This window comes from Methylomonas sp. Uni0011, from assembly GCF_056850255.1.
On record NZ_JBVVNO010000004.1, the window covers coordinates 1 to 229,514 of the forward strand.

General features: G+C 56.5%; 215 protein-coding genes, 1 tRNA gene and 1 other RNA gene (1 of these 217 running past the window's edge). 82 read left to right on the forward strand and 135 right to left on the reverse strand.

What is annotated here, in order from left to right; genetic code table 11:
- Nucleotides 1–348: 348 nt before the first annotated feature.
- Complete coding sequence (gene tyrS / locus AC0IM9_RS07205) at nt 349–1,539, reverse strand: tyrosine--tRNA ligase (protein ID WP_482803723.1); 1,191 nt, start codon at nt 1,537–1,539, stop codon at nt 349–351.
- A gap of 148 nt (nt 1,540–1,687) precedes the next feature.
- On the opposite strand from tyrS, the gene AC0IM9_RS07210 reads away from it, so the two are divergent.
- Together AC0IM9_RS07210 and AC0IM9_RS07215 are read left to right on the forward strand one after the other, a co-directional pair.
- A complete protein-coding gene (locus AC0IM9_RS07210; RefSeq protein WP_482803543.1) occupies nt 1,688–2,983 on the forward strand; it encodes a peptidoglycan DD-metalloendopeptidase family protein in 1,296 nt (431 codons plus the stop codon).
- A gap of 4 nt (nt 2,984–2,987) precedes the next feature.
- The gene (locus tag AC0IM9_RS07215) at nt 2,988–4,103 is read left to right on the forward strand and encodes an anhydro-N-acetylmuramic acid kinase (protein ID WP_482803544.1); all 1,116 of its coding nucleotides are present in this window, start codon (nt 2,988–2,990) and stop codon (nt 4,101–4,103) included.
- Here the strand turns inward: AC0IM9_RS07215 and erpA are convergent.
- A complete protein-coding gene (erpA, locus tag AC0IM9_RS07220) occupies nt 4,095–4,427 on the reverse strand; it encodes an iron-sulfur cluster insertion protein ErpA (RefSeq protein WP_064020540.1) in 333 nt (110 codons plus the stop codon). The genes AC0IM9_RS07215 and erpA overlap by 9 nt on opposite strands.
- A 162-nt stretch (nt 4,428–4,589) precedes the next feature.
- On the opposite strand from erpA, the gene AC0IM9_RS07225 reads away from it, so the two are divergent.
- Complete coding sequence (locus AC0IM9_RS07225) at nt 4,590–5,075, forward strand: SixA phosphatase family protein (protein WP_482803545.1); 486 nt, start codon at nt 4,590–4,592, stop codon at nt 5,073–5,075.
- Here the strand turns inward: AC0IM9_RS07225 and nirJ are convergent.
- From nirJ to AC0IM9_RS07270, 9 genes are all read right to left on the reverse strand, one after another.
- The gene (gene nirJ / locus AC0IM9_RS07230; RefSeq protein WP_482803546.1) at nt 5,035–6,246 is read right to left on the reverse strand and encodes a heme d1 biosynthesis radical SAM protein NirJ; all 1,212 of its coding nucleotides are present in this window, start codon (nt 6,244–6,246) and stop codon (nt 5,035–5,037) included. The genes AC0IM9_RS07225 and nirJ overlap by 41 nt on opposite strands.
- Before the next feature lie 2 nt (nt 6,247–6,248).
- Entirely contained in the window at nt 6,249–6,728 is a 480-nt protein-coding gene (ahbB, locus tag AC0IM9_RS07235; protein ID WP_278210677.1) for a siroheme decarboxylase subunit beta, read from the reverse strand.
- Complete coding sequence (locus AC0IM9_RS07240; RefSeq protein ID WP_278210676.1) at nt 6,728–7,171, reverse strand: Lrp/AsnC family transcriptional regulator; 444 nt, start codon at nt 7,169–7,171, stop codon at nt 6,728–6,730. The genes ahbB (AC0IM9_RS07235) and AC0IM9_RS07240 overlap by 1 nt, the downstream gene beginning before the upstream one ends.
- 4 nt (nt 7,172–7,175) lie before the next feature.
- On the reverse strand, nt 7,176–7,733 hold the full coding sequence (gene ahbB, locus AC0IM9_RS07245) for a siroheme decarboxylase subunit beta (RefSeq protein ID WP_482803547.1): 558 nt from the start codon (nt 7,731–7,733) through the stop codon (nt 7,176–7,178).
- Nucleotides 7,726–8,181: an Lrp/AsnC family transcriptional regulator gene (locus tag AC0IM9_RS07250; protein WP_186289578.1), complete on the reverse strand. Its 456-nt coding sequence runs from the start codon at nt 8,179–8,181 to the stop codon at nt 7,726–7,728. Before AC0IM9_RS07250 ends, ahbB (AC0IM9_RS07245) begins: the two co-directional genes overlap by 8 nt.
- A 2-nt stretch (nt 8,182–8,183) precedes the next feature.
- Nucleotides 8,184–9,356, reverse strand: a complete 1,173-nt coding sequence (locus AC0IM9_RS07255; RefSeq protein ID WP_482803548.1) for a cytochrome D1 domain-containing protein — start codon at nt 9,354–9,356, stop codon at nt 8,184–8,186.
- A gap of 73 nt (nt 9,357–9,429) precedes the next feature.
- Nucleotides 9,430–9,729 (reverse strand): c-type cytochrome, encoded by a 300-nt coding sequence (locus tag AC0IM9_RS07260; RefSeq protein ID WP_482803549.1) that lies wholly within the window; start codon nt 9,727–9,729, stop codon nt 9,430–9,432.
- Nucleotides 9,730–9,732: 3 nt separating this feature from the next.
- A complete protein-coding gene (locus AC0IM9_RS07265; RefSeq protein WP_140912432.1) occupies nt 9,733–10,044 on the reverse strand; it encodes a c-type cytochrome in 312 nt (103 codons plus the stop codon).
- Nucleotides 10,041–11,567 (reverse strand): cytochrome D1 domain-containing protein, encoded by a 1,527-nt coding sequence (locus AC0IM9_RS07270; protein ID WP_482803724.1) that lies wholly within the window; start codon nt 11,565–11,567, stop codon nt 10,041–10,043. Before AC0IM9_RS07270 ends, AC0IM9_RS07265 begins: the two co-directional genes overlap by 4 nt.
- Nucleotides 11,568–11,823: 256 nt before the next feature.
- Between AC0IM9_RS07270 and AC0IM9_RS07275 the strand changes: the two genes are divergently transcribed.
- The 4 genes from AC0IM9_RS07275 to rsmA all read left to right on the forward strand — a co-directional run bounded on the left by AC0IM9_RS07275 (nt 11,824) and on the right by rsmA (nt 16,564).
- Entirely contained in the window at nt 11,824–12,396 is a 573-nt protein-coding gene (locus AC0IM9_RS07275; RefSeq protein WP_278210671.1) for a MarR family winged helix-turn-helix transcriptional regulator, read from the forward strand.
- A gap of 62 nt (nt 12,397–12,458) precedes the next feature.
- Nucleotides 12,459–13,442 (forward strand): 4-hydroxythreonine-4-phosphate dehydrogenase PdxA, encoded by a 984-nt coding sequence (gene pdxA / locus AC0IM9_RS07280; RefSeq protein WP_482803550.1) that lies wholly within the window; start codon nt 12,459–12,461, stop codon nt 13,440–13,442.
- A gap of 11 nt (nt 13,443–13,453) precedes the next feature.
- Nucleotides 13,454–15,739 carry a tetratricopeptide repeat protein gene (locus tag AC0IM9_RS07285; protein ID WP_482803551.1) on the forward strand — a complete coding sequence of 762 codons (2,286 nt, stop codon included), beginning with the start codon at nt 13,454–13,456 and terminating at the stop codon, nt 15,737–15,739.
- A gap of 39 nt (nt 15,740–15,778) precedes the next feature.
- Nucleotides 15,779–16,564, forward strand: a complete 786-nt coding sequence (gene rsmA / locus AC0IM9_RS07290; protein WP_482803552.1) for a 16S rRNA (adenine(1518)-N(6)/adenine(1519)-N(6))-dimethyltransferase RsmA — start codon at nt 15,779–15,781, stop codon at nt 16,562–16,564.
- A gap of 18 nt (nt 16,565–16,582) precedes the next feature.
- On the opposite strand, the gene AC0IM9_RS07295 is transcribed toward rsmA, so the two are convergent.
- The gene (locus AC0IM9_RS07295; RefSeq protein WP_482803553.1) at nt 16,583–19,618 is read right to left on the reverse strand and encodes an ABC transporter substrate-binding protein; all 3,036 of its coding nucleotides are present in this window, start codon (nt 19,616–19,618) and stop codon (nt 16,583–16,585) included.
- 280 nt (nt 19,619–19,898) lie between these two features.
- Here AC0IM9_RS07295 and adk point away from each other — a divergent pair, with 280 nt between their 5' ends.
- The 6 genes from adk (at nt 19,899) to AC0IM9_RS07325 (ending at nt 27,845) form a co-directional block, all read left to right on the forward strand.
- Entirely contained in the window at nt 19,899–20,537 is a 639-nt protein-coding gene (adk, locus tag AC0IM9_RS07300; protein WP_482803554.1) for an adenylate kinase, read from the forward strand.
- A gap of 96 nt (nt 20,538–20,633) precedes the next feature.
- Entirely contained in the window at nt 20,634–22,040 is a 1,407-nt protein-coding gene (gene leuC, locus AC0IM9_RS07305; protein ID WP_482803555.1) for a 3-isopropylmalate dehydratase large subunit, read from the forward strand.
- 3 nt (nt 22,041–22,043) lie between these two features.
- Nucleotides 22,044–22,682: a 3-isopropylmalate dehydratase small subunit gene (leuD, locus tag AC0IM9_RS07310; RefSeq protein ID WP_140912441.1), complete on the forward strand. Its 639-nt coding sequence runs from the start codon at nt 22,044–22,046 to the stop codon at nt 22,680–22,682.
- 22 nt (nt 22,683–22,704) lie between these two features.
- Nucleotides 22,705–23,784: a 3-isopropylmalate dehydrogenase gene (gene leuB / locus AC0IM9_RS07315; RefSeq protein WP_140912442.1), complete on the forward strand. Its 1,080-nt coding sequence runs from the start codon at nt 22,705–22,707 to the stop codon at nt 23,782–23,784.
- A gap of 6 nt (nt 23,785–23,790) precedes the next feature.
- On the forward strand, nt 23,791–24,813 hold the full coding sequence (locus AC0IM9_RS07320; RefSeq protein WP_140912443.1) for an aspartate-semialdehyde dehydrogenase: 1,023 nt from the start codon (nt 23,791–23,793) through the stop codon (nt 24,811–24,813).
- A 65-nt stretch (nt 24,814–24,878) separates the two neighbouring features.
- Entirely contained in the window at nt 24,879–27,845 is a 2,967-nt protein-coding gene (locus AC0IM9_RS07325) for a FimV/HubP family polar landmark protein (RefSeq protein ID WP_482803556.1), read from the forward strand.
- Nucleotides 27,846–27,898: 53 nt separating this feature from the next.
- On the opposite strand, the gene AC0IM9_RS07330 is transcribed toward AC0IM9_RS07325, so the two are convergent.
- The 3 genes from AC0IM9_RS07330 to groES form a co-directional block, all read right to left on the reverse strand.
- Nucleotides 27,899–28,630 carry an Hpt domain-containing response regulator gene (locus tag AC0IM9_RS07330; RefSeq protein WP_482803557.1) on the reverse strand — a complete coding sequence of 244 codons (732 nt, stop codon included), beginning with the start codon at nt 28,628–28,630 and terminating at the stop codon, nt 27,899–27,901.
- Nucleotides 28,631–28,784: 154 nt separating this feature from the next.
- Nucleotides 28,785–30,425: a chaperonin GroEL gene (groL, locus tag AC0IM9_RS07335; RefSeq protein ID WP_140912446.1), complete on the reverse strand. Its 1,641-nt coding sequence runs from the start codon at nt 30,423–30,425 to the stop codon at nt 28,785–28,787.
- Nucleotides 30,426–30,481: 56 nt separating this feature from the next.
- Nucleotides 30,482–30,769, reverse strand: a complete 288-nt coding sequence (gene groES, locus AC0IM9_RS07340; protein WP_054760220.1) for a co-chaperone GroES — start codon at nt 30,767–30,769, stop codon at nt 30,482–30,484.
- A gap of 202 nt (nt 30,770–30,971) precedes the next feature.
- On the opposite strand from groES, the gene AC0IM9_RS07345 reads away from it, so the two are divergent.
- Complete coding sequence (locus AC0IM9_RS07345; RefSeq protein WP_482803558.1) at nt 30,972–31,733, forward strand: HesA/MoeB/ThiF family protein; 762 nt, start codon at nt 30,972–30,974, stop codon at nt 31,731–31,733.
- A 43-nt stretch (nt 31,734–31,776) separates the two neighbouring features.
- Here AC0IM9_RS07345 and AC0IM9_RS07350 read toward each other — a convergent pair whose 3' ends face one another.
- Nucleotides 31,777–31,983 carry a hypothetical protein gene (locus AC0IM9_RS07350; protein ID WP_278210659.1) on the reverse strand — a complete coding sequence of 69 codons (207 nt, stop codon included), beginning with the start codon at nt 31,981–31,983 and terminating at the stop codon, nt 31,777–31,779.
- Nucleotides 31,984–32,172: 189 nt separating this feature from the next.
- Here AC0IM9_RS07350 and AC0IM9_RS07355 point away from each other — a divergent pair, with 189 nt between their 5' ends.
- Nucleotides 32,173–34,866, forward strand: a complete 2,694-nt coding sequence (locus AC0IM9_RS07355) for a cation-transporting P-type ATPase (protein WP_482803559.1) — start codon at nt 32,173–32,175, stop codon at nt 34,864–34,866.
- Here AC0IM9_RS07355 and AC0IM9_RS07360 read toward each other — a convergent pair.
- On the reverse strand, nt 34,834–35,445 hold the full coding sequence (locus AC0IM9_RS07360) for a TetR/AcrR family transcriptional regulator (protein ID WP_482803560.1): 612 nt from the start codon (nt 35,443–35,445) through the stop codon (nt 34,834–34,836). The two genes, AC0IM9_RS07355 and AC0IM9_RS07360, sit on opposite strands and share 33 nt — an antisense overlap.
- Before the next feature lie 96 nt (nt 35,446–35,541).
- On the opposite strand from AC0IM9_RS07360, the gene AC0IM9_RS07365 reads away from it, so the two are divergent.
- On the forward strand, nt 35,542–36,009 hold the full coding sequence (locus tag AC0IM9_RS07365) for a nuclear transport factor 2 family protein (RefSeq protein WP_482803561.1): 468 nt from the start codon (nt 35,542–35,544) through the stop codon (nt 36,007–36,009).
- An 88-nt stretch (nt 36,010–36,097) separates the two neighbouring features.
- Here the strand turns inward: AC0IM9_RS07365 and AC0IM9_RS07370 are convergent, their stop codons facing one another.
- The 4 genes from AC0IM9_RS07370 to AC0IM9_RS07385 form a co-directional block, all read right to left on the reverse strand.
- Nucleotides 36,098–37,327: a pyrophosphate--fructose-6-phosphate 1-phosphotransferase gene (locus AC0IM9_RS07370; RefSeq protein WP_445371558.1), complete on the reverse strand. Its 1,230-nt coding sequence runs from the start codon at nt 37,325–37,327 to the stop codon at nt 36,098–36,100.
- A gap of 41 nt (nt 37,328–37,368) precedes the next feature.
- Nucleotides 37,369–37,710: a hypothetical protein gene (locus AC0IM9_RS07375; RefSeq protein ID WP_482803562.1), complete on the reverse strand. Its 342-nt coding sequence runs from the start codon at nt 37,708–37,710 to the stop codon at nt 37,369–37,371.
- A 163-nt stretch (nt 37,711–37,873) separates the two neighbouring features.
- Nucleotides 37,874–38,650, reverse strand: coding sequence for an alpha/beta fold hydrolase (locus tag AC0IM9_RS07380; RefSeq protein ID WP_482803563.1), 777 nt, complete (start codon nt 38,648–38,650; stop codon nt 37,874–37,876).
- Nucleotides 38,651–38,652: 2 nt separating this feature from the next.
- A complete protein-coding gene (locus AC0IM9_RS07385; protein ID WP_445371561.1) occupies nt 38,653–39,375 on the reverse strand; it encodes a DUF445 domain-containing protein in 723 nt (240 codons plus the stop codon).
- A 199-nt stretch (nt 39,376–39,574) separates the two neighbouring features.
- On the opposite strand from AC0IM9_RS07385, the gene AC0IM9_RS07390 reads away from it, so the two are divergent.
- Complete coding sequence (locus AC0IM9_RS07390; protein ID WP_482803564.1) at nt 39,575–41,098, forward strand: B12-binding domain-containing radical SAM protein; 1,524 nt, start codon at nt 39,575–39,577, stop codon at nt 41,096–41,098.
- Here AC0IM9_RS07390 and AC0IM9_RS07395 read toward each other — a convergent pair.
- Both AC0IM9_RS07395 and AC0IM9_RS07400 read right to left on the reverse strand, forming a co-directional pair.
- Nucleotides 41,074–41,916 carry an SDR family oxidoreductase gene (locus AC0IM9_RS07395; RefSeq protein ID WP_482803565.1) on the reverse strand — a complete coding sequence of 281 codons (843 nt, stop codon included), beginning with the start codon at nt 41,914–41,916 and terminating at the stop codon, nt 41,074–41,076. The two genes, AC0IM9_RS07390 and AC0IM9_RS07395, sit on opposite strands and share 25 nt — an antisense overlap.
- A 119-nt stretch (nt 41,917–42,035) precedes the next feature.
- Complete coding sequence (locus tag AC0IM9_RS07400) at nt 42,036–42,539, reverse strand: hypothetical protein (RefSeq protein ID WP_140912458.1); 504 nt, start codon at nt 42,537–42,539, stop codon at nt 42,036–42,038.
- Between the two features lie 651 nt (nt 42,540–43,190).
- Between AC0IM9_RS07400 and AC0IM9_RS07405 the strand changes: the two genes are divergently transcribed.
- Entirely contained in the window at nt 43,191–43,898 is a 708-nt protein-coding gene (locus tag AC0IM9_RS07405; protein WP_482803566.1) for a hypothetical protein, read from the forward strand.
- Nucleotides 43,899–44,004: 106 nt separating this feature from the next.
- On the opposite strand, the gene AC0IM9_RS07410 is transcribed toward AC0IM9_RS07405, so the two are convergent.
- The 5 genes from AC0IM9_RS07410 to flgA form a co-directional block, all read right to left on the reverse strand.
- Nucleotides 44,005–44,081 (reverse strand) — tRNA-Arg (locus AC0IM9_RS07410).
- Between the two features lie 39 nt (nt 44,082–44,120).
- Nucleotides 44,121–44,900 carry a flagellar brake protein gene (locus tag AC0IM9_RS07415; RefSeq protein ID WP_140912460.1) on the reverse strand — a complete coding sequence of 260 codons (780 nt, stop codon included), beginning with the start codon at nt 44,898–44,900 and terminating at the stop codon, nt 44,121–44,123.
- A gap of 34 nt (nt 44,901–44,934) precedes the next feature.
- On the reverse strand, nt 44,935–45,429 hold the full coding sequence (locus AC0IM9_RS07420; RefSeq protein ID WP_140912461.1) for a flagellar protein FlgN: 495 nt from the start codon (nt 45,427–45,429) through the stop codon (nt 44,935–44,937).
- Between the two features lie 4 nt (nt 45,430–45,433).
- A complete protein-coding gene (gene flgM / locus AC0IM9_RS07425) occupies nt 45,434–45,736 on the reverse strand; it encodes a flagellar biosynthesis anti-sigma factor FlgM (protein WP_278210638.1) in 303 nt (100 codons plus the stop codon).
- Nucleotides 45,737–45,804: 68 nt separating this feature from the next.
- On the reverse strand, nt 45,805–46,494 hold the full coding sequence (gene flgA, locus AC0IM9_RS07430) for a flagellar basal body P-ring formation chaperone FlgA (protein WP_482803567.1): 690 nt from the start codon (nt 46,492–46,494) through the stop codon (nt 45,805–45,807).
- Between the two features lie 115 nt (nt 46,495–46,609).
- Here flgA and AC0IM9_RS07435 point away from each other — a divergent pair, with 115 nt between their 5' ends.
- The 13 genes from AC0IM9_RS07435 (at nt 46,610) to flgL (ending at nt 58,594) form a co-directional block, all read left to right on the forward strand.
- Nucleotides 46,610–47,542: a chemotaxis protein CheV gene (locus AC0IM9_RS07435; protein WP_140912464.1), complete on the forward strand. Its 933-nt coding sequence runs from the start codon at nt 46,610–46,612 to the stop codon at nt 47,540–47,542.
- A 27-nt stretch (nt 47,543–47,569) separates the two neighbouring features.
- Complete coding sequence (locus AC0IM9_RS07440) at nt 47,570–48,436, forward strand: CheR family methyltransferase (protein WP_445371566.1); 867 nt, start codon at nt 47,570–47,572, stop codon at nt 48,434–48,436.
- Between the two features lie 178 nt (nt 48,437–48,614).
- Entirely contained in the window at nt 48,615–49,010 is a 396-nt protein-coding gene (flgB, locus tag AC0IM9_RS07445) for a flagellar basal body rod protein FlgB (protein WP_140912466.1), read from the forward strand.
- Nucleotides 49,011–49,012: 2 nt separating this feature from the next.
- The gene (gene flgC / locus AC0IM9_RS07450; RefSeq protein WP_140912467.1) at nt 49,013–49,429 is read left to right on the forward strand and encodes a flagellar basal body rod protein FlgC; all 417 of its coding nucleotides are present in this window, start codon (nt 49,013–49,015) and stop codon (nt 49,427–49,429) included.
- 8 nt (nt 49,430–49,437) lie between these two features.
- Nucleotides 49,438–50,121 carry a flagellar hook assembly protein FlgD gene (locus AC0IM9_RS07455; RefSeq protein ID WP_278210630.1) on the forward strand — a complete coding sequence of 228 codons (684 nt, stop codon included), beginning with the start codon at nt 49,438–49,440 and terminating at the stop codon, nt 50,119–50,121.
- A gap of 10 nt (nt 50,122–50,131) precedes the next feature.
- Nucleotides 50,132–51,457 carry a flagellar hook protein FlgE gene (flgE, locus tag AC0IM9_RS07460; RefSeq protein WP_140912469.1) on the forward strand — a complete coding sequence of 442 codons (1,326 nt, stop codon included), beginning with the start codon at nt 50,132–50,134 and terminating at the stop codon, nt 51,455–51,457.
- 16 nt (nt 51,458–51,473) lie between these two features.
- Nucleotides 51,474–52,217 carry a flagellar basal-body rod protein FlgF gene (gene flgF / locus AC0IM9_RS07465; protein ID WP_140912470.1) on the forward strand — a complete coding sequence of 248 codons (744 nt, stop codon included), beginning with the start codon at nt 51,474–51,476 and terminating at the stop codon, nt 52,215–52,217.
- 51 nt (nt 52,218–52,268) lie between these two features.
- Nucleotides 52,269–53,057, forward strand: coding sequence for a flagellar basal-body rod protein FlgG (flgG, locus tag AC0IM9_RS07470; RefSeq protein WP_140912471.1), 789 nt, complete (start codon nt 52,269–52,271; stop codon nt 53,055–53,057).
- Between the two features lie 15 nt (nt 53,058–53,072).
- Nucleotides 53,073–53,786, forward strand: coding sequence for a flagellar basal body L-ring protein FlgH (gene flgH / locus AC0IM9_RS07475; RefSeq protein WP_278210627.1), 714 nt, complete (start codon nt 53,073–53,075; stop codon nt 53,784–53,786).
- A gap of 17 nt (nt 53,787–53,803) precedes the next feature.
- On the forward strand, nt 53,804–54,889 hold the full coding sequence (locus AC0IM9_RS07480) for a flagellar basal body P-ring protein FlgI (protein ID WP_140912473.1): 1,086 nt from the start codon (nt 53,804–53,806) through the stop codon (nt 54,887–54,889).
- 45 nt (nt 54,890–54,934) lie between these two features.
- Complete coding sequence (gene flgJ / locus AC0IM9_RS07485; RefSeq protein WP_482803568.1) at nt 54,935–55,987, forward strand: flagellar assembly peptidoglycan hydrolase FlgJ; 1,053 nt, start codon at nt 54,935–54,937, stop codon at nt 55,985–55,987.
- A 9-nt stretch (nt 55,988–55,996) separates the two neighbouring features.
- Nucleotides 55,997–57,676 carry a flagellar hook-associated protein FlgK gene (flgK, locus tag AC0IM9_RS07490; protein WP_482803569.1) on the forward strand — a complete coding sequence of 560 codons (1,680 nt, stop codon included), beginning with the start codon at nt 55,997–55,999 and terminating at the stop codon, nt 57,674–57,676.
- A 9-nt stretch (nt 57,677–57,685) separates the two neighbouring features.
- Complete coding sequence (gene flgL, locus AC0IM9_RS07495; protein WP_445371569.1) at nt 57,686–58,594, forward strand: flagellar hook-associated protein FlgL; 909 nt, start codon at nt 57,686–57,688, stop codon at nt 58,592–58,594.
- A 27-nt stretch (nt 58,595–58,621) separates the two neighbouring features.
- Here flgL and AC0IM9_RS07500 read toward each other — a convergent pair whose 3' ends face one another.
- From AC0IM9_RS07500 to AC0IM9_RS07535, 8 genes are all read right to left on the reverse strand, one after another.
- Nucleotides 58,622–59,698 carry a hypothetical protein gene (locus AC0IM9_RS07500; protein ID WP_482803570.1) on the reverse strand — a complete coding sequence of 359 codons (1,077 nt, stop codon included), beginning with the start codon at nt 59,696–59,698 and terminating at the stop codon, nt 58,622–58,624.
- Nucleotides 59,673–61,085, reverse strand: a complete 1,413-nt coding sequence (locus tag AC0IM9_RS07505) for an MBOAT family O-acyltransferase (protein WP_482803571.1) — start codon at nt 61,083–61,085, stop codon at nt 59,673–59,675. Before AC0IM9_RS07505 ends, AC0IM9_RS07500 begins: the two co-directional genes overlap by 26 nt.
- Nucleotides 61,086–61,215: 130 nt before the next feature.
- On the reverse strand, nt 61,216–62,193 hold the full coding sequence (gene mltB / locus AC0IM9_RS07510) for a lytic murein transglycosylase B (RefSeq protein ID WP_482803572.1): 978 nt from the start codon (nt 62,191–62,193) through the stop codon (nt 61,216–61,218).
- Between the two features lie 44 nt (nt 62,194–62,237).
- Nucleotides 62,238–63,368: a rod shape-determining protein RodA gene (gene rodA, locus AC0IM9_RS07515; protein ID WP_140912479.1), complete on the reverse strand. Its 1,131-nt coding sequence runs from the start codon at nt 63,366–63,368 to the stop codon at nt 62,238–62,240.
- Complete coding sequence (gene mrdA / locus AC0IM9_RS07520) at nt 63,365–65,215, reverse strand: penicillin-binding protein 2 (RefSeq protein ID WP_140912480.1); 1,851 nt, start codon at nt 65,213–65,215, stop codon at nt 63,365–63,367. Before mrdA ends, rodA begins: the two co-directional genes overlap by 4 nt.
- Before the next feature lie 6 nt (nt 65,216–65,221).
- A complete protein-coding gene (gene mreD / locus AC0IM9_RS07525; RefSeq protein ID WP_140912481.1) occupies nt 65,222–65,710 on the reverse strand; it encodes a rod shape-determining protein MreD in 489 nt (162 codons plus the stop codon).
- Nucleotides 65,697–66,596 carry a rod shape-determining protein MreC gene (gene mreC, locus AC0IM9_RS07530; protein ID WP_445372956.1) on the reverse strand — a complete coding sequence of 300 codons (900 nt, stop codon included), beginning with the start codon at nt 66,594–66,596 and terminating at the stop codon, nt 65,697–65,699. The genes mreD and mreC overlap by 14 nt, the downstream gene beginning before the upstream one ends.
- A 160-nt stretch (nt 66,597–66,756) precedes the next feature.
- A complete protein-coding gene (locus tag AC0IM9_RS07535) occupies nt 66,757–67,800 on the reverse strand; it encodes a rod shape-determining protein (RefSeq protein ID WP_054760567.1) in 1,044 nt (347 codons plus the stop codon).
- 114 nt (nt 67,801–67,914) lie between these two features.
- Between AC0IM9_RS07535 and gatC the strand changes: the two genes are divergently transcribed.
- Genes gatC through gatB form a run of 4 tightly spaced genes read left to right on the forward strand, consistent with a single transcriptional unit; the run spans nt 67,915 to nt 71,735 of the window.
- Nucleotides 67,915–68,202, forward strand: a complete 288-nt coding sequence (gene gatC / locus AC0IM9_RS07540) for an Asp-tRNA(Asn)/Glu-tRNA(Gln) amidotransferase subunit GatC (RefSeq protein WP_482803573.1) — start codon at nt 67,915–67,917, stop codon at nt 68,200–68,202.
- Nucleotides 68,203–68,211: 9 nt separating this feature from the next.
- The gene (gene gatA / locus AC0IM9_RS07545) at nt 68,212–69,663 is read left to right on the forward strand and encodes an Asp-tRNA(Asn)/Glu-tRNA(Gln) amidotransferase subunit GatA (protein ID WP_482803574.1); all 1,452 of its coding nucleotides are present in this window, start codon (nt 68,212–68,214) and stop codon (nt 69,661–69,663) included.
- 13 nt (nt 69,664–69,676) lie between these two features.
- Nucleotides 69,677–70,279 carry a Uma2 family endonuclease gene (locus AC0IM9_RS07550; protein WP_482803575.1) on the forward strand — a complete coding sequence of 201 codons (603 nt, stop codon included), beginning with the start codon at nt 69,677–69,679 and terminating at the stop codon, nt 70,277–70,279.
- A 19-nt stretch (nt 70,280–70,298) separates the two neighbouring features.
- On the forward strand, nt 70,299–71,735 hold the full coding sequence (gene gatB / locus AC0IM9_RS07555; RefSeq protein ID WP_482803576.1) for an Asp-tRNA(Asn)/Glu-tRNA(Gln) amidotransferase subunit GatB: 1,437 nt from the start codon (nt 70,299–70,301) through the stop codon (nt 71,733–71,735).
- Nucleotides 71,736–71,829: 94 nt separating this feature from the next.
- Here gatB and mtoX (AC0IM9_RS07560) read toward each other — a convergent pair whose 3' ends face one another.
- The 5 genes from mtoX (AC0IM9_RS07560) to AC0IM9_RS07580 all read right to left on the reverse strand — a co-directional run bounded on the left by mtoX (AC0IM9_RS07560) (nt 71,830) and on the right by AC0IM9_RS07580 (nt 75,359).
- Entirely contained in the window at nt 71,830–73,143 is a 1,314-nt protein-coding gene (gene mtoX, locus AC0IM9_RS07560; RefSeq protein ID WP_482803577.1) for a methanethiol oxidase, read from the reverse strand.
- Between the two features lie 170 nt (nt 73,144–73,313).
- On the reverse strand, nt 73,314–73,586 hold the full coding sequence (locus tag AC0IM9_RS07565; protein WP_278210606.1) for a DUF4242 domain-containing protein: 273 nt from the start codon (nt 73,584–73,586) through the stop codon (nt 73,314–73,316).
- A 165-nt stretch (nt 73,587–73,751) separates the two neighbouring features.
- Nucleotides 73,752–74,378 carry a hypothetical protein gene (locus tag AC0IM9_RS07570; protein WP_482803578.1) on the reverse strand — a complete coding sequence of 209 codons (627 nt, stop codon included), beginning with the start codon at nt 74,376–74,378 and terminating at the stop codon, nt 73,752–73,754.
- Nucleotides 74,379–74,490: 112 nt separating this feature from the next.
- Nucleotides 74,491–74,715, reverse strand: a complete 225-nt coding sequence (locus tag AC0IM9_RS07575; protein WP_278210603.1) for an addiction module protein — start codon at nt 74,713–74,715, stop codon at nt 74,491–74,493.
- Nucleotides 74,716–74,762: 47 nt separating this feature from the next.
- Nucleotides 74,763–75,359 (reverse strand): TetR/AcrR family transcriptional regulator, encoded by a 597-nt coding sequence (locus tag AC0IM9_RS07580; RefSeq protein WP_482803579.1) that lies wholly within the window; start codon nt 75,357–75,359, stop codon nt 74,763–74,765.
- 171 nt (nt 75,360–75,530) lie between these two features.
- Between AC0IM9_RS07580 and dcd the strand changes: the two genes are divergently transcribed.
- The 4 genes from dcd to AC0IM9_RS07600 all read left to right on the forward strand — a co-directional run bounded on the left by dcd (nt 75,531) and on the right by AC0IM9_RS07600 (nt 82,885).
- On the forward strand, nt 75,531–76,097 hold the full coding sequence (gene dcd, locus AC0IM9_RS07585) for a dCTP deaminase (protein ID WP_140912492.1): 567 nt from the start codon (nt 75,531–75,533) through the stop codon (nt 76,095–76,097).
- A 39-nt stretch (nt 76,098–76,136) separates the two neighbouring features.
- Entirely contained in the window at nt 76,137–79,355 is a 3,219-nt protein-coding gene (locus tag AC0IM9_RS07590; protein WP_482803580.1) for a phosphorylase b kinase regulatory subunit alpha/beta, read from the forward strand.
- A gap of 7 nt (nt 79,356–79,362) precedes the next feature.
- Nucleotides 79,363–80,346: a glucokinase gene (gene glk, locus AC0IM9_RS07595; protein ID WP_482803581.1), complete on the forward strand. Its 984-nt coding sequence runs from the start codon at nt 79,363–79,365 to the stop codon at nt 80,344–80,346.
- A gap of 115 nt (nt 80,347–80,461) precedes the next feature.
- Nucleotides 80,462–82,885, forward strand: a complete 2,424-nt coding sequence (locus AC0IM9_RS07600; RefSeq protein WP_482803582.1) for a sensor domain-containing protein — start codon at nt 80,462–80,464, stop codon at nt 82,883–82,885.
- A gap of 91 nt (nt 82,886–82,976) precedes the next feature.
- On the opposite strand, the gene AC0IM9_RS07605 is transcribed toward AC0IM9_RS07600, so the two are convergent.
- The 3 genes from AC0IM9_RS07605 to AC0IM9_RS07615 all read right to left on the reverse strand — a co-directional run bounded on the left by AC0IM9_RS07605 (nt 82,977) and on the right by AC0IM9_RS07615 (nt 84,797).
- A complete protein-coding gene (locus AC0IM9_RS07605) occupies nt 82,977–83,357 on the reverse strand; it encodes a porin family protein (protein WP_140912496.1) in 381 nt (126 codons plus the stop codon).
- Nucleotides 83,358–83,532: 175 nt separating this feature from the next.
- The gene (locus AC0IM9_RS07610) at nt 83,533–84,528 is read right to left on the reverse strand and encodes a hypothetical protein (protein WP_482803583.1); all 996 of its coding nucleotides are present in this window, start codon (nt 84,526–84,528) and stop codon (nt 83,533–83,535) included.
- A 98-nt stretch (nt 84,529–84,626) separates the two neighbouring features.
- Nucleotides 84,627–84,797 (reverse strand): hypothetical protein, encoded by a 171-nt coding sequence (locus AC0IM9_RS07615; protein ID WP_482803584.1) that lies wholly within the window; start codon nt 84,795–84,797, stop codon nt 84,627–84,629.
- A 12-nt stretch (nt 84,798–84,809) separates the two neighbouring features.
- Here AC0IM9_RS07615 and AC0IM9_RS07620 point away from each other — a divergent pair, with 12 nt between their 5' ends.
- The 4 genes from AC0IM9_RS07620 to AC0IM9_RS07635 are packed head-to-tail and all read left to right on the forward strand — an operon-like array spanning nt 84,810 to nt 87,274.
- The gene (locus AC0IM9_RS07620) at nt 84,810–85,364 is read left to right on the forward strand and encodes a flavodoxin (protein WP_482803585.1); all 555 of its coding nucleotides are present in this window, start codon (nt 84,810–84,812) and stop codon (nt 85,362–85,364) included.
- 2 nt (nt 85,365–85,366) lie between these two features.
- The gene (locus AC0IM9_RS07625) at nt 85,367–86,146 is read left to right on the forward strand and encodes a 4Fe4S-binding leucine-rich repeat protein (RefSeq protein WP_482803586.1); all 780 of its coding nucleotides are present in this window, start codon (nt 85,367–85,369) and stop codon (nt 86,144–86,146) included.
- On the forward strand, nt 86,136–86,807 hold the full coding sequence (locus tag AC0IM9_RS07630; protein WP_482803587.1) for a hypothetical protein: 672 nt from the start codon (nt 86,136–86,138) through the stop codon (nt 86,805–86,807). The genes AC0IM9_RS07625 and AC0IM9_RS07630 overlap by 11 nt, the downstream gene beginning before the upstream one ends.
- Before the next feature lie 17 nt (nt 86,808–86,824).
- Nucleotides 86,825–87,274 (forward strand): ankyrin repeat domain-containing protein, encoded by a 450-nt coding sequence (locus AC0IM9_RS07635; RefSeq protein WP_482803588.1) that lies wholly within the window; start codon nt 86,825–86,827, stop codon nt 87,272–87,274.
- Nucleotides 87,275–87,436: 162 nt separating this feature from the next.
- Here the strand turns inward: AC0IM9_RS07635 and AC0IM9_RS07640 are convergent, their stop codons facing one another.
- Both AC0IM9_RS07640 and AC0IM9_RS07645 read right to left on the reverse strand, forming a co-directional pair.
- Nucleotides 87,437–87,907 carry a CFI-box extended C-terminal domain-containing protein gene (locus AC0IM9_RS07640; RefSeq protein ID WP_482803589.1) on the reverse strand — a complete coding sequence of 157 codons (471 nt, stop codon included), beginning with the start codon at nt 87,905–87,907 and terminating at the stop codon, nt 87,437–87,439.
- A gap of 56 nt (nt 87,908–87,963) precedes the next feature.
- The gene (locus AC0IM9_RS07645; protein ID WP_482803590.1) at nt 87,964–88,455 is read right to left on the reverse strand and encodes a hypothetical protein; all 492 of its coding nucleotides are present in this window, start codon (nt 88,453–88,455) and stop codon (nt 87,964–87,966) included.
- Between the two features lie 540 nt (nt 88,456–88,995).
- On the opposite strand from AC0IM9_RS07645, the gene AC0IM9_RS07650 reads away from it, so the two are divergent.
- Entirely contained in the window at nt 88,996–89,535 is a 540-nt protein-coding gene (locus tag AC0IM9_RS07650; protein WP_482803591.1) for a response regulator, read from the forward strand.
- An 18-nt stretch (nt 89,536–89,553) separates the two neighbouring features.
- Here AC0IM9_RS07650 and nosR read toward each other — a convergent pair whose 3' ends face one another.
- Both nosR and AC0IM9_RS07660 read right to left on the reverse strand, forming a co-directional pair.
- A complete protein-coding gene (nosR, locus tag AC0IM9_RS07655; RefSeq protein ID WP_482803592.1) occupies nt 89,554–90,858 on the reverse strand; it encodes a response regulator c-di-GMP phosphodiesterase, NosR family in 1,305 nt (434 codons plus the stop codon).
- Nucleotides 90,855–92,654, reverse strand: a complete 1,800-nt coding sequence (locus tag AC0IM9_RS07660) for a bacteriohemerythrin (RefSeq protein WP_482803593.1) — start codon at nt 92,652–92,654, stop codon at nt 90,855–90,857. Before AC0IM9_RS07660 ends, nosR begins: the two co-directional genes overlap by 4 nt.
- A gap of 101 nt (nt 92,655–92,755) precedes the next feature.
- Here AC0IM9_RS07660 and AC0IM9_RS07665 point away from each other — a divergent pair, with 101 nt between their 5' ends.
- The gene (locus AC0IM9_RS07665; protein ID WP_482803594.1) at nt 92,756–93,166 is read left to right on the forward strand and encodes a hypothetical protein; all 411 of its coding nucleotides are present in this window, start codon (nt 92,756–92,758) and stop codon (nt 93,164–93,166) included.
- On the opposite strand, the gene AC0IM9_RS07670 is transcribed toward AC0IM9_RS07665, so the two are convergent.
- Nucleotides 93,151–93,921, reverse strand: coding sequence for an ATP-binding protein (locus AC0IM9_RS07670; protein ID WP_482803595.1), 771 nt, complete (start codon nt 93,919–93,921; stop codon nt 93,151–93,153). The genes AC0IM9_RS07665 and AC0IM9_RS07670 overlap by 16 nt on opposite strands.
- A 592-nt stretch (nt 93,922–94,513) precedes the next feature.
- Nucleotides 94,514–96,157, reverse strand: coding sequence for a methyl-accepting chemotaxis protein (locus tag AC0IM9_RS07675; protein WP_482803596.1), 1,644 nt, complete (start codon nt 96,155–96,157; stop codon nt 94,514–94,516).
- A 268-nt stretch (nt 96,158–96,425) separates the two neighbouring features.
- On the opposite strand from AC0IM9_RS07675, the gene AC0IM9_RS07680 reads away from it, so the two are divergent.
- Nucleotides 96,426–97,340: a LysR substrate-binding domain-containing protein gene (locus tag AC0IM9_RS07680; protein WP_482803597.1), complete on the forward strand. Its 915-nt coding sequence runs from the start codon at nt 96,426–96,428 to the stop codon at nt 97,338–97,340.
- A gap of 20 nt (nt 97,341–97,360) precedes the next feature.
- Here AC0IM9_RS07680 and fae read toward each other — a convergent pair whose 3' ends face one another.
- The 9 genes from fae to AC0IM9_RS07725 all read right to left on the reverse strand — a co-directional run bounded on the left by fae (nt 97,361) and on the right by AC0IM9_RS07725 (nt 105,142).
- Nucleotides 97,361–97,912 (reverse strand): formaldehyde-activating enzyme, encoded by a 552-nt coding sequence (gene fae / locus AC0IM9_RS07685; protein WP_140912510.1) that lies wholly within the window; start codon nt 97,910–97,912, stop codon nt 97,361–97,363.
- 102 nt (nt 97,913–98,014) lie between these two features.
- Complete coding sequence (cydX, locus tag AC0IM9_RS07690) at nt 98,015–98,149, reverse strand: cytochrome bd-I oxidase subunit CydX (protein WP_140912511.1); 135 nt, start codon at nt 98,147–98,149, stop codon at nt 98,015–98,017.
- Nucleotides 98,150–98,161: 12 nt separating this feature from the next.
- A complete protein-coding gene (gene cydB / locus AC0IM9_RS07695; RefSeq protein WP_482803598.1) occupies nt 98,162–99,301 on the reverse strand; it encodes a cytochrome d ubiquinol oxidase subunit II in 1,140 nt (379 codons plus the stop codon).
- Nucleotides 99,302–99,316: 15 nt separating this feature from the next.
- Nucleotides 99,317–99,829: an aspartate carbamoyltransferase gene (locus AC0IM9_RS07700; RefSeq protein ID WP_482803599.1), complete on the reverse strand. Its 513-nt coding sequence runs from the start codon at nt 99,827–99,829 to the stop codon at nt 99,317–99,319.
- A 10-nt stretch (nt 99,830–99,839) separates the two neighbouring features.
- Nucleotides 99,840–101,399 (reverse strand): cytochrome ubiquinol oxidase subunit I, encoded by a 1,560-nt coding sequence (locus tag AC0IM9_RS07705; protein ID WP_482803600.1) that lies wholly within the window; start codon nt 101,397–101,399, stop codon nt 99,840–99,842.
- On the reverse strand, nt 101,389–101,622 hold the full coding sequence (locus AC0IM9_RS07710; protein WP_482803601.1) for a hypothetical protein: 234 nt from the start codon (nt 101,620–101,622) through the stop codon (nt 101,389–101,391). The genes AC0IM9_RS07705 and AC0IM9_RS07710 overlap by 11 nt, the downstream gene beginning before the upstream one ends.
- A gap of 83 nt (nt 101,623–101,705) precedes the next feature.
- Nucleotides 101,706–103,424, reverse strand: a complete 1,719-nt coding sequence (locus AC0IM9_RS07715; RefSeq protein WP_482803602.1) for a multicopper oxidase family protein — start codon at nt 103,422–103,424, stop codon at nt 101,706–101,708.
- A gap of 76 nt (nt 103,425–103,500) precedes the next feature.
- Nucleotides 103,501–104,442, reverse strand: coding sequence for a sulfite exporter TauE/SafE family protein (locus AC0IM9_RS07720; RefSeq protein WP_482803603.1), 942 nt, complete (start codon nt 104,440–104,442; stop codon nt 103,501–103,503).
- A gap of 10 nt (nt 104,443–104,452) precedes the next feature.
- Nucleotides 104,453–105,142 (reverse strand): MBL fold metallo-hydrolase, encoded by a 690-nt coding sequence (locus AC0IM9_RS07725; RefSeq protein WP_482803604.1) that lies wholly within the window; start codon nt 105,140–105,142, stop codon nt 104,453–104,455.
- A gap of 291 nt (nt 105,143–105,433) precedes the next feature.
- On the opposite strand from AC0IM9_RS07725, the gene AC0IM9_RS07730 reads away from it, so the two are divergent.
- Nucleotides 105,434–106,786: a sigma-54 interaction domain-containing protein gene (locus AC0IM9_RS07730; protein ID WP_482803605.1), complete on the forward strand. Its 1,353-nt coding sequence runs from the start codon at nt 105,434–105,436 to the stop codon at nt 106,784–106,786.
- A 334-nt stretch (nt 106,787–107,120) separates the two neighbouring features.
- Complete coding sequence (locus tag AC0IM9_RS07735; RefSeq protein WP_482803606.1) at nt 107,121–107,978, forward strand: transglycosylase SLT domain-containing protein; 858 nt, start codon at nt 107,121–107,123, stop codon at nt 107,976–107,978.
- A gap of 36 nt (nt 107,979–108,014) precedes the next feature.
- Here the strand turns inward: AC0IM9_RS07735 and ppa are convergent, their stop codons facing one another.
- Entirely contained in the window at nt 108,015–108,560 is a 546-nt protein-coding gene (ppa, locus tag AC0IM9_RS07740; RefSeq protein ID WP_140912521.1) for an inorganic diphosphatase, read from the reverse strand.
- Nucleotides 108,561–108,631: 71 nt separating this feature from the next.
- Here ppa and AC0IM9_RS07745 point away from each other — a divergent pair, with 71 nt between their 5' ends.
- Nucleotides 108,632–109,447, forward strand: coding sequence for a DUF2797 domain-containing protein (locus AC0IM9_RS07745; protein ID WP_482803607.1), 816 nt, complete (start codon nt 108,632–108,634; stop codon nt 109,445–109,447).
- A gap of 102 nt (nt 109,448–109,549) precedes the next feature.
- Here the strand turns inward: AC0IM9_RS07745 and AC0IM9_RS07750 are convergent, their stop codons facing one another.
- The 5 genes from AC0IM9_RS07750 to dnaB form a co-directional block, all read right to left on the reverse strand.
- Nucleotides 109,550–113,095 (reverse strand): hypothetical protein, encoded by a 3,546-nt coding sequence (locus tag AC0IM9_RS07750; RefSeq protein WP_482803608.1) that lies wholly within the window; start codon nt 113,093–113,095, stop codon nt 109,550–109,552.
- A 32-nt stretch (nt 113,096–113,127) separates the two neighbouring features.
- Nucleotides 113,128–114,306: a hypothetical protein gene (locus AC0IM9_RS07755; protein WP_482803609.1), complete on the reverse strand. Its 1,179-nt coding sequence runs from the start codon at nt 114,304–114,306 to the stop codon at nt 113,128–113,130.
- A 239-nt stretch (nt 114,307–114,545) separates the two neighbouring features.
- The gene (locus tag AC0IM9_RS07760; protein ID WP_482803610.1) at nt 114,546–116,252 is read right to left on the reverse strand and encodes a DUF885 domain-containing protein; all 1,707 of its coding nucleotides are present in this window, start codon (nt 116,250–116,252) and stop codon (nt 114,546–114,548) included.
- Nucleotides 116,253–116,425: 173 nt separating this feature from the next.
- Nucleotides 116,426–117,538 carry an alanine racemase gene (alr, locus tag AC0IM9_RS07765; protein WP_482803611.1) on the reverse strand — a complete coding sequence of 371 codons (1,113 nt, stop codon included), beginning with the start codon at nt 117,536–117,538 and terminating at the stop codon, nt 116,426–116,428.
- Complete coding sequence (dnaB, locus tag AC0IM9_RS07770; protein ID WP_482803612.1) at nt 117,535–118,929, reverse strand: replicative DNA helicase; 1,395 nt, start codon at nt 118,927–118,929, stop codon at nt 117,535–117,537. Before dnaB ends, alr begins: the two co-directional genes overlap by 4 nt.
- 311 nt (nt 118,930–119,240) lie before the next feature.
- On the opposite strand from dnaB, the gene AC0IM9_RS07775 reads away from it, so the two are divergent.
- On the forward strand, nt 119,241–120,473 hold the full coding sequence (locus AC0IM9_RS07775) for a hypothetical protein (protein WP_482803613.1): 1,233 nt from the start codon (nt 119,241–119,243) through the stop codon (nt 120,471–120,473).
- Between the two features lie 20 nt (nt 120,474–120,493).
- Nucleotides 120,494–121,069 carry a hypothetical protein gene (locus tag AC0IM9_RS07780; RefSeq protein WP_482803614.1) on the forward strand — a complete coding sequence of 192 codons (576 nt, stop codon included), beginning with the start codon at nt 120,494–120,496 and terminating at the stop codon, nt 121,067–121,069.
- 8 nt (nt 121,070–121,077) lie between these two features.
- On the opposite strand, the gene AC0IM9_RS07785 is transcribed toward AC0IM9_RS07780, so the two are convergent.
- A complete protein-coding gene (locus AC0IM9_RS07785; protein ID WP_482803615.1) occupies nt 121,078–122,346 on the reverse strand; it encodes an HD-GYP domain-containing protein in 1,269 nt (422 codons plus the stop codon).
- A gap of 137 nt (nt 122,347–122,483) precedes the next feature.
- Between AC0IM9_RS07785 and AC0IM9_RS07790 the strand changes: the two genes are divergently transcribed.
- Entirely contained in the window at nt 122,484–125,591 is a 3,108-nt protein-coding gene (locus AC0IM9_RS07790; RefSeq protein ID WP_482803616.1) for an efflux RND transporter permease subunit, read from the forward strand.
- Here AC0IM9_RS07790 and hypF read toward each other — a convergent pair.
- From hypF to AC0IM9_RS07840, 10 genes are all read right to left on the reverse strand, one after another.
- Nucleotides 125,584–128,061 (reverse strand): carbamoyltransferase HypF, encoded by a 2,478-nt coding sequence (gene hypF / locus AC0IM9_RS07795; protein ID WP_482803617.1) that lies wholly within the window; start codon nt 128,059–128,061, stop codon nt 125,584–125,586. The genes AC0IM9_RS07790 and hypF overlap by 8 nt on opposite strands.
- Entirely contained in the window at nt 128,061–129,098 is a 1,038-nt protein-coding gene (gene hypE / locus AC0IM9_RS07800; protein ID WP_482803618.1) for a hydrogenase expression/formation protein HypE, read from the reverse strand. The genes hypF and hypE overlap by 1 nt, the downstream gene beginning before the upstream one ends.
- 57 nt (nt 129,099–129,155) lie before the next feature.
- Complete coding sequence (locus AC0IM9_RS07805; RefSeq protein ID WP_482803619.1) at nt 129,156–130,175, reverse strand: ParA family protein; 1,020 nt, start codon at nt 130,173–130,175, stop codon at nt 129,156–129,158.
- Nucleotides 130,172–131,380, reverse strand: coding sequence for an ATP-binding protein (locus AC0IM9_RS07810; RefSeq protein ID WP_482803620.1), 1,209 nt, complete (start codon nt 131,378–131,380; stop codon nt 130,172–130,174). Before AC0IM9_RS07810 ends, AC0IM9_RS07805 begins: the two co-directional genes overlap by 4 nt.
- 185 nt (nt 131,381–131,565) lie before the next feature.
- Entirely contained in the window at nt 131,566–132,426 is an 861-nt protein-coding gene (locus tag AC0IM9_RS07815) for a DUF6671 family protein (RefSeq protein WP_482803621.1), read from the reverse strand.
- Nucleotides 132,427–132,445: 19 nt separating this feature from the next.
- Nucleotides 132,446–133,084 carry a MarC family protein gene (locus AC0IM9_RS07820; RefSeq protein WP_140911495.1) on the reverse strand — a complete coding sequence of 213 codons (639 nt, stop codon included), beginning with the start codon at nt 133,082–133,084 and terminating at the stop codon, nt 132,446–132,448.
- A gap of 25 nt (nt 133,085–133,109) precedes the next feature.
- Nucleotides 133,110–134,435, reverse strand: coding sequence for a sulfate adenylyltransferase subunit 1 (locus AC0IM9_RS07825; protein ID WP_482803622.1), 1,326 nt, complete (start codon nt 134,433–134,435; stop codon nt 133,110–133,112).
- The gene (gene cysD, locus AC0IM9_RS07830) at nt 134,435–135,364 is read right to left on the reverse strand and encodes a sulfate adenylyltransferase subunit CysD (RefSeq protein WP_482803623.1); all 930 of its coding nucleotides are present in this window, start codon (nt 135,362–135,364) and stop codon (nt 134,435–134,437) included. The genes AC0IM9_RS07825 and cysD overlap by 1 nt, the downstream gene beginning before the upstream one ends.
- 1 nt (nt 135,365) lies before the next feature.
- On the reverse strand, nt 135,366–137,948 hold the full coding sequence (locus tag AC0IM9_RS07835) for a YbcC family protein (RefSeq protein WP_482803624.1): 2,583 nt from the start codon (nt 137,946–137,948) through the stop codon (nt 135,366–135,368).
- On the reverse strand, nt 137,945–139,534 hold the full coding sequence (locus tag AC0IM9_RS07840) for a proton-conducting transporter transmembrane domain-containing protein (RefSeq protein ID WP_482803625.1): 1,590 nt from the start codon (nt 139,532–139,534) through the stop codon (nt 137,945–137,947). Before AC0IM9_RS07840 ends, AC0IM9_RS07835 begins: the two co-directional genes overlap by 4 nt.
- A gap of 188 nt (nt 139,535–139,722) precedes the next feature.
- Here AC0IM9_RS07840 and AC0IM9_RS07845 point away from each other — a divergent pair, with 188 nt between their 5' ends.
- Entirely contained in the window at nt 139,723–140,601 is an 879-nt protein-coding gene (locus AC0IM9_RS07845) for a LysR family transcriptional regulator (RefSeq protein ID WP_482803626.1), read from the forward strand.
- Between the two features lie 66 nt (nt 140,602–140,667).
- On the opposite strand, the gene hypD is transcribed toward AC0IM9_RS07845, so the two are convergent.
- From hypD to AC0IM9_RS07950, 21 genes are all read right to left on the reverse strand, one after another.
- Nucleotides 140,668–141,777: a hydrogenase formation protein HypD gene (hypD, locus tag AC0IM9_RS07850; RefSeq protein ID WP_482803627.1), complete on the reverse strand. Its 1,110-nt coding sequence runs from the start codon at nt 141,775–141,777 to the stop codon at nt 140,668–140,670.
- Nucleotides 141,777–142,001, reverse strand: a complete 225-nt coding sequence (locus AC0IM9_RS07855; RefSeq protein ID WP_482803628.1) for a HypC/HybG/HupF family hydrogenase formation chaperone — start codon at nt 141,999–142,001, stop codon at nt 141,777–141,779. Before AC0IM9_RS07855 ends, hypD begins: the two co-directional genes overlap by 1 nt.
- 24 nt (nt 142,002–142,025) lie before the next feature.
- The gene (locus AC0IM9_RS07860) at nt 142,026–142,337 is read right to left on the reverse strand and encodes a type II toxin-antitoxin system RelE/ParE family toxin (protein ID WP_367154330.1); all 312 of its coding nucleotides are present in this window, start codon (nt 142,335–142,337) and stop codon (nt 142,026–142,028) included.
- Complete coding sequence (locus tag AC0IM9_RS07865) at nt 142,334–142,537, reverse strand: addiction module protein (protein ID WP_482803629.1); 204 nt, start codon at nt 142,535–142,537, stop codon at nt 142,334–142,336. The genes AC0IM9_RS07860 and AC0IM9_RS07865 overlap by 4 nt, the downstream gene beginning before the upstream one ends.
- A 62-nt stretch (nt 142,538–142,599) precedes the next feature.
- Nucleotides 142,600–143,448, reverse strand: coding sequence for a hydrogenase nickel incorporation protein HypB (gene hypB, locus AC0IM9_RS07870; RefSeq protein ID WP_482803630.1), 849 nt, complete (start codon nt 143,446–143,448; stop codon nt 142,600–142,602).
- Entirely contained in the window at nt 143,448–143,789 is a 342-nt protein-coding gene (gene hypA, locus AC0IM9_RS07875) for a hydrogenase maturation nickel metallochaperone HypA (protein WP_482803631.1), read from the reverse strand. The genes hypB and hypA overlap by 1 nt, the downstream gene beginning before the upstream one ends.
- 402 nt (nt 143,790–144,191) lie before the next feature.
- Nucleotides 144,192–145,361 carry a Ni,Fe-hydrogenase I large subunit gene (locus AC0IM9_RS07880; RefSeq protein ID WP_482803632.1) on the reverse strand — a complete coding sequence of 390 codons (1,170 nt, stop codon included), beginning with the start codon at nt 145,359–145,361 and terminating at the stop codon, nt 144,192–144,194.
- On the reverse strand, nt 145,362–145,823 hold the full coding sequence (gene hybE / locus AC0IM9_RS07885; RefSeq protein WP_482803633.1) for a [NiFe]-hydrogenase assembly chaperone HybE: 462 nt from the start codon (nt 145,821–145,823) through the stop codon (nt 145,362–145,364).
- Between the two features lie 2 nt (nt 145,824–145,825).
- Entirely contained in the window at nt 145,826–146,047 is a 222-nt protein-coding gene (locus AC0IM9_RS07890) for a rubredoxin (RefSeq protein WP_482803634.1), read from the reverse strand.
- Nucleotides 146,044–146,886 (reverse strand): hydrogenase expression/formation protein, encoded by an 843-nt coding sequence (locus AC0IM9_RS07895; protein WP_482803635.1) that lies wholly within the window; start codon nt 146,884–146,886, stop codon nt 146,044–146,046. The genes AC0IM9_RS07890 and AC0IM9_RS07895 overlap by 4 nt, the downstream gene beginning before the upstream one ends.
- 337 nt (nt 146,887–147,223) lie before the next feature.
- Nucleotides 147,224–148,255 carry a hypothetical protein gene (locus tag AC0IM9_RS07900; RefSeq protein WP_482803636.1) on the reverse strand — a complete coding sequence of 344 codons (1,032 nt, stop codon included), beginning with the start codon at nt 148,253–148,255 and terminating at the stop codon, nt 147,224–147,226.
- Nucleotides 148,256–148,832: 577 nt separating this feature from the next.
- Entirely contained in the window at nt 148,833–149,066 is a 234-nt protein-coding gene (locus AC0IM9_RS07905; protein WP_482803637.1) for a hypothetical protein, read from the reverse strand.
- A gap of 30 nt (nt 149,067–149,096) precedes the next feature.
- Nucleotides 149,097–149,390, reverse strand: coding sequence for a type II toxin-antitoxin system RelE/ParE family toxin (locus AC0IM9_RS07910; protein WP_482803638.1), 294 nt, complete (start codon nt 149,388–149,390; stop codon nt 149,097–149,099).
- Nucleotides 149,387–149,611 carry an addiction module protein gene (locus AC0IM9_RS07915; protein ID WP_482803639.1) on the reverse strand — a complete coding sequence of 75 codons (225 nt, stop codon included), beginning with the start codon at nt 149,609–149,611 and terminating at the stop codon, nt 149,387–149,389. Before AC0IM9_RS07915 ends, AC0IM9_RS07910 begins: the two co-directional genes overlap by 4 nt.
- Nucleotides 149,612–149,836: 225 nt before the next feature.
- Complete coding sequence (locus AC0IM9_RS07920) at nt 149,837–150,253, reverse strand: thioredoxin domain-containing protein (RefSeq protein ID WP_482803640.1); 417 nt, start codon at nt 150,251–150,253, stop codon at nt 149,837–149,839.
- A complete protein-coding gene (gene hypC, locus AC0IM9_RS07925) occupies nt 150,250–150,546 on the reverse strand; it encodes a HypC/HybG/HupF family hydrogenase formation chaperone (RefSeq protein WP_278210536.1) in 297 nt (98 codons plus the stop codon). Before hypC ends, AC0IM9_RS07920 begins: the two co-directional genes overlap by 4 nt.
- Complete coding sequence (locus AC0IM9_RS07930; protein ID WP_482803641.1) at nt 150,546–151,232, reverse strand: HyaD/HybD family hydrogenase maturation endopeptidase; 687 nt, start codon at nt 151,230–151,232, stop codon at nt 150,546–150,548. Before AC0IM9_RS07930 ends, hypC begins: the two co-directional genes overlap by 1 nt.
- The gene (gene cybH, locus AC0IM9_RS07935) at nt 151,229–151,921 is read right to left on the reverse strand and encodes a Ni/Fe-hydrogenase, b-type cytochrome subunit (RefSeq protein ID WP_482803642.1); all 693 of its coding nucleotides are present in this window, start codon (nt 151,919–151,921) and stop codon (nt 151,229–151,231) included. The genes AC0IM9_RS07930 and cybH overlap by 4 nt, the downstream gene beginning before the upstream one ends.
- Nucleotides 151,918–152,121 carry a hypothetical protein gene (locus AC0IM9_RS07940; protein ID WP_482803643.1) on the reverse strand — a complete coding sequence of 68 codons (204 nt, stop codon included), beginning with the start codon at nt 152,119–152,121 and terminating at the stop codon, nt 151,918–151,920. Before AC0IM9_RS07940 ends, cybH begins: the two co-directional genes overlap by 4 nt.
- 55 nt (nt 152,122–152,176) lie before the next feature.
- Nucleotides 152,177–153,973 (reverse strand): nickel-dependent hydrogenase large subunit, encoded by a 1,797-nt coding sequence (locus tag AC0IM9_RS07945; RefSeq protein WP_482803644.1) that lies wholly within the window; start codon nt 153,971–153,973, stop codon nt 152,177–152,179.
- 2 nt (nt 153,974–153,975) lie between these two features.
- Nucleotides 153,976–155,061 (reverse strand): hydrogenase small subunit, encoded by a 1,086-nt coding sequence (locus tag AC0IM9_RS07950; RefSeq protein WP_313901401.1) that lies wholly within the window; start codon nt 155,059–155,061, stop codon nt 153,976–153,978.
- Between the two features lie 307 nt (nt 155,062–155,368).
- On the opposite strand from AC0IM9_RS07950, the gene AC0IM9_RS07955 reads away from it, so the two are divergent.
- Nucleotides 155,369–155,794, forward strand: coding sequence for a hypothetical protein (locus AC0IM9_RS07955; RefSeq protein ID WP_482803645.1), 426 nt, complete (start codon nt 155,369–155,371; stop codon nt 155,792–155,794).
- Nucleotides 155,795–155,854: 60 nt separating this feature from the next.
- Here AC0IM9_RS07955 and AC0IM9_RS07960 read toward each other — a convergent pair whose 3' ends face one another.
- The 12 genes from AC0IM9_RS07960 to gcvH all read right to left on the reverse strand — a co-directional run bounded on the left by AC0IM9_RS07960 (nt 155,855) and on the right by gcvH (nt 165,948).
- Complete coding sequence (locus AC0IM9_RS07960; RefSeq protein WP_140911519.1) at nt 155,855–156,184, reverse strand: hypothetical protein; 330 nt, start codon at nt 156,182–156,184, stop codon at nt 155,855–155,857.
- A 122-nt stretch (nt 156,185–156,306) separates the two neighbouring features.
- Nucleotides 156,307–157,089, reverse strand: a complete 783-nt coding sequence (locus tag AC0IM9_RS07965; RefSeq protein WP_482803646.1) for a general secretion pathway protein GspB — start codon at nt 157,087–157,089, stop codon at nt 156,307–156,309.
- Nucleotides 157,090–157,099: 10 nt separating this feature from the next.
- Nucleotides 157,100–158,692 carry an ExeA family protein gene (locus AC0IM9_RS07970; RefSeq protein ID WP_445371640.1) on the reverse strand — a complete coding sequence of 531 codons (1,593 nt, stop codon included), beginning with the start codon at nt 158,690–158,692 and terminating at the stop codon, nt 157,100–157,102.
- A 103-nt stretch (nt 158,693–158,795) separates the two neighbouring features.
- Complete coding sequence (locus tag AC0IM9_RS07975) at nt 158,796–159,278, reverse strand: PIN domain-containing protein (protein ID WP_140914386.1); 483 nt, start codon at nt 159,276–159,278, stop codon at nt 158,796–158,798.
- Nucleotides 159,266–159,601, reverse strand: a complete 336-nt coding sequence (locus AC0IM9_RS07980; RefSeq protein WP_186289697.1) for a UPF0175 family protein — start codon at nt 159,599–159,601, stop codon at nt 159,266–159,268. The genes AC0IM9_RS07975 and AC0IM9_RS07980 overlap by 13 nt, the downstream gene beginning before the upstream one ends.
- A 123-nt stretch (nt 159,602–159,724) precedes the next feature.
- Nucleotides 159,725–162,091: a phosphoketolase family protein gene (locus AC0IM9_RS07985; protein ID WP_445371641.1), complete on the reverse strand. Its 2,367-nt coding sequence runs from the start codon at nt 162,089–162,091 to the stop codon at nt 159,725–159,727.
- Nucleotides 162,092–162,137: 46 nt separating this feature from the next.
- Nucleotides 162,138–162,656, reverse strand: coding sequence for a 3'-5' exonuclease (locus AC0IM9_RS07990; RefSeq protein WP_445371642.1), 519 nt, complete (start codon nt 162,654–162,656; stop codon nt 162,138–162,140).
- A 108-nt stretch (nt 162,657–162,764) separates the two neighbouring features.
- Nucleotides 162,765–163,190 (reverse strand): hypothetical protein, encoded by a 426-nt coding sequence (locus AC0IM9_RS07995; RefSeq protein WP_482803647.1) that lies wholly within the window; start codon nt 163,188–163,190, stop codon nt 162,765–162,767.
- Between the two features lie 160 nt (nt 163,191–163,350).
- Nucleotides 163,351–164,166 carry a nucleoside triphosphate pyrophosphohydrolase gene (gene mazG, locus AC0IM9_RS08000; RefSeq protein WP_482803648.1) on the reverse strand — a complete coding sequence of 272 codons (816 nt, stop codon included), beginning with the start codon at nt 164,164–164,166 and terminating at the stop codon, nt 163,351–163,353.
- The gene (locus tag AC0IM9_RS08005) at nt 164,163–165,095 is read right to left on the reverse strand and encodes a carbohydrate kinase family protein (RefSeq protein ID WP_482803649.1); all 933 of its coding nucleotides are present in this window, start codon (nt 165,093–165,095) and stop codon (nt 164,163–164,165) included. Before AC0IM9_RS08005 ends, mazG begins: the two co-directional genes overlap by 4 nt.
- Before the next feature lie 100 nt (nt 165,096–165,195).
- Entirely contained in the window at nt 165,196–165,555 is a 360-nt protein-coding gene (locus AC0IM9_RS08010) for a diacylglycerol kinase (RefSeq protein ID WP_140914379.1), read from the reverse strand.
- 9 nt (nt 165,556–165,564) lie between these two features.
- Nucleotides 165,565–165,948, reverse strand: coding sequence for a glycine cleavage system protein GcvH (gene gcvH, locus AC0IM9_RS08015; RefSeq protein ID WP_140914378.1), 384 nt, complete (start codon nt 165,946–165,948; stop codon nt 165,565–165,567).
- 174 nt (nt 165,949–166,122) lie between these two features.
- Here gcvH and AC0IM9_RS08020 point away from each other — a divergent pair, with 174 nt between their 5' ends.
- Nucleotides 166,123–167,145, forward strand: a complete 1,023-nt coding sequence (locus AC0IM9_RS08020; protein WP_482803650.1) for an efflux RND transporter periplasmic adaptor subunit — start codon at nt 166,123–166,125, stop codon at nt 167,143–167,145.
- 15 nt (nt 167,146–167,160) lie between these two features.
- Here AC0IM9_RS08020 and AC0IM9_RS08025 read toward each other — a convergent pair whose 3' ends face one another.
- Together AC0IM9_RS08025 and AC0IM9_RS08030 are read right to left on the reverse strand one after the other, a co-directional pair.
- A complete protein-coding gene (locus AC0IM9_RS08025; protein WP_482803651.1) occupies nt 167,161–168,201 on the reverse strand; it encodes an MJ1255/VC2487 family glycosyltransferase in 1,041 nt (346 codons plus the stop codon).
- Nucleotides 168,198–168,722 (reverse strand): phosphatase PAP2 family protein, encoded by a 525-nt coding sequence (locus AC0IM9_RS08030; RefSeq protein ID WP_482803652.1) that lies wholly within the window; start codon nt 168,720–168,722, stop codon nt 168,198–168,200. The genes AC0IM9_RS08025 and AC0IM9_RS08030 overlap by 4 nt, the downstream gene beginning before the upstream one ends.
- 289 nt (nt 168,723–169,011) lie before the next feature.
- On the opposite strand from AC0IM9_RS08030, the gene AC0IM9_RS08035 reads away from it, so the two are divergent.
- The 5 genes from AC0IM9_RS08035 to AC0IM9_RS08055 all read left to right on the forward strand — a co-directional run bounded on the left by AC0IM9_RS08035 (nt 169,012) and on the right by AC0IM9_RS08055 (nt 177,348).
- Entirely contained in the window at nt 169,012–170,469 is a 1,458-nt protein-coding gene (locus AC0IM9_RS08035; protein WP_482803653.1) for a TrkH family potassium uptake protein, read from the forward strand.
- A 101-nt stretch (nt 170,470–170,570) separates the two neighbouring features.
- Complete coding sequence (gene secF / locus AC0IM9_RS08040) at nt 170,571–171,500, forward strand: protein translocase subunit SecF (protein ID WP_140911386.1); 930 nt, start codon at nt 170,571–170,573, stop codon at nt 171,498–171,500.
- 54 nt (nt 171,501–171,554) lie between these two features.
- Nucleotides 171,555–175,154 (forward strand): FAD-dependent oxidoreductase, encoded by a 3,600-nt coding sequence (locus AC0IM9_RS08045; RefSeq protein ID WP_482803654.1) that lies wholly within the window; start codon nt 171,555–171,557, stop codon nt 175,152–175,154.
- Nucleotides 175,155–175,297: 143 nt separating this feature from the next.
- Entirely contained in the window at nt 175,298–176,710 is a 1,413-nt protein-coding gene (nhaD, locus tag AC0IM9_RS08050) for a sodium:proton antiporter NhaD (RefSeq protein ID WP_409563844.1), read from the forward strand.
- 428 nt (nt 176,711–177,138) lie between these two features.
- The gene (locus AC0IM9_RS08055) at nt 177,139–177,348 is read left to right on the forward strand and encodes a cold-shock protein (protein WP_054760518.1); all 210 of its coding nucleotides are present in this window, start codon (nt 177,139–177,141) and stop codon (nt 177,346–177,348) included.
- Nucleotides 177,349–177,385: 37 nt separating this feature from the next.
- Here the strand turns inward: AC0IM9_RS08055 and rimO are convergent, their stop codons facing one another.
- The 4 genes from rimO to AC0IM9_RS08075 are packed head-to-tail and all read right to left on the reverse strand — an operon-like array spanning nt 177,386 to nt 179,651.
- Complete coding sequence (gene rimO / locus AC0IM9_RS08060; protein WP_482803655.1) at nt 177,386–178,696, reverse strand: 30S ribosomal protein S12 methylthiotransferase RimO; 1,311 nt, start codon at nt 178,694–178,696, stop codon at nt 177,386–177,388.
- An 18-nt stretch (nt 178,697–178,714) separates the two neighbouring features.
- Nucleotides 178,715–179,047: a TusE/DsrC/DsvC family sulfur relay protein gene (locus AC0IM9_RS08065; RefSeq protein ID WP_222101868.1), complete on the reverse strand. Its 333-nt coding sequence runs from the start codon at nt 179,045–179,047 to the stop codon at nt 178,715–178,717.
- Entirely contained in the window at nt 179,038–179,331 is a 294-nt protein-coding gene (gene tusB, locus AC0IM9_RS08070) for a sulfurtransferase complex subunit TusB (protein ID WP_482803656.1), read from the reverse strand. The genes AC0IM9_RS08065 and tusB overlap by 10 nt, the downstream gene beginning before the upstream one ends.
- Nucleotides 179,331–179,651: a DMT family transporter gene (locus AC0IM9_RS08075; RefSeq protein WP_140911392.1), complete on the reverse strand. Its 321-nt coding sequence runs from the start codon at nt 179,649–179,651 to the stop codon at nt 179,331–179,333. The genes tusB and AC0IM9_RS08075 overlap by 1 nt, the downstream gene beginning before the upstream one ends.
- Nucleotides 179,652–179,730: 79 nt before the next feature.
- Between AC0IM9_RS08075 and AC0IM9_RS08080 the strand changes: the two genes are divergently transcribed.
- From AC0IM9_RS08080 to AC0IM9_RS08090, 3 genes are all read left to right on the forward strand, one after another.
- Complete coding sequence (locus AC0IM9_RS08080; RefSeq protein ID WP_482803657.1) at nt 179,731–180,492, forward strand: flagellar brake protein; 762 nt, start codon at nt 179,731–179,733, stop codon at nt 180,490–180,492.
- Nucleotides 180,493–180,601: 109 nt separating this feature from the next.
- A complete protein-coding gene (gene mfd / locus AC0IM9_RS08085; RefSeq protein WP_482803658.1) occupies nt 180,602–184,063 on the forward strand; it encodes a transcription-repair coupling factor in 3,462 nt (1,153 codons plus the stop codon).
- Between the two features lie 37 nt (nt 184,064–184,100).
- Nucleotides 184,101–185,021: a restriction endonuclease gene (locus AC0IM9_RS08090; protein WP_482803659.1), complete on the forward strand. Its 921-nt coding sequence runs from the start codon at nt 184,101–184,103 to the stop codon at nt 185,019–185,021.
- Nucleotides 185,022–185,099: 78 nt separating this feature from the next.
- On the opposite strand, the gene AC0IM9_RS08095 is transcribed toward AC0IM9_RS08090, so the two are convergent.
- The gene (locus AC0IM9_RS08095; RefSeq protein WP_140911396.1) at nt 185,100–185,477 is read right to left on the reverse strand and encodes a lipocalin family protein; all 378 of its coding nucleotides are present in this window, start codon (nt 185,475–185,477) and stop codon (nt 185,100–185,102) included.
- A gap of 169 nt (nt 185,478–185,646) precedes the next feature.
- A complete protein-coding gene (locus AC0IM9_RS08100) occupies nt 185,647–185,916 on the reverse strand; it encodes a hypothetical protein (RefSeq protein ID WP_482803660.1) in 270 nt (89 codons plus the stop codon).
- A gap of 257 nt (nt 185,917–186,173) precedes the next feature.
- Here AC0IM9_RS08100 and AC0IM9_RS08105 point away from each other — a divergent pair, with 257 nt between their 5' ends.
- Nucleotides 186,174–186,575 (forward strand): DUF805 domain-containing protein, encoded by a 402-nt coding sequence (locus AC0IM9_RS08105; protein ID WP_482803661.1) that lies wholly within the window; start codon nt 186,174–186,176, stop codon nt 186,573–186,575.
- Nucleotides 186,576–186,655: 80 nt separating this feature from the next.
- Here the strand turns inward: AC0IM9_RS08105 and AC0IM9_RS08110 are convergent, their stop codons facing one another.
- From AC0IM9_RS08110 to orn, 4 genes are all read right to left on the reverse strand, one after another.
- Nucleotides 186,656–187,045 carry a group I truncated hemoglobin gene (locus tag AC0IM9_RS08110; RefSeq protein ID WP_140911399.1) on the reverse strand — a complete coding sequence of 130 codons (390 nt, stop codon included), beginning with the start codon at nt 187,043–187,045 and terminating at the stop codon, nt 186,656–186,658.
- A gap of 159 nt (nt 187,046–187,204) precedes the next feature.
- Complete coding sequence (serS, locus tag AC0IM9_RS08115) at nt 187,205–188,476, reverse strand: serine--tRNA ligase (protein ID WP_482803662.1); 1,272 nt, start codon at nt 188,474–188,476, stop codon at nt 187,205–187,207.
- A 41-nt stretch (nt 188,477–188,517) separates the two neighbouring features.
- Nucleotides 188,518–189,225, reverse strand: a complete 708-nt coding sequence (crcB, locus tag AC0IM9_RS08120) for a fluoride efflux transporter CrcB (RefSeq protein ID WP_278210506.1) — start codon at nt 189,223–189,225, stop codon at nt 188,518–188,520.
- On the reverse strand, nt 189,225–189,770 hold the full coding sequence (gene orn / locus AC0IM9_RS08125) for an oligoribonuclease (protein ID WP_482803663.1): 546 nt from the start codon (nt 189,768–189,770) through the stop codon (nt 189,225–189,227). Before orn ends, crcB begins: the two co-directional genes overlap by 1 nt.
- Before the next feature lie 89 nt (nt 189,771–189,859).
- Between orn and AC0IM9_RS08130 the strand changes: the two genes are divergently transcribed.
- Entirely contained in the window at nt 189,860–191,110 is a 1,251-nt protein-coding gene (locus tag AC0IM9_RS08130) for a M48 family metallopeptidase (RefSeq protein ID WP_482803664.1), read from the forward strand.
- On the forward strand, nt 191,110–192,000 hold the full coding sequence (gene rsgA, locus AC0IM9_RS08135; protein WP_482803665.1) for a ribosome small subunit-dependent GTPase A: 891 nt from the start codon (nt 191,110–191,112) through the stop codon (nt 191,998–192,000). Before AC0IM9_RS08130 ends, rsgA begins: the two co-directional genes overlap by 1 nt.
- Before the next feature lie 26 nt (nt 192,001–192,026).
- Here rsgA and AC0IM9_RS08140 read toward each other — a convergent pair whose 3' ends face one another.
- The 8 genes from AC0IM9_RS08140 to rluC form a co-directional block, all read right to left on the reverse strand.
- The gene (locus AC0IM9_RS08140) at nt 192,027–192,365 is read right to left on the reverse strand and encodes a histidine triad nucleotide-binding protein (RefSeq protein WP_140911405.1); all 339 of its coding nucleotides are present in this window, start codon (nt 192,363–192,365) and stop codon (nt 192,027–192,029) included.
- Nucleotides 192,366–192,374: 9 nt separating this feature from the next.
- Nucleotides 192,375–192,971 carry a recombination mediator RecR gene (gene recR / locus AC0IM9_RS08145; protein WP_278210502.1) on the reverse strand — a complete coding sequence of 199 codons (597 nt, stop codon included), beginning with the start codon at nt 192,969–192,971 and terminating at the stop codon, nt 192,375–192,377.
- Between the two features lie 3 nt (nt 192,972–192,974).
- The gene (locus AC0IM9_RS08150) at nt 192,975–193,298 is read right to left on the reverse strand and encodes a YbaB/EbfC family nucleoid-associated protein (protein ID WP_140911407.1); all 324 of its coding nucleotides are present in this window, start codon (nt 193,296–193,298) and stop codon (nt 192,975–192,977) included.
- Between the two features lie 16 nt (nt 193,299–193,314).
- Nucleotides 193,315–194,946: a DNA polymerase III subunit gamma/tau gene (dnaX, locus tag AC0IM9_RS08155; RefSeq protein ID WP_482803666.1), complete on the reverse strand. Its 1,632-nt coding sequence runs from the start codon at nt 194,944–194,946 to the stop codon at nt 193,315–193,317.
- Between the two features lie 33 nt (nt 194,947–194,979).
- Nucleotides 194,980–195,076, reverse strand: an RNA gene (gene ffs, locus AC0IM9_RS08160) — signal recognition particle sRNA small type.
- A gap of 92 nt (nt 195,077–195,168) precedes the next feature.
- A complete protein-coding gene (sppA, locus tag AC0IM9_RS08165) occupies nt 195,169–196,143 on the reverse strand; it encodes a signal peptide peptidase SppA (protein WP_445371664.1) in 975 nt (324 codons plus the stop codon).
- A gap of 9 nt (nt 196,144–196,152) precedes the next feature.
- Nucleotides 196,153–196,800, reverse strand: a complete 648-nt coding sequence (locus tag AC0IM9_RS08170; RefSeq protein WP_445371665.1) for an HAD-IA family hydrolase — start codon at nt 196,798–196,800, stop codon at nt 196,153–196,155.
- Nucleotides 196,784–197,743, reverse strand: a complete 960-nt coding sequence (gene rluC / locus AC0IM9_RS08175) for a 23S rRNA pseudouridine(955/2504/2580) synthase RluC (protein ID WP_445371666.1) — start codon at nt 197,741–197,743, stop codon at nt 196,784–196,786. The genes AC0IM9_RS08170 and rluC overlap by 17 nt, the downstream gene beginning before the upstream one ends.
- Before the next feature lie 419 nt (nt 197,744–198,162).
- On the opposite strand from rluC, the gene AC0IM9_RS08180 reads away from it, so the two are divergent.
- A complete protein-coding gene (locus AC0IM9_RS08180; RefSeq protein WP_482803667.1) occupies nt 198,163–200,352 on the forward strand; it encodes an Rne/Rng family ribonuclease in 2,190 nt (729 codons plus the stop codon).
- 48 nt (nt 200,353–200,400) lie between these two features.
- On the opposite strand, the gene AC0IM9_RS08185 is transcribed toward AC0IM9_RS08180, so the two are convergent.
- Both AC0IM9_RS08185 and AC0IM9_RS08190 read right to left on the reverse strand, forming a co-directional pair.
- The gene (locus AC0IM9_RS08185) at nt 200,401–201,285 is read right to left on the reverse strand and encodes a carbon-nitrogen hydrolase (RefSeq protein WP_140911413.1); all 885 of its coding nucleotides are present in this window, start codon (nt 201,283–201,285) and stop codon (nt 200,401–200,403) included.
- Between the two features lie 69 nt (nt 201,286–201,354).
- On the reverse strand, nt 201,355–202,386 hold the full coding sequence (locus AC0IM9_RS08190) for an agmatine deiminase family protein (protein ID WP_278210496.1): 1,032 nt from the start codon (nt 202,384–202,386) through the stop codon (nt 201,355–201,357).
- Nucleotides 202,387–202,697: 311 nt separating this feature from the next.
- On the opposite strand from AC0IM9_RS08190, the gene AC0IM9_RS08195 reads away from it, so the two are divergent.
- The 11 genes from AC0IM9_RS08195 (at nt 202,698) to AC0IM9_RS08245 (ending at nt 220,691) form a co-directional block, all read left to right on the forward strand.
- A complete protein-coding gene (locus AC0IM9_RS08195) occupies nt 202,698–204,725 on the forward strand; it encodes a TonB-dependent receptor plug domain-containing protein (protein ID WP_482803668.1) in 2,028 nt (675 codons plus the stop codon).
- A 26-nt stretch (nt 204,726–204,751) separates the two neighbouring features.
- The gene (locus AC0IM9_RS08200) at nt 204,752–205,846 is read left to right on the forward strand and encodes a lipocalin-like domain-containing protein (protein ID WP_482803669.1); all 1,095 of its coding nucleotides are present in this window, start codon (nt 204,752–204,754) and stop codon (nt 205,844–205,846) included.
- A 205-nt stretch (nt 205,847–206,051) separates the two neighbouring features.
- On the forward strand, nt 206,052–206,741 hold the full coding sequence (locus AC0IM9_RS08205) for a YfiR family protein (protein ID WP_482803670.1): 690 nt from the start codon (nt 206,052–206,054) through the stop codon (nt 206,739–206,741).
- Nucleotides 206,742–206,745: 4 nt separating this feature from the next.
- A complete protein-coding gene (locus tag AC0IM9_RS08210) occupies nt 206,746–209,763 on the forward strand; it encodes a hybrid sensor histidine kinase/response regulator (RefSeq protein WP_482803671.1) in 3,018 nt (1,005 codons plus the stop codon).
- On the forward strand, nt 209,756–210,661 hold the full coding sequence (locus AC0IM9_RS08215) for a diguanylate cyclase domain-containing protein (RefSeq protein WP_140911418.1): 906 nt from the start codon (nt 209,756–209,758) through the stop codon (nt 210,659–210,661). Before AC0IM9_RS08210 ends, AC0IM9_RS08215 begins: the two co-directional genes overlap by 8 nt.
- 168 nt (nt 210,662–210,829) lie before the next feature.
- Nucleotides 210,830–211,087 carry a hypothetical protein gene (locus AC0IM9_RS08220; protein WP_482803672.1) on the forward strand — a complete coding sequence of 86 codons (258 nt, stop codon included), beginning with the start codon at nt 210,830–210,832 and terminating at the stop codon, nt 211,085–211,087.
- Nucleotides 211,088–211,503: 416 nt separating this feature from the next.
- A complete protein-coding gene (mtoX, locus tag AC0IM9_RS08225) occupies nt 211,504–212,832 on the forward strand; it encodes a methanethiol oxidase (RefSeq protein ID WP_482803673.1) in 1,329 nt (442 codons plus the stop codon).
- 193 nt (nt 212,833–213,025) lie between these two features.
- Complete coding sequence (locus tag AC0IM9_RS08230; RefSeq protein WP_482803674.1) at nt 213,026–214,900, forward strand: cytochrome c peroxidase; 1,875 nt, start codon at nt 213,026–213,028, stop codon at nt 214,898–214,900.
- 339 nt (nt 214,901–215,239) lie between these two features.
- Nucleotides 215,240–215,770 carry an REP-associated tyrosine transposase gene (locus AC0IM9_RS08235; protein WP_482803675.1) on the forward strand — a complete coding sequence of 177 codons (531 nt, stop codon included), beginning with the start codon at nt 215,240–215,242 and terminating at the stop codon, nt 215,768–215,770.
- A 228-nt stretch (nt 215,771–215,998) separates the two neighbouring features.
- On the forward strand, nt 215,999–219,709 hold the full coding sequence (locus AC0IM9_RS08240) for an RNA-binding domain-containing protein (protein WP_482803676.1): 3,711 nt from the start codon (nt 215,999–216,001) through the stop codon (nt 219,707–219,709).
- Nucleotides 219,710–220,208: 499 nt separating this feature from the next.
- Nucleotides 220,209–220,691, forward strand: a complete 483-nt coding sequence (locus AC0IM9_RS08245) for a YchJ family protein (protein WP_445371683.1) — start codon at nt 220,209–220,211, stop codon at nt 220,689–220,691.
- A 27-nt stretch (nt 220,692–220,718) separates the two neighbouring features.
- On the opposite strand, the gene AC0IM9_RS08250 is transcribed toward AC0IM9_RS08245, so the two are convergent.
- The 3 genes from AC0IM9_RS08250 to hemF form a co-directional block, all read right to left on the reverse strand.
- On the reverse strand, nt 220,719–222,728 hold the full coding sequence (locus AC0IM9_RS08250; protein WP_482803677.1) for an autotransporter family protein: 2,010 nt from the start codon (nt 222,726–222,728) through the stop codon (nt 220,719–220,721).
- A 161-nt stretch (nt 222,729–222,889) separates the two neighbouring features.
- Nucleotides 222,890–223,330, reverse strand: a complete 441-nt coding sequence (locus tag AC0IM9_RS08255) for a copper resistance protein NlpE (protein ID WP_260839221.1) — start codon at nt 223,328–223,330, stop codon at nt 222,890–222,892.
- Nucleotides 223,331–223,538: 208 nt separating this feature from the next.
- Nucleotides 223,539–224,456 carry an oxygen-dependent coproporphyrinogen oxidase gene (gene hemF, locus AC0IM9_RS08260; protein WP_482803678.1) on the reverse strand — a complete coding sequence of 306 codons (918 nt, stop codon included), beginning with the start codon at nt 224,454–224,456 and terminating at the stop codon, nt 223,539–223,541.
- 324 nt (nt 224,457–224,780) lie between these two features.
- Between hemF and AC0IM9_RS08265 the strand changes: the two genes are divergently transcribed.
- Entirely contained in the window at nt 224,781–225,869 is a 1,089-nt protein-coding gene (locus AC0IM9_RS08265; protein ID WP_140911429.1) for a phosphatidylinositol-specific phospholipase C, read from the forward strand.
- Nucleotides 225,870–226,025: 156 nt separating this feature from the next.
- Here the strand turns inward: AC0IM9_RS08265 and AC0IM9_RS08270 are convergent, their stop codons facing one another.
- On the reverse strand, nt 226,026–227,093 hold the full coding sequence (locus tag AC0IM9_RS08270) for a lytic transglycosylase domain-containing protein (RefSeq protein WP_482803679.1): 1,068 nt from the start codon (nt 227,091–227,093) through the stop codon (nt 226,026–226,028).
- A gap of 141 nt (nt 227,094–227,234) precedes the next feature.
- Here AC0IM9_RS08270 and AC0IM9_RS08275 point away from each other — a divergent pair, with 141 nt between their 5' ends.
- The 3 genes from AC0IM9_RS08275 to moaA all read left to right on the forward strand — a co-directional run.
- Nucleotides 227,235–228,221: a hydrolase gene (locus AC0IM9_RS08275; RefSeq protein WP_482803680.1), complete on the forward strand. Its 987-nt coding sequence runs from the start codon at nt 227,235–227,237 to the stop codon at nt 228,219–228,221.
- An 85-nt stretch (nt 228,222–228,306) separates the two neighbouring features.
- Entirely contained in the window at nt 228,307–228,750 is a 444-nt protein-coding gene (locus AC0IM9_RS08280) for an arsenate-mycothiol transferase ArsC (protein ID WP_482803681.1), read from the forward strand.
- A 108-nt stretch (nt 228,751–228,858) separates the two neighbouring features.
- Nucleotides 228,859–229,514, forward strand: partial view of a GTP 3',8-cyclase MoaA gene (gene moaA, locus AC0IM9_RS08285; protein ID WP_482803682.1) — the 5' portion only. Its footprint extends 349 nt past the window's final position; 656 of the gene's 1,005 nt are visible here — the first part of the coding sequence; its start codon is at nt 228,859–228,861; the stop codon falls past the right edge of the window.

Here is a 229,514-nt window from a genome sequence, read left to right on the forward strand (position 1 = left end):
ACTCGATTACAGAACGTAATTTATAAGCTTAAATTGACGTGGTCTGTACCGATAATTTCTAACAGAAATCGATCGCTACACATACCCACACAAATTATTTCGATTCAGTTTGTTAAAGAGCCAGAGCGTTTCACCCTGTTGAGCCGACATATTCTACAGCAATCAGAAGTCATGTCAACCACTTTTTTCAGCGACTTTCGATTCAAACCTCCAAATCAAAAGCCACCAACTTACCAACCCCAAAATAACAGAGCCAGCAAGCCCACCACCAACCCAGGATTTAACCTTCAAATCCCCAAGCCGTCAGCAGTGAAGAGCCGCTCATTCTAGCCACACCTCTCCACTCTGTCAACATTTTAATTTCACTTTGGCAAACTTTCTTTTGCCGACCTGGTAAACATGAGAACTTGCAGTGATTATTCGCTTCGGATCATCCAGCTTTTCGCCATCGATTTTCACAGCGCCTTGCTTGATTAAACGCAACGCCTCCGAAGTACTCTCTACCAGTCCAGCATTTTTCAGTAGATTAGCAATTGGCAAACCTTCGCTCCCTGCATCCATCTCTATTTCAGCCAGATCTTCTGGTATAGCCCCTCTCTGAAACCGCGCTTCGAAATTTTCCAGCGCCGATTTGGCGGCAGCGAAACCATGAAACCGCTCGACGATTTCCTGCGCCAACGCGACTTTATAATTCCGCGGATTGTCACCATCCTCACACGCTTGCCGCCAACCCTCGATTTCCAGCATCGGCCGAAAACTCAAAAGCTTGAAATAGCGCCACATCAACTCGTCGGATATCGACATGATCTTGCCGAACATATCATCTGCCGCATCAGCAATACCTATATAATTGTTCAGAGATTTCGACATCTTCTGCACCCCATCCAAGCCTTCCAGGATCGGCATGGTCAGGACTATCTGCGGCTTCTGACCATAAATCTCCTGCAATTGGCGCCCGACCAGCAAATTAAACTTTTGATCGGTCCCGCCCAGCTCGACATCCGCCTTCATGACTACCGAATCGTAACCCTGAATCAGCGGATATAAAAATTCATGAATCGCAATCGGCTGACCACCTTTATAACGCTTGCTGAAATCGTCCCGCTCCAGCATCCTGGCCACCGTGTGTTTTGCAGCCAACTGAATCAATTCCGCACTGGTCATTGCCCCCATCCACGCCGAATTGAATTTCACCTCGGTTTTTTCTGGATCCAATATCTTAAAAACCTGAGCTTGATAAGTCTTAGCATTCTCCAGCACATCTTCCCTGCTCAACGGCTTCCGCGTGACATTTTTACCAGTCGGATCACCTATCATCGCAGTGAAATCGCCGATCAAAAATTGAACGTTGTGACCGGCATCTTGAAACTGCTTCAGCTTGTTGATCAGTACGGTGTGCCCCAAATGCAAATCCGGAGCGGTCGGATCGAATCCGGCCTTTATCGTCAACGGACGATTCTCTTCCAGCTTCTTGACAAACTCGGATTCCAGTAAGATTTCTTCAGCACCGTAACGCAGCTGAGCCAAGGTTTCTTCCAACAAAACACTCTCCTAATAGCCTTCAGTTTTAGGGCGCGCATTATAAGTGATGCAACTGTATCAACGGATAAAAAATCCCCATTTGTTAGCCATGAATCATAAAATTGCCTACAATTGGGCATTCGACAAACAATGAAAAGTGATTGCTGTGAAGAACAGAATACTCAAGTCGGCGCTGTTAGGCGCTTGTACCGTTGTTGCCGCAAGTGCAAGTTACGGATTGATCCCGCACAAAGGCTTGGAAGACGCCAAAAGTCTGGAGCAAGACAAACTGATCTCTTCCAGGCTTGATCGATACACCAATTACAATCAAGCCAAACCCAAAATCAAACACCTCGACGTCACCGAGGAACTGGAACACACCGTCAAAACCGGCGAAAACCTTTCCAGCATTTTTTCGGACTTAAACCTGAACCGCGAGGATCTGCATAAAATCATCCACGCCAACCCAACCGGCAAGCAATTCGCAGCGGTCGAGCCCGGCCAAGACGTGGTTGCCACGCTGAACGCCTCAGGAGAACTTGAACGCCTAACCTACGCCAAAAACCCGTTCGAAACCCTGATTGCGACCCGTCACGACGATGGCTTCGATGTCGAATTGCTCAGCAAAAAAGTCGATTATCAAGTCGCGAGCGCCAAGGCTACGATCCATTCCTCGCTGTTCGAAGACGGCACACAAGCAGGATTGCCGGAAAAGATCATTCTAAAACTGGCCGACATCTTTGCCTGGGACATCGATTTTGCGTTGAATTTGCGCGACGGCGACGAGTTCACCGTGGTCTATGAAAAGCTGTTCGTAGAAGGCCGCGAATTCGACACCGGCGACATCTTATCGGTGGAATTCGTCAACCAAGGCAAGACTTACACCGCAGTACGCTTCGAAGACAATCAGGGCAATACCGGTTATTACACGCCGGACGGCAATGGATTACGCAAAGCCTTCCTGCAAACGCCGATGGACTTCGCCAAAATCAGTTCGCATTTCAACCTGCACCGCAAGCATCCGATATTGAACACCATTCGCGCTCACAAAGGCGTGGATTATTCCGCCGCCATCGGCACGCCTGTCAAAACCACCGGCGACGGCAAAATCGTGTTCCGCGGCGTCAGAAACGGTTACGGCAATGTGGTCGAAATGGAGCACGGTCAAAAATATTCGACGCTTTACGCCCATCTGTCGGGCTTCAAAACCGGCCAAAAAGTGGGTGCCAGCATCAAACAAGGCGACGTGATCGGTTACGTCGGCAAAACCGGCTTGGCCACCGGTCCGCATTTGCATTACGAATTCCGCATCGGCGGCCAACACGTCAATCCGGTCACGGTAAAGTTGCCTCATTCCATGCCGATGGACAAAGCCCTGCTGGCCAAATTCAAGGCCCAAACCCAACCGCTGGTCGCGCAACTCAAACAAGCCAAAGGCGACGCTCAGGTCGCGCAGAATTAAACCGATGGCCGAACTTTATATCGGCTTGATGTCCGGGACCAGCATCGATGGCATCGATGCTGGCCTGGTCGACTTCGCTGGTAACAAGATTACGCTTGTCGAGTTCCATTACCAACCCTTCCCGCCGGCACTGAGACAATCCATTCAGGCACTCAGCCAAGCCAATCAGGCAGTGCGATTGCTAGATTATGGACACCTGGACAGCCAAATCGGCCGTTTATTCGGCGAAGCCGCCAATGCATTACTAAAAAAAACAGGAATACCAGCGAGCGCGATCAAAGCCATCGGCAGCCACGGCCAAACCGTTTATCATGCTCCGGACGGCAGCGACGGTTTCACCCTGCAAATTGGCGATCCAAACCGGATTGCGGAAATCACCGGCATCACTACTGTTGCCGACTTTCGCCGCCGCGACATCGCCGCCGGCGGCCAGGGCGCACCACTGGTACCGGCGTTCCACCAAGCGCTATTTACCGACCCGAACCAGGCCAGAACGGTGGTCAATATTGGCGGCATCGCCAATATCACGACACTCGACGACAAGCCAACCATCGGTTTCGATACCGGCCCAGGCAATGGCCTGATCGACTATTGGTATCAGCAACACCATTCAGGCATATTCGATCAGTCTGGGGAGTGGGCGGCCGGAGGCCACACTAACCAAGAGCTACTGGCCGCACTCAAAGACGACCCTTATTTCGATTTAACGCCGCCGAAAAGCACCGGCAAAGAGTATTTTTCCGCAGCCTGGCTGAAGCGAAAAATCGAATCATTCGGCAACTTAACGGCTCAGGACGTTCAAGCGACGCTTTGCCAATTCAGCGCAGATACGATTTCCGATGCCATCAGCCGGCACGCACCGGAAACCAAGCAAGTGTTCATTTGCGGCGGCGGCGCACATAACCGGCATTTGCTGCAGCTGTTGGCGGAAAACTTAAGAGTTTCAATCGCATCGACAGCCGCCATCGGCGTCGATCCGGACCACGTCGAAGCGATTGCGTTCGCTTGGCTGGCCCGGCAAACTTTGAATCGCTTACCGGGTAACCTATGTAGTGTCACCGGCGCCACCGCGCCGGTGATTTTGGGCGGAATATATCCTGGCCGAAACGGTTTAGGCTGAGAACGAAGAGCCGCAGCCGCAAGTGGTGGTGGCGTTGGGATTGCGGATCACGAATTGCGCACCAGACAAATCTTCCTTGTAGTCGATTTCTGCGCCGTTTAGATACTGGATGCTCATCGAATCAATCAATACCGTCACGCCGCCATTGACGATCTGCGTATCGTCCTCGTTCACTTCTTCATCGAAAGTAAAGCCGTACTGGAAGCCGGAACAGCCGCCGCCGCTGATATAAACCCGCAGTTTAAGATTGTCGTTACCTTCTTCTTGAATCAAACCCGCGACTTTTTGCGCAGCGCTATCGGTAAATACAATTGGATCGGCCATATAAAACTCTTAAGCAATTGAATGGGTAGGGAATTATGACTATCCCCAGTATTTTGGTCAACAATTATTGTGATACCTTGACCCGGCTGGCCTTTTAACCCACCGGCAACTCAAATCGCAGTAAAATCAGGGTCCGTTTCCGCTGCAATCGAGGAGATACCGATGCTGATCACGTTTCTGAGACATGCTACGGCGGAGGATCGCGCCTTATCAAAAGCCGATAGCGATCGAACACTCACCGAAAAAGGCGCAAAACAGGTCAAACGGCTGGCGATCTTCTGTGAAAGAAATCGACTCTTGCCAAGCAAGCTATATTGCAGTCCGGCGCTACGGGCCCAACAGACCGCAACTTTAGTGCATGACCACTTGCCCAACTGCCCTGCTGCGCTTAGCGTCGATTGGCTGACCATCGGCACCGAACCGCAACAACTGCTGGCACAACTTAAACGACTGGCCGATCTCGGCGAAGACGATGTCTGGTTAGTGGGGCATGAACCCGATCTTTCCGAGGCTATCGCCGCACTCTTAAACATGTCGGCCACGGCATTGTGCATCAAGAAAGCGTCGTTAACCCGCCTCAATGCCGACTTCAGTAATCCGCAATCGGTCACGCTGCTGTGGAGTCTGCCGTGCAGCTTGATGCGTTGATCTGTTTCGACTGGGCTTGATTCGGTAACAAACGGCCGGCAATTTCGTCGTCTTCCAGGTAGCACCCCGGATCTTCCGCCCAAAAATCGCCGGTCAGTTGCTGCGCCCGAACCCGGGTGTTGCCATTGCATATAGACTGGTAGCCGCAACTGCCGCACCGCCCCTGCAACGGCCGGGGCGAAGCTTTCAGGCCGGCCATCAACGGGTCCGAGGTATCCTGCCAGATTTCGGAAAACGGCCGCTGACGAACATTGCCCAAGCCGTAATGCCACCAAAACGTGTCGGGATGCACATTCCCCAGGTTATCGATATTGGCGACATTGACACCGGAAGCGTTGCCGCCCCATTGCCGCAGTTTGGCCTGGATGTGCTCGGCCCGCTCCGGGAAGCGGCGTTTGACCCAGTGCAGGAAATAGACGGCGTCGGCGTCGTTGTTGCCGGTCACCACTTCCCGGTGCAGGCCTTGTTTTTCCCAGCTCAACGACTTTTCAAACAGGCTATCCATTACTTTGCGGGTCAACTGAAACTCGGCATCGTCCTTGCGGTTTTTGTTGCCTCGTCCGCCGTAATTCAAGTGCGACAGATAAAATTTGTCGATGTCCTCGTCGTCCATCAATTGCAATAAGTTATCGAAATCATGGGCGTTGTCTTGGGTCAGCGTGAAGCGCACGCCAGCCTTGATACCGTGGTCGCGACATAAACGGATGCCGGCCAGCGAGGCATCGAACGAGCCCTGTTTCTGGCGAAATTTGTCGTGTGCCTCGCTCATGCCGTCGAGACTGACGCCGATGTACTGGTAATCGATCGCGGCAATTTGCTCTATATTGCTGGAGTTGATCAACGTGCCGTTGCTGGATAAGGCCACGTAAAAGCCCATGTCCCGCGCACGTTGCGAAATCGGAAAAATATCGGGATGCAACAGCGGTTCGCCGCCCGACAAAATCAGCACCGGCACCTTAAAGGCCTTTAAATCGTCCATCACCGTGTAGATTTCCGGCGTCGACAATTCCCCGGGAAAGTTGATGTCTGCCGAAGTCGTGTAACAGTGCTTGCAAGTCAGATTGCAGCGGCGAATCAGATTCCAGATCACCACCGGCCCGGAAGGCTTGCGCGCCGGTTTTAACGGTGTTGGCTCAAGTACCTCACGCATGTATTGGCTGAGTCTGAACATGCTTATCCCCCGATACGCAAACCGGTTTTTTTCAAAATTTTGCTGCTGTACAGTACCTCGTGCCCGCGCGCGTGATCGCCCAACAGCTCGGCAATGATGGCGACCTGGCGTTCGGCATCCTGCTCGGTCTTACCGTGTACCATCGCAAATAAGTTATACGGCCAGTCCGGTAAGTGGCGCGGGCGCTGGTAACAATGACTGACGAATGGCAACGCGGCAATCTGCCGGCCCAAGCGGTCGACATCATCATCGCCCACATCCCAAACGGTCATGCCGTTGTGGCGATAGCCCAGTTTGTAGTGGTTGGGCACCGCGGCGATCCGGCGGATGACGCCGGTCTGTTGCATTTCGGCCATGTGCAGCATCACGACCTGGACAGACAAACCCAATTGCTCGGCGACGGCTTGATAGGGCTCGGCAACCAACGGTAAGCCGGCTTGGGTAGCCTGGATAATTTGGCGGTCTATCTCATCGATACTCATCAAGCTTCCAATTGCAAACCGACGTAATATTCATTGATTTTCGGCATGTTATAGACGGTCAGACCGGTCAGCCGTTCGATCTCGGCAATCACGCTCGCCACCTGTTGCGGCTGTTCGGTGGCCAAGACAAACCACATGTTCAAGGCGTGGTTGCGAGCGTAGTTGTGGGCGACCTCGGGAAAGGCGTTGACGATTTCGGTGACTTCGTCAAAGCGTTCCTCCGGTACCTTGATGGCGGCCAGGGTCAACGCGCCGCCCATTTGCTCGGCGTGGTACATCGGCCCGAACCGCGACAACACGCCATCGGCCAGTAAGGCCCGCAGGCGCGTCAACAAACAGTCTTCGGTCAAACCCAGTTCTTCGGCGACCCGTCGATAGGGCGATTCGCAGATCGGGAAACCTTGCTGCAGGCGATTGACGATGCGTTTATCGATGGTATCCATGGCGTCACACATTTTGCCATTCGCATGCAGCGGGAACGACCGCATCCCGTTCGACACGGTTTGGTGGGTCGTTGGCGGCCTCCGCCGGAGCCGAATAGCGCGCACCGCGTTGTTTAAAGCAGCGCCGGCTAAACAATACTTCGTAGGGATAAGCCGCCAGCGCGCAATCATGTCTTAACACCGCCCATTGCTCCAACACCACTTCCCGGCTTTTGCCATGGATCATGCAATACAGGTTGTAAGGCCAAACCTCGCCCTGGCGCGGCCGCTGATAGCAGAGATTGACGCAGGCTTGTTGACTGATCAGGGCTCCGACGTCGGCGACACGCTCGTCCGGAACATTCATCACGATCATTGCATTGGCCCGGTAGCCGAGTTGGCGATGCTTGACAACCACCCCCCAGCGCTTGATCAAACCTTGCGCGCGCAAGCGCGATAGACGCTGGATCACGTCCTGTTCGGTCAAACCCAAATCCTCAGCAATTGCCGCATAAGGCCGTGCCGTGATCGGCAGACCGGCCTGGACGGCGGCAATCAAACGATGATCAACGGCATCAATCATGCAAATTCAATTCAAACCCGAGATTGATGAAATAGTCGGCCAACATCGGCAATAACATCGCCGGATAACCGCTGCGGTTCTCGATATCCGCAATCACGGCGCGCAAATGCGCCTCGTCGTCGGCCACCGCTACAAACCACAAGTTAAAACGATTTTCCCGTTCGTAGTTATGATTGACTTCCGGACAAGCGCTGACCAAGTCGGCAACCCGCGCCAGATCGTGATCCGGCACCGCCATCGCCACCAGCGCGCTGCTGCCGATGCTGTTCGGCGCAATGACCGGACCGATGCGGCTGATCATCCGTTGCGCCGACAATTCTTCAAAAGCGTGCAGTACAACCTCTTCGCTGACGCCGAGTTGATCGGCAATATCGCGATACGGTGTGGGGCTGAGCGGAAAATCCTGCTGGTAATCGTTGAGCAGGCGTTTGTGCAAGGGTGCCAGCATCGTCACCAACCTATGCGATTGGCGCGGTCGGTGAAAAAAATGCCGCTGGGTTTTTGGGCGGGCAGACGGGCTATTTCAGCCAGAGTTTCCGTATCGTAAACCATCAGCCGATCGTCGTCGCGCACCGCCAGCCATACTGTTTCGCCGCGCGGACTGAATTCCATGTGCAACACCGCCTTACCGGGCTGCAAGGTTTTGACGATGTTGAAATTCTTGACGTCGATGATCTGCACGGTCTGGTTATCGGGGAACGCGAAATTCACCCAGATTTGGCGGCCGTCGGGCCGGGCACTGACGAAAACCGGCTGGCCGGCCAGCGGAATGCGCTTGACCAATTCCCAATCGGTTTTGTCGATGACCAGCACCTCATGCTGCCCGATGGCCGGCACGAACAGCCAGTCGCCGGCCATCGTCCAGCCCTCCAGATGCGGCATTTTGTAGACTGGTAGTTGCTCGTCGTCCTTGCCGTAGTCTTCCAGTATATGCTCGACGCCTTTTTCCGGCTGCCATAAATCCAGCAACGCCAAACCTTTCTCGCCGAACAGGCCGGCCGCATAGAAATGGCCGTCCGGGCTCAACAACGCATCGTAGGGCTGCTTACCGATGTCCTGGTATTTTTTGACGACTGGTTGACGCGGATTTTTGGCGTCGATCAGCCAGATTTCGTTGGCTTCGAACAAACTGCAAACAAAGCGCTGGCCCGGCGCATCGACCAGACCAACCACTTTGGACAACTTGTTGTCGTCGCCGTAGACCGCCGGAATCTCGGCCAATTGCTCCAAGCTTTCGGCGTCGAACAGCTTCACGCCGCCCGGCGTGTAATTGGAGACGGCAATCACTTTACCGTCCTGAGATATGGCGCCGCCGATACTGTTGCCGGCCTGCACGATCCGTTTGTCGATTTTGTCCTGCAGCAAATCGATTTTGCTTAATCCGCCGTCGCGGCCGAATACGTAGGCGTAACGCTGGTCGCGGGAGAATACCACCGACGCATGCGACAAATCGCCCAAACCTTCGATACGGCTCAACATCGCCGGCTTAGTAGTGTTGACGATTTGAATGGTACCGGCTTCGCGCTCGATCACGACGCCCAAATCGCCGGTCGCCCGCAAATCGGCGCAAGCCGAGCCGGCAACGGCGAGAGCAGACAACAACACGGAAGCCAAAAGTTTCATGAAAACCCTTTTCTGAAAATTATTCCGTTCCAACAAATCCGCAGCCGGCCGCCGCCCTTTAGCTAAGCCGGCTTCAGCGCTGGCGCAGACGCGCAAGCATCCAGCTGATCTCGGCATCGTTCAAAAACGGTTGCCACGCCGGCATAGCCGTGCCGGCCCGGCCGTTACGAATCGCGTCGAACAATAACGCATCGCTTTTGTCGGCCAAGGCGTCCGGCATCAACGAAGGCCCCAATCCACCCTTGGGCGGCAGGCCATGGCAGGAACCGCAATCGTGCTTCAGCATATTGGTCAATTCCTGCTGGCGCGCGGCGCCCGGCTCTTCGGCGTACACGCCGAAACAAAACGCGCCGAGCAGCCAGACAATCCGCATCGCTTAAGGCTTGACGCTGCCGTAATAGGCGGCGATATCCGCAATCTCGCTATCGGTCAGCGAACCGGCTATCGCGTTCATGATGTCCGACTTGCGGGTCTTATCGCGGTATTGCTTGATCGCGGTTTTCAAATATTCCGGATCGCGCCCACCCAGCGGCGGGAACGGCGCATCGGCGCTGGGCATACGAATGCCATGGCATTGTGCGCAGACCATTCCGGCTTTATATTGACCGACATATAAACTGACCGCCTGGGCATTGCCGGCGACCAACATCGTCGCCAGCATTGCAGCACTGTAACGGGCTATTTTCATTTGTGTTGCTCCATTTCGTCAGGCGACAAACCGCGGGTCATGTATTTGACCCGGCCTCTGGAGAAAATCCCTGCCGGGCTTTCCATCGGAATGCTGGCGACTTTTTGCAGACTGTGGGAATCGTAAACCACGACTTCGTCACCGTTATAGCCAGCCGAAATGTAAAGGAATTTACCGTCGGCGCTGTATTCCGGGAAGTAGGCGTGGCCGCCGACATCCAGGGTTTTGGCGACTTCCAGGGTTTTCTTGTCGATCAACTGCACGGTGCGGGCGCGCCGGTCTTTACTGATGATATCTACCGCGACATAAGGTGCGTTGGCATGAGCAGCCGGCGATTCGGTACCGCCGGAGACCGGCACTTGCTTGACAACTTCCATTTTGTCCAAGTCCCAAACGCTGACCACGGTTTTGTCGCAATCGCCGAAATTGGTACCAAAGCCCAAGGTACGACCGTCCACCACCACCGCCGAGCCGCCGCCAACGTGCGGCACGCAACCGGCCGGCAGTTGTTTGATCAATTCGCGTTTTTCCAGATCGATCGCGGCGACGATGCTGTCGTCATAGGACGCGATCATCAATTTTTTGCCGCCGTGGGTCAGAAAGGCATCGTGCAAGTGGCGACCGACTTTCTCGATCTTGGTCACTGGAAAGCCTTCTTTTTTGTAATCGACCACCCAGACCTGGCCGGCATTTTCCAGAGCAATCGCAAAAATATCGGCGTACGGCGTACCGATAATCATGCCGGAATCCGAGGACACGTGTTTGCCGTCCGGATCGATACCTTCCAATTCGAAGGTTTTCAGCGGCTCCAACGTGTCGGCGTCCAGGATCACGGCATTGTGCGGCACGAACGAGCCGGCCATGATGTATTTGCCGTCGCGCGATACGCCCATGCCGGGACCGTTCCAGCCGGTTTTGATGCTGCGCACCGCTTTCATTGAGTACAAATCGACTTTAAAAATCTCGGCGGTGTCGGTTTTGACGTAAGCCCAACGCGGATTGGCCGGATTGAAATCGATAATATGCGCCGCGGTGCCGGTCGCAACCTCACCAACTTTCTGGTGAGTCGCGCTATTGATGAAGATGGCTTTAGAGCCTTCGCCGCGGCCGTATTTGCCGCGGGCAGCGACGCCGATCAGGTTCTCGAATTTATCGTCGATCTGGAACGTCGGCTTGGCTGGCAACGTGCTTTCGTCTTTGACATAGACTTTCAACGATTTTTTCATGTCGTCTATGTTCCAGGCCGGATTCGGTTGTTTCGGCGTTTCCTGCAAGTGCTTGATCACGCCGCGGATCTCGTCGTCGCTCAATCGGCCGTAGAACGGCGGCATCAAAGTGTCGAAGCTGCCGGCCATGACAATGGTGCGCAACGCGGTCGGACTGCGGCCTTTCAACGTGGCAGAGTTCAACGCCGGCGCCAAATAGCCGCCGTGGTCGGAGCCGTGGCAGCTCGCGCAATTGTCCTGATACAACTGATGCATGTCTTCGGTCTTGGCTAACGCCACTCCGGACGACAAGAGCATGATGATGGAACTCGCCAGTAATTTTTTACCCATTATTGTTGTTTTTTTCATCTAAATTTCCTGCCATCCGCAAGTTAAAAAAAGAGCCAACTTGGTGCATTAAACCATAAAAGACCGTAACGGGCAGCGCTGCGGATTCCCATGATAAAATGACAACTTGTTGACTCCAGGCCGAATGTTATAAGCTAAAGTTTCGATTCGCTATCAATTTACCGCTTGATAGGCGCCCTTGTCAACCCGACGCGGCTCAAACAGAATGCAATTTATGCAAAAGACTGATATCTATGAACTTATCGAGTGCATGACCACGTTAATCCGCTCGGAAGAGCGGAAAAAGTGCACCGAATTAGGCCTGCAACCGGTCCACTTCCAAGTGTTGAACTACTTATCGCGCTGCAACAAATACAGCAACACGCCGGCCGCTGTCGCCAATTATCTGGGCATGACCCGCGGTACGGTGTCGCAATCGCTGATCATTTTGGAAAAAAAGGGCTACATCGGCAAAACGCCCGACACTAACGACAAACGCGTCGTGCACTTGCACCTGCTGCCCGACGGCGCCGAAATCCTGAAGCAAGCCCGACCCTCCGACCTGTTCACCAGCGCCACGGCGATTTTACAGCAAAGCGAGTCGCCGCCATCCGACGCCAACGTATTCCAACAAGCCCTGACCGCGCTGCAAAAAGCCAACCAGTCGCAATCCTTCGGCGTGTGTAAAACCTGCCGCAATTTCAGCGAGAAAGACGGCGGCTTTTTCTGCCTGCTGACCCAGGAAAAACTCAGCGTCGAAGACAGCCAACAAATCTGCCAGGAACACAACCCGGTCTAAGACCGCGGAGCACGGCATCGCGGCTAGCGTCCGCACGGCACACCCGTTTCGGGGGAACAATTATGACGATAGCCAGAATAGCGATAACGCCGGGCGAACCGGCCGGCATCGGCCCGGATTTAACCGTACAACTCGTGCAACGAGCGCTGCAATGCCAACCGGTGGCCGTCGCCGACCCGGAACTATTGGCGCAGCGGGCCGAAAAATTGGGACTGCCGCTAACCATCGAACCGTTCGAGCCGGACCGGCCGGCCCTGCCGCATCGACCTGGCACACTGTCGGTGTTACCGCTAAAGCTCAGCGCAGCGGCGGTCTGCGGCCGGCTGAATCCCGATAACAGCCACTACGTGCTGAAAACCATCCGCCAGGCCACACTGGGTTGCCTGAACGGCACGTTCTCGGCCATGGTCACCGGCCCAGTGCATAAAGCCGCGATCAACGATGCCGGCTTCCGCTTCAGCGGCCATACCGAATTCATCGCCGAACTGTGCGCTGCCGATCCGGTGATGATGCTGGCGACGCCGGGGCTGCGGGTCGCGCTGGCCACCACCCATCTGCCGCTGGCCCAGGTCAGCGCCGCGATCACGGCCGAGTCTTTGCGCCGAGTCATCAGAGTACTGGACCACGATTTGCGCCGGCGCTTCCGCATCGCGGAGCCGCGGATTCTGGTATGCGGACTGAACCCACACGCCGGTGAAAACGGCCACCTCGGCCACGAAGAAACCAAAATCATCGAACCGACGCTGGAGAGCCTGCGCAGCGAGGGCATCCATCTTTACGGCCCATTGCCCGCCGACACCCTGTTCACCCCCAAATACCTGGACCATGCCGACGCCGTACTGGCGATGTACCACGACCAAGGCCTGCCGGTTTTGAAATTCAAAGGCTTCGGCCAAGCCGTCAATGTCACCCTCGGCCTGCCCATCGTCCGCACCTCGGTCGACCACGGCACCGCACTGGAACTGGCCGGCACCGGCAAAGCGGAACTCGGCAGCTTGCAATTTGCATTGCAGACGGCGTTGGATATGAGCATAGGAACAAAATAAAGGAAGCGGCGATGACTGAATCGATACCGGAACCCGAGCACTGGAGTACCCAAAGTTTTCTGGCGCATTTCATGCGAGTTCACGATCAAATGCCCGATCGCTCGTTTGCTTTTATCCTTGGAGCCGGGGCATCGCGGGCTTCCGGGATTCCGACCGGCGGCGAGCTGGTGCAAAAATGGCTGGCAGAATTGCATCAACGCGCCGAGACGCAAGACGCGCTAACGGACTGGGCCACGTCCGACAATCTGCAAATCCCAAGCTTCGATTACACCCGGAAAGCCGAGTTTTACCCGCAAATTTACGAACGCCGCTTTCGCCGCGACCCGGAAGAAGGCTATGCCGATTTGGAAGCGGTAATGGCGGACAGGGAACCCAGCTTCGGATACTCGGTACTCTCCAACATCCTCGACCAAACCCGGCATAAAGTGGTGGTTACCACCAACTTCGACAATCTGGTCGCCGACGCCTTATCGATTTATACCCGCTCTTATCCTTTGGTATGCGGCCACGAGTCGCTGGCCGGCTTTGTTCGCACCCGTTTGCGCCGACCTTTGATCGCCAAAATCCATCGCGATCTGTTGTTCGCTCCGATCAACGACGGCGATGGCGTCAACCACTTGGCGGACGGTTGGGAACAGCCCTTAACCCGGCTGTTTTCCCACCACACCCCCATCGTGCTGGGCTACGGCGGCAACGACGGCAGTCTGATGGATTTTTTACTCGCGATGCCAACCGGAACAATTCCCGGCGGCATCTTTTGGTGCTACCGCAAAGACGACGGCTTGCCCAATACGCGCATCCGCGAATTGGTTGCGCAACATAACGGCGCGTTGGTTCCGGTGCTGGGTTTCGACGAATTCATGCTGCAATTACACAACCAATTTGAATATCAATTTTTGGCGGATGCGGTCAGACAACGCGCCGAGGATCGCGCGAAACACTATCAAACCCAAGTGGACGAGATTCAAAAACGACTGGATAGCACCACCGGCGATCAATCGCCAGAAACCCAGGCCGTCAAACAAGCCTTGCACGACAGCGTTGCCCGGCAAAAACTCAAAAGCTGGTGGGATTGGGAAATCAAAGCCACGCAAGCGAAAGACGATGCTGAACGCGAACGGATCTATCGCGAGGGTTTGGCCCAATTCCCAAACAGCGCGGAATTGACCTGCAATTTCGCTAACTTCATGAAAAATAATTGCCGGGATTACGACGAAGCTGAACGCCTGTACCGTAAAGCCATAGAACTCGATCCGAATGACGCAGATTACACCGGCAATTTCGCTAACTTCATGGCGGATATCCGCAAGGATTACGACGAAGCTGAACGCCTGTACCGCAAAGTAATGGAACTCGATCCGAGTGACGCCAACCACACCGGCAATTTCGCCGTCTTTTTACAAGATATTCTCAAGGATTACGACGAGGCCGAACGCCTGTACCGCAGAGCCTTGCAACTCGATCCGAACCACGCCAACAACACCGGCAATTTCGCCCTCTTTCAGGAGAATGTTCGCAAGAATTACGACGAGGCCGAAACCCTGTACCGCAAAGCCTTGCAACTCGATCCGAATCACGCCAACAACACCGGCAATTTCGCCCTCTTTCAGGAGAATGTTCGCAAGAATTACGACGAGGCCGAAACCCTGTACCGCAAAGCTTTGCAACTCGACCCGAATGGCGCTAACAAAACCGGCAATTTCGCCCGCTTTCTGGCGAATATTCGCAAGGATTACGACGAGGCCGAACGTCTTTACCGCAAAGCTTTGCAACTCGACCCGAATAGCGCTAACAAAACCGGCAATTTTGCCGATTTCATGGCGAACATCCGCCAGGATTACGAACAGGCCGAGCACCTGTACCACAAAGCCCTAAAACTCGATCCGAGTGACGCCAACCACTCCGGCAATTTCGCCTGTTTGAAGCTGATACAAAACCAATTAACTGAAGCGGAAACCTTGGCAAGGCAAGCCTGGCAACTCAACGCCGGCCAATACGAACAAGTCGGCGCCGAAGCGACGCTTTATCTGGGTTTGATTGCACGATTGCGACAAGGCGATGACAGCGCCGCCTTGGGCCGAGCGAAAACCTTGTTAAGCAATGGCTTTACCCGCGGCGATTGGTGTTTCGACGCACTCTTGGCGAGCGTGCAAGGCCGGTTGACTAAAGGAGACTATTTACTATACGCCGCGCTCAGTGCCGCGATTCTGAATGCCGACGAAGTTGCCGAACTGGAGCAAATTCCGCGTTGGCAAGCAATCGAGCCTATCGCACTCGACACACCTTGGATCGATTAACGCATTCCGTAGATTTCGAATTACCTAAACGGCAACATAATGACCCACACCGCCCGCAAACGCTTCGGCCAAAACTTTCTGCAAGATTACCGCATCATCCAAGACATTTTGGATTACGCCCACCCGCAAGCGGGCGAACACTGGGTCGAAATCGGCCCCGGTCTGGGCGCGCTGACCAAACCGCTGCTGGACAGCGGCGTGAAATTGGACGTGGTCGAGTTGGACCGGGACTTGGTAGCGCGCTTGCAAAAGCAGTTTGCCGGCAACGCCAACATCAACATCCACAGCGCCGACGCGCTGAAGTTCGACTTCAGCGGCTTGGCCGGGGCCGGCGAAAAATTGCGGGTAATCGGCAACCTGCCCTACAACATCTCCACGCCGCTGATGTTTCATTTGCTGGAAACCACGAGCTGCATCGAAGACATGCATTTCATGCTGCAAAAAGAAGTGGTGGACCGGATTTGCGCGGAACCGGGCACTAAAAAATACGGCCGGCTCAGCGTGATGATGCAGTACTACTGCGAGGCGGAGTGGCTGTTCGACGTGCCGCCGGAAAGCTTCGATCCGGTACCCGCGGTGATGTCGGCCATCGTCCGACTGGCGCCGCATGCCGCGCCGCCGGTCGCAGTCGGCAACCTGGACGACTTCAACAGCTTGGTCAGCCAAGCGTTCTCGCAGCGGCGCAAGACCATTCGCAATTCTTTGAAAAACCTGGTCGAAGCAGATCTCCTGGACGAACTCGGCATCGACAGCAACTTGCGCGCCGAAGCGGTGACGCTGGAGCAATTTGCCGCGCTAAGCCGGCGCATTGCCACACCCCGCTAAGCAAAACAGCGGCAATGTTTAGGTCTGCCCGGCTATGCAGCGGCGGATCAAGCCGATCAACTCTGCGATATTGAACGGTTTGGTGACGTAGGCCTGGAATCCGGCCGCCATGTAGCGGGCCACATCCTCGCTCATGGCATCCGCACTGATCGCAATCACCGGAACGGCGGCGGTCGCCGGATCGCGGCGCAAATCGCGCAAGGCAGCCTCGCCGCTCAGACCCGGCAAATTGATGTCCATCAACACCAAATCCGGTTGCAAAGCCCGGATCATCGGCAAGGCTTGCTCGGCGCTGGCGGCGACGTCAAGCTGCAACTCCGGCAGCCGCCGGAATACTTGGCGCATCACGTCGACGTTCACCGAGTTGTCCTCGACATACACCACCTTGCCGCAGACACCCGCGCCGACAACACCATTCACGCCGGCGTCTTCGGCGTCCACCGCCTCGGAAATGTACTCTGGCTCGGGCTCGGCCACGGCCAACTCCACCCAGAAATGGCTGCCGACGCCCTCCCGGCTTTCGCAGCCGATACGCCCCCCCATGACCTCGGCCAATTGTTTGCAAATCACCAAACCGATACCGGTGCCTTCGATGGAGCTGCGCTCCGCACCCAGGCGCTGAAACGGCTTGAACAATTCGGATTGGTAGCGCTCCGGGATGCCTATTCCGGTGTCTGTCACATCGATTGTTACGGTCTTCCCTTGAATCCGACAATCCAAATCGACCGTGCCGCCGTCCCGGTTGTATTTGACGGCATTGGAGACCAGATTCAGCAACAACTGCCTGAGCTTGTCGAGATCGGCCTTGACCGCTAACGCCGGGCTCTGTGCCGCCGGCTGGCTCTCAGCGGCGGTATCGTCGCAACGGCACAGGCGCAATTCAATGCCGCGGGCCGAAGCCATGGTCGACAACAACAGGATGACTTCCTTGAACACCGGCAGCAATGCCACCGGCACCAATTTGAGTTCGGTTTTGCCGGACTCGATACGAACCAGATCCAGAATTTCGTTGACCAGTTTCAGCAAGTGCCGGCCGCTGCCGAGTATCATCCGCACCGAACCGAGCTGCCCCTCGGTCAAAGGTTCGTCCGTATCGGACTCCAGCAGTTGGCTGAATCCGATGACGGAATTCAAAGGCGTACGCAGCTCGTGGCTCATACTGGATAAAAACACCGATTTGGCGCGATTGGCCGACTCTGCGACCTCCTTGGCCTGTGCCAATTTTTCCTCTGCCTGCTTACGCTCGGTGACGTCCAGCATGATGCCGGTCCACACCACCGATTCGCCGTTGGCCGCCGGATTGGGCTGGGCGGTCAATTGCAGCCATTTCAAGCGGCCGGACAGCGCGATGATGCGAAACTCGGCATTGAAATAACGCCCTTCCCGGCTGGCGTTTTGCTCTTCGACGGCCAGCCGCGGCAGATCGTCGGGGTGAATCAAGCGGGTGAAAGCCCTTGCGTCGCCGAGCACAGCCTCCGGCTCCAGCTCCAAAATGTCGCGACAGCGCGGACCGACATAGAGAAAACCGGCATCGGGCCGAGGCGGTAACACGTAATCGCAGAGCATGCCCGGCACCGTGGCGGCAATGTTGCGAAATCGCGCCTCGCTCTTACGCAAGGCTTGCTCCATTGCTTTGCGCTCGCTGATGTCGGTGATAAAACCGTGCCACAGAACATCACCGTTTTCCAGCCGGGTCGGCGTAGCATGGCCTTCCAGCCAAATCTCGCCATGCTCGGGATGGATCACGCGGTACTCGTCGCGCCAGACATTCAGGCTCTCGGCGGAAAGCGCGATACTCCGCCGTACTCTTTCCAAATCGTCCGGATGCAATACCTCGAACATCGGCGCCGCGTCGACACGCACGGCAGCGGGATCGACGCCGTAAACACCGTAAATGCCGGCACTGGCGTAGGGAAAGCAGGAACGGCCATCGGCCCGCAGCAGGAACTGGTAGATCATGCCCGGCAAGTTGGCGGTCATCTTCTCTTGGCGACTCAGCACGCGGAATATTGCGCGACGGCTCCGCATTTGCAGATAGGCAAATCCGCCTAACAGTATCAGTATCGTCAGCGTACCGGCCAACCAGGGATACAGCCAGGACAGGTCCTGGCCGTCGGGATGGTAGATCATGCCGCTAAAATCGAATCTTTCCGGCAGCATACCCAGGCGGGTGTAAATATCGGCGATGTGCTGCCAGCGCGACTCGCTGTTGTGGCCGAGTTCAATCAGGTCGGCCATGATGAAGCGGCGGTATTGTCTGGCCTCCCACTTCAGATGTTCCAACGGCCTTTCGGGGATGTATTCGCGCTGAATCAACTCGGCGATTTCGTCAGGATGCTGCAACGCATAGGCCCAGCCCTTCAAGCTTGCCGCCCGAAAGGCCCTGACGCGCTGGGGGTGCCGTTTGACTTGTGCCTCGCTGGTAAACAGGGTATCGCCGTAGAAATCGATACCGGCGTCGATAGCCCGCAACTCGGTGTAACCGATGCCGGCCTGATGCAGCGTGTAAGGCTGATCGGGAGAGTAGGCGGAAATCGCGTCGGTACGGCCTTCGATCAGATCGTCGATGTTTTGGCTATGGGTTTGGCGCTGGTAATCGGCAGGGTGCAGACCGGATTGAATGAAATACGCCAGCAACTCGGCGTCGTTCGGCCCGTACATTACCCGCTTGCCGGCCAAATCGGCAACGTCGCGGATGCCGCTGTCGTGGCGCACCACCAAGCTCAGCGGCGAATGTTGGATGATGGGAGCCAATACCACTACCGGCAATCCGCTGGCTCTATCCAAAATCAACTGGGAATTGCCGACCCCAAATTCGGCCTGTCCCGATGCCACCGTTTCCGAAACTGAACGCTCCTGACCGCCTTCGACGATGCTGACCCGCAGCCCGGCGTCCTGGTAAAACCCCTTGTGTAGCGCCGCGTAGTAGCCGGCGAACTGGAATTGGTGTTTCCACTTCAGTTGCAGCGTTACCGTGTCCGGGGCTTGCACGGCGCCGGCAATCCGGACGACCGCGAACAGCAACACTATCAAACCGATTCTCGATACAGCCATGCCGACTGGCCTCCTATATTCCAAGACCGATATCCGGCATAGGCAGCGAATCGCTCGCGGGATTAGCGGTTTGGCATAAGCATAACCCGTTTTCCGGAAAGCGCACCTCCGCCAGCCGCCGGCTTGAGCGATCGACACCCGAAACTTGCGACGCCGGACAAATCAGCAAGCCTTCGATAAATGCGTTAAAATGCGGCATTTTTCTTAAACGTTAACCAAGCCGGATTTCCCGTATACGGCGGTATTTTCTAACCACACAATATCTTCCGGAGATGTTGCAATGCGTATTATTTTGTTAGGCAGCCCTGGGTCGGGCAAGGGCACCCAGGCCCAGTTCATCACCGAGAAATTCGGCATCCCCCAAATTTCGACTGGCGACATGCTGCGCGCCGCGGTCCGCGAAGGCACACCGCTGGGTATCGAAGCCAAAAAGGTCATGGACAGCGGCGGCCTGGTTTCCGACGAAATTATTTTAGGCCTGATCAAGGAACGCATTGCCCAGGACGACTGCAAAAACGGCTTTCTGCTGGACGGCTTCCCGCGCACCATCGCCCAGGCTGAAGGCTTGGCCAAAATGGGAGTCGAGCTGGACTACGTCGTGGAAATTGCCGTCGACGACGAAGAAATCATCAAGCGCATGAGCGGCCGCAGAGTACATCCGGCTTCCGGCCGCAGCTACCATGTCGTATTCAACCCGCCGAAACAGGAAGGTGTCGACGACGTTACCGGCGAGCCGCTGATCCAACGCGACGACGACAAGGAAGAAACCGTGCGCAAACGCCTGAGCGTCTATCACGAGCAAACCAAACCGCTGGTGGGTTTTTATTCCGCAGCCGACCAAACCGCCAAATTCGCCTCGATCGCCGGCGTCGGCTCGGTGCAGGACATCACCGACAAGCTGTTCGCAGCATTGGCATAACAAAAGTTCAGGGTACGCATTTATGCCCTTTCGGGTATCGCGTACCTTTTAGTTAGAGACGGTACGCCGCGCGTACCCTACCAGAGAGAAACCAAGATGGCAGGTAAAACCTTATACGACAAATTGTGGGACGACCACGTCGTTCACACCGAAGACGACGGCTCGTGCTTGATCTATATCGACCGCCAGTTGCTGCATGAAGTGACTTCGCCGCAAGCCTTCGACGGCATGCGGATCTCGGGCCGCAAACCCTGGCGCGTGGCCCGCAATCTGGCGGTGGCCGACCATAACGTGCCGACATCGGGCCGCGCCCAAGGCATTGCCGATCCGGTTTCGAGATTGCAGGTGCAAACCCTGGAAAACAACTGCGCCGAGTTCGGTATTACCGAATTCGACATGGCCGACATCCGCCAAGGCATCGTGCATGTGGTCGGTCCGGAACAAGGCGCCACCCTGCCCGGCATGACCGTGGTCTGCGGCGACTCGCATACCTCGACTCACGGCGCATCGGCCGCGCTGGCCTTCGGTATCGGCACATCTGAAGTCGAACACGCCCTGGCGACGCAGACGCTGGTACAAAAGAAAGCCAAAAACATGTTGATCAAGGTCAACGGCAAAACCGGTCCCGGCGTCACCGCCAAAGACATCGTATTGGCGATCATCGGCCAAATCGGCACTGCCGGCGGCACCGGCTACACCATCGAATTCGGCGGCGACGCGATTCGCGCGTTGAGCATGGAAGGCCGCATGACCGTCTGCAACATGGCCATCGAAGCCGGCGCCCGCGCCGGTTTGATCGCCTGCGACGAAAAAACCATCGAGTTCTACCGCGACCGCCCCTATTCGCCTAAAGGCGAAGACTGGAATATGGCGGTGCGTTACTGGGAAAAACTGCATTCCGACGCCGACGCCAAATTCGACAAAGTGATCGAATTCGACGCGGCCGCGATCAAACCGCAAGTGAGCTGGGGCACCTCGCCGGAAATGGTATTGCCGGTCGACGCCAACATTCCCGACCCGACTCAAGAAGCCGATCCGGTGAAAAAGCAAAGCATCGAACGCGCGTTACAATACATGGGCTTGCAAGCCGGCCAAAAAATCACCGACATCAAATTGGATAAAGTCTTCATCGGCTCCTGCACCAACTCGCGCATCGAAGACCTGCGGGCGGCGGCAGCGGCAATCAAAGGCCGCAAGAAAGCCGCGTCGGTCAAGCAAGTGCTGGTCGTACCCGGTTCCGGCTTGATCAAGCAACAAGCCGAAGCGGAAGGTCTGGACAAAATCTTCATCGCGGCCGATTTCGAATGGCGCGAACCCGGCTGCTCGATGTGTCTGGCAATGAATGCCGACCGGCTGGACGCCGGCGAACATTGCGCCTCGACCTCCAACCGTAACTTCGAAGGCCGCCAGGGTTACGGCGGCCGCACCCACTTGGTCAGCCCCGCGATGGCTGCCGCGGCAGCGATTGCCGGCCACTTTGTCAACGTCGCCGAGGAGGCTTAAACCATGCAGGCTTTTACCACTTTGACCGCTTTGGTTGCACCGCTGGATCGAGCCAACGTTGACACCGATGCGATTATTCCGAAACAGTTTTTGAAGTCGATCCGCCGCGCCGGTTTCGGTCCGTATTTGTTCGACGAATGGCGTTATCTGGACCGCGGCGAGCCGGAAATGGATTGCAGCAACCGGCCGCTGAATAAAGATTTCGTGTTGAACCAACCGCAGTACCAAGGCGCGCAAATCCTGTTGACCCGGGAAAACTTTGGTTGCGGCTCGTCGCGCGAACACGCGCCGTGGGCGCTGGAAGATTTCGGTTTCCGCGCCATTATTGCGCCGAGCTTCGCCGATATCTTCTTTAACAACTGCTTCAAGAACGGCATCCTGCCGATCGTGCTGCCCGCCGAAACAGTGGACCGCTTGTTCAAGGAGCTGGCTGACGGTTACCAATTGACCATCGATCTTGAAACCCAAACCATCACCACGCCCGGCGGCGAGGCAATTGCCTTTAGCGTCGACGAAAACCGCCGCTACCGTTTGCTGAACGGCTTGGACGACATCGCACTGACCTTGCAACACGCGGACAAGATCAAGGCTTACGAAACGGAACGCGCCAAACGCGCGCCCTGGTTGTTCAGAGAAGCTTAAACCGCAAGCATAAGGTCGATTGATGCCCAAAAAAATCGCCGTGTTACCGGGTGACGGCATAGGCCCGGAAATCGTCGCCGAAGCCCTGAAGGTGTTGAGTTTTGTCAACACCGACATGGGCCTCGGCCTCAGTTTCGAGACTGCGCTGGTTGGCGGCGCCGCTTACGACGCCTTCGGCACGCCGCTGCCGCAACAAACCTTGAACCTGTGCAAGAACGCCGACGCAGTGCTGCTGGGAGCAGTGGGTGGCCCGAAATGGGAACCCTTGGCGCACGCGATCCGGCCGGAACGCGGCTTGTTGGGCATCCGCTCGGAGCTGAACCTGTTTTCCAACTTGCGGCCGGCGATTTTGTACCCGCAACTGGTGCACGCCTCGACGCTGAAACCGGAAGTGGTTTCCGGCCTGGATCTGATGATTGTCCGCGAATTGACCGGAGGCATCTACTTCGGCCAACCGCGCGGCATCCATATTGCCGAATCCGGGGAAAAGGTCGGCGCCAATACCGAAATTTACAGCGAATCCGAAATTCGCCGTATTGCCCATTCCGCATTCCGTATCGCTCAAAAACGCCATAAAAGGCTGTGCTCGGTCGACAAAGCCAACGTGCTGGAAGTCACCGAATTGTGGCGCAACGTGATGACCGAAGTCGGCAAGGACTATCCCGACATCGAGCTGAGCCACATGTACGTCGACAATGCGGCAATGCAGTTGGTACGGGCACCGAAACAGTTCGATGTCATCGTTACGACCAATATGTTCGGCGATATCTTATCCGACGTTGCGGCGATGCTGACCGGTTCGATCGGCATGCTGCCGTCGGCTTCGCTGGACGCCAATGCCAAGGGCATGTACGAACCGATCCACGGTTCGGCGCCGGACATCGCCGGCCAAGGCATCGCCAATCCGCTGGCGACGATTTTGTCGGTGGCGATGATGCTCAGATACACCTTCAACCAACCCGAAGCGGCCGAACGCATCGAAGCGGCGGTCAATGCGGCGCTGGATTCCAACGTGCGCACCGCCGATATTTACTCGGACGGCATGACCCAAGTCACTACGTCCGGCATGGGCGACGCCGTTCTCAAAGCTTTACAAGGATAATCCACGATGTCTAAAACCTACGATGTAGCGGTCGTCGGCGCCACCGGCGCGGTCGGCGAAACCATGATTTCCATTCTGGAAGAGCGCAATTTCCCGGTCGGCAAAGTGTATGCGCTGGCCAGCGAACGTTCGGCGGGCAAACGCATTCCATTTAAAGACGGCTCGCTGGTCGTTGAAGATTTGGCTACATTCGATTTTTCCAAAGTCCAGATCGGCCTGTTCTCGCCCGGTGCCTCGGTATCGGCCGAATACGCACCGAAAGCCGCGGCGGCCGGCTGCGTCGTGATCGACAACACCTCGCAATTTCGCTACGACGACGACATCCCGCTGGTGGTGCCGGAAGTCAATCCGGAAAAAGTCGCCGACTACAAGAACCGCGGCATCATCGCCAACCCGAATTGCTCCACCATTCAGATGCTGGTGGCCTTGAAACCGATTTACGATGCAGTCGGCATCAGCCGCATCAACGTCGCCACTTACCAGGCCGTATCCGGCACCGGCAAGGAAGCGATCGAAGAACTGGCGACGCAAACCGCCAATTTGTTAAATGCGAAACCGGTTTCGCCCAGCGTTTATCCGAAACAGATCGCCTTCAACGTATTGCCGCAAATCGACGTGTTCATGGACAACGGCTACACCAAGGAAGAAATGAAAATGGTCTGGGAAACTCGAAAAATCCTGGGCGATGCCGATATCCTGGTTAATCCTACCGCAGTGCGGGTGCCGGTATTTTTCGGTCACTCCGAAGCGGTACATATCGAGACCAAACAGAAAATATCCGCGGCACGCGTGCGCGAATTGCTGAGCCATGCGCCGGGCGTCACCTTGCTGGACGAACGAGAAAACGGCGGCTATCCGACTGCAGTAACGGAGTCCTCCGGCCACGACGACGTCTTCGTCGGCAGGATCCGCGAAGATATCTCGCATCCGAGCGGAATCGATCTGTGGGTAGTCAGCGATAACGTCAGAAAGGGTGCCGCGCTTAACAGTGTGCAGATTGCCGAACTGCTGGTAAAAAGCCACATCTAGTCTAAGCTTAGCTCTGTTTTTTGTGAGGTCGTCGCACCGAGGTGTCACCAGTGAAGGAAAGCAATGTGAGCAATTTAACTAAAGCTTTAGCGGTTGTCTCGCTACTGGCACCGGTTAACGCCCTGCCGCTCGGCATCGGCGAAATACAATTGCATTCCGCGCTGAATCAACACCTCAATGCCGAAATTAAACTGACCGTCGACCCGAGCGAAAATCCGTCCGACGTGTCGGTTCGCTTGGCGCCGCCGGAGAAGTTCGACCAAGCAGGCGTAGTCTGGAATTATTTTCTGTCGAAAATCAGGTTCGAGCCTGTCGTACAGGCCAATGGCTCCATCCTTGTCAAAATCACTTCGCGGGAAGTGTTGACCGAGCCGTTTCTGGACTTCCTGTTGGAAGTCACCTGGCCGCAAGGCAGCATGACCCGCGAATTCACGCTGCTGATAGACCCGCCCACCGCCTACAACAAAGCCACGATCCCGGTCGTCCAAAGTCCGAGTTATTCCGAGGAACCGCTTGAAGTACCCCCCCGCCCTGCCCGGAAAACCCGCACCGCACCGCGGCGAGCGGTCGCAGCGGAGCCGGGTGATAGCGCCAATCAGCAAATTGCTACCGACGGCGAATACGGTCCCATACAAAAAACCGACACGTTATGGAGTGTCGCCGCTCGACTAGGCCAAGAACGCAATGTGCCGACGTATCAAATGCTGAATGCATTGCATAGAGCCAATCCCGAGGCATTCAATAACGGCAACATCAACTCGCTGAAAGAAGGCGCCCTGTTAAAAATCCCGAACCTGGAGCCGGGCCAACAACCGCTACGGGCAGAGTCCAAACCAGCGGCCAAACAAGCAAAGACCGAACCGGCAGCGGCAGAAAAAGTCGCCAAACCTTTGGAGCTGATCGCCCCGTCGGAAGCCAAACTTGGCACCAATACCGCTATTAGCGAGAAAGCCAAATCCGGCTCGCATTCGACGGCCCCGCATGCCGGCGCGGAAAGCGCAGCAGAAGCCTCCGGCGACGGCAAAGATCTCGAACTGCAAGCCCGCATCGAAAAGCTGGAACAACAGCTGAACATGATGCAGCAGTTGCTGGCATTAAAAGACCAGCAACTCGCGTCGCTACAAAACAATAAACAAACACCAGCGCAAGCCGAAACTGTGCCGTCGCCAGCTCCGGCTCCGGCTCAGACGGCGCCTGCGGTAACGCCACCAGCAAAAGCGGAACCCAGCCAGACGCAAGCGCCAACCCCAGCTCCAGCACCAACAGCGGAACAACCTGCGCCACAGCCGGCTCCGCCACCAGCGCCGAAACCGGTAATAAAAGTGGCGCCGCCGCCGGCTCCGGCTGCCGAAGAGGAAGGGCTATTTTCGTCCGATGCTTATTATTGGGTCATCGGCGGCCTGGGCAGCGGCGTGCTCGGGTTACTGGGCTGGTTACTCTGGCGCAAGCGGAACATTGACGAACGCATCAACACCGAAAGCATGTTTGCGTCGGCCAGCCAAATCCAAATGCCGGATTCTGAAAGCAGTCTCTCGGTGCCGATCATGGACATCAGCAACACGTCAGAATATGACGTCGGTACTGTCGGGGAAAGTTCGTTTATCAGCGATTTCACGCCGAGCGATTTCGACGCGTTCGACACCGACCAAAACGAAGTCGACCCAATCTCGGAAGCCGACGTTTATCTGGCATACGGCCGCTACCAACAAGCTGAAGAACTGATCCGGCATGCGATTCAGGAACAGCCGAACCGCGACGAATGCAAACTGAAACTACTGGAAATCTTTTACGCCAGCGAAAATAAAGACGCTTTCTGCGCTTACGCCAGAGAGCTGGCCGACGCCGGCAAAAAAGCCGACAAGCCGTTCTGGAAAAAAATTGCGGACATGGCCAAAGAAATTGCGGCGGACTCGCCCCTATTCGCTGCCGAAGCCGACCATTCCAGCGCAGCTGTTGCGGCAGTTGCGGTCAACGAATCATTCGAGCCTACCTTCGTTACAGCCCCCTCGACCGAAGCCGAAACGGCTACTCTGGAAGATGACTCGGTGTTCGCGCTACTGGATAACGAATTGGCGGATCTGGACCTGGATCTCGATAAAAACCTGGAACTGGACGATAACGGCCTGGATTTCGATTTAGGCGAATTCGACAGCGGCGCGAAATCCAAAACGCCGGACCTGAAAAGCGTATCCCTTGACCACGCTGCCCCTGCGGATCGGGACGAACCGACTGTCGACGACAAACATATCGAATCCTTTGATTTCAATTTAGATTTCGCCGCGCCGGGAGTGGACGAGAAACCCCAATCCGCCGCCGTCAGCGACGACCTTGCGCTGGAGACCATAGAATTCTCCAGCATTGCCGACGACGAGCCGCAAACCGCAGACAGCTCGTCCGCTGCAAACGCCAGCATCGATAGCTTCGATTTTAATTTCGAGCTGGAAGCGCCAAAAACAGCTAAGTCCGAGCAGGTTGCCGACAATGGACTGGCATCTGCCGAGGAATCGACGCTGGATATTGAAGGTTTCGATTTCAGCGACGTGGTTACGGAAGTGACGCAAGCTGAACCAGCAGCAGCGGAGCCGGTTGTAGCCGATATCGAAAGCTTCGATTTTAATTTCGATGCAGACCTAGCGGCTCCCGAGTTGGCAAGCACTGCCCACAAAGCCGATTCGCCGCTGAATCTGGAATCGGAATTAAAACTGGAAACATTCGACTTCTCCGACTTCGACAGTCTGAGTCCGAAAACAGCCGAAACCGGGGACACGGCTAAATCCGACGCAATAGACGATTTCAATTTCGAATTTGATTTCGACGCGCCGATTATCAGCTCCGGCAGCGACGACAAATTCGAAGTCGGCGTATCCGATCTGACCGACATGGACGAGTACGAAACCAAAATCGACTTGGCAAAGGCCTATATCGACATGGGCGATTTGGACGCGGCAAAAACGATTGCCGAAGACGTGCTAGCCAAAGGTTCCAAGCAACAACAGCAGGTGGCGCAGGCCTTGTTGGACGAATTGAAATAACCCGGAACTGTTTCGCCCGTTTATTCCGCCGCCAGAGCTGTAGCAGCCGCCGTTTAACCGGCGGCCAACGATTGCAATACCGCAGCCTGATTGTTCAACAACCACACCGATTTTTGCTTCAACGCCTCGAAATGCTGGTCGGCCTGTGCCAATTGGTTGGACAGCAAGGCCTGCTCCAGACTTTCGGTCACGGTCCGACAATCGGCAAAATCGAAAAAACAAAAGGTACCGTGCAATTTATGCACAATTTCCCACGCTTGCTGATTAGCCGATTCACCTAAAAGGCGTTCGATATCGGCCAATTGGACCGGCAATTCGGCAAATAACTTGCCGATCAACATTTGGCTGAGCGGCTTGTTATCACGGGTTTTGCCCAACAATTGCCGGGCGTAATAATCCACACCAACGTCTTCCGCTTGCCACCGTTCCAAGATTTCCTGCAGCCGCGCCAAACGGATCGGCTTGACCAGATAATCGTCGAATCCGACCGCCAATGCCTGTATACGCTGACTTTCCTGCGCATGGGCAGTGACGGCAACGGCCGGCGTCTGGCAGTTCGGACCTGACTGGGAGCGCAACCGACTGATTAAATCGAAGCCGCTCAGAAACGGCATATTCAAATCCAGAAATAGCAGGCTAAATCGGTGCTGCTCCAATAAACTCCACGCCTGGCGGCCGTCGCCGGCCAACATCACATCCTGAGTCCATTGCGACAATTGCTCGCAAAGCAGCCAAAGATTGGTTTCGTTGTCGTCGGCTATCAATATTTTACAGTCAGCAGCCATGGTTAAATCCGCTATTGCGCCGTCCGGCTCAAGTCGATTGGAAAGCTCAGTTTAATTTCGGCCGATCTGGAATTCAATTCGCCCGCAGACTGCAAGCATAAAAAAACCCCGGTTCCTTACGGAGACCGGGGTTTCTGGCCAAAGCCGGGATGAATTACATCATGCCGCCCATGCCGCCCATGCCGCCCATATCAGGCATTGCCGGGCCTTTGTTGTCGCTTGGCGCGTCAGCGATCATCACTTCGGTGGTGATCATCAGACCGGCAACGGAAGCGGCGTTTTGCAGCGCTGAACGAGTCACTTTCGCCGGGTCCAGAATACCCATCGCGATCATGTCGCCGTATTCGCCGGTTGCGGCGTTGTAACCAAAGTTGCCACTGCCTTTTTTGACTTCGTTCAGAACGACCGAGGCTTCATCGCCGGCATTGCTGACGATTTGACGCAAAGGCTCTTCCATCGCGCGACGCAGGATGCTGATACCGACATCTTGGTCGTGGTTGATGCCTTTCAGGCCTTCCAGAGCAGACAGGGCACGGATCAGCGCAGTACCGCCGCCGGCCACCACACCTTCTTCAACCGCAGCGCGAGTTGAATGCAGGGCGTCTTCGACGCGGGCTTTTTTCTCTTTCATTTCCACTTCGGTTGCGGCGCCGACTTTGATGACCGCAACACCGCCAGCCAGTTTGGCCAGACGTTCTTGCAGTTTTTCACGGTCGTAATCGGAAGTCGCTTCGTCGGCTTGAGCGCGGATTTGCGCAACACGGCCTTTGATTTGGTCTTCGTTACCAGCGCCATCGATGATGGTGGTGTTTTCTTTGTTGATTTGGACGCGTTTTGCAGTACCCAATTGGCTGATGTCGGCTTTTTCCAGAGACAAACCGACTTCTTCAGAAATCACCACACCGCCGGTCAGCACAGCAATGTCTTCCAGCATGGCTTTACGACGATCGCCGAAGCCTGGGGCTTTAACCGCAGCCACTTTAACGATACCGCGCATGTTGTTGACCACCAGAGTAGCCAAAGCTTCGCCTTCGACGTCTTCAGCGATGATCAACAAAGAGCGACCGGATTTGGCCACGCCTTCCAGAATCGGCAACATTTCGCGGATGTTGGAGATTTTTTTGTCGTACAGCAACACGAAAGGATCGTCCAATTCGACGCTCATGCTTTCTTGTTTGTTGATGAAGTATGGTGACAAATAGCCGCGGTCGAATTGCATACCTTCGACGACGTCCAAATCATTATCCAGACCGGTGCCTTCTTCAACGGTGATGACGCCTTCTTTACCGACTTTTTCCATCGCTTCGGCGATGATGTCGCCGACAGATGCATCGGAGTTAGCTGAAATAGTACCAACTTGAGCGATGGCTTTGCTGTCGCTGCACGGAATAGAGGCCTCTTCGATGGCTGCAACCGCTTTAGTTACCGCCAGATCGATACCGCGTTTCAGGTCCATCGGGTTCATGCCCGCTGCGACTGATTTCAGGCCTTCGTTGACGATGGCTTGCGCCAGCACGGTTGCAGTGGTGGTACCGTCACCGGCCACGTCTGAAGTTTTGGACGCCACTTCTTTAACCATTTGCGCGCCCATGTTTTCGAATTTGTCTTTCAATTCGATTTCTTTCGCAACAGACACACCGTCTTTGGTGATGGTCGGTGCGCCGAAACTTTTGTCCAGCACGGCGTTACGGCCTTTAGGGCCCAGGGTTACCTTAACCGCGTTCGCCAGAATGTTGACACCGGCTACCATCAAAGCACGGGCGTCGCCACCGAATTTCACGTCTTTTGCTGCCATTTTTTAATTCCTAAATATTTAAAGAGATTGAAAAAGATAAATGAGGTGAATAGGGCTTAGCCCAAGATGCCCATGATGTCTTCTTCGCGCATGACGATATATTGCTCGCCATCGACTTTAACTTCGGTGCCGGAATATTTACCGAACAATACTTTGTCACCGACTTTGACTGCCATAGGACGTACCTGGCCGTTGTCTAACGGTTTACCTGAGCCAACAGCCAGCACTTCACCTTCGCTCGGTTTTTCGGCGGCAGAACCCGGCAGCACGATACCGCCAGCGGTTTTGGTCTCTTCCTCAACACGTTTTACGACTACACGGTCATGTAACGGACGAATTTTCATCAATGTCTCCTCGATTAATAAAGTTAAAGGTTAAAACTGATAAGCTTTTTAAAAAGCCGACCGCTCCAGAGCGGACAACGCGTTTTTTAAACAACTTGCAATTTATTAGCACTCTCCAATAACGAGTGCTAATAATATCCGGGTTTTGCACTCTGTCAAGCTCTTTGGCATCATCTGCGGCCCAGCCACCACTATCCGCGTTATGAACGACGAACAACTGCTCCGCTACAGCCGGCAGATCATGCTGCCGCAAATCGACATCACCGGTCAGCAAAAACTGCTGGACGCCAAAATCCTGATCGTCGGTGCCGGCGGCCTGGGTTCGCCGGCCTCGATGTATCTCGCCGCTGCCGGTGTCGGCAGCATTACCTTGTACGACGACGATCAAGTGGACCTGAGTAATTTGCAGCGGCAAATAGCCCACGACACAGCCGATATAGGGTTGGATAAAGTAATTTCAACCCGGCAGACGCTGGAAAAAATTAATCCGGAGGTGGCTGTGATGGCGCACAAGCAAAGGCTAGCTGGCGCCGAATTGCGGCACGAAGTCGAATTAGCCGACGTGGTGCTGGATTGCAGCGACAATTTCGCCACCCGTTTCGCCATCAACCAAGCCTGCGTAGAACAACGGACCCCGTTGGTATCCGGCGCCGCGATCCGTTTCGAGGGCCAAATCAGCGTGTTCACGCCCGGCCGCAACCAAAGCCCGTGCTACAACTGCCTGTACCAAAGCGACGGCGAAGAGTTGCAAAATTGCGCCAGGAACGGCGTGGTCGCCCCGATCACCGGCATCGTCGGCAGCATGCAGGCGCTAGAGACGATAAAATTGCTGACCGGAATCGGCGATCCGTTGACCGGACGCTTATTGATGCTGGACGGCCTGAGTATGGAATGGCGCACCATGCGGTTAAAGAAAAACCCGAGTTGCCCAACCTGCGGCGATACGGCCGGCGGACACGCATAAAAAAGCCGGGATAACCCCGGCTTTTACCGATCACTTTGGCGGCTCAGCTTTTGCCAAGTTTGCCTTTGACCGCGTCAATCGCTTTGGCCACCGCGTTCAACACCGGCGATTCGCTGTCGCCGTGCGGCTCAATGTCGCCGAACGGCTCGCCGTTTTTCATCGTGTACATATAAATGAAATACCCTAACGGTGCGAACGCGAAGATGGCAATAATCAGCATCAAAACCACCAGTTCGATAACTCCGCCCATAACTACCTCCAACTATTTGTTTTTATTTTAATTTAGAATAAGGCCACAGGCCTCGGTTACGGACTATAACCCCATAACTAACAAGGAACAAGCAGAAGATGACGATTGTCAATCCGAAGCGCATGCCGGCCCGAATCGGCGCCGAAAAACCGCGCACAACCCCTCTGCCACAACCGTTTTTCTGAGACCATGAAGCAAAATCCGCAACCCCTTTGGCATAACCTGGCGCCGGAGCAGTTACTGTCGCAACTGGACGTGCAACTCGGCGCCGGCCTGTCCAGCCAAACCGCCCAGTCCAGACTGGAAGAAGCCGGCCCCAACCGCCTGACGCCGCCGCGCGGCAAAGGCCCGTTGCGCTTACTGCTCAGCCAATTCCACCAACCGCTGATTTACATCCTGCTGTTTTCAGCCGCCACCACCGCCTTCCTGGAAGAATGGGCCGACAGCAGCGTCATATTCGGCGTAGTGCTGGTCAACGCCATCATCGGCTTCATCCAGGAAGCCAACGCGCTGAAAGCGATCAATGCCCTCGCACAAACCCTGAACGTCAGCGCCAATGTACTGCGCGACGGCCAACGTCGCACAATAGCCGCCGCCGACCTGGTGCCCGGAGACTTGGTTTATCTGCAATCCGGCGACAAAGTACCGGCCGATTTGCGACTGCTGCAAACCCGTGAACTGAAAATAGACGAAGCGGCTTTGACCGGCGAGTCCGTGCCCGCCCAAAAACAAGCCCAGACCTTACCCGCCGCGACCTTATTGGCCGACCGTACCAATATGGCTTATTCGTCGACGCTGGTCAGTTACGGCAGTGCCTTGGCAGTAGTAGTCGGCACCGGCGACGACACCGAAATCGGCCGCATCAACCGTTTGATCGCGGCGGCCGAACCGCTGGAAACGCCGTTGACCCGAAAAATGAGCCAATTCAGCCAATTGCTGCTGTGGGCCATCGTCGCCTGCGCGGCGCTGACATTTGCCGTCGGCGTCTGGCGCGGCGAAAGCGCACTGGATATGTTCATGGCCGCCGTCGCATTGGCGGTCGGCGCGATTCCGGAAGGCTTGCCGGCGGCGCTGACCATCACGCTGGCGATCGGCGTCTCGCGCATGGCCAAGCGTAACGCGATCATCCGCAAACTGCCCGCAGTGGAAACCTTGGGCAGCACCACGGTGATTTGTTCGGACAAAACCGGCACGCTGACCCAAAACCAGATGACAGTGCAATTCGTCTATGCCGGCGGCGAACAGTTCGCCGTCAGCGGCAGCGGCTACACGCCGGACGGCGAATTTCACGCGGCCGGCCAACCGGTCGATGCCCAACAAAAACCGGCTCTGCTCGAATGTTTGAAAGCCGGGCTGCTGTGCAACGATGCCCGTTTGATCGCCGATGTCGACAGTTGGCGGATCGAAGGCGACCCGACCGAGGCGGCGTTGTTGGTCTCCGCCCACAAAGCCGGTTTGCACCACGCCAGCGTCAGCAACGGCCACCCGCGGCTGGACGCCATTCCGTTCGAATCGCAATACCAGTTCATGGCCACGCTGCACCACAATCTGGCGCTGGACGAACGCCACGTTTACTTGAAAGGCTCGCTGGAAAGCTTGCTCGACCGTTGCGACCGCGCATTTTCCGCCGATTTGCAACCGGTTCCGCTCGACAAAACCCAACTGCAACGCCAAGTCGAAATCCTGGCCGCGCAAGGACTGCGCGTCCTGGCCTTCGCCCGTACCGACCACGGCGACGATGCCGTCGACCACAGCGAAGTCCGCAGCGGCCTGACATTTCTCGGCCTGCAAGCGATGATAGACCCGCCGCGGCCGGAAGCGGCCCGGGCGATAGCCGCCTGCTACCGGGCCGGCATCGCCGTAAAAATGATCACCGGTGACCACCCGGTCACGGCTTTGGCAATCGCCAAGCAGCTCGGCATGCGCCACAGCGAAAAAGCCATCACCGGCAGCGAACTGGAAAATTACGCCGAAGCCGACTATCTGCAGCAGGTCGAACATTGCAGCGTTTACGCCCGCATCGCCCCGGAGCAAAAACTGCTTCTGGTCCGCGCCCTACAAGCCAAAGGCCACGTCGTGGCGATGACCGGCGACGGCGTCAACGACGCGCCAGCCTTGCGTCAGGCCAACATCGGCGTAGCGATGGGGCTGGGCGGCACCGAAGTCGCCAAGGAAGCGGCAGCCATGGTGCTGACCGACGACCATTTCGCGACGATAGAAGCCGCCGTCGAAGAAGGCCGCGGCGTGTTCGACAATCTGGTGAAGTTCATCGCCTGGACCCTGCCGACCAATCTCGGCGAAGGCCTGGTCATCACCGCAGCGGTATTCGCCAACGTGGCATTGCCGATCACGCCGCTGCAGATTTTGTGGATCAATATGACCACGGCCGTGCTATTGGGATTGATGCTGGCCTTCGAACCCAAGGAACCGGGCTTGATGCAGCGTCAGCCGCGCAATCCGGAGCAGCCGATCCTGACCCGGCACTTGCTGTTTCGGATTTGCTTGGTCGGCGTGCTGTTGCTGGCCGGCGCCTTCGGCTTGTTCGAATGGGAATTGACGCAGCAAGCAACCCTGGCCAAAGCCCGCACGGTCTCGGTAAACGTGTTCGTGTTCGGCGAATTGTTTTATTTGTTCAATTGCCGTTCTTTACGTTATTCGATGTTTAAAGTCGGCGTATTTTCCAATCCCTGGGTCTTGGTCGGCGTCAGCGCCATGATCGCCCTGCAGTTATTGTTCACCTACTGGCCGGTCATGCAGCAATTGTTCGGCAGCGCGGCGATCGGCCAGGACGAATGGCTATTGATTTTGGCGGTCAGCCTGGCGATTTACGCCATCGTCGGCCTGGAAAAGTTACTGCTGCGCCGCTTCGGCCGCCGCCGTTGACGCTGTCTGCAATGCCGACAACAGCAAGGCCAAACTATCCAACGACTGTTTGACCTCCGCGTCCCGGGCTTCGGTCTGGGCGCGGACGATAGCGCCGTCTATCGCGACCGCCGCCGCTTGCGCCAGCGCATCGCGCTGAGGCGTATCAACCAGCAATTCCCGAATCGCCATCGCCATGTCCTGCTTATGGCTCTGGCAAATCTCGACGACATCCGGCAACGCGCCGCCCAGTTCGGCAACGCTATTGATAAATGCGCAGCCGCGGTAAATCGGCTTGCGGAACCATTCCGCCATCACCTCGACCAGCGGCAATAGCCCGCTTCCCGCATAGCCGCCATGGCGCCGGATCGCGTCGGCAAACCATTCCAACCAGATCCGGTGCCGGTAATCCAGAAACGCCCGAATCAAAGCGTTCTTGCTCGGAAAGTGGCGGTAGAACGTGACTTTGGTAACGCCCGACTCGGCAATCACTTTATCGACGCCGGTGGCGCGAATACCTTCGCGGTAAAACAAGTCGTGCGCCGCCAACAAAATTCGCTCGCGCGCGGGTAAGTCGGAAGCGGTTTTCGATGAATCCATGGCCATGGCTCGATTGTAGACAACTCTGTCTACTATTGCTACCATGGCCATGTAGACAAACCTGTCTACACAATCCTCATCTTTCGGGAGCGCACTATGGAAACCAAACCACCCCTTCCCCCGTTTACCGCCGAAACCGCCGCGCAAAAAGTGCGGATGGCCGAAGACGCCTGGAACAGCCGCGATCCGGATCGGGTCGTGCAGGTCTATACCGAACACAGCCGCTGGCGCAATCGCGCCGAGTTTCCGGTGGGCCGGCAACAGATCAAAGAATTTTTGCAACACAAATGGGCCAGGGAACTGGATTACCGGTTAATCAAGGAGTTGTGGGCCTTCAGCGATAACCGCATCGCGGTTCGGTTTGCGTACGAATGGCGCGACGACGCCGGTAACTGGTTCCGCAGTTACGGCAACGAAAATTGGGAGTTCAACGAATTTGGCCTGATGCAGCGCCGCTTTGCCAGCATCAACGATTTACCGATCACAGACAACGAGCGCCTGTTTCACTGGCCGCTGGGCCGCCGTCCCGACGAGCACGCCGGTTTGACCGATTTGGGTTTGTGAATTGTTGATAGAGGCGAATCTATTCGCCTTTCCCAAACAAAAAGGGACGGTTAAACCGCCCCTGCCGTTCTTCTAAGGCGAAAACGACTTAGTGACTAACGTCGACCTTGCCGCCTTTGGGCTGGCCGATCTCGCCCAGCATTTTGTTGAACCAGTCGGCATCGATATTGAACGGCTTGCCGCCTTTGATGCGCGGGAATTCGATCGCCCGCAGCACGTTGCCGTTGTCTTCGTCGTGGCCGATCACGCCGGATTCGCGGCGGAAGGCGCATTCGACCGCCAAGTCGGCGCAGGATTTGATCAAGCGCATGTCGTCGACGTTGGACGCGGCGGCACGGGCAAAGTAACCGGATTTTTGCACCAGAGTTTTTTCGGCGCCGACCATTTGCGAGAATTGCTCACCGAACCATTTGCCGGGGTTGACCGCATCCAGTTTGATGTGGCCGAAGGCGTCGCGCGGCACTTCCTGGCCTTTGGCCTGCATTTCGGCGACGATGGACTCGACGCCGGCACCTTCGGAAACGAAGATGTTGACGCAATCGACTTTGTCCATCACCTCGCGCAGACGCTTGGCTTCGGCTTCCAGATCGATCGCCATTTCCGGGACGAACACGGCGTGGACTTCATAAGATTCGCGGCTCAGTCCCAATTCCGGCAGCCACTCGGCTTTATCCAGCAGTTTACGGTATTCCTGGGCGGTGGCGGCGGTCAACCAGCCGCAGTTGCGGCCCATCACTTCGTGGACGATCAGCATGCGCGGGTTGGCGTTGTTCTCGGCCACCACGTTCATGAAGTAACGCGCGCCTTGCTCGGCAGCGGTCCAAGCCCCCAAAGATTGTTTGATCGGGAATACGTCGTTGTCGACGGTTTTCGGCAAACCAATCACGGTCAGGCCATAGTTGTTCTTCGCCAAAAATGCCGCCAGATCGGCCGCGGCGGTATTGGTGTCGTCGCCGCCGATGGTGTGCAGAATATCGACGCCGTCTTTGATCAACTGGTCGGCCGCGACTTTTTGCGGATCTTCGCCTTCTTTAACCAAACCGCGTTTGACGCAGTCTTTGACATTCGTCAGTTTGACCCGGCTATTGCCGATCACGGAACCGCCGAAACGTTGCAGTAAACCGGCTTTTTGACGCACTTCCGCGGTGACAGGGTATGAATCTCCCAGCAACAGGCCTTTGTAGCCGCCGCGGTAGCAGATGATTTCGATACTCGGATCAATTTCCGTGTAACGTTCAATCAAGCTGCCGATAGCAGAGTTCAGACATGGCGCCAAACCGCCAGCGGTAAGAATTGCGACTTTTTTTGGTTTACTCATGAGCGTTTCGAATAAATAGTTATGAAAAGGGATGGCTAGAGTTATGCGCCATCGGCATTGGAGCCGCCTCTGCGCCGGCGTTGCCCGCCTTTGGTGCGCAGTGTCAGCCGAATCGGCGCAAGCCGCGCGATTCTAACACAAGCTTTTCGTTTCTCGGCCACCGAACTGAAATCGCTTAACTCACCCAATTTGAACGGTTGCGCCACAAACACCAGAGTCTGCCAATCCGGGGTCATGGCGGCCGGCACCAGCGCCGAATAGGTAACGGGTTCCGGACCGACGGTAGTTATGCTGATTTTGGTGAAGTCGCCTTCGCTGCTAAACGACAGCGACAGATAATCGCTGAGCGCCGCTTCCGTTTGCGACGCGATAAAATCGTCCATTGAAAGCGCCAGCCGGTGGTGTTTTCGGATTGGCGACTGCTGACAGGAATGGTTGGACATGTAGGTACTCCGCAATGCTCTCGCTTCAAGGCTGAGCGGATGATAGCCGCTACCCGGGGAACGGCTAGTGTACCAAGGTTCTAAACCCTAAAAAATCAAGCTGTTAGCGCTTGCCAGACAGCCAATCCTCCACCATCCGGCAGAATGTTTCGGGCGCTTCGACATACAGCCAGTGCCCGGTATCCGGGATTGTGCTGATTCTGGCAGCGGGAAATGCCTGGTACACGGCCTGCTCGTCGATGTATTTCGAGCGCTCGCCGCCGATAAACAAGGCAGGGCCGGCAAACCTTGCGGTATCGGCGTCAGGAAAACCGACGATATGGTGGGCGTTGCGCCGCATGATATCCAGGTCGATCCGCCAGTAGTACTGGCCGTCCTTTAGCAACAGGTTTTGCAGCAAAAACTGGCGGTAGGCCAGATCCGGAATCGCATCGGCCAGAGCTTCCTCCGCTTGTTTGCGGTTGCCGATACTCTCTACCGGCAAGCTGCCCAACGCATCGATCAACGCATCGAAGCTGTGCTGGTAACTGACCGGAGCAATGTCGGCAACGATCAGGTTGGCAACACGCTGGGGATGCTGCAAAGCCAACCACATCACCGCCTTGCCGCCCATGCTGTGACCGAGCAAATCGGCGGCGGCGATACCGTGCCGATCCAGAAACGCAATCAAATCGCCGGCCATGCTCGGGTAGTCCAGATGCTCGGCCTGGGGCGAGCCGCCATGGTTGCGCATATCCAGCACGTAAACATGGCGCTTGACGGCCAGACGCTTGGCGACGGTGCGCCAATTACGCGCCGCCGCCAAGAAGCCGTGGACGATGATCAGCGGAGTCCCGGCCGGTTCGCCGTGGCTTTCGTAAACCAATTCGACGCTGGTCATGCTCAGGCAAACCCGAACAACGCGCCCAGCAGGCCGCCGAATACTCCGCCCCAAACCACCAGCCAGCCCAGGTGCTTTTTGATGATGGATTGCACCATTTCTTTCACTAGCTGCGGTGTCAACTCGGCCAGACGTTTGTCGATCACCGCTTCGATTTTGCCGGTCAGGTCTTCGCCGATTTTGTGGGCGTTGAGGCCGTTTTGCAGAGCTGCCTTGAAAGTATCCGAATCGACCATCTCCCGAAGCGTGTGCTGCATTTTTTCGCAAAACGGTTCCTTCAGCGGCAGTAGGGCCTGCTCGCCGCCCATCATCAGCAACATCCCGCCGAACGATGAAGCCATGATCGAGCTGACCAGGCCTTCGTAAACCTTGTCGTAGTCGACCGCCCCCAGCAGCGGTTCCACATTCAGAATGCTGCCACCCTGCCGTTCTTCGGTTTCGATGAATTGCTCGATATTTTCCACGGTGAAAAATTGCTCCATCATCAAGGCCTTGATCGAAGCTTTAAACTCCTCGAACCGGGCCGGAATGATGCCGGAACCGTACAAAAACGGCACTTTCTCGAACAGCATGTGGATTGCCAGCCAATTGGTAATCGCGCCGGAAAACGCAAAGAAGCCGATGGCCTTCAAGGTCTCCGCGTAATAAGGGCTGAGGTAGCCGGCAGCGATAATCAACAATGAGATGAAATTGGTTAAGAAACTTTGATTCAGTAATTTTTTCATGACGATACAAACTGGGTTCGAATTGGGGACAAGTCCCGCTGGCATTTTATCAGGCCGGCATAGGCTCCGGCCCCCACTTAATGGCAGTCGATGCGGAATATTTCAAGCGGCAACCGCACCCGGTTACGGTTTATCGTGCCCGACAATCGATGTTATGCTCGCAACCCGCCCAGCTACAGACCAGTAAACCCGACCGAACATGCCCGATATCGTCATCACCACTCTGAACGCCCGTTACATCCACAGCGCGTTCGGCTTGCGCTACCTTTACGCCAATATGGGCGAATTGCAGGTACGCACGGCGCTACTCGAATTCGGCATTCAGCAACGCCCGCTGGAAATCGTCGAAAAATTGCTGGCGCAGCAGCCGCGAATTATCGGGTTTGGCGTCTATATCTGGAATGTGGCGGAAGTTGGCGCGATTGCGGCGATTTTGAAGCAGGTCGCACCGCAGATCGTTTTGGTAGTCGGCGGTCCGGAAGTCAGCCATCCGCCCGACTTACCGGCCTGGGCGGAGTTGGCGGATTACATCGTCACCGGCTACGGCGAAGTCAGTTTCCCGGACTTATGCCGCCAACTGCTGGCCGGCAACGAGCCGCCGGCCAAAATCATCGCCGGCCAAACCGTGGCCTTGCAAAACCTGGCATCGCCCTACCCTTATTACAGCGATACCGATATCCGCCAGCGCATCATTTACGTCGAGGCCTCGCGCGGTTGCCCGTTCAAATGCGAGTTCTGCCTGTCCTCGCTCGACCTGACCGCGAAGCCGTTTGCGCTGGAAGCTTTTTTAACCAGCATGTCTGAATTGCATCGCCGCGGCGCCCGCAATTTTAAATTCATCGACCGCACTTTCAATTTGAAGACCGATACCAGCGTGGCGATTCTGGAGTTTTTTCTGGAACGGCTGAGCAGCGACCTTTATTTGCATTTCGAAGTCATCCCGGACAATTTACCGGAGCGCTTGAAAGCCGCCATTGCCCGCTTTCCGCCAGGGGTGTTGCAATTCGAAATCGGCGTACAAAGTTTCGATCCGGCCGTGCAACAGTTAATCAGCCGCAGGCAGGATAACGAGAAAACCAAAGCCAATCTGGCTTGGCTCCGGCAGCATTCACACGCCCACATTCACGCCGATCTGATCGCCGGCCTGCCCGGCGACACGCTGGCAAATTTCGGTAACAGCTTCGATGCGTTGGTGGCCTTGCAGCCGCAGGAAATCCAGGTCGGCATCCTGAAACGGCTGCGCGGCGCGCCGATCAACCGCCACACCCAAGCGTTCGATTTACGTTACGATCCGAATCCGCCTTACACCTTGCTCAGCAGCAGCACATTCAGTTTCGCCGAGATGCAAGGTATCGGCCGCTTTGCCCGCTTCTGGGATTTGATCGGCAACTCCGGCCGCTTCGCCCACACCTTGCCGCTGATTTTAGCCGACCGGCCGTTTGCCCGGTTCATGCAATTCAGCGAACACCTTTATGCGCTGAGCGGCAGTACCTGGCAAATAGCGTTGAAGCGTTTGTTCGAACTGACCTACCAGGTGATGATTGGCCCTATGCAGCTAGATCGAACTAGCGCGCTGGCTTGCCTGCGCGAAGACTTCAGGCTCAGCGGCGAGAAGGGTGTACCCAATTTTCTCGCCACCGCAACGGTATCGCCGACGGCGAAAACCGTCACTGCCAACAAGCGACAAAGGCAATCGATTCAAGCGGAATACGGCGACAAATAACCGTCCTTGTAACTCGGATAGAGCCAGCGATAGCCCAAGGCATTGAGCCGAGCGTTACTGCAGCGCTTGTTTTGCGGCGCGCCTGTCACCGGCGGCACAGCCTGCGGCGGCGGATAGCCGAATTGCACCGCGATCCAGGTCATGACGTCCCACAACGGCGCCGGATCGTTGTCGCTGGCCACATAACACGGGTCGAGCTTGGTTCCATCCAGCATTTTGCCAATCAGAAACAACAGCACCGCGACGCAATCGTCCTGATGGATGCGATTGGTGTAGCTGGGCGGATCGCGCTGAATCGCCTCTCCGGCGGCCGCCCGCCTCAACAGCCAGTCGCGACCGGGGCCGTATATGCCGGAAAATCTGACCACACAGTTACGCTCTCCGGCCTGCCACAAGCGCTGCTCGGCTTTTACCAACCACTCAGCAGTTGCGCTGGCCGGTTGCGTCGGACTGGCTTCGTCGACCCATTCCCCGCCGTTTTGGCCGTAAACGCTGGTGGAAGAAACCATAAGAAAGGGGGGCGTCGCTCCGGCATCGGCAAAATGATGCAAGACGTTGTTAAGACCGGTTTCATAAAGCGCTTGATATTGCTCATGCTGCCGACTGTCCGCGGATACGACAAACACGACCAAGTCGTAGTCGGTAGGAATTGAGGCTGACGATAACGGCCGCGTAATGTCGCTTAACCGTAGCGGAAATGGTGGCGGAACCGCCAAGGGCGTGCGTTTTAACCCAGTCACGGAATGACCGCTACAGCTCAATGCGGTAGCCAAACCAAAACCAATCTTACCGCATCCAACAATCAGAACCCTTGCCACCGACTCACCTACAGGAGAATAAAGTTCGGATTATCGCTGATATTGCGCGGTATAAATAAACACCGGGTTAATTAGATAAAAATGCCGGATCAAACAAGACTGTTTGATCCGGAGAAAAATCAAGCGACCAGATTAGATTTATTGCGTCCCACATACAGGAAACCCAGCAACGCACTGGTCATAAACCAGATTGAAGCAGGTAGAGGCACACCAGACACCGGATCTTGGTCAGCGGCCGGTTTGATATCGAAGCCATACAGCAGGCTTAGCGTATTGCTGATACCCGGTTTAGCAAAACTCAGCAAATAAGTGTTACCAGCTAGATTGGAATTAGCACTCTCGCTGACCCAGCCACTGACAGTCAGCAAACCCAATTTGAACGGGCTTGATGTGGCAAAGTTACCGACGCCCGAAAAAGTGTATAACGGTGCCGCACTCGACAAATCGGCAGTAGCCGAGAAGATGCCAAAAGTATCGCCAGTCGGAAACGGTGACGAAAATCCGACGGACAAGAAATTGATATCTCCATCCGTCGATTCCCAGATAATGCCGGCCGAGCTTGCAGTCGACACTGCAAACAGGCAAACGGCAAGCCAAAGCCTAAAATATGAAATCATTTTCATTGATTTTCTCCGTACATTTACGTTAACAAACGGCCGTCCTCGGCCAACTTACTCTAGCCCGCCTGTCTACAACATTGCCGAAGACAGGTGTTCAAAGAGTTCTTGCGCGGAGGCCGATCGGAATTTGGACACTTCCAAATTGTTGAACCGCCTCGCCAAACCTTTGCAGAGCCTAACGCTCAAATTAATCCGACAGGAAATGGTCATATGCCCGTTAGCACCCGTCGTTCTTCAACGTCAAGTGCAACCTGGCTGCAACGCATACATCGCCGCGAAGCCAACGCATGACTGCTGATCCGCTGAGCGGAGGCCACGACATTCACCCCACAAAAACCATGTAAAAGATTCTATCCCTTATTTCCGGACCATTGATTAGTAACAAATTAAGATTCGATTAAAGTTCATCAACTTACGAATTTCCCCACTCTTGCTGTCTATAATTCTGTCCAGACAAAAAGGCCGACAAACGGGTAAAAACACCTGCGAACAACCGCACCAGGAAATGACGTTTACCCTTCGGAGCATGGGGGACAGGAAAGGGACGGCGCCTGTATGGGAGCGACTCGCCCACCTCCCAACTTATCGATGTGGGAGATCGCACTTTGATGCCTGAACCAGACCTGCTGTTATGAGCGTCTGCACTTTTGTCTGATGCCGGCTAAAGAATGGTTCAGAGGCCTTGGCACAAATTTACTCTCGCGAGAATCGACTATGAAACAAAACAAAATAAGTTATCTTTTGACGGGCTGTCTGGCACTGACCGGCGCGGGCTATTTGCCTGAGGCGGCAGCGTCTACCCTACTTACACCGGCCGCTGCGACGGTGATCGACAATACCGTAGGTGTAGGTCCGTTCAGTAAAATCTACGACTTTGTGATTGACGATGTTTACGATGCCTACAATTTATCAGGGGCAGTAAGTTTTCAAAACGTCCAAACATTGGTTAGTCTGACGACCGATTTCAGCAACGCTACTGTAACCAGCACTAACGGTATCTCTAGCGCCAGCGTGGAATTGCTCGACGCCACTTCGGCAGTCATAGCCACCGGTTCGTTGACGTCGTTTTCGGTTGCATCGACTCCGACCTTGGTTAATTTGCCTTTCCCAAATGTTCCGCCGTTTTACCAGGAACTATTGACCACGTTTAACTTGATTTCGTTGAACAACATACCCGTTTTAGGGGCCGGCAATTACCAGCTTGCGATCAAAGGCTTGTCGAAGGAGGGCACCTATACCGGCAGCTTAAGCGTATCGCCAATTATTCCGACCGTGGTGCCGTTGCCAACAGCGACATGGCTGTTTCTCAGCGGCGTAGTAGGCGTCCTGGGTTGGAAGCGCAAAAACAGCCCATCCGCCTAACCAAACCTACCGCAAGAAACAAAAAAGCCGGCTGCGTGCCGGCTTTTTTATGTGTAGTCAAACCTGCGACTGACGTCGGGATTCAATAAAATCAGGATCAGATTCATGGCGTCCCGGATACGATTCGAACGTACGACCTGTCCCTTAGGAGGGGACCGCTCTATCCTACTGAGCTACCGGGACTAAGTGATTAATCAGGCGAATTTTACCATAGCAAGCGGCTCAGGCTTTCTGTTTTCGAATCTCGACCCGTTCGAGCGATGTGATGAAATAGGATAGTTTCGATTGGCTTCTCGCGGAAAGCCCTTCGAAAATTCCGCCGATTTGCACTTTGGGAGACGTCGCGGAAACCGGCTTTACAAAGCGGACGGCAAATTCGAAATCCATCACGTAATCGTCGAAAGTAAGCTGGCAATTTTTGATCACATCGCCGCGCTGCACCCGCGCTCTGTTGATGGGTACGCTGACACCGGCCCCACCTCTCGAAAGATCGAACAGGTAACCGCCGATCGATATCCCGGTACGCTGAACCACACCGCTAAAAGGGATATCTATGGCGCTGATTTCCAGCCGCGGCGAACGTCGGCGTTGCGGATAAAACACTCGATCCGGCAGGGGTGCCTTGTAGTAGTTGATGCCTTTGGAGTGGCCGACCTCGATATTGGCCAAATGGAAGGACAAATGTATCCCTTTATGAAAGGTCGATAACTTCAGCGCCCGGGAACGCAGCAACAAATCGTTGCCGTGCTGGGGCATCAATTCGTCCAAAATGATGGCGTTTTTGTCCAACTTGATGCTCAAGACCGACGAGCTGAAATCTTCTGCAAAACCTTCTATTTGAATGGTGCACAACGGCGAACTGCTTTCGATTTCTCCGAGCAGGCGGGCGATTTTATCGGGATCGGTAATGAAATTGGGATTTTCAAAAGCCAATAAATCGTCATCGACTTCAGGCGTGGATGCGCTGGCTTTGGAAAAAAGATGCTTCAACTTACTCAGCATGGCGAGCGGCCCGTAAAGTAATTCGGCGCTCAGTCTACACTGAAATTAAAGTATGCGAAAACAGCTCGTTACGGGTTACGCCATCCGGTCCGTAAGTGGCCGCAAGCGGCGATTTGCCGCGCAGTATTTGCAAAGAACGCTGGGTATGCCGGCTTAGCAACGCGATACTTGCACCGTTTTGCTCGTTCAGCGCTCGGCAATTTTCAGATAACTTGGCGAGATCGGCCCAACTGGTCCAAGTGCCATCGACATGGATACCGGCAGCGCCGGCTTTGGCCAGATATTTTTTGATGCCGTCACTACCGACGGTCAACTGCTCGGTTGCTAAAACTTGGCCCAACTGTTTGGTGAATTGCTCCAACTGCGCCACCAAGTCTCTTTTACCGGCCGCGATGGAGGCTATCGCTTCCGGATCGATTTTCTGCTTGAGTTTATCGGACTCGATGGTTAACAACTCAAACAAATTTTGGGCCGCTCTTAATCCGTTGGCGAGCAGTTTTTCAGTGATCGGGTATGTTTTCTCTATCATAAAGTCATGTACTGTCGGGTAACTGTTGATCGAACTGCAGCATCTTTTCCGCCACGCGCTCTGCGTTGACTTGGTAGCTGCCAGCCTGAATAGCCGCTTTAATCGCCGCTACGCGGTCTTCATTGACCAGTGGCGCCGAAACGCCGGCAGCAGCCGTTTTGATATCTTGGGCGGTGGCGGTGATCTCGACAGTGTCGGTAACGGCGCTGGTCTCGGTCCGTTGTTTAGGCTCGGCCGCATCTTTAACCCCGGCTTTTGCGGGTATTGAAGTGGTGACAGGCTTGCCGCTGATTGATTCGATAGCCATGGCGAAATTCCCAGGTGAGTTTTATCTAAAGCATTTAGCGGCATCATAGTAAATTCCTTTAGCAACATTTAAAAATTAACCGAAACCTGGCCGGTATTCACCACGACGGCTTGAATCACGCGATTGGAGGACAGGTTCCGCACGCTGATTTTCTGCCCTTTCGCGCCGTCGCCCATCGCAGCTCCCATCGCGCTGATCACGACGCCCGCCTTACTGGATTCGATATTGACCCGTTCGCCCCGGTGAACCACTGTAGGGTCCGCTACATGCTGCCGATTCAAAACGCTACCGGCAGGGATGTTTCGGGCTGCCTGCTTATCCAATACATCGCTCATGTCGGCGAGGTACCCCTGCGGTAACATGCCGGCATCGCGGGTCTCCACAGTCAAATGTTCCGCCCGAATAATGTCGTTTCGCTGCATAGACTTATTCAACACCAGCACGTCTTTAAATGACTTCAACAACACGGTGCTGTATATCGTCCAGCCCTTGTCGCCGTAGCAACGGACGCCAACGGTGTTACGCCCGGGCTTGATTTCGCCGGTTTGAGCAAACACTTGCAATGCTTGTTCGCAGACGGGCAATTGCAGGCGCGGATCGAGTGGCGTCAGATTGATCTCGTATTTCCCCCCAGCTTCCAATGTCGACCTGACAAATTGGTTAATTGCATCCTGAATCTGTTGCCCGGACTGGGTCGAGCCTCCCCACGCCGTTGCGCACACCAACATCAAAACCAAGGCTAGCTTTAGCTTGTTCATATTAATCGCCATTTTTTTGACTTACCCGAAGCTTTCAGCATAAAACGTACCAGCAAATTTCAAGTAAACCGTAACAATGCCGCTATACTTAGGCGAACGTTATTCAGGGGGATATATGGCCGGAATCTTAGACGGAGTCGATCAACGAACCAAACTGGCTGGGCATAACCGATTCGAACTGCTTTTATTCAAACTGGTCAGCCGCCAGCGTTTTGGGATAAACGTGTTCAAAGTCCAGGAAGTCATTCAATGCCCCCCTTTGACCCAAATCCCAAACTCGCATTCGGTGATATGCGGCGTAGCCCATTTGCGCGGTAAAACCATACCGGTCTTGGATTTATCCATGGCCATTGGCATGCGCCCACTGCAACGAGATGCCGGTTGCTACGTGATCGTTACTGAATACAACCGTTCCATCCAAGGCTTCTTGGTCGGCTCAGTAGACCGGATCATTAATATCGGCTGGGAACAAGTCAAAGCCCCGCCCACCGGCACCGGCAAAGAAAGCTATCTAACGGCGGTCACCGAAGTCGAAGGCGAGTTGATCGAAGTCATCGACGTGGAAAAAGTCATGAAGGAAGTGATCGGCGGCCGGGAAGAAGCGTCGGCGGAGTCTATAGACCAGAACGTAATGAGCCAAAACGACCACATTCTGGTCGTCGACGATTCCTCGGTAGCCAGAAACCAGGTCAAACGGGTTTGCGAACAGATCGGCGTCGAATGCACCACACTCAAAGACGGGCAGGAAGCCTGGGAACACTTGTGCGCTCTGATTGCCGAAGGCACTAAAATCGAAGACCGATACTCCCTGATTATTTCCGACGTGGAAATGCCGCGAATGGATGGCTACACACTGGCAACCAAAATCAAAGCCGACCCGAACATGAAGCACATCTACGTGATCCTGCACACGTCGTTAAGCGGTGTATTCAATACTGCCATGGTCCAAAAAGTTGGAGCCAACGAGTTTCTAGCCAAGTTCGAGCCGGATTCGCTGATGCAAGCTATTCAAGCCCAACTAAGAGTCAGCCACGCCGAGCATTCCTGAGCAGGACAGCTCGGATTTTCACCCCACATGTTGACCTCGGCGGGCACCGAAAACTCACTGGACTTCGCCGGCAGTATATCGCCGGCCGACTACCAAACCATTCAACAGTTTCTCAGCCAAAACTGCGGTATCGAACTCGGCGACAACAAACAATATCTGGTCAAAAGCCGGTTGCAACCCTTGTTGGCCAAGTTCGAACTGTCCGGCTTCCCCGGCCTGGCGACGGCCCTGCAATCCAACGCATTCTCCGCCCAAAAACTGAGAAGCGCCGTAATCGATGCGATGACCACCAACGAAACCTTCTGGTTTCGCGACGAACGCCAATTCGCCGAATTGCGCGACACCGTACTGCCTCAACTCCTGGCACAAAAAAACGGCAGTATCCGCATCTGGTCAGCAGCCTGTTCGTCCGGCCAGGAACCCTACTCCATCAGCATCTGCGGCTTGGACGCCTTGCGCGCAAGCGGCAAAAACCGGACGCTGCAAATTATCGGCACCGACATTTCCGAAGCGATTCTCGAAGACGCCAAGCGCGCCTGTTATTCCGACGCCGCACTGTCCCGGGGGATAGACGAAGCGGCTAAAGCCAGATATTTCCAGAAAAGTTACGACGGTTATCTGTTAAACGACGATGTAACCCGCCAAGTTCGGTTTCAACAGTTCAATCTCTTGAAATCCTTCACCGCTCTAGGCCGGTTCGACATCATTTTTTGCCGCAACGTACTGATTTATTTTTCCGACGCCATCAAGCGCGACATTTTGACGCGAATGGCCGACAGCCTGGAGCCGGGCGGCTATTTGTTTCTGAGCAGCACCGAAGCCATGCCGACCGGGATCGGCACATACGAATTGGTCCGTTCCGGACTTGCCACTTATTTCCGAAAACCGGACTGACACGGCGCCGACTTCTTGACGGCTCCGGCAACCGGCAAGTTTTTGCCGCCCGCAGCCCAACACTGGATTTTGACGCCAAAATAGCCCCTCATCGCCGCCACACAACTGAAAATTAAATAATTTTTTTTTCAGGCACGCTTACTGCTTTTTTATTAAAAAAACCAGCAAGGTGGCAATCATGGCAATCAACTTCAACAACGCTTTGGGTATACACCCGCAAGCCCTGATGCTTCGCGAGAAACGCGGAGAAATACTGGCGTCCAACCTGGCCAATGCCGATACGCCGGACTACAAGGCCCGCGACCTCGATTTCAAAGCCGTATTCCAACAAACGCTTAGCGACGGCGGTGGCGAGCTGAAGCGCAGCCACAGCGGCCATCTGGCCGGACAGCACAATGTCCTCGGCGCCGACCTGTTGTACCGCAACCCGCAGCATGCCTCGCTCGACGGCAATACCGTCGAAACCCATATCGAACAAGCCAAATATGCCGAAAACGCCGTGCAATACGAAGCCAGCCTGCGCTTCATCAACGACGATTTCCTGGGTTTGATGACCGCCATCAAAGGAGAATAGCCATGACTTCCTTACGCATATTCGACGTCGCCGGCAGCGGCATGAATGCCGAGAACCTGCGCCTGAATCTGGTGGCCAGCAACATGTCCAATGCCAACAGCGTCAGCAGCAGCATCGATCAGGTCTACAAATCGCGGCAGCCGGTGTTTGCCGCCGAATTAAAGAACATCATGGATAAAAACAACACCGCCAGCGGCGTCAACGTGTTGGGCGTTGTCGAAAACCAGGCCCCGCCGATCATGGAATACAACCCTAACCATCCCATGGCCGACGCCACCGGCTACATCTACAAACCCAACGTCAACACCGTCGAGGAAATGGCCAACATGATGTCCGCATCGCGCTCGTACCAAAACAACGTCGAGGTTTTGAACACCGCGAAAAATCTGATTTTACAAACCCTGAAAATGGGCCGCTGAGGTGAACCATGAGCACAAGCGCTATCGACACATTTAACAACCTCGGCCTGGCCACGACCAACTCGTCCTCGTCGGCCAACAGCCAAAAACAAACGCTGGGCCAAGACCAGTTTCTGAAATTGCTGACCACGCAGATGACACACCAGGATCCGTTGAAACCGATGGACAACGGCGAATTCCTGGGCCAGATGGCCCAGTTCAGCACCGTCTCCGGCATCCAAGACCTGCAGGCCTCTTTCAAGGAATTCGCCGGCTCGATCAGTTCCAATCAGGCCTTGCAAGCATCCGGACTAGTCGGCCGTTACGTGTCGGCACCAAGCGAAAGAGCCTTACTCGGCGCCGGCGGCAGCGTCTCCGGCGATTTCGAAATGCCGGCCAGTTCGCCGAATGTCGGCGTCAAAATCATCGACCCGGAAACCGGAGCAACCATCCGCGAAATCGATCTCGGCGCCGAATCCGCCGGCACAACCCGTTTCGAATGGGACGGGAAGGACAAGGCCGGAAATCTGGCCGACCCCGGCGTTTACAAGATTCAGGCATATGCCTACTTGGAGGGCAAAAACACCGTATTGCCAACCAACATCAAGTCCTTGGTGAAAAGCGTAACCATGGCCAACGGCAACACGGCCATGCAAGTCAACCTGGACGGCCTGGGCCCAGTTAAATTCAGCCAAATCAAACAGATACTGTAGGAGAAACGACATGCCATTTACCACAGCCCTCAGCGGCTTGAACGCCGCATCCAACAATCTGGCGGTGACCGGCAACAACATTGCCAACTCCAATACCGTCGGCTTCAAAAAGTCGCGTTCCGAATTCGCCGACGTCTACGCCGCCAGCTTGGGCGGCGTCAGCAGCATTACCCCCGGTGCCGGCGTCAAAGTCGCCAACGTCGCCCAGCAGTTCAATCAGGGCAATTTGCAGTTCACGGACAACAACCTGGATTTGGCGATCAGCGGCGAAGGTTTCTTCACATTGGCGAAGAGCCCGACCGAAACCAACGACCTGTCGTATACCCGCGCCGGCGAATTCAAACTGAACAAGGAAGGCTATCTGGTCAACAACCAAGGCAAGGCATTGCTGGTTTATCGCCCCAATACCACTAAAGTCGAAGACGGTTTCAGTACCGGGGTCACCACGCCGGTACAAATCAATACCCTGACCGGCTTACCGTCAGCGACCGATAAGGTAGCCATCCAGTTAAATTTGGATGCGCAAGACGACTTCACGCCCAGCACACTGCCCTTCGACCCGGACGACAGCAACACCTATAACTCGCAAACCTCGACCACGGTCTACGACACGCTGGGCTCCCCGCATATCTTGACCACCTACTTCGTCAAACTCGACCCGTCCACGGCGCCGACCACCGGTACTTCGGAATGGCTGGTCTACCACTACATGAGCGAACCCGCCACCCCAAATACCAAAACCGCGGTACCGGTAACATCTGGCCCGTTAGGCGGCACCACCCCGGAATCGGCTAAATTGACATTCGATTCCGGCGGCAAACTGATCACCCCGTTGGACGGCAAATTCGGCTTGTCCAGCTACGTGATCAATCCGCCGACCGGAGCCGCCGACATAAAAATCGACACTATGAACTTCTTCGGCACCACCCAGGTTCAGCAAAAGTTCAGCGTCAACGGCATGACGCAGAATGGTTTACCGGCGGGGCGTCTGACCGGTATCGACATCGACGACGAAGGCGTGATATTTGCCCGCTTCAGCAACGGCGGCTCGCAAACCATGGGTAAAGTCGCGTTGACGCGTTTCGCCAACAACAACGGGTTGGCAAAACTGGGCGACACCTCCTGGGGCCAAAGCGCCAATTCCGGCGAGCCGATTCCGGGCCAGGCCGGCGCCAACAACTTCGGATCGATTCAAGCCGGCGCCTTGGAAAGCTCCAACGTCGATTTGTCGGCGCAGCTGGTGAACCTGATCGTCGCGCAACAGGCCTACCAAGCCAACGCCCAGACCATCACCACCGAAAACAGCATCATGCAGACCATCTTGCAGATTCGATAATTAAAGGAGGCCGCTCATGGACCGTAGCCTTTACATTGCGATGAACGGCGCCAAGCAAACCCTGATGGCGCAATCGGCCAACGCCAATAATCTGGCGAACGCACAAACCACCGGCTTCAAGTCGGACTTCGAGCAATTTCGAGCCATGCCCAGCTTCGGCCCGGGCTATCCGGCCCGGGTGTACTCGATGGCCGAACGCCCGGGCACAGACTTGTCGAACGGTTCGATCTACCATACCGGCCGCGAACTCGATGTCGCAGTGGAAGGCCAGGGCTGGATCGCCGTCACCGGCAAGGACGGCAAAGAAGCCTACACCCGGGCCGGCGACTTGCGGTTGACGCCGGAAGGCCTGCTGCAAACCGGCGCCGGCCTGTCGGTGCTCGGCGAAGCCGGGCAACCGATCGCGGTACCGCCGGCACAGAAGGTCGAGATCGGCAAGGACGGCACCATCAGCATCGTGCCGCAAGGAGTCAATGCCACCAATACCGTGCTGGTAGACCGGATCAAGCTGGTCAATACCGACCTGGCCAACCTGGAAAAACTGGAAGACGGCCTGATGCACCCTAAGCAAGGCGGCGTGTTGCCGGCCGACGCCAACGTCACCCTGGTCCAAGGCGCGCTGGAATCCAGCAACGTCAACGCCATGGCGGCGATGGTGGAGATGATCGAGCTGTCCAGAAGCTTCGACATGCAATCTAAGGTCATGAAAGATATAGACGAAAACGCCGCTGCCGCCGCCAAGCTAATGCAAGTGGCATAAAACCTGCTTTACTCCTGATAAGACAAAAAATCGTCAGATCAGGAGGCTGTCATGACAGAACGAGCACTATGGGTCGCAAAGTCCGGATTGGACGCCCAACAAACCCGCATGGCGGTTATTTCCAATAACCTGGCCAACGTCAACACCACCGGCTTCAAGAAAGCCAGACCGATATTCGCCGACCTGATGTACCAAAACGTACGCCAGGCCGGCGCCCAATCGACCCAGAACACCCAATTACCAACCGGCCTGCAACTCGGCACCGGGGTGCGCACCGTCGCTACCGAGAAAATCCATACCCAAGGCAATATTTTGCAGACCGGCAATTCGCTGGACATTGCCATTAGCGGCCGCGGCTTCATCCAGATTCTGCAGCCCAACGGCGACATCAATTACACCCGCGACGGTTCGTTCAAGATGGATTCCACCGGCCAATTGGTGACCTCCAACGGCATGCTGCTGGAACCCGCCATCACCATCCCGCAGGACGCCCTCAGCATTACCATCGGCCAGGACGGCACGGTTTCGGTGACCCAGCCCGGCGCCGCCGCCGCCAACCAGATCGGCCAGATCCAGATTGCCGATTTCGTCAATACCGCCGGCCTGGAACCGATCGGCGACAACCTGTTTCGCGAAACCGTCGCCAGCGGCGCACCGATCATCGGCAATCCCGGCGAGAACGAACTGGGCCAGATGATTCAGGGCTCACTGGAGACTTCCAACGTCAACGTGGTCGAAGAACTGGTCAATATGATCGAAACCCAGCGCGCTTACGAAATGAACTCGAAAGCCATTTCCACGACCGACCAGATGCTGTCCTTCGTCACCCAACAACTCTAATTCAGGACCAAGGCCATGAAAAACCGTAACCACATCCAGCGGCAAGCCGGCGGCAAATTTTTGCTGCTGGCGGCAATACTGTCGCTCCTGGCCGGCTGCGACACGCTGCCGAAACGCGACCCGGACTTCGCCCCGGTCCAACCCGCCGATCTGCGACCGCCGCAACAAAACAACGGTGCCATCTACCAGGCCGGTTACGACATGCGCTTGTTCGAAGACCATGCCGCGCGCCGGGTCGGCGATATCCTGACGGTAACCTTCGACGAAAATACCAACGCCACCAAGCAGGCCAATTCCAAAGCCAGCAAGAAAAGCGATATCAAAGCCAGCGGCAGCGCGCCGACCATCTTCGGCCTGGCCAGTTCCGCCCTGCTCGGGCACGATTTGGCAACGTCGCTGGACTACAGCATGGACCGGGCGTCGGAAGGCAAAGGCGACGCACGGCAAAGCAACCGTTTGACTGGCGACATCAGTGTCACTGTTGTCGACTTACTGCCCAACGGCAACCTGCGGGTCCGCGGCGAAAAACGCGTGACCCTGAACGACGGCAGCGAATACGTCCGCCTGTCCGGCATCGTCCGGCCGATCGACATCAACGTTGCCAACACCATTCCGTCCAGCAAAGTGGCCGACGCCACCATCATGTACACCGGCGACGGTGCGCTGGCCGACAGCAGCAAACCCGGCTGGATCACCCGGATTTTGTCCAGCCCGATCTTCCCGTTCTGATCGGCCAGGAGAACATCATGAAACATTTAATTTTCCTGCTTCTGCTACTCGGTGCCGGTCAGGCCCAGGCCGAACGCATTAAAGACATCGCCTCGATTGCCGGCGTCCGTACCAACCAGTTGGTGGGCTACGGCCTGGTGACCGGCCTGGACAAAACCGGCGACAAAACCAAGTTTACCGGCCAGAGCTTGCGCAGCATGATGGGCAAACTGGGCATGACCTTACCGCCGGATATCGACCCAAAATCGAAAAACGTGGCCTTGGTCAGCATCCACGCCGATTTGCCGGCCTTTGCCAAACCCGGCCAAAAAATCGACGTTACCGTATCGTCGATGGGCGACGCCAAAAGCCTGCGCGGCGGTTCGCTATTGATGAGCCCGTTACGCGGCGCCGACGGCAACGTCTATGCCATGGCGCAAGGCAATCTGGTCGTCGGCGGCCTCAGCGCCGGCGGCCAGGACGGTTCCAAAGTTACGGTCAATAACCCGCTGGTCGGCCGGATTCCAAGCGGCGCCACGGTGGAACGCATCGTCCCGACTTCGTTCGATCAAAGCCCGGATATGGTGTTCAACCTGAACACCTCCGACTTTACCACCGCCCAGCGCATGGCCGATTCGATCAACAAAACCCTGGGGGCCGATACCGCGCAAGCCATAGACGCTACCTCGATCAGCGTCCGCGCCCCGGTCAATCCGGCGCAACGGGTCGGCTTCGCCTCGGTCATCGAAAACATCGAACTGGCACCGGACGATGCGCCGGCCAAAGTGATCGTCAATTCGCGCACCGGCACCGTCATTATCAACAGCAAGGTGCGGGTACAACCGGCAGCGGTATCGCACGGCAGCCTGACGGTGACGATCAGCGAGAATCCGCAAGTCAGCCAACCCAATCCGTTGTCGGGCGGCAGCACCGTGGTGACTCCGCAATCCAACGTCGAGGTCAAGGAAGATAAGAACCACATGTTCGTGTTCAATCCCGGCGTGTCTTTGGACGAAATCGTGCAGGCCGTCAATGGCGTCGGCGCCGGCCCCAGCGACTTGGTGGCGATCCTGGAAGCGCTGAAATCGGCCGGCGCGTTACGTGCCGAATTGATCGTGATTTAACGCTAACCGGCACGTTGTTTTAAACCGGTTTGGGGGGGATTCCTTATGTTGAATGCAGACAGCGCCGCGGTATACACCGACTTTAACAGCCTGGCGAAATTGAAACAGAGCGCCCGCGAGCAATCGCCGGCCGCTGTCAAGGAAGTCGCCAAGCAATTCGAATCGCTATTTCTGAGCATGATGATGAAGAGCATGCGCGACGCCAAACTGGCCGACGGCATTCTGGACAGCCAGCAAAGCGAGTTTTACCGCGATATGTACGACCAGCAAATGGCCATGCATCTGGCCGGCAAACCGGGTGTAGGCTTCGCTGATTTGATCGCCAAACAACTGTCGCCGAAAGCCGCGGAGGAAGACGAAAAAGATCCGAAACTGGCCACCAACGAAGTGTTGAACCGGGCCGCAGGCACCGGCAGCGCTACGCAACCCGACCGCCCACAAACGCTTTCCGGCGGCGGCGCAAGCGACGGTGAACCCTTGGAAAGCTCCGGTCTGGATAGCTTGGAGCGCAGTCTGGCGATGCTCGAACGCAGCCAGAATGCGATGGCCGACCGCTGGCAACACCTGGAACAGGATTTACGAGCCGTACAAACCGCCGGCAGCGACGCACTGTCCTCCAAAGACGAGTTTATCGGCCAATTGCGGCCGCACGCCCAGGAAGCCGCCAAAGCGCTGGGCGTCGACCCTAATCTGTTGCTGGCGCAAGCGGCACTGGAAACCGGCTGGGGCCAAGCCGTGATTAAAAACGGCCGCGGCGAGAACAGTTTCAACCTGTTCAACATCAAAGCCGACAAGTCCTGGCAGGGCAAGCAGACCAAAGCCTTGACGCTGGAATTCGACGGCGCCAGCGCCCGAAAAGAAATGGCCGGCTTCCGCGCCTACGGTTCTTACAAACAAAGTTTCGACGATTACGTGAACTTCATCAAAAGCAATCCGCGTTACAGCGAAGCGCTGAAAAAAGCCGGCAATGCCGGCCAATACATCCGCGAACTGCAACAGGCCGGCTATGCCACCGATCCGCGCTATGCGGAAAAAGTGATGAGCATTTACCACAACCAAAGCGCCGCCGGGGTGGCGGCTTTACCCGACGCGGGCTAGGAGGCGATTATGTCGATGGGCATCTTGGGTACGGCTCTTTCGGGTCTGACTGCGTTTCAACGCTCGCTGGAAACCACCAGCAACAACATCGCCAACGCCAATACCGACGGCTACAGCCGGCAGCGGGTAGAACTGGCCACCCGGCCGGAGCAATTCAACGGCGCCGGCTACATGGGTAACGGCGTGGATGTGGCCAATATCACCCGCAGCTACGACCAATTCATCACCAACCAAGTCCGATCCAGCACGGCAACCTACCACGACCTCAACAGCTTTTACGGCCTGTCGGCGCAAGTCGACAATATCACCGCCGATAATAAAACCGGCTTGGCGCCGGCACTGAAAAGCTTTTTCGACGCGGTAGACGGCGTCGCCAACGATCCGACCTCGATTGCCGCCCGGCAGGTGATGCTGACCCAAACCCAGTCGTTGACGCAACAGTTCAATACCATGAGCGAGCGTTTCGGGAATCTGCGCACGCAAGTCAACCACAACCTGGCCAGTGCGACAGACGAAGTCAACGGTTACGCCAAAACCATTGCCGAGCTCAACGTCAAAATCGTTGCCGACATCGGCCGTTCCAGCGGGAAACAACTGCCGAACGAGCTATTGGACCAGCGCGACCAATTGCTGACCAAAATGGCCGAAAAAGTCGACGTCAGTTACGTGACCCAAGCCGACGGCTCGATCAACGTGTTTATCGGTAAGGGCCAATCGCTGGTATTGGGCAGTTATGCCGCAACGCTATCCTTGCAAGGCGACAGCATGGACGCCGACCACAAACAGCTGATCCTGAACGGCCAAGACATTTCCAAACAAATTTCCGGCGGCAGTATCTACGGCAATCTGCGGTTCCGCGACCAGGTGCTGGACCCGGCGCAGCAACAACTGGGCCTGTTGGCAACCGGCCTGGCAACCGAGTTTAACAACCTCCATCGCGCCGGGTACGATCTAAGCGGTCCACCGGCAGCCACCGGGGTGGATTTATTCGACCTCGGCTCACCCAGCGTGCAAGTACAAGGGCCTCCGGGCAACAATGCCGGCGCCGTCGCCAGCTTCGTTGCGCCGACTTCCGCCGCCAACCTGGGTGCTTCCTACAAACTTGAAGTCACCAGCACCGCTCCCGATACGTTTACCCTGACCAATCTGAGCGACAACACGGTCTACACACCGCTCAGCGCATCGGACCTGAGCGACCCGGCGCCGGCGGTAGCGGCGGCCAACGGCTTTAACATCAGCTTCAGCGGCACATTGACCATCGGCGACTCCTTTACGATCAGCCCCAACTTCAATGCCGCCGCCAATTTGAAATTGAACAGCGCGATCACGAATCCGAAACAAATCGCCGCTGCCAGCGCTGCCGATTTACCGGGCGATAACAGCAACGCCTTGAAATTGGCCAATCTGGAAACCAAGACCAGCATGCTGAGCGGTAAAGCCAGCTTCGGCCAAGTCTACGGACAACTGGTGGCCGACGTCGGCTCGCAAACCCACGCCGCCTCGGTCGGTCGCGAAGCTCAGGATACCTTGTTGAAACAAGCCACCGGCGCCCAACAAAATATCTCCGGAGTCAATCTGGACGAGGAAGCCGCCAACTTGATCAAATTTCAGAACTCGTACCAAGCCGCTGCTAAAGCGGTATCGGTCGCCAATGCCATGTTCGACACCCTGATTGGGGCCTTTCGTTAGGAGATTAGCATGCGTATTTCAACTTCCTGGAATCATCAGCTCGGCTTGAGTGCGATGCTGGATCAACAATCGAAGCTCAACGAAACCCAGTTGAAACTGTCGTCCGGTAAAAAGTATTTGAACCCGGCCGAAAACGCGGTGGCGGCGACCAGCATGCTCAGCCTGGAGCAAAACATAAAGGAAAACCAGCAATACCAAACCAACATCGGAGTGGCGCGGCAACGGCTGGACCTGCAAGAGTCGAATCTGGCAAACGCGACCGACGTCTTGCACCGGATCCGCGAGTTGACGGTACAGGCGCTGAACGACACCAATACTCAAACCAACCGCAAGCAAATCGCGATGGAAATCGACGAGTTGAACAAGCATTTGCTCAGCATCGCCAACACCAAAAACGCCAACGGCGAGTATTTGTTTTCCGGCTACGCCAGCGATAAGCCGGCCTTTACCGACACCCCGGATTACGCTTATCTGGGCGACGGCAACCAACGCCAAATCGGCATCGGCCCCAACCGGGTCGTCACCGACGGCGATCCCGGCGAAGCGGTGTTCGGCACGATCCAGTTGGCACCACTGAGCGCCGGGTCGATCGACAACGTATTGCAAGCAGTTGCTCAGTTATCCAGCGATTTGAAGGCCAACACGCCGAATAAAAATTCGCTGGACGATATCGACCGGGCGCTGGTTCGTTTCGACAATATCCGCGCCTCGACCGGTGCCCGGCTGAATGCATTGGACGGTCAGGAAAACCTGAACGCCGACTATATCCTGGACAACAAAGCGACTGCATCCGACATCGGCGATCTGGACTACGCCGAAGCCCTGAGCAAATTCAATCAGCAACAGATCTCGCTACAAGCCGCGCAGCATGCGTTCACCAAGGTGCAAAACCTGTCGCTGTTCAACTACATATCCTGAGCCCACGCCGGCCGGCGCGGCCGGGACTCAAGTGAAGAATCCAAGCGCCTTCAGCTTGACGACCAGACGCCGGGTGAATTCGGCCTTGTCACGCTGGTCCAGATGCGCGCCATCCGGCAACGCGAAAGCAAATTCCGGATAATCCCAGCAATTAAAGGCAAGCGCCGGACTATGCGCCGCAAACACGTCCCAGCCCGCCTCTCGCGGAAAACGGTATTCCTCTATGGTTCTGACCAGAGCCGTCGACGGGAAATTGATAAAAGCCAGATTGCTGCCCTTGTTCTTGATTTGCCGGGCAAGGTCGTTGGTATAAGCGAATTGGTCTGCGGACAATTGCACCGTAGCCGACTGCCTTAGTTTGTCGCCGACGGCCTGCTCGAACTTCTGCTGCGTATCGATGCCGGCCATATTGATCGGCTGCCCCAGATTTCGTAACACTCGGTTGATGTAAAAACCCGGTTGTTCCACTAATTGGTAGTCGGCATCGCGCTCGCGGTTGGCATCCGTTTTTAAATAAAGCGGCCTGACTTTACCCGGTGTGGTCAGCCGTTTGAACAATTCCAACGGCGGAATGCCGCCGCCGTATAACGCCAAGTGCTGTTGAACCTGGCTTTTCAACAAGGTTTCCAATTTGGCCGACACCAGATCCTTGTATTTTCGGTGATAGAACTCCACCCATTCTTCGGCGCGGTCGCGCGGCCGATTTGCAGTCAGTTTCCAAACGTCGCCGGACACCAACAATTTGCCGGTGATTGCGGGGTCCCGAGCCAGATCGGCCAATACCGGTAAAAATTCCGAGCCGTCTATCGCCAGTTGCACCGGCATCAGACCGGTCTCGGCCGCCAGCACGTCCAGATCCATGCCCAATTGCATCCGCGAGTCGCCCACCAAAATCAAGGCCCGCTTACCCAATAGCGCCGCCTTACCGCGTTGCGCCGCCCACAACTCTTTACTGTCCTGCACGGTCGGCTGAAAGCCGATTTGCCGCAGCCGGAGTTCGACCACGGCCAATAACAATACGGCCGCCAGCAAGCCGAAGCCAAATGCGCGCTTGACGGCGGGCTTGGGTAACCGATCGCTAGAATTGGAAATAAATGAAGGCACGACTGTCACCGTTGGAAAATATGACGACGGAAGTTGTTAAAACGGCGATCAGCGCGCCGCGGACCATGGGTGAAAACCGTTCGAAGATTTGCTCCAGCCGAATTTCGCGGGCGAGAATATGCCAGAGCAGCATGGCCGCCACGATGCCGGCCACCACGATGCGACTGGACTCGGACAGGACCGCGGCACCATCGCTCCGGACCAATGCGGCCGCCATCGCCGCCAGGTTTTCGAAGCCCTGAGCCCGAAACGGAATCCAGGTTAACGACACCAACAAAAATGTCGCCAACATCAGCCCCAGTTTCGCGGCAGAACTTTCAAGGCGAAACCCTGCAGCGTGTTTCAAGCCGTGTTCCACCGCCAAAAACGTGCCGTGAATGACACCCCACAAAGCAAAGGTCCAGGCAGCGCCGTGCCACAAACCGCCCAGAACCATGACCAGCAGTAAGTTAAAACCGGTCCGCAACGGGCGGACGCGGTTACCGCCCAGACTGAAATAAAGGTAATCCCGCAACCAGCTCGATAGCGAAATATGCCAGCGCCGCCAGAAATCGGAGAAGCCCAAAGCGCCGTAAGGGCAATGGAAATTATCGGGCAGGCTGAAGCCCAAGGTCATCGCCGCCCCGATCGCGCACAGTGAGTAGCCGGCAAAATCGAAAAAGATCTGCCCGGAAAAGGCCAGCACCGCCAACCACGCATCCCCCGCACCGAAGGCTGCGGGATCGGCATAGACTTGGTCCACCACCGGCGCCAAGCCGACGTCGGCTAGTATGGCTTTGGCGAACACGCCGAACAAAAACAAGGTCACACCCCAGACGAACTGGTCGACACCGGTTTGCCGCGGCGTCTTGCATTGCGGTAAAAATTGCGGCGCCCTGACGATGGGGCCGGCCACCAGTTGCGGAAAAAATGTCACGAACAAGGAAAAGTCGAGCAAGCTGGTTTCCGCAGCGATTTTGCGTTGATAGACGTCCAGGGTGTAGGACAGGCTTTGAAAGGTATAAAACGAAATGCCGATCGGCAGGACGATGCCTAAAGGTTGCGGTTGGTAGCCTATGCCGAACCAAGCCAAGATTTCGGCAGCGGTTTGATTCAGGAAATCGGCATATTTGAAAAACCCCAGAAAACCCAGATTGACCAGCAGGCTTACCGCCAATAATGCCTTACGCCGCGGCTGATGCTGCGCCGCGCCGATCAGCTTGCCCAGACAAAAATCGACATTGGTCGAAATCCACAGCAACACGACAAACGGCGGGTTCCAGGCCGCGTAAAACAGGTAACTGGCGATCAACAGCATCATTTTGCGGCCGCGCCAATCCCGGATCGAGTAATACAAGACCAGAACGACCAGCCAAAAAATCAAAAATAAGAATGAATCGAATTGCATAAAGACGTTGCTGACCGAGGCCGGAACGGACGGCCGCCGAAAAAGTTTCGGCTAAGCGTAGTCCATAGCGGCAAATTCGGCAGCACGCGGGCCGAATAATCCGCCCCGCGCCGGTTATCTGCCCAGCAGATTAGGTCTTGCGCGCGGCGATGGCCTGGCTCAGTTGGTATACCGCCATCGCGTAAAGCGGGCTGTGGTTGTAGCGGGTGATGACGTAGAAGTTATGCAATCCAAGCCACAAATCCTCGCCGGCCTGTTGCTGATAACTCAACAGTTTGACCTTTTCGGTGCCGGCCAATTGCTGCGGCAATTCGACCTGCAACTGGCGTAGCTCGGCCACGCCGATATCGGGTTTGACGCCTTTGCTCAGGGCCTGCCGATAGGCTTCGCCCTTGGCCGAAACCGGATAGGCTACCGGTGCGCCCGGCTGCCACTGGTTGCGCACGAAATAATGGGCAACGCTGGCGATGGCGTCGGCCGGATTGGTCCAGATATCGCGCTTGCCGTCGCCGTCGAAATCCTTGGCAAAGCTGCGGAAACTGCTGGGCATGAATTGCGGGAATCCCATCGCTCCGGCATAGGAACCCATCGGTTGCAACGGATCCATGTGCTCTTCCCGCGCCAGCACCAGGAATTGCTCGAGTTCCTTCAGAAAGAACTCGCTACGCGGCGGATAGGCAAAGCCGAGCGTGGCTAACGCGTCGATCACCCGGTATTTGCCGGTATGGGCACCGTACTTGGTTTCGACGCCGATGATGGCGACGATGATTTCGGCCGGCACGCCGTACTGGCGCTCCACCGCCTGCAAGGTCGCGGCATTATCTTTCCAGAATTGCACACCGCCGGCGATGCGGGCTTCGGTCATGAAAATTTCCCGGTATTGAAACCAGGGCTTGCCTTCGGCCGGTTTGGACATCGCATCCAGAATCGGCTGCTGGATATTCACGGCTTTGAACAGCGTGCGCAATTCCGTTTCGTTGAACCGGTGCTGCTTGGCCATGTGTTTGACGAAAGCGTTAAACGAATCGGTCGGCGCGATTTCGGCGGCAACCGGGCCGATGCCGATTAACGACAGCAGCAGAACCGCAAATTTGGTTTTCATAGTCATGTCAAAGTTCTATAAAAATGGCCCGGCCGACGACCGGGCGTGCGTTATACCGGCAACAACTTCCGGTGGGTGTGGATGGACATCAAAATACCGAAACCGGCCATCAATGTCACCATCGACGTGCCGCCGTAACTGACCAGCGGCAGCGGCACGCCGACCACCGGCAAAATGCCGATCACCATGCCGATATTGACGAACACATAAACAAAAAAGGTAAACGACAGGCTGCCGGCCAGCAATCGGCAATAGGTATCCTGAGCCTGCACCGCGATATAAAAGCAGCGACTGATCACCAGCAAGTACAACAGCAGCAGGCCGACGCAGCCGAACAAACCGAACTCTTCGGCGAAGACCGCGAAGATGAAATCGGTGGAACTCTCCGGCAGAAAATCCAATTCGGCCTGAGTGCTGCCCAGCCAACCCTTGCCGTTGATGCCGCCCGAACCGATCGCGATTTTGGATTGAATGATATGGTAACCGGTGCCCATCGGATCGGCCTCCGGATTGAACAGCGTCAACACCCGGTTGCGCTGGTATTCGCGCATGAAGTGCCACAGAATCGGCGTCGACGCCGCCAGCCCGACCACCGCGCTCAACATGAACCACCAGGACAAGCCGGCAAAAAACAGCACCGCCGCCCCCGAGCTGGCCACCAACAACGCCGTCCCCAAATCCGGCTGTTTGGCGATCAACAGCACCGGCACCAGCAACAGGCCGGCCGCGATCATCACGTGTTTGGGTTTGGGCGGCAACGAGTGCTCGGCCAAATACCAAGCCACCATCATCGGCGCGCTGATTTTAGTGAACTCGGACGGCTGAAACCTAAAAAACCCCAAATCCAGCCAACGTTGAGCCCCCATACTGATCTGGCCGATGACCGCCACACCAACCAGCAACAGCACACATACCGAGAACAACACGACGGAAAAGCTCTGAAACCGGCGCGGATTGATATGCGCCAACACCGTCATCAAACCGATCGCCAAGCCGGCGCGGCTGGCATGCCGCACCAGCATCGAAACTTGCTGGCCGCCGGCGCTGTACAAAATCACGCAACTCAACGCCAAGATCATCAGCAAACCGATGAATAGCGGTATGTCGATATGCAATTTACGCAGTAGGCTGCCAAGCAACGACGGCGCCTGGAATTGCTCGTTGCGCATTTCGTGTCTCATGGCGCGGCATCCTTGGGCTGATTAAGGTAAGCGTCGATAATTTCGGCCGCAATCGGCGCGGCAACCGAACCGCCGTGGCCGCCATGCTCGGCGATCACCGCAACGGCGATCTGCGGATCGTGCACCGGCGCCAAGGCGATAAACAAGGCATGGTCGCGCATTTTGAAATCGATCGCGTCCTCGTTGTACTTTTCCTCCTGCTTGACCGTGAACACCTGTGCCGTTCCGGTTTTGCCGGCAATCTGGTAATTGATGTTTTTTGCGATCAATTTCGCCGTGCCGCGCGGGCTGTGCACCACATTGGTCATGGCGCGGAGGATGTTGTCCACATTGGCCGGCTTCAATGGAATGTCGGGGACGATACGCAATTCGGGCGGTGCCGCATAGTCGGGCGTGATGATTTCATGGGCCAAATGCGGATTGACTACTTTGCCGTAATTAGCCAGCGTCGCGGTAGCCCGCGCCAACTGCAACGGCGTCACCTGGGTATAGCCCTGGCCAATCCCGGTAATCACCGTCTCACCGGGAAACCAGGCTTGGTTGCGATACCGCCGTTTCCATTCCTTGGACGGCATCAGGCCGTCGACCTCTCCCACCAGATCGATACCGCTCTTTTCGCCGAAACCGAATTTGTTCATGAAACTGGACATTCTGTCGATACCCAGGGCCATCGCCAAGTCGTAAAAATACACATCGCAGGATTCGGTGATCGCTTCGTTCATATCGACCATGCCGTGGCCCCATTTCTTCCAATCCCGGTATTTATGATCGACGTTGGGCAATTTGTAATAGCCGGGGCAAAACAAACGGTGGCCGTAATCGATCACGCCATACTCCAGGCCGGCCAGCGCATAGAACGGTTTCATCGTCGATCCGGGCGGGTACAAGCCGCGCAAGGCCCGGTTGTATAGAGGCTGATCCTCGGAATCCTTCAAGGACTTGTAATCCTTGGCCGAGATGCCGGACACGAACGGATTGGGGTCGAAACCCGGCCGGCTGGCGAACACCAGCACCCCACCGGTCTTGATTTCGATTGCCACCGCGGCGCCGTTATATTCCTGCAGCGCGTTGTAAGCGATTCTTTGCAAATCGATATCCAGCGTCAAATAAATATTGGAGCCGGCCACCGGCTCCACGGTCGACACGGTGCGCAAGGCTCTGGACTGGGCGTTGGTTTCGATCTCTTCGTAGCCGGCGGTACCGAGCAAATGGCTTTCGTAATACTTTTCGATGCCGATTTTGCCGATCTGGTCGGTGCCGCGGTATTGCTCCAGAGGCAGTTTTTTCAGCTCATCCTCGCTGATCCGGCCCACGTAACCGACCACGTGCGCCGCCAAGTCGGCGTAGGGGTAATGCCGCACCAGCCGGGCATAAACATCGACGCCGGGAAAATACGGCCGCACCACGGCAAACTTGGCGACATCCTCGTCGGTCAGGTTTTGCAGCAATGGCGTCGTGGTAAAGGATTTATTGCGCTTGCGCAGCTTATGGAAGGCGTCGATTTTTTCGTCGGAAATATTCAACAACTGCTGCAACCGCTTCAGCGTATCGTCCAGGTCGCCGATCTGTTCCGGGATCAATTCCAGGCTGTAAGTCGGCACGTTTTCCGCCAACATCCGGCCTTTGCGGTCGTAAATCACGCCCCGGGTCGGCGGCAGCGGCGAGATTTTGATGCGGTTGTCTTTGGAGAGCGTGGCGTAATGCTCGTGACCGACCACCTGCAGATAAACCAGGCGCACCACCAGTCCGACTATCAGGAACAAGATCAAGATAAAAGCCGTAACGATACGGCTCAGAAACAGGCGGCTTTCCGCCAACGGGTCCTTGATCGCGAATTTTCTATCCATACCCGATCAGACGATGCGCGCCATGACCCGGATATAGCGCAACACCACAAACACCAGCGGCCAGGCCAAAGTTCCGCTCAGCACCGGATACCAGAACTCCAGCGGCAAACGGTTGCCGGCGCGCATGCTTTCCAAGCCGAAAGTGACGCATTGCGATGCCAGCAGACAACACAACACCCACAGGCACTGTTGCACGATGGGGAATTGGCGCAGCCGGCGATGTTCGTTGATGCTGAAGTAACAGACCAGCGCATAGATCAATCCATACTGCCCCAATAACCGGCCGGTCAACACGTCGGTCAGCAGCCCCACGCTCCAAGCGGTAAACACTCCAAACCTTTCCGGCAAAGCAATCGACCAGTAAATCAACACCAAAACCACCCAATCCGGATTAAAGATGTCCATTGCCGGAAATAAGGACATCACCCTGAGCACCATCGCCGCAGCAACGGTAACCAGGAAATAGGTAGCCGCCAACAGGTCAAGGCGCGCCATTGGCACTCTCCCGTCCGTCCTGAACATCGGCCGGCGGCTTGCCCGGTTCGCCCAGCACCACCGGCGTCGAATGGCTCCAGACGATCAAAAATTCGCGGCTCTTGTCCAGATCGGCTTTCGGTGTGGCGTAGATATTGGCGAAAGACTTGTCCGGTCTGGCCTCGAACTTATCGACTACGGCGACCGGGTAACCCGCCGGAAACACACCGCCCAAGCCGGAGGTGACCAGCAAGTCGCCCGGCACGACATCGGCGTTATTTGCCAGGAACGGCAAGTGCAGACGGTTGGGTTGGCCGGTACCGAAGGCAATGGTACGCAAACCGTTGCGGTTGACTTGCACCGGAATGGCATGGTCCGGGTCGGTAATCAGCATCACCTCGGAACTGGACGGCAACGCTCGGACCACTTGGCCGACAATGCCGTTGGCATCGAGCACCGGCTGCTCGGCGTGCACGCCAAATCGGGCGCCTTTATTGACCACCACGGTGTGCTCGTACGGCGCCAGTTTCACCGAGACCAGCTCGGCTATCAATACTTGCTCGCCGAGTTGAAACGAGTTCTCCAGCAACATGCGCAGGCGGGTGTTTTCCTTTTCCAAGGCGGCCAGTTTCAACAATTTGGCGTCGTTGACGAATTGCTGCTCTTTCAAGCGGCGATTCTCTTTTTGCAACTCAACGAAGGAAATCACCGTGTCGGAGACGGAATGGGACAAGTCCACCGGCAATGAAGCCAGGGCCTGCAACGGATAGGTCAGCACCGACAGCAAGGAACGCAAGCGGCTCAGCCGCTCGCTACGGTAATCGATCACCAGCATCGAAACGGAAACCAGCAACGCTACCAGCAACCGGGTATTTAGCGAAGGACCTTTGGCGAATAAAAGTTTGATGGCAAACCTCTAATGTCTAAACGCAACGTTCAAAATCGCCGCCAACGCGTGCGGAAGACGTCAAGCCCGGCTTGGAACAATACCGGGCCAGATACAAGTATGAATTAAGAAGGACGGGCTTTGGCCTCCGCACCAGCCCCGGCAGAAATGCTGTCGGATATTATTCCAAGGAAAACGCCGAAGCACCTTTGGCGTCGAGCATTTCCAGCACCATACCGCCACCGCGGGCGACGCAGGTCAAAGGGTCGTCGGCGATATAAACCGGCAAGCCGGTTTCCTCGGAGATCAAGCGGTCGATATCTTTCAACAAAGCCCCACCACCGGTCAACACAATACCGCGGCTGGCAACGTCGGCACCCAGTTCCGGCGGGGTCTGCTCCAATGCCACCTTGACCGCGCTGACGATGCCGGACAACGGCTCCTGCAGGGCTTCCAGAATTTCGTTGCTGTTCAGCGAGAAACTGCGCGGCACGCCCTCGGCCAGATTGCGGCCGGTGACCTGCATCTCCCGCACTTCGCTACCGGGGTAGGCGGCGCCGATTTCGTGTTTGATTTTTTCCGCAGTGGCTTCGCCGATCAAGGTGCCGTAATTGCGCCTCACATAGCTGATGATGGATTCGTCGAAGCGATCGCCACCGATTCGTACCGAAGCGGAGTAAACGATACCGTTCAACGAGATCACCGCCACTTCGGACGTACCGCCGCCGATATCCAATACCATCGAACCGTGCGCGGCATCGACCGGCAGGCCGGCACCGACCGCGGCCGACATCGGCTCTTCGATCAGGTAGACTTCGCGGGCGCCGGCCATCGCCGCCGACTCGCGAATCGCCCGCCGTTCGACCTGGGTCGAGCCGCAGGGCACGCAGATCAGGATGCGCGGACTGGGACGCAGCAATTTGTTTTCGTGTACTTTTTTGATAAAAAACCGCAGCATGCGCTCGGTGACGGCAAAGTCGGCGATCACGCCGTCTTTTAATGGCCGGATCGCGGTGATGTTGCCGGGTGTGCGGCCCAGCATGTTTTTGGCGTCGGCGCCGATCGCGGCGATGGTTTTCTGGCCGCGAATTTTGTCTTCCTTGATTGCAACAACAGACGGTTCATTGAGTACGATGCCCTGGCCCGGAACATAAATCAGCGTATTTGCCGTTCCCAAATCGATTGACAAATCGTTGGAAAACAGGCCACGAATTCTTTTAAACATTTTGAGCAGTACCCTAAGCGCACACGGAAAATCCCGCTACTTTATCAATCAAGCGGGTATTTGAGCAAGATATAAAGTATCATAGTTTTACTAAGAAAACCTGGAGTTAGAAGAATGTCCTTAACGGCGAATGACGTTAAAAAAATCGCTCACTTAGCAAGGTTGGGCATTGCCGAACAAGACGTCGAACACTATGCGCAAGACCTGTCCGGCATATTGGATTTGATGACCAAAATGGGCCAACTCGATACCGCCGGCACCGCGCCGATGGCGCATCCCTTGGACCAAACCCAGCGCCTGCGCGCCGACCGCGTGACCGAAACCAACCAGCGCGAGCATTTCCAAGCCATCGCCCCGCAAACCGAAGCCGGTTTGTATCTGGTTCCCAAAGTCATCGAGTAAGGACACCCCATGCACAACAAGACTTTAACCGAACTGGCGGCCGGCCTGCGCGCCAAACAATTTTCCAGCGTCGAACTGACGCACGCCTTTTTGGCACGGATCAAACAACACCCAGCGCTGAACGCCTTCATCACCATCAGCGAGGAACACGCGTTAGCCCAGGCCGCGGCCGCCGATCAACGCTTGGCCACCGGCGATGCAAGCGATTTGACCGGGATTCCGATCGCCCACAAAGACATTTTCTGTACTCTGGGCGTTAAAACCAGTTGCGGCTCGAAAATGCTGGACAACTTTGTCGCGCCTTACGATGCCAGCGTCGTCGATAAATTCAACCAGGCCGGGGCCGTGACGCTGGGCAAATTGAACATGGACGAATTCGCGATGGGCTCGTCCAACGAAACCAGTTTCTACGGCCCGGCGCGTAACCCCTGGAACACCGATTGCGTCGCCGGCGGCTCGTCCGGCGGCTCGGCAGTCGCCGTCGCCGCACGCTTGGCACCGGCGGTGACCGGCACCGATACCGGCGGCTCGATCCGCCAGCCGGCGGCGTTTTGCGGCATCACCGGTTTGAAACCGACTTACGGCCGGGTATCGCGTTACGGCATGATCGCCTACGCCTCCAGTCTGGACCAGGGCGGGCCGATGGCGCGTAACGCCGAAGACGCTGCGCTGTTGCTGCAAACCATGGCCGGCTTCGATAGCAAAGATTCCACCAGCGTCGACCAACCGGTTCCGAATTACAGCGCCGGCCTGAACGACAGTCTGCAGGGCTTGAAAATCGGCCTGCCCAAACAGTTTTTCAGCAGCCAGCTCGATAGCCAAATGGCGGCAACGATTCAGGCCGCGATTGCCGAATACCAAAAACTCGGCGCCACGGTGCAGGAAGTGGATATGCCAAACCTGGAACTGGCGATTCCAGCCTATTACGTGATCGCCTCGGCCGAATGCTCGTCCAACCTGTCGCGTTACGATGGCGTCCGTTTCGGTTACCGCTGCCAAAATCCAGCAGACCTGACCGACCTCTACACCCGTTCGCGTGGCGAAGCCTTCGGTGCCGAAGTCAAACGCCGCATTCTGATGGGCACTTATGCGTTGTCGGCCGGCTATTACGACGCCTATTACCTGAAGGCTCAGCAAGTACGTCGCCTGATCAGCGACGACTTCAAGCGCGCGTTAAGCGAGGTGGATGTGCTGATGGGACCGGTCACGCCCGGCACTGCCTTCAAAATCGGCGCAAAAACCAGCGACCCGATCCAAATGTATTTGGAAGATATTTACACCATCGCCATCAACCTGGCGGGTTTACCGGCGATGTCGATTCCGGCCGGCTTCATCGGCGGACTGCCGGTCGGTTTGCAGGTGATCGGCAATTATTTCAGCGAAGCCAAATTGCTGAACATCGGCCACCGCTACCAGCAAGTCACCGACTGGCATTTGCAATTACCGAAAGGCTTCGAATAGCACGGGAGGCAACATGGCGCCTATCACGCAACTTTCGCAACTGGATTTGAACGGCACGTACAGCTATGCCGATTATATGACTTGGCGGCTGGAGGAAAGCGTCGAGTTGATCAAGGGTAAGATCCTGGCGATGTCGCCGGCGCCGAGCAGGAAGCATCAATCTGTCGCCGGCAACTTGTTTTTGAGTTTGGGCAACCACTTCAAACACAAACAATGCAATGTCTACGTAGCACCCTTCGACGTCAAACTTTACGACCGGCGTAAATCCCTCCTTCAAGACCGCGACGTATTTAGCGTGGTGCAACCCGATCTGTGCGTGATCTGCGACCGGGAAAAACTGACCGAACAGGGCTGCGACGGCGCCCCGGACTGGATTATCGAAATTTTATCTCCGGGCAACAGCCAACGGGAGTTGCGCCTGAAATACCAGCTGTATCAAGAAAGCGGCGTCACTGAATACTGGATCGTACATCCGTACGAACAAACACTGTACCAGTTCGTCCTCGACGAGCAGGAAAAATACCAGCTGCATGCCATGCACCCCGGCGACGAAATCGCCACGCCGTATTTATTCCCCGACCTGCAAATCGACCTGAACGACGTTTTTGCCGAATAAGTTTTAAAAGGAAAGCACCATGAGCTCACAATGGGAAGCCGTCATCGGCCTGGAAATCCACACCCAACTCTCTACAAAATCCAAAATCTTTTCCGGTGCCGCCACCGCGTATGGCGCCGAACCCAATACCCAGGCCTGCGCGGTCGATTTGGGTTTGCCCGGCGTGTTGCCGGTGCTGAATCAGGACGCGGTGCGCAAGGCCGTCACCTTCGGCCTGGCCATCGACGCTGAGATTGCCCCGCACTCAATCTTCGCCCGTAAAAACTACTTTTATCCTGATTTACCGAAAGGCTACCAAATCAGCCAGTTCGAACTACCCATCGTCGGCAACGGCCATCTGGATATCGAAGTCGACGGCGAGACCAAACGCATCGGCATCACCCGCGCCCATTTGGAAGAAGACGCCGGCAAATCCTTGCACGAAGATTTCCACGGCTTGACCGGCATCGATTTGAACCGAGCCGGCACGCCACTGCTGGAAATCGTCTCCGAGCCGGACATGCGCTCGGCCAAGGAAGCCGTGGCCTACATGCGCAAACTGCACGAACTGGTGCGCTACCTGGAAATCTGCGACGGCAACATGCAGGAAGGCTCGTTCCGCTGCGACGCCAACGTCTCGGTCCGCCCCAAAGGCCAGAAGGAATTCGGCACCCGCGCTGAAATCAAGAACATCAACTCCTTCCGTTTCGTCGAAAAAGCCATCAATCACGAAATCGAACGACAGATTGACCTGATCGAAGGCGGCGGCAAAGTGGTGCAGGAAACTCGCCTGTACGACGCCAACAAAGACGAAACCCGCTCCATGCGCAGCAAGGAAGAAGCCAACGACTACCGTTATTTTCCCGATCCCGACTTGTTGCCGGTCGTGATCGAAGAATCGCTGAAAGCGGAAATTCGCGCCACGTTGCCGGAACTGCCGGATGCCAAGAAAAGCCGCTTCATCGCCCAATACGGCATGGACGGCGAAAGTGCCGCCACCTTGACCTCGTCGCGCGAACTGGCCGACTTTTACGAAAGAGTTGTGGCCGAATCCGGCGAAGCCAAATTGGCGACCAACTGGCTGACCGGCGATGTACTCGGCGCACTAAACAAGGCCGGCCTGGAAATCGGCGATTGCCCGGTCAGCGCCGAGCGTATGGCCGGCCTGCTGAAACGGGTCGCCGACAACACCATTTCCGGCAAAACTGCGAAGCAGGTGTTCGACAAACTGTGGAACGGCAGCGAAACCGCGGATGAAATCATCGAAAAAGAAGGCTTGAAGCAAATCACCGATACCGGCGCCATCGAAGCCATCGTCGACAGCGTCATCGCCGCCAATCCGGGGCCGGTAGAGCAATATTTGTCCGGCAAAGAAAAAGCGCTGATGGCTCTGGTCGGCCAAATCATGAAGCAGACCCAAGGCAAGGCCAACCCGGCCGAAGTCAACAAAATGTTGATCGCCAAGCTTAAAGGCTAAGCGTAGCGGCCCCCGTTAAGCATGGGGGCCGTAGCACAGTCTCCGCCCTCACTGACCGCTCGCCTAATCCGGCAGCGGTCAGCGGGCCAACCGCTTATTTCGGCGCTTTACCGTACAAGGCGTAGGCGCCGAACCGCATCTGGTGCGCCCTGCCCAGCTTCTCTTTATTGAAGTCGATCGAGAACTGCTCGGTCAACTTGTCGCCGTCCCAACTATAAGCCTTGAAGTACTGCTCGTTGTCGGCGCCTTTCTTGTCCCAATTCGCCAGCAGCGACGAGGTGTAATACAGGCGCTTGCCGTCCCAGCTCGACGACACCATGTTGACCTGGGCGCCGATTTTTTGCTCAAACACTTGTTTGGGGTGGAACGGGTCGCTGATGTCGAAGCGGCGGGTCTTGCCGTCCATGAAAGTGTTGACCCACAAGGTCTTGTCGTCGCTGGAGATCGAAATATCCACCGGCAACGGCACCTTGGCCGGTTCGCCGATGTCGGCGACGCCCTTGGCTTGCCATTCGCCTTTGTCATCCTGGTAAATCAGCCAGATTTTCGAGGTCAGCGCGGTGCTGGTGAAGCAGTAATTATGCGCTTCGTCCCAGGCACAACGGATTTCCAGCGGCGCGCCGGGCACATCGAACACTTTTTTCGGCTGGCGACTGTGCAAATCCCATTGCACCACGGTATTGCCGAAGCGCTTCATTGCTTCCGGATCGTTGAGCATTTTGCCGAAGTCCATCATGTAGTTCGACCAGCCGGTGAACGAGGAGGTCAGCATCAAGTTCTTGCGCGGTAAAGCCCTTACGTCGTAGTTGTAGCCGTCGGCATATTTGCCGGATTTGATCGCACCCTGCAGATTGTCGTCGGTCGGTAGCCAGTAGGTGGCGATGTAGTCGCCGGCATTGCTGTATTCCACAATCGCGGTGCGGCCGCCGTGGTCTTTATTATTGGACAGGCCGGTGATGACCATTCGCCCCGGCAAGGCATACAAACTGTGCGGCCCCACCACACCACCGCTCTTGGCAACGAAGTCGGTGATGGTTTTAGTCAATTTGGGTTTGGCCGGGTCAGTGGCGACATCGAAGATGAAAATCTTGTTGGTATCCAGACCGCCGGCCCAAAGAAAGCGGCGGTCATCGGTAAAGTCGGAGTGGTGAGCTTCGTTGCGGCCGCCTACCGACAGGCTGGCGACAACTTTGCCGTATTGCTTGGATTTGGGATTGACGTCGACGGTGACCAGTTTGTCCTGCTCGTCGCCGACGCCTTCCGCGCCCAAGGTCCAGATGTAAACGAAATCCTCCTGGCCGGTGATTTTCGCCATGTACGGCGAGGCGCAGGTTTCGTCGGCACTGGCTGACAGGCTGGCGGTGCCAAGCAATAGCGCTGCGGTAAAGGTGCTGAGTTTAAAGTTCATGGTGTTCTCTCCCCCGAGAAGGTGTTGTGGTGATATAGGCCGGAATAAGCGTCAACGCTTCCGGTAGAATTTACCTGGGCTGCGCCGAAAGGTTTGCCGGAAACGCCTGACGGCTTATTCCGGCCTACCGTTTGAGGCCGCAACATAGGCGATACGCAAGCTGATATCGCTCAATCGGCCGTGGTCGGATCGATCACGGTCTTGATTTCCTCGATCCGATTGGCCGGAAAACCGCCCTGCTCGGCGTGCTCGCGGATCGCCTGTTCGCTGTCGGCGATATAAATGCAATACACCTTGTCGCCGGTCACATAGCTATGCAGCCATTGGATACGCGGCCCCATCTCGCGCAACACGCCGCAGGACTTTTGCGAAATACCTTGCAGCTCGGCTTGCGTCAGCTGACCGGCACCGGGAATGTCGCGTTCGATGATGTATTTGGGCATGATGACCTCCTAATAAATGACCGGTCGTCTAATTTGCCGGCGTTAAAAAATGCTGCCGGGTGGGCAGCGGTTGTTTCGATTCGTAGGCTGGGTAGAATGAAATGAAACCCAGCATTGATATACGCCCAGCAGGGTTTCATTTCATTCTACCCAGCCTACTCACTGTTACATATCATTAAAAAGTTTCTCGGAGATAGTTTTAGCGGAGACACGCCACATTTCATCGATCAACTTCGGATTATCTTCGATCTCTTTTAGAGAAAAACTATTCGACGGATTTCCCAGAGACAAGACTTGCTCTCGATCAAGCCATAAAACCTGACCCGACGAATCGACCAAATTGCATTCAATCGCCAGTATTGGCACCAGCTCTGAACTAAACCCATGAGGCACACTGAAACCATACTGATAAATTCCAATATTTAAGGTTGCGTCATCATGGCTTGCAGTTTCGATAACTTCAAATTTGCCAACTTGCCGTGCAGCTTTAGAGACTTCTTCATAAACGATTTTGTCGATATAAATACCGTTATTTTCAGCAAACCCAAGTAATAAGTCTGCTTCTGATTTATTTGGATTGTTGGCGGCCAATGCACCTATAACACCCAAAAAGCCAGCAGAAACCGCCATCTTTGGGCCAAGATAAAACATGTAAGGCGTCTTATTGATGGATTGGTTTACCTTTACTGACCGAATCTTCAGTCTATTTTCAGTTGTAATAGACTGGGTGGAGGCGCAACCAGCAATAACAAAAGTCAGTAGAATCGAAACAATGTAGCGAGACTGATTCATAAAAAATTCCTTTTAAAAAACTAAAAACAAATTGGATCCACCGACATGGCTGTTTTCGGTAAAACAATGTCACTCTCTTCCGCTCCACGCTATTTGAGATGCAGGAAATATTTCATAAAAAGCGCCGTCTTAGCTCCGCCATGACTTGTTCGCCATCCAGCAGCAGCGCCGAATTGGCGTCTATTTCCTTGCAACGCTTTTCAATTTCTTGCCGCCACTCCTCGGAAATCGGAAAGTCGTCTTCACAATCCAGGCTTTCGATCAATATCTCTGCAATATACGCTCTTGCTGCTGGAGCTAGTTTTAGAGTCTCTTCGGTTATCGTCTTCGCATCCATAAATCACTTTCAATTTAGCGCTAGCATGCGATAAGGTAGGAACTCAATCAAGCCCGAAAATAATCATCCAACAAATCCCGACAAACCGCCTGCAGAGGCTCCACCGATTGTTCGACCTTCATCCGCAGCAGCGCCCCCTGCCAGCCATTCAGCATCAAATCCGCCATGCTTTTCGCCGAACGATCCAGCCTTACCGAGCCTTGCCTTTGGCCACGTTCCAACGCCGCCTGTTGCAAGGCACTGTATCTGCCAACCGCATCCAATAAGGCATCGCGGCACAATGGGCTGGTGTCGCCAATCTCGCCCATGAGATTGCCTAGCAGACAACCGCCCTTGAATCCGGTTTGAGCCACTTCGGCGATCAATCCCAGGTAGTAAGCCTTCAAGGCCGCCAGGCCATCCGTTTCCGGGTTTTGCAAATGGCCGGATAAACGCAGGATAAACGGCTCGATGTAATGATGTATCGCCTGGGCGGCGAATTGTTCCTTGCTGCCGAAATAGCTGTAAAACGAGCCTTTCGGAATCTGTACCGTGTCCAGGATCTCTTTCAGGCCGGTAGCGTGATAGCCTTTTTCCAATAGCAGACTGACGCCCTGCTCGAGCAGCCTGTCTTTTTTGACTTGTTTGGGTGCTGTTTTCGCCATGGACCGCATTATGCGACCGGTCGTCTAATTTGTAAATCAGTTTTTCCTAATTCTTTAATAAGCCTTATCAGCGCTATCGGCTAACGACTCCCGACCAGCCAATTGGCGATTTTTCGGCTTCGTTTTATGTTATGTTGCAGCTTTGTTTCTGCTTACCGATAAACCAGCCACATGAGCATTAAATCAGACCAATGGATTCGCCGCATGTCCGAGCAACACGGCATGATCGAGCCGTTTCAGGCCGGCCAGATTCGCGAATCCGCCCAGGGCCGCATTATTTCCTACGGCACCTCCAGCTACGGCTACGACGTCCGCTGCTCCAACGAATTCAAAATCTTCACCAACATCAACTCCACGATCGTCGACCCGAAGGATTTCGACGAAGCCAGCTTCGTTGACGTCAAATCCGACGTCTGCATCATTCCGCCCAACTCGTTCGCGTTGGCGCGCACCGTCGAATATTTCCGGATTCCGCGCGACGTGCTGGTAGTGTGTTTGGGTAAATCCACCTATGCCCGCTGCGGCATCATCGTCAACGTCACGCCGTTGGAACCGGAATGGGAAGGCCACGTGACATTAGAATTCTCGAACACTACCCCGCTGCCGGCCAAAATCTACGCCAACGAAGGCGTGGCGCAAATGCTGTTTTTCGGCGGCGACGAAATCTGCGAAACCTCGTACAAAGACCGGGGCGGTAAATACCAGGGCCAGACCGGAGTCACCCTACCCAAAGCCTGATCGGCGTCCCGCCGTTTTAACTTCACCTGGGATAACGACATGACGTCTACCAGCACATCTGAAACGCTCGACCGCTACTACCGCCAAGTCAACGACATCATTCTGCAGCGCCAGGACTGGATCAGCGGCCTGCTGCCGGCCAGCACCGCGGTCAATACCCACGGCAATTACACCGATGCCTGGGTCCGCGACAATGTCTATAGCATCCTGGCCGCCTGGGGTTTGGCTTTGGCCTACCGTAAACTGGAAGGCCAACAGGAGCGCACCTATCTGCTGGAACAGAGCGTGGTCAAGCTGATGCGCGGCTTGTTAATTGCGATGATGCGCCAGGCGGCCAAGGTCGAAAAATTCAAGCATAGCCAAGACCCGCTGGACGCGCTGCACGCCAAGTACAACACCCAAACCGGCGAAGTCGTGGTCGGCGACAACGAATGGGGCCATCTGCAATTGGACGCCACCTCGCTGTTCTTGTTGATGCTGGCGCAAATGACCGCGTCCGGGCTGCGGATCGTGTTCACCACCGACGAAGTCAACTTCGTCCAGAATCTGGTGCACTACATCAGCCGCGCCTACCGCACGCCGGATTACGGCATTTGGGAACGCGGCAACAAAATGAACCACGGCATCGCCGAACTCAACGCCAGCTCGATCGGCATGGCCAAAGCGGCATTGGAGGCCATGTCCGGCTTTAACCTGTTCGGCAGGGACGGCGGCCAGACCGCGGTGATCCATGTCATCAGCGACGATATCGCCCGCAGCCGGATCACGCTGGAATCCTTGCTGCCGCGGGAATCGATCTCCAAGGAAGTCGATTCGGCCGTTTTGAGCGTGACCGGTTTCCCCGCCTTTGCCGTCGACAACCCGGAGCTGCGCGCCCGCACCGAGCGTTTGATCGTCGAGAAACTGCAAGGCCGTTACGGCTGCAAACGCTTTCTGCTCGACGGCCACCAAACGGTGATCGAGGACCATCAGCGCCTGCATTACGAACCCAGTGAATTGAAGCAATTCATGGACATCGAATGCGAATGGCCGCTGTTTTTCTGCTACCTGCTACTGAACAAACTGTTTGCCGGAGACAGCGAAGGCGTCGGCGACTACCGGCGTAAACTGGACGATTTGCTGGTGGAACACAACGGCCAGTGGCTGTTGCCGGAGCTTTACATTGTGCCGGAACCCGCCATCGCCGCCGAAAAACGCCACCCGCACAGCCAAACCCGGATCGCCAACGAGAACGTGCCGCTGGTCTGGGCGCAAAGCCTGTACATCCTCGGCGGCCTGTTGCAGGACGGCTTGATCGGCCTGGACGATATCGACCCGCTGGGCCGTTACAAGACCAACCGGCTGCACGCCGCCGCTACCGTACAGATCGCCTTGTTGGCCGAAGACGACGAGGTGCGCGACGAATTGCGCGCACTGGGCATTCCGGCGCAAACCCTGACCGAAATCGCACCGATTCAGGTCCGCGACGCCAGCGAATTGGCCGCGGCTTACCACCAGGTCGGCCGTAACGACCGGATCGGCCTAACCGGCCGCCCGTTGCGGCAATTGCGCACGCTATCCACCTCCAAATTGTATCTGCTGGCCGGCGAACCTTTGTTGTTCCTGCCGCAATTCATGAACCAGAAAGGGTTCTATCTGGCGATGGACAACCAACTGCTGATCCAGCGCCTGCGCATGGAGCTGACTTACCTGAGTAACCATTGTGACAGCGCCGCGCCGCCGTTGTTGGCGATCAACATTCGCCACAACATGCTGCAAAACGCGGACCGCGAGGTGCTGCTGAACTTCATCGCGCAATTGCGCCAAGGCACCCTGGAAGGGGTACGCGCCTCGCTCGGTTTGCTGACCGACTTAGTCGCGTCGGCCGCCCGCGAGCGCATCGGTTACCTGCACGATTTCAAATTCTCCGAGGCCAGTTGGGAAGAAGGCGAGCGGCCGTTCGCCCAGCTCCTGCCCAGCGGCGATGCAACCACACTGCAGGCTGTCGATAATCTGCTGGTGACCGAATGGGAAATCGGCGGCGACGAGCAATTGGTCGATCTTTTGCAGACCAACCCCAACCTGTATGCCCAGTTGGAAGCGTTGAGCCTGTTATGCCAACGCCACGGCCTCGACTTCGACACCGGCCTGCATAATGGCGAAGGCACACCGTGCCGGGTGCGCGATTTACTGGAGGAAGTCTACGCCCGCGCCGGCGATTGCCATGCCTGGTATTTGGTGCGGCGCTGCGCCGGCTTGCTGGAAAAATACGACATCAACCTGGAACAGGCCGCCACCGAGATCCTGGTGCGCCAACACGGCCTGACCGTGGGCCGCGCCTACAGCGGTAAAGCCACCTTGCGGCGGCCGACCGATTCCTGGCAAATCCTGGAAACGATCCGCACCTTCAATCCCGGCGACAGCAGCCAGCAAATCATCATCCAGGAATTGATTCTCTACCTGGGCATGCTGATCAAGCTGAAGCCGGAACTGTTCGCCGACATGCACACCATCCGCGTCGGCCACATCCTGCAATTGATCATTGCCCGCTACAAGCGTTTGCACAGCTCTTCGCTGGATCAGGCCTTCAACGACATACTATCGCTACCGCCGCATCAGGTCGCAACGCTGGTCCGGGAAACGCTGGAAGACTACAACAACAGCGAAAACCAGCTTGGCCAAGTCGAGACCTTGAATTACGAAGGCCCACAACGCGATCTGGCCGCGGCCCGCTTTCCGGAAGCCATGGACCCGAAAGACCGCGCCGGCGCCGAAGATTGGTATGCCTGGCGCGAACAGCAAGGCAGCGTCGGCCGCGAAAACGAAGCCTTTTTCAGCGGTTTGTGGACGTTGCTGCACCATTGCAAGGGCTTGATGGTCGGCGAGAAATACAACAGCAAGCGCCGTATCGACAGTGAAATGATGCTGGCGCAGATGACCGCCGGGGAACAAACCTTCCGCCTGCATATCAACCATATCCTGAACAAGATTCAGGCGCCGGTTTATCGGCAGTTGAGTGTGGAAGCGTTGCGCGCGCTGGCCTCCATCGTCAAGGAGAATCCGGAGCTGTATATCGACGACACGCTGGTCACCGATATTCTGATCGGCCACGCGGTGCGAATCAGTTGGTTGCAACGGCATCCGCAATACCGCGACCACTACGAAGAATGCGTCTCGCTGGCCTGGCAGGCTTTCTACCAATTGCCGCCGCACGCGGTCGCCAACGCGATACTCGACGCCTTGATCCACCTGCTCAACAACGCCAACCCCACTGTGTGAGGACATTATGATTCTAGCCGGCGACATCGGCGGAACCAAAACGGTTCTGGCCTTAATCGAAACCCTGGGCGACGGCTCGTTGAACTGCTTGCGGGAACAAACCTTCGCCAGCGGCGAATTCGCCAGCTTCGACGAAATTCTGGATCTGTTTCTGAACGGTTCCGGCAAGGTGTCAGCCGCCTGTTTCGGCATCGCCGGTCCGGTGTTGAACCAGCGCTGCCAGACCACCAACCTGCCCTGGCTGCTGGACGGCGCCGAGTTGAAGCAACGCCTGGGAACCGAGCGGGTCAAATTGCTCAACGATCTGGAAGCGATGGCGATCGGCATGCTGCATTTGCAGGCGCAAGACTTTATCGAACTGAATCCCAACGCCGAAGCCCAAACCGGCAATATCGCCGTGATCGCCGCCGGCACCGGCCTCGGCGAAGCCATTCTGCATTGGGACGGTAACCATTACCACCCGATTGCCACCGAAGGCGGCCATTGCGATTTCGCACCGCAAAACCCGCAACAAGATCGCTTGCTGGCCTATTTGCGGCAAAAGTATCCGGCCCATGTCAGTTGGGAACGGGTCCTGTCCGGTCTCGGCTTCAGCAATATTTACGACTTTCTGGTCGATAGCCGCTACGCCCCACCCTGCCCGGCGATTCCGGCCGCGGCCGATGCCGCCGGCGTCGACCGCAACGCCCTGATTTCGCGGCTGGGCGTGGACGGCGAAGACCCGGTCTGCCGGGAAACCGTGCGCCTATTCGCCGAACTTTACGGCGCCGAGGCCGGCAATCTGGCACTGAAAGCCTTCGCCTCGGGCGGCGTGTTCATCGGCGGCGGCATCGGTCCGAAAATCCGCCCGATCCTGGAGTCAGGCGAGTTTCTGCAGGCCTTCGTCGCCAAAGGCCGGTTTCAAGCCATGTTATCCAAAGTGTCGGTCAAACTGGCGTTGAACCCACGCACACCGCTATTGGGAGCCATGCACTACTACGCCGCGGGCTAAGGCCATTGGCGGATGTGGCCACTGGTTCCGGCCAAACCCGCCGGTTCGGCCAGGCTTAATCAATTCGTTCATGTTTCAGGTTCACCGGAATTTCGCGCCGCATCCATCCGCCGATATGCCTCCATCAGAGCAGGCCACAAGCCGGCTAATCCAATCGATTGCGGTTCTGCAAGCCGCGCTCGACTCCACAGCCGATGCCATCCTGGTTGTCGATGCAGGCGGGCAGGTCGCGGCATTTAATCCACAATTCAAGCGGATTTGGCGGATAACCGACGACAGCTTGAACGTCGGCGACGCTGCGGAATCGCTGCGTTACATTTTCGGCCAGTTGAAACAAGCCGACGAATTTCTGCGCCGGGTCGACGACATTTACCGCAATTCGAAACAACAGCATTACCAAGAACTGGAACTGAAAGACGGTCGCGTCGTCGAGAGCTATTACCAGCCGCAAATTGCCGACGGCGAAATTCACGGTCGGATATGGAGTTTCCGCGACGTCACCGAGCAAAAAAACTCGCGCCGACGTCTGGCCCAGCTCAGTTTCGGCATGGACCAGATGCAGGACAGCGCCTACTTGATCGCGGAAGACGCCCACTTTCTGTACGTCAACAACCAGTCCTGCAAAACCCTGGGTTACAGCCACCGCGAATTGTTGCAAATGCGCGTGTTCGACATCGACCCGTTGTTTCCGAAAGCGGTTTGGGGCGAACACTGGCAGGAACTGAAAAGCCGACGCTCGGTAACGCTGGAGACCTTGCACCAGACCAAACAAGGCGAGATTTTACCGGTGGAAGTGGTCGCCAATTATTTCGAATACGGCAACGTCGGCTACAACCTGGCAATCGTCCGCGACATCCGCGAGCGCAAGCGGGTCGAAGAAGCCTTGCAACAAGCGGCGTTAATTTACCAACACAGCAGCGAGGCCATGCTGCTGGCCGACGCCGAAGACCGCATTCTGACCATCAATCCGGCGTTTTCCGCCATTACCGGCTACGAGTCGGACGAGGTGGTCGGCAAACACATCGGCTTGCTGAACCGCGGCGTTCACAGCGATGCGATGTGGCAAGCAATCCGCAGCGACGGCCATTGGCGCGGTGAATTGTGGGACCAACGCAAAAACGGCGAGACTTTCGCCAAAGCCTTGACCGTAAATACCATATTCGACGCCAACCGCCAGGTGCACCGGCGTATGGCCTTGTTCTCCGATATTACCGAAAAGAAACAGGCCGAAGGCTTGATCTGGCAGCAGGCCAACTTCGACCCGCTGACGCAACTGCCCAATCGGCGTATGTTTCACGAGCGCCTCGGCCACGCCATCAAAAAGGCTACGCGTGAACACAGCCGGCTGGCAGTCTTGTTTATCGACCTGGATTTGTTCAAGGAAGTAAACGATACCTTGGGACACGACATGGGCGACCGTTTGCTGCAAATCGCCGCCCAGCGCATTGTCGCCAGCGTGCGCGAAACCGACACGGTCGCCCGGCTGGGCGGCGACGAATTTACCGTCATCCTCGGCGAGGTTGGCGAACCCAGTAACGTGGAACGCATCGCGCTGGGCCTGCTGGACCGGATGACCGAATGTTTCGAGCTGGGTAACGAAGTCGCCTACATCTCGACCAGCATAGGCATTGCGTTTTTCCCGGACGACGCCGGCGATCTCAACTCGCTGCTGAAGCATGCCGACCAAGCGATGTACGCGGCCAAACGCCAGGGTCGCAACCAATACTGTTTTTTCATCCCGGCAATGCAGCAAGCCGCGCAATCCCGGCTGCGTCTGAGCAACGATTTGCGCCATGCCGTGGCCGAGGGCCAATTCTATTTGTGCTACCAACCTATCGTGGAACTCGCCAGCGGCCGGGTCAGCAAAGCGGAAGCCTTGATTCGCTGGCGCCATCCGCAACGCGGCGTCGTCAGCCCGTCGGAGTTCATCCCGATTGCCGAGGAAACCGGACTCATCAGCCAAATCGGCAATTGGACCTTTCAACAGGCTGCCAAACAACTTCTCGCTTGGCGGGCTTCGATCGACTCGCGCTTTCAAATCAGCATCAATAAGTCGCCGGTGCAGTTCCGCAACGAGCGCGACAGCCACCGCGACTGGCGGGAACAGTTGCAAGCCCTGAATCTGGCAGGCAACAGCATCGTCGTCGAAATTACCGAGGGCTTGTTGCTGGAAGCCAGCGGCAGCGTCGCCGAACAACTATTAGCCTTTCGCGACGCCGGTATCCAGGTCTCGCTGGACGACTTCGGCACCGGTTATTCGTCCTTGTCGTATTTGAAAAAATTCGATATCGATTACATCAAGATCGACCAAAGCTTCGTTCGCAATCTGGCGGTCGGCTCCGACGATCTGGCGCTGTGCGAGGCCATCATCGTCATGGCCCATAAATTGGGGATCAAGGTAGTCGCGGAAGGTATCGAGACCAGCAACCAACGCGAATTGCTGACAGCCGCCGGTTGCGATTACGGCCAAGGCTATTTGTTTGCCAGACCGCTGCCGGCAGAAGATTTCGAACGTCTGTTAGCCGAGACGCTGGATTGAGAACGACAAATCAGGAGAGGCGTGCGGCAAAACAGCCGCTGCCGGGGATTACCGCCGAACAGACAAGCCCGGCGGCAAAGCGGCTGGCAGCTTAGTGGGCGGCCAGGTAGATTTTCAACATTTCTTTATACAGTTCCAGGGTAGCTTTCAACGATGCGGAACCGTTAGCGTCGCCTTTTTCGATTTCGTCGCGGGCGACTTTCAATTTGTCACCGGCTTTTTGGCGCAAACGCTCGGTTTGCTCGTAACGGAATTCTTTTTGCAACTGGCGCACTTCGCCCAGCGCTTTCAACACTTCGGCTTTGTCGGCGCCCTTGTCCAACAAACCGACCGCTTCCTCGACTTTGGCTACGGTGCCTTCGGCAGCGGCACGCACTTTAGCGTCGCCGGCGCTATTCGCATTGGCGGATGTGGAAACCAACGCAGCGGCAATCACCAAAAATGAAGCCAAGGTTTTTTTAACGATATTCATAAGATTCCTAATCAATTGGTATTTAAGGTGTTTCTAATTACCACACTAAAATTACAATATTATGACTGTATATTTTAATCCGGCTGCTTGTTCAAGCCCTCTCATACTATCATGAATTTTGCAAATATCGGCAAAATCGAAAAACCTTAATACCACAAATATAAAGCGGAATATATTACCCGTCCAACAAACCGCTAATATGTCTGATAAATCCGGTTTCGTTAACGAACGTGATCTCATACATCTTAGTCAAGCCTTGCGCCTGCTCGTCGCTAACGCCCAACACCAGCAACAGGAAGTTTTCCTTGGCAATCTCCAGCCGACGCCGCATCCTGACATATTTATCGATGAAGGGCCGAAACTCGCCGGATTTGCACTCTATGAACAGCGGAATCCGGCTATTAATTAGAAAAAATATGTCCACTTCATATTTATCTTCATTGGCAAATTGAATATTGAAACTGCGCAGACAGGAAAATAGGCCTTTGCTTTCGTAACAATATTTAAGCAATTTCATAAAAGCGTACCATTCCAACCATTCGCCGGTAAAAAAACCGGCGATTGCCGGAACGGTCTGCAAGGTTAAATACGCCCGCTTTTCATTCTTGTTATAAAAATATTTGGCCAAAAACGAAAATTCGTACAGGTTTCGGCAAAACCCGGTAATGGTTTTAATATCGTTCTGGCTGTGGTTGCTTAAATTCAACACCACCGAGGTATAACTATTACGTTGAGCCTTGCGTATCTTGTCCAGCACCTGCTGTAAAACCGGAAAATTGTCGCCCAGCTCCACCGCAATCTCATCGAAAAACCCTTGGGTATCAAGCGCATCGTGATCGACTTCGACCTGGATATGCTTGCGTTCGAACCATTGGATCACCGGCTTGTACTGCATGCTGTTGGTCATTACCGCAGTGTTATGCAAATCCAGCTCTTCGTCTTTAGGCAAATATTTCTGAGCTTCCGCCGCAGGCGGTATATTCTGCGCCGCCTCCAATTCCCGGTATTTCGCCAATAAGGCGCCGTACTTATCGATTAATTTCTTGATGAATTCGACGCTCTCGTAAATAACCGCCGCCTGTTCGCACACCGGGCATTTCACTGTCTTACCCACGTGTTCCTGAGAAACTTCTCTGAGATAGCCGCAATGGTTGCAGCGCAGAATTGCCATAACTAAACCTTCCTGACGATTTCCATTTATTGCCGGGGCCAAACCGGCATCCAACTAACGCCGCAACTATAGCAACAATGTCGCGAATCGGCCCATTTTCAGAGCAATTGTCGCCTTAACCGCACCGTTTCGACCAGCCCTGCCAAACCAAAAACCCCATCCCATTGATATAAAAAGGAAAACATCAAAACCAAACCTATCAAGCCACCTGGACCGATATTTGCTGCAGTTTCACAAACGGCAGCAAAGCCGGGTTCGGCACATTCCATTACAGGTGATCTATGAGCAAAATCGGCATTTTTTTCGGCACCGACACCGGCAGCACCCGGCTGGTCGCTAAAAAGATATACAGCCTGTTAGGCGAAGAACTGGCGGACAAACCGAAAAACATCAACCGCGCCAGCCCCGAGGACTTGCTGAAATACGACGCGCTGATCCTCGGCACGCCCAGTTACGGCATCGGCGATTTACCCGGCCTCGCTGCCGGCTGCCAGGAACGTAGTTGGCATGAATTCGTCGGCAATCTGGACGATCAAGACTTTACCGGCAAACGCGTAGCCCTATTCGGCCTGGGTCATCAGGAACGCTACGCCTCCCGCTTCGCCAGTTCCTTGATTCAACTGTACCGGGTGTTTTACGGCTACGGCGCCGATATCGTCGGCCGCTGGAGCACCGAAGGTTACCGTTTCGAGCATTCCGACTCCATCATCGACGGCGAGTTCGTCGGACTGGTACTGGACCAGCGCACCCAAGCCCATTTGACCGACGACCGGCTGCGGCTCTGGCTGGCGCAAATTACACCGCAATTATTGCCGGTCATGGCCGAAGCGGCGTAACGATGGCGATGTACAGTACCGAAGCGCAAGACCCGGATTTAACGCCGCTGGCCGACTGCAGCCGTTGCGAATACCGGGACACCTTACTGGCTGACGGCGGCTGCAAACCCGGCGACATCTGCATCCGCGCCCACAGCGGCCGCCAAATCGACCGCTTTCTGAAACGGCACCCCGGCCTGGCCGGCCAATATATTACCGACGACTTCTGGGAACGCCGCGCCATTGCCGCCCGTTATCTGCCGACCAATATGTTGCGGCCGTTATTGAACGATCCTGACGAGGCGGTCCGCCGGGTACTGGCCTACCGGGTACCTTTGGACTGGCTACTGGAGTTGCGCCAGGATAGTGACCGCGAAGTGCGGGTCACGGTCGCTGACCGGCTGCCGGAAACTCAATTGGAATTGATGGCCGACGATCCGGACTATCTGGTGCGGGTGTACGTAGCCAAACGCTTGCCCAAAGGCCGCCTGTTCCGCTTGGTGGCCGACCCGGACACCGAAGTGCGACGCATCGTCGCCGAACGCATCCCCAGCGTCAGCCTGGGTCTGATGGCCGAAGACAAGGAAACCAACATCCGCCGTATCGTCGCCCAACGTATGGAAATCGAGGACTTGGCCTTGCTCAGCCGCGACCCGGATTGGACCGTCCGTTACGAAGTGGCGTTGCGCGCCGAAGACGACCTGCTCACGCGATTAACGGAAGATCCGGACCCGGAAGTCAGTGAAATCGCCAAAGAACGGCTAACCAGCCAACCTGAAAGGCAGGCATCCAATGAGCGCTGAATTCCTGGTCGGCCTGACTTACGCCGATCGGCTGCGCTTGGCCGGAGAAGGCAGGCATGCCGCGCTGAGCCAGCTGTTCGATTCGGAATTGGCGTCGTTGACATCGTTGATGGGACCGATGAGCGACGGCCCGGAATGGCCGGCCGGCGCCGCTTGGCTGGCGGCGCGGCATGGAGCCAACGCCTGCGTGATTTCGGACGGCCTGTCCGACCCGTGGGTGGAACGCTACCGGCCAGAAACCGGCCTGGGCTTGGAAGTCTTCGTCGAAAGTCCCGACTCCGGCATAGGCCACGACAAACCGCTCAACGCCTTGGCAGACAGTTGGCTTTTCCCGCTGACGGCCGAAGTCAGCCATACCCTGGCCGGTCATCCGGTACTTTGCGAAAAGCTGGTGTCCGGCGAACCGTTGTCGTTGGAATTCAATATCGACCACATCAAAGACGGCCGCGGCCGGATCGGTGCGCTGTTGAGCCAGATTCCCACCGGCACCGCCATCTTGCCCGGCGGCCAAATCAGCTTGATTGCAATCACCTTGCTGACCGGCGCCGAACTGTCGTATTTGCGCGGTAAAGGCGCAATCGCCCGCCAGGAGCTACTGGCCGGCTTGACCACCGCCGGCAGCGGCCACCTATCGCTGCTACATCGGCCGTCGTTAATCTGAACCGCGAGGTAGTGAAAGTGACTCCATTCGAACAATGGTTGGAACAACGCGGCTTCGCCCCATTTTCCGAGGTAACGGTTAACGGCCGCGGCGAACATGCTCTGATCATCGCGGCGCGCGAAGGCCGCAGCGACGTGTTAATGCGTCTGATCCGGGAGTTCGGCTCAGACCTCGGCGTCTGCGACGCCTACGGCAACAATGCCCTGTGGGCCGCTTGTTTCGCAGAATCCGCCGAGTGCATCGCGCTACTGCTACAAGCCGGCATCGACATCGACTACCAAAACCCCAGCGGTTCGACAGCGCTGATTTACGCCGCCTCTGCCGGCAAACACTTCATAGTCGCGCAACTGTTGGCTGCGGGCGCCAATTGGCGCTTGACCACCGAGGACGATTTCAGCGCACTGGACCTGGCCGCCAATCGTCAGTGTTTGCAGATACTACGCGATATCAGCCGCGCCACCACCTGAGATTAAAATTTCGCATTCACTAAACGCTATGCATCGGCACCGAGTCCTAGCCTGATCAGACCGCGCAGCGAACGTCGGGAGAGACTTCGCGATTTCGATTAATCTATGCGCATCAAGCCAATGGCACATGATGCAATAACGCAAAAATCGTGTCCTCCCAAGTCACTGTCCAGGAAAAAGCAAATCGTGTTCCGACTTACCGAATCTAGCGACCGTTTCGGTTTGCACCCCGAGTTCGTTCAATTCAAGGTAGTTTGATAAATCTGCAACCAGCGATTTATAAACACGATACGCGCCGGCATTGTCCGAAGTCTGGATCAACCGAATAGCGGGAATTAAATAATCCCAGTAGATTGAAGAGTAGACTTGTTCGCGATTTGTAAGGCCGTCGAGCCGGTCGACAATGAGGGGAGCTTGCCGATAGTAAATTTCGATGTCGCGCCGTCCTTCGGGAGTCGGATACAAAATGGTATCTCGGTAGCGACGGAGTATCTCGAGCTCTTCGCAATCGTCCGCTAATCCGAGATAACGGCAACAGGCTGTGGATATAAAGCAGCAACACCCTTTTTGCCCCTGATGATGTGCAACAGGCACAGGAACTCCCCCTTGTCCCTGAGGATGCGCGACACGCACGACACCGGCATCGCGTGGAGCCTTAGGCCATGGTGGTGCATTGACGATATTACCGCCTAAGCCCCCCAGTGTCCGTCGAAATCGACGGCAAAAGCATTGCGGGAGCCGCCAGGCGCGGGACCGTTCATGATGCGAACCTGAATTGGGTTAGTATTGAACAAAGAAGAATTCTGCGCAGCGGCTCCTAGTTGCGTCCAAGAGTAGGTTTGGCCACTTTCGTCACCCTGGGATAACACTAAGACCCATTCAAAATTGCCGCCGGGTTGCGGTATCGCGTTTCCGAGATAATCGATAAATTCTTGAAGGCGAGATGCGTTAATCCCTCCGGAACAGTGGTACATCGCCAGCCATTGGACCTGCACAATATTGTTCTGGCCGCCGAATACGGCCACACCGTGACAGCCGGACATACCCCAGGTGGCGAGTCCTTTAGCCCCATCACCGCGATGCACGATTGCCGTGTTGGCGACATTGTAGGCGCCGTCATAGATGGCGATTTGATATTCACCGACAGAGACTAGTATCGATTGCATATTATCGACTTGCATAACATCCCCTCGTTGGCATATTCAGTTCTGATGTTTGTTAAGTTTAGCTTGCAGACTCATTCCGACGCTTACTTATTTCGACTAAGTCGATATTTTTTCGCCCGGGAAAAGCAAGCAGAGTTCCCGGGAGAGAATCGAGGCCTGATCAGGCGCGTCTGACACTCTAGCCCCTCCGCGCAAGGCAATACCGGATCAAATTGCCGGTGCACACGCTAAATTTCAGATCAATCGGTTTGGAAATCGCCCATAACAGCGACAATTTACCTGCCAACGAACTAGACACATACCACGCCGTTGGATTTTGCATTCAGATTTTTTTCGTTTTATAAGGCTGGAGAGTCGCAATTTTTGCGAAAGATTTTTCGCGATCCTTTGACATTACTGGACCTGAAAAATGAAGGGCAAGCGGCGACGGTGATCGAGGCTCAGCCGCTCAAAAAAGTTTACGGCATCACGGCAGTTTACAGCGCAAAAACTTGCGCCGCGCGCGTTCCGTGCCAGACTATCGCCATTGAGACAGCTTTTCGATGGCAGCCCGCTATGAATACGAGTCCCGCTAAGATTTTGATCGTCGACGACGAAACCAACGTCCTTAAAGCCTTGGTGCGCTTACTCAAGGCCTACGACACGGTCACCGCCGAAACTGCCGATGAAGCGTTGCAGATTGCGCGGCAGCAGCATTTCGATCTGGTGATTTCCGATTACCGGATGCCCGGCGTCAACGGCATCGATTTCCTGATTTTGTTCAAACGTCTGCAGCCGGACGCCGTTAGGGTGGTACTGACCGGTTTTGCCGATCTGGAAGGCGCGCAACATGCCATCAACGAAGCGGAAGTGTTCCGTTTCATCAACAAGCCTTGGAGCAATGTGGAAATCGCCCATGTGGTTGAGAGCGGCTTGGCGCACAAACGCATGCAACTGGAGAACCGCGCGCTGGCGGACCAGGTGCGGGCTCAGCAAAAACTGTTGGACGAGAAGGATGCGCTGATTCGCGCGCTGGAAGCCGAGGAACCGGGGATTACCAAAGTCAACTGGGCCGAGGACGGTTCGATTATCCTGGACGACACCGATCTGGAGTGATCACGGCCGGATTCAGCGCTAGCCGCCCTGCCCCAGTCTAACCCGCAACACCAGATTCTTACCGTGCTTGCGCAGACCAAGGATGTCTTCGACATGTTTCTCGGTCAGGATTTGGTCTTTCAGATACAGCACGTCGTTGCAGAGCACTTCGGCCGCTTCCATGCCGGCTTGCAATTGGGTCCAGGAAATTTCGATGACCGGCCGCTCGTCGTGAGTACTGGTTTCGTCCAATAGCGCCAGAAAAGCGTCGACCACCTGCGGATCGTAATGGCTGCCTTTTTTCGATTGCAAGCGCTGTTTGACTTGGTCGGTGCTCATTGTGCTGCCGGTGATAGTGCCGTCAAGCATCGAGATGTATTCGCGAATCACCGTCAGAATCCGGCTGCCTAGCGGTATCGCCGCGCCGAACAGACCGGCCGGATATCCTGAACCGTCGTAATATTCGTACTGGTGACTGACCAGTTCCGCCGCCTGCTGCAACGGCTCGATGCCGGCCAACAAATGAGAGCCTTCCAGAGCATGGTTCAAATAGCGTTTGCGCTGCTGGCTGTTCATCGCAAAATGCGACAGCGTCAGCAGACTATCCGGCAAGCTCATTTTGCCGATTTGCAGCAGTAGCCCGGCAAACACCACGTTTCTGACCTCTGCCGGCGGCATGCCCAGGCGCTGGGCAACGTCTTTGGCGTGTTCGGCGATGTATTTGGCATGGCCGCTCTTGATGCCGGGGCGCATTTCGATGATCTTGGCAAACGCTTTAACCGACTCGTGGTATTGCCGTTTCAACGATTCGTTGGCCTGTTCGATCACCTGCAGCGATTTCTTCAGCTGTTCGGTCCGCTTCTCGACTTTTTCCTCCAGGCTGGCATTGAGATCCTTCAACTCGCGGTTTTGGCGTTCGACGATCGCGAACAGGCGCAGGCGCTCCTCGCGCAAGCGCTTTTGCTCCAATGCGTTGTTCACCAGGATTTTCAGTTCGTTATCTTCCCACGGCTTGCTGCAATAGCTATAAATCCTGCCGTTGTTGACCGCAGCGATGGTCGATTCGATATCGGCATAACCGGTCAGCAGAATCCGCACCGTGTCCGGATAGCTTGCGGCGGCCCGGCTCAAAAATTCGGCGCCGTCCATTTGCGGCATGCGCATATCGGAAATGATCAAATCGATCGGCTGCGACTGCAGAATCTCCAGGCCGGCAGCACCACTTTCGGCCAAGTGCACGCTGTATTCCGCCGAGCGGAACAACCGCTTCAAGGCTTTCAGCACATTCGGCTCGTCGTCGACGAACAATAGTTGCGCGGCTGTAGCTGGGCTTGTCTCGTTCATGGCAATTTAGGCGCTAAGGTGGCGGGTTGCAGCGGCAGGAAAATCCGGAAAACCGTGCCTTGGCCCTGAACCGAATCGACCTGGATTTCGCCCTGATGGTCTTTGATAATTTTATAGGACAGCGATAAGCCGAGACCGGTACCTTTCCCGACCGGCTTGGTGGTAAAAAACGGATCGAAGATTTTGGCTTTGACTTCGTCACTCATGCCGCTGCCGGTATCGGCGATTTCGACGAACACCCAATCGGCATCGCGATAACCGGTGCGAATGGTGATTTTGCCGAAATCCGCAATGGCCTGAGCGGCGTTGACCAGCAGATTCATAAACACTTGGTTAAGCTGAGCGCCGACACAGAGAAATGGTTTGACCCCGCCGTAATCTTTAACCACGGCCGCTTTATATTTCAGTTCGTTGTTGACGATATTCAAGGTGGCGTCCAAACCGGCCTCCAGGTCGAATATGGCCTGATTCTGCCGGTCGATCCGGGAGAAATCGCGTAAATCCTGGACGATGTTTTTAGCGCGGGTCGCGCCCTCCAACGATTCTTTAACCAAATCGCCGGCATCGGTTTTGATGAAATCCAGATCGACCCGGCTTTTAAAGGCGCGAAATTCGGCCGCGACCGGATGGTTCTCGGGCAGATTGCCGGCCAAGCGCTCGGCCAGAGTGGCCGCAGACGCCAACTCGTCGATGTAATTTTTCAACGTATTCAGGTTGGAATAAATATAGCCGAGCGGATTGTTGATTTCGTGCGCGACGCCAGCCGCCAATTGGCCTATCGATGCCATTTTTTCGGCTTGGACCAAATGCGACTGCGCTTCCTGCAATTGCAGGTTAAGCTGGATCAGCCGGTTTTTATCCTGCTCCAGGGTTTGGTTGGCGACGGTCAGTTCCAGGGTCCGCTCGGCGACTTGCTCCTCCAGTTGGTGGTTGAGTTTGGCCAGCGCGGCTTCGGCTTTTTTGCGCAGGGTAATATCCATACCGCACCCCATCAAACCGGCAAACTCGCCGTTACGGCGCACGCGGGGGGCGGTAGTCTCCAGAATCCAGCTCACTTTGCCGCCATCACCAAGCAAACGGTATTCGATCTTGAGCTTGGTTTTTTCGCCGGCCGCCTTGCTGTACGCCGCCATGACCTGCTCCCGATCGTCGGGGTGGATCACGTTCATCCATTGCTGTTTCTCCAGCCTGCCGCTGTGCAAACCGAAGGTTTTGAACCAGAACCGGTTGCAAAATATCGGCATGTGTTTGGCGTTGGTGATCCAAATCAGGGCCGGCAAATTATCGGCCAAATCCTTGAAGCGCTCCTCGCTCTCCCGCAGCGCCGAATAAAGATTACTGTGGAGCACGCCGAGATGTTCGTGGCGGTCGATTTCGATCCGGGCGGCATCAACGCCTTTGCTCAAACTGATACCCATCAGTTTGTCGGTCTTCAAAATATGGTGGCAGAGCCAATCGACCAAAAAGTCCAACAAATCCCCGGAAATCGCCGACCGGTCGCGCTCCGCGTCCAGCTGTACACTCCGGATTTTGTCGACGAACTCGCGATGCTCCTCGCTGTGTTTGGCAAACAGCTCCGGGTTGAAATTGGCGGCTGCCATCAGTTCTTCTTCATGGCGGAAATGATAGGCCGTGTAATCCGCCAGATCGCCGACCGTGGCGACTAAAACATCGCTATCGCCGCCCACCGCCACCAGTTCGTCCAGTTTGTTGATCAACTCCACCAGCTTCTGATGTTGGCGGTCGACGCTGTCCAGGCCGACGAGTAACTGATCGTTCCAAGTCAAAATGCTCATGTGCGCGAGTCCGCATTCGGATAACAGACTCGGATATTACTCGCGCCTATGCTATGGCACAATGCCGCTGCGTAGGAATGTTTAGGGCAATCGCAAAAACCATGAAAATCGAAGCGTTCGAAGGGCTGCAAGCCCTGCTGCAATCGGCTTTTCCGAAACGCTGTCCGAACTGCGGCCGCGTTTTCAGCGGGCCTGAACAATTTTTCCGCGAAACCGGCGACATGCCCGGCGGCCGCTCATCGTTAAAGTCGTTCGTCGACGATCAAGGCATGGCGGTAGTAGAAGTTTTTCGCAATTGCCGCTGCGGCTCCACCCTAATGGACGAATTCAGTTGCCGCCGCGATATGTCCGCCCCAGGCCACCGCAGCCGCGAGCAATTCCAGCGTCTATTGCAGACCTTGGTCGCCCGCGGGATTGCAGCGGAAACCGCCCGCAACGAAATCCTCAAATTCATGCTGGGCGCTCCCAACCGCGTGCACGAGTGGCTCGGAGACGATCAAACCCCGGCCTGACCGTCGCTGACGCTGTTAAAAAACTGCTTGGCGGTACGGCCGTTCTTGGCGGCGCGCAAATGAGCGAAATCCAAAGCCGCCTTGTGCAACACCTCGCGATCGCCGCGGTAATCCGGGAAATAGCTGTCGACAATGTCCAAATATGTCTGGGTCTGCTGCGGATAAAACGCCAAACGCAGACCGAAACGGTCCGACAACGAAATTTTTTCTTCGACGGCATCGGAATAATGCACCTCGCCGTCCACCAGTAAAGTATCGAGATTGTCCCGCATCTGTTCCGGCAACAAATGGCGCCGGTTCGAAGTCGCGTAAAACAGCACGTTGTCCGGTGGCAACTCTATCGACCCCTCCAGCACACTTTTCAACGGCTTGTACAGACTGTCCCCGGCCTCGAACGACAGGTCGTCGCAATAGATAATGAAGCGTTGCCGATGCTCGCGAATGTCGTCGACGATTTCCGGCAAATACAAAAGATCCTGTTTGTCGACTTCGATCAAACGCAAACCTTCGTGCATGTATTCGTTGAATAAAGCCTTGACCAGCGACGACTTGCCGGTACCGCGCGCGCCCCACAACAAAACGTTATTCGCCGGCAGACCGGCCAGGAAACGCAAAGTATTATCGACCAGTTGCCGTTTTTGCGACTCGATGCCAAGCAGTTGCTGCAGCCGGATCGGATCGATATGCCGAACCGGCCGCAAATATTCCTGGCGCTGGCGCCAAATGGCCGCGTAAGTGTTGTTCCAATCGATCATGTTCGAATTCCGGTTTGAAGGGATGGCTGGATTGTATATTTTTTAGCCAATTTAACGCCAGTTTAGTTGGGACGGGCACTTAGCTTGGTTTTTAACGGTTTGCCAACAGACTTATCCACAACTTCTGTGACTAGACTCGAATCACCAGTGCATTTCTGTCAGGCTCGACCATAGGACTAAAAATTTTACTGATTTTGTTGGCTTTAGACAGGAAATTTGAGGCGTGGCCAATAACGAACCATCCAACGGAAACCAATTAAAAACAAAAACATAGCAACACAACCAATATGTTGCCAACAATTTTTTCCACAGTTTCTGTGTATAAATCGGCGATCTCGTGCAGTTTACCCCCGCACCCGCCCCCAACTCCGGCTTTTAGCATCTGCGGAGGATAGGATACATGCTACGCAAGCGACAAATGTCTTTGAAAAACAAGCCTCCTTTCCAGCTATCACAAGATATCAACAACAATATGCACAAAACTTTGGATAAACCAGATGGCTGTGCAAATCTTTGCTAACTTAGAACCGATCCAGTTTCGTTGTCACCCGCAAACTGGCATCAAGCGTCAACCAAGCTGCACTGTATTGACTCATACGATTTTAAACCCCGAAACGACGCGCTCGAGATTTTGCGCTAGACGCGCCAATTCTTGCGCCGAGCGGGACGCGCCTGCCGCAGTACTGCAGTTGTCGGCAGCGCTATCAGCGATCATTTTTATACGTTTCGCCATTTCGCGAGTAGCGTTGGCTTGGTCTGCCAAAATGCCGGTGATTTCACCAATTGCACTACTGACATGATGGCTGCTATCGCGAATATCGGTAATCGACGTTGCGGCCTTACCCGCCAACGCCACACCGTCGTTCACTTTTCTGACACCCGATTCGACCTCCTCCGCGGCATGTTTGGTATTGACCTGTATTTTGCCTACCATATCGATAATTTCGTGGGTCGAACTGGCCGTACGTTTGGCTAGCGCGCGCACTTCGTCCGCTACCACCGCAAATCCGCGGCCTTGTTCGCCAGCCCGAGCCGCTTCTATTGCCGCATTCAACGCCAGCAGGTTGGTCTGATCGGCGATACTGCCGATGATGCTGACGATCCCGGAAATCTGGCCGGAAAAGTCCTCCAGCTCCTGAATCGTAACGGCGGTGGATTTCACCGCAGCCGCTACATCAGTAATTTTACTGGCCGTCTCTTGGATTATCGTACCGCTGGTGAGCGAAAGATTACCGGAGTGTTCCGCCACTTCGTACACGGTTTTCGCTTGCCGGCCGATCTGATCGATCGCCTGCGACAGCTTTTCTACCGAATTCGCCATCATTTCCGATGTTTCAGCCTCTACTACGCTGGCCCGTTCGCTCTGAGACGATGCCGAGGCCAAAGATTCGGCAGCCCGATTCAACATCGTCACGTTGTCGGCTATACCGCTGATAATATCCAGCAGACGCCGCCGCATACTATCCAAAGCCAGCAGTAGCTGGGCAATTTCATCCTCACCCAGCGGCGCAACTTTCGCAGTCAAATCTCCGTTCTGAATCTGCTTGGCAATCAGCAAACATTGACTCAGCGGTTGCGTGATCGATTGCGTCGTCAACCGACCGAGCAAGAGCGCGCTAATCAAAGCGGCACCGATCAAAGCCGACAGTATCAATTTGCTTTCTTCCGTGGTGTCGTGCAATTTTTTTAGCGAATCCTTGACGTCGATCTGGATTGCAGTTTCCAACTGGTCGACTTCATCGATAAACGCCTCGAAATCCGCGTCGAACTGCGCATCCAGCTTATGAAATTGGTCTTCGCCGATATTTTGACCCAGTGTGGCATAACGTCTGGCCAACATGGTACGCACGGCCTGAAGTTTCTGTCGTGACGCATCGACTCGCGCCAGAGTAGCCGGATTTTCTACCGCTATAAACTTGCCTTCTTCACTTTCGCCGCCGTGGGCTATTGCTTCCAAGAACCAACTAGATTTGTCCATCAACAGATTCACGCTGTCTATAGACTCAGCGTTATCGCCACCCATAATTTCCTCGAACTTCAAATGGGCTTCAGTCGCGAGCAGTTTCGATTCCATGACTGCATCAACCAGCGGCGCCGCAGCCTCTCCGACATAGACTCCGGTATGTCCGACCACATCGATAAAATAAATACCGCTTATGCCGGTTAGTAATGTAATAAAACTGGCGCTAAAAAACGCTGCGCTCAGGCGTTTGCCGATTTCGACACGGTTAAGCATACAACTCTCCTGACCGACTTTTTGAAAAAGCAGTATTACCGAAATTTCAGATTTTCCAACCGCCGTAGCCAATATGTTGCTAGCGGTCTAACAGAGTAGACCGGACCTTTGCGCAAAACGCCGAAAAAACCGTCCGCTCAGCAGTACTGAACAATAATTTCCAGTCATTTAGAATAGGTGGTGTAAGAGTATTGGCAGCGCGGACAAACGGGTAACACTTACCACGTGCAGCTGGGACGATGCGCAATAATCGAAACATGGAGAAAACGTGAATTTACGGGATTTGCACTATTTGATTGCCGTGGCCGATTTGCGCAGTTTCGTGCAGGCGGCCGACCGCTGCTGCATCAGCCAGCCGACGTTGAGTACCCAGATCAAGAAACTGGAGGACGAGCTGGGGATACAGTTGTTCGAGCGCACCAATAAAAAAGTGCTGCCGACCGAATTGGGCGAGCGCATCATCGCCTCGGCCAGACGAATTCTGAAAGAACAGGCGATTATCAAGGAACTGGCCGCCACGGCGCAGGATCCTCTAGCCGGCAATCTGCGCTTAGGCGCGTTCCCGACCGTGGCTTCCTACCTGTTTCCGCAATTGGTGCCGCTGATCAAACAGGCCTTGCCGCGAATCCGACTGATCCTGGTGGAGGAGAAAACCGAGCAACTAATTCAGCAACTCAAAAGCGGGCAGATGGACTGCGCGCTGTTGGCGCTACCGGTTTACGAAGATTTTCTGGAGAGCAAGGCTGTGTTCGACGACGAATTTTTGCTGGCGGTGGCCGATAGCCATCCGCTGGCCTTCAACAGCGTGGTCGAACAATCCGATTTGCAAGGCGAGCATTTGCTGTTGTTGGACGAGGGGCATTGCCTGCGCGGCCATGCCTTGCAAGTTTGCCAAACCGTCGGCGCCGACGAAGAGCAGGACGTCCGCGCCACCAGCCTGGAAACGCTGCGGCAAATGGTACATGCCGGCACCGGCGTGACCTTCATCCCGCAGATCGCGGTGCGCCACGAGCCGGGCATCCGTTACATCCGGTTTGCGGCACCGGCGCCCAGCCGCACCATCGGCCTGGTGTGGCGCAAAACCAGTGCCCGCGGCGAGTTGATTCGACAACTGAGCGGGCTGGTCGAGAAGGCTGCGATAGTCGACCGCGCCGACCAGATCGACGCGACCGCTGCGACCTGACCTCGGCCGGCGCTAACCGCTTACCACTGCGACTCGCCGGTTTCCGGATCGTACATTTCGTGGAAGATTTTGTGGCGGTTGGCGATCAATTCGTCGATGCTGGGCGAGTTGCTCATCGCTCTGGAGATCGCCAATTTCATCGCTTCGTAGTTGGTGCGGTACAGGTCCTTGCGGTCCAGATTCGGGTTGTCGGCACAAGACGGATCGATCCAGATCATCGCGATGATGCACAATTCGTTGGCTTGCAGCCGCGGAATCACGCCGTCGGCGACGCTGTCGATCACCGCGTCGGCGACGGCCGATTGCACTGGACCGCCGAGCAGATTGACGTAGGCCGAGGATTTGATCGTGACTTTCGGCACCATGATCGTGGCCGGGCGCACTTGCTGGTTGGTGGCGCGAATCGCGAACATCCGGGTGTGCCCCGCGGTTTGGCCCATCAGATTGGCAAAGGCGTGGCCGGCCGGACCTTTGACGTCGCCGATCAGGATTTCCGGCATCGCGTCGGTGCCTTGACCCTCGCTGGAAAATACGGTGGCTTCGCCGGTTCTAAACCAATATGAATCTGACATGGGGGCTCCTCGGAATCAGTTAACAGAGCCGGCATTCTATGTCTCCGCCTCCCCCGCGGCAATAGGCAGGCGGAGGCGCGGGCCGCACACCTCCGGCCGGCGTTACTTTCGCAGGCTATCGCACGACTGGTCGATGCCGTGGTTATCGATATCGCATACCGATTCCAGCCACATGGCGTTGATGATGCCGAATGCGGCGGCGAAGCCGACGCCTAAAATCCAAGCGAAATACCACATGGTTCATTCTCCTTAGTACAGGGTGTGCGAATCTTGTAAAACGGTCTGTTCGGTGACGCTGCCCCAGATCACCCGGTACACGAAACGGGTGTAGAGCAGCACGATCGGCAGGAACACCACGGTGATCCAGAATGCCAACAACAGCGTGGTATGGCTGGAACTGGCATCCCACAAGGTCAGGCTGGAGCGCGGATCGGTTTTGGAGATCAGCAAAAACGGGAACAGACCGAAGCCGACCGTCAAACCGATGCCGGCAATACCCAGCGCGCTGGACCAGAACGCCGCCATCCGCGCTGTGCCGGCGCCGAGTTTCCACGCCGAAAAGATGCCGCCGAAGCCGGCGGCCGGCGCCAACCACATCCAGGTGTGGGTTTGAAAATGTTGCAGCCAGCCGGCACCGTGACCGACGACGGTTTTGTTCATCGGATTGGAAGGCGCATCGGCCGCGGCCATTTGCGTGATTTCCGGCCGGTCTATCGCCAAAAACACCCAGGCGGTAATCACGGCCAACGCGACCAGCAACAACGGCCCCAGCGCCGCAACGGTGGCCGTCGCCCGTTGGTGAATCGCGCCTTCGCTCCGCCATTTCAGAAACAACGCGCCATGGAACAGCGTCAACAGTAAGCCGGCAAAACCGCACAACAAGGCAAACGGATTCAGCAGCGCAAAAAACGAACCGTCGTAAAACGGCCGCAGATCTTGATCCAGATGAAACGGCAAGCCCAGCAACAAATTGCCGACCAGCACGCCCAGCAGAATCGGCGGCAGCGCACCGCCCAGAAACAGGCACCAATCCCAGGCATTGCGCCAGCGCGGATCTTCGATCTTGCTGCGGTAATCGAACCCGGCTGGGCGAAAGAACAACGCGAACAACACCAGTAGCATCGCTACGTACAGGCCGGAGAACAGCGTGGCGTAGACCGCCGGCCAGATCGCGAACACAGCGCCGCCGAGCAGCACCAGCCAGACTTGGTTGCCTTCCCAGGTGGCGCCGACGGTATTGATCACCACCCGCCGTTCGAGGTCGGTTTTGCCGATGAACGGCAACAGCGTGCTGACGCCGAAATCGAAGCCTTCGGTCACCGCAAAGGCGATGGCGACGACACCGATGAATAGCCACCAGATCAGACGAATCGTTTCATAATCGAACATGGTTTACTCCCGAAATTATTGGCGCGGATGGTCGTGATGCGGGACATGGCCGCCCGGCATGGCATGGCGGGCGTGGTCGCTGAGCTGGGCCGCGAAATAGGCATGTATCGCCTCGACCAGGGCCGGTTCGGCGGTTTGGAATTCAATTTCGGCGCCGTTGGGCAATTCGCGGTATTGATAAACCACCTTCCCCGCCGCAGCGCTCAAGGCCTGCACGCCGGGCATGTCGTCGCCGTGAATTCGGCGCGGCCCGGAAAAATCGCCGCGGCCGAAACCCGCCGCCAAATGGATCAAATGCTGGCGGATCAGTCCGATCTGCTCGGCATCGCCGGCATTTTTCGCCAGCACTTGCTGCACGCCGCCGCTCGGCGATGGGGTAAACACGTGCAGGGTTTTATCCAACGTAAACGGCATCACCTGGCTGCCGCGTTGCTCCACTTGATCCAGCCGGGCCGGGTCGACCGGCGGAATGGCCAGGGCGACGTTAGCCAACGCCGCCAGCGTTATGATCGATACGATGTTTTTCACGACTTCCTCCTTAATGGGCCAGCGCCGCAGATTGTTCGAAATAATAGCGGCCGGTATGCAAGCTGCTAGGCCCCAAGCGTACATATTTCAGCATCAGATACATCTCGATCACCAACAACACGGTGTAGAACAAGGCAAAGCCGCCGATACTGAACCAAAGCTGGTCCGCACTCAGACTCGAGACGCTCATGTGGGTCGGCAACACGCCGGAGATGGTCCAGGGCTGGCGGCCGTATTCGGCGACGAACCAGCCGGTTTCGGCGGCGATCCACGGCAGCGGGATACACCAGACCGCCATCCGCATCAGCCAGCGCTTCTGGTCCGCAACGCGGGTGGCGCAGTAGTAAAAGCTCATGGCAAAGATGAACAGCAGCGTGAAACCGCAGGCAACCATGATGCGGAAGGTCCAGAACAACGGCGCCACCTGAGGAATCGTGTCGTTGGCGGCTTGTTGGATCATCGCCGCGTCGGCATCGATCACCTGGCCGGTGTATTTTTTCAGGAGCAGACCGTAACCGAGATCGGCTTTATGCGCCTCGAAGGCCGGTTTGGCGCTCAAATCGCCGGCGCGCAGTTTCTGCAACTCGCCGTAGGCAATCATGCCGCTTTTGATCCGCTCGGCGCTTTCCTGGCGCAAATCCTTCAAGCCTTTGACATCCTCGTCGATGGAACGGGTGGCGATCAGGCCCAGCACATAGGGAATTTTGATCGCAAAATCGGTGCGTTCGTTTTCCTGATCCGGAAAGCCGAATACGGTGAAGCTGGCCGGCGCCGGATGGGTTTCCCATTCCGATTCGATCGCTGCCAACTTGATTTTTTGGGTTTCGCCGGAGGTATAACCGCTCTCGTCGCCGAGTAGGATCACCGACAACACTGACGCCAGCCCAAAGGCCGAGGCAATCGAAAACGAGCGGCGGGCGAAGCCGATGTCGCGTTGGTTCAGCAAATACCAGGAACTGATGCCGAGCACGAACATCGAGCCGGTGACGTAACCGGCGGCGACGGTATGCACGAATTTGACCTGCGCCACCGGGTTGAAGAACACGTCGGCGAAGCTGACCATCTCCATGCGCAAGGTTTCGTAATTGAATTCGGCGCCGACCGGGTGCTGCATCCAGCCGTTGGCGATCAGAATCCATAGCGCCGACAGGCTGGTGCCGACCGCCAGTAACCAGGTCACCATTAAATGCTGCACCTTGCTCAACCTGTCCCAGCCGAAGAAGAACAAACCGACGAAGGTCGATTCCAGAAAGAACGCCATCCAGCCTTCGGCAGCCAGTATTGGCCCGAAGATGTCGCCGACGTAGTGCGAGTAATAAGCCCAGTTGGTACCGAACTGAAATTCCAGGGTCAGGCCGGTGGTGACGCCCATCGCGAAATTGATGCCGAACAGTTTGCCCCAGAATTTGACCATGTCCTTATAGACTGCTTTACCGGTCATCACGTAAACCGATTCCATGATGCCGAGAATAAAGGTCATGCCCAGCGTCAGCGGCACGAACAGAAAGTGGTACAGCGCGGTCAGGCCGAACTGCATCCGCGAGAGCATGACAATATCGTCACCGAACATGATCGGACTCCTTTACGGGTTGTGAAGAAAATGGCTGAGTCGCCGCGGGTAAAGCCAGATGCGCGGCGATATCGGGTTTAGCGGCCGGACGTTCCTGCCAGCGGAAAATCAAAAACCACAAGCCGACCAACAAAAGCAATTTGATGCCGATTGCGGCGCCGATTTCCCAGCGCAACGCGCTTGTTTTCGGCAAAAGCGGACGGTCTGGGCTAGCGTCGTTCATGACGGCCTCCTGGGGATCGATTGGTCGCGGATAGGCGGCAGAAACCAGCCGGGCCGGATCGCTACCGCCAAACGGGCTTGCAGCTACTCGACTGAAAAGTCGCGCATCATGCCCATGTCTTCGTGTTCCAGATTATGGCAGTGGTACATGAACAAGCCTTTGAAATCCTGGAACGGCTTGATGATGCGTACCCGCTCGCCGGGCATGACCAACACGGTATCCTTCCAGCCGCCTTCGATGAAACCGTCTTTGACCGTGGCGTAACCATCGCCCTCGCCCATGCCAACAGTTCGGCTCAGGATCTGAAAATATTGGCCGTGCAGATGGATCGGATGCGCCATCGACATCATCATGCCCATGTTGCCGCCCATTCCGCCCATGCCCATCCCGCCCATCTGGTGGTCGCCGTGATTCATGCCGCCCATCCCCATCCCACCCATGCGGTGGCCGCCGCTACCGCCGTGGGCGTGGAATATTTCCATCAGTTGCACGGTATTGAACGGAATCCGTTCGCTGGGCAGGATGTCGTTATAGGCGTAGGGCCGGCCGTTCAACACCATTCGCATCGGCCCTTCGGAGATGCCGATCGGCACCGGTTTAGCGGGATTGGCGGTGTCGTGCAATGTGTAACGTTTGATTTGCGCCAGACTGTCGGGCAATTTCGGGCTGTCGCCGATTTGCCGCGTTACCTTGATTTTAAAAATCGGGTAGTCGCTGCCCATCGGCAAGGCATTGGCGTGCATACCCATGTCGCGGCCGCCGCCGTGTTCGCCGCCGCCCATGCCGCTCATCATCCGCTCGGCCATTTTCGGCAACGCGCCGGAAAAAGAACGGCTGCGCAGTACCAGTTGCGAGCCGACTTTACGCCCGCTGAAATCCGCCCAGATATCCAGACGTTCGCCGGGGGCCAGCATCACGTAAGGTTTGTTGACGGGCACTTCCAGCAAGCCGCCATCGGTGCCGATGACGGTCAACGGGGTATTGTCGTCCCAGGCCAGCTTGTAAATGCGCGCCGTTGAGCCGTTGAGGACGCGGAAACGGTAAGCTCGACTGGCGACGTCGAGCTGAAAATCGGATTTGCCGTTGACCAGGATGCGGTCGCCGTAAAATCCCATCATCCGGTCGTGCATGCCGTGCACGTATTGCAATTGGTTGCTGGCGTCGAAGCGGCGGTCCTGAATCACGATCGGCACTTCGTATTCGCCGCTCGGCAACTCCAACCGCCGCTCTTCGGTATCGTTGACCAATATCGCCCCGGCCAGACCGTGGTAAACCTGCTTGGCGGTTATATTGTGCGGATGCGGGTGGTAGATATTCATGCTGGCCCGATTCAGCATCTCGAATTCATAGACGAAGCTCTGGCCTTGGTCGATCGCATAAAGTGGGTGGCCGTCCATTTCCGCCGGTACGTGCAAGCCGTGCCAATGGGTGATGGTCGGCTCGTCGAGCTGATTGTGTAGGTTGATACGGATTTTCTGGCCTTTTTCGAAGCGCATCAGCGGCCCGAGGTAAGAGCCAGGGATCTCGGCCAGAGTATCGGCCGGACCTTTCGCCAGTTTGGCGAAATAGCGTTGCACCCGGGTGGTTTGGCCGGGCAGAATCGCGACATCAGACGGCCGGCAGAACAAGTCCAGCTCGACATCCGGATGAAAGTTCGGTGATGCCTTGAACGGCGCCATTTTCGGCATTTCTCCCATGTTCTCCATGGCCCGCAACCAGCCGGGCATGCTGGCGTAAGCCAACAAACCCACTCCGGTTTGGGCAAAGAATTGCCGGCGCGATGTATTGAATTTATTTAACATGTCCCCCTCCTGTTACGTTTTTCTAGTTATTGCCACCCTGAGCGGATAGCGCTTAAACAGTCAGACCTAACAAATATTAGACTACTCTAATTTTTGAGCCGGTTTGGCGCTTCACCTCGTCGGCGTCCGGCCGAAGACGATGAATGCGCCGGCCTATCCATGCCAGTAACGCTGCCGCAGCCAGCCCGCCCCAGAGCCGCTTTTCGGCGATGATCTCGACCAATTGCACCGCGGATACCGCGGACCACACTTCGCCGGTTAAAGCCTGCGACAGCACGTAAACGGCCACCAACACCACAAACCAGCCGAAGCCGCGACGTAAAACGGCCGCACTGAGAAAATTGGACAGCCAAGCGCCCACGCCGCTACCGGCCACGGCGCCGACCGTCACCACCGCCGTCAACGCCAAATCCAGTTCGGCGTGGTTGATATAACCGCTGAAACCGGCCACGGCATTCATTACGATCACCAACAACGAGGTACCGATCGCCGCCGGCATCGGCAAGCCGACCCAGAGCGTCAAGGCCGGTACGATCAGAAAGCCGCCGCCGACCCCGACCAAACCGGTCAAGCCGCCGACCAGAGCGCCGTCGAACAGCAGCCGCGACACCGGCGTCCGCAACGGGCACATCGGCAACGGCTGCAGGCCGGGCGCCGGCTCAACCGCCGCTTTCTTCAACATCATCGCCAGACCGGTAGTCAGCGTGACCAGGCCGAACAACACCATCAGCCAGTCTCCCGAGATATGGCCGGCCAAACGCCCGCCGCCAAAGGCGCCGCCCATGCCGGCGATGCCGAACACGACGGCGCTTTTCCAGCAGACGTGGCCGCGCCGGGCATGCGGTATCAATGCCATCAGGCTGGAGACGCCGACCACGACGAACGATGTGGCGATTGCGGTCTTCGGCGCCACCTGCAACACATACACCAGCATCGGCACGGTCAGGATCGAGCCGCCGCCGCCCAGCAAGCCGAGCAGTAAGCCGATTCCGATCGCCAAACCCAGAGCGGTCAGCATCTCAGCGCTCCTAGCTCAACAGGCCGCACGCCTGGTTGGCCGGCAAGGCTTGGTCGATGAATTTCGGATAGGCCAGTTTCAGTTCGCTCATGATGGCGATGAACTCGTCGCGGCTCTTGCCGCCGCCCAAGCGCGGATTTTTCGCCATCTCCTGTTTGATGGTGGAAACGGTATTGCCTTGGTAGTCGTGGCCGGGATAAACCAGAGTATCGGGCGGCAGCGTAAACAGTTTGTCGGTGATGCTGTCGTAGAGCTGACCGGCATCGCCTTGTTGAAAATCGGTCCGGCCGCTGCCGCCGATCAGCAAGGCATCGCCGGTGAAGACCCGGTCCGCCATCACGTAGCTGACGCAGCCGTTGGTATGGCCGGGCGTATGCCGGACTTCCAGTTGCAAATCGCCGACCTGCAACGGCACGCCGTCCGTCACCAGCAAGTCGGCGCAGATCGCGCCGGCATCGCGGTGCACCACGCTTTTGCTGCCGACCTTTTCCCGCAGCAAGCCGGAACCGGTAATGTGGTCGGCGTGAACGTGGGTTTCCAGGGTATAGACCAGTTTCAAATCCAGGCTTTGCAACAGCTCCAGGTACAGCGGCAATTCCGACGCCACCGGATCGATCAGGCAGGCGCGGCGGGTCCGCTCGCAACCGAGCAAATAGCTGTAAGTGGCGGTTTCGGTTTCGAAGAGTTGTCTGAAAATCATGACTTGCTCCGTTTATCGCAAAATAAGAATAAGTTAATGTTTCTATATCAAGACTCATGCCAGTTTCACCATGCGGTTCGCAAACCGCCAGCGCGACGCTCAGGCCGCAGCGGCAGGAACCGCCAGAGCTAGACAATTGTTTTGACTAAAAAATTTCGCGTGCTTGTCTCCGACTGCCGGTAACCGATCCAATCGGGGGCCGGCTGGCCGCTGGCGCTGCGTTTCAAAATGAAACACTGAAACAGGAGTGATACACTTGAAACAAAACTTGAAACATTACGGAGCAAACACATGGCCTTTTCCTCACCGCAGCTGAAACGCTGGCTTGGGCAAATCGGCGCCGATCAAGTGCTGGAGGTGATGACAGATTTATTCGAAACCGGTGCGGTGTTCATCGTCGACGCCAACAGCGACATCCTGCTGTGGAGCAAAGGGGCCGAACAACTGCTCGGCTTGAGCGCCGCCAGTGCGGTAGGCAAGCCGTGCAAAACCGCTTTGAATTGCGACAACGGCAACGACCCGTGCAATCTGGCCCAACTTGGCATCGTCAAAGCCCAGCCAGTCCGTATCCAACACCCGGACGGGCGGACGCTGGATTGCTACCGTACCGCCAAAGCCTTTTACGACAATGCCGGCAACTTCGCCGGGGCGATCGAATATCTGCAGCCGCAACATCAAACCGCGGGATTGCCGCAGCCGACCGGGGAAACCTTCCACGGCATTCTGACCCGCGATCCGAAAATGCTGGAAGCGATCCAAATCATCCGCAACGTCGCCGCGACCGAAGCCACGGTATTGATCCGCGGCGAATCCGGCACCGGCAAGGAAATGGTGGCACACGCGCTGCATCTGGAAAGTCCGCGCCACTACCAGCCGTTTCTGGCGATAAATTGCGCGGCACTGACCCCGAGCCTGCTGGAAAGCGAACTGTTCGGCCACGTCAAGGGCGCCTTTACCGGGGCGGTGCGCAACCACGCCGGGCTGTTTCAGCGCGCCAACGGCGGCACCCTGTTTCTGGACGAAATTGCCGAGCTGCCGCTGGAGTTGCAAGCCAAGTTGCTGCGGGTGTTGCAGGAACGCAATTTCATTCCGGTCGGCGGCGACCACCCGGTCAGCGTCGATGTCCGCATTATCGCGGCCACCCACCGCTCGTTGCGGGAAGAAGTCAAGGCCGGCCGTTTCCGCGAGGATTTAATGTATCGGCTGCGGGTGGTGCCGATCTTTCTGCCGCCGTTGCGGGAACGCCGCCTCGATATCGGCCTGCTGTTACAGCACCTGATCAATCGGCACAACCTGCAGGGCCATCGCTTCGTAGACCGCATCGCGCCGGAAGCGATGCGCTTGTTGCTGGATTATGATTGGCCCGGCAATGTCAGAGAATTGAATAACGTAGTCGAATACGCCTATGCCGTCGGTCGCGGCGGCGAGTTGAGTATCGCCGATCTGCCGCCGGAATTCCGCGAACCGGTCCGTCCGCCGATGCCGCAACCGACCCAACCGCTATCGCGACCGAAACCGGCCGCCGAAGCGGCGCTGATCCGGGAAGCTTTGGAAATCGGCGCCGGCAATCTGGAGCAAGCGGCGCGCTATGCCGGCATGAGCCGCGCCACATTCTGGCGTAAACGCAAAAAATACGGACTTTGAGGTCTTGCCCGCCGCCGCGGCGACGCCAGGCGAATGTTTGGCGCGTCGCCGCGCTGTGGTATAGTCGGTCGACCGAATTGCCCATATGGGCAATATTGCCTAGTCGATTGGGTGGGTATAGTGCGAAACAGCTTGAATTTGTTGGCATTCCGAGCCAACGGGAGCTGCGGCGCCGCGAACGCGGCGCATGGCGCAAATGCAGGGAGATTCGGCCGGATGGGCGATCAAGCACTTGCAATGTATACGGTAGCTGGAAGCTTGGAGGATGACGTTTCATCCTTTTCCGGCCGGGCTTGCACAAAGCCTTGTCACAGCAATACAGAACGAGATTTTTATGAACTTGAAACGCCACGCCCTAACGGCACTCTTGTTGGTTCTAGCTAACGCCCCAGCCGGCGCCGACCAGGCAAACCCCGTCAATCTGGCCCAAATCCGCCAAACCGCAGCCGATTTCGAACACGGCCGCCTCGTCAAACAAGACTACCGCCAAGCCTTCGACATGTACTGCCAAGCGGCGCTGCAAGGCGACGCCGAGTCGGCTTACAGCATCGGCTTCATGTACTTCAACGGCCGCGGCGTCGCCCGCAGCCTGCCGCTGGCCAGCCACTGGTTCAAACAGGCCGCCGACCGCGGCGACACCCATGCCAAAAAGATGCTGACCCGTTTCGGCGATGGGATCCCGACCAACGATCCGGCCTGCCAACCGCCGCCGGTAGCACCCGAGATCAAACTGGTTGCGGCGCCGAATCCGAACCGCGAGCTGGTGGAAAGCTGGGTCAAGCAAATCGCCCCGGTCTACAGCATCGATCCGGCCTTGGTCATGGCGGTGATTCAAGCCGAATCGGCCTTCAACCCCAGCGCCTTATCCAATAAAAACGCCCAAGGCCTGATGCAACTGATTCCGGCCACCGCCGAACGTTTCGGCGTCAAAGACAGCTTCAATCCGATTCAAAACATCAAGGGCGGCACGGCTTATCTGCACTGGCTGTTGCGCCATTTCGAAGGCAAGGTCGATCTGGTCCTGGCCGCCTACAACGCAGGCGAAGGCGCCGTCGAGCGTTACCAGGGCATCCCGCCGTACCAGGAAACCCGCAATTACGTGAAGCATATTCTGGCCTCCTACCAGAAACCGACTCACCCAGTACCGCCGGAACAACTGCAAACCAAGCTCACCATCGAACAAAAAACCTAGCCCGGCAATCTGCGCGATGGTTGCCGGAGCGGCCGCTCAGCCGCGGCTGCTATGCGACTGTTTATAGCGGGCCACGCTGGCCATGATCTCCTGCCTAGCATCTTCCACCCCGCCCCAACCTTCCACACTGACCCATTTGCCTTCTTCCAAATCTTTGTAATGCTGGAAGAAATGGGTGATTTTGGCCAGCTTGTCCGGCTGTAAATCGCGGTAGTCGGTGACGTGGTTGTAAAATGGCGTCAGACGCGGCATCGGTACCGCCAGCAATTTCGGGTCCGGGCCGGCCTCGTCTATCATCTTCAAAATACCGACCGGACGGCAGTTGATCACGCAGCCGCTCAACAACGGCGCCGGGGTAATGATCATCACGTCCACCGGGTCGCCGTCCTCGGATAAAGTCTGCGGGATGTAACCGTAATTGCACGGATACTGCATCGCCGTGCCCATGAAACGGTCTACCGTCAAGGCGCCGGTGTGTTTGTCCACTTCGTATTTGACCGGATCGCTGAACGCCGGAATTTCGACGACGACGTTAATTTCGTAAGGAATATTGCCGCCCGCGGCCACTTGCATGAATGACATCAAATCCTCTTTGAGTAAGCTGGAAACGCTGTCATTATAGCCGCCGTTACCGCTGAAACAGGATTAATCGAGTGATAGGCAGTCTGGAAAAAATGCGCAGCGAACTGGCCAGCCCGGTGCAATACAGCTTGCCGGTGGGCGAGCAACAACTCCCGTTAAATCCGCTGCTGGGCAAGCCGTTGACGCTGCGCCACACCGGCAAAATCTTTTGCGTGCATTGCGCGAAAAAGACCAACAAAAGCTTCAACCAAGGCTATTGCTACCCCTGCTTCATCAAACTGGCGCAATGCGACATGTGCATCATGAAGCCGGAAACCTGTCACTACGCCGCCGGCACTTGCCGCGAACCGAGTTGGGGCGAGGAATTTTGCTTTCAACCGCATATCGTCTATCTGGCCAACTCGTCCGGCATCAAAGTCGGCATCACCCGCCGCTCGCAAATCCCGACTCGCTGGATCGACCAGGGCGCCGTGCAAGCCATCCCGGTATTCGAAGTCGCCTCCCGCCACTTGTCCGGCCTGATCGAAGTCGCGCTGGCGACTCACGTCAGCGACAAGACCAGTTGGCAGCAAATGCTGAAAAACAACACCGTCGAACTCGACCTGCCGGCCTTGCGCGACGAGCTGCTTGGCAAGTGCCAGTCCGCACTGGCTTCGATAACCGAGCGCATCCCGGGACACCCGCCAACCTTGCTCAGCGATGCCGCAGCGCTGCAACTGAATTATCCGGTGCTGGAATATCCGACCAAGGTCAAATCCTTCAACATCGACAAAGACCCGACCGTCTCCGGCACCTTGCTCGGCATCAAAGGCCAATACCTGATTTTTGACAGCGGCGTAATCAACATCCGCAAATACGCTGGCTACGAAATCGAAGCCGAAGTTTGACGCTCGGTATAGACGGGCGCCAGACTTTGTAGCCTCGATTCCATCGACGCTACTCGCTTATCCCATTGACTTCATCACTCCATCGTGGAAACAGCATGCCGCTTACGTTGGCCTCGGGTAAAGCTTCAATCGCCGGGCAAGTCCTTCATAAATCCGCATCGCCGCTTGGCGGGTTTCCGGATTGATTTTCAACAAATGATCCTCACCGTCAATCGCGGCAACCAATGCGTGATATAGCGGGGCGAATTTCATTGGATATTGCCTGGCTTCCATAGTATGGCGTAATGCTTTCCCCTGACCGTGAACGACGACATACCAGAGCAGTCTCTGCAAATCGTCGAGGTAGTCTGTCCAAAGCAATTCATCCTCCCGTTCCACTGCCGCACCTATATGATCGAACATACTTTGCCAGCGCGTTAGTTGCGGCTCACCCAAAGTGTTCAACGCCTGCAATAGATCCCGCCCGGACAGTGAAATGCCGTTTTCATACGCCAGCGCATGGCCCACCTGCGCGAGCGCCATCGGTATATTCTCTGTGTGCAACGCCAGCGCGTACGCATAGTTCGCATGCAGCATTTGCCTGCTTTCTGGTGAGGGGGTTTTAGCCAAACCATCTTCAAAAGCCTGCAGCGCCTTAGTCGGCGCGCCTTGCTTGTCTAAAAACAAATTGCCCAAGCTGTTTAGCACCACGGCGACTGGCTCAAGCAACGCCGCTTCCGTGGCCGAGCCAAAGCGTTCGACGACATCGTCGTAGACCTTGATTGCGTCCTCTGCTTGCCCAAGCTGACCCAACCTGCTGCCCTTGTTGACCAGCGCCCAGACGACTTGCTCAAGCAGCGTCACTTCCATGGTCGCACCAAAGCGTTCGACGACATCGTCGTAAACCTTGATTGCCTCCCCCATTTTCCCAAGTTCACCCAACCTGATGCCCTTGTTGACCAGTGCCCAGGCGATTTGCTCAAGCAACGTCACTTCCATGGTCGCACCAAAGCGTTCGACGAGATCGTCGCAGACCTTGATTGCCTCCTCCAATTTCCCAAGCTGGCCCAACCTGAAGCCTTTATTGACCAGTGCCTTGGCGACTGGCTCACGCAACGCCACTTCGGTCGCCGCACCAAAACGTTCGACGACCTTGTCGTAGACCTTGATCTCTTCCTCCAATTTCCCAAGCTGGCCCAAACTGAAGCCCTTGTTGGCCAGTGCCCAGGCGACTGGCTCGCGCAACGCCGTTTCCGTGACCTCGCCAAAGCGTTCTACGACACCGTCGTAAACCTTGATTGCTTCCTCCGCTTGCCCAAGTTCACTCAACCTGATGCCCTTGTTGACCAGCGCCTGGGCGACTGGCTGGTAGAACGCCGCTTCTGTAGCCGCGCCGAAGCGCTCGACGAGATCGTCGTAGACCTTGATCTCGTCCTCAGGTTTTCCTAGCTCGCCCAAAGTGACGCCCTTGATGAAAAGCGCTGTGCTGACTGGTTCAAGCAACACCACTTCCGTCGCCTCGCCAAAGCGTTCGACAACATCGTCGTAGATCTTGATTGCGTTCTCCGATTTCCCACACTCACCCAAAGTGATGCCCTTGTTGACCAGTGCCCAAGCGACCTGCTCGCGTAACGCCGTGTCCGAGGCCGCGCCAAAGCGTTCGACAACATCGTCGTAGATCTTGATTGCGTTCTCCGATTTCCCACACTCACCCAAAGTGACGCCCTTGTTGACCAGTGCCTTAGCGACTTGCTCAAGCAACACCACTTCCGTGGCCGCGCTAAAGTGTTCGAAGACATCGTCGTAGACTTTGATTGCGCCCTCCGATTTTCCAAGCTGGCCCAACCTGATTCCCTTGTTGACCAGCACCTTAGCGACTAGCTCGAGCAACACGGCTTCTGAGGCCTCACCGAAGCGTTCGACGACATCGTCGTAGACCTTGATCTCGTCCTCCGATTTCCCGAGCTCTCCCAAAATGATGCCCTTGTTAAAAAGCGCCATGGCGACTGGCTCGCGCAACTCCACTTCTGTCGCCTTGCCGAAGCGTTCGACGAGATTGTCGTAGACCTCGATCTCGTCCTCCAATTTCCCAATCTCGCCCAACCTGACGCCCTTGTTGAACAGTGCCCGGGCCAATTCGAGGCGCGACGCAAGTTTACTGGAACCGCTCAATCGCGCTATTGTGCGGTCTAGCTCCTCAATAGACTCAGCAGGTGAAGTGGCTTGTTCTGTTTCAGGAGCGATTTTCCTGTCGGCATCGATGCTGCGTAAATCCTGAATCGCTGCATCATATTCCTCGACACTGCCAAGACGCCGGCACTGCAGGTCGGCATGTGCTATCAATTGATTTCTTAAGTGACTTTGGCGCATGCCGCTCGCTAAGGCCAAGGTGTAGCCCGGGTCAGCGTGCCCGTCTTGCAGCACCGCGCGAGCAATGGAATGGCGCTCCCTTGGGCTGAAGCAGGTTTGCAGGAACACCGCCAGAAACTTGATGCTTTGGCGTGCGCGGCGCGGGCCGTTACGCATCAGGTACCAGATATTGAAGAAGCGTTCGCTTACTTGATAGCCGTTGCGCCCCTTCTTCCGTCCGCTGAGCGAAACAGTTTCGACGTATCCGGCTTTTTCCAGCCGCGAAAGCTGGCTGCTCACAACTGTGGTGTCGAGACCGGTCGCCTCGCCCAGCATGGCCGAGGTCATCGGGTCCCAATTCAAGGCCAGGGCATCGAATACGGCCCGGCTCTGAATCGGCAGCTCTTCCGTGCGCGCCTGATACCAGCCGGTGAAGGTATCGAGCATGGCGCTCAGTTGCGACAGGACATCGGCACTGGCGTGCGATTCCAGCACGCTGTAAAGCACGCCCAGCGTGCGCGGGTTGCCCCCGGCCAAGGTGTTGAGTGCCGCCACTCGACCCGGATTGTCTGCAATCAGGTCCAACACCTTCTTGCCCGCCTCGCCCCGGTTCTCGGCGCGCACGCGCAGGCAGTGCATGACTTCTTTGTCATCCAGTTTATCGAGGGTCTGGATTCTGAAAAAATCGTAGAACGCCGCCTGGTGATCGTGTGTCGATTCCGGATAACGCGATGCGGCAGCAATCAGGATCGGGCCGCCAGCGCTCTGCAAATCGTTTCGCAACGACCACTGATGGTTCTCCGGCAGGCCTGCCAATAGCGAATCCAGATTGTCGATCAGCAGCAGCGGCCGTCTGTCCAGGCGTTCACAATGCTTGTTGAACGCCTGCTTTGCCGGTTCTCCGTCCTGATCATCACGCTTCAAGGCTTGGCGTGGTAAATGCCGTTCCCATGCCGCGTCCAGCGCTTCAATTTCTTCGTCCTCTGCCTTTTCGTCCTCGCGAACTTCAAGCAGCGATTGCAGGCAATTGCGCCAGAACACGTCCAGGCTGATGACATTATGTTGCTCTTCGCGAAACGATAAGGCGATCAACCGACTGCTGAGGTCTGGTTCCGTTCTGATGGCAATGGCAATTCGGCGCAGCAGACTGGTTTTTCCGTAACCGCGCGGCGCGACGATGAGGTGATGGGTGGCGGGGCGGCTTGGCTCAAGCAGGCGAAGCTGGCGCAGAAAGAAATCCAGCACGCCGCGCCGGGCGACAAAGTTCGCCAGAAAGTCTTCTTCTTTCTGGGACTGAGGGTTGAAGTGAGTGAAGTCCATGGTGTGGCGTCTATGAAAATGAAGGGTTTAGTCTAGGCATTTGCTTGCGGCGGAAAGCTGGTCCACCAGCGGCGCAGCAGTACATTTCTAAACGCCGCAACGGGCGTGTCCGCGCCCCAGTCATCAATCGTGATAAAGCCTTCCGCATCCAGGCGCATCAGCAGTCTGCGTAGCGACTCCCGCGTGAAGCTGGGCTGGTTGACCGCCGCAAGCACCCTATCAATATCGAGCCCCTGTGGATGCGGTGCCAGTGAGTTAAGTACGGCGATGGCGATAGCACGATCAGTATCCGGGTAATGCTTTCTTAGATGCTCTTCCCATACTCCGAAAGTCGCCAGTTCGTTGGGCTGCAATAGGCGCGCCATGGCTGCTTCTATCAAAGCAGTGGCATCCTGGGCGTTTTCAGTGGGCGTGCCGGCAAGCTTCTTGGCCAGGGCCTCCAGATAGTAGGCTGAGCGCCAACCTACGGCCTGAACTATCGCGTCCGCCTCCGCGACGGTAATCAGTTGCCGATCCACCAGCCGGCCCGTTTGCGCCAGGTCGATGACAAAATCGCGCGCTTGAATTTCACTCAGCGTCGTCAGGCCATAGGTCTGGAACTTGGCCAAAACACCCATGTAGTTGCCCGCTTGCGCCAGAGGTTCCAGGCCGATCGAGCCGGTGATCAACCAACGCACTTTTGGAAAGTCGACTCGAAGGCGGCTGGTGTGGTTCATGAACGTTCTTGCCGCCTCGATGCCTTGCGGGCCTTGGTCGTGCAGAGCTTTAAGGAAGATTGGAAGCTCATCGATCAGCAGCAACCAGCGTCGATTCGGGTCCTCATGCAAGGCTTTGATCAAGCGCTCGAAATAGGTCTCGTGATCGAGCGTGGTGAAGGACTGATACCAAGCACCGTTGGTGTCGGTGCGCGGGTCGATTGCTTGTCCTAGCCGTTGGCTAAGCCAGGCAACGATATTGTTTCCACGCGATCTATGCTTGCCAATCTGGTCGCATAGCTGGCGAAAGAATCCCCGGGTGTCCTTGCAGCCGGCGACTTCTACCTTGATGGCTTCCCAGCCATGCGCGTGTCCCGCTTCGACCAAACGCTCCAGCACGAAGGTTTTGCCCAAACGGCGCGGCCCCGGCATTGAAATATCGATGCCAGCATCGATCAGTTTATAGATGGCCGCGACGTCATCGTTTCGACCGTAAGATTTGCTGGTGTAGTCCATCGCCCGCCCCTGTGGTTATCAAGAGACATGATTTTAAGACAGAATTGTTTTAAAATAAAAATGTTTTAAAACAATTCTGTCTTAAAATAAAATTGGACTCTCCAAAAAAGTCGCTGGTAACTAGTGCAAAAGATTGTGTTATCACCTTAAGTCCTGCGGCGGTTTGCTGTCGCGAAACCGCCCTACAACGCTTTTGATCGAAAAACTCCTGATAAATCGCCAATTCAACGGCCAACCGCTCAGTCCCGTCCGGCCAACATTGCCTTGCTGACCAACGGAATTGGCGGCGAGCCATAGCTTAAAAACGCGTCGTGAAATTCGCGCCAGGCGGCGCGGCCGCCGCGCTGGGCACACCAGTTGTCGCGTAATTGCCGAATCAGCAATTTACCCAAGGTGTAATTCAGATAGGCTGGATCGAAAGTGCCGCGCGCGGCCTGCTGGCGGGCGTTGCCTGGGTCGCGAAACGCTTGCTCCCGAAACATTTGCTCGGCCTGTTCCACGCGCCAGCCCTGGGTGTGCAAACCCAACGCCGCCAGAAAACGCACGTCGCGCAGCAAGGCATTCACCAACTGGCCGATGTGGGTTTCAGGATCGCCATTATTCAGGCCGGCCTCCCAGACCAATTCCTCGGCGTAATGCGCCCAGCCCTCGGAAAAGGCATAACTGCCGAACAACTGCGCAAACTTGGAGCCGGCCCGGTGGGCGTGTAAAAACTGCAGAAAATGGCCGGGCCAGACTTCGTGCGCCGATACGAACAGCAAATTGGCCTGGCCGGGTAGATAGGCCGCTTGCTCGGCCGCAGTCCAGGCCGGGTCGGGCGGCGCCACGTAATACACCGACGGCAAGCCGTGCTCGTAAGGCCCCGGAATATCGATGTAAGCCAAATTCCAGCGGGCATAAGGCGGCGACGGCGCGACGGTTGCTTCGTCGTCACTCGGAATCGTCAGCAATTGCCGCTCGGCGACGAAGGCTTTCAAGTGTTTGAGTTGCTCGGTGGCGGCAGCTACCGGACCGGCCTCAGGTTTATGCGCCTCGGCCTGCGCCACGCACTCGGCCGTGGTCGATGAGGGTGCGAAGCGGCGGCAGGCTTGGGCCAATGCTTTCTGATTGCGCTGCAAATCGGCGCGGCCCATCTGCTCCAGTTTCGTTAGCGGTATCTCGACGGCTTCGGTGTCGGCCAGCATTCGGCTGAATTTTTCCAGACCCAATGCGAAATCCTCGGTCGCCGTCGGCCTTTGCTGCTCCAGCCAAGCCACCAACTCGCGCAGCGCCTGCGCCGCCGGCCCGACCTGTTCGGCGAATTCGCGTTGCAGCGTTGGGTCGGCGACGCCGGCAAACGCCGCCTTGGCCTCGGCTTCGTAAAACTTGGCCAGGCCGCCGAACACGGTCTTGCCGATATCAATATAAGTGCGCGGTAGCGGCAATTCCAGATTGGCGCGAATCTGCGCCGCGGCGCGCGGCACGTTGCCGGCATAGGCGATGAAGGCCCGCATCCGCTCTGGCAACGGCGCATAGGGCCGGCTGATGTAAAGGTTCGGGTCCAGCGCGCCGGCATAAAACTGCGGGCTCTTGATCGGCCGCCGGGCGACTTGGCGCCAGAACAATTCCTTGGTGACGGTCGCCAGCAAATAATCGCGCTCGAAACGTTGCGCCGGCGTCAGCGCCTGGTCCGGATACGCCAGCGCCTGCAATCGCTGCGCTTCCAGCCAGCGTTCGGTGCGGCGTAAACCTGCCGGGCTCCAGTCCGGCAAACGGCCGTCGAACTCGTGCCGGCCGGCCTCGGCGGCGAAGGTGGGCTGTTGTTCGAAATAGCCGGCGATGAATTCTTCGACGAAGGTTGGCCAGGCGGGTGGTTTGCTATCTGCAATAGAAAGAGGCGTAAACAGCATCAGCCAGCAACTTAGCCAAAACGATCCGGTCCGGCTGCAACGGTTAGACTCAGTCATCGTGCCTCCCACATAAAACAATCAAATAGAACGGGATGATAACCGGGTTACCGAATCAACGACAGCCATCCCTGCGGCAACCAACAAACGGCGCTGCGGGCACGATCGATCCTTTCCTAACAGCTTGCTGGCGTTATCCTCAGCCTCAAGCCATCCCAAATCAAACCAAAAACTCAGCTGCCTTCGCCTGACATCACCTGCACCCGCTGCGTAATCCCGCAGAGCAAGGTGTAGGGTATCGTGTCGGCGTGGTGGGCGATTTCTTCGACCGGCAAGCCCTCGCCCCATAGCGTGACCGGGTCGCCGGGCCGGGCGTCGGGCAGCTCGTTCAAGTTGACGGTAATCATGTCCATCGAAACCCGGCCCACCAGCGGTACCCGCCGGCCGTTGACCAACACCGGGGCGCCGCTGCGGGTGGCGCGGTGATAGCCGTCGCCGTAGCCGATGGACGCCACGCCCAGGCGGGTGGCGCTGCGGCAAGTCCAGGTGCCGCTGTAACCGACGCTTTCGCCGGCGGCAATGTCTTTGACTGCGATCAGCCGCGAATGCAGGCTCATGACCGGCTTCAAGCCGAAATCGGCGCCGGTTTTGCCGGCGAACGGCGAGCAGCCGTACAGCATCAAGCCCGGCCTGACCCAATCGCTGGCCCGGTCCTGAACCGAGCCGAGGCGGACGCTGGGCCAGCCGATGATGCCGGCCGAATTGGCGATGCTGCGCTGGCCGGGATAATCTTTGACGGCGTCGTTGAACAAATCGATCTGGCGCCGGGTTTTGTCGTCCAATAAATCATCGGCATTGGCGAAATGGGTGATCAGATTAATCGGCTGTTCGACCGCCGCACAGGCTAGCAAAGCCTGATAGGCGGCGCCGAAATCGTTGGCCTTGAAACCGAGCCGGTTCATACCGGTATCCAGCTTCAGCCATACCGCCAGCTTGGCGGCGGCGGCCGGTTGCTGTTGCAGAATGGCGATTTGTTGCGGCGCATGGATCACCGCCGCCAGCCGGTATTTCAATAACTGCTGCAATTCGTCGGCGCAGACAAAGCCTTGCAACACGGTAATCGGCTGTTCGAAGCCGGCCTGGCGCAAGCGGGCGCCCTCGTCCACCCTGGCGACGGCAAAGCCGTCGGCCCGTGCCAGCGCCGCCGCGACCCGGTCCATGCCGTGGCCGTATGCGTTGGCTTTGATCACCGCCATGATTTTGTTGTCCGGCGCGTAGCGTTTGACCTGTTCCAGGTTGTGGCGCACCGCATCCAGATCCAGACGTACGTAAGCCGGCGGGATCATTCGTAATCCTCGGGGCCGTTGTATACCCCGGCAAAATTTTCGAAGCGGGTGTATTGGCCCAGGAAAGTCAGCCGCACCGTGCCCAAGGGGCCGTTCCGCTGCTTGCCGATGATGACTTCGGCGATGCCTTTGTCCGGACTGTCTTCGTGGTAGACCTCATCGCGGTAAACGAAAATGATCAAGTCGGCGTCCTGCTCGATCGCACCGGACTCCCGTAAATCCGACATCACCGGCCGTTTGTTGGGGCGCTGTTCCAGGTTGCGGTTGAGCTGGGACAGGGCGATCACCGGCACGTTGAGTTCCTTGGCCAGCGCCTTCAAGCCGCGCGAGATATCGGAAATCTGTTGTACCCGGTTATCGCCGCTGGACGGCGACTGCATCAGCTGTAAGTAATCCAGCACGATCAAGCCCAGCTGGCCGTGTTCGCGGGTCAGACGGCGGGCGCGGGAGCGCACCTCGGTCGGCGTCAATGCCGGGGTGTCGTCGATGAACATTTTGGTCTCGGCCAGCAAATTGATCGCCGAGGTCAATCGCGGCCAATCATCGTCGTCCAATTTGCCGGTGCGGACCTTGTGCTGGTCGATCCGGCCCAGCGACGACATCATCCGCATCGCCAGCGCCTCGCCCGGCATCTCCATACTGAACACGGCTACCGGCATCCCGCTTTTGAGCGCGACGTTTTCGGCCATGTTCATCGCGATCGTGGTCTTACCCATCGACGGCCGGCCGGCGACGATGATCAAATCGGACGGTTGCAAGCCGGAGGTTTTCTCGTCCAGATCGGTGAAGCCGGTACTGGCGCCGGTGATGTCCCCGTCCAATTCGTATAGGGTTTCGATTTTGTCGACCGCCTTGGCCAGCAGGGATTTGATCGAATTGAAACCACCCTGCCCCTTCTGGCGCTGTTCGGCGATTTCGAACACCTTGCGCTCGGCGTTTTCCAGCAATTCGGCGGTTTCCCGACCTTCGGTACTGAAGGCCGAATCGGAAATTTCGGTGCCAATGTGGATCAGTTGCCGCAACACCGAACGGTCGCGGACGATGTTGGCATAGGCGACGATGTTGGCCGCGCTAGGCGTGTCCCGCGCCAGCATACTCAGATAAGCCAGGCCGCCGACATCCTGCAACTCGCCGGTGGTTTCCAGCACCTCGGAGATGGTCACCACGTCGAACGGGTCCTGCCGCTCGGCCAATTCGGCGATCGCGCGGAAAATCAAGCGGTGGTCGCGGCGATAGAAATCGTTCTCGCCGACTTTGTCGGCGACGGAATCCCAGGTCTGGTTATCCAGCAATAAACCGCCCAACACCGATTGCTCGGCTTGAATCGAATGCGGCGGAACTTTCAGAGATTCTACGGTTTGATCGGGCAGGAAATAGTGGTCTTCGGACATAGCGGGAAGGGTTTACAAAACTGAAAGGGAATTATACTCGGCTATTGCTTAACGATATTGCCGGCAGCAAAAGATCAGTAGCCAACAATCAAGCAGCGTATTTAATTTGCTAGCCGAAGGCCATTGAATTACCATACTTTCCGTAATATAAATATTGGGTGTCGACATGGCCTTCATCGGCGGATTGCCGACCATGACACTCCGCTTAATACCGATCCCTTCACAATAATTCCAATATCCGCCGACTCGTGCGCCAAGCTGTAGCGGCGCACTGATCCATCGCATTACTCCAAGCCCTACAGGAGGTTTGTATGCACGGAATTAAACCTATAACGTGTTTTTTCACCATTACCGCCGCAGTTTTAGCCTGCCTGCCGGCAACTGCCACTCAAGCCGAAACCGGCAACGTGGTGTTGTGGAACAAGCTAGGCTCGGCGACTGAAATTGCCACCAGCGAAATCGGTCCCGGTTTTCAACAGTTACATTATCTAATCGGCGATTGGGACCAGGCCCAGCTCGCTCCAGGCGTGTTCGGCGACGGTTTATACGTCAATCATGATACCTGCGAGGGCTGGTGTAACGATGGTGCTAACTTTTTTGTTACCGATCTGTCGCAAACCGGATTGTCCCCGGCTCGCGGCAGCATTGAGTTCTGGTTTGAATTCAAATACGGCGCGGATACGTTCAATCACGCCTATTTTTTCGATACCAGAAGTAAGGTGATGAATCATTATCCCGATCAAAACTGGCAAACCGACGGCGTACTCACCGCTGGCTGGAACGGTTGGGATTACGGCTCGTTCGGCAAGCGCTTTTTCTTTTGCATGGGCAAATACGACCGCGCAACATGCATATACACGCCCGATTTCTCGGCTGCACCGGGTGGAGAACTGGCGTTCAGCAACGGTACGCTGATGCATTTCGGTTTCGTGTGGGACAAATCCGGGATCGACAATACTGCCGATACAGCCCGGATTTACGTAAACGGCGAAGTAAAAGGCGCCACTCAAGCAGCCTGGAATCTGCCCAACGCCATCGATCCCTTCCTTTTCTTGGGCGCCACGCCAAACTGTTGTGACTGGGATCACCATTACAATGCCGTCAAAGGAATTACCGATAACTTAGTGATAAGAGATTACGCCAATACCGACTTTACCAATCGCTTCGAAGAAAATCCGGGCCTATCCTGCGAAGCAACCTTACCGAAACTTGCCGCAAAGATCGCGCAAAAATCCGGCCTCAAAAATGCCCGGAATTGGACAATCAACCTGAATAACCAAAGTCATTGCCTCGCCGAGAGCGCACAGATCGATAAAGTAGAGCTTTCGCAAAGCTTCGGCGCCCGCTGCGTGCCGATCATTACCACACCGTCTGCATTTCCATTGGTATTAGGCGATATCCCGGATCACAGCCAAGGAACCGGCAATGTCGGCCTCAATTTCAGCAATTGCCCGAACAACGCCCGTTTCAGTGCAACGATAACGTTTAGCAGCAACGGCGGCGCTGTGTCCGGCAGCAAAACCTTCAACAATCAATTTCGGTAACCGACAAGAGGATCATTGATATGCGCAAACTAATTTTTGTACTTTTGTGGATGGTATGTTGTTTTAATCCGACGCTCGCCGCTACGTCATTGCAACTGGAACCGGCAAACGGTTCAATCGTTGGCAAAGCCGGTGATACCGTTGGCTGGGGCTTCGTACTCGTCAACACCCAAAATTACCTGGTGGTAACCGGCGCTGAATTTCAAACCTCAGCCCACTCCGGCGAATTTACCGACTTTATCAGCGCCCCAGATAACTTTTTTGTCGTCGGCTCCGGATTCGGCGGCAGCACTGTCTGGGCTCAGTCATTCGATGCCGCGACGAAATCTGGAATCGGCAGCTTTACAATCGCTACCGACGCGAGTCCCGGCTCGATTTTTGGCCGGCTTGTGCTGAGTTACGATTTATTTTCCCGAAGCCCGGCGGATCCGTTATTCGATCCCGACCTCGACACCCTCGCTAACGGCGAATTATTGACGGCAAGTGCTACGGTAACTGTTAACGCGGTTCCTCTGCCTGGCGGCGCTTGGTTATTCGGCGCGGCATCGGCTGTTTGGGGCGCGAATCGACGCCGGTATTTAACGCTAAAGGCGTGATACCTCGTTCAATCGGCCGTTGGCCGCTGGATATCCGCGTGATTCAGCGGCCAATCGCCCTGGGCCAACTCGTAGTAGTCTGCGGCATCGGCTTTCAGTTTCTCGACCACACCGGGGTCCAGCACGCCGTCGCTAACCCGGTGTTCCAGGTAAGTCAAAATCTCGGCTAACGGCATGCCGGTCCGATACGGACGCGACTGGGCCAAGGCCTGAAAAATATCGGCGACGCTGATAATCCTGCACTCCAGCGGCAACGCCGTTGCCGCGGTTTTGAACGGATAACCTTCGCCGCGCAGATTTTCGTGGTGCAGTCCGGCCCACTCCGGAATCTTCGAGTCGACGAACACCCGCTGCAGAATTCGGTAGGTGTCATAGCTGTGGCGCTGCATGCAGGCCCGCTCCTCCGGGGTCAAACTGCCGGGTTTGTCGATAATGTCTTCAGACACCCGCAACTTGCCGATGTCGTGCAACAAGCCGGCGATTTCGACTTGCTCCAGGTCGGCGCCGTCGATACCGAAGGATCGCGCCAGCCGGCGGGCAATTTGCGCCACCCGCTCGGAATGCAATTCGGTGTAAGGGCTCTTCGCATCGACCACCCGCGAGAACAACCGGGCAACCTCGCGCAAATCGGGATAGGGCAACCACACCATCGGCAAATGGTCGCCCAGATTGCGTAAATCCTCGTCCAGATAATCCGGGTCCATTGCCAGCCAAAACGCCTGGCTTTGCGCCAGATCGGCAAAAGCGTCCACCAACGCCGGACAGAACAGCGTGCCGGAATAACTTTGCAGGCGCCCGACGATCTTCGGCGCCGCAATCAGAATTTGCTCGCTGGCCAGATAAGGCGCTTGCAGCACGTCGATCCGGTCCGCCAGAAACAGCAGATTGGCGCGCAGCCTGGTTCTGTCGGACAGCGGCAATTGCACCAGATTCTCCCAGCGGGTGTGGTGATAGCGGATTTCTTCGGCCAGATGGCTGAGCGGCGGACAGGCCCGCAGATATTCCTCGCCGCGCTCGCAATGGGCTTCGGCACCGTCCCATTCCAACGACTCGGTCAGATGCCGATGTTCGCGGATCTTGGCCACCCCGCAATCGTGCAACATACCGGCATGCAGAATCTCGAGCCTATCCTCCGCCGACCAGGCCAATTTACCGGCGATGTGCCACGCCATCATCGCCACCCGCTTGCCGTGTTTGACTTCGTCGATACCGACCAAGTCCAGCGCGCAGGTCAATGAAATGATCGCACTGTGTAGATCGATGCGTTGGCTATCCATCAGTGAAAACTCCCCCGATTCAGGTTAAACGCGATGTTAATGCAGTTTGGCCGAGCCGGCAAAGCCTATCGGCGGCGATGGACCGCGGCCGGCCGACAAGGCACAATAACCGGCTTAGTTTAATCTCGCCCACCGTCATGCTCGCTCTTCTGGTCCGATTTTCGATTCGTTATTCCGGCATCGTCGTCACGCTGGCGCTGCTGCTGTTCATTTACGGCAGCTACCGCTTCGCCAACGCCGGCCTCGACATTTTTCCGGAATTTGCGCCGAAACAGGTCATCATCCAAACCGAAGCCCCCGGCCTGGCCACCGAGCAAGTGGAAGTGCTGGTCACCCAGCAAATCGAAAACTCGATCAGCGGCCTGATCGGCCTGCAAACCCTGCGCTCGCAATCGATTCAGGGTTTATCGATCATCACGGCGACCTTCTCCGAGCATAGCGACGTTTATCGCAACCGGCAACTGGTCAGCGAACGCCTGAACAGCCTGGGCCAGCGCTTGCCGGCCGGCGTCGGCACGCCGGTAGCGATACCGCTGTCGTCGTCGTCGGCCACGGTGTTGACGCTAGGCGTCAACTCGGAGAGCAAATCGCTGATGGAACTGCGCAGCTTAGTGGACTGGAGCCTGGTGCCGCGGCTGCTGGCGGTACCCGGCGTGGCCGACGTCAATGTGTTCGGCGGCGACATCCAGCAATTGCAAGTGCAACTACAACCGGCGGCACTACAGCGCTTCAACTTGGCCATCGAGGATATCGTCGCCGCAGCGGCCGGGGCGGCGGAGATGAACGGCGCCGGCTTCATCGAAAACGCCAACCAGCGTTTTACTTTGCAAATCAGCGGCCAACCGGCCGATCCGGAGCAGTTCAAGCAATTGGTGGTCAAACGCCAGGACGGCATGAACGTAACTCTGGCCGACGTCGCCGACATTCGTTACGGCGCGGAACCGCCGATCGGCGCGGCCCAGATCATGGGCAAACCGGGCATCGTCCTGATGGTGATCGGCCAATACGGCGCCAATACCCTGTCGGTCTCGCGCCAGGTGGAATCGGTACTGCAGGACTTCCAGCCGATCTTCCAACAGCAAAACATCGCGTTTTACCCGCATCTGTTCCGCCCGGCGGACTACATCGAAACCTCGCTGCATAACCTGTCCGGCCATCTGTTGCTCGGCGGTCTGTTCGTGCTGGTGGTGCTTTACCTGTTCTTGTTCAACTTACGCAGCGCCTTCATCGCCGCCACGGCGATTCCGCTGTCGCTGCTCAGCGCCGCGCTGGTACTACTGGAATGCGGCGTGAATCTGAATATCATGGTGTTGGGCGGCCTGGCGATCGCGCTGGGCGAAGTCGTCGACGACGCCATCATCGATACCGAGAACATCTTCCGCCGCCTGCGGGAAAACCGCCTGAAAATCTTTCCGGACCCGACCGAACACGTGGTCTACCAAGCCTCGCTGGAAGTGCGCAGTTCGGTAGTCTACGCCAGCTTCATCGTGGCGCTGGTGTTCGTGCCGCTGTTGACGCTGGACGGTGTCAGCGGCCGGCTGTTCGCGCCGCTCGGCGCGTCCTATATCCTGGCGATTCTGATGTCGCTGTTGGTGGCGCTGACGCTGACGCCGGCGCTATGCCATCTGTTGTTCAGATCCAAGCTACCGGACGACAGCGATCCGCCGCTGTTGCGTTGGCTGAAACCACTATATGCCAGACAGTTGCTGTGGGCGATCCGCCATTTCAAAGGCGTGGCCCTGGCCGGGACGCTAGCCTGCCTGGTCGGCATCGCCGCCTTCCTGCAACTGGACCATAAATTTCTGCCGGAACTGCGCGAAGGCCATTTCATCGTCCACACCGCCAGCGTACCCGGCACCTCGTTGCCGGAATCGATCCGGCTCGGCAGTCTGGTGAGCGAACGGCTGATGGCGGTGGCCGGCGTCGAATCGGTATCGCAATGGGCCGGCCGCGCCGAACGCGGCGCCGACACTTACGGCAGCCATTACAGCGAATACGAAGTGCGTTTGCATCCCCTATCCGGTGCAGAACAGCAACGGGTGCTGGACGAAATCCGCGCCATTCTGGACAGTTTCCCCGGCATCCATTACGAGGCCAACACCTTCCTGACCGAGCGCGTGGACGAAACCATTTCCGGTTACACCGCGCCGGTGGTGGTCAACATCTACGGCAACGATCTGGCGGAGCTGGACGCCAAGGCCCAACAACTGGCCGCGCTGATCGAGACCCTGCCCGGCGCCGAAGACGTGCAATTGCGTTCGCCGCCGGCCACCAGTTTGCTGCAAGTGCAACTCGATCTGGAACGCCTGAAATTCCGCGGCATCAGCCCGGCGCAAGTCATGGCGGCATTGCAAACCGCTTACGAGGGCCGCATCGTCGGCAAGAACTTACAGGGCAATCGCATCTTCAACGTCGCGGTGTCGCTGCCGCCGGAATGGCGTAGCCAACCGGATTACCTGGGGCAATTGCCCTTGAAAAACGGCGAAGGCCAGCGGGTTTTGCTCGGTGAAGTGGCCGACATCCGCCACGGCGAGGGCCGCTACAACATCCTGCACCAGGGCGCGCAGCGGATTCAGACCGTGACCTGCAAGGTGGCAGGCCGCGATATGGATGGCTTCATGGCCGAATTGAAGCAACGGGTACAAACCGAATTGAGCTGGCGCGACGGCAGCTATCCGGAATTCATCGGCGCCGCGCTGGAACAGGCCAAGGCCCGGCAAACCTTGGTGATTCATGCCTTGTTGGCCGGCGCCGGCGTACTGATTTTCGTGTTTATCGCCTTGGGCAGCCTGCGCCATATGCTGCTGACCTTATTGAATCTGCCGTTTGCGCTGCTGGGCGGCGTCGCCGCGGTCGTCGTTACCGACGCCACTTTGTCGGTCGGCTCGTTTGTCGGCTTCGTCACCTTGTTCGGCATCACCGTGCGCAACTGCATCATGCTGATTTCGCATTACCGGCATCTGATCGAATTCGAAGGCCAGGAATGGTCCACCGCGACGCTGATCCGCGGCGCTCAGGAACGCCTGCCGGCGATCCTGATGACGGCCCTGGTCACGGCCTTGGCGATGTTGCCGATCGCGATCGGCAGCGACAATCCCGGCCGCGAGATCATGGGGCCGATGGCGGCCATCATCATCGGCGGCCTGGCATCGTCCACGGCACTGAACCTGCTGCTGTTGCCGGCAATCTTGCAGCGCTACGGCCGCTTCCACGTCGAGCTGGCCGACAGCAACGCCGCTAACTGATGCCGGCCGCGGCGGCGATCACGGCCTGGCCCAAAGCCAAGCCGCCGTCGTTGGCCGGATAACGCTGCGGCAGCAGCACGGTTTTGCCGTGGCGGCGCAAGTCTTCCGCCACACCTTCCAGCAACAACCGGTTTTGAAATACGCCGCCGCTCAATACGACCGTGTCTGTCGCGGTCTCCCGGCCAAGCCGGCATAAGCTTTCCACGCTGGCCGCGATCAGGCTATGGTGGATACGGGCGGCAATCGCCGCCTTATCGCCGCCGCCGGCCAGATCGCGCAACACCGCCTGCCACAAGCCGCGCCAAGTCAAAACCGGCTTTCCTTCCATTTGGCTCACCTGCCAAGCCAGCGGATAGGCGGTTTCGCCGGCGAACGCCGACGCCGCCAGGTTTTCCAAGGCAATCGCCGCCTGGCCCTCGTAATCGGCTCGCTCGGTGTGCAGGTCCAGCACGGCGGCGAAGGCGTCGAACCAGCGGCCGACCGAGCTACAAAACGGCGCGTTCAGATTTTTGGCCATCATCGTATCCAATGTCGCCAGCGGCTTGTTCGCCAAACCTTGGAAAAACGGCAGATTGCCGAATTCCGCCAGCAGTTCGTCCCTAACGAAATAATGCCGGAGCTGGGCATAAGCATTGCGCCAGGGCTCGCGCATGGCTTGGCTGCTGCCGGGCAAGGCAATCGGCTGAAAATGGCCCAAGCGGGTAAAACCGCGGTAATCGCCCAGCAAAAATTCGCCGCCCCACAGTTCGCCGTTCTCGCCCATGCCCAGCCCGTCGAATATCGCCGCCAAGACCGGCGGCGCGTCCAGCGCCACACCGTGTTCGGCCAGGCAGGCGGCCAAATGGGCGTGATGATGTTGGACGGTCAAGCAGGGCAAGCCTTGCGCTGCCGCCAAGCTTTGGCCGTATTGGCTGGACAGATAACCGGGGTGGCGGTCTATCGCAACCCGTTCCGGCCGGAAGCCGTGCAACTGCCGGTACAGCTCGATGGCGCGGCGGTAATCGGTCTGTACCGCGGCATTTTCCAGGTCGCCGATATGCTGACTGACCACGGCCTGGCGGGGTCTGAGCAGGCAGAAGCTGTTTTTCAGCTCGGCACCCATCGCCATGACGTTAGCAGCCGATTCGAAACCGGGCGGCAACGGCAAAGCTTGCGGCGCATAACCGCGCGCCCGCCGCAGCAGGCGGATCTCGCCGTCCATCAGCCGCGCCACCGAATCGTCCAGCCGGTTGACGATGTCGCGCTGATGCAGCAGAAAAAAGTCGGCGATGCCGGCGAGCTTTTGCCGCGCATCGTTGTTATCGGTGCATTGCGGCTCGTCGCTGACATTGCCGGAGGTCAGCACGATGGGGTTGTCCAATTCCGCCATCAGCAGCGTATGCAACGGCGTGTAAGGCAGCATGAAGCCGAGTTTGGCGTCGCCCGGCGCCACGCCGCCGGCCAGCGCTTCGCCGCGGGCGCGCAGCAACACGATGGGCGCGGCCCTGTCTTGCAAGGCAAGGATTTCGGCCGCGTCGGCTGCGGCGAAACGATGCACCATGGCTAGATCGCGGGCCATCAACGCGAACGGTTTGGCGTAACGGCGCTTGCGCTGGCGTAGGGAGTCCACCGCCGCGGCATTAGTTGCGTCGCAGGCCAGATGAAAGCCGCCCAGGCCTTTGATGGCGACGATGCGGCCTTGGCGGAGCAGTTCGGCGGTTTGCCGGATGACATCGTCCATGCTGCCCACGTCCGGCGCCAATGCCTTTGAGTCAGGCCGTTGTTGCTGAGCTGGTCGAAGCATCAGCGGCTTGACTTGGGGCCGCGGATTCCCCCCTGCAGCCTTCGAAATGCTCGGGGCGAACGGAACCATCCTAGTTTGGCTGCCGGTGGCGCCGAGCCCGGGTTCGCTTGTGCCCTCGGCCGCTTCCAGCCACAAGCTCGGCCCGCAAACCGGGCAGCAGTTGGCTTGGGCGTGAAAGCGGCGGTCGGCCGGATCGTCGTATTCGCGCTGGCAGTCCGGGCACATCGAAAAGGCCGCCATGCTGGTGTTGGCGCGGTCGTAAGGCACGGCGCGGACGATGGACAGGCGCGGGCCGCAGTGGGTGCAATTGGTAAACGGGTAACGGTAGCGGCGGTTGTCAGGGTCGGCGATATCGGCCAGACACTCCGGGCAGGTGGCGGCATCGGCGGCGATGGGCGTGGCGATGCCCTCCGGCCGGCTGGCGACGATGCGGAATTCGGCCGGCGCGGCTTGATTCAAATCCCGGCATTCCAGCGCGTCCAACCTCGCCAGCGGCGGCAGTTCGCGCGGAATCCGGGCGATAAACCGCTCCAAAGCCTCGGCGCTGCCGAAGGCATGAATCATCACGCCTGCGCCGTCGTTCCAGACCTCGCCGGTCAGGCCGCAGCGCCTCGCCAAATGCCACATCGCCGGCCGAAAGCCGACGCCCTGCACCACACCGCGGGCGCGGATGGCCTTGCCCGCCATCAGCAGATGCGCGGCAGTTGCTCGCCTACCGGCCAATCGACGATGCGCCGGCCGCCGAAAGCCGTGGTCATTTGCACGAAACGGTGCGGATCGGCGACGACTTCGCCGATGATGGCGGCGTCTCTGCCCAAGGGATGCCGGCGCATCGTCGCCAGCAGCGTCTCGGCCGCATCGGCATCGCAGATGCAGACCAGTTTGCCTTCGTTGGCGACGTATAATGGATCGAGTCCGAGAATTTCGCAGGCCGCCTTGACTTGGGCCTTGACCGGAATCCGGGCTTCGTCGATCACGATGCCGACCCCGGACTGGCCGGCCAACTCGTTCAATACCGCCGCTAGGCCGCCGCGGGTCGGGTCGCGCAGGCAGCGGATCGCGCTCGGCGCCGCGGCGACCAGATCGGCCACCATGCCGTGCAAGGCCGCCGAGTCGGAAACGATCCTGGTCTCGAACTGCAAGTTCTCGCGGCTGGCCATAATCGCCACGCCGTGGTCGCCGATCGAACCGCTCAGCAGCACCGCGCAACCCGCTGCTGCGCGCTCGCCGGAAATCTCGACACCGTCCGGCACCAAGCCGACGCCGGTGGTGGTAATGAACACGCCGTCGGCCTTGCCCCGCTCGACCACCTTGGTATCGCCGGTCACAATCGGCACGCCGGCTTTATTCGCCGCCGCCGCCATGCTGGCGACGATGCGCTCCAGGTCGGCCAGCGGCAGGCCTTCCTCCAAAATAAAAGCGGCCGCCAGATACAGCGGTTTGGCGCCGGACATCGCCACGTCGTTCAAGGTGCCGTGCACCGCCAGCGAGCCGATGTCGCCGCCCGGAAAAAACAACGGCGAAATCACATGACCGTCGGTACTGATCGCCAAGCGTCCGGCCGGTACGTTGAACAAGGCCTGATCGTTGCGGCGATTGAGCAAGTCGTTGTCGAAATGCTTGATGAACATTTGCTCGATCAATTGCGCCATAGCCCGGCCGCCGCCGCCGTGGGTGAGGTCGATTTGGCCGGATTTGAGGTTGAGTGAGTTGGGGTAAGACATGGGTTAATAATTGCTAATTGTTTAGCGGGAGATCGACTTTTTCGGCAGTCCTGACAGTTACAACGTCAATCTCATTTGTTCGGCAATTCGTTTAGCCAATTTTGTGAAATCTTTTTTCGCTTCCTGTACCGCGTTGGCGTGCGAGCCGATCGCACCATCGGCAGAGGTCAAATTGAATATAGGTTTGCGATGTTCTTGGGCCATGGGAATTAAACTACGGTAATGCTTTATGGTTGCGAGACAGTAGGGGTCTTCTTCCTGGCTACCCAGTGTTTCGGACGGGGTTTCACTTAATACGGATTCACGATACACAAAGGGAATCCGTTGCACCCATTTATCGTAAGCTTTTACCGGCCTTTCCAATCTCACGCCGTGTTGCTGACAAAGATAACCAATCGGCTGCATGTTGCCTTTTGGCAACTGAAAATCCGGGCGTCTGAGTTTATCGGTACTGTTGTTCCAATTATCCAGTCTTTTTTGCCAAAGGTTCTTCCAGGTGCGCAGTGTCGGCCCTAAATTTTTCAGGCCTTGTAACGAAAACAAGTCCGCTCCGAGCGGAATCACCACGTAATCCGTCGCCAACAAGACGGAGCGGTTGATCGCGCCCAAGTTAGGGCCAATATCCACCAAAACCATATCGGCCTGCACTTTGGCGGCCGCCATTTGCATCACTTGCCAAAACGAGCTAAGTATCCGCATCGGCCGATATAGATTGTTGTCGCCCATGCTGTTCGGCCATTCGGCCGACAAAATGTCTTCGTATCCGGATAGATTGACATCGCCGGGCAGCAAATACAGGTCGGTTGAGATGCTTTTTAATATTGGCTCGGCAATGTCGCCTACGTCCGTTAGGGGTTTAACGCACTGGTAGATCGTTGAACCGTCATTCTGACTATCCCAAATCGATTCGATGTCATCCTCTTCGAGAAAGGCACCGGTCAAATTTGACTGCGGGTCGAGATCGATGATGACCACACGCTTTCTTAAACTGGCAAAAGTCCAGGCCAAATGATAGATCAGCGAAGTTTTACCCACCCCGCCTTTGTTATTAAAGAATGTCAGGACCGGTGTCGTCATGGTTTGCTTCTAAGTGTGCACAAAACGGTGCTTTGGTTAGTTTCAAACTCGGGAGGTGGATTGCCATTCTTTAGCATTGCTCTTCTGGCAGTCGCAATGCCGCGTCCGAAAGCTTGGATAAAACCAAACGTTTTTAGTACGTCGGCAATATTCGGATTACGGTAATCGGTAATGCCGGGTTTGCCGAAGTTTTCCGTTGTCACGTTACCGTAAGGCCCGCCGGGACTGTTGATTTCAATGCGATCATTGAACCAGTAAACCCGCACCGGCGCGTTCGTACTCTCATATGTACGATGCAAAACCGCGTTATAGAGGATTTGTTGAAGGGCGGCAGGCGGATAAGGCATTTCTTTGCTGTGAACCGGCCCGGCAGTAATGTCGATTGCGGTGCGATTATGGGCTTTGAGTTTTTCTTCGCAGCGGCGCAGCGTTTCAACCAATGCCCCGCCTATCGATTCCTCATCGATTACGGGGTCCGCCAATTCGGTGCCGTCGATGCGCAGGAATTGAATGAAGGCCCCAGGAAGAAAGTCTTGCGGTGTCTTGCCGAGTGCTAATAGCCCAAGCACGGTTGGCGTCGTGTCTTCGGGCGACACGACCATTTTGCAGGACGCCAATCGTTCTTCATAAGTTCTGCCGTTAGCTTCCAATACATCGGCTGCAAACGCCGAAGGCAAAAATTCGTTTTCGAATATCGATTTCGATAAATCGGAAAGCTTGGCGCTGGGCACGGGATAAATGTCGAACGGCAGATTTTTATAGCGCCGTTTTTCGTTGAGTATCCGTTCTTCTTGTTCGTTGGCAATTGAGCGGCGCGGTCCGGTGCGAATCCAGATACGACCATCGTATTTGACGGGGGGCATATCCGACGGCATGACGGTGACCACCGCAATTTCAGCCCCCCTCAATGTGCGTTTCTCGACCGATAGAACCGGCAAAGGCAAGATGTTGCCATCCGTTTTCATGTCGGCTAACGACAACAAAAGTTGATCGTCGATAGTTATTCCCGAAGGCTGTCCGTTATCTTTAGCGCCGATAAACAATACTCCCGGCTGGTTGTATCCCGGTAAATCATTGGCAAACGCGCAGATAGCTTGGCGAGCCTTTTTCGGGACATCACCTTTGAGCGTTTCTTTTCGTTCCACGCGATCCGATTCTGTGTCGTCCAATAGGCTTTCTAATTCTTGGTCGGAAAATTGTTTCATTGCTCGATAAACACACTAATTGAACGGCTGGCGAGATTTTTTCAAAAAAGTTCTCGATCGCGGACGATACAACTCAAGACAGGCAAACCCTTTGGAATGATACCGCCCCGGCGCGCAACTAGGATAGTTTTCTGTAGCAAGTAACGGCATTCATTTGCTTTTGCACGCCAAGCCGGCTGCTTGCCTCAAGGATTGCAATAATTGCAATGGCCGGCCGAGGCGAAGCGGCGTTCGCGGGCGACTGCAACCTGATGGCCGCAGCGCACGCAGGCATGGAGATCGGCTTTGGCGTCGTCAGTCGGCAGTCCGCAATCCTCGCACGGCAAACCGCGCACGATGCCGGACACTCCAAAACCGGGCGCGGCGCAGACCGGGCACAGCGACAGCAGCTTTTGCGCCAACACTTCGGCCGCGCGGCGGATGTTCAGCATGCGGGTCGGATTGGCGAAGGCGCGCATGTCGGTTTCGATGAAGACCTGCCGCGCGGACGACGCGGCCAGCGCCCAGGCGACCGCCGCCTGCAACTCGGGCCAAGTCGCCAAGCCTTTGCGAAACTCGGGATGGTCTTGCTGGTCCGGGCGCACGATCAGATAGTGCTGCGGAAACCCGGCCGCCAAAGCAAAACGTTCGGCGTCTTCCCAGTTAGTCACGGTTTGGTGGGCAAAATTGGTGGCGCCGGATGCGGTGGCGACAACCTCGATACCCAAACGGGCGTCGATCCAGACCAGCAATTCCAGGTTGTGCGGCAGCATGAAGCTGACCGGGTCCGGCCCGAACGCGCCTTCGCTGGCCAAGCCCAGAGACAGGCCGGACAGTTCCATGCCGATTTGCGCCTTGCGCCGGGCAGCCTCCAACTGACTGCCGGCACGGGCAATATCGCGGGTGAAGGTGCCGAGGCTATCGGTATCGAACCGGTCGACATGCTCGATTCGGCAACCCAAGCAGTGGCCCAACACCTCGCTCAGCGGGGTTTGCTTGCCATGCTGGGTCAGCAGGGCCACCTGCTGCCCGTAATAAACGCTTTCGCCGGCGGTCGAGATCGGCATGAATCGCTCCCCAGACCGCTTATCGGCCGCCGGCCAACAGCGGAAACAGTTCCGTCATCCCGCCGGCGATGAATTCCACGGCGATGGAGCTGAGCAACAACCCCATCACCCGCGTCACCAGGTTCATGCCGGTTTGGCCCATGATCGCCACGATCCGCGGCGCCAGCAGCAGAAACAGCAGGACGATACTGCTGACAGTCGCGATCACGCCGCCGAACAACAGGTAGTGATTCAACGACAAATCGCGGTGGGCATAAACAATGGTCGTGCTGATCGCGCCCGGACCCGCCAGCAGCGGGATCGCCAGCGGCACCACCGCCACCGAGGCCTTGTCCTGCGATTCGGCGTCTTCTTCCGGGGTATGCCGCGAACGATCGTCGCTGGCCCGCAGCATCGACATCCCCATCAGCAACAGCAGCAAGCCGCCGGCCACGCGAAACGCCGGCAGGCCGATACCGAAAAAGCGCAGAATCGGCTCGCCGGCCAGCAACGCGGTCAACAATACCATCGTCACCGCAAAGGCGGCGGTGATGGCGGTCTGCCGGCGTTCGGCCGGACTCTTGCGCGCCGTCAAAGCCATATACACCGGCATGGCTGTGATCGGATTCACCACCGAGATCAGCCCGGCCAACAGTTGGACAAATTCATTCCAATTCATGGTTTCTTCCCTGCTCGATAAGGTATCAACGCACGATCACGCCGGCCGCCACCGTATGCAACGACACCGGATCGATGACAATAAAACTGCCGGTAGTGCGATTGTCGCTGTAGGCGTCGGCGCAAAGGGGTTGATGCAACTTCAGCGTGGCTCGGACGATATCGTTCATCTGCGCCGAATCCGGCTGCGGCTGATGGGCCAGCGAATTGACGTCGACCCGATAACTCAGCTCCGCGAACACGGCGTTGACGCTGCGGGTGGTGTGCTTGACCAAGTACTTGCGCCGCAAGTCCAACGGCTGCTCGGATAGCCAGCAGATATCGGCGTTCAGGGTTTTGATCACCTGCGGCAACTGCAGCGGATCGCACAGCATGTCGCCGCGGGAAATGTCGATCTCGCTATCCAGCGCCACCACCACGGAACGGTCGGCGCCGGCTTCCGCCAAGTCGCGCTCAGCCACGCTCAAACGCGCGACGCGGGCTCGCTGGCCGCCGGGCATCACCGCCACTTCGTCGCCCAAACGCAAGAGTCCCGATGCCAGCATGCCCTGGTAACCGCGGAATTCGGCCGCCGCCGGATCGGCGCCGTTGCCCAGCATCACCCGCACGACCCGCTGCACCGGCAGCCTGAACGGCGCGACGTCGGCATCGCGCCTGGCCGGGCTGGATTCCAGATGTTCGAGCAGGCTGGGACCGCTATACCAGGGGATGGCCTCGGCGCGAGTCGCCAGATTGGTACCGTTCAGTGCCGACAGCGGAATCGCCTGCACATGGTGCCGGCCCAGACGGCCGACAAAGGCATTGAATTCGTCGACGATGGCCTGGTAGACCGCGGGCTGCCAATCCACCAGATCCATCTTGTTGACCGCCATCACCAGCTCGGGGATGCCGAGCAAGTGCGCCAGATAGGCGTGGCGGCGGGTCTGGGTGACGACGCCCTTACGGGCATCGACTAACAGAATGGCGAGATCGGCGCTGGAGGCGGCGGTAACCATGTTGCGGGTGTATTGCTCATGACCGGGGGCGTCGCCGATGATGAATTTGCGCCGCGCCGTGGCGAAATAGCGGTAAGCCACGTCGATGGTAATGCCCTGCTCCCGCTCGGCGATCAGGCCGTCGGTCAACAACGACCAATCGATGGCGGCCAGCCCGCGTTTATACGAGGTGACCTGGATCGATGCCAGTTGATCGGCGGCGACATTGCCGGTGTCGTAGAGCAAACGGCCGATCAACGTGCTTTTGCCGTCGTCGACGCTGCCGGCCGTGATGAACCGTAACAACCCCGAGGTCCCAGGGCCGGGTGCTGGCTTGGATTCGAGAGAATCCGCTGTGTGGTAGGCGGCTGCGTTCATCAGAAATACCCCTCTTTTTTACGTTGTTCCATGGCCGCTTCGGAAGCGCGGTCGTCCAGACGCGTGGCGCCGCGCTCGGTCAGCAGGCATTGCGCGGTTTCGGCGATGATGTCGGCGACGTTGACCGCAGTCGACGCCACCGGCGCGGTGCAGGAAATATCGCCGACTGTACGGAAGCGGCAACTGACCGTTTCCACGGTATCGCCGGCCCGGGCCGGCGTCAGATGCGTCACCGGCACCAGAATGTCGCCGCGCCGCACCACTTGGCGCTGGTGGGCGAAATACAGCTCGGGCAGTTCGATGTCCTCGCGCTGGATGTATTGCCAGACATCGAGCTCGGTCCAGTTCGAAATCGGAAACACCCGCAGATGGTCGCCCAACGCCACGCGGGTGTTGTACAAGGACCACAGCTCCGGGCGTTGATTCTTGGGTTCCCATTGGCCGAATTCGTCGCGCACGCTGACGATGCGTTCCTTGGCCCGCGCCTTTTCCTCGTCGCGCCGCGCACCACCCAGACAGGCGTCGAAACCGAACTCGGCGATCGCTTCCATCAAGGTCACCGATTGATGCGCGTTGCGCGATTCCTGCGCATGCCGCAGACGCACCGATCCCTTGCGAATCGAATCCTCGACGCTGCGCACGTGCAGCTGGCAAGCGTAGCGCTCGGCCATGCGGTCGCGGTAGGCGATGACTTCGGCGTAGTTATGGCCGGTGTCGATGTGCAACAGGGCGCAGCCGATCCGTTCCGGATGAAACGCTTTGTAGGCCAGGTGCAGCAGGACGGCCGAATCCTTGCCGCCGGAGAACAGTAACACCGGATGCCGGCATTCCGCCGCCACTTCGCGCAAGACGAACAGGGCCTCGGCCTCCAGCAGGTCCAGGTGATCCGCTGCGGCGGGACCGAGCCCGTCGTGGGTGAATACAGTCATGTCAAAACTCCTCGGGGTTTAAGGAAACGGGTTGCCAAGCGTTCGGGCCGCCGTAGCGGAAACAGCGGCCGTCGCCCGGCTCGATCCGCAGCAAATGCAGCCAGCGGTTCTCCACCAACCGGCGGACTTCGGCCTGGCTGTCCAGCACCTGTTCGATCATGGCCGCCGGGGCTTCGATGATCACGCTCAGGCGCAGCGGCTCGTGGCGCAGCGCCTGGCCATCGTGCAGCGATTGCCAGGGCAGCCCGACCCGCAGGTCGCCGCCGTTACCTTCGAGGATGCCGATGGTGCCGACCACGTTGTGCAGAACCTTGTTGCCGCTGCCGAAGCGCCGGTTGTCGACGGCCGAGGCGTAGTACTGCAGATTGATCCAACTGGCGACGACCATCGGCGCCGTCATGATCAGGTTCAAAATCGCGCCGTCGCCATCCTGGCGATAATCGTAGTTGTGCAGAAACACCCGGCCGTCAAAACCGGCGTGAGCCGTGCGTTGCCGCGGCGCGGCAATGAAGGCGGCGTTTCCGGCCAGGCCCCATTCCGGCCGGATCTGGGCCCAGTCGCGACTGCGTTTCAGCATCGCTTGCCGCAGCGCCTTGGCGTCGGCATCGGCCAGACCCAGAGCCGACGCCCGCTCCCGCCGCGACAATTGCGAGGCCTGCTCCAGCCAATCCTGCAATTGCGCTAGATCGGCGGCGAAGTAATGTGGTACCTGGTCCAGATCGAACAGCCGCACCTGATCGGTGGTGGTATCGTGCAGCCCGGCGACGAACCAGGTCTCCCTGGGGATGGCAATGCCTTGCGCCGCCAGACCGGCCCGAACCTCGCGGTCGTTGAGCACGGCCGCGGCCACTCGGGCGTTGGCTTCGCCGCTATGGCCGCCGCAGGCACCGCAATCCAGTCCCGCCGCGTACGGATTGTTGACCGTGCTGCTGCCATGGCCGCAGAGCAAGACCAGGCGGGCGAAGCCGTCGTTCAAGCTCATGCCTTGCAAAGCTTTGCGGGCCAGTTCGATCCGTTCCCCCAAGGCAATGCCGGTTTCGACCACCGGACCGTTGGCGATCAGCCGCCCGCGCTGGCGGGTGATGACCGGCCCGATCCGCTGCACCACGGCCCGGTCCAGTCCGGCGCTACCCGGTTTGGCCACCGTGCGGGTCAAACCCAAACTATCGCTCAACAGCTTTCCGGCAAAGGTCAAACCGGAAATCTCGACGTAGGAAAAGCAGGAAACCGCCGAGTGTTTGAATCCCTTCCACAACCGATTCAGGCGTTTGTTGAGCCAGCGTTTTTCCAGGATTTTGCGCAGATCGCCGACATCGGCCTCGGCTACGCTCTCCCTGATCCGGAATTTCGGCTGCAATAACACCGGACATTGCGGCTGGCCGTGATGGTGGCCAAGGCCGATGTACTCGATCGGGAACCCAAAGAAACCGGCAAAACCCAAGGTTTCGATGTCGGCGGACACCGCTTCCAGCGCCCGGCGATAGACTTCGGAGCGAACGTCGATGCAAAACACCGCCTGCAGTGCCTTGCGCTCGGCCGGAACCAGCTTTGCGGCAGGCGGCGGCGAGGCCAAGCGGGCCAATAGCGGACGCTGTCCGGCCAGTTCGTAAGCCCATTGCAGCACATGGCGAATCTGCAGCGAGTCCTCGGCGACCGGGTCGGTCGACACCGCCGACGCCTGCCAGCGCAAACGCCAGGTCTGCAGTTCCAGCGGCTGCGCCACGCGGATGTACAGGGCATAGTCGTAGGCCAAACGAATCGCCAACAGCTCCAGCAAAGCCTCCGCGGCTTGCGCCGGCTCGTTCGGCCAGGATTTATAGCGCAGCCAGGCGCTCCAGCCGGCGACGGTCAGCAGTTGCCGATAGCAGAAATCCTCCAGCCGTTCGTCCGCCAACCACAAGCCGGCGAGTATCTGCGAAATTGCGGCAGCCGGACTCTCCGGCAGCGTGGCGACACAGCGGCGGAAATCTGGGATACCGGCCAACTCAGGAGTGCGATCGAAGGCCGCGGCCCGACGCCAGGCCGAGTAAAGCGGCTGATTGCGCCAGGGCATGCGCCAGGCCGACTGGCCTTCGTCGAAGTAGGCGGCGCACCATTTCGAGATCTCGTCGGTAATCAATCCTGCCCAAGCGCTGCCGGTCTCGGCATCGAGGTGGTCGGCCATTGTCGGCCAGCACACCGGCGCCAGGTTCGCCGCCTCCGGCCGCGCATCGTCCAGCGCATCCAGACACTGCTGCAGCGACACGCTGCTGCCGGCCAACGCCAATGCCTGCTCGATATCGGCCATCCGGATCCGACCGCTGCGATATTGTTCGGCGTAGAACCGGGTCGGCATCAACATCTCGCCATAGCCGCTGTGGGCCGCCCATTGGCAGGCTGCGGCGAACGGCCGATCGCTCCAGCCCAGAAACGGATTGACCGCGACGAAGTGTTGCAACGGCCAGAGCGGCGCGATGCGGCGGCAAGCGCGCTTGGCGGCGTCGATGCAGACGGCGGCAGTTACGTCGTTCGGCGCGGCTGTGTCGATCGCGTTGGCGCCGGTCGGAGCGGGTTTGAATTTAACTGAGGACAAGGCTGGGTTCATTGCGGCATTCCTCCGGAGTGGCGATGGCTAAAGCGGGCAGATGCCAACCGCCGGCTAGCGAGCAGCCGGTTGGCCAAGGTACTGATATAAAAACCGTTGTAGATATGGACGTAGGCGGCCTGCCAGATTCCGGCAGCCGCCGGACCGGGGTACTCGATCTGCAACATCAGGATCGAGAAAAATCCGGCCAGGACGATACTCAGCAACAGGGCGTCGAACAGACTGTCGACCGGTATCGGTCCGGCTACATCGCTCGTCAGCAGGTTCAAAAAGCCGGTTTGCAGTGCGAAATAGAGCAAACTGGTGCCGGCGGCGATCAGGCTGGCTCGGAATATTTGTTTGGGGCCGGCCTGATGCGCCAGCGCATTCCAAAGCAAGTAGGTCAAGGCCATTTGCAGGATCGCGCCGAGGAAAACGATGCCGGGTTCTGTGCCGGGACTCAGCCCGAATGCAGCGGCGCAGCCGACGGTCAATGCCGCTGCCACCAGAAACGCCAGCAGCAGTTCGCCGGGATGGCGGCTGTCGCGGATCGGCGGCGCCCAGGCAGCGCGGGCAATGTCGACCACGCTGCCGGAGGCGAGAAAGGCATGCGCTTTGTAGAGAGCATGCGCCAGGATATGCAGCAGCGCCGAGGAAAAGGCCCCCAAGCCGCACTGCAACATCATGAAGCCCATCTGACCGACGGTTGAGAACGCCAGCGATTTCTTGATGCTGGTCTGAGTCAGCATGGTCAGCGAACCGAACAAGGCGGTGAAGGTGCCGATCACGGCCAGCATGTGCAGGGCGGCCGGCACCTGCACCAGAATGTGGCTCATTCGAATCACCAAAAAGCCGCCGGCATTGATGATCCCGGCATGCATCAGGGCGGAAACCGGAGTCGGGGTTTCCATCACCTCCGGCAGCCAGCTATGAAACGGGAATTGGGCCGACTTCATTACCGCACCGACGATCAGGGCAAAGGCTGCCGCCGTCAGCGCGGTTTCCTGGCCGGCGCCAAGTTCGGCGGCGAATAAGGCGCCGAACTCCAACGTACCGAAGGCCTGATACAAGCAAACTCCGGCCAGAGTCAAGGCAATATCGCCCAAGCGACTGACGACGAACTTCTTACGCGCGGCAATCTGGGCGCCCGGCCGCTCCGGGTAAAACAGCAACAAGCGGTGCAGGCTCAAGCTCGTCGCGATCCAAGCCATCACGAACCAGACAAAATGTCCGGAAATCACCAGCATCAATACCGCCGCGACGGTCCAGGACATCCAATTTAGGAACCGGCGCTGGCCCGGATCACCGTCCAAATAATTGCCGGAATAACGGATCACGATCGCGCCGATCAACGCCACCAAACTGAGCATGATGGCGGACAGCCGGTCGATGTAGAGCGGGATGCCGGCGACATCCCCCTGAAATTTGCCGTCGACAAATACGCCGGCCGCGCCGAGCAGAGCGGCGAGGACGGCGCCGCCGGCCAGTACTGCGCAAACCGCCGCGCTAGTCCTGGCCCGGAACGGAACCAGCGCGGAAGCGGCAAGTCCGGCGCACACCAGTTGCGCCGGGGCTGCGGCTGCAGCGTAGGCAATCCAGGCGGTCATGACCGGCCCCCTGCCGCGAGGGAACGGCCGCAGGTTAGGAAAGTGGCTTGGACACGGTTTCTATCGCGGTTGACGGTATGCATGACGATCTCCTAAGCAAGGGTAAGTGCGTTGCCATGCTAGCAATCGGTCATTGATTCATCCAATATATGTATTTAATACAAACGTTCTCTTTTATTAATGACAAAATGGCTGCGCTGAATTATCACCACTTGCGTTATTTCTGGATGATCGCCAACGAAAGCAACCTGACCCGCGCCGCCGAACGGCTGCACGTGTCGCAGTCGGCGCTGAGCATCCAGTTGCGGCAACTCGAGGAATCGCTGGGGCAAAAACTATTCGAACGGGAAGGCAAGCGCCTGCAATTGACCGAAGCCGGCCGGATCGCGCTGGATTATGCCAACTCGATTTTCCGGGCCGGCGACGAGTTGATCAGCCTGATGCACGGCCGCTCCGCCGGCGAACGCCAACTGTTGCGGATCGGTGCGGTATCGACCCTGTCGCGTAATTTCCAGTTGGAACTGGTGCGCACCTGGGTACAACGCAGCGACGTCGAATTGGTGCTGCATTCCGGCAACCTGCGCGAACTGCTGTTGCAAATGCATGCGCACACGCTGGATCTGGTGCTGTCCAACCGCCCGGCACCGCGCGACGCCCAGGCCAACTGGCACTGCCATCTGCTGGATGAACAACCGGTCAGCCTGGTCGGCAAACCCGATGCCGAGGCCACGCCGTTTCGCTTCCCGGAGGATTTGAACGGCAGGCCGCTGTTGTTGCCCAGCATCGAAAGCGAGATTCGCGGCGCCTTCGAATTTTTGCTGGAGCAAGCCGGGGTGCGGCCTGTCGTGGTGGCGGAGGTCGACGATATGGCGATGTTGCGCTTGCTGGCGCGCGAATCCGGCCACTTGACGCTGGTGCCGCCGGTGGTGGTGCTGGACGAGTTGCGCCAGGGCCTATTGGTGGAACATTACCGGATCGCCGACATTCGCGAACGCTTTTACGCGATTACACCCAGCCGGCAATTTCCGAATGCGCTGTTGAAAGAGTTGTTGACCAATTCGGCCTGAACTTTAACCGCTACGCCCGAGACCAGGGCAGCATCGGGCGAACGCCATTCGCCGTTCTTGCCGGGCTCAGCCGTTTCTGACCCGGCCATAGCTCCAATACGCCGCGCAAGCGCCTTCCGACGACACCATGCACGAGCCCATCGGGTTTTCCGGGGTACAGACGGTTCCCAATAATTTACAATCCTGCGGCTTTTTGGCGCCACGCAGGATGGCCGGGCATTCGCAGCCTTTGACATCGCTGGCTTTGATGGCCGGCATCGCGAAGCGGCGTTCGGCGTCGAATTCGGCGTACTCCGGTTTGATGCGCAACGCGCTATTGGCGATCAAGCCGAGACCGCGCCATTCGAACTGCGGGCGCAATTCCAACACCTCGTCGACCAAGGCTTGAGCTTTTAAATTGCCGTCGCGGGTGACGGCGCGGCTGTATTCGTTTTCGACCTGGTGCCGGCCTGCATTGAGTTGACGGATCAGCATCAGAGCCGACTGCATCACGTCCAGCGGCTCGAAGCCGGCGATGACGATGGGTTTGCCGTACTGCTCGGCGAAGGTTTCGTAAGGCCGGCTGCCGATCACGCTGCTGACGTGGGACGGACCGAGAAAGCCGTCGATTTGCACCGGTTCCGGAGCATCCAAAATGGCTTGCATCGCCGCCGGGGTCAGCACGTGGTTGCAGAATACGCTGAAATTTTTCAATCCTTCGGCCTGCGCTTGCTTGACGGCAACGGCGGTGGGAGGGGTGGTAGTCTCGAAACCGATGGCAAAAAACACCACTTGGCGGTCGGGGTTGGCGCGGGCGATATTCAGCGCATCTTGAGTCGAGTAAACCATGCGGATGTCGCCGCCGGCGGCTTTGGCTTTAATCAGGCTGTTGCGGCCAGTCGCGGGAACCCGCATCAAATCTGCGTAGGTGCAGAGAATGACATCATGCTGCTCGACCAGTTGGATCGCGTTGTCGATGCGTCCGGTCGGCAGCACGCATACCGGGCAACCGGGACCGTGGATGAATTCGACGTTGGCCGGCATCAGATCCTGCACGCCGTAACGGAAAATGGCATGGGTATGGCCGCCGCAAAACTCCATCAGCCGATAATGGCGGTCAGGATCGACGCTGTGCGCAATCGCGCCGGCCAGTTGTTGGGCGAGGTCGCGCTGACGGAATTCGTCGATGTATTTCATCAGGCAATCAAACCGGCTTCGGCAAATAAAGCCAGGGTCTTCAAGGCTTCGTCTTCATCGATTTTGTTCAAGGCATAACCGACGTGAACCAGCACGTAGTCGCCGACGTGCACATCGTCGACCAACGCCAGCGATACCTCGACTTGCACGCCGTCCACCGATACGGTGGCCATGTCGCCGGCGGGTGCTATTTCAACAATTTGGGCAGGGAGGGCTAGGCACATCAGCAAAATCTCGTGATAACAACGTCAAGACGTTGGACTATTTAACCGGCTTGCGATCCGGATCGGATTACGCCTTAAATCGAGCACCGCAACGACGATAATCGCCGAATCGGTAACGTCGTAATAAATCGCATAAGGAAAGCGTTTGGCCAGCATGCGGAATAAACCGAATTGCTTTTCATGTATGCCGGCGTATAAGTGCAGGGATTCAATATCGGCAATCAAGCTGTCGAAAAAGTATCCACCGACTCCAGGTTGGCTGGCGTCGTAAAACCGTTTGCCCGTTTGTAAATCGGCGGCCACTTCTTCTAAAAACAGCAATTCTTTAGCGATCATCGATTGCGGTCTTTCAACTCCTGCAACGTCAGCAATTTGGCTTGATGCGAGGCGAGGCGCTCCATTCTGTCGTTGAGCACCTCTTGGTGCCATTGCGGCGAGGCGATCGGCTCCGGCTCTCGGCAAAGACTGTCCCAGATTTCCTCCATCAACAACATGCGTTCGCTGACGGGGAGCGATTTGATTTCGGCTATGGTCATGGCGATACTCCTACTCTGCTCGAAACCACTATATCGTATCTTGCAAGTTTGAAATGCAGACATCAAGCATAGCCAATCCCCTGCAACGCCAGCTCCGCCCGGAGCCATTGCAGCCAATTGTCCATGCCCTCGCCGGTTTTGGCCGACAGTTGCAGCACCCGGATTTTGGGATTGACCTGCTTGGCGTAGCGGAGGCATTGCTCGACTTCGAAATCCAGATGCGGCAGCAGGTCGGTTTTGTTCAGAATCATCAAATCGGCGGCATGGAACATGTCCGGGTATTTGATCGGCTTGTCCTCGCCTTCGGTGACCGACAGGATCACCACCTTGTGCGCCTCGCCCAAGTCAAAGGCCGACGGGCAGACCAGGTTACCGACGTTTTCGATGAACAGCAGGCTTCTTTCCGGCAGGTTCAGGCTTTCCAGGGCGTGGCCGACCCGGTGCGCGTCCAGATGGCAGCCCTTGCCGGTGTTGATCTGCACGGCCGGCACGCCGGTGGCGCGGATGCGGTCGGCGTCGCGGGCGGTTTGCTGGTCGCCTTCGATCACTGCGATGCTCAACTCATCTTTCAAACGCAGAATGGTTTCGGTCAGCAGCGTGGTTTTGCCGGAGCCGGGACTGGACACCAGGTTTAAGGCCAGGATGCCGCGCTCGCCGAAATAGCGCCGGTTGTCGCCGGCATAACGGTTATTGGCGGACAAAATATCCTGTTCGATCTGCACCATCCGCGCCGGCGTCAGGCCGGGCGCATGTGCGTGTTCCGGGCCATGGCTGTGTCCGTGGTGATGGTGGTGCTGGCTATGGCTGTGGGCATGCCCATGGTGATGTTCGTGCCCGACGCCATGTTGATGATCGTGATCGTGTTCATGCGAGTGGCTCAGGCCCTCGCCGCAGCCGCAGACGCCGCACATTACTCTACCTCCAGTTCTTTGATTCGCATTTGGTCGCCGCCGACGATTTGCAGTTGATGGCTGCCGCAGCGCGGGCACACATCGTACAACTGGTTGACGCCGACATTTTCCCCGCACGGCAAACACCAGGCCAGGCCAGGCAAGGCAATGATCTCCAAGCGGGCGCCGTCCGCCAACGAACCGCGCATCACCGCATCGAAGCAAAACCGCATTGCCTCCGGCTCGACGCCGGCCAAGGCACCGATTTCCAACCAGACCGTTTTCACCCGGCCAAAGCCCTGGGTTTGGGCTTCGCGTTCGATGATGTGCAAAACGCCTTCGCACAACGACATTTCATGCATGGGGTGAACCGGTTCAATACAACATAGTTGACCAGAAAACTTAACTTTTCTGGCGCGACTAAAACAATATTAAGACAGCGAGCTGCCTAACCGCTTCAAAAAGCAAAATTGACAGACCGATCTTTCGTATAACATTATTGAAATTTAATAACTTTAATTGTGTGACTGACAATTTATTGACCTTAGCCTTCCTGCCAAAAACCAATATATCGTTAATCAGGGAAATATTATTTTTATTTTTGTATATCAAAATAGATAAAAAAATCTCTAATATTACAGATACAATCAAAAGTCCAACACCGAAAAACATAAACCATTTATAACATTTCAATAACAGTTCTAAATTCATTTAAGCCCAACATATTCGTAATAAATATTGCGCCAATAATTGGCTTCACGCGACTAATATGCCGCCGCCCCTCTGCACAACAATTTCAATTGGAAACGCACACAGGGATCGACCGCATTGATCAACCATTCCGCTTGTTGTCGCAAGCCATCCGCATCGGTGGACTGCAAAGACTTTAAACCTTGGGCCAGCACGCCATCCGGATGACAATTCCATTCGGTCGGCGCCACTATGAGGTAATCGTATACCCTGCCTTGGTGCAACTCCAGGCGATGAATCAATAAGCCCCGCGCTGCCTGCACTTGCGCTAAACCCAAACCTTCGGCGGCATAAGCGCGCGTCGTCTCAACCGCTGAATTCAAGCTTTGCGGCACAGCAGCCACTTCCAGTAATACGGCCACAAAACGCGGCAACAAACCGTTGCCGTAGCGACTGCACAAGTCCGCCAGCAAAGGCGATGCTTGCTGACGACTCATCGGTGTCGATTCATAACATCTGCCTTGCCACTGCGGCGCGCGTCGAAATATCGACAAGTCCGAGGCTTGCAAGTAAAAATTCAATTCGGCCGCAGACAACACCGGCAGGCCCGCCACATCACTATCACCTAGCGCCAACCAATCCCTTTGGTACAACACGTTCAGCAATTGCGCAGCCAAAGCCGCATTCCCGTCCAGCCAATCAAGTAATTGTGTTTCATCCGTAACCGCAAGAATTTCGCGCAGGCCGCCAGCGAAAATAGCTCGATCGATTAAGGCGGTTAATTCGCCCAGCAAACCCTGTAGGCTCGCGGCATCAATTTGCAGCTGACTCTCCAGCCTGAACGGCTCTCCTGCAGTAAACAAAGCCGACTTGAACAGCCTGTCCAGTTTCAATAAGCCCGCGACAGCGGCTTTATCCGCAGCCAAGCCCAGTAAACCCGACCAATCCAGCAATATTCGCCAGGCATGTTCGCGCACGGTTTCCAATTGCACCAAACATTCCCTGGCTAAATCGGCTTCCGGTTCTGCGGGCATCCCCAGCGCAGCGCGGCAAACCTGCAAAGCCGCGAAAGCTTGGGAATTGCCGCATAAGGAATACAACAGCGGCACCATATCCAGTAGCTGCTCCGGCGTTTTGCCGATCATCACCCGCGCCGCATCGGGCCGGGTCGAAGCTATCTTGACCGCTCCGACCTTGCCGGCGCGATGGTTCAGTTCGATCGTAAGCTCGCCCGCCGGCCTCACTTAAGGCCTAGCCAAATTGCCGCGCAACAAATCGCGGCGGCTTACGTTACGCGGCGCCGGCACGGCCAAGACGCCGTTCAGGGCCGCTTCCGCCGCGGCAATCGCCGCCGCTTGGTCGGCAAACTGTAACATCGGCGAAAACAGCGAACATTGGCCGTAGCGCCCCAAAGCCGGTTCCGCCGCCAGCGTAAATTCGAAACTGCCGTAGGGCAGCTCGCGCGAGAACTTGGCTCCCAGCGGCAATTGCCGCCAAGTGCTGTTCGGCCCCGGAAGCACAATTAAATTCATGGACCACGGCGTCACCAAGACCCCAAGCCAGTCGTCGCCGGCACCACGAAACGGCAAAGCCTGCACCGACAACGCCGAATTCACGAGCGGTACATCCTGCATCCGATCCGCCAGGATCGCATTGAACGCCCGTTCCAATCCCTGTTGGATTTCGCTACCAGTGCGCCAGTGCACGCTCATTCCTCAAGCAATAAAAAACCTTGCTTCGGCGCGCCGCATTCCGGGCAGCACCAATAATCCGGCAACGCAGCAAACGGCGTCGTCGGCGGAATTTGGCTCGATGGATCACCGGCAACCGGGTCGTACACATGCCAGCAAATCTTGCATTCCAATTTGGCGTCGGCCGGCAAGCGCGACGCGTCACCGCCGTAAGCGCCGGCAAAAAAGCCCTCGCTCATGCGTAGACCGCCACTATTTCCTGCAAGCGTTGCGCACTGTCGGCAATGTCTTCCGCAGACGCGCAGGCCACGCTGGGTATGTCGCTGACTTCCAGCGTATTTAAAATCAACGTGTCCTGCGAATTGAAATACTGCACCCACCAGACGTTCCGCGTCGCCGTGGCGCCGATCCGGCAGTTGCCGTAACCGCGGGACAAAATCGTGGTCTGGCCTCTGCCCAGGCGTTGCTCCAGCAGAGCCAAATCCTGCTCGGTTTGAGGCAACAAACTCAAGTTGATCACGTGCGGCTCGACGCCGGGCCGGTATTCGGCAATCTTGGCGTTCAATTCGGCCAGCAGCGGCAGCGCATTCATCACCCCTTCCGGCAAATCGCGGATCGCGGTATCGATGCGGTCCGCAGCACCGGCGAAAGCGTTGTCGGTTAGCGCCTTCGGCATCACGCCGACCTCCAGAGCATCGGCGATCATGCGGTTTTGTCCGTCCAGACGCTGCACCCGCCAGACGCCGGCCAGCACGGATTCCTGTATCCGCCAACCGTCGCCGCCCAGTGCGCTGACTTCGCCCTCGCCGAGCAACTCGTCGATAAAGCGGCGGTTGGCATCATCCAGTCCGATAAGATCGATGGGCCCGCCGGTCTGCGGGAAATGTTGCAGGTCGTGTAGCAATTGGTCCGCTACCGCCTTGGCGGCGGCCAGCACCGGGCTAGTCAAATTGGCCGAAAGCTGCGGCATCCGATAGGTCGCCATTTCTTCCGGCATCGTCAAATAATCCAGCTCGGCGCCGTCTGCCTCGGCGGGTTGGGAGCCTTGGCCGAAAATTGGGAGGGGGATTGAGGTCATATTTTGGCCGTCGTTTCGAGTTGTCTGTTGAATTTATGGGGGTTTGTTTTATTGGTGTCGCTATCGCGAGGATGATTTTGCATGTCGGTTTCACGAAAAACATCCCTGTTTTTCGCCCTGCGGGCCAGCCTATCGGCTGTTCAAATTCGTTCCAGACGAATTTGTGCGTAGCCCAAAGAAATTATTCAAAGAAGAGCCCCCCCGGACGCTCTTATTTCCTGTGCTCCTGGCTTTTGTCGACGGTCGGCAACGGACTCAAAACCATCCCGAAATTAAAAACAAATCTCGAAAATTGTAGGGTGGGCACATGCTTTTCGTGCCCACCATTGACCCAGGCTCATTTGCTTGTGATCCACGCTCCAACGCAAATGCCGATAAAGCCTAATATCAAGATCATGGTTGAAACAATATAAGCTCTGGAAATAGCCTGACGCCGTTTTATAAACTCCTCGGAGCTTTCTACCATGAGTTCTTGCAATCGCTGCATTCTTTGTTGTGGTGTTTGTAGTGCTGATAGTTCCTCGACTAATTTTCTTGAAACGTTTTTTTCGAAAGTTGGCGCATCGGCATAGTCCGCATAACCTTTTGCAACTCCTTCAACTAAATGAGCGTCCTGTTTTGAAAGTGGCAAAGCCAGTGACAGTCCACCTGGTTCGATTTTATGAAATACTCGTAACCAACGAGGAAGCCGAGTCTGATAAAACGCTTTATTCATCGTTCCAATTTTCAGAAAGAACGCCTCATTTCCTTTTATTGTTACAGTCTGGAGAAAAATTTCATTCACATCACTCCAAGGAATGAAGCCAAACCGAAAATGCGCCAGGCCGCGTATATCCAGGCGAATAACCGGACGGCGAATCAATCGTTTTCCCGATGCAATTGATGCGATACTAAATAGTATGCCGCCAGACAGAAAACTTGAACCGACGAACCAATTTGCTACTGGTACATTAGTAAGTAAATGAGCGCCAAAATAGATCGAACCCGAGCTCAAGATCAACAAAAATGCCAAGAATACGAATTGAGTCGGTTTCGCATAGAATTCGACGGGGTGCTTGTAATTCAACACTGCCTTGATTCTTGCGTCTAAACGTTGCCGCAATTTGAGTTCTTCGTCTTGAATGCGTTTCTTATCCCAACGAAATAACAGCACCAATGCAGCGACGACCGATATGGCAAGAACACCATAGACGACGCTAGCGTTAGTATTAGCTTCATCCGTTGATTTCGCCAATAAAGCCAGAACAATCATGCCGGCCAATGTTGCGAGGATTACCAAAAATTGAATAACTGATTTCATTTCCTTTTGAGTTCTTAGGCTGGGGAGAGCAAAGCGAAAACCAGCAATATAGGCTAAAGCAGGGTTCACACTGTCGTTACAACCCAGCCTACCAAAAAACCTTAGCTACACACAATAACCGTTGGAGTGGACTATTCCCGTTATTCCGCCCCGAGCATCGCAGCTTTTGGCGAGAATAGCCCGCAGGGGAGCGGCAGGGATGCCGCTCGTTTTCGGAGGGCCAGGGATGGCCCTTCCGAAAACCCTCGGCAAAAGCGAGAAGCGCAGGATTAAGGCGGAATGCCGGGTGGCCTTTTCTTTGAATACTTTCTTTTGGCCACGCAAAAGAAAGTATTTCGGCTGTCGGGCCGAGACCCGACTTCAAAACACCCGTCGCGACAGCGACACATTTACTCGACAAGACTGGAAGCTAGAGCTTCCAAGGTAACTGCTCCCAACCTAGAGGTTGGGAACCAGAAACACTAGCAAACTAGAAAAACGCACTCATCAAACATCAAATTTAATCTTCCCATTCGCATACTGATGAATCAACGAACTAATCAACACCTGATACGGCAAGCCCTGCCTAACAGGTTGGTGAAAAACCATATTTCAGGCGCTAATTTTGGTCAGCTTAATCAATATATAGTGTCTGCAGTATCATGCTTCAACTAAATACAGACTGAATCAGGGTCAAAAATGAGTTTTTCACCAACCTGCTAACCGACTGCGCCTTCAACCGTTCGAGATCGCTTTCCAATAACCGAATACTGATCGTTTTCTTTTTGCCTATTTGGTCGCGGGCGATTTGGCTATAGCGGCTTTTTTCGCCGTCCAAGTTATCGACACTGACAGCCGTGCCGCCTTCGACATAATCGACTATCTCGTTTTCTTCAACCATAAATTCCGTCGCCGTGTTCAGACTGTTTAATTAAACCCGAGAAAGCCAATATCCCGGCCTACGCCGATTGTGGGCAAACGCCGTAATCAATATGCACCCGGCAGAATTTCGATAAAACACCGAATAAGGAAAATGCGATAGACCAATGCGGCGGACACCTGCTGGATGAACCATTCGCCAAGTTTCCGGTTTTTGAACAATCAAACTCACGGCACGTTCGAAGTCATCAATCAACAACGCACCAAGCCGATTTTGTTTATCTTGATAAAACCGAATCGCTTCCAGATATTCGGCTTCCGCCTCGGGAAGAAACTCGTAGTTCACTTAATCAATGCACGGGCTTTCTCGGCAACTACCTTGCCGGGAATAGATTGCACTTTGCCCGAGTCGAAATCAGCCACGCGCCGCGCCGACTCCTCGCCCCATAACCGCTCAAAATCAGCCTCAGAAACTTCCTCAAGGCTCAATAACAAACGCTGCACCAAAGCGGCCCGGTCTTGAAGCGGTAAGGAAAATATTTCGGCTTCCAGTTGTGCGAGATTCATTTCGATACTCCCGAAAAGTATAACAACATGCCACCCCGTATCGGAGCAGCGTTCTTAGTATACGTCCAAGCACCACCCCGTCGCGATAGCGACACCAAATTGTTAAAGAGCTAAGCCATGTGCCGGAAACGCTGAGTTTATTCCGGCCTGCAGGCTTCGAAATGTTTGGTTACGCTCTATCGAGCTGTTATGCCCCAGGGTAAACCCAACCGACACATTTTTAAATCAGGCATGCCCGCCGCAAACTTTATCCAAATCAAACCCCGGCGGTTGGCTGGGCTCGGCGGCTAAAATCAGGGCAATTTCCCGGCCGTACTCCGGCCAGTCGCGCAGGCCGGTGATGGCGCCCAGATATTCGCCGTGACGCAGAAAGACCAAGGTCGGCCAGCCGGTGAAGCGGTAGCGGGCTTGCAGTTCGCGTTCGATGCTGCGGTCGACCAGCGCGCCTTGCAGCGAGCCGCGAAAAGCTTTCAGCAATTCGGGCAGAATCACGGCCAGATCGGCGCTTTCCGGGAACGCCGCCGGATCGCCGGCAAAGCACAACACCACATCGGCGTTGCCGTAAACGAAGTTGTCGTAATTGTCGGCGGTCAGAAGCGGCAGGCCGTGGCGGCTGTGCAGTTGGGCGATCAATCCACTCATGACCGTAAAAACTCCGGCAATTCGGGTTCGCGCTCGACCAGGTCGGCGAACAGGTGGTCGAAGTTGGTGTGGCCCTGCATCGCCAGCCGCATCGCTTCCAGAGCGTCGTCGATTTGCCGGGCTTTGTCGGCGCTGATGACTTCCCGGGCGGTGTCCAGAAACACCAGTAACCAGGCGCCGGGTTGTTGTTCGCCAACCAGCATGGTGTCGATACGGCTGAGTTGGCCGCGGTATTCGCACAAGGCCGACTCGGCGCCAGCCTCGACCACCCGCATCGGTATGCCGATACACATCAGTATTTCCCCCGGTAATCGACATCGATAGGCAGCGCGTCGGTCAGCGGTTGCGGCGGTCGGACCTCGAACGCGGCCGAGCGGACCACGCGCTCGTCTCCCAACCGGCAAGCGCTGTCGGCGTCGGGGCGTTCGGTTTCGTACCGGCCGATGTCCAGAATCGGGTCCGCTAATTCGGTCTCGGTTTCCACTGCTTCCGCCGCAACGCCAAGATCGGCCAGATAAGCCAACGCCAGTTCGATGGCCGGCTGGATTTGTGCTTTAACCTTGGACGTTAAACTGCCACCGTAGTCCTCGAGTTCTTCCGGCTGGACGCCAATCAGCAACAGACTTTCCGGATAAGCACCGAGCATTTGCGCCATCGCCAGCACCTCCTGAAAACCGGTCTGGTGCAGGCTCATTTTTTTGGCGCCAAGAAAGTTAGGCACGTCTTCGTCTTCGACCCGCTTCAACGTGCCCGGCGCCAAACCGTAATCGACGGCATCGAACACCACCAGCACCTCGGCGTTTTGCACGTGTTCGATCAGATAAACGCCCTGAGTACCGCCGTCGACAACCTGCACCTGATCCGGGAACCGGTAGTGTTTTTGCAGATGCTCGATAACGCGCACGCCGAAGCCTTCGTCGGCCCAGAGCAGGTTGCCGATGCCGAGCAGCAGAATACGTTTTCGTTCCGCACCGCTCATTCTGCGTCGTCAATCGGGTCGTTGTTTTTAAACGTGCGCCAGCCAGTCGCAATCGTCGACAGCATGCTTTGCCCCGACAATTTCTCTTCGCGCACCGCGACGTAGACGTGAATCAGCACGAAACAGACGATGAACCACATCACCAAATGGTGCCAGGTATGCACGGTTTGACTGTCGCCGAACGCCGCCAACACCCAACTGGTGAACAGCGCGAATTGCCAGCTTTGCTGGCCGGCGCCTTCCCCGTACAGGGCCAGACCGGTGACGATCATGAACAGCAAACCCCAGACGAACAGATGCATCGCCAGAATCGCCAGCGGGTTATGGCCGATATAGTGCCGCGGGGCTTTGGCTATGAAAGCGTACCAGCGCAGCTCGTGCCAGACCCCGTCCCAGAAATGGGCTTTCCAGACCGGCGGCATGAAGATTTGCCGGGCATGTTCGTTGCCGGCGTAGGCCCAATAAATCCGGCCGACAAAGCCGACCGCCAGGATATAACCGGCGGAGAAATGGGCGAAACGGATGTAGCCCATCAAGAAGTGTGCCGATGCTTCGCCGGCCGGCGAAGCCAACGGCTCGGCGATAAGGTAACCGGTCAATGCCAGTACCACGATAGCCAATGCATTAATCCCATGCCAGAGTCTGACCGGCAGTTCGTAAACGTAGACCGCAGAGGCCGGTGCGCTCATTGCGGCCGCCCTCCGCGACGGGCGAACAGGGCCAGTCCGGCAATCACCGTCAAACCCAGCGCATACAAATAGGGCTGGCTGGCGCTGTCCATCGCCAAGTGTTCGAGCCGATGGGAAACGCTGTCCAGATCGGGCCGGTTATGGGCTTGGGCCGCGCTTACCAGCGTGCTCAAAACCATCGCTAACAAAAATTTGTTCATCGTATTCTCCGTGCTGGGCGGCACCGGGATACGGAGCCACCGGGAATTAGTGGGGCTACCGTACTTTGACGCGCGTCAGTTCCTGGCCGTCCGGACTCATGACGTGGGTCGAACAAGCCAGACACGGATCAAAGCTGTGCAAGGTGCGCAAAATCTCGACCGGTTCTTCCGGACGCTCGACCTTGGTATTCATCAACGAAGCCTCGAACGCGCCGATATTGCCTTGCTCGTCGCGCGGCGAACCGTTCCAGGTGGTCGGTACCACGCATTGGTAGTTGGCGATCTTGGTATCCTCGATTTTCAGCCAATGGCCCAACGCGCCGCGCGGGGCTTCGGTGAAGCCGACGCCCTTGACGCTGCTCGGCCAGGTATCCGGGTCCCAACGCTCGACGTTGGCGGTAGCCAGATCGCCGGCTTTGACGTTGGCGATCAGCTTGTCCATGAAGTAACGCATTTTGCCGGCGGCCCATTGCGCTTCCAAACCGCGGGCGGCGGTGCGGCCCAGCGTCGAGAACAGCGCGCTGACCGGCACGTCCAGGGTTTTCAAGACAAAATTGATTTGCTCGGTGATCTCCTTATTGCCTTGAGCGTAACCGATCACATAGCGGGCCAGCGGACCGACTTCCATCGCGTGGCCGTTCCAGCGCGGTGCCTTGATCCAGGAATACTTGGCCGATTCGTCCAGCTCCTGGATGTGGGTGCGATCGCCTTTGGTTTTAGCGCCGATTTTGTAGTTCGGTTCGGTGACGCCGTCCCACGGATGCAGGCCAACCGCTTCGTCGGCGTACTTGTACCAGGAGTGCGGCACGAATTCCTGAATCTGCTTGGGATCGGTCAGATCGACTTCGTAGACCTTGCTCAGGTCGCCGTTGATGATCGCGCCGCGCGGCATCAACAGATTGGCCGCTGAATAGTCGTTGGCCTTATCCGGAATGTCGCCGTAGGACAGCATGCTGGCCCCGGCCAAGCCGCCGCCGTAGAGCCAGCTCTTGTAGAACTGGGCGATGGCCAGCAAGTCCGGGATGTAAACTTGGTCGATAAAAGTGATGGTGCGGTCGATGATCGACGAAATCAGGTTCAAGCGCTCCATATTGACCGCGCCGACCGCACCGACGCCGTCGATATTGATCGCGCACGGCACGCCGCCGACCAGCCAGTTCGGATGCGGGTCCTTGCCACCGAAGATGGTGCGGATTTTCATGATGTCTTTTTGAAAATCCAGCGCTTCCAGATAGTGGGTCACCGCCAGCAGATCGGCTTCCGGCGGCAACAGATAGGCCGGATTGCTCCAGTAACCGTTTTTAAACGGGCCGAGCTGGCCGGACTCGACGAATTTTTTCAGGCGGTTTTGGGTGTCGCGGAAATAGCCGGGCGAGGATTTGGGATTGCTCGGCGAAATCTGTTGCTGCAACGCCGAGACCGCGACCGGATCGGCTTTCAGCGCGTTGACCGGGTTGACCCAATCCAGCGCGTGCAGATGATAGAAATGCACCAAGTGATCGTGGGCCTGCAAACTCAATTGCATGATGTTGCGGATCGAGTTGGCGTTTTCCGGGATTTTGATTTTCAACGCATCCTCGACCGCGCGCACCGAGGTCAAGGCGTGGGTACCGGTGCAAACGCCGCAGATGCGCTGGACGAAGGCCCAGGCGTCGCGCGGGTCGCGGCCTTTCAAAATCACTTCCAGGCCGCGCCACATGGTGCCGCTGGACACTGCGTTGCGAATGATGTTTTCCTCGTCGATATTGACTTCGCAACGCATGTGGCCTTCGATCCGGGTCACCGGATCGACCACCACGCGGCGGCCGGCGTCGTTCAGATGAAAACCGTTGGGGGTAGCAGTGACGGTCATGATTATTCGGCTCCGGGTTGTTTATCGGCTTGTTTGGCGCGGTTCAAGGCAGTCAGACCGGCATGAGCGGCGACGCCGGCGGTGACGATGCCGGCGGCGGTGCCGCCGACTACGTCGGCATTGGCTTCGATACCGAACTGGTTGATGCCGGTCAGGCGGTCGTAGAAACTGCCCTTATCCCAGAAACCGTCCTCGGAACAACCGATACAGCCGTGGCCTGACTGGATCGGAAACGAGGTGCCTTCGTTCCATTTCACGGTGGAGCAGGCGTTGTAAGTGGTCGGTCCTTTGCAGCCCATTTTGTACAGACAGTGACCCATCCGCGCCGCCTCGTCGTCCCATTGTTCGACGAACTGGCCGGCGTCGAAATGCGGCCTTCTATAGCATTTGTCGTGGATGCGCTGGCTGTAAAACATCTGCGGCCGGCCTTGTTTGTCCAGCGTCGGCAGTTTGTCAAAAGTCAGCAAATACGCCACCACCGCGGTCATGACTTCGGCGATCGGCGGGCAACCGGGGACTTTGATGATGGGTTTATTGGCCAGGCCCGGCACTTTGTGGACCGGCGTGGCGCGGGTCGGATTGGGCTTGGCGGCCTGCACGCAACCCCAGGAGGCGCAGGAACCCCAGGAAATGATGGCCTTGCAGCTTTCGGCGGCGTATTTGAGTTGCTCGACAAACGGCTTGCCGCCGATGATGCAGTACATGCCGTCCTCGGCCAGCGGCGGATTGCCTTCCACGGCCAGGATGTAATTGCCTTTGTATTTTTCGACGATCTCGTCAACGATGGCTTCGGCCTGATGGCCGGCGGATGCCATGATGGTGTCGTCGTAGTCCAGGGACAACATCGACAGAATCACGTCTTTAGCCAGCGGATGGCCGGAACGGATGAAGGATTCGGAACAGCAGGTACACTCCAGACCATGCAGCCACAACACCGGAATCCGCGGCTTGGTTTCCATCGCATGGGCGATTTTCGGCGCGAAGGCCGGGCTCAAACCCAGCGAGGCGGCGGTCAGGCTGCAAAACTTCAAGAAGCTGCGGCGGGTGATGCCCTGCCGGCGCATCACATCGTAAAAGGTTTCGATCATGGACACTCCCGGCACGGCGCAACCCGGAGTCATGTGCGGCCCAGTCGCGCGTGTTTATGCCGTTACTCAGTTTATTATTATGGAGACGGCAGCGCCGCCTCGGCCCGCAGAGAAAGAGCAACATCCATGCCGACGTATCGGCCCGACCAAAACCCTGTGAATCGTAAGAAAATATGCCGCGGCCGCGCCGTGTGCGTGTCGGCTATGTTACAAACTCGACAATAACCGCAACGATTTGCCGCAAAACAAACAAAACCGACCGCGACCCGCTTGCGGATAAAGCGGCCGAACATGACAGGAGAGTTTTATGACGACGCGGATTTTGATACTGACCTTCATCGCCTTGATCGGCAGCCAGGCGGCACGGGCCGACTGGGACCCGGCATTGGAAGCCAAAGCAACCGCCGAGCGGGCCAGGCAACAGCAAGCGCAAAAAATGCCGGATGCTGCCAAGGCGGAGCCGGAGGTGATGGACGACAAACGCAAAGCGTTGGGCGTGGCGGCGCAGGGCAAGACAGACGCCGAAGTCGACCGGCTCTACCAAGCCCAAATCCGGCAAAACCAGGAAGAAACGGAACGATTATCGGCGGAAGCCCGCGCGCTATTGAGCAGCGGCCAGGGCGCCGCGGCGGTGAAGCAAATCACCGGTAAAACCTTGCAGGAATTGGAAAACATGTCCGACGCCGAAGCCGAAGCGCTGGCGCAAGAACTGGAGAAAAAATACGGCCAATAAAGCGCGGAGCGTCAACCGCCGCTGCCAATATTGCGGCGCCTCAGCCTTGCAGCGCGACAGCTATTCGCCGTCGATTTCCTGCTCCAATAAGGTCCGCAGGCCGGCCGGCATTTCCAGCGTCTCCATGTCCCAGCCTTCCAGTTCCAAGACGTCTTTCAGGCACTGCTCCATGATTCGGTGCGCTTGCTCGCTGGCTTCGGCGATGCGGGCGTGGACCTTGGTTTGCACCTCGCTCCGGCTGCGGTCGGCGCAATTCGCCTGGTAATCGAACAGGTGACGCAAACTGTCGATCTGTACGCCGACCTGGGACGGGCAGGAACACAAATACAGGATGGATTGGATGTTGATGCGTTGCAGTTGAGCTTTGCTAAATTGGGTTTCCAGTTTCATACGGAGGGCTCTGGTATCGGTATTGTTATAGTTATCTAAGCGCCACTCCTGGCTAGAATCCGCCGGCCCGTTCCGTCACGGCTCGGCCGGCATAGGCTATCAAGGCCACCGCCGCTTAGCAATCACTGCCGCTTGATTTTAAACAGGTGGCCGCCGTAGTTGACGACGATGCCGTCTTCCATGATCTGTTTCAACTCCAGCCGGTCTTTGATCATCTGGCCCGGCACGTATTTGACCATATCGATCATGACGAAGCGTTCGGCCGGGACCGGCGAATAACTGTAGACATTGATCGGCAACGCGGGCAAGGACTGGCGTACGTCCGCCGGCAGGTCTTCCAGCGTTTGCAGCGCGGGTTTAGCCGGCAGCGGGGCCGCCGCTGGGACCGGCTCGGTAACTGTCTCGCGGATTGGAGGAACTGCCTGGGCGACAGGGCTGGGGACGCCAGGCTCCGGCAACGGCTTGGCGGCAACGAACGGATCGGGCGGCGGCTGAACTGCAGCCGGTTTGACCGGCTCGAGCGGCGGTTTTTTGGCCTCGACCGGTTTAACGGCGGCTGCAGCCGCAGCGGCAACGTGGGCCGGCTCCAGCTTGGCCTTGGGCGTAGGCTTCGCCGGCAACGGCAGCCGGTCGGCCGGGTCGGGCCGGTTCGACTCCGCCAGTGGCTGCGGCGGCAACTGAATCGACGTAGCAGGCGGGGGGTTGTCGTGCGCGGCCATCCGCGGTGCGATGCCGAGAAAATAGGCCAGAATTGCCGCGTTGACCGCCAATAACGCCGCGATGATTTTGGCCGCCGCTTGCCGCTCCGGCGCCTGTTGCAGCACGATTCGGCTGGCGACCGTATCCGGTTGGCTGGCTTGCCGCTCCCGTTCCGATTTGCGCAATGCGTTCAGGATGTAAGACATGTCTAAAACCCTAGTGCCGGCCGGCCTGCAAATGTGGCGAATCGGCGGCGCCGGTTAAATTATCGAGTTCGATCAAAGTTTTGGCGCCGGCGACACCGTCGGCAGCCAAACCCTGTCGGCGCTGAAATTGGATCACCTGCTGTTTTAGCGTCACATCGAAAGAATCGGGCGCGGTCTCGGCCCGCGGCAAAACCATGACTTGCCCCAACTTCTCCCGCAACCACAATACCTCGGCCGACTTCTGCCCCACGCCAATATCGGCGGCGCCAGGGCGCGGTGAACGCCACAATAACAGATAATTCCCGCCCCAAGCCGCCAGCACATCGGCCAATGGAAAATGCATCGTAGCGCCGGACTGGACCAAGGCCTGGTCTTGCTCGACGCCTTGAATCGGCAAGAAGCGCTTGCGGCCCTGGCTGTCGACAAACTCCAGCAGGACCGGCCGATCCAGACCGAGGACATCCTTCCAATTGCCTTTGCCGGCCAGGCAATGCAGCCCTGATACGGCCACCAGCTGATGGCAGTCAGTCAACCCATCGGCCGGCAGAGACACGCCCCAAACTCGCAACAATTCGCCCAGTGCGGCCTCGAACGCCGGTGCCGAGTGCTCCAGCCAATCGCGAAATGCCGGACTTCCCGGTTGGGCGGCAAGCGGTTGCGGCGCAGCCGCTGCTGGAATAGCTAACGGTTTTACCGGCGGTATCGCCGGCAAGCCGTGACGCCAGGCATAAAACCCCGCCATACCGGCCAGCAAAACGAGGCTGGCCGCAATCGACACAGAAAATCGCGGCAGCCAACGCTGCAACCCCAGCGTTTCCCGCGCCGAGCGGTTGACGATGGCCGGCGTAATCCGCCCGGTGTTGGTGGCATAGGCGCCGAGCAAGGCTCTATCGCACAAGATATTGATCAGCCGCGGCACGCCGGCCGAATAGCGGTAGATCAGACGAAACGCGGCGGCGCTGAACAGACGGTGGCTGCCACGGCAAACCCGCAACCGGTGTTGAATATAAGCTTTGGTTTCGTCGAACGACAGCGGCAACAGATGGTAGCGCGCGGTGATGCGCTGGTTGAGCTGGCGTAACTCGCGGCGCGCCAGCATCGCGTTCAGTTCCGGCTGGCCGACCAGAATAATTTGCAGCAATTTGGCCTTGCTGGTTTCCAGATTGGTCAGCAGCCGAATCTGCTCCAACACTTCCAGGCTCAGATTTTGGGCTTCGTCGATCAACAACACGGTACGGCGGCCATTGGCATAAGCCGCCAACAGATAGCGGTTGATCGCATCGATCAGGCTTTTCGCCGTCATCGCCTCGTGGGCTATGCCCAACTCGTCGCAAATCGTCGCCAACAGTTCAATGGCGTTCAACTTGGGATTCAAGATCAAGGCGATATCGATATTTTCCGGCAATTGTTGCAGCAAGCAGTGGCACAACGTGGTCTTGCCGGTACCGACCTCGCCGGTCAACGCCACGAAGCCGCCGCCGCGGTCGATGCCGTACAGCAGATGCGCCAGGCCCTCCTGATGCCGCTCGCTCATATACATGAAATGCGGATCGGGCGAGATCGAAAACGGCGCTTCGCTGAAGTTGAAGTATTGTTGGTACAAGGTAATGGCGATCCCAAAGAAAACTTGGCAGATGCTGATTTAAAGCCGGGCGAAGTGCAGTTAAAGCTGGTACGTCCTGCAAACGGCCAGCGAACCCTCTCGATCACGGCAGCCCCTTTTTTAATTCCGCAACCACGCTGGCGGAAATCCGGTAACCGGCTTGATTGAGCTGGGTAACCGCTGCCTCGGCGTTATCGAGCAAGCCTTTACGCTGTCCCGCAAACAATACAGCCGCGGTGCCAACGATGTCCAAATGCATGCGTAAAGCCTGCTTGCGCGCCAGACCGTCATCCAAAATCAGCAGTGATTTGCCCGACCGCTGTAAAGCCAACTCGATACTGGACTGTTCGCCCGGTCCCAGGCTTTTGGATAATTTGTGTTTAGGTTCCGGGTTGGCGACACATTGCACCCAAGCCGTGGCCAATGCCTGCCGAATCAGCAGGCCATCCCGGGTAAGATTGCAAAGGCATTCGTCGGCCACCGCTTGCGTGACGGTGATTTGGTGGAACAACGCCGGCAGTAGCGGCAATTGGCCGATCTTGGCCAGCGCGATCAACGGGCCGGCATCGGCGATTACGACAGCCACGAATCCAGGGTCTGCATTTCCTTGCCGGTTTGCTGATCGGCCTCCACCAAATCGATATCCAACTGAGTCAGATGCTCGATAAACTCCGACAAACTCAAGCCGCTGACTTGCGCGGCGGCGCCCAACGACAACACCCGGTCCTTGAACAAACTGGCCGCCAAGGCGGGTTTGAGCTGTTCGTTAATATCGCCCAGCGACGTTTTTAAATTAAAGAGTAACGCATTCGGCTGATTACCTTTCAAAATCAACACCGGTTCCTGCTCGGCATGGCGCAAAGCTTCCGACGGATTTTTTTTCAAATTCCTGACATTGGTGGCGTACACGGCGCTACTCCCGATTAAAACCCGGAGTGTAGTCCACACTCCGGGCCAACGCAATTCGGTTTAGGGTTATACCCAAGCAGACTCGGTGCTTACGCGCGGATGCTTCGCTACGGTCCTGAAACCTTAGGGCCAAAGCCAGTCGTCGGCCTCCGGCAAATCCACACCATGCTCGTAGGCGTAATGCCGACACTCGATCTGCATGTCGCGCATCTTTTCCTTGACATGGGCGCCGGCGACTTTCAAGCCGGGCAAGCGGTCGATCGCATCGATCACCAGACTAAAACGGTCGATTTCGTTTTGAATCGCCAACTCCAGCGGCGTGTTGATGCTGCCTTTTTCCTTGTAGCCGCGCACATGCAGATTTTTATGGTTGGTGCGGCGGTAGGCCAGGCGGTGGATCAACCACGGGTAGCCGTGGAAGTTGAACAGAATCGGTTTGTCCAGCGTGAACAGGCTGTCGAAATCCTTGTCGCTCAAGCCGTGCGGGTGCTCGCTGGCCGGCGTCAGTTTGTATAAATCGACGACGTTGACGAAGCGGACTTTCAACTCCGGAAAGTGTTCGCGCAGGATCACGGTCGCGGCCAGAGCCTCCTTGGTCGGGATGTCGCCGGCGCTGGCCATCACCAAATCCGGCTCGGCGCCGGCATCGTTGCTGGCCCAGTCCCAAATGCCGATGCCTTTGGTGCAGTGTTTGATCGCCGCGTCGATGTCCAGATATTGCAGGTGCTTTTGTTTGTCGCAAACGATGACGTTGACGTAGTTGGTGCTGCGCAGGCAATGGTCGGCGACGGCCAACAGGCAGTTGACGTCCGGCGGTAAATAAATACGGGTGACCGCCGGGCTTTTATTGACCACCAGGTCCAAAAAACCGGGGTCCTGGTGGGTAAAACCATTGTGGTCCTGGCGCCAAACGGTGGATGTGATCAGCAGGTTCAACGACGACACCGGCGCCCGCCAGGAGACCGCCTGCATCATCGCCAGCCACTTGGCGTGCTGATTGAACATCGAGTCGATGACGTGGACGAAGGCTTCGTAGGTCGAGAAAAAGCCGTGGCGGCCGGTCAGCAAATAGCCTTCCAGCCAGCCTTCCAGCGTGTGTTCCGACAGCATTTCCATGACCCGGCCATCGACAGACAGCTCGCCACCGTCGGCATCTTCCGGCAGGAAGTCGGCCAGCCAGGTTTTCTTGCTGGCGGCGTAAATCGCATCCAGCTTGTTGGAGCTATTCTCGTCCGGACCAAACACGCGGAAGTTGGCCATATTGTCGGCCATGATGTCGCGCAGGAACTGGCCGAGCGGGCGGGTGTTTTCGGCGCTGATTTTGCCGGGGCCGGGCAAGGCCGCCGCGTAATCGCGAAAATCCGGCATCCGCAGCGCCCGCCGCATTACACCGCCGTTGGCGTGGGGTGTCACGCTCATCCGGCGCTGGCCTTGCGGGGCCAGGGCTTTCAGTTCCGGCAGCAAACGGCCGTCGGCGTCGAACAATTCTTCCGGTTTGTAGCTACGCAGCCAGTCTTCCAGTTGTTGCAAATGCGCCGGATTTTCTCTCACCGCGGCCATCGGCACTTGGTGAGCGCGCCAGAAACCTTCGACTTTATGGTCGTCGACGAACTTGGGCCCGGTCCAGCCTTTCGGCGAACGCAGCACGATCATCGGCCAACGCGGCCGCGTCACTTCACCGCCGTTGCGAGCCGCCTGCTGTATCTCGCGGATTTCCAGTAAACAAGCGTCCAGCGTCTCGGCCATTTTCCGGTGCATCGCCAGCGGCTCGTCGCCTTCGACGAAATACGGCGTCCAGCCGTAGCCTTTGAACAAATCCTCCAGCTCCTGATGGGAGATGCGCGACAACAGCGTCGGGTTGTTGATCTTGTAGCCGTTCAAATGCAGGATCGGCAACACCGCGCCGTCGCGGGCCGGATTCAGAAATTTGTTGGAATGCCAGGACGTCGCCAGCGCCGCGGTTTCGGCCTCGCCGTCGCCGACTACGGCCGCGACCAGCAAATCCGGGTTGTCGAAGGCTGCGCCGAAAGCGTGGGAAATGCTGTAACCCAGCTCGCCGCCCTCGTGGATCGAACCCGGCGTTTCCGGCGTGCAATGGCTGCCAATGCCGCCCGGAAACGAGAACTCTTTGAAGAACTGGCGCATGCCCTCTTCGTCCTCGCCCTTATTCGGGTAGATCTCGCTGTAGCTGCCTTCCAGATAGGCCGGCGCCAATACGCCGGGCGCGCCGTGGCCGGGGCCGGCGATGAACAATACGCTCTGGTCGTATTGCTTGATGATCCGGTTCAAATGCACATAGGCAAAACTCAGACCCGGACTGGAGCCCCAATGGCCGAGCAGGCGGCGCTTGATGTGTTCGGGCTGCAAGGGCTGGCGCAGCAACGGATTGTCGCGCAGGTAAATCATACCGGCGGCCAGGTAATTGCAGGCGCGCCAATAGGCGTTTATCTGTTGCAATTCGTTATCGGAAACTGGAGTGCTCTTATTCATCGTTGCTTCACCGTTGGGTTAAAAACGCCGCACATCGCTGTCGCGGTCAGGCCGGCGCATAGCCGCCGGCATCGCTTAGTTGCCGGGTGCGGGCATAAGTTTCCTGAATGATTAAGGCGTCAGTGCTGGCCCGATGGCGATGCAACGCAAATTCCTGGATTACCTGGTGCTTGGTATGGTTCCAGATTTCCATTTGGGTTTCTCTGAGAATCATTTCCAGAGCGCTGAGGTAAAAACTCGGTTGCAGGCCGGACTGGTAAAACAGGCGGGACAGCCAGGGTTTGTCGACCACCCAACCGTCGCAATACACGGTTCTGCCGGCTAAAAACTCATTGAGTTCGGCGGCCACTTGTCGTATCGGTTTACCGTAGTTCAGCAACGTGTCCCGGCTCAGGCCGTGCACCTGTTCGGCCTGGTCGTCCCAATACACCCAATTGCCGGCCGGCCGGATCAAAGCGCAGTATTTTTGGCCGGAACCCAAAACGACGCCAACTTCGATCGGGTAACTGTCGACACCGAAGCCGGACGCTTCAAAATCGAGCACATTCGGTCTGAGGGGCTGCATCTGCGTATCCTTTTGCGTGCGGGCTGATTCAGTAAGCCTAGCGCAAAGACCCAGTTAACGTAAGGATTTTCGGGAATGGCGCCCAAATCGCCAAAGGCGGAAAAGGCACTATCGATGCGGCCGGGTTTTGGCGGCCGTTTTTTTCGAGGCAGCCTGCGCTTTTTTGGCCGATTTACTATGCGCACGCTTTTTGGAATGCGCACCGGTCTCGCTCGGCGACGGTGGCGCGGCCGGCGCGGCATTGATCGGCACGGCAGCCTCGGCCAGATCGTCGCGGTCCGGCGGCAGGTCGGGCGTCGGCAAGCTTGCCGCGCTGTCCCCATTGCCGGTTTCGTCGACTGCGGCACGGTCGCAGTCCGGCAAGTCCTGATCTTCCGGCGAGCAGATCACCCGATAAACGATGCGGCGGCCGTCGTTTTTGCCGGCTGGCGCAAGTTCCGGCTGCGCTTTCGGCGCGGTGTCGTCGGAGATGCTGCCCAGCAATTCGGCGTGGGCCAAACCGCTAACGACCGACAAACCGATCAGGAGACTCAAGTAACAAGCAAGCAACGTAAAGCGACTATTAACCGGCCCCTTAAATATCTTGGTTTCCGTGAAAGCTGGAGCCCGGCCTCCACGCTGGATTCCCGCTTTCGCGGGAATGACGGCCACAGAGTGTCTACGAGCCAGGCTAATTAATTCGAATCGGCGCGAATCAAACATGGCTTTGCGATTTTTTCAGGGTGCGCTTGGCCTGGTTCCATAAATCGTCCAGTTCGGCCAGCTCGCAGTCGCGCAATTGCCGGCCGGAGGCTGCAACTTCCTTTTCGATGTAATTGAAACGACGGGTAAATTTTTTGGTGGCATCGCGCAAGGCAATCTCCGGATTGACTTTCAAATGCCGGGCCAGATTGACCGCCACCAGCAACAGGTCGCCGACTTCCTCGTGGACATGGGTCTGATCGCCGGACTGCCAGGCTTCGTGCACCTCCTGCAATTCCTCCCGCACTTTTTCGAACACCGGCTCGGTATCCGGCCAGTCGAAGCCGTGGCTGGCCGCCCTGTTCTGGATTTTCTCGCATTGCACCAAGGCCGGCAGACTTTGGGCGACGCCGGCCAGCACGCTTTCGGCGTGTTGTTGCGGTTGCTTTCGCTTGCGTTCCTCGGCTTTGGCTTCGTCCCAGGCCTGCTGGCGTTGCTCGTCGTTGTCGAATTTGACGCCGGCGAAGACGTGCGGATGGCGGGAAACCAGTTTTTCGCCGATCGCGGCGGCGACTTGTTCAAAATCGAACAGGCCGCGCTCCTGCGCAATTTGCGAATGAAACACGACCTGCAACAACAGATCACCCAGCTCGCCGCGCAAATCCTCGAAGTCATTGCGCTCGATCGCATCGGCGACCTCGTAGGCTTCTTCGATGGTATACGGAATCAGGCTATGGAAATCCTGCTTCAGATCCCAGGCGCAACCCGTTTCCGGATCGCGCAAGCGGGACATCAAGCCGAGCAATTCCTGCGTCTTGCTTAAACTCAAAACGTGGAACCGAAGGTTTCCTGATAGCGTTTTTTGAATTCCGCCATCGTGAAGGTATGGTTCTGGGTACCGTTGTGCTCGATCTTGATCGCCCCCAGCAGCGAGGCGATGCGGCCGGTGACCTCCCAGTCGTAATCGTTGCTCAAACCGAACAACAAACCGGCGCGGTAAGCGTCGCCGCAACCGGTCGGGTCGAGAATTTGTTTGGGATTGGCCGGCGGAATGTCGATGACCTCGCCGCGGGTATAGACTTTGGAGCCCTGGCTGCCCAAGGTCACGATCAGGGCGTCGACCTTTTCGGCGATTTGTTCCGGCGTCAGACCGGTACGCTGTTGCAGCAGTTCGAATTCGTAATCGTTGAAGGTGGCGTAATTAGCCTGTTCCAAAAACTGCAACAGTTCCGCGCCGTCGAACATCGGCATGCCTTGGCCGGGATCGAAAATGAACGGGATGCCCTGCTCGACGAACTGGGCGGCGTGCTCCTGCATGCCTTGCTTGCCGTCCGGCGAGACGATGCCGATCGTGATTTCCGCGTCCAGCGGCACGCTGTTGAAATGCGAGAAATTCATCGCTCCCGGATGGAATGCGGTGATCTGGTTATCGTCCTGGTCGGTAGTGATATAGGCCTGACCGGTGTAATGGTCGTCCAACACCTTGATGTAACGACTGCTGATGCCGCATTGGCTGAGCCATTGCGCATACGGCTCGAAATCGTGGCCCACGGTCGCCATGATCCAGGGCTCTTCCTGCAACAACTTCAGATTGTAGGCGATATTGCCGGCGCAACCGCCGTATTCGCGGCGCATCGCCGGCACCAGAAACGACACGTTCAAGATGTGGACTTTTTCCGGCAGGATGTGGTTTTTGAATTTGTCGTGAAACACCATGATGGTGTCGTAGGCCATGGAGCCACAGATCAATGCACTCATTGTTTTCCTTTGGGTTTGACTAAACTTTAGCGGCCCTAAGGTAACGGATGTTGCTGACGGGTACAAGATAGCAGGCGAAACAAGCCAAACCGCCTGTCGCCTACAGCAGTATCATGCCCCAGGTCGCCGCCGCCCAAATCAACGACAGCATCACCGCCGCCGAACCGATGTCCTTGGCCCGGCCCGACAATTCGTGGTGTTCGAAACCGACCCGATCGACGACGGCTTCGACCGCGGAATTCAACAATTCCACCAGCAGCACCAACACCACGCTACCGATCAGCAACACCTTTTCTATCGCGGTTTGCCCCAGCCACAAGGCCAGCGGCGTGGTCACGACGAACAATGCCACTTCCTGGCGAAACGCCTCCTCATGCTGCCAAGTGGCCTTGAAGCCGGCAATCGAAAAAAAACAGGCGTTGATCAAGCGCCGCAAACCCTTTGCGTTTTGGTTAGCCATCGGTGGTTCTTATGCCTCTATAAAATCTTGGTAACCCTGCGCGTCCAACAACTGGTCCAGTTCGGCAGGATCGTCGGCCCGGATGCAAAACAGCCAGGTTTGGTATGCATTTTCATTGACCAGTTCCGGTGCGTCCTGCACCGCCTCGTTGACCGCGACGACACTGCCGCCGACCGGGCTGAACAAATCGGATGCGGTCTTGACCGACTCGACCACGGCCAATTGCTCTTGCGCTTTGACGACGCGACCGACCTCCGGCAAACCGATGAAGACGATATCGCCCAATTCGGACTGGGCAAAATCGGTAATACCGACACGCACAATGCTGTCGTCTTCCAACTTGGCCCATTCGTGGGTTTGCGCGTATTTCAAATTTTCTGGTGCTTCTGTCATGGGGTGTCCCTCTAGCCGTAATCAATCCGAAACAGCATAACCGGCTAATTTTTTAACACAACAAAAAAATGTCGGCCCCGCGGCCGCGAACTTTATAATCTGCGCCGACTCCGCTCCCGGCCGGCAGCGAACGCCGACGGCCGGATTTGTTCACCCAACCCTTCGACCCAGTTCATGCTTAGCGCTTATGCCCTGGCCGGCTTATTAGGCTGTTTTTCCATATTGGCCGCCGCCGCGAGCGATGACGACGATGCGCCGGCAGCTCCCGCCACAGCCCCGGCGACAGTCTCGGTACAGGCGGAAACGCTGACCCTGGATGCGACCGCCCAAAACCTGGCCGGTATTCGCAGCCAACCGTTGCAGGCGGTACGCCGACAACCCGAATCCACCGCCTACGGCACCGTGTTGAACCCGGAACCGTTATTGGCGGTGCGCCAGCAATTTCTGGCGGCGAGCGCCCAGCATGCCGGAGCCCGTTCCCGCTTCAGCGAAGCCGAACACAATTTAAACCGCACCCGCGACCTGCACCGCCAGGACATCGTTTCCACCCGCCGTTTGCAGGAGCAGCAGGCGATACGCGATGCCGACCAAGCCAATCTGGCCGCCAACAGTTACCAGCAGCAACTAATCGCCGCCAACAGTCGTTTGACCTGGGGCGACACATTGACCGAGTGGTTCACCCACCCGCAGCACAAAGCCGCCGCCGAACTGCTCGAACACCGGGCGCAACTACTGCAAATCACACTGCCGGCCGGCAGCCGTCTGGAACCCGGCGTGGTCCGGATTCAAGTCGATCCGGCCGGACAACGCCAGTCCGCGCTCAGTGCCGAACTGGTCTCGGCCGCGCCGTTAGCCGATCCGGTTACGCTGGGCCAGCGCTATTTTTTCAAGTGCGGCCAATGCCGCTGGCCGTTGGGCACCCACGTCACGGCCTGGTTGCCCAGCGGTCCGGCCGGCGAAACCGGCGTAGACCTGCCGCAATCGGCAGTGGTTTGGCACACGGGTCAAGCCTGGGTATTCGTCAAAACCGATGCGACCCATTTCAACCGCCGGCCACTGGCCGCCTATTCCGTCAACGGCGGACATTATTTCGTCGCCGAAGGTTTACATCCGGGCGAAGAAATCGTCACCAGCGGCGCGCAAACGCTGTTGTCGCAAATGCTGAAAGCGCAGATTCCGGAAGAGGATAACGATTAGCGGCCGAGCGCCGACCTAATGCTTGATCTGTAATACTTCAACCGATTCCCAGACCCGCTCGACGAACTCGGTATCGATCTGCGGCATGCCGCAGCTGATCCATTGCACGATGCTCTTGGCCACGTTGGGGTAAGTCACCCGCACGCTATGCGGGTTGTGCAGCCAATCCTCAATCGCTTGCGGATCCAGGTCGAACATGGTGTGGCCGTAACCCAGTTGTTTCAGTGCCTCGGCATTGGAGATTTGTTCCATCTGCGCGTGTAACGGCTTGACCAGAATTTTCTTGCCCAACTGCAATGACTCGCTGGCCAGTTCGAAACCGGCGTTGCTGATAATACCGGCACAATCGTACAAGTCACGCTGAAAGCCGTCGCGCGACAGCGGTTTGCATTGCACGTGCGAGTATTTGGACGCCACCGGTTGCGGCGAATAGACGTGGAACTCGAAATTTTCGAACGGACACAACAATCTGACCACTTCCTCGCCGTCTTCGAACGGCAGATACACCACGATTTTGTTGGCCTGAACCTGCGGCGGCAACTCCGGCGTCTCGATGATTGGCGGCAGAATCGGCTGGCCGAAATGATGCCAATGCAGACCGATACCGATATCGGCCGGCGCGAAATATTTCATGACCCGCTCGGCGATCGGATCGCCGCCGGCACGCGGAATCTTGTGACCGAATGCATATTGATGGCCGATGCCTAACACTTGTTTCTGCTGCCGTTTCGCGGCCCAGGCCGTGACCGGTTCGAAATCACTGATTACCAGATCGTAAGCGCTCAAGTCCAGGCTGCCGATATCCCGCACGAACCGGATCGGACTGGCCTCCAATGCGGTTTTAAAGTAGCTGACCTGACCTTTGTGGGTGTTGAAGGTCAAGCCGGTTTTGACTTGGTAACCGTTAAAGACCTCCATGTCGAAATACTTGTCCGCCGGGCGACCGCTGAACTGAAAGTCCACTTCGCAACCGGCCGCGTATAATTCCTTCGCCATTACCCGCGCCCGGGTAATGTGGCCGTTACCCGTGCCCTGCACACCGTAAAAAATTTTCATGATAGAACGTAGTTGAGACTAAAAATTGCGATGCCGACACCCAGCACCATCCCCATCAGCGTGTCGGTCGGAAAATGCACCCCCAGCACGACTCTGGAAAAGCCGACCGCCGCCGCCCAGCAATACAAAACCGTCGCCAACGCCGGCAGGCAATAGCCGAACAGGGTTGCCACCATGAACGCCGCCGAAGTGTGGCCGGACGGAAAGCTGAACTGGTCGGCCGGCTTGATCGCACTAGTAAAATTGCTCAGCGCTTGCTGCGGACGGTTACGTTTGAAACCTTTCTTCAGCGCGAAATACACCGGTCTTTCGATCAAAAACGCCAAAACCATGGCTTGCAACAACCCGTCCTGACCGCCGCGATCCCAATACAGCCAAGCGGCCGCCAGCACATACAGCAAGCCGTCGGCGGTACGGGAAATACCTCGGCACACCGGCATTAGACTGGCCCGAATCGCCACGCCGTTAACCCAGGTGAACATCGTCACGTCGTATTTGTGGATGGAATAAATTAGCTTCATGGCTTAGCCCTCCCGTTTGTTGCGCGCGTCGGCCGCGACTGTCGCGCAAACTCAAAATCTTGGATTTTCCTTACCTTCAACAATCCTTGACTGCACGGCCAGATTAGGGGGGCTTTGTGACAAGCGGATGACGCTTTGTTTAAGGTTTTGTGACAAGGCCAAATTCCGGATTGTTTGTTACAATTGCCGGCTGCGGCGCGCCCGACTCACCTGGCGGCAGGCCCTGAGCTCCCGGCCCGCGCGTTCCCTTTACGGCAACCCTCCTCTCGGATCGATTCAGACGACAAACATGCGACGTTTTTGCACCCTTGGCTTTGTGCTCGGCCTGATTCTGATGGTATTCGGTTTGACTTATATCTTGCCGATTGCAACGTCTTTATATTTCGACGACGGCATGGCCGAACATTTCGTCAACGGCATGTCTTTGAATATTGGCGTTGGCAGCCTGCTCTCGGGCCTGACCATGCGCTTTCGCGGCGATGTCAAAACCCGCGACGGCTATCTGCTGGTGGCTTCGTTCTGGATTTTGATGTCTTCGGCGGCAACCTTGCCGTTGATCTGGGGCATTCCCGGATTGTCGTTTACCGATGCATTTTTCGAATGCGTCTCCGGCTTCACCACGACCGGCGCCACCGTGCTGGTGGGTCTGGATCAGTTGGCGCCGTCATTGAACCTGTGGCGGCATGAATTGAACTGGATCGGCGGCTTGGGCATCATCGTGTTGGCCGTGGCGATTCTGCCGCTGCTGGGCGTTGGGGGCATGCAGTTGTACAAGGCCGAAATCGCCGGCCCGGTCAAGGACAGCAAAATCACGCCGCGCATCACCGAAACCGCCCGTTTGCTGTGGCTGGTTTACGCGGGAGTGACGATCTTGTGCATCCTCTGCCTGAAACTGGCCGGCATGGGCTGGTTCGATGCGATCTGCCATGCGTTCGCAACGCTGGGCCTGGGCGGATTTTCCACCCACGATGCCAGCATCAGTTATTACGATTCCCCGGCGATCGAATTCGTACTGATCGTGTTCATGTTGATCTCGGCCATCAACTTCGCCACACATTACACGGTGGTGCACCAAATCAGCCTGAAACCTTACCTGCTAGACCCGGAAGCGATTCCGATGCTGGGCGTGGTATCCGGCAGCATTCTGCTGTGCGCCGGCTACTTGTGGCATTTCGGCACTTATCCGGACATTTTCGAAAGCCTGCGCCATGTCGCGTTCAATCTGGTCTCGATTGCGACCGACTGCGGCTTCATGAGCACCGACTACGACCGCTGGCCGCCGTTCGTGCCGTGGTGGATGTTGTATCTGAGTTGCATCACCGCCTGCACCGGCTCTACCGGCGGCGGCATCAAAATGTTCCGCACATTGTTGCTGTGGAAGCAGGCCGGCCGGGAAATGTTCAGCATCCTGCATCCGCGGGCGGTTAATCCGATTCGGATCGGCGATACCCCGATCGCCAACAAGATCATTTTCGCGGTTTTGGCGTTCATCTTTTTGTACTTCATCTCGATCGTGGTACTGACCTTCTCGCTGATCTTTTCCGGGTTGGACCCGATTTCGGCCCTTTCCGGCATCATTGCCTGCATCAACAACGCCGGACCGGGTTTGAACGTGATCGGCCCGGCCCAAAATTACGGCGTACTCAGCGATTTTCAAACCTGGATTTGTTCGATCGCGATGCTGCTGGGACGACTGGAAGTATTCACGCTGATCGTGCTTTTTACACCCACGTTCTGGAGAAAATAGTACAATTCGCCGACTAATTCCGCTTCGGCCCCACTAACTGCGCCCAAGCGATTCCGGCCGCCGGCAACAACCCATCAATTCTAAAATCAGGAACATTCGACATGACTTCCGCGCGACACATCGACTTTCTCAGCAAAAGAAAAATAGCCTTTTTCTTTTCCGGCAGCCTGCTACTGATTTCGATCATTTCGTTTTTCGCCAAGGGCCTGGATCTGGGCATCGATTTCACCGGCGGCAGCGTCTACGAAATGCATTACAACCAAGCCGCGGATCTGGACAAAATGCGCGCCACGCTGGAACAGGAAGGCTTTGCCGACGCCAATCTGCAGCATTTCGGCAGTGCGGCGGACGTACTGATCCGGCTGAAACCGGTGGAAAGCATCAGCCAAAAGGAACTTAGCGAAAAAGTCCTGAAAGTTGCAAATAGTAGCCAAGCCCAGCCCGGCGAATTGCGCCGCGTCGAGTTCGTCGGCCCGCAGGTCGGCGAAGACCTGATCAACGACGGCGGTTTGGCGCTGCTGTTCGCCTTTATCGGCATCATGGTCTACGTCAGCATCCGCTTCGAGTGGAAACTGTCGTTGAGCGCGATCGCCGCGCTGTTCCACGACACCATCATCACGATGGGCTTTTTCTCGGTATTCGGCTGGGAATTCGACATGACCGTGCTGTCGGCGATTCTGGCCCTGATCGGTTACTCGATTAACGACACCATCGTAGTTTACGACCGGATCCGGGAAACCGTCCGCACCAGCCGGATCAAAGATTCGATCCACGACATCGTCAACACTGCGCTGAACGATACGCTGAGCCGGACCATCCTGACCTCTTTGACCGTATTCCTGACCTTGCTGGCGCTGGCGTTTCTGGGCGGCAAAACCATCCACGGCTTTGCCATCGCAATGCTGATCGGCGTGGTCAAGGGCACTTATTCGTCGATTTATATCGCCAGCTCGCTGGCGTTGAGCCTCGGCCTAACCCGCGAAGACTTGATGCCGCCGGCCAAGGACAACGTCGTCGACGACATGCCTTAAGCGGCCGCCAAATTCTGATTTCCAACTTCAAGCGTACATATCCGGAATAACTTGATGACCCAACAGCTAAATACTCGCGAACTGACCCAATTGACACTCGGCATCCCCGGCTTCGAATACAAAGACCTTTACGACAGCAAGCGCCTGGCCGATTTGCTGACCGTGTTCGACCAATCGGTCAAGCATCACGACTCGGCTCTGTTCGACGAAATCACCGCCTACCGCGCCTGCGGCGGCGACGGCATGAAGCCGGAAGAAATATCCGAGTTACTGGTCAGAACGGCGCCGCTGGTCGGCACCTTCGTCGCCAAGCTGTTCAACGTGCAAGACGTGCGCGACAAGCAAATCAGCCATATCCGTGGCGAGTTCGACAGCGTATTTACCTACCGCACCGAGATTGTCGGCAATCTGGCCAAATCGTTCAAAGGACAAACCATCGACGGCTGGGATATCGCCGCATTGCGCGCGGAAATGGACGCTTTATTGGCCGCCGCCGGCAAACAGGATTTGTTCAACACCGACCCGGAACTGGCCGTCAGCGAACTCGGCGCCGACCTGTGGCGGGCAGCGCAACAGGAAAACGCCAGCGCGGAAACGCTGGCCGGTTACGACACGGTTTGCCGCTGGAGCTTTGCTGCCAAGCAGGTTCCGGAATTGCAAAGTCTGGTCGCGAAATGGTTGAGCTTTAAAGTCCCGGCAAAAACCAACCTGGAAAATCTGGTAGACCACGAAACGGTCGATCAAAATGGCTATGGCGTTTGGGCTTGCGACGACCATCACCATCGCCGCCGCGACGGTTTTGCTTTGACCGACAAGCGCTTCAACCAGCGCCAGACCTTGTACGAGGTCGACCACTGCATTTACTGCCACGACCGCGACAACGATTCCTGCTCGAAAGGCATCAAGAACAAAAAAGACGGCACGTTCAAAACCAACCATTTGAACGCACTGATGACCGGCTGTCCGCTGGAAGAAAAGATTTCCGAAATGCACGTGGTCAAACGCCAGGGCGACAACATCGGTGCGCTGGCGATGATCATCATCGACAACCCGATGTGCCCCGGCACCGGCCACCGGATTTGCAACGACTGCATGCGCGGTTGCATTTACCAAAAAACCGAGTCGGTCAACATTCCGCAGATCGAAACCAACGTGCTGACCGACGTGCTGTTCATGCCTTGGGGCTTCGAGATTTACAGCCTGTTGACCCGCTGGAACCCGCTCAACGTCAAACGTTCTGTGGCATTGCCCTACAACGGCAAAAACGTGCTGGTCGCCGGCATGGGCCCGGCCGGTTACACCCTGGCACATTATCTGTTGAACGAAGGCTTCGGTGTCGTCGGTATCGATGCATTGAAAATCGAGCCGTTGCCGCTGCATTTGACCGGCGACCGCAACAATCCGCCCATGCCGATCATTGATTTCAAGGATTTGTACGAAGATCTGGACAAGCGGGTCATGCTCGGTTTCGGCGGCGTCGCCGAATATGGCATTACCGTGCGCTGGGATAAAAACTTCCTGAAAGTGATTTACCTGACCCTGCTGCGCCGCAACGCTTTCAAATGCTATGGCGGCATTCGCTTCGGCGGCACCATTACGATTGATGAAGCCTGGGAGCTGGGTTTCGACCATATTGCGATCGCCAGCGGCGCCGGCAAGCCAACCATCATCGACCTGAAAAACAACATGACCCGCGGCATCCGCAAGGCCTCCGACTTTTTGATGGGCTTGCAATTGACCGGCGCCGCCAAGGAATCCTCGCTGGCCAACCTGCAAGTGCGCTTGCCGGCCGGCGTGATCGGCGGCGGCTTGACCGCGATCGATACCGCGACCGAACTGCTGGCGTATTACCCCGGTCAGGTCAGCAAAATCCTGCATCGTTACGAGAAGCTGGTGGCGAAATACGGCGAAGCCGAAGTCCGCCGCCGTTACGACGCCGAGGAACTGGAAATTCTGGAAGAATTCCTGGCCCACGGCCGGGTCATCGAGCAAGAACGCGAGCGTGCAGCCGCAGCCGGCGAAACGCCGAACTTCCTGCCGTTCCTGAAGCAATGGGGCGGCGTCACGCTGTTCTACCGCAAAGGCATCAAGGACTCGCCAGCCTACCGGCAAAACCACGAAGAAATTCACGAAGCCTTGTCCGAAGGCATTTATCTGGCAGAAGGCATGAGCCCGCTGGAAGCGATCGAAGACCAATACGGCCATTTAAAAGCCGTCCGTTTCGAGAAACTGACCGAGCAGGAAGGCCGTTGGAAGAAGACCGACGAAGTCGAAGTGAGCTTGCGCGGCCTGTTCATTGCCGCCGGCACTGCGCCGAACACGATCTACCAGTCCGAGCATCCGCGCACCTTCGCAATGGAAGGCAAATTCTACAAACGTCACGAACCTGACTGGCTGGACAGCAAAGTTCAACTGGCACCGATGGCCGACGAAGCCCAAGTCAAGGTCGGCAAACCGGCGCCGTTTACCTCTTACCAAAGCGAAGGCCGCTACATCACCTTCTACGGCGACAACCACCCGGTTTACGCCGGCAACGTGGTTAAAGCGATGGCCAGCGCGAAAGACGGTTACCCCTATATCGTCAAGCTGTTCGCCAACGAACTGGCTGCACTCGATCCGGCCCAACAAGGCTCGCGCGATGCGCAACTGCACGGTTTGCAGGATAAACTGGACGAGTTGTTCATCGCCCGCGTCGTCGAAGTCAACCGCCTGACCCCAACGATTATCGAGGTCGTGATCAAAGCCCCGGCGGCAGCCAAACATTTCGAACCCGGCCAATTTTATCGGGTGCAGAATTACGAATCGCTGGCACCGGTGGTCGAAGGCACCACGCTGGCCGCCGAAGGCTTGGCCTTGACCGGCGCCTGGGTTGACAAAGAAAAAGGCCTGGTATCCTTGATTGCATTGGAAATGGGCAGCTCCAGCCGCCTGTGCGCGACCTGGAAACCCGGCGATCCTCTGGTATTGATGGGCGTCACCGGCGCCCCGACCGAAATCCCGACCGGCAAGACCGTGTTGCTGTTGGGCGGCGGCTTGGGCAACGCGGTATTGTTCTCGATCGGCAAAGCCATGCGCGCCGCCGGCAACAAAGTGTTGTATTTCGCCGGCTACCGCAACCGGATCGACTTGTTCAAGGTACCGGAAATCGAGGAAGCCTCCGACGTCATCGTCTGGGCCGTCGACAACATACCCGGCAACGACGCCATCCCGGTCACAAGGCCGCAGGATAAAACCTTCGTCGGCAACATCGTCGAAGCGATGGTCGCCTACGCTGAGGGCCACCTGGGCGAGACCACGCTGAAATTGCAGGACGTGGACCATCTGATCGTGATCGGCTCCGACCGGATGATGGCAGCGGTTAAGGCAGCCCGCTTCGCGGCGCTGAAACCGTATTTGAAGGCCGGCCACGAAGCGGTCGGCTCGATCAACTCGCCCATGCAGTGCATGATGAAAGGCGTCTGCGCGCAATGCTTATGCAAGCATGTCGATCCGGAAACCGGCGAGGAAAGCTTCATGTACTCCTGCTACAACCAGGACCAAGCCTTGGATTACGTGGACTTTCCGAATTTGAACGCCCGCTTGCGGCAAAATACCGTGCAGGAAAAACTCTCGTCGTTGTGGTTGACGTATCTGCTGGAAACAGCGGGTAATTAAACCTTCACAACATCCACCCGCATTTCCGGTTTCGGCTGGAAACGCGGGCTGCTTTCGCGGCCAAGGAACTCGATACCGCCGCGACAGTCTGGGCTTCAAATTTTGAAAGGAGTTCGCTCGTGTTACTACGTATTTCGCTGTTTCTGCTATGTGCTTGCTCGCCAATCCTGGCTTGGGCCAGCGCAGACCCCGCCACCGCCCACGTTCTCGACCTGACCCATCATTGGGTCGGCTACTTGGCCATTTGCATCTTCTCGCTGGCCTATACCTTGGCCATGACCGAGGAAGTCACGGAACTGAACAAATCCAAACCGATGGTCTTGGCGGCAAGTTTGATCTGGGCTTTTATCGCCGGCGTCTACGTACACGGCGGCATGCGCGAGGAAGCCGGGCAAGCCTTCCGCGCCGCACTGATCGGATATGCGGAGCTGTTTTTGTTCATCATGGTGTCTATGGCCTATTTGAACGCAATGGAAAATCGCGGCGTGTTCGATAATTTGCGGGTCTGGCTACTAAGCAAGGGCTTCAGCTACCGCAAATTGTTCTGGATAACCGGCTGCATGTCGTTTTTCATGTCCTCGGTTTGTAACAACCTGACCACCGCCTTGTTGATGGGCGCGGTAATTACGGCCATGGGCAAGGACAACCCTCGCTTCGTAACACTGGCGGCTATCAATGTGGTCGTAGCCACTAACGCCGGCGGTTCGTTCAGTCCATTCGGCGATATCACCACGCTATTGGTCTGGCAAAGTGGAGTGGTGCCGTTCGCCGATTTCTTCTCGCTGTTCATTCCAGCTATCGTCAACTTTGCGCTGCCGGCAATCGTCATGCATTTCTGGATTCCAAGGGAATTTCCGGGGGCGGTCGGTCGAGCGCCAATTATGAAGCGCGGTGCATTAGCAATGATTGTGCTGTTTTTGTTGACCATCATTACCGCGGTCTGCTTCGAGAACTTTTTGAAACTACCGCCCGCCGCCGGCATGCTGGCCGGTCTGACCTATCTCAAGTTTCTCGGTTATTACCTGCAAAAAACAGAAGGCAGAGCTAAGGGCAGCGACTTTGCCCACGTTTACAAATTATTCCAAGTGGAGCTGCCAGCTAGTCGCCAAGATCAGAAATTCGACGTATTCAAAAGCGTCGCCCATCTGGAGTGGGACACCTTGCTGTTTTTCTACGGCGTAATGATGAGCGTTGGCGGTTTGAGTTTCATCGGCTACCTGACGATGGCCTCCAACGTGTTGTACATCGGCATGGACCCGACCATTGCCAACATTCTGGTCGGCATTTTTTCCGCCTTCATCGACAACGGCACAATCATGTTCGCTGTGCTGACCATGCACCCGGATATCTCGCAAGGCCAATGGCTGTTAGTGACGCTGACTGCCGGTGTCGGCGGCAGCCTGTTGGCAATCGGCTCGGCGGCCGGCGTCGGTCTGATGGGGCAAATGAAGGGTGTTTACACCTTTAGCGCCCATTTGAAATGGATGCCGGTGATTTTACTGGGTTTCTTCGGCAGCATTGCCACCCATTTTTTGCTAAACGGCCATTATTTCTAACGTGGTCTCGGCGGCGACGGAGCGCTGCCCGTTTGGCCAATTGCCAAAAATACCAAATTTGTATCGCCTGCAGCAAAATATTATCGGTTTGCCAGCGCCAACCGGAACCCTGAAGCCGGCCATAGCCACATCAAAAAAGCATCATTAATTTCAATAACTTGACTAAAATCCCTTTTGCCGACACACCTGTCCGCTTGCATTCGCCGCAGACACTACCGTGCAAAGCCGGGTCGTTAGGAGCAAAAATCGCTTTACTTTTTGTGGATAGCCGCGACGAGGCATGTATAATGAAGCCGATTTAGCTCGGTATCGTTGTCGCTTTTCAAGCTCGCAATAGGATCAACAAACTTTGTTTTCCGCTTACCCGCTTTAGTCACAAACCCTAGTTCCAAACCAGCGAATAGCACTTTTTAAAGCAAGAGAAATTTATGTCAGTTCAAGTAGAAGGCAAAGTTAAATGGTTCAACGATGAAAAAGGTTTCGGCTTCATCGAACAAGAGGGCGGCAAAGATGTGTTTGTGCATTTCAGCGCAATCAACGGCAGCGGCCGCAGAACTTTGAAAGAAGGCCAAAAAGTCACGATGGAAGTGACCAACGGCCAAAAAGGCCCACAAGCGGAAAACGTTACTCCGTTATAAGCCCGATAAAAAAGCCGCCTCACCAGCGGCTTTTTTGTTAGACCAGTTTGGCCCACAGGTCGTAGTCGTCGGCGTCTTCGATTTCGACGTCGACGAAGCTTCCAACCTGGAGGTGGCTTGCGCCGTCGATGAACACTTGACCGTCGATTTCGGGGGCATCGCTTCTGCTGCGCGCCACCGCCCCTTCTTCGACGACCTCGTCGATCAAGACGGTCTCACGGCATCCTATCCGTCGCTGTAAGCGTTCGGCGCTGATCGCAGCCTGATGCTCCATAAACCGCGCCAACCGCTCCTGCTTGACCTGTTCCGGCACCGCATCCGGCAGCGCGTTTGCCGCCGCGCCCTTAACCGGCGAATAGGCAAAACAACCGACCCGATCCATTTGCGCTTCGCTCAAAAACTGCAACAGCTCTTCGAATTCCTGCTCGGTTTCGCCGGGAAAACCGACGATGAAGGTGCTACGAATGGTTAAATCAGGACAAATGTTGCGCCAGGCACGGATACGCTCCAGATTGTTTTCCGCCGCAGCCGGCCGCTTCATCAGCTTCAAAATTCGGCTGCTGGCATGTTGAAACGGAATATCCAGATACGGCAAAATTTTCCCGTCGGCCATCAACGGCACCACATCGTCAACGTGCGGATAGGGATAAACATAATGCATCCGCACCCAAATTCCCAGCTCGCCCAATGCCGCCGCCAAATCCTTGAAACGGGTTTGGTAGTCGCGGCCGCGCCAAGCCCGGCTTTGGTAGTGTAAATCCAGGCCATAAGCGCTGGTATCCTGCGATACGATCAACAGCTCTTTTACGCCGGCGGCAGCCAGGCGTTCCGCCTCGGCCATAACGTCGTCGATCGGCCGGCTGACCAGGTCGCCACGCATCGACGGAATGATGCAAAAGGTACAGCGGTGGTTGCAGCCTTCCGAAATCTTCAAGTAGGCGTAATGCTTGGGCGTCAATTTGATGCCTTGCGGCGGTAACAGCTCCAGGAAGGGATTGTGCGCCGGCGGCAAGTGTTCGTGTACCGCGTCCAGCACCTCGTCGGTGGCGTGGGCGCCGGTAATTTTCAGCACTTGCGGATGGCGGGCCAGTATCTCGTCCTGCCGCGCCCCCAGACAACCGGTGACGATGACCCTGCCGTTTTCGGCCAAAGCTTCGCCGATGCTGTCCAGCGACTCTTCCACCGCGGCATCGATAAAGCCGCAAGTATTGACGATAACCAGATCGGAATCCTTGTAATTCGGCGAAACCTGGTAGCCCTCGGTCCGCAAGCGGGTCAAAATCTGCTCGCTATCGACCAGCGCTTTCGGGCAACCTAAACTGATAAAACCAACACGCGGATTAGTCATTAAATTCTCTCGAAATCGTTATAAACAAGTGGGCGGTTTCGGCAAGCCGGCTATCTTGCAAGCGTATTTCAGCGGCCCTTTGGGAAATAGTTTTTGCAGATAGCGGCTATTGCCTTTGTCTTCGCCAAATTGCTTGCGCACTGCGGCGACAAACATCCTGGCATTGGGCAGGTGTTTAAAGCGGGCGTAGTAGTCGCGGATGAAATACAGGATTTCCCAATGCGCATCCTCCAGCTCCAACGCTTCTGCCTGAGCTAAGACCTCGGCGACGCGTCGGTTCCATTGCGCTGCGTCGCGCAAGAAACCGTCTGCCGTCGTGTCCAAAACCGCACCGTCGTAAATCAACACCAGGAATGGATCGCGGGGTGTTTAACGGTCAGCTCGACCAGCCCAGCGTAATCTATGGGTTCCACACCGGGCAACAGCCGCCCCGCTTGTAAGCCATACGCCTCGACCATGTCCCGCATCGCATAGACTTGGCAGGGTCGCGCCATGACCTGCTGCAACAGCCGGTTATCTTGATGGCCGCGTAACGCACCGCAGACCGTGGCATCCAGCAACACGATATCGTCGCCGGGCGCCATTCTCGCAAACACCTCGGCCTGCAATGGCAATTGCGACAACAAATGCAACATCACTCGGCGTGGGTCAGTTTCAGGCCGACGATACCGACGACAATAAACATAATCGACGCCAGCCGCACCCAGTCGGCCGGCTCCTTAAACCAGAGGACACCGATCACGGCAACGCCGACCGCCCCCATGCCGGTCCAAACCGCATAGGCGGTTCCCAACGGTAAAGTACGGATAGCCAACATCAGCAAATAAAAGCTGGCGATACCGGAGACGCCGGTTACCACGCTAGGCCACAGCTTGGTGAAGCCATCGTTATATTTCAGACTTACTGCAAACACGATTTCCGAACACCCCGCCACCAACAACAGCAACCAACCCATCAAAACTCCTGCCTATACACTATAATCCTGCTTATTTTACAATAGCCCTTTCCGCACACCGCAATATTTAGCAACTTTAATGGAAAAAGAATCCGACTATCTTGTTAGAGGCTCCAAACTGGTTTTTGGCCACCTGACCGATCTGGTAAAGAAAAAGTGCATCATTTCTGCGCACTTTGGCGAACACAACCAATCGTTTTTGACCACGATTATCGATCTCGACCAGAAAGCCAACCTGTTGGCACTCGATGTCGCGCCCACCGAGTTGTTGAACAAACAGTTGCTGAATTCGCCCAAAGTGCTGTTCCGGACGGAATACGAAGGGATCAAGGTCTCCTTCCGCGGCAAATCGATCAAGAAATCGCAAAGTGACGGCCACCCGGTACTTGCAATGCCGATTCCGGACGCGATTTTCTGGATGCAGCGCCGCCAGTTCTACCGGATTAAAGTACCGCTTTCGCATACCAACAGCCTGTGCGTAATGATGTTTACCCCGCCCCAGGATCCTGACGACATCGAGAATATAGAACCCACGGTGCTGAAAGCCTCATTTAGGTTGGTCGATCTGAGCTTTTCCGGGTTTGCGTTTCTGAATCCGGATTCGCAATTCGACAAATATCTGAATCCGGAAGACAAGCATGAAGGCTGCATGATGTATCTGCACGACGGCGGACAAGCCAAAATCAGCTTCGAAATCAAAGAAATAACCCGAGTACGCGCCACCGTGACCGGTACTCAGCAGCGCGTCGGCTGTCGTTTCACCGACATTCCTCCGGCGTTCGAAACCAATATTCAACGCTACATGCAGGATATCGAAATCCAACAAAAAAATTTGGCTTGATCCTAAAAAACGCTGGCACGCGGCCTTCCTCCAGACAAGACCTACAGCCACTCCGTTTGCCAGTTAGCTTGGCCTCACTGTCGTTCCCGCTATACCCATTCAAATTGCCATGAACGCGTCTCCGCTACAACTTCCCGAATTACCGAAACAGTCCACCCAAGCTCATATCTGGCGCGACTTAGCCGGCTGCGGCGATGCGCTGGCGCTCGCCACCGCGATCGCCAGCGAAAAACGCTTGGCCGTCATCGTCACACCGGACACGCAAACCGCGTTGCGCCTGGAGCACGAACTGGCCTTTTTTCTGGACAGCGCCTATCCGATATTGCAATTTCCGGACTGGGAAACCCTGCCCTACGATGTGTTCTCGCCGTTGCCGGAAATCATTTCCGAGCGCTTGCGTACGCTGGCCCTGCTCCCGGAAACCAAGCGCGGCGCGCTGATCGTGCCGATCTCGACCTTGATGCACCGGCTGGCGCCGCGCGAACACATCCTGGCCCACAGTTTTGCCATTGAAGTCGGCGGCACCTTGAGCCTGGACCTGACCCGCGCCAAATTGGAAGCGGTGGGTTACCAGTGCGTATCGCAGGTGTATCAGCACGGCGAATTCGCGGTACGCGGCTCGATTTTGGACCTGTTCCCGATGGGCTCCAAGCAGCCCTACCGGATCGAACTGTTCGACGACGACGTCGAATCGATCCGCAGCTTCGACCCCGACACGCAGATGTCGCAAGACAAAATGCAAAAAGTCGAATTGTTCCCGGCCCGCGAATTTCCATTTACCGACGACGCCATCAAACGCTTCCGCCAGGCCTTCCGCGAGCAATTCCCCGACGCCTCGCCGAAAAACAATTTGTACGTCGACGTGTCCAAGCAAATCGCCCCGGCCGGCATCGAATATTACTTGCCGCTGTTCGTCGAGCGCACCGAATCGCTGTTCGATTACTTGCCGAGCAGCGCGCTATTCGTGTTGCCGGCCGAGTTCGAAACCGGTGCCGGCCAGTTTTACGCCGAGGCCGAAGAGCGTTATCAGCAACGCAAATACGACGTCGACAGGCCGCTACTGCCGCCGCAGCGCCTGTTTTTAGCCGCCGACGAATTGGTTGGCAAAACCCAAGCGTTCAGCCGCATAGTGCTGGACCATCAAGGTGAACAAGGCGAATCGCTGCATTGCCAAACGTTGCCCGATGTCGCCATCGATAGCCGCTTGAAAGAGCCGGCGCAGCGCCTGCGCCAGTTCATCGAAGGCTTTGCCGGCAAAATCCTGTTCGTTGCCGAGACTGCCGGCCACCGCGAGGGCCTGATCGAGAAACTGAAAAGCGTCAAACTGGCCGCCAAGCAAGTCCAAAACTGGCCGGAATTTCTGCAAAGCGAACAGTCGCCGTGCATCGTCGTCGCGCCGATGGATCACGGGCTGTTGCTCGACCAACCGAAGCTGGCCATCATCACCGAAAGCCAACTCAGCGGCGAAAAAGTCCAGCAACGCCGGCGCCGCGCAAAATCCGCCGCCCGGGCACTGGAAAACATCTTCAACAACCTCGACGAGCTGACGATAGGCTCGCCGGTGGTCCACCAGGAACATGGCGTGGGCCGCTACCTAGGCCTACAGACCTTGACGGTCGGCGGCATCGAAGCCGAGTTTCTGATGCTGGAATATGCCGGCGGCGACAAGATTTACGTGCCGGTCGCCTCGCTGCATCTGATTGGCCGCTACAGCGGCGTCAGCGCCGAAAACGCCCCCTTGCACAAGCTTGGCACCGAGCAATGGAGCAAGGCCAAGCAAAAGGCCATGGAGCGGGCCCGCGACGTGGCCGCCGAATTGCTGGACATCCACGCCAAACGCGCCGCGCGCGGCGGCTTTGCCTTTAGCGTCGACAATAGCGACTACAACGCCTTTGCCGCCGGCTTCCCGTTCGAGGAAACCCCCGATCAGCTCAGCGCCATCGAAGCGATTTTGCAAGATATGGCTGCGCCGCAACCGATGGACCGCGTAGTATGCGGCGACGTCGGCTTCGGCAAGACCGAAGTGGCGATGCGTGCGGCCTTTGTGGCGGTGCAAAGCGGCAAACAGGTGGCGGTGCTGGTGCCAACCACCCTGCTGGCGCAGCAACACTATCAAAACTTCCGCGACCGCTTTGCCGACTGGCCGGTGCGCATTGAAGTCACCTCCCGTTTCGTCACCGCCAAACAGCAAACCGCCATCGCCGACGATCTGGCCGAGGGCAAGGTCGACATCGTCATCGGCACCCATAAGCTGCTTTCCAAGGATATGAAATACAAGGCCTTGGGCTTGGTCATCATCGACGAGGAACACCGCTTCGGCGTCACTCAAAAAGAACATTTCAAAAAGCTGCGCAGCGAACTGGACTTGCTGACACTGACCGCAACGCCAATCCCGAGGACGTTGAACATGGCCATGGCCGGCCTGCGCGATATTTCCATCATCGCCACGCCGCCGCCGAACCGCCATGCGATCAAAACCTTCGTCAGCGAATGGATCGATTCGCAAGTCCAGGAAGCCTGCCAGCGCGAGATCAAACGCGGCGGTCAGGTATTCTTCCTGCACAACGACGTCAAGACCATGGAAAAAATGATGCGCGAACTGGCTGAACTGGTGCCGGAAGCGCGGATTCAGATCGCCCACGGCCAGATGGCCGAGCGCGAGCTGGAGCAAATCATGCTGGATTTTTATCACCAGCGTTTTAATGTGCTAATCGCTACCACCATCATCGAAAGCGGCATCGACATTCCCAGCGCGAATACTATCGTCATCAACCGGGCCGACAAGCTGGGTTTGGCCCAGTTGCACCAGTTACGCGGCCGGGTTGGCCGGTCCCACCACCGCGCCTATTGCTACTGCATCGTGCCGCCGAAAACCCTGATGACCAAGGACGCGATCAAGCGTCTGGAGGCCTTCGAAACCTCCGGCGAACTCGGCGCCGGCTTCATGTTGTCCTCGCACGACATGGAGATCCGCGGCGCCGGCGAGTTGCTGGGCGACGAACAAAGCGGCCAGATTCAGGAAATCGGCTTTACCTTGTACACCGAGTTGCTGGAACGGGCGGTCAAAGCCTTGAAATCCGGCAAGCAGCCGGAGCTGGACGCGCCTTTGGACTATGGCCCGGAAGTCGATCTGCAAGTAGCAGCCTTGATTCCGGAAGACTATTTGCCGGACATCCACGCCCGCCTTGTTTTGTACAAACGCATCGCCAGCGCCGAAACCGAAGACGATTTGCGCAAGTTAAAAATCGAAATGATCGACCGCTTCGGCCTATTGCCGGATCAGGTCAAAGCCTTGTTCGCGGTCACAGAACTGAAGCAACAAGCCGCGCATCTGGGCATCCGCAAAATTGAAGCCCACGCCACCGGCGGCCGCATCGTGTTTACCGCCACGCCGCAAATCGATACCGGCGAGTTGATCTTGATGATCCAAAGCCAGTCGCAGGTGTATAAATTCGACGGCGCGGATAAATTGAGGTTTACCCAGACTTTTAAGGATATGGAGGATAAGGTGGCGTTTTTGGAGAAGTTGTTGGCGAGGTTGGCACCTAGTTCGGCATCAAGCATAGGCTGACGATTTCCTACTCATTAGGCAATAACGGACACATAACATGACCATCCCCGATTACCAGACACTAATGTTGCCAGTATTGAAACTTGCATCGGATGGCAATGAACATAAATTCAGCCATGCCGTCGACGCTCTGGCTAAAGAGTTCGCACTGACAGTAGAAGAGAGAAATGAACTCCTACCAAGCGGCAGCCAAGCAATATTTAACAATCGGGTCGGTTGGGCGCGATCTTATTTGAAGCAAGCTGGCCTATTGACAGCTCCGAGAAGAGGATACTTCGCAATTTCGGACAAAGGCGCAGAATTACTTAAAAACAATCCCGACCAAATAGACGCATCAGTCCTCGAACAATATCCGGAATTCATCGAATTCAAAAATCGTAAAAAGGACAAGGGCGAAACTGAGCCGAATCCGGTATTCGCATTCGAATCGCAATCCACATTAACTCCGGAAGACGCACTTGCCTCAGCTTACAACAAGCTTCGTTCTGCGGTCGAATCTGAAGTTCTCGCTGCGGTCAAGGAAGCATCGCCCTCATTCTTCGAACGAGTCGTTATCGACCTGTTAGTGAAAATGGGTTATGGCGGTAATCGGCAAGATGCTGGCAGGGCGCTTGGCAAAAGCGGTGACGGTGGAATTGACGGCATTATTAATGAAGACCGCCTGGGACTGGATGTAATCTATATCCAGGCCAAACGCTGGGAGGGCGTTGTGGGGCGCCCCGAAATTCAAAAGTTCGCCGGCGCGTTGCAAGGCCAACGTGCAAGAAAGGGTGTTTTCATTACCACTTCATCTTTCACGAAAGAAGCCAAAGAATATGTTTCGGTCATCGAATCAAAAATCATACTGCTCGATGGCGAGAATCTTGCCAAGCTCATGGCCGAACACAATGTTGGAGTCTCTACGATTGGTCTTTATGAGGTCAAAAAACTGGATTCCGACTATTTTGATAATGAGTAGGTCGTCAGTTCGCGTCGTTCCGATGTACCTGACTTGCCGGGCGGCTTTTGGCTTGCAAGCCCCCGGCAACTCAAAGGATCACTTCTTATTGAAATGGTAAATATCCCCAAATTTACCCTTCAACGTCATCGTTTTATCGTCCTTTTCGACCAAGGAAAAAACGTCGAATTTGTCTGACCTACCCAATAGCGAAATTTTCAATTTGCCGTTTTCCACTTCGTAATTGACCGGCGCTTGGTCGTAATAAGTGCCGTCGCGCGGAATGTGGGTGATCGTGACCTTGCCGGCGTTGAACGCCCACGTATCTTCCCGCTTGAGCGTATCCTGAGCGCTGGCCGATTTCTTGGTGTACTCCAGTTTCCAGCTACCCTGAATTTCGTCGCCGGATTGCAGCGGCACGTCGGCATAACTCTGGCCGGCCATCGCCAATAAAAGCACTGCCCAATATTTTTTCATGTCGCTCTCCCCGTTTTTGATAAACATAGAGCGTCAGGATTGTACGCTCAGTTTTCCGGAAAGTATCCTTATTCCTTTAGGGGGTTTGGTTGAAGCACGCGCTCGCAAAAACCGGATCGGCCGACGCACTGCCGCTGGCGCCGAAGCAGACGAAACTCAACCCCCTTATCTACCGATCCGAGTTAGTCGGATAGCTGTAAATGGCCTGACCATGGGCTTTATCGACATAGACCATGTCTATCTCGGCGATCGGCACCGAAGGCACCAACATAGGGTAACTGTGTATTCCGCGGTTATAGGCAGGATCGTCGTAAAGAACCTGCACGGCCGTAGATTTGATATGTCCGGAGCCTATTCCTCGGTCGCCGTGAGACCACGCCGCGCCAGAAAACAAGCCTATTGTGATCGCCATTATTTTGATGATTTGTGTGATTTTCATGATTGTTCTCCCGGTAATACTAGAATCGCCGGTTTTGCTCGAAGCTGAGCTTTCCGGCTTGGAAACATTCTGAACAAGCTCTACAAATAAATAAAATCGATAGTTTTTATATCGACGATAGTCTTTTTGAATAGACCTCCCCGTCATCTGCAACAACGGCAGAAAGACACTGGAAATCAGATTCGGTTCGGCCGGACGAAGCGGATTCCGTTAAAATCGCGAGTCCTGTTGGCGAATATTCCCGAAAAACATCGAACATGCTGCGCTACGACCGATCCCGATACATTGCCCTGGGCCTGCCTTGTCTGATTAATACCGCACTTATGCTTTACGGGTTGGAACTGAAATTGGGGGAATTCCCGGTGGGACTGGCCGAACGCGGCTATTGGCTGTTGGCAGCCGCCTCGGGACTTTTCGGCGCCACAGCGATGATCAAACGCGCCCGCGACATCGGCTCGTCGGCGTGGGGGATATTATTGGGGTTTTTATTCGCGCCGCCGCTGATGTTGCTGATCGGGCTCGTGTTGTGCTTCGTCCCGAGCAATCCTGATGCAGATCGCCTGGAACCGGCTCCCGCCGCCGCAAGCGCTAAAATTTGGCTGCTGGGAAGCGGTTTGTTGCTGATACCGTGGTTAGCCGTGTTGGTACTACGCCAATAGCCGGGGTATTTCTGAACTTAGACTCGGATTGACGCCGCCACGCCACCCACAACCTTGTGGCGGCAATGGCGACAAACAGCTTATTTGCCCAGCACTTCGCCTCTGACACTTTCCACCAGGGCGGCCGCTTCGGCGATCAGTTCCGGCGGAACGTTCAATTCGGTCATCGTCGCGCCCAGATGCTCCATGACGGCATCATAGTGCGAGTCATTCAATCCCATTTTTACCAGCCGGGCGTGACCGTCGCGCAAGGAACGGCCGGCGTAATTGTTGGGTCCGCCGAATGCCACCGTCATAAAGGCCTTCAAATGTTCGACCTGTTTTGGCATGTCGGTCTTATCGAAAAAACGGTTGATGCGGTAATCGTCCAACACTTTTCCGTAAAACAGATCAACTGCGGCATTGACTGCTGCCTCGCCGCCGATTCTTTCGTACAAAGATGGCCCTTGCACTTCGTTTGCTTCGCTCATGGTTACCCCTCCTCTATTTTTATGATTGTTATCGAGGCCGGAGCTAACTCGGCAAGCCTTTGATTTTGCCAGGGTTACCGACCTCGGCGCGGATGATAACCCAGGATAGTTTCGCCTCCAAACTATTTTGCCGCCCCTAAAGACCGGACTAATCGTAAGTTATTGAATCTTTTCGAGACCGCCCAAGTAAGGTCGCAGGGCTTCCGGCACGGTGATCGAGCCGTCGGCATTCTGATAGTTTTCCATCACCGCAATCAGGGCGCGTCCGGCGGCCAGACCGGAACCGTTTAGCGTGTGTACCAACTCCGGCTTGCCGGTTTCCGGATTGCGCCAGCGGGCTTGCAGGCGGCGGGCCTGGAAGTCCTTGAAATTGCTGCAAGACGAAATCTCCCGGTATTTTTGCTGACCGGGCAACCAAACTTCCAAATCGTAGGTTTTGGATGATGAGAAACCGGTATCGCCGGCGCAGAGCAATACTTTACGGTAGGGCAGATTCAATTTTTGCAGGATTTTTTCGGCGTGGGCGGTCAGTTCCTCATGGGCCTGAGCCGATTGTTCCGGCGTGGTGATTTGCACCAACTCCACTTTCTCGAACTGGTGCTGGCGGATCATGCCGCGCACGTCGCTGCCGTAAGCACCGGCTTCGCTGCGGAAACAGGGCGAATGACAGACGAATTTCAACGGCATCTGCTTGGCGTCGACGATGACGTCGCGGACGATATTGGTGACCGGCACTTCGGCGGTCGGAATCAGGTAAAAGGTCGGATCGTTTTTGACGGTAAACAGGTCGGCTTCGAACTTCGGCAGTTGGCCGGTGCCGCGCAAACTGTCGGCATTAGCCATGAACGGTACATACGTTTCCTGGTAGCCGTGTTCGTTGACGTGGGTATCCAGCATCAGTTGAATGATGGCGCGTTGCAAGGTGGCCAGTTTGCCGGCCAGCACCACGAAACGGGCGCTGGCGATTTTGGCACCCAATTCGAAATTCATACCCAACGGCTCGCCCAGATCGACATGGTCCTTAGGCGTGAAATCGAATTGGCGCGGCTCGCCCCAACGGCTGATCTCGACATTATCGGCATCGCTTTTGCCGGCCGGAACCGATTCGTCCAGGATGTTGGGAATACCTTCCAGCATGACATTCAGTTGATTCTGAATGTCGTTCAATTCCGACTCGGCAGCCTTGAGTTGATCGCCCAAATCGGCCACTTGGTCTAGCAAAGGTTGAATATCCTCGCCCTTCGCTTTGGCCTGGCCGATAGCTTTGGAACGGGTATTGCGTTCGTTTTGCAAATCCTGAGTTCTGACCTGTACGTCCTTGCGCCGGTCTTCCAAAGCTTGATAAGCCTGAGTATCGAATTGAAAACCGCGGCGTTGCAATTGCTGCACGACCAGGTCCAGGTCGCTTCTAAACAAACGGGGATCTAACATGGTTACAGCTTTCCTGAATTAATGATGAGAAAAAACGGCAGTTATACCTGCTTGCCCAGCCACAAGCCGAACCACAATGCGCCGCCGCAGAACACAAGGTTGCCGAGAAATACCGTTAGCATGGCGTCGATATGCGATTCGAACGAATGTCCGCTTTCCAGCAGATACAGAATCAAATACAAACCGGACAGCGTCAGGAATACGCCGATCAGCAGCGTTACCAAAATAGCCCGGTGTTCGATGGAAATTTCGAGCTTATGCAGCAATATCGTGGCGACGATACCGATCAGGAAGGCGCCGATGCCGTTCACCACAGTCAGCGCGTAGGGATAAGGCCAATCGCCGATGCGCACGGCACCCTGGCCGTAGAAAAATAAGCCCTTACCCAACGACAGGCCGGCCCAGACCGCCAGCAGGCAACCGATGACGCTGACGGCGATATTCAATCCGGCCTTGCCGATTTGGCCTTGCTCGAGCAAGTGGAAGGTTTCCAACGAAAAACTGGAAAACGTGGTTAACCCGCCCATCACGCCGGCCAAAATCGCCGTGCGGTATTCCAGTGCAATGGCCAAGCGTTGCAGAATCAAAGCTTCCGACATTAAGCCGATCAGAAACGACCCGATCAGATTGACCGTAAGCGTGCCGTACGGAAATCCGCGGCCGAGCCACAGGTAAACGCCGCTGGACGCCAGATAGCGCAACAAGGAACCAATGGCGCCGCCCAACGCGACGGCAAATAGTTGCAGCATCAGAACTTGAAGAAGGTTTCCCGGTAGTAACGCAGCTCATCGATCGACTCGATGATGTCGTCGAGCGCCTTGTGCGAAGCCTGTTTATTGAATCCGTCCTTAATCTGCGGCGCCCAACGCGCGGCCAGTTCCTTAACGGTGGAAACGTCCAGATTCCGGTAGTGGAAAAACGCCTCCAGTTTGGGCATGTAACGGTACAAAAACCGCCGGTCCTGGCAAATGCTGTTGCCGCACATCGGCGAGGTTCTGGCCGGCAGCCATTGCTGCAGGAAATCCAGCGTGCAGCGTTCGGCTTCCGCGGCGTCGATATCGGAATTCTGGACCCGCTGGATCAAACCGGACTGGCCGTGGTGCTGCTGGTTCCATTCGTCCATCGCCGCCAGCGCCGCATCGGACTGGTGCACCGCCATGACCGGGCCTTCGGCGAGGATATTCAGATTCTTGTCGGTGACCACGGTGGCGATTTCAATGATCAAATCGTTATCGGGATCCAAGCCGGTCATTTCCAAATCGATCCAGATCAGATTGTCCTTATCTTGAGTCATTGCGTTTCTATGTTATTAATAATGTTGCGGCGGATTGTAGCATTAGCTAATCTGTACCGCTAATTGTTAACCCCACCCCAATTGGCTTGATGAACACGTTTACCGGCATATTTTTAGCAGCTTTCGTCCTTTCCTACGGCACCCAATTCTGGCTTGCCAGACGCCAAAAACACCACGTCTTGCAACACCGGGACCAAGTTCCCGCAGCGTTTCAGGATCGTGTAACCCTAGCCGCCCATCAAAAAGCCGCCGACTACACCATTGAAAAGGGCAAGTTGCACGATGTCGACAGCGTGGTCGGCATGGTATTTCTGCTGGCCTTGACCCTGGGCGGTGGCATCAGTCTGGTGTTCGACTTCTGGTCCACCTTCCAACTGTCGCCGCTGGCCGCCGATTTGGCGGCGATGGCCAGCATCTTTTTACTGATGACGGTGGTCGAGATCCCGTTCAGTTTGTACCAAACCTTCGTCATCGAAGAAAAATTCGGTTTCAACAAAAACACCATTGCGCAATTCGCCAAAGACCAACTATTGTCCCTTGGCCTGACGCTGATTATCGGCCTGCCAATTCTGGCGCTGATCCTCTGGGTCATGGACAGCATCGGCAGCCTGTGGTGGCTGTATGCCTGGGCGATTCTGATGAGTTTTTCGTTGTTGATGAGCTGGCTGTTTCCGACCCTGATCGCGCCGCTGTTCAATAAATTCGAACCGATGCAGGAAGGCTCGTTAAAGCAAAGGATTCAAGGCTTGCTGGAACGTTGCGGCTTCAGCAGTAACGGCATTTTCATCATGGACGGTTCGCGCCGTTCCGGTCACGGCAATGCCTATTTCACCGGCTTGGGCAACAACAAGCGCATCGTGTTTTTCGATACCTTGGTCAATTCGCTGGACGAAGAAGAGTTGGAGGCGGTTTTGGCGCACGAACTGGGCCATTTCAAATGCAAGCACACCATCAAAATGTTGGCGGCCTCGTCGGTCATGACACTGGTCAGTTTTGCGGTGTTGGGCTGGCTGATTACCCAGGATTGGTTCTTCGACGGCTTGGGCGTCAGTACCCATTCCAACGCCGCGGCCTTGTTATTGTTCATGCTGGTGTCGCCGGTATTCACCACCTTCATGCAGCCGATCAGCGCCTACTTCCAGCGCAAGTTCGAATTCGAAGCCGACGATTTCGCCACCCGCAACGCCCAAGGTAAAAAGATGATCAGCGGCCTGGTCAAACTCTACGAAGAAAACGCCAGCACCTTGACGCCCGATCCGTTGTACTCGGCCTTTCATTACAGCCATCCGCCGGCTGCGATCCGCATCGCTCACATCGAAGAAAAAATGCAGTCCGCTTGATGACCGAGCTGCAGCAAGGCTTGGTCGTTTCCCACCTCGGCAAGGGTATCGCCGTCGAGGTCGGGGAACATACCGTGTTGTGCCAGACCCTGCGCAAACTGGACACCGTCGTCGTCGGCGACCAAGTCCTGCTGTCCTTATCCGGCCCGGAACAAGGCCGCATCGAGCAAATCCTGCCGCGCCGCTCGGTATTGCAACGCCCCAGCCGCGGCGACCAGGTTCGACCGGTGGCCGCCAATCTGGATACCATTTTTGTCGTATTTGCCGCCGAACCCGAGTGCGATTTCTTGTTGTTGGACCAATATCTGGCTATCTGTGAAAACTGCAATATCGACGCCGCACTGGTCTTCAACAAGGTCGACATTCCCTGTAGTGCGCCGATTCTGGAAGAGCTGAAAATTTATGAGGCGTTGGGCTACCGGCTGCATCGGGTCAGTGCCAAACAGCAATCCGGGCTTGACGAACTGAAACAGGTATTGCGCGGCCAAACTGCAATGTTCGCCGGCCAATCCGGCGTCGGCAAATCCTCCCTGACCAATGCTTTAATACCGGATAGAACGCTGCGGACCAATAGCGTGTCGGCAACGACGCGCCACGGCCGCCACACCACGACCGCGGCTACTTTGTACCATCTGCCCGCCGGCGGCGATTTGATCGACAGCCCCGGCGTTGCCATCTTCGGTTTGGCCGGCTTGTCAGAAGCACAGCTGGCCTGGGGTTATCGGGAATTCCAGCCCTACATTGGTCAATGCAAATTCAACGATTGCCGCCATGCCGGCGACAAGGATTGTGCCGTCAGGGCCGCGGTCGAATCCGGCGCAATATCCGCCACCCGCTACCAGCGTTATTTGAAATTGCGGGAAAAAATGCCGCCAGCAAACCGCAATTAACCCTATTCGAAACCGAATGACCTCGATTAGCCTGGCGGCCAATGCATCGGCCGGCCGGCCAGCAGGTGCAGGTGCAGGTGAAACACGGTCTGGCCGCCGTCGGCGTTGCAATTAAATACGGTCCGATAGCCGCTGTCGGCGTAACCAAGGTCTTTGGCGATCTGCGCGGCGGTTTGCAGCAAGTGGCCGCCCAGTCCGGCATCGTCCAGTTCGTTTAACGTGGCGATGTGCCGCTTCGGAATGACCAGCACGTGCAGCGGCGCCTGCGGGTGCAAGTCGCGAAACGCCAGAACTCGATCGTCTTCGAAAACCACATCCGGCTTGATTTCGCCGGCCACCATTTTGCAAAACAAACAATCGCTCATAGTCGCTCCTTAAAGTTCGCGCCGGCCGTTGAACGCGTGCGCCAAAGTACCGCTGTCGATAAACTCCAGTTCGCCGCCCATCGGGACGCCGTGAGCGATGCGGGTAGCCCGCACGCCGAATTTGGCGGCGACGTCGGCAATGAAATGGGCGGTAGCCTGCCCTTCCACCGTAGAATTGGTCGCCAGAATGATTTCCTTGATCTGGCCGGACGCCATACGCTGTTCGAGCAGATCGAAACCGAGCTGGTCCGGGCCAATGCCGTCCAGCGGCGAAAGGCGACCGTGCAACACGAAATATTTACCCTTGAACGTGGTCGCCTGATCCACCACCCAAACGTCGGCCGGGCTCTCGACCACGCATAAGGTTTCGGCGTCGCGTAGCGGGTTGGCGCAGACTTCGCACAACTCGGCTTCGGTCAAGGTCCGGCACTCGCGGCAATGGCCGATTTGCTTGATCGCCCGTTCCAGAATCTGGCCGAGTTGCAAACCGCCTTCGCGGTTACGCTGCAACAAATGGAAAGCCATCCGCTGCGCCGATTTGGGCCCGACGCCGGGCAAGCAACACAGGCTTTGAATCAACTCTTTCAGCAAGCCCTGGTTCTGCATATTTTAAAACGGCATTTGGAAACCGGGCGGAATCGGAATCCCGGCCGTGACGTCGGCCATTTTCTCTTTCTTCATTTTGCCGACCTTGTGCACCGCGTCGTTGATCGCCGCAGCCACCAGATCTTCCAGCATGTCTTTGTCGTCGCCGACCAGGGACGGATCGATGCTGACTTTACGGACCTCGCGCTTACCGGTCATGATGATCGTCACCAAGCCGCCGCCGGATTCGCCCTGGACTTCCATGGCTTCCAATTCTTCCTGGGCCTTTTTCAAATTTTCCTGCATTTTTTGGGCTTGCTGCATGATGCCCGCGAGTGCGTTTTTCATCTCTGTCTCCAACCATTCAATTCAGCGGTTCGATGCTGCCAGGCACAATTCTGGCGCCGAACGTTTCTTTTAAAGCCTGTACGTTAGGATCGGCATTGATCGTGTCGACCGCTGCCTGTTGCCGGTCTTCTCGAGCTTTTTGGATTTCCAGAGCCGGCGTCATCTGCGTTGCGGCCTGCTGGGTGATAACCAATTTCAACGGTTTACCGTAATAATTTTGCAACGCCAAGCGCAGATTGTCCTCGGCTCTGCTGCCGACTTGGTGAAATCCCGGGTCCAACAATAAGCGACAACTAGTGTCGTCGATGCTGTCCAGCACGCAATTATTGGCTAACTCGCGGGTACGGCCATTGAGGTTCAGCGCGGCGATAATATCGCGCCAGCTGCTGCCGGGCTCTGCGGCCGGAATCGGTTTCGGCGATGCCGGGGCTCTCTCCGCGACCGGCTCGGCGACTGCTTCGACTACCGGCGCCGACCTTGCAACCGAAGATTCGGCGCTGGCCGCCGTTTTCGGCGCGACCGGAGCTTGAACTGGCGCGGCCGTTACCGGCGTCGGCTTTTCCATCGCCGCCGGGCGAAAAGCCAGCATTCGCAATAGCGTCATTTCGAAACCGCTGCGCGGATTGGGCGCCAACACTAAGTCGCGTTGGCCGGTCAAGCCGATCTGATAGTACAACTGCACGTCCGCCGGGGTTAACCGGTTCGCCAGTTCGTCCAGCAACTGCTTGTCGAATTCTTGGTCGACGAAGCCGGGCACTTGTTGCAATACGGCAACGCGATGCAATACCCGCAACATTTGCTGCAAAATCTCGGCGAAGTCCGGCGTCAGTTGCGCCACGTCGGCGACCTTGGCCAACACTTGGCGGGCGTCGCCGGCTGCCAAGGCCAATAGAATGTCGTCGACCGGCTGCTGGGCGACGGCACCGAGCATGCCCAGCACAGCCTCGCCGGTTACCGTACCGCTACCGTAGACGATGGCCTGGTCCAGCAGGCTCAAGGCGTCGCGCAAACTGCCGTCGGCCGCTCGCGCCAGCATTTTCAGAGCCTGGGCTTCGAATCCAATATTTTCCTCGCCGAGGATGAATTGCATCTGCCGGTCGATTTGCTCCGGGGTCAGCCGTTTCAAGTTGAACTGCAGGCAGCGCGATAACACGGTGATCGGAATCTTGTGCGGATCGGTGGTCGCCAGCAGAAACTTGACGTGCGGCGGCGGCTCTTCCAGCGTTTTCAGCAACGCATTGAAGCTGTGTCCGGACAGCATGTGCACTTCGTCGATCAGATAGACCTTGTAGCGGCCCTGGTTCGGCGCGTATTGGGCGTTATCCAGCAGATCGCGGGTATCTTCGACCTTGGTACGGGAAGCGGCATCGACTTCGACCAAGTCCATAAACCGGCCTTGTTCGAATGCCTGGCAGACCGGGCAGGCGCCGCAAGGGTTGAAGTTTTGCAGATTTTCGCAGTTGATCGCTTTGGCGAGGATTCTGGCGACCGTGGTTTTGCCGACGCCGCGGGTGCCGGTAAACAGATAGGCATGATGCAAGCGCTGATGTTGCAACGCATGAATCAGAGACTGGCTGACGTGCTCCTGGCCGACGAGCTGAGTGAAGTTGCTGGGACGCCATTTTCTGGCAAGAACCTGATAAGCCATTAGCAACGGAAGCGGCAGGAGATTGGGCGGCTACTGCGCCAGCCGCATCCCGGCACACGAATCCGCTGCTACCGTTGCTTCCTTCCGGACCTGGCGGGGTTTACAGCGTATCGTTGCGAGAGGACCGACACAGTAACCATAAAAACATCAGCGACTGGCTGAAGAGCTGGCTATTATCCTTAAATCGCCGCGATTAGGCAAGCGGCGAAACATAAACTTTGCTTAGCGAAGGCCGCCAATGTTCAGAGCAGTAGCAATGCTGTGACCGAATGCGGCGCCGAAACGGCCGGCCAAGCGATCGATCAAGCGTTCGTGCGGCGTGAAATTGACCGTGTCCTCAGTGCCGAATTGCTCGCGCACGACCGAATCGATGCTGCCGAAGCCGTCCGCCAAACCCAATTTCACGCCTTCCTGCCCTGACCATACCAATCCGGAAAACATTTCCGGACTCTCTTTCAAGCGCTCACCGCGTCCGGCTCTGACTGCCTCGATAAACTGCTGGTGGACTTGGTTCAACAGGGATTGCATGTGCTTGCTTTCCTGCGCATTCACCGGCGAGAACGGATCGAGCATGGCCTTATGCTCCCCCGCAGTCAATAAGCGCCGCTCCACACCCAATTTGTCCAACACATTACTGAAACCAAAACCATTCATCACGACACCGATTGAGCCGATCAAGCTGGATTGGTTGACATAAATCTTGTCGCTGGCGGAAGCAATGTAATACCCGCCCGACGCGCAGATATCGCCAACCACGGAGTAAATCGGCAATTGCGGATGCTGGGCTTTCAAACGCCTGATTTCGTCATAGACGTAAGCCGATTGCACAGCGCTGCCGCCCGGCGAATTGATATTCAGAATGATGCCTTTGGTATTTTTATCCTTTGCCGCATCGCGCAGGCCTTCGATGATGGTATCGGCCGCCGCACCTTCGCCCTCGGCGATCTGGCCCAACACGTCGACGATCGCCACGTGCTGCGCCGACCCGGTCTCAACCTCTTGTTTCAGTTGCGGGTACAAAGCCACACCCAGCGCCACCGACAAATAGGCGAAAGTCAGCAATTTGAAGAAAATGCCCCAGCGCCGCGCCGCTTTCTGCTCGGCAATTGCGGCGAACGCCAGCTTCTCGAGTACCGCTTTTTCCCAACCGGGAGCGTTCTGGTCTGAATTGTCGGGATGCTGTTGATTCGTATCCACCGTGACCTCCTAAAGTAATTCAAGCAAATCCGTCGGGTAATCCAGACAAACCAGCGGATTGTATTGCCGCAGTGTTTCTCTGGAGTGAGCACCGCATGTGACGGCCGCCGCCGCGACACCGGCATTCAGCGCCATTTGCATGTCGTGCGCGGAATCGCCGACCAGCAAGGCCCGCTGTTTGTCGATTCCGAGTTCGGCCAAAATTTCGGTCACCATCAACGGGTCGGGCTTCGAGGCGGTCTGGTCCGAGCTGCGGGTAGTGCAAAACAAATCCGCTACGCCGGTGCCGCGCAGGGATTGATCCAGGCCAGCGCGTTTCTTGCCAGTAGCCACCGCCAAGCGCAAGCCATCGGTACGCAGGCGTTGCAACATGTTCGCAACGCCCGGAAACAAATCCGCCGGACCGATCTGCCGCGAGAAAAACGCCTCGCTGTAAACAGCGGCCAACCGTTGCCTTGTTTCGGCATCCGCACCGGGAAACAATTGCAGAGTCGCGTTATCGATGCTTAAACCGATAATATCCTTGATGGCCGGCGCCGACGGCACGTCGCAGCCGCAAGTCTCAGCCGCCTGTTGAATGCAGTGGACTATCCAGTCCACCGAATCCATCAATGTCCCGTCCCAATCGAAAATGATTAAATCAAAGCGGTTTTTCATGGTCGATCAATTGCTGCAAATCGCTGGGCAGCGGCGCAAAGAAATGTAAAGGTTTACCGGTCAGAGGATGGGCAAACTGCAGTTGTTCGGCATGTAAAAACAGCCGCTTGTAGCCGCGTTTTTTAAACATTTTGTTGGTCTCGTCTTCCCCGTAGCGGTCGTCGGCGACTATCGGATGTCCCAACCACGCCGCATGCACACGAATTTGGTGGGTGCGTCCGGTCTTCGGCGCCGCATGCACCAACGTGGCATCCTGGTATTGCTTCAGCCGCGTGAACAAGGTTTCGGCCGCCTTACCCGCTTGGCTAACTATCACCATTCGCTCGCCGCCTTGGGCGACATTCTTCAACAGCGGCACATCGACCACCTGTTTTTTGCGCTGAAATTGCCCGGCCAGCAAAGCCAGATAGGTCTTCTGAATGCCATCACCGCGAAAAAGTTCATGCAACACCTTTAGCACCGAGCGCTTCTTCGCGATCAACAAGCAGCCGGAAGTCTCCTTATCCAGCCGATGCACCAGCTCCAGAAACTTCTGCTGCGGCCGAATTTGGCGCAACCCCTCGATCACGCCGGAACTGACGCCGCTGCCGCCATGCACAGCAAATCCGGCCGGCTTGTTCAGTACGATAAAGCCGTCGTCTTCGTAGAGAATGTGGTTTTCCAGGCTGAACTTCAAGGTGGGCTGGACGATGACTTCGTCTTTTTTGTCCGCAACCCTTACTGGGGGGATGCGCACGATGTCGCCAATCTGCAGTTTATAACTGACGTCGGTACGACCCTTGTTGACCCGTACTTCGCCCTTTCTGACCATCCGGTAAATTCGGGTTTTCGGTACGCCTTTGAGATAAAAGATCAGAAAATTATCGAGCCGTTGTTCGTTGTTCGCCTCGGTGATTTCCAGCCATTGGACTTGCGGGTTAGTCGGGTCTGATGCACTACTCATGCGGCAAATGATAGCAACATATGCACGAGCCATGTTTAAAATTGCTGGTCCGAATAAACATTGCTATATTAGGCTGGTTTATCTTTGGATAGACTTTAATTATAAAAATTTAAAACCATGGTTTTAGCGCTGTTCCGCCGCGCCAGACTTATAAAGAATTTTCTCGGGTTTTGTCGCTCAACCCATGATGAGCGAGCTGCATCCTTTGCGTAGAGTTCGGTACAACAGACCTCCCACTTTTCAAGCGCCACGCTCGGCATTGCCGACACCCACTGCGACAATAACTACAAGATATTGCAGTTTTCAGTCAGTCCGGCCGCTCAACTAAAAGTCATATTGGGAAACACGCCGCCTTTATCCGCGACAACCAAACCTGTTCACGCTCTAGTTAGGATACACAGAACAATAAGGATAATTAAATGAAAAGAATGCTTATCAACGCCACGCAGCCCGAAGAGCTGCGGGTGGCATTGGTAGATGGCCAGAAACTTTACGATTTCGACATCGAAGTTCCATCGAAAGAACAAAAAAAATCCAATATTTACAAAGGCATCATCACCCGGGTAGAACCCAGTCTCGAAGCCGCCTTCGTCAACTACGGCGCCGAAAAACACGGCTTTCTGCCGTTCAAGGAAATCGCCCCGGAATACCGCACCGGCGACGGCCAGGAAGGTAAAAGCTCCAGCAAAAGCAATATCCGCGAAGGCCAGGAAATCGTCGTTCAAATCGAAAAAGAAGAACGCGGCAACAAAGGCGCGGCGCTAACGACCTACATCAGTCTGGCCGGCACCTATCTGGTGCTGATGCCGAACAACCCCAAAGCCGGCGGCATCTCCCGCCGCATCGAAGGCGAAAACCGCAGCGAATTGCGCGAAACCATGGCGGCACTGGAAATCCCGGACAGCATGGGCCTGATCATCCGCACCGCCGGTTCCGACAAAAACGTCGAAGAATTGCAATGGGATTTGAACTACCTGATGCAACTATGGGAGGCGATAGACCGCTCCAGCCAGGAACAAACGGCACCATTCCTGATTTTCCAGGAAAGCAACGTCATCATCCGCGCCCTACGCGATCATTTGCGCGGCGACATCGACGAAATCCTGATCGACCAGGAAGGCGCCTACAAGCTGGTGCATAACTTCCTGAAACAGGTGATGCCGCACAACCTGCACAAGGCCAAACTGTACCAGGATAGCGTGCCGTTGTTCAGCCGCTACCAGATCGAAACCCAGATCGAGATGGCCTACAAACGCGAAGTTTCACTGCCATCCGGCGGCTCGATCGTCATCGACCACACCGAAGCGTTGACCTCGATCGACATCAACTCGGCCCGCGCCACCAAAGGCAGCGACATCGAAGAAACCGCGCTCAACACCAACCTGGAAGCCGCCGACGAAATCGCCCGCCAACTGCGTTTGCGCGACTTGGGCGGCCTGTTCGTGATCGACTTCATCGACATGATGTCCAACAAAAACCAGCGCGAGGTGGAAAACCGGCTGCGCGACGCGCTGAAAATCGACCGCGCCCGCATTCAGACCGGCCGCATCTCCCGCTTCGGCTTGATGGAAATGTCGCGCCAGCGCTTGCGGCCGTCTTTGGGCGACTCGACCCAGTTGACCTGCCCCCGCTGCAAAGGCCAAGGCACGATCCGTAACGTCGAATCGGTCACGCTGGCCGTACTGCGCTTGATCGAAGAAGAAGCGATGAAAAAAGGCACCGAGCGTGTCATCGCTCACTTGCCGATCGATTGCGCCACCTTCCTGCTCAACGAAAAACGCGCCTCGATTCAGGAAATCGAGTCCCGGCTGCAAGTCGGCATCATCGTGTTGCCGAGCAAGCACCTGGAAACGCCGGCTTACGACATCGAGCGCATCAAAGCCACCGGCGACAGCGAAGAGAAGGCCAGCCATTTGCAGATCAAGGAAGAAGACATCACGGTTCCGGAGTTCGCCAAACAACTGGGTCCGAAAACCGAAAAAGCCGCAATCAAGGAGTTTCTGCCTGACTCGCCGGCCCCGGTTCAAAGTAAGAAAACTTCGGCCAGCCTGATCCAGCGCTTCTGGCAACGCCTGATCGGCGCCGGTAAAACCGTCGAAAACGCCGAAGCCGCCGAAAAAAGCGGTGAAGATAAAGCCAAACCCGGCCGCAACAATCGCCGCGACCGTGGTGAGCGCGGTGAACGTGGCGCCGGCCGCAACAACAATCGCCGTAACGGCAATCGCCGCCCGGCTCCAGCGGCAACAGCAGGCCAGGACACCGTCGCAAACCTAAGCGACGAAGCCAAACCGGCAGCGACCGGCGAGCTAGACTCGGGACTAGACAACGCTGCAAAAAAAGCTTCAGGCACGCCGGATCGGGAGCGCAGCCGCCGCAGCCGTAGTCGCCGCCGAGGACCGCGCAACGGCGCCGAAAAACGTAGCGAGCCGAATGGTATCGGCGCAAACGGCGAGCAACACACCGCCGAATCCGCTACACCCGCACCTGCCGACCGCGGAGAATTCCGCAACCCAAGCCGCAGCGCCGACAGCGACCATGCGGAACGGAGTCCGCGCCCGGCAGAGACCCCGCGCGATTACGAACCAGTCCGCACCGCGGCCGAAGACTGATACGGTCTTGGCGGGCGCCGTCGAACACGGCGCCCACCCACCCGAGGCTCAATCGATATAACGCCGTAACAAATCCTGGTACGCCTCAATGCGGCGGTCGCGTAAAAACGGCCAAATCCGCCTAACATCTTCGCTACGCCACACATCAATCTCGGCAAACAACAACAAATCCTGTTTATCGTCGGCGCTGGCCAGGATTTCGCCCTGAGGGCCGGCGATAAAACTGTTTCCCCAAAACTGGATGCCTTGCGCCTGGTCCGGCGCCGCTTCGAAGCCGATACGGTTACAGGAAATCAGCGGCAGACCGTTGGCGACGGCATGCCCGCGCTGCACGGTCACCCAGGCATCGCGCTGGCGCGTTTGCTCGCCTGCGTCGTCGCTCGGATCCCAACCGATGGCGGTCGGATAAATCAGCACTTCGGCCCCGGCCAATGCCATTAGCCGCGCCGCCTCCGGGTACCACTGGTCCCAGCAGATCAATACCCCCAATTTACCGATCGAGGTTTCAATCGGCCGAAAGCCGAGATCGCCCGGCGTAAAATAAAATTTCTCGTAAAACCCCGGATCGTCCGGAATATGCATCTTGCGGAATGTCCCGGCGATGCTCCCGTCTTTGTCGAACACCACGGCCGTATTGTGGTAGAGCCCCGGCGCCCGCCGTTCGAAGATCGTCGATACGATCACGACTTTATTGTCGGCCGCGACTTGCGCCAGCACCTCGCAGGTCGGCCCCGGCACCGGCTGGGCCAAGTCGAAGCAGGCAGTGTCTTCGCTTTGGCAAAAATAATGGTCCAGATGCAGTTCGGGCAGCACGACCAAATCGGCATTGCGCTTGGCAGCCGCTTCGATCTGATTAATGGAATAGGCCAGATTGGTTTCCCGGCCGCGATTGCACGGTTGCTGGACCGCGCAAGCGGTAATGGTTCTTTTCATACTTATAACTGTTAACGATAGTCTGACGGCGCGAAAATCCGCGCCGGAAGGAGCTGAAGGAATGGAATGTTAAAAATTCAGTTTGACGACGGCCGGCACCTGCATGCTGGCGCAATGCAAGCTGCCGTATTGGTGCACCAACGCTCGGCACGGCACGGGGACAATTTCGCGCTCCGGGAAGCAAGCCGCCAAACGTTCCACCGCCACGGCATCGTTGGCATCGTCGTAGACCGGCACCAGCAGCGCACCGTTGATAATTAGAAAATTGGCGTAGTTGGCCGGCAAACGCTGACCATGTTCGTCGAAGATCGGCTTCGGCAGCGGCAACGCCACCAGTTTATAAGCCGCGCCAGCCTCAGTGCGGAAAGCCTGTAACTGGGCCTCCATATTTTTCAAGCCGGCATAATGCGGATCTTCGCTATCCTCGCAAGCGGTATAGGCGATGGTATCGACACTGCAAAACCGCGCCAGCGTATCGATATGGGCATCGGTATCGTCGCCGGCCAGATTGCTTTGCTCGACCCACAGCACCCGCTTCGCCCCCAGATAATTCTGCAACTGGCCGGTAATCGCTTCCGCCGACAGGCCGGGGTTGCGGTTCGGGTTGAACAAGCAGTTCTTGGTGCTCATCAAGGTACCTTGGCCGTCGGATTCGATGCTGCCGCCTTCCAACACCAAATCCAGCGTCGCGGTTGGATGCCCCTTGAAAATCGGATGGGCGAACAATGCCAGATTCAGCGCATCGTCGGCGGCGTGCGGATATTTGTTGCCCCAACCGTTGAAACGGAAATTCAGCATCTGCACCGCGGCTTTCGGATGCTGCCACTCCAGGGTCAGAAATACCGTATCACGCAGCCAGATGTCGTTGTAATCGGCTTGAACGTAATGAATCTGAGGATTGTGCGGCAGTTGCGTCTGAATATGTTGCTGATGTTCGCCGTCCTTACAGATCACCACCAACGGCTGAAACCGGCTGATCGCGGTAGCGGCGGCATGGTAGCAATCCTCGACCGCGGACAAATTGCTGAAATCGCCGCTGTGGTGCGGCCAGGCGATGATAACCGCCGCTTGTGGTTCCCATTCGGCTGGAAAGCGAATCATGGAGTACTCCCGGATAAATGACTGAAAAAACGGCGCATTGTACCAACAGGCGGCGCTGAAGACTTGTCCGGCATACGTTTATTCGCGCCGAGATGGCTGACGCCGGCAACGGGAAACGGCAATAACCGGTGCGGCCCGGCAAGCAGCCGGCGATAACTCGCAGAAAACTAAGCCCTAAGCCTTGCTTTTTGAAAATTACCGCCATACTTAAACCGCCCCTGGCCCTTTACCAAGACCTTACAGGCAGCAACCCTTTGCCTTGACGACACCGACGCTCATTTGCCGCTAGCCACGTTAACCCGCCGCCCACCATGAAACCGCACCGACTACCGATTCCCTGCCCGTTTGTACCGGCAATGTCCGGTTCGCGTAACATTTTTTTCGGCTTGGCCTTGAGCCTGAGTTGCGTCGCAGCGGCCGACGAGCCGCCGCCAACGCTGGAGGAGTTATCGATCAATGACCTGATGCAAATGGAAGTGTCGTCGGCCTCCCGCAAGACCCAAACCGTGTCGGACACCGCCGCCGCCGCATTTGTCATCAGCCAGGACGACATTCGCCGCTCGGGCGCGACCTCGATCCCCGATGCGTTGCGGCTGGCACCCGGCATCGAAGTTGCACAAATCAACGCCAGCGTCTGGTCGGTGACCGCGCGCGGTTTCAACGGCCGCTATGCCAATAAACTGCTGGTATTGATGGACGGCCGCTCGGTTTACACCCCGCTGTTCTCCGGCGTGTTCTGGGACTTGCAGGACACGATGATGGAAGACATCGAGCGCATCGAAGTCATCCGCGGCCCCGGCGCCGTCATGTGGGGTGCCAACGCGGTGAACGGCGTGATAAATATCATCACCAAAAAAGCCAAGGATACCCAAGGCAACCTGTTTGTGGCCGGCGGCGGCAACCAGGAAACCGGATTCGCCGGCTACCGCCACGGTGGTCGGGTCGGCGACGACGGCAACTACCGGGTCTACGCCAGAACCTTCGAACGCAATACGTTCGTCAGCAACACCGGCGAACGCCTGCATGACGACTGGCGCTCGGTGCAGGGCGGTTTCCGGATCGACAACCGCATCTCCAACGACAATCGCTATACCGTACAAGGCGACGTCTACCGCAAGAATGTCGGCAACACGGTGCCGGCGCAAACGGTCGCTCCGCCGTTCAATTCGCCCTTTAATACCGACGACCATGCCGAAGGCGCCAATTTGTTGGCGCGCTGGGAAGGCAATCTCAGCGACGGTTCCGAGTTTATGCTGCAAGGCTATTACGACCGGGTCAATTTCAGCGCGGCAGCCCTGTCCGACAGTCAGGACATGTTCGACATCGACTTTCAGCATCGCCTGCATCCGAATCCCGACCACGACTTGATGTGGGGCGCCAGCTACCGTTTCATTCACAGTGCAACCAACGGCAGCGCGGCAATCGCGTTCAACCCGACCAGCCTGGGCTACCACAACGGCAGCGCCTTCGTGCAGGACGACATCACGCTGATCGACGACACCTTACGCTTGACCTTGGGTACCAAACTGGAAGAAAGCCACTTCGGCAACACCCAGGTGCAACCCAACGCCCGACTGATGTGGACGCCAGACCCGAAACACTCGGTGTGGGCCTCGGTATCCAGGGCCGCACGCACGCCGTCGCGCGGAGAGGCGCAAGCTAACGTCGCATTAGGCACAGCCCCGCCGCCTTTCACGATGATACAGGTCATGGCGCAACCAAATCCGGATTTACGGGCCGAAAAGGTTTTTGCCGCCGAAATCGGCTACCGGGCGCAATGGTCCGAGCATTTTTCCACCGATATCGCCGCTTTCAGCAACCACTATACCGACCTGATCATGTTCCGCCAGGGAACGTTGGACTTTGCCACGCTAACCCAGCCCTTGATCTGGTACAACAACAGCCGCGAAGTCACCACCCGCGGCATCGAAATCGCCAGCGAATGGCAAGCCCTGGACTGGATGCGCTTTACCGGCAATTACAGCCACCTGAAAATAGAGCGCCCCTACGACAGCAACAATCCGGATATCGCCGGCCTTAGCCCGCGTCACCGCGGCTCGCTACGCTGGCAAATGGACTTGCCGGAAAGAATCAAACTGGACCTGACCTTGCGTTACGTCGGCAAACTGGCCGCCCTCAGCCAGGAAGTACCCGCCTACACCACCTTCGACGCCCGTTTGGCTTACGAACCCATTGCCGGCCTGGAACTGGCATTCGTCGCCCAAAACCTGTTTTCGCCCAGACATCCCGAATTCCAAGATTCGGCCGCCATTTCGCTACCCGGCGCGGCGGCGGAAGTGCCGCGTTCGCTGTACGGCAAACTCAGTTGGCGTTTTTAATTTCTTTCCATTTGCGAGCGGTTAACATGCGAGACTTCTTAAAAAAATACTTACCCTGGATCATCGCCGGCGTTGTGTTGCTGGTCGGCTGGCTGCTGCCGAACTGGCTACCCTGGCTATTGTTGGCTCTAACCCTGGCTGCCTGGTTATTCTTGCCGCGCCGCGGCCTGATCGGCCCGGTCGAACTACCGGCCGACGACGCCTTCTTACCGACCGAGCAGGTGCAATGGTGGTACTGGACCGGACATTTGCTCACGGACGACGGCCGCCGCTTCGGCTTCGAAGTGGTGTTTTTTTCTTTCGACAGTCTGGTAATTTTTCGCGACCAACTGGTACAGGCTGCGGTGACCGACATCGACGGCCAAAAATTCAGTTTCGAAGAATTCGTCGAATTCCATCTACCCCAACGCACGCCGAACGGTTTTAACCTGACCTCCGGCAAAGACGACAAAGTCACGGCAGTCGGCGGCGGCGGCAACGACCGCTTGCATGCCGAAGTCGACGGCTATGTCCTGGATCTGGAATTGAAATCGACCCAAGAACCGGCCTTGCATTACGGCGGCGACGCCCACCCCTACCGGTTCGGCGGCTACACTTACTATTATTCGCGGCCGAAAATGGCCACGACCGGCACCATCAGCTTCGGCGGACAGACCTTTAAGGTCAGCGGCAACAGCTGGTTCGACCGCCAGTACGGCGAGCTCTACCAAGCCATTCAACAAGGCTGGCAATGGTTCGCGATCGAACTCGACGACAACCGGCAAATCATGTTGTTCGATTTCAAAGGCAACGACAGCTCGGTGGAAAAATCCGGCTCGATCACCGACGCCGAAGGCCGCACGGTAACCCTGGCCGCCCACGAGTTCGAAGTGACGGTGCTGGGTGAATGGACCAGCCCTCACACCGGCTGTACGTATCCGTCCGGCTGGTCTGTGGAGGTGCGCGGCGAGAAATTCACGGTGGAACCCCAAGTCAAAGACCAGGAATTGCGGGCGCAACACAAACTGTGGATCGGACCGATCTACTGGGAAGGCACCTGCAGTGTGGCCGGTGCCAGCGCCGGCCAGGCCTACGTGGAATTGAACGGCTTTTGCCGCTGCCCGAGCAAAGGTCTGTTATAGACTGCGGCGCACAGCGGCGCCTAGTGCGCCGCGGAGTGGCGCGCCCGCCGATGCGCTCAGTAGCCACCGAGCGTAAAAGTCGAACCGTGTTTGGGGGCCTGGGGCATAATTTAACCGGCAACGCCGACAACCGCAGCCCAAGCCCGGATGCGCTTTGACCGAGTCAAGCCCGCCGCAAACCGATCCGCGTCTCACCACACGACCTATGACGACAACCGCCCCAGACGTAACATTAACCACGGCTGCAGCCAAATTGCGCGGCCGGGCATTGTCGCGTCCGCCGTTCGGCTCAAGCGTCGCGGCCTCTGTCTGGGTAGCGCGGTTGCTAAAAGTTGCCGGTTTCTGCCGGCTACATCGACCCAGTCTACTATCCGTCCTGTGTTTGTTGGTACTGCTGGCGGCCAGCGCTGGGCAAGCGCTGGCCGCCGAAGCGCTGTCCGAAGCCCAAATCAAAGCGGCTTACCTGTACAACTTCGCCAAATTCGTGGAATGGCCGGCAACCGGGGCGCCGGCTGGCGCCGAGATCAACCTGTGCGTGATCGGCAACAATGTGCTGGAAGGGGCCGTGCAAGCTCTGGACGGGCGCAAAGCCGGCGAACGCGGTTTGAAAGTCAGCCAGCGCAACCACACCGACGCCTCCTTCGCCGACTGCCAGTTGCTGTATATCGGCAGTTCCGAGCAACCGCGGGTGGTACCGATTCTGAAAAACTTGGGTAACGCGCCGGTGCTGACACTATCCGACATCGGCGATTTTGCCGAAAAAGGCGGCGCCATCGCCCTGCTGTTCCGCGACAACAAGGTCGTGTTCGAAGTGAATCTGGAATCGATCCGCAACGCCGGCCTGCGGCTTCCCGGCCAACTGTTGAACATCGCCACCCATGTCTACGGGAGATAGAACGATGCGCGTTTTACCCGACTTCCCGAATTGGTCTTTACGCCGCAAACTGCTGACCATCATCATGCTGAGCTGTACGGTGTGTCTGCTGGTGAGCTTATCGGCGGTGGCGATCAGTTCCGCTATCAACCGTTACCGCAGCGCATTACAGGACATTTCCGGTCTGGCCGACGTGTTAGCGGAAAACGGCCAGGCCGCACTGGTATTCTCGGAACGCAACGAAGCCGCCCGCTTGCTAAATTCGCTGCAAGAGCACTCGGAAATCGCCGCCGCCTGGATGGTCGCCGCCGACGGTTCGGTACTGGCCGCCTGGAATCGCAGCGGTTCGCCGACCGCGCCGCCGCGCGATTCCCGCTCTCCGGCGCGGGAACTGCGCACCGATTTCTGGCGCCGTAGCGCCGAGCTGTATACGCCGGTGATCCGCAACACCGAATACATCGGCTATGTCCTGATGCAAGCCGATTTTACCGGCCACTGGAACAGCCAGCTCGCCGATCTCGGCACCGGCCTGGGTGCGGCGGCCCTGGCCTTGGTGGTGGTATCCCTGCTGGCCCTGCGCTTGCAGCGCATCATCTCCGGCCCGGTCGAAGAGTTGGCGGCCACCGCACGTCTGATTGCCCACGAACAGAACTACACGCTGCGCGTACCGCAACCCCACCGCGACGAAATCGGCGAATTGGTCAAGGCCTTCAACACCATGCTGGAAGAAATTCAACGCCGCGACCAAACCCTGACCGGACACCGCGACCGCCTGGAACACGAAGTGGCGCAACGCACCGCCGAGCTGCTGCAAGCCAAGGAACAAGCGGAGGCGGCTTCCCGCTCCAAAGGCCTGTTCCTGGCCAACATGAGCCATGAAATCCGCACGCCGATGAACGCAATCATCGGCTTGTCGGATTTGGCCTTGAACAGCAACCCGCCGAGCAAGCTGCGCGATTATTTGCGCAAAATCCACACCTCCTCCCTGGCACTGCTGGCACTGACCAACGACATCCTGGACTACTCGAAAATCGAAGCCGGCCGCATGGAATTGGTGGTCGAAACCTTCAACTTGGAAGAAGCGCTGGAAAACGTGCTGAATTTGTTCATCGTCCGCGCCGAAGAAAAACAACTGGAAGTGGTGCTGGAAATCGACCCGACAATCCCGCTGATGCTGGACGGCGACTCCTTGCGCCTGAGCCAAATCCTGAACAATCTGGTGGGCAACGCCGTCAAGTTCACCCAGCGCGGCGAAATCCACATCAAAGTCGTCCTGCTCGCCAAACAAAACGGTATCGCCCATCTGCTGTTTTCGGTGCGGGACACCGGTATCGGCATGACCGCGGCGCAAGTCGCCAATCTGTTCCAGGCCTTCACCCAAGCCGACGGCTCGATCACCCGCCGCTTCGGCGGCACCGGCCTGGGCCTGACCATCAGCAAGCGCCTGCTGGAAATGATGGGCGGCGACTTGCGCGTCGAAAGCGAAATCGGCAAGGGCAGCCTGTTCGAATTCCGCTTGCGCTTGCCGTTCTCGGCCGAGAAGCAAAGCCGGCAACAACAGGAACAATTGGCAGGCATGCGGGTACTGGTGGTCGACGATCTGGATATCTCCCGCCAAATGCTGCGCGACATTCTGCAAAACTGGGGCTTCGAAGTCACCGAAGCCGCCAACGGCAGCGAGGCCCTGGCGCAGCTCGGTCAGGCCAACCAATCCGGCAAGGACTTCGAACTGGTATTGCTGGACTGGAAAATGCCGGGGCTGGACGGCATACAAGTCACCCGGGCGATCAGAGACATGGTGCGGCAATCGAAAATCCGCCACGCGCCGGTGGTAATCATGGTCACCGCCTTCAGCCGCGAGGGCCTGCTGCACGCGGCCGGCGATACCCCGCCCGACGATGTGCTGCTGAAACCGGTATTGCCGTCGATGCTGCTGGATTCGGTCACCCGCTTGCAGGGCGGCAAAACCGCCGCCGAACCGAACCGGCCGCAACTGGCGGAAATGGCGGCATCGATTCGCGGCGCGCGCATCCTGTTGGTGGAAGATAACGAGATCAACCAGATGGTAACCTGCGAATACCTGACCAACGCCGGCCTCAACGTCACCGTCGCCAACAACGGCCGCGAAGGCCTCGACGCGATGCGCCGCGAACGCTTCGACGCCGTATTGATGGATCTGCAAATGCCGGAAATGAGCGGCATCGAAGCGACGCGGCTGATCCGCGCCGAAAAGACCCGCGACGAATTGCCCATAATCGCCATGACCGCCGCAGTGCAAGAGCCCGAGCGCAGCGATTGTTACGCCGCCGGCATGAACGACCATGTCGGCAAACCGGTACTGCCGCAAACGCTGATCGCGGCCTTGCTGCGCTGCATCCGGCCACAGGCCTTGCTGCCGCAAGGCGGTTCGACCGCAGGCTTCGCCTTGACCACCCAGCGCACTGATTTGCCGGGTTTCGATTGGGACTACATCGCTGCCGCCATCGCCGACAGCCAAAAACTGAAATCGCTGCTGCAGCGTTTTGCCGAAAAATTCACCGACGCCGACGCCAAATTGCGCCGCCATCTGTTGGCCGGCGAATTGTTGCCCGGCGCCCAATGGCTGCATTACCTGAAAGGAGCCGCCGGTGCGGTCGGCGCCACGGAATTGAGCAGCATCGCCGGCCGGCTGGAATCGGACTTGCAACAAGGCATTTGGTCGCCGGCGGATTTGGAAGCATTGAGCCAAAAGCTGGCGAAAACCTTACATACCATCGCCGCTTACACGAATCCGGCGACCGAACACGGCGAAGACGGCCGGGCCGATTGGCAGGCTGCCGGCCGGTTGGCCGCGCAGTTGGCGACACTGTTGGACGGTAACGACTATATTCCGCGAGAGACAACCGAACAGTTGCGCGAAACCGTGGCCGGAGCAGAGGCCTTGAGGCTGGTGCAATTGATCGAAAAAAACATCGGCGACATCAACTACAGCCAGGCGCGGGAGATCCTGCGCGAGCTGGAGACCACCATCAAACGTTACCTGCCGGAAGCCGCCCATGAATAACGACCGCCTGAAACCGCTGATATTGATCGTCGACGACACCCCCACCAACATTCAAGTGCTGGCGGAAAACCTGATCAAGGACTACCGGATAAAAGTCGCCGCCAGCGGTGCCGCCGCACTGGCGGCGATCGCCGCGCAAGGCGCGCCGGATTTGATCCTGCTGGACGTGATGATGCCGGAAATGGACGGCTACGAAGTCTGCCGCCACTTGAAAGCCAATCCGCAAACCAGCTCGATTCCGGTCATCTTCGTTACCGCGCTGAACGACGTCAGCGACGAAGAACGCGGCCTGAATCTAGGCGCATTGGATTACATCACCAAACCGTTCTACCTGCCGGTGGTCAAGGCTCGCATCCGCAACCACATCCGTTTGAAACAGGCTACCGACATGCTGGAAGCGATGGCCTGGATCGACGCCTTAACCGGGATTCCCAACCGGCGCCGCTTCGACCAAACCCTGGACAACGAGTGGAAGCGCGCGCAGCGCAACCAAACCCCGCTGGCGGCGATATTGATCGACATCGATTATTTCAAAGCTTACAACGACCACCACGGCCACGGCGCCGGCGACGACTGTCTGAAACAAGTTGCCGGCCATTTGGCGGCGGCGGTAAGCCGGCCCGGCGATTTGGTCGCCCGTTACGGCGGCGAGGAGTTCGTCATCCTGCTGCCCGAAACCGACACCGCAGGCGCCCTGCAAATCGCCGAAGAGCTGCGCATCCATCTCGCGGACCAACGCATCCCGCACCGAAATTCCCCGGTCTCGGACTCGATCACGGTCAGCCTCGGGGCTGCAGCCGTTATCCCGCAACCGGGCCAAGCGCCGACGTTGCTGGTCGACGCCGCCGACCAGCGCCTATACCAAGCCAAAGACGCCGGCCGCAACTGCGCCCGCTAAGCCTTCCCCGCCGCGACGGAATTTGCATTGGCATTTCCGCTGTGGTAGAAAATTTTTCGCAAACGGTTAAGTACCGGCTTGCGTTTAAGGTTCGAGCGGTCGAAATTCCGATAACCGAGCGAACCCATCTCAGCGTCAATAACTACTACAACACCGAGGAGACCGAGAATGAAAAAATCCCTATTAACCTTCACCGCTGCCATTACCGTGGCTCTGCTGCCATCCCTGTCGTCCGCCGGCGAAGCCGATACCTGCAAAGGCTGCCATAACGGCTCGGTAGCCCCCAGCGTCGACACCCTTAAAGGCAAATTCAAAACCGTCGACGAGTTGGTGGCCGGCGCCAAAGCCTCCAAAAACGACATGATGAAACCGATGCAGGCCGACACGGCCAAATTAAAAGCGGCCGCCGCCGAAATTCTGAAATAAGCGAAAGCCGCCAATCCACGGATCCGCAAACCAGTAGACGGGGTTGCGGATTCTCCCCGCCGCCGCAAAAACCCACTGCGGCGGCGTTCCGACCCCCTACAAGCCCCTCACTGCCGGCATCTAGCCTGGTTCAGACCGCCCGTACACCATTCACTCCCGGTCTTTAGTGCCCTCAAAAACAAGGCCATCGTAACGCTCCACCCGGCTTAATCGCGCCGACCGATTCCACCCAAACGGCATCCGGCGACCGCTTTCCGGTGCCGCGCCTGTCTCGCCAGCACCCCGCCTCCCCTCCGTGCGGAGGGCGAAACCGAACCGGGGATCCGGTATGTTTTTCGGCGTGCCGACATTGCCCCGGTAACGGGCTTGCGGCGCCAACAATGCGTATTACTCCACAATCAAAACGAGCACATACTATGAAAAACATCTCGCTAACCCAATGGCTGGGCTTCGCCGCCGCAGCCTCGATGCTGGCATTCGCCTCCCTGCCGGCGCAATCCGACGAAACCTGCGCCTCGCCGTATATGGCGAAAATCACTGGCCAGGAGGATTTCGTTTATGTTTGGACTTTGGGCGCCGAAGGCATCGGCGACGAACAGGACAAGCTGGTCACCGTCGACGTCAATCCAAAATCCAAGCACTACGGCAAAGTGGTAGCCAGCGTCTCGGTCGGCGGCCGCAACGAAGCCCATCATTCCGACTTTACCGACGACCGCCGCTACCTATGGGCCGGAGGCTTGGATACCAACAAGATTTTCATCTTCGACGTCGCCAGCAATCCCGCCAAACCCAAACTGGTCAAAGTCATCAGAAACTTTGTCGCCAAAAGCGGCGGTGTGGTCGGACCGCACAGCTTTTACGCCGTACCGGGCCGCATGCTGGTGACCGGCCTGTCGAACAACAAGGACCACGGCGGCCGCACCGCGGTGGTGGAATACAGCAATGCCGGGCGCTATATCACCACCCACTGGATGCCGACCGACGGCAACCTGCGCGGCGCCGTCAAAACCGGCCAGTACGCGGACGGCTACAACTACGACTTGCGCGCCCTGCCCCGCAAAAATCTGATGCTGACATCCTCGTTCACCGGCTGGTCGAATTACATGATGGATTTCGGCAAGATGCTGGCCGACCCGGAAGCGATGAAGCGCTTCGGCAATACCGTCGTGCAATGGGATCTGCATAGCCGGAAACCGAAGAAAATATTCGACGTCCCCGGCGCCCCGTTGGAAATCCGTTGCGCCTGGCGCCCGGACCACGACTACTGCTTCACCGCCTCGGCGCTGACATCCAAGCTGTGGCTGATCCATGCCGACGCCAACGACGAATGGCAAGCCAAAGACGTCGCCGATATCGGCCAGCCGGCAGAGGTCCCGTTGCCGGTCGACATTTCCATTTCCAGCGACGACAAATACCTGTGGGCCACCACATTCATGGACGGGAAGGTCCGCCTGTTCGACATCGGCGACGCCCACAACCCGAAACAGGTCTTCGAACAAACCATAGGCTCTCAGGTGAACATGGTGTCGTCCAGCTGGGACGGCAAGCGCTTGTATTTCACCTCGTCGCTACTGGCAAACTGGGACAAGAAAGGGCCGGACAACGAGCAATATTTCAAAGCTTACGCCTGGGACGGCAAACAATTGACCGAGCGCTTTGCGATCGATTTCTATCAGGAAAAACTGGGGCGCGCCCACCAAATGCGCTTCGGCGCTTACGCCTTGTACGGCAAGTGGCCGAAGTAGCCGGTTCCGCCAAACCGAGTCGAGCGGACTGGCTAACAGTCGTTTCCGGTTCGAAAATGTTAATTAGAAATTCCTAATTTTCTCCGCTGCGCGGTAAGATGTTCGCCCGAATCAGTCCGGGCGAACCTGCCGCCGCCCCCCGTTATTTTCGGTTTCGGCGCCGATGCGCCCCCTACTTCCGCGAGCCCGTGCCATGAGACTTTTCTGCTTTTTTCTGTTGTGGTCGATTCTGGCCAGCCCGGCTATCGCCGCCAACGACACCGCGCCGTTGGCACCGGGACACTCCGCCTTGCCTTACCGCCCGGCCGCAGCGGGCAGTTACCGCTTACCGCCGATCGGCCCGGCCGCGGACGGCGAAGTCTTGTCCACTGCCGAAAAAGCACTGCGCCTGCACGATTTGATGGGCGACAAGCTGGTCGTGCTCAGCTTCGTCTATGCCGCCTGCAGCGACGTCAACGGCTGTCCGCTGGCGACCCAGGTTCTGCACAAGATCGGCCGGCAACTGCAAAAGCAACCGGAGCTGGCCAAAAACCTGCGGCTGCTGACGCTCAGCTTCAATCCGCTGGACACGCCGGAGACGATGCGCCATTACGGCGCGGCATTCCATGCCGGCGAGTTCGATTGGCAATTTCTGACCACTCGCGACGACGCGGCGTTGCAGCCGATCCTGGACGGTTACCAGCAGAGCGTACAAAAAATTTACGACGACCAGGGCCGCTTCACCGGCACCTTTTCCCATTTGCTGCGGGTTTACCTGATCGACCGCAATAAAAACATCCGCAATATCTACAGCGTCGATTTTCTGCATGCCGACACCCTGATCAACGACATCAAAACCCTGCTGGCCGGCGACAGTGAAGCGGCCGAGCCGCCATCGGCCAGCGACGCGCAGTTGCTCCGCCCCGGCGACGACAAACAAGGCTACCAACAAACCGATTACCGCACCCGCTCCCTGGCCTTGACGCAACGCAAAGGCCAAGCAGCCCGGTTGATCGAATTTGCGCGCAAGCCGCCGCTGGGTCTGCCCAAACTGCCGCAGCCGGCGGACAATCCGCTGACACCGGCCAAAATCGCCTTGGGCCGCAAACTGTTCTACGACCGCAGGCTGTCGCTGAACGATACCTTTTCCTGCGCCATGTGCCACATCCCGGAACAAGGGTTCAGCAACAACGAAATGGCGACCGCCGTCGGGATAGAAGGTCGCAGCGTGCGTCGTAACAGCCCGACTCTGTATAACGTGGCCTATGCCGGATTGTTGTTCCACGACGGCCGCGAAAACAGCCTGGAACAGCAGGCCTGGGGCCCGCTGCTGGCGCATAATGAAATGGCGAATCCGTCCATCGGCTACGTCATCGATAAAATCAAAACAGACGCCACCTACCGCACCCTGTTCGCCAAAGCCTTCGGCAAGGGCCCGACCATGGAAACGGTGGGCCAGGCGCTGGCCAGCTATCAACGCACCTTAAACGCCGCCGACTCGCCGTTCGACCGCTGGTATTTCGGCAAACAGGCCAAGGCCATGCCGAGCGAGGCCAAACGCGGCTTCGAGCTGTTCACCGGTAAAGCCGGTTGCAGCGCCTGCCATCGCATCACCCCCGACTACGCGCTGTTTACCGACCAACGCCGCCATAACACCGGGATCGGCTACGCCGAAGCGATGCAAAAAACCCCGGAGAAACAACGCATCCAAGTCGCTCCCGGCACCTTCGTCGACGTCGCCAGCGCCAACCTGCAGGGCGTCACCGGCGAGAAAGCCAGCGACCTGGGCTATTACGAAATCAGCCAGAATCCGGCCGACCGTTGGTCTTACAAAACGCCGACCCTGCGCAACGTCGCGCTGAGCGCGCCCTATATGCACAACGGCGCGCTGGCAAGCTTGGCGGACGTGGTCCGTTTCTACAACAACGGCGGCACGCCGAACGAGAATCTGTCGCCGCTGATCAAGCCGCTCGGCCTGACGGAGGCGGAAATCGCCGATTTGGTTGCGTTTTTACAGGCGTTAACCGGCAGCAACGTCGAAACCCTGGTGTCCGACGCCTTTGCCGCGCCGGTGGGAGACCAACAATAGCCGGCCGGCTGCTAAACTTACAATCTCGGATATTGCCGTCGAACTCCGGCATAGAGCGCACATCCTGGGTTTCAGCCAATTTTCAAGATTAAAGGAGCTTTTGCAAAGTGATGTTGGAATGAAGGCAGGTGGCTCTGAGATTGAGCCCAATCAAATGGCTGGAGCTGGGTACCCGGACAATCCATAGTTTGGTTGCGAGCGTGATTGACTTGTTTCGACCCATAAGCGACAGTTGGTTGAGATTTCCAATGACCGCTGATGGATCATAAGCTGAATCTGAGTTTGTGGACGTAGGCTGGGTTGAATGATAATGAAACCCAGCTTATAACGGAAACGCTGATGCGTAGATACATTCGTAGTCATTTAAAAGGCGGCGCATATTTCTTTACCGTCAATCTTGCGCAAAGACACCAAAATGATTTACTGATTAGGTATATCGACGAATTACGCAATGCGTGTCGCTATACCAAGCAGCGTCATCCCATGGTTATTGAAGCTATGGTGGTACTGCCGGAACATTTACATTGCATTTGGCGCTTACCCGAAGGTGACGACGATTATCCGATGCGTTGGCGCTTGCTTAAATCACATTTTTCCAGACAGATTCAAAAGAACGAATTCGTTTCCGACAGTCGATTACGGAAAAACGAACGTGGGGTATGGCAACGGCGATATTGGGAGCACCAAATCCGGGATGAAACGGATTATCAGCGACATTTGGATTATATTCATTACAATCCGGTGAAACATGGTTATGTCGATAAAGCAGTGGGTTGGCGTTATTCTTCCATCCACCGCTGGATTAAATTAGGGGTTTACACCGAAAATTGGGCTGCTCTGCCGGACTTAATCGAACAAAACGGGGAATGATCGCTGGGTTTCACGTTGTTCAACCCAGCCTACGGCCCTGACTTAGCTTAGCTATTTTTTAGATATTTGACTATAATTCTCAGTCATGTTAAGAAGCATCTGATTAATTCATAATTAAGAATTTGAGCACCAACTAAATCAATAAATTATAAGCCAAATTATCTCGAAAAACACGATTAATCAGAGACTCCTTAATTCGGTGTAATAACATCCATCAAAATATATACAATGATCTTAGAAAAATTTGAACAATTATTGAATCTCAATGAAGATTATTATATCGATTTTAAATGTGAAATGTATTTTACGAATTCTAATAAGGATAAAAGCAGGTCGAGAGCAGAATTTGTCAAAGATATTGTTAGCATGTGGAATACACCTCGAGAAACAGAATCTTATATTGTAATAGGTGTAAAAAACCATAATAATAAAAATGAATTAATTGGGATAGAAACAAATAATATTCCAGATGATGCCAATTTAAGAAATCAATTTGAAAGTTTAGTGAGCTATGTACCTAAATTTAGTTATGACACTATAAGTTTTAATGAAAAAAACTTTATCGTTATTACAATTCCAGTTGCAACGTGTATCTGTATCATAACTAAGAAATTTCAAAGCTCCATGCTAGAAAAAGATGCTTTATATTATAGGGAAGGCTCGTCAAATAAAGAGGCATTAAAAGGCTCTGAAAAAGAAAGAGAAATATATGCTTGGTTTAGGAATAAAGAAATTATGATTGGTTCTGAGTTAAGCTCGTATACCCCCAATGAAAGACTCATATCTGAAATGGAATCTTTTGATTCAGATAAATATTTTTATTTTTTAATAACATCTCCTTTAAATATAACAAATTCAAATTTAAAAAGTTTTGGCTTTGTTAATTGGACTTTTGTAATGGATTTTGATCCAGATAGTCAAAGTTCTGGATTACTTTCTTGTTGTAAAGAGACCTTAGAAAATTATCGAAGTTTGCATCTCGTTGTTAAAGGTGAATCACCATCTATACACAGTGCATTCGGAACTTATTGGTATTTTTCCTTTGGACTATCAGGGCGAAGTGAAACTTTGTTAATTGATAAAAACAAGAAAACGTGGATAAAAAATTATAGTAATGATTTTAGAAAACAAATAGAAAAATTATCAAAGGCTTTGGGAAATGAAAAGCCTGTAAAAATTTTAATACTTACAGAAAATAATTATATATCAGAATATTTAAATATAATTTACACTTCTTTACTTGAAATTTTTCAAGAAAACGCATCATTCTTACTGGTATCACCTGAAAAATACAGTTCACTAGAAACTTTTTCGGAAGAGAATGATATTGATATTTTACAAATGCCTTTGTCCCATCTTTGTCAAATATTTGAAAATTGTCAGAGCAATCTAAATAGCCAAAAAGACGCTTATTCTATTCCTTCTTCATCAGGCACAAAAATATCAATAGATGATAAAAAAATTCCCTGGCTAAAAGAAGAACTTGAGATAGCTCATTTAGGAATTGGAACAATAATGCCAATAGAGGATATTAACAATAGGGATTTTTTAAGGGGTCATGAAATATCCTGGGAAAATTTGAAATATAAACATGATGCTGAAAGAGATGAAACTAGAAAATTGGAAAATTTAGTTTTAGAAGGGCTTAAAAATAGAAAACACTTGCGAATAAATCTATACCATATTCCAGGTGCAGGAGGAACAACAGTAGCTCGCAGAATACTATGGAATCAACATAAGGATTATCCTTGTGTTGTATTGCAAAGCATGAAAAACCCTTTAGAAACAATGGAACGATTAAGTTATCTTGCTGGACTTTCTGAAAAATCGATATTACTGCTAATAGATGGTGGATTGATTTCAGACAGACAAGCTGAAGCTTTATATGAAAAAATAGCATCTTCTCATTTGCCTGTCATTATGTTGCAAGTATTGAGAAAGTTTGATTTACCATCAATCAAAGAATCACAAAAGAATACAAGAACATTAAGTGATCAGCTTTCTGATGATGAAAAACATAATTTTTATCATCTGTTATCTAAAGAAACGTCAAAAGAAAAAGCCAATGAATTGTTAAAAGAATTAAACAATAACTGCACGCCGTTTTCTTTGGGATTTATTACATTTGAAAATGAATACAAAGGAATTTTTAATTATATAAAATATAGACTTGAAAATATAAGCGATGCACATAAAAAAATAGTTATATTTCTTTCGATTGCTTATTACTATGGCCAAAGAAGTATATCCCCACAATGGTTTTTTGCTCTTCTTGATATTCCAGCTACACGCCATATCGAACTAGAGAAAGTATTTAATCACTCAAGAATAGTTGATTTAATTATTTACGATGACGTAAAAAAATGGCGAATTAATCATGTTATTTTTGCAGAAAAATGTCTATCTTATTTATTAGCTCCAGAAGAATTTGGAAATAATAGAGAGCATATTTGGAAACAAAATTTATCAGATACTGCAAAAGAGTTTATAAGTTTTTGTCGTGGAAACGTAAATATTTTACCTTCTGACGAAAGCTTAGAAATCATATGCAGGGTTTTTTATCTTCGTGATAATTCAGAGCTTTTAGGAACTGAAAAGGCTTCATTTTCAAAATTTATTGAGGATATAAATGATGAAGATGGAAAACTAAAGGTATTTCGATATTTAACAGAAACTTTTCCCGATGAAGCCCAATTTTGGGCGCATCTAGGTCGTTTTTATAGCTTAATTAAACGTGATGCCGATAAAGCTTTAGATGCCATAGAACACGCGCTAAGTCTGAAAGACAATGATAATTTGATCTATCATATGAAAGGTATGGCAATAAGACAAAAAATATCAAATTTAATTAGAACAGATAAAATAAATGATAAGGGTATTTTAAATGAAATAGTTTTAGAAGCAGAAAAGGCATCGGATTGTTTTACAAAATGCAGGGAAATTAATCCAATTGATGAGCATGGATATATTAGTGACGTGCAGATGATTATTAGAGTTTTAAATCATGCTGGAAAACACTATAACAACAATCCAATTGACGCCATAACATCTATAAATTGTCCGAAATGGCTGAGAGAATCACTTGAACATGCCTCTTATTTACTTGCACAAGTAAGAAGAATTAGACAAGAGACTCAAAGAAATAAACTGGAAATAGAGTGTCAGGCAAATTTAGATGTAATTAACCAAGATATAGAAGGGGCTTTACAAAAATGGAATAGTTTGCTTGAAAATAGAAATATTTCACCGCTTGATAAAGCCTCTATTAGACGCTCTATTGTTTATACAAGATTAAAGCAAGTGAAACATAAATGGAGTTCATTAAAAAGCAAGGATATTAAAAGGATTGTTGAGTTATTAGAATACAATCTAAAGCAAGGAAAAAATGACAGAGATTTAAGGCTTTGGCTTAATGCAATTAGGGTATTTTCCAATCCACCACACTTAGAAGAAATTACCGAAAAAATATCTTACTGGAAAAACAATATTAACTCACTTGATGCGGTATATTATTTGTATATTTTACAGGTATTACAAGTGTTATCTGGCTCGCTAACTGATTTTGGTAAAGCCGAAGCTAATATAAAAGAATGTCATGAAAGGTCAAGATATATAAGGAAAAATGATGTTAGTTTTGAGTGGTTAGGAAATGGGCAAGGGATAACGCAGCTTATTCATCAAGAAAATCTTGGAGAATGGGATAGAAATAATGGCTTTTGGAACAAAACTAATTCGTTAAAGCGTATAAATGGAATTATTAGCTCTATTGAAGGCCCTGCAAAAGGATATATTGAAATTGAAGGAACAGGTTTAAAAGCTTTTTTTGTACCTGGTCAACATTATAAAAAAGGCTCATTTGAAAATAGAAAAATTACATGTTATTTAGGATTTAGCTATAGCGGCCTTAGAGCCTGGGAAGTGAACGAGGTTTACACATAATTCAGGACACCCTCCGAGATTTAAACTTTTTATGCCAATAAGCCTTACGCCAGACTCTACTGGACTGACTTTGATACTAGTATTTTTCTTACAGCACCCTGTCCAACTGGTGAATTTGGCTTTATAAGACTGCTTTCAGATTTAAAGCCGCCACTTTTTGAACTTCTTGAATGTCAGAAAATGGCCGATAACGAGCATAAACTCGACCAATTTTGTACCCAGCAAGCCATTGAGCTTCTCGCCGCTCTGACTCTATCTTCCATGAAACGGTACGTTTCAAAAATCAGCGCAGTTTCAATTTCCCCCTAGAAAACAAAGCCGGATTAAAATCGTTCGGCTCGGCCATACTCGGGAGCGTAAGCTTTTTTTCGAGTGTCTTCGCGCCTGTCGTGTGAACGAAGCTTTCAAATTGTTCCATGCCCCAAACGAGATCTGGCATTGGAACTATTCACCGCCAAAGCCGCCTGGAGCGGGAAGGTTTAACCAACGGAGGACCCCAGTGAATTTATGCCCCTGCTGTTCCGGCCTGGATTTTCAGGCCTGCTGCGGCCCGATCATCGCCGGCGCGCCGGCCGCGACGGCCGAGGCACTGATGCGCTCGCGCTACAGCGCGTTTGCGACGCGGCAATTGGATTACATCGCCCAGACCCAAAGCCCGGAAATTAGCGCCAAATTCGGCCGCGCCGATATCGAACGGATGGCCGACGAATGCGAATGGACCGGCTTGCAGATCGTCGACCGGTCCGAACGCGGCGACTCTGCGGAGGTGGAATTCGTCGCCCGCTTCCGCCAGCACAATCGGGAGATGCTGCACGCCGAGCGATCCGAATTTCGCCGCGAAAACGGGCGTTGGCTATACGTCGGCGGCCATGCCGAATTACGCGATGCGCAACGCGTCTCCGCTAAAGTGGGGCGCAACGAGCCGTGCCCGTGCGGTTCCGGTAAAAAAGCCAAGAAATGCTGCGGTACCGGCGCGGCCTAACACCTGCAGCCTGCAAAAAACGCCTGCTCAAAAAGAAAACCGTACGCCGGCATTAAAGGTATGCCGGCTTTCGTGCTGTAAGCTGAGCACGGTTTCGTATTGGATAAATGCCGAGCCGCCGTTAGGTAACGTGGCCGACACCGAACTGCGTAGATTCAGATAGTCGCGGTCCGGCCCACCGGTCCGTACCGAAAAGGTATTGCCGGAACGGTCGTCGACGAAACTGGCCAGAATCCGCCGCGCATCCTTTTGATATTCGTGCTCCCATTCCAGATTGACTTGCGGCGTGAATACGCCGAACGGCGTGCTGGCGGCGTAGTTGACGATAAAGCCCAAGCCGCTGGTCGCCGACACGATCTCTTGCCCGGCAATGGCCAGATTCAACCCGGCGGCGCCGTGTTCGCGGTAGGCGCCGATCACCAGCTTGCTGTATTCGCCGCGCCCGCGCAAACCGAAGGTCCAGGCGCCCCAGGGATAGTCGTAGCCCAGCGTCGAACTGTAACGCTGCTGCGCGCCGTCGACGTCGGCCTTGGCTTGTTCGTTGACCGGGCCGAAAGCGTCGACGTAAGCGATATTGCGGACGTTTTTGTAAGCATTAAACGTGCCGTTGGCGATGAAATCGACGAACATGTTGTCGCTAATCGAGTACGAACCGAAACCGGACACGGTGTAGGCGTCGATATCCAATTGGCTGGCGTTGGCGCTGAGTTTGGAATCGGTGTAACCGTAGCCGGCAGAAACGCCGAGCAAGAGCTTGCGGGTCAGCCAATAGTCGGCGCCGATACTGACGCCGTAGGTTCTGGAACGGTAGCCGGGGTCGAGCCGGGTCTCACTGCGATCGCCGGTTTCGAACTGGCCGTTGGCAAACAAACCCAGCCGCTCGAACAACTCGCCGTCACCGGCCGCGCCGCCTTTGGCCCGATACGGCGCCAAACCGGCCAAGGTCGAACCCGGCAAACTTTGCCCGTCCACGTTCAACGACAGCCCCTTCAGGCTGATGCCGGTCGCGCCGCCGCGCAGCTCGATCAGGCGTTGGTTGATGTTATTGACTTGAATCCGCGACAAGCGGCTGCCGCTCAGGGCCTGGGATACGGTTTCCTCGGGCGCCAGGTTTTGCAAAGCCTCAGTGACTTTCTCCACGCCGCCCGGTTGATTCAGCAGCAAGGCGATGCCCTCGGCCCGCTCCAGCAGGGCCGGCGACGCGCCGCCGCTGGAAACGATATTCTCGACCACTTCGATCAGGGTTTTGTCTTCCGGATCGGGGCCGGCATCGCTTAAAACGCCGTCGGCCACAGTCACAGTCACGGTCGCGCTGGCCTGGACGTTATTGGTATTGCTGACGGTATAACTGAAACTGTCGGTACCGACGAAGCCCGGCGCCGGGGTATAGACCATGCCGTTCCGGCCGTTGCCGATGCTGCCGTGGGCCGGACTGCCGATGCTAACGAGTTGCGCCGCATTGAGGTCGTTCGCCAGCGGATTGATGGCCACCGGCAGATCCTTGGTCGTGGCGTAGCTGTCGTTGTTGGCCTGCGGGTCCGGTTCCGTTATCGTCAACGCCGTGGAATAGCTGGGAAACTGGCCGTTAAAACTGCCGCCGGAAGCGACGACCTGGCCGCCGATCAGGATCGACATATTGCTGAATTCGCGGCCATTGATGCTGATATTCAACGGCGTAGCGTACGGCAACAGGAAATTCTCGGAAAAAGTGCCTGCCGTCGTAAAGTTACCGTAATCGCCGTAGGTCCGGGAAAAAATAGTTTGCGAGGTATTGGCGTTGACGACGCTGAGAAAACCGAAAGCGGCAGCATCGAAGGTGTGGTCGTAAATATGCACCCCGGCCCGCTGGCCGCCGGCTTCGAAACCAAGCCCGTAGAGTTGCAGGGAATAAAATTCGCTGGATACCGGAGCCGAGTCCGGCAATGCTGCCGCGCCAGTCAAAGACCAGCTTAAGCCCAGCGCTGCGACTCCGACGCCATAGCGCCGCCGAGCCAGCGCGTGCTGTTGCCGGGATAATTCGGTGATCAGGTCGAGCATACAATCCTTGGTGCTGCCAAATTCGGATGCGCCCCCGGTTAAGACTGACCGAGGGCGCCAAAATAAAATTTACCAGCCTGGAATTATAGATGCTCTCGCCGATTTATCGGGCCGCCGGCCGCGGCCCGGAGGCGAGCGACGTTAACAACAGCCGCCGGCCGCTAGTGGATGTGCACTTCGCGGGACTTGGCCTTGTCGCTACGGCTCAGGGTGTAATCGTCCTGATCGCCCGCCAACGGCTGGCCGTCTTTATTCAAATGCACCAAGGTGCCTTGGTCCTTGATCGCAAACAGGCGTTTTTCCTCGGATTTATTGGATACCAAAGTCAGAATCCGGCTGTTATCGTCCCAAGCGTATTTACCCTTGTCGTAATACTCGCGGGAGGACGCCTGCGCATATTGAGTAACCAGCAAGTAATTATTCTTTTGCTTTAAGGACAAGGTCATTTTAAAACCGTCGCAACCTTCCTTTTCGCAAGGCAGATAACCATAGAACACACCGCGAAAGCCGCCGGTCGGATCGGCTTCCTCCATCTCGGCATGCTTGGAGTGGTCCATGTTCTGCATTTCCCGCGCCTTCAGCGCTTTTTCCTGCAATTTCATGTCCGACTCCGCCCAGGCAGCGTGACCAAGCGGCAGTAATGCGCCGAAAACAATCATCGTCGCAGTCTTTGTTATTGTTTTAGTTAATGTTTGCATACCAGATTTTTCCGTTTTCAAGCGTGGTTAAAGACGAATTCGAATAGTGCCGCAACCAAGAATACCAGTTTATCGGCCGAGATCAATTTGGCGGCTATCGCTCGATTCGGCGTTAATTTCCCAACCAATTCTGCGGTTTTAGATACTTTTCGTATAACTCGGCTTCGGCACTGCCCGGCTCGGGCTGCCAATTATATTGCCAGCGGGCCAGCGGCGGCATCGACATCAAAATCGATTCGGTGCGGCCGCCGGTCTGTAAACCGAACAAGGTGCCGCGGTCGTATACCAGATTGAATTCCACGTAGCGGCCGCGGCGATATAACTGAAAATCGCGCTCCCGCTCGCCGTAGGGGGTATGGCGCCGTTTTTGCACGATCGGCAAATAGGCCGGTATGTAATGATCGCCGACGCTTTGCATAAAGGCGAAGGCCTGGGCGAAATCCGGTTCGTTCAAATCGTCGAAGAACAGGCCGCCGACGCCGCGGGTTTCGTTGCGGTGTTTCAAATAGAAATATTCGTCGCACCACTTTTTATATTTGGGGTAAACCTCATCGCCGAACGGTTGGCAGGCGGCGCGGGCGGTGCGATGCCAATGCTCGACGTCTTCCAAAAACGGGTAAAACGGCGTCAAATCGAAGCCGCCGCCAAACCACCAGATCGACGGCTCGCCGTCTTTTTTGGCGATGAAAAAGCGGACGTTGGCATGCGAGGTCGGCACGTACGGGTTGCGCGGGTGGATCACCAGCGACACCCCCATCGCCTCGAACCGCCGGTTGGCCAGCTCCGGCCGTTTCGCGGTCGCCGACGGCGGCAGGCTGTCGCCGAACACGTGGGAGAAATTGACGCCGCCCTGTTCGAATACCTGGCCGCCGGCTAACACCCGGCTGCGGCCGCCACCGCCCTCGGCCCGCTGCCAGGCGTCTTCGGTGAAGTGCGCATCCGCCTCTTCCGCCTCCAGCGCGGCGCAAATCCGGTCTTGCAAATCGAGTAAATACTGCTTTACCGCAGCTATTTCGGGGTCGTGGCTCATGCGGCAGGCTCCTGTGGTAACGAAACGAGCCGGCAAAATTAACACAAATTCGGCGCGGCGAAAGCAGGCAAACCGCTGCCGACCGCACGATTTTTCCGGCAGCCGCTAGCGGCTAGCGAGTTACGGCATATTGTACTGCTTACGAAATATCGTATCGAAATCGGCCATCATCTCAACGCCAGCAGTCGGCAAAATTCAAAATAATCCTTTTTTATCAAACATATAAAAAATATCGCCCAATCCGGCACGGGCTTTGCGATGTAGTTAGCGACCGAAGCAATCGGCATTAACCCAACAAATTTCCGCCAAAAAGAGGACGCTACTATGAACATCAAATCCATTTTGACCGCCTGCACATTCGCCGCCGCGATCGCCTTCGACGCCGGTGCCGCCACCGCCATCGACCACGCCGCCTATTCCCACGACAGTTACAACGGCGCCGTCAATCCCAAATGGCTGACTGCGCTGCCGGATACGCTGAGATTGAGCCAATTGTCGCTACCAGGAACTCACGATTCGATGGCTTTGTACGGCGGCGACATTCCCCAAACCCAGTCCATGGACCTGGAAACCCAATTGAACGCCGGCATCCGGGTGCTGGATATCCGTTGCTGGCATATCGCCAACAATTTCCAAATCGCCCACGGCATCGTGTTGCAAAACGCGACCTTCAGCGACGTGTTGGATACTGTCGACGCCTTTTTGGCGGCGAATCCGGGCGAAACCGTGGTGATGCGGGTCAAGGAGGAAAATACCGGCAAGAACAATACCCGCAGCTTTGCCGACACCTTCAACGCCATCGCCAGTAAATATCCCGGCCTGTTCTGGACACCGAACGGCACCAGTAATCCGACACTGGGTTCAGTCCGCGGCAAGGTGGTAATGCTGCAAAACTTCGCCGGCGTGTTACAGGGCATCTCGTACTCGTCGCTGGAAAACCAGGGCACGGTGCAGGACAACTATGAACTGAAAACCAACTGGGACTTGTACGGCAAATGGCAGCAGGTCAAAAGCCAAATCATGTCGGCATCAACCGGCGACAGCAATAAAATCTATCTGAATTACCTGAGCGGTGCGACCGGCGCCTTCCCGTATTTCGTCGCCAGCGGCCACAGTTCCCACGAGACCGGCGCGCCGCAATTGATGACCGGCCTGACCACGCTGACCAACCCGAATACCTATCCGGATTTCCCAAGGGTCAGTTGCCTGGGCAGCCTGTGCTCGATCGCCTTCCTGGGAACCAACCAGCTCAGCAGTAAATTCATCGCCGATCTGCGCCTGAATTACGCCACTTTGAACGAATTGTACAAACGCTTGAATCTGAACATCCGCCTGACCAAACGGGTGGGCATCATCATGGCCGACTTTCCCGGCATCAGCCTGATCAACAACGTGATTGCGATGAACAGGTAAACCGAATGCCAGTAGGTTAAGCCGTCATACCGGCAGGGATTGCCGGTATCCAGTCCACAGGGATGTGGCAGCCGGCATTCACTGCCGGGATGAGAGTTTTTCCAAACTGAACGGCATTGGTCCGAATCTCCGCCGGACTACCCGCCAACCCGCCGTTCAAAGCCCCGGAATCCCCACCTGTTGGATATGCACGGCGTTATCGCCCTCCTCATAAGCCAATAACTTGCCGTCGTGCCGCCACAACTTGAACGCCAAGGCATAGGACAACACCCGGATCGGGTAATCCCGCGGCAGGGTTTGCAGATACGGCTGCATCGTCGCGAAATCGCTGGCGCCGTATTGCTGCATGATGAAACGCAAACCGCCGTTGCGCGGGCCGATGTTATAAGCCAGCAAGCCCAGGAACAGATCATCGTTCATTTCTTCCAGGTAGTGCTTGAAAGTCGCCGCGGCGAGATAGGCGTTGTGGCGAGGGTCGGCGACCGAGGGCTCGGCCACGCCGAGTTCGCGGGCGGCTTCGCGGGTGATGGATTTGGGTACCGCGGTAATTTGAAACAAGCCCTTGCCGCCGTCGCGGCTGTCGCGCGGCATGAACGACGATTCGGTGGCGGCGATACCGTGCAGCAAATCGGCATCGACATCGAACGCCTTTGCCGCATCGGTAATCGGCGGATCGAACGCCGCCGCCCGCGCCAGCATTTTTTGCAGGCCGCCGGTGTCGTGCCGGCGATACGCGGCATAGACTTGGTGCGCCAGCGTCACCCGCTCGGCCTCCTGCTTGCCGCCGACCAGGGTCCGGAAATGGGTGAATACCGGCGTGTAACCGTCGTGCAGCACGAACCAAACCCAGCTAAGCGCCAACGCGACAGCCGTCGCGGCCGGCAAATAGCGCAAACGCTCGCTGAGCCAGCGCCGCGCCTGCCACCAGACAATCAACAATAATGCCGCGGCCAACACCAGCAAGACGACACCGCCGGCGAAGGGCAACAAATTGGCAAAAAAACCGGGGCCGGACAACCAGCTGGCCGAATAGCCCAGCAGAAACATGGTCGCCAACACCGCGGCGACCGCCAGCGCCGCAATTTCCAGACTGAGCAGCCAGCCGTTCCATTCCGCCCGAAACGGCGGTTTGCGTTTGGCTTTACGCGGCGGTTTGGCGCGGCCGGCGCGAGCCGGTGGCCGCGGCTTTGCCTGAGCTTTTTTTATCGGTACAGGCCGGGACATCGAACCATCGGAAATTCAGCGAAGGAAATAGGGGGAGCGGATTTAGCTGCCGAAACCGCACCGGCTGGCATTTGCCGCGAGCGGCGGTATATTCTGCGGCTGGTATTCATACTCGGCTCAACTATAAAGCAGGCGCCAACCATGCACAACGCTTTCCGCCCGGCCTGGTGGCTGAACGGCCCCCATCTGCAAACCATTTATCCGGCCTTGCTGCGGCGGACCGCGCCACCGGCCGCCATTCGCCGCGAACGGCTGGAAACGCCGGACGGCGATTTTCTGGATATCGACTGGGGCGAAGACGAGACCAAACCGCTGGTGATTTTGCTGCATGGCCTGGCCGGCAGCAGCCGCTCGGGTTATATCGCCGGTCTGCAACACAGCTTGCCAAGCCAGGGCTTTGCCAGCGTGGCCCTGAATTTTCGCGGCTGCAGCGGCGAAATGAACCGCTTGGCCCGCTGCTACCACTCCGGCGAAACCGAGGACATCGGCTTTTTGCACCGGGAACTGCGCCGGCGTTTTCCGCGCCGGCCGCTGGCGGCGATCGGCTTTTCGCTGGGCGGCAACGTATTGCTGAAGTGGTTGGGCGAGCAAGGCACCGATGCCGACCTGTTCGCCGCCGCCGCAGTATCGGTACCGCTGGTGCTGAGCGAATGCGCCGACAAACTGGACCGGGGTTTTTCCAGAATCTACCGCGACTACCTGTTGCGGGAATTGAAGCAATACATGCGGATCAAGCAACGCCATCTGCTGGCTATCGGCCGCGACGACCAGGCCGAACGGATCCGCCAACTCGGCGATTTGCGGCCGATTCGCTCCTTCTGGCAATACGATGATCGGGTGGTAGCGCGGCTGCACGGTTTCGCCGACGCCGCCGACTATTACCGCCGCAGCAGCTCGCGCCAGTTTTTGCCGCTGATCCGGGTGCCGACCTTGTTGCTGCAAGCCAAGGACGATCCGTTCATGACCGAACGCGTGTTGCCGAGTCCGGCGGAACTGTCGGCCGCAGTGCATTTGGAAATCAGCAAAGGCGGCGGCCATGTCGGCTTCGTCGGCGGATCGGGGTTCCGGCCCGCTTACTGGCTGGAAGCGAAAATCGGCGGATTTTTAAAGGCGCAGTTGCAGGCCTGATTGGGCAGACTTGAAAACGGCCCGGCGGCGTTGTCTAATGCCGGGCACCGTTAAACGCTGGCCTACTGGCAGGGCAGACCTTCGCATGCATGATCAAGTCTTGTTTCTTTGCACCGGCAATTACTACCGCAGCCGTTTCGCCGAGTACCTTTTTAACCACCACGCGCCGGCTTACCGCTTGCCATGGCGCGCCGATTCGCGCGGTTTGGCGATCGAATTGCTGGAACCCGATGCCGGGCCGATTTCGCCGCACACCCTGCGTGGCCTGGCTTTGCGCCGAATCCCGGCCGAACCGGTAAGGCCGCCGCTCGCGGTCGGGGAACCCGATTTGCAGCGCGCCCGCCTGATCGTGGCCTTGAAACGCAGCGAGCATCAGCCGATGTTGCTGCAACGATTTCCGGAGTGGGTCGAGCGTGTCGAATACTGGCAAGTCGACGACATCGGCGACAGCCATCCGGATCAGGCCCTGCCGCAAATCGAAACCGCGGTACTCGGGTTGTTGCAACGTTTGGCCGACGCCGGCCGCTAACCACCGAATCCGGAACTGCTCAGGAAACGCGCAATCTGAGCTTGAGCCGTTCTTACACTGGGCGGCAGCGTGTTACTATTTGTTTCCTTTCGTTTTCATTGTTCTGTAATGGCACCGAATAAACCGTTGCAACTGATAGACCGCTTCGGCCGAGTGGTCAATTATCTGCGGGTCTCGATCACCGACCGCTGCGATTTCCGTTGCGTTTACTGCATGGCCGAAGACATGGAATTCCTGCCGCGCAGCCAAATCCTCAGCCTGGAGGAAATTCGCACGATCTGTCAGGCCTTTGTCGAACTCGGCGTGACAAAGATTCGGGTTACCGGTGGCGAGCCGTTGGTGCGAAAGGGCGCGCTCGGTCTGCTGCGCGAAATCGGCAGTATGCCCGGCTTGAACGAACTGGTACTGACCAGCAACGGCTCGCAACTGGTCGAAATGGCCGACGATTTGCGCGCCGCCGGCGTCAAACGCCTGAATATCAGCCTGGATACCCTGCATCCGGACAAATTCCGGGAACTGACCCGCACCGGCAATTTACAACGGGTGTTGGACGGGCTCGCCGCCGCCCGCGCCGCCGGTTTCGAGCGCATCAAACTGAATGCGGTGATCATGAAACACCGCAACCACGACGAGGTCGTCGATCTGGTGCAGTTTGCGCTGGACCATGGCCTGGACATCAGCTTCATCGAAGAAATGCCGCTCGGCGTGGTAGACCGCCACCACCGCGGCGAGAGTTTTTATCCCAGCGACGAAATCCGCCGCGA

What these genes read in the sequence shown, in the direction of transcription:
- AC0IM9_RS07960 (WP_140911519.1), bottom strand. Translation starts at nt 156,184, where the DNA reads ATGAAACTGGAAACCCAATTTAGCAAAGCTCAACTGCAACGCATCAAC.
- AC0IM9_RS07755 (WP_482803609.1), bottom strand. Translation starts at nt 114,306, where the DNA reads ATGGACTACACCAGCAAATCTTACGGTCGAAACGATGACGTCGCGGCC.
- AC0IM9_RS08200 (WP_482803669.1), top strand. Translation starts at nt 204,752, where the DNA reads ATGCGAGACTTCTTAAAAAAATACTTACCCTGGATCATCGCCGGCGTT.
- AC0IM9_RS07930 (WP_482803641.1), bottom strand. Translation starts at nt 151,232, where the DNA reads ATGAGCGGTGCGGAACGAAAACGTATTCTGCTGCTCGGCATCGGCAAC.
- AC0IM9_RS08095 (WP_140911396.1), bottom strand. Translation starts at nt 185,477, where the DNA reads ATGAAAAAATATTGGGCAGTGCTTTTATTGGCGATGGCCGGCCAGAGT.
- flgH (WP_278210627.1), top strand. Translation starts at nt 53,073, where the DNA reads ATGAAAAACCGTAACCACATCCAGCGGCAAGCCGGCGGCAAATTTTTG.
- AC0IM9_RS08150 (WP_140911407.1), bottom strand. Translation starts at nt 193,298, where the DNA reads ATGAAAAACGCACTCGCGGGCATCATGCAGCAAGCCCAAAAAATGCAG.
- AC0IM9_RS07295 (WP_482803553.1), bottom strand. Translation starts at nt 19,618, where the DNA reads ATGGCTGTATCGAGAATCGGTTTGATAGTGTTGCTGTTCGCGGTCGTC.
- AC0IM9_RS07845 (WP_482803626.1), top strand. Translation starts at nt 139,723, where the DNA reads ATGGCTGCGCTGAATTATCACCACTTGCGTTATTTCTGGATGATCGCC.
- AC0IM9_RS07730 (WP_482803605.1), top strand. Translation starts at nt 105,434, where the DNA reads ATGGCCTTTTCCTCACCGCAGCTGAAACGCTGGCTTGGGCAAATCGGC.
- ppa (WP_140912521.1), bottom strand. Translation starts at nt 108,560, where the DNA reads ATGTCATTCATGCAAGTGGCCGCGGGCGGCAATATTCCTTACGAAATT.
- AC0IM9_RS07940 (WP_482803643.1), bottom strand. Translation starts at nt 152,121, where the DNA reads ATGAACAAATTTTTGTTAGCGATGGTTTTGAGCACGCTGGTAAGCGCG.
- rluC (WP_445371666.1), bottom strand. Translation starts at nt 197,743, where the DNA reads ATGAGTAGTGCATCAGACCCGACTAACCCGCAAGTCCAATGGCTGGAA.
- AC0IM9_RS07895 (WP_482803635.1), bottom strand. Translation starts at nt 146,886, where the DNA reads ATGACCTCAATCCCCCTCCCAATTTTCGGCCAAGGCTCCCAACCCGCC.
- AC0IM9_RS07715 (WP_482803602.1), bottom strand. Translation starts at nt 103,424, where the DNA reads ATGTTAAATAAATTCAATACATCGCGCCGGCAATTCTTTGCCCAAACC.
- fae (WP_140912510.1), bottom strand. Translation starts at nt 97,912, where the DNA reads ATGTCAGATTCATATTGGTTTAGAACCGGCGAAGCCACCGTATTTTCC.
- AC0IM9_RS07720 (WP_482803603.1), bottom strand. Translation starts at nt 104,442, where the DNA reads ATGCTGACCGCTCTGGGTTTGGCGATCGGAATCGGCTTACTGCTCGGC.
- AC0IM9_RS08030 (WP_482803652.1), bottom strand. Translation starts at nt 168,722, where the DNA reads ATGAAGCTAATTTATTCCATCCACAAATACGACGTGACGATGTTCACC.
- AC0IM9_RS07705 (WP_482803600.1), bottom strand. Translation starts at nt 101,399, where the DNA reads ATGTTCGGTGACGATATTGTCATGCTCTCGCGGATGCAGTTCGGCCTG.
- hypD (WP_482803627.1), bottom strand. Translation starts at nt 141,777, where the DNA reads ATGAAATACATCGACGAATTCCGTCAGCGCGACCTCGCCCAACAACTG.
- AC0IM9_RS08100 (WP_482803660.1), bottom strand. Translation starts at nt 185,916, where the DNA reads ATGAAAATCACACAAATCATCAAAATAATGGCGATCACAATAGGCTTG.
- orn (WP_482803663.1), bottom strand. Translation starts at nt 189,770, where the DNA reads ATGACTCAAGATAAGGACAATCTGATCTGGATCGATTTGGAAATGACC.
- AC0IM9_RS08105 (WP_482803661.1), top strand. Translation starts at nt 186,174, where the DNA reads ATGCTGCGCTACGACCGATCCCGATACATTGCCCTGGGCCTGCCTTGT.
- AC0IM9_RS07250 (WP_186289578.1), bottom strand. Translation starts at nt 8,181, where the DNA reads ATGCTGGCACCCTTGCACAAACGCCTGCTCAACGATTACCAGCAGGAT.
- mfd (WP_482803658.1), top strand. Translation starts at nt 180,602, where the DNA reads ATGAACGCGTCTCCGCTACAACTTCCCGAATTACCGAAACAGTCCACC.
- AC0IM9_RS08275 (WP_482803680.1), top strand. Translation starts at nt 227,235, where the DNA reads ATGCACAACGCTTTCCGCCCGGCCTGGTGGCTGAACGGCCCCCATCTG.
- rsmA (WP_482803552.1), top strand. Translation starts at nt 15,779, where the DNA reads ATGACCCACACCGCCCGCAAACGCTTCGGCCAAAACTTTCTGCAAGAT.
- AC0IM9_RS07260 (WP_482803549.1), bottom strand. Translation starts at nt 9,729, where the DNA reads ATGCGGATTGTCTGGCTGCTCGGCGCGTTTTGTTTCGGCGTGTACGCC.
- AC0IM9_RS08020 (WP_482803650.1), top strand. Translation starts at nt 166,123, where the DNA reads ATGCTTAGCGCTTATGCCCTGGCCGGCTTATTAGGCTGTTTTTCCATA.
- flgL (WP_445371569.1), top strand. Translation starts at nt 57,686, where the DNA reads ATGCGTATTTCAACTTCCTGGAATCATCAGCTCGGCTTGAGTGCGATG.
- AC0IM9_RS07865 (WP_482803629.1), bottom strand. Translation starts at nt 142,537, where the DNA reads ATGACCATAGCCGAAATCAAATCGCTCCCCGTCAGCGAACGCATGTTG.
- AC0IM9_RS08130 (WP_482803664.1), top strand. Translation starts at nt 189,860, where the DNA reads ATGAACACGTTTACCGGCATATTTTTAGCAGCTTTCGTCCTTTCCTAC.
- AC0IM9_RS07265 (WP_140912432.1), bottom strand. Translation starts at nt 10,044, where the DNA reads ATGAAAATAGCCCGTTACAGTGCTGCAATGCTGGCGACGATGTTGGTC.
- AC0IM9_RS07275 (WP_278210671.1), top strand. Translation starts at nt 11,824, where the DNA reads ATGCAATTTATGCAAAAGACTGATATCTATGAACTTATCGAGTGCATG.
- AC0IM9_RS08010 (WP_140914379.1), bottom strand. Translation starts at nt 165,555, where the DNA reads ATGGCTAACCAAAACGCAAAGGGTTTGCGGCGCTTGATCAACGCCTGT.
- flgF (WP_140912470.1), top strand. Translation starts at nt 51,474, where the DNA reads ATGGACCGTAGCCTTTACATTGCGATGAACGGCGCCAAGCAAACCCTG.
- AC0IM9_RS07385 (WP_445371561.1), bottom strand. Translation starts at nt 39,375, where the DNA reads ATGAAAAAATTACTGAATCAAAGTTTCTTAACCAATTTCATCTCATTG.
- AC0IM9_RS07955 (WP_482803645.1), top strand. Translation starts at nt 155,369, where the DNA reads ATGACGACGCGGATTTTGATACTGACCTTCATCGCCTTGATCGGCAGC.
- groES (WP_054760220.1), bottom strand. Translation starts at nt 30,769, where the DNA reads ATGAAAATTCGTCCGTTACATGACCGTGTAGTCGTAAAACGTGTTGAG.
- flgB (WP_140912466.1), top strand. Translation starts at nt 48,615, where the DNA reads ATGGCAATCAACTTCAACAACGCTTTGGGTATACACCCGCAAGCCCTG.
- AC0IM9_RS08035 (WP_482803653.1), top strand. Translation starts at nt 169,012, where the DNA reads ATGCGACGTTTTTGCACCCTTGGCTTTGTGCTCGGCCTGATTCTGATG.
- AC0IM9_RS07605 (WP_140912496.1), bottom strand. Translation starts at nt 83,357, where the DNA reads ATGAATATCGTTAAAAAAACCTTGGCTTCATTTTTGGTGATTGCCGCT.
- AC0IM9_RS08265 (WP_140911429.1), top strand. Translation starts at nt 224,781, where the DNA reads ATGAACATCAAATCCATTTTGACCGCCTGCACATTCGCCGCCGCGATC.
- AC0IM9_RS08140 (WP_140911405.1), bottom strand. Translation starts at nt 192,365, where the DNA reads ATGAGCGATTGTTTGTTTTGCAAAATGGTGGCCGGCGAAATCAAGCCG.
- ahbB (WP_278210677.1), bottom strand. Translation starts at nt 6,728, where the DNA reads ATGAGTATCGATGAGATAGACCGCCAAATTATCCAGGCTACCCAAGCC.
- hypF (WP_482803617.1), bottom strand. Translation starts at nt 128,061, where the DNA reads ATGGCGGGCAAGGCCATCCGCGCCCGCGGTGTGGTGCAGGGCGTCGGC.
- AC0IM9_RS07985 (WP_445371641.1), bottom strand. Translation starts at nt 162,091, where the DNA reads ATGAATAAGAGCACTCCAGTTTCCGATAACGAATTGCAACAGATAAAC.
- AC0IM9_RS07400 (WP_140912458.1), bottom strand. Translation starts at nt 42,539, where the DNA reads ATGAAAATGATTTCATATTTTAGGCTTTGGCTTGCCGTTTGCCTGTTT.
- flgE (WP_140912469.1), top strand. Translation starts at nt 50,132, where the DNA reads ATGCCATTTACCACAGCCCTCAGCGGCTTGAACGCCGCATCCAACAAT.
- nirJ (WP_482803546.1), bottom strand. Translation starts at nt 6,246, where the DNA reads ATGTTCAGACTCAGCCAATACATGCGTGAGGTACTTGAGCCAACACCG.
- AC0IM9_RS07405 (WP_482803566.1), top strand. Translation starts at nt 43,191, where the DNA reads ATGCCGGCTAAAGAATGGTTCAGAGGCCTTGGCACAAATTTACTCTCG.
- cydB (WP_482803598.1), bottom strand. Translation starts at nt 99,301, where the DNA reads ATGTTCGATTATGAAACGATTCGTCTGATCTGGTGGCTATTCATCGGT.
- glk (WP_482803581.1), top strand. Translation starts at nt 79,363, where the DNA reads ATGATTCTAGCCGGCGACATCGGCGGAACCAAAACGGTTCTGGCCTTA.
- AC0IM9_RS08090 (WP_482803659.1), top strand. Translation starts at nt 184,101, where the DNA reads ATGACCATCCCCGATTACCAGACACTAATGTTGCCAGTATTGAAACTT.
- AC0IM9_RS08195 (WP_482803668.1), top strand. Translation starts at nt 202,698, where the DNA reads ATGAAACCGCACCGACTACCGATTCCCTGCCCGTTTGTACCGGCAATG.
- AC0IM9_RS07665 (WP_482803594.1), top strand. Translation starts at nt 92,756, where the DNA reads ATGAAAATCGAAGCGTTCGAAGGGCTGCAAGCCCTGCTGCAATCGGCT.
- nosR (WP_482803592.1), bottom strand. Translation starts at nt 90,858, where the DNA reads ATGAACGAGACAAGCCCAGCTACAGCCGCGCAACTATTGTTCGTCGAC.
- AC0IM9_RS07820 (WP_140911495.1), bottom strand. Translation starts at nt 133,084, where the DNA reads ATGAATTGGAATGAATTTGTCCAACTGTTGGCCGGGCTGATCTCGGTG.
- gcvH (WP_140914378.1), bottom strand. Translation starts at nt 165,948, where the DNA reads ATGACAGAAGCACCAGAAAATTTGAAATACGCGCAAACCCACGAATGG.
- AC0IM9_RS07320 (WP_140912443.1), top strand. Translation starts at nt 23,791, where the DNA reads ATGTCTAAAACCTACGATGTAGCGGTCGTCGGCGCCACCGGCGCGGTC.
- AC0IM9_RS07950 (WP_313901401.1), bottom strand. Translation starts at nt 155,061, where the DNA reads ATGATCGAAACCTTTTACGATGTGATGCGCCGGCAGGGCATCACCCGC.
- leuB (WP_140912442.1), top strand. Translation starts at nt 22,705, where the DNA reads ATGCCCAAAAAAATCGCCGTGTTACCGGGTGACGGCATAGGCCCGGAA.
- AC0IM9_RS07675 (WP_482803596.1), bottom strand. Translation starts at nt 96,157, where the DNA reads ATGCTTAACCGTGTCGAAATCGGCAAACGCCTGAGCGCAGCGTTTTTT.
- gatC (WP_482803573.1), top strand. Translation starts at nt 67,915, where the DNA reads ATGTCCTTAACGGCGAATGACGTTAAAAAAATCGCTCACTTAGCAAGG.
- flgG (WP_140912471.1), top strand. Translation starts at nt 52,269, where the DNA reads ATGACAGAACGAGCACTATGGGTCGCAAAGTCCGGATTGGACGCCCAA.
- AC0IM9_RS08110 (WP_140911399.1), bottom strand. Translation starts at nt 187,045, where the DNA reads ATGAGCGAAGCAAACGAAGTGCAAGGGCCATCTTTGTACGAAAGAATC.
- AC0IM9_RS07620 (WP_482803585.1), top strand. Translation starts at nt 84,810, where the DNA reads ATGAGCAAAATCGGCATTTTTTTCGGCACCGACACCGGCAGCACCCGG.
- AC0IM9_RS08180 (WP_482803667.1), top strand. Translation starts at nt 198,163, where the DNA reads ATGAAAAGAATGCTTATCAACGCCACGCAGCCCGAAGAGCTGCGGGTG.
- AC0IM9_RS07370 (WP_445371558.1), bottom strand. Translation starts at nt 37,327, where the DNA reads ATGAGTAAACCAAAAAAAGTCGCAATTCTTACCGCTGGCGGTTTGGCG.
- AC0IM9_RS07580 (WP_482803579.1), bottom strand. Translation starts at nt 75,359, where the DNA reads ATGGCGAAAACAGCACCCAAACAAGTCAAAAAAGACAGGCTGCTCGAG.
- AC0IM9_RS08280 (WP_482803681.1), top strand. Translation starts at nt 228,307, where the DNA reads ATGCATGATCAAGTCTTGTTTCTTTGCACCGGCAATTACTACCGCAGC.
- AC0IM9_RS07435 (WP_140912464.1), top strand. Translation starts at nt 46,610, where the DNA reads ATGGCCGGAATCTTAGACGGAGTCGATCAACGAACCAAACTGGCTGGG.
- AC0IM9_RS07615 (WP_482803584.1), bottom strand. Translation starts at nt 84,797, where the DNA reads ATGGAATGTGCCGAACCCGGCTTTGCTGCCGTTTGTGAAACTGCAGCA.
- AC0IM9_RS08230 (WP_482803674.1), top strand. Translation starts at nt 213,026, where the DNA reads ATGAGACTTTTCTGCTTTTTTCTGTTGTGGTCGATTCTGGCCAGCCCG.
- AC0IM9_RS08185 (WP_140911413.1), bottom strand. Translation starts at nt 201,285, where the DNA reads ATGAAAAGAACCATTACCGCTTGCGCGGTCCAGCAACCGTGCAATCGC.
- AC0IM9_RS07360 (WP_482803560.1), bottom strand. Translation starts at nt 35,445, where the DNA reads ATGGATTCATCGAAAACCGCTTCCGACTTACCCGCGCGCGAGCGAATT.
- AC0IM9_RS07725 (WP_482803604.1), bottom strand. Translation starts at nt 105,142, where the DNA reads ATGATTTTCAGACAACTCTTCGAAACCGAAACCGCCACTTACAGCTAT.
- AC0IM9_RS07810 (WP_482803620.1), bottom strand. Translation starts at nt 131,380, where the DNA reads ATGAAACAATTTTCCGACCAAGAATTAGAAAGCCTATTGGACGACACA.
- leuD (WP_140912441.1), top strand. Translation starts at nt 22,044, where the DNA reads ATGCAGGCTTTTACCACTTTGACCGCTTTGGTTGCACCGCTGGATCGA.
- AC0IM9_RS07240 (WP_278210676.1), bottom strand. Translation starts at nt 7,171, where the DNA reads ATGGATACCATCGATAAACGCATCGTCAATCGCCTGCAGCAAGGTTTC.
- cydX (WP_140912511.1), bottom strand. Translation starts at nt 98,149, where the DNA reads ATGTGGTATTTCGCTTGGATTTTAGGCGTCGGCTTCGCCGCCGCATTC.
- serS (WP_482803662.1), bottom strand. Translation starts at nt 188,476, where the DNA reads ATGTTAGATCCCCGTTTGTTTAGAAGCGACCTGGACCTGGTCGTGCAG.
- hypE (WP_482803618.1), bottom strand. Translation starts at nt 129,098, where the DNA reads ATGTCTTACCCCAACTCACTCAACCTCAAATCCGGCCAAATCGACCTC.
- AC0IM9_RS08025 (WP_482803651.1), bottom strand. Translation starts at nt 168,201, where the DNA reads ATGAAAATTTTTTACGGTGTGCAGGGCACGGGTAACGGCCACATTACC.
- tusB (WP_482803656.1), bottom strand. Translation starts at nt 179,331, where the DNA reads ATGTTGCATTTGTTGTCGCAATTGCCATTGCAGGCCGAGGTGTTTGCG.
- AC0IM9_RS07650 (WP_482803591.1), top strand. Translation starts at nt 88,996, where the DNA reads ATGAATACGAGTCCCGCTAAGATTTTGATCGTCGACGACGAAACCAAC.
- AC0IM9_RS07455 (WP_278210630.1), top strand. Translation starts at nt 49,438, where the DNA reads ATGAGCACAAGCGCTATCGACACATTTAACAACCTCGGCCTGGCCACG.
- mrdA (WP_140912480.1), bottom strand. Translation starts at nt 65,215, where the DNA reads ATGGATAGAAAATTCGCGATCAAGGACCCGTTGGCGGAAAGCCGCCTG.
- AC0IM9_RS07785 (WP_482803615.1), bottom strand. Translation starts at nt 122,346, where the DNA reads ATGGATAGCCAACGCATCGATCTACACAGTGCGATCATTTCATTGACC.
- pdxA (WP_482803550.1), top strand. Translation starts at nt 12,459, where the DNA reads ATGACGATAGCCAGAATAGCGATAACGCCGGGCGAACCGGCCGGCATC.
- AC0IM9_RS07575 (WP_278210603.1), bottom strand. Translation starts at nt 74,715, where the DNA reads ATGGATGCGAAGACGATAACCGAAGAGACTCTAAAACTAGCTCCAGCA.
- AC0IM9_RS07630 (WP_482803587.1), top strand. Translation starts at nt 86,136, where the DNA reads ATGAGCGCTGAATTCCTGGTCGGCCTGACTTACGCCGATCGGCTGCGC.
- cysD (WP_482803623.1), bottom strand. Translation starts at nt 135,364, where the DNA reads ATGACTGTATTCACCCACGACGGGCTCGGTCCCGCCGCAGCGGATCAC.
- gatA (WP_482803574.1), top strand. Translation starts at nt 68,212, where the DNA reads ATGCACAACAAGACTTTAACCGAACTGGCGGCCGGCCTGCGCGCCAAA.
- mreD (WP_140912481.1), bottom strand. Translation starts at nt 65,710, where the DNA reads ATGGCGCGCCTTGACCTGTTGGCGGCTACCTATTTCCTGGTTACCGTT.
- flgM (WP_278210638.1), bottom strand. Translation starts at nt 45,736, where the DNA reads ATGGCTATCGAATCAATCAGCGGCAAGCCTGTCACCACTTCAATACCC.
- AC0IM9_RS07550 (WP_482803575.1), top strand. Translation starts at nt 69,677, where the DNA reads ATGGCGCCTATCACGCAACTTTCGCAACTGGATTTGAACGGCACGTAC.
- AC0IM9_RS07710 (WP_482803601.1), bottom strand. Translation starts at nt 101,622, where the DNA reads ATGAACGACGCTAGCCCAGACCGTCCGCTTTTGCCGAAAACAAGCGCG.
- AC0IM9_RS07225 (WP_482803545.1), top strand. Translation starts at nt 4,590, where the DNA reads ATGCTGATCACGTTTCTGAGACATGCTACGGCGGAGGATCGCGCCTTA.
- AC0IM9_RS07760 (WP_482803610.1), bottom strand. Translation starts at nt 116,252, where the DNA reads ATGACTGAGTCTAACCGTTGCAGCCGGACCGGATCGTTTTGGCTAAGT.
- AC0IM9_RS07375 (WP_482803562.1), bottom strand. Translation starts at nt 37,710, where the DNA reads ATGGACGATTTTATCGCGTCGCAAACGGAAGCGGCGCTCAGCGATTAT.
- AC0IM9_RS07965 (WP_482803646.1), bottom strand. Translation starts at nt 157,089, where the DNA reads ATGTCTTACATCCTGAACGCATTGCGCAAATCGGAACGGGAGCGGCAA.
- ahbB (WP_482803547.1), bottom strand. Translation starts at nt 7,733, where the DNA reads ATGATTGATGCCGTTGATCATCGTTTGATTGCCGCCGTCCAGGCCGGT.
- AC0IM9_RS07860 (WP_367154330.1), bottom strand. Translation starts at nt 142,337, where the DNA reads ATGATCGCTAAAGAATTGCTGTTTTTAGAAGAAGTGGCCGCCGATTTA.
- AC0IM9_RS07855 (WP_482803628.1), bottom strand. Translation starts at nt 142,001, where the DNA reads ATGTGCCTAGCCCTCCCTGCCCAAATTGTTGAAATAGCACCCGCCGGC.
- mltB (WP_482803572.1), bottom strand. Translation starts at nt 62,193, where the DNA reads ATGACTATGAAAACCAAATTTGCGGTTCTGCTGCTGTCGTTAATCGGC.
- AC0IM9_RS07380 (WP_482803563.1), bottom strand. Translation starts at nt 38,650, where the DNA reads ATGACCAGCGTCGAATTGGTTTACGAAAGCCACGGCGAACCGGCCGGG.
- AC0IM9_RS08080 (WP_482803657.1), top strand. Translation starts at nt 179,731, where the DNA reads ATGGAAAAAGAATCCGACTATCTTGTTAGAGGCTCCAAACTGGTTTTT.
- AC0IM9_RS07565 (WP_278210606.1), bottom strand. Translation starts at nt 73,586, where the DNA reads ATGCCCAAATACATCATCGAACGCGACATTCCCGGTGCCGGTCAGCTG.
- AC0IM9_RS07390 (WP_482803564.1), top strand. Translation starts at nt 39,575, where the DNA reads ATGCCCGATATCGTCATCACCACTCTGAACGCCCGTTACATCCACAGC.
- AC0IM9_RS08005 (WP_482803649.1), bottom strand. Translation starts at nt 165,095, where the DNA reads ATGAGTGCATTGATCTGTGGCTCCATGGCCTACGACACCATCATGGTG.
- flgC (WP_140912467.1), top strand. Translation starts at nt 49,013, where the DNA reads ATGACTTCCTTACGCATATTCGACGTCGCCGGCAGCGGCATGAATGCC.
- AC0IM9_RS07355 (WP_482803559.1), top strand. Translation starts at nt 32,173, where the DNA reads ATGAAGCAAAATCCGCAACCCCTTTGGCATAACCTGGCGCCGGAGCAG.
- AC0IM9_RS08270 (WP_482803679.1), bottom strand. Translation starts at nt 227,093, where the DNA reads ATGTCCCGGCCTGTACCGATAAAAAAAGCTCAGGCAAAGCCGCGGCCA.
- AC0IM9_RS07780 (WP_482803614.1), top strand. Translation starts at nt 120,494, where the DNA reads ATGCGCAAACTAATTTTTGTACTTTTGTGGATGGTATGTTGTTTTAAT.
- erpA (WP_064020540.1), bottom strand. Translation starts at nt 4,427, where the DNA reads ATGGCCGATCCAATTGTATTTACCGATAGCGCTGCGCAAAAAGTCGCG.
- AC0IM9_RS07825 (WP_482803622.1), bottom strand. Translation starts at nt 134,435, where the DNA reads ATGAACGCAGCCGCCTACCACACAGCGGATTCTCTCGAATCCAAGCCA.
- AC0IM9_RS07945 (WP_482803644.1), bottom strand. Translation starts at nt 153,973, where the DNA reads ATGACCGTCACTGCTACCCCCAACGGTTTTCATCTGAACGACGCCGGC.
- dnaB (WP_482803612.1), bottom strand. Translation starts at nt 118,929, where the DNA reads ATGTCCGAAGACCACTATTTCCTGCCCGATCAAACCGTAGAATCTCTG.
- hypA (WP_482803631.1), bottom strand. Translation starts at nt 143,789, where the DNA reads ATGCATGAAATGTCGTTGTGCGAAGGCGTTTTGCACATCATCGAACGC.
- groL (WP_140912446.1), bottom strand. Translation starts at nt 30,425, where the DNA reads ATGGCAGCAAAAGACGTGAAATTCGGTGGCGACGCCCGTGCTTTGATG.
- AC0IM9_RS07350 (WP_278210659.1), bottom strand. Translation starts at nt 31,983, where the DNA reads ATGGGCGGAGTTATCGAACTGGTGGTTTTGATGCTGATTATTGCCATC.
- AC0IM9_RS07990 (WP_445371642.1), bottom strand. Translation starts at nt 162,656, where the DNA reads ATGCAGCCCCTCAGACCGAATGTGCTCGATTTTGAAGCGTCCGGCTTC.
- AC0IM9_RS07285 (WP_482803551.1), top strand. Translation starts at nt 13,454, where the DNA reads ATGACTGAATCGATACCGGAACCCGAGCACTGGAGTACCCAAAGTTTT.
- dcd (WP_140912492.1), top strand. Translation starts at nt 75,531, where the DNA reads ATGAGCATTAAATCAGACCAATGGATTCGCCGCATGTCCGAGCAACAC.
- AC0IM9_RS07805 (WP_482803619.1), bottom strand. Translation starts at nt 130,175, where the DNA reads ATGACGACACCGGTCCTGACATTCTTTAATAACAAAGGCGGGGTGGGT.
- AC0IM9_RS08075 (WP_140911392.1), bottom strand. Translation starts at nt 179,651, where the DNA reads ATGGGTTGGTTGCTGTTGTTGGTGGCGGGGTGTTCGGAAATCGTGTTT.
- AC0IM9_RS07750 (WP_482803608.1), bottom strand. Translation starts at nt 113,095, where the DNA reads ATGGACTTCACTCACTTCAACCCTCAGTCCCAGAAAGAAGAAGACTTT.
- AC0IM9_RS08220 (WP_482803672.1), top strand. Translation starts at nt 210,830, where the DNA reads ATGAAAAAATCCCTATTAACCTTCACCGCTGCCATTACCGTGGCTCTG.
- AC0IM9_RS07345 (WP_482803558.1), top strand. Translation starts at nt 30,972, where the DNA reads ATGAACGACGAACAACTGCTCCGCTACAGCCGGCAGATCATGCTGCCG.
- AC0IM9_RS07775 (WP_482803613.1), top strand. Translation starts at nt 119,241, where the DNA reads ATGCACGGAATTAAACCTATAACGTGTTTTTTCACCATTACCGCCGCA.
- AC0IM9_RS07790 (WP_482803616.1), top strand. Translation starts at nt 122,484, where the DNA reads ATGCTCGCTCTTCTGGTCCGATTTTCGATTCGTTATTCCGGCATCGTC.
- AC0IM9_RS08055 (WP_054760518.1), top strand. Translation starts at nt 177,139, where the DNA reads ATGTCAGTTCAAGTAGAAGGCAAAGTTAAATGGTTCAACGATGAAAAA.
- AC0IM9_RS07920 (WP_482803640.1), bottom strand. Translation starts at nt 150,253, where the DNA reads ATGAGTGGATTGATCGCCCAACTGCACAGCCGCCACGGCCTGCCGCTT.
- AC0IM9_RS08240 (WP_482803676.1), top strand. Translation starts at nt 215,999, where the DNA reads ATGATCTTAGAAAAATTTGAACAATTATTGAATCTCAATGAAGATTAT.
- rimO (WP_482803655.1), bottom strand. Translation starts at nt 178,696, where the DNA reads ATGACTAATCCGCGTGTTGGTTTTATCAGTTTAGGTTGCCCGAAAGCG.
- AC0IM9_RS07610 (WP_482803583.1), bottom strand. Translation starts at nt 84,528, where the DNA reads ATGGCAATTCTGCGCTGCAACCATTGCGGCTATCTCAGAGAAGTTTCT.
- rsgA (WP_482803665.1), top strand. Translation starts at nt 191,110, where the DNA reads ATGACCGAGCTGCAGCAAGGCTTGGTCGTTTCCCACCTCGGCAAGGGT.
- AC0IM9_RS07890 (WP_482803634.1), bottom strand. Translation starts at nt 146,047, where the DNA reads ATGAGCGAGGGCTTTTTTGCCGGCGCTTACGGCGGTGACGCGTCGCGC.
- AC0IM9_RS07440 (WP_445371566.1), top strand. Translation starts at nt 47,570, where the DNA reads ATGTTGACCTCGGCGGGCACCGAAAACTCACTGGACTTCGCCGGCAGT.
- hypB (WP_482803630.1), bottom strand. Translation starts at nt 143,448, where the DNA reads ATGTGCGGCGTCTGCGGCTGCGGCGAGGGCCTGAGCCACTCGCATGAA.
- mtoX (WP_482803673.1), top strand. Translation starts at nt 211,504, where the DNA reads ATGAAAAACATCTCGCTAACCCAATGGCTGGGCTTCGCCGCCGCAGCC.
- AC0IM9_RS08210 (WP_482803671.1), top strand. Translation starts at nt 206,746, where the DNA reads ATGCGCGTTTTACCCGACTTCCCGAATTGGTCTTTACGCCGCAAACTG.
- AC0IM9_RS07815 (WP_482803621.1), bottom strand. Translation starts at nt 132,426, where the DNA reads ATGCCGATCTCGACCGCCGGCGAAAGCGTTTATTACGGGCAGCAGGTG.
- AC0IM9_RS08215 (WP_140911418.1), top strand. Translation starts at nt 209,756, where the DNA reads ATGAATAACGACCGCCTGAAACCGCTGATATTGATCGTCGACGACACC.
- AC0IM9_RS07270 (WP_482803724.1), bottom strand. Translation starts at nt 11,567, where the DNA reads ATGCTCTTGTCGTCCGGAGTGGCGTTAGCCAAGACCGAAGACATGCAT.
- leuC (WP_482803555.1), top strand. Translation starts at nt 20,634, where the DNA reads ATGGCAGGTAAAACCTTATACGACAAATTGTGGGACGACCACGTCGTT.
- AC0IM9_RS07215 (WP_482803544.1), top strand. Translation starts at nt 2,988, where the DNA reads ATGGCCGAACTTTATATCGGCTTGATGTCCGGGACCAGCATCGATGGC.
- alr (WP_482803611.1), bottom strand. Translation starts at nt 117,538, where the DNA reads ATGATCCCGCCGGCTTACGTACGTCTGGATCTGGATGCGGTGCGCCAC.
- AC0IM9_RS07660 (WP_482803593.1), bottom strand. Translation starts at nt 92,654, where the DNA reads ATGAGCATTTTGACTTGGAACGATCAGTTACTCGTCGGCCTGGACAGC.
- AC0IM9_RS08190 (WP_278210496.1), bottom strand. Translation starts at nt 202,386, where the DNA reads ATGATTCGCTTTCCAGCCGAATGGGAACCACAAGCGGCGGTTATCATC.
- AC0IM9_RS07535 (WP_054760567.1), bottom strand. Translation starts at nt 67,800, where the DNA reads ATGTTTAAAAGAATTCGTGGCCTGTTTTCCAACGATTTGTCAATCGAT.
- AC0IM9_RS07915 (WP_482803639.1), bottom strand. Translation starts at nt 149,611, where the DNA reads ATGAATCTCGCACAACTGGAAGCCGAAATATTTTCCTTACCGCTTCAA.
- crcB (WP_278210506.1), bottom strand. Translation starts at nt 189,225, where the DNA reads ATGCTGCAACTATTTGCCGTCGCGTTGGGCGGCGCCATTGGTTCCTTG.
- AC0IM9_RS07590 (WP_482803580.1), top strand. Translation starts at nt 76,137, where the DNA reads ATGACGTCTACCAGCACATCTGAAACGCTCGACCGCTACTACCGCCAA.
- AC0IM9_RS08045 (WP_482803654.1), top strand. Translation starts at nt 171,555, where the DNA reads ATGACCCAACAGCTAAATACTCGCGAACTGACCCAATTGACACTCGGC.
- AC0IM9_RS07415 (WP_140912460.1), bottom strand. Translation starts at nt 44,900, where the DNA reads ATGCTGAGTAAGTTGAAGCATCTTTTTTCCAAAGCCAGCGCATCCACG.
- AC0IM9_RS07645 (WP_482803590.1), bottom strand. Translation starts at nt 88,455, where the DNA reads ATGCAAGTCGATAATATGCAATCGATACTAGTCTCTGTCGGTGAATAT.
- AC0IM9_RS07505 (WP_482803571.1), bottom strand. Translation starts at nt 61,085, where the DNA reads ATGCAATTCGATTCATTCTTATTTTTGATTTTTTGGCTGGTCGTTCTG.
- AC0IM9_RS07905 (WP_482803637.1), bottom strand. Translation starts at nt 149,066, where the DNA reads ATGGTTGAAGAAAACGAGATAGTCGATTATGTCGAAGGCGGCACGGCT.
- adk (WP_482803554.1), top strand. Translation starts at nt 19,899, where the DNA reads ATGCGTATTATTTTGTTAGGCAGCCCTGGGTCGGGCAAGGGCACCCAG.
- AC0IM9_RS07625 (WP_482803586.1), top strand. Translation starts at nt 85,367, where the DNA reads ATGGCGATGTACAGTACCGAAGCGCAAGACCCGGATTTAACGCCGCTG.
- hypC (WP_278210536.1), bottom strand. Translation starts at nt 150,546, where the DNA reads ATGTGTATCGGCATACCGATGCGGGTGGTCGAGGCTGGCGCCGAGTCG.
- AC0IM9_RS08250 (WP_482803677.1), bottom strand. Translation starts at nt 222,728, where the DNA reads ATGCTCGACCTGATCACCGAATTATCCCGGCAACAGCACGCGCTGGCT.
- dnaX (WP_482803666.1), bottom strand. Translation starts at nt 194,946, where the DNA reads ATGGCTTATCAGGTTCTTGCCAGAAAATGGCGTCCCAGCAACTTCACT.
- mtoX (WP_482803577.1), bottom strand. Translation starts at nt 73,143, where the DNA reads ATGAACTTTAAACTCAGCACCTTTACCGCAGCGCTATTGCTTGGCACC.
- gatB (WP_482803576.1), top strand. Translation starts at nt 70,299, where the DNA reads ATGAGCTCACAATGGGAAGCCGTCATCGGCCTGGAAATCCACACCCAA.
- AC0IM9_RS07670 (WP_482803595.1), bottom strand. Translation starts at nt 93,921, where the DNA reads ATGATCGATTGGAACAACACTTACGCGGCCATTTGGCGCCAGCGCCAG.
- secF (WP_140911386.1), top strand. Translation starts at nt 170,571, where the DNA reads ATGACTTCCGCGCGACACATCGACTTTCTCAGCAAAAGAAAAATAGCC.
- flgJ (WP_482803568.1), top strand. Translation starts at nt 54,935, where the DNA reads ATGTTGAATGCAGACAGCGCCGCGGTATACACCGACTTTAACAGCCTG.
- AC0IM9_RS07735 (WP_482803606.1), top strand. Translation starts at nt 107,121, where the DNA reads ATGAACTTGAAACGCCACGCCCTAACGGCACTCTTGTTGGTTCTAGCT.
- rodA (WP_140912479.1), bottom strand. Translation starts at nt 63,368, where the DNA reads ATGAGACACGAAATGCGCAACGAGCAATTCCAGGCGCCGTCGTTGCTT.
- hemF (WP_482803678.1), bottom strand. Translation starts at nt 224,456, where the DNA reads ATGAGCCACGACCCCGAAATAGCTGCGGTAAAGCAGTATTTACTCGAT.
- AC0IM9_RS07835 (WP_482803624.1), bottom strand. Translation starts at nt 137,948, where the DNA reads ATGAACCCAGCCTTGTCCTCAGTTAAATTCAAACCCGCTCCGACCGGC.
- flgK (WP_482803569.1), top strand. Translation starts at nt 55,997, where the DNA reads ATGTCGATGGGCATCTTGGGTACGGCTCTTTCGGGTCTGACTGCGTTT.
- AC0IM9_RS07365 (WP_482803561.1), top strand. Translation starts at nt 35,542, where the DNA reads ATGGAAACCAAACCACCCCTTCCCCCGTTTACCGCCGAAACCGCCGCG.
- AC0IM9_RS08170 (WP_445371665.1), bottom strand. Translation starts at nt 196,800, where the DNA reads ATGAAAAACCGCTTTGATTTAATCATTTTCGATTGGGACGGGACATTG.
- AC0IM9_RS07600 (WP_482803582.1), top strand. Translation starts at nt 80,462, where the DNA reads ATGCCTCCATCAGAGCAGGCCACAAGCCGGCTAATCCAATCGATTGCG.
- AC0IM9_RS07840 (WP_482803625.1), bottom strand. Translation starts at nt 139,534, where the DNA reads ATGACCGCCTGGATTGCCTACGCTGCAGCCGCAGCCCCGGCGCAACTG.
- flgA (WP_482803567.1), bottom strand. Translation starts at nt 46,494, where the DNA reads ATGAACAAGCTAAAGCTAGCCTTGGTTTTGATGTTGGTGTGCGCAACG.
- AC0IM9_RS08255 (WP_260839221.1), bottom strand. Translation starts at nt 223,330, where the DNA reads ATGAAATTGCAGGAAAAAGCGCTGAAGGCGCGGGAAATGCAGAACATG.
- AC0IM9_RS08235 (WP_482803675.1), top strand. Translation starts at nt 215,240, where the DNA reads ATGCGTAGATACATTCGTAGTCATTTAAAAGGCGGCGCATATTTCTTT.
- AC0IM9_RS07480 (WP_140912473.1), top strand. Translation starts at nt 53,804, where the DNA reads ATGAAACATTTAATTTTCCTGCTTCTGCTACTCGGTGCCGGTCAGGCC.
- AC0IM9_RS08205 (WP_482803670.1), top strand. Translation starts at nt 206,052, where the DNA reads ATGACGACAACCGCCCCAGACGTAACATTAACCACGGCTGCAGCCAAA.
- AC0IM9_RS07570 (WP_482803578.1), bottom strand. Translation starts at nt 74,378, where the DNA reads ATGAATCAGTCTCGCTACATTGTTTCGATTCTACTGACTTTTGTTATT.
- AC0IM9_RS07255 (WP_482803548.1), bottom strand. Translation starts at nt 9,356, where the DNA reads ATGAAACTTTTGGCTTCCGTGTTGTTGTCTGCTCTCGCCGTTGCCGGC.
- AC0IM9_RS07330 (WP_482803557.1), bottom strand. Translation starts at nt 28,630, where the DNA reads ATGGCTGCTGACTGTAAAATATTGATAGCCGACGACAACGAAACCAAT.
- recR (WP_278210502.1), bottom strand. Translation starts at nt 192,971, where the DNA reads ATGCAGAACCAGGGCTTGCTGAAAGAGTTGATTCAAAGCCTGTGTTGC.
- cybH (WP_482803642.1), bottom strand. Translation starts at nt 151,921, where the DNA reads ATGAGCGCACCGGCCTCTGCGGTCTACGTTTACGAACTGCCGGTCAGA.
- AC0IM9_RS07420 (WP_140912461.1), bottom strand. Translation starts at nt 45,429, where the DNA reads ATGATAGAGAAAACATACCCGATCACTGAAAAACTGCTCGCCAACGGA.